This is a genomic window from Streptomyces albofaciens JCM 4342 (assembly GCF_008634025.1).
Taxonomy (GTDB): Bacteria; Actinomycetota; Actinomycetes; order Streptomycetales; family Streptomycetaceae; genus Streptomyces; species Streptomyces albofaciens.
Window position 1 is genome coordinate 1496485 of record NZ_PDCM01000002.1, and the last position, 230686, is coordinate 1727170.

General features: G+C 73.1%; 169 protein-coding genes, 1 tRNA gene and 4 pseudogenes (2 of these 174 running past the window's edge). 76 read left to right on the forward strand and 98 right to left on the reverse strand.

All coding sequences use genetic code 11. The features are described 5' to 3' along the window. From CP973_RS26895 to CP973_RS26960, 14 genes and pseudogenes are all read right to left on the reverse strand, one after another. On the reverse strand, positions 1-4311 hold the 5' portion of the coding sequence (locus CP973_RS26895) for an amino acid adenylation domain-containing protein (protein WP_150246411.1). 2265 nt of this gene lie to the left of the window's left edge; only the first 4311 of its 6576 coding nucleotides appear in the window; the start codon lies at positions 4309-4311; its stop codon lies beyond the left edge, outside the window. 36 nt (positions 4312-4347) lie between these two features. Next, on the reverse strand, positions 4348-19275 hold the full coding sequence (locus tag CP973_RS26900; protein ID WP_150246414.1) for a non-ribosomal peptide synthetase: 14928 nt from the start codon (positions 19273-19275) through the stop codon (positions 4348-4350). Positions 19276-19380: 105 nt separating this feature from the next. Beyond that, a complete protein-coding gene (locus CP973_RS26905) occupies positions 19381-24057 on the reverse strand; it encodes a non-ribosomal peptide synthetase (RefSeq protein ID WP_150246416.1) in 4677 nt (1558 codons plus the stop codon). Continuing rightward, positions 24054-33413, reverse strand: coding sequence for a non-ribosomal peptide synthetase (locus tag CP973_RS26910; protein WP_150246419.1), 9360 nt, complete (start codon positions 33411-33413; stop codon positions 24054-24056). Before CP973_RS26910 ends, CP973_RS26905 begins: the two co-directional genes overlap by 4 nt. Before the next feature lie 114 nt (positions 33414-33527). After that, positions 33528-35594, reverse strand: coding sequence for an ABC transporter ATP-binding protein (locus CP973_RS26915; protein WP_150246423.1), 2067 nt, complete (start codon positions 35592-35594; stop codon positions 33528-33530). Positions 35595-36089: 495 nt separating this feature from the next. Beyond that, positions 36090-37085, reverse strand: a complete 996-nt coding sequence (locus CP973_RS26920) for a ParB/RepB/Spo0J family partition protein (RefSeq protein WP_244410035.1) — start codon at positions 37083-37085, stop codon at positions 36090-36092. A 487-nt stretch (positions 37086-37572) separates the two neighbouring features. Next, a pseudogene (locus CP973_RS26925) lies at positions 37573-38001 on the reverse strand (winged helix-turn-helix domain-containing protein); the annotation flags it as partial. A gap of 291 nt (positions 38002-38292) precedes the next feature. Continuing rightward, positions 38293-39348 (reverse strand): 3-deoxy-7-phosphoheptulonate synthase, encoded by a 1056-nt coding sequence (aroF, locus tag CP973_RS26930; RefSeq protein ID WP_150246428.1) that lies wholly within the window; start codon positions 39346-39348, stop codon positions 38293-38295. A gap of 608 nt (positions 39349-39956) precedes the next feature. Then, the gene (locus tag CP973_RS26935; protein WP_150246431.1) at positions 39957-41234 is read right to left on the reverse strand and encodes a helix-turn-helix transcriptional regulator; all 1278 of its coding nucleotides are present in this window, start codon (positions 41232-41234) and stop codon (positions 39957-39959) included. Further along, the gene (locus CP973_RS26940) at positions 41195-42889 is read right to left on the reverse strand and encodes an ATP-binding protein (RefSeq protein WP_150246434.1); all 1695 of its coding nucleotides are present in this window, start codon (positions 42887-42889) and stop codon (positions 41195-41197) included. The genes CP973_RS26935 and CP973_RS26940 overlap by 40 nt, the downstream gene beginning before the upstream one ends. 1310 nt (positions 42890-44199) lie before the next feature. Beyond that, positions 44200-47070, reverse strand: a complete 2871-nt coding sequence (locus tag CP973_RS26945) for a pPIWI_RE module domain-containing protein (RefSeq protein WP_150246437.1) — start codon at positions 47068-47070, stop codon at positions 44200-44202. Positions 47071-47148: 78 nt separating this feature from the next. Continuing rightward, complete coding sequence (locus CP973_RS26950) at positions 47149-50586, reverse strand: pPIWI_RE_Z domain-containing protein (RefSeq protein WP_150246440.1); 3438 nt, start codon at positions 50584-50586, stop codon at positions 47149-47151. Further along, entirely contained in the window at positions 50579-51739 is a 1161-nt protein-coding gene (locus CP973_RS26955) for a pPIWI_RE_Y domain-containing protein (RefSeq protein ID WP_150250301.1), read from the reverse strand. The genes CP973_RS26950 and CP973_RS26955 overlap by 8 nt, the downstream gene beginning before the upstream one ends. Positions 51740-51750: 11 nt before the next feature. After that, a complete protein-coding gene (locus CP973_RS26960) occupies positions 51751-53391 on the reverse strand; it encodes a PD-(D/E)XK nuclease family protein (protein ID WP_150246443.1) in 1641 nt (546 codons plus the stop codon). A 135-nt stretch (positions 53392-53526) separates the two neighbouring features. Here CP973_RS26960 and CP973_RS26965 point away from each other — a divergent pair, with 135 nt between their 5' ends. The 8 genes from CP973_RS26965 (at position 53527) to CP973_RS27000 (ending at position 67832) form a co-directional block, all read left to right on the forward strand. Next, positions 53527-54402 (forward strand): hypothetical protein, encoded by an 876-nt coding sequence (locus CP973_RS26965; RefSeq protein WP_150246446.1) that lies wholly within the window; start codon positions 53527-53529, stop codon positions 54400-54402. A gap of 80 nt (positions 54403-54482) precedes the next feature. Then, a complete protein-coding gene (locus CP973_RS26970; protein ID WP_150246449.1) occupies positions 54483-55601 on the forward strand; it encodes a hypothetical protein in 1119 nt (372 codons plus the stop codon). After that, positions 55598-57109, forward strand: coding sequence for a hypothetical protein (locus CP973_RS26975; protein WP_150246452.1), 1512 nt, complete (start codon positions 55598-55600; stop codon positions 57107-57109). Before CP973_RS26970 ends, CP973_RS26975 begins: the two co-directional genes overlap by 4 nt. Continuing rightward, on the forward strand, positions 57106-58470 hold the full coding sequence (locus CP973_RS26980) for an AAA family ATPase (protein WP_150246455.1): 1365 nt from the start codon (positions 57106-57108) through the stop codon (positions 58468-58470). The genes CP973_RS26975 and CP973_RS26980 overlap by 4 nt, the downstream gene beginning before the upstream one ends. A 279-nt stretch (positions 58471-58749) precedes the next feature. Further along, positions 58750-61926 carry a helicase-related protein gene (locus CP973_RS26985; protein WP_208853306.1) on the forward strand — a complete coding sequence of 1059 codons (3177 nt, stop codon included), beginning with the start codon at positions 58750-58752 and terminating at the stop codon, positions 61924-61926. Then, entirely contained in the window at positions 61923-62693 is a 771-nt protein-coding gene (locus CP973_RS26990) for a DUF4391 domain-containing protein (RefSeq protein ID WP_167538519.1), read from the forward strand. Before CP973_RS26985 ends, CP973_RS26990 begins: the two co-directional genes overlap by 4 nt. A 45-nt stretch (positions 62694-62738) precedes the next feature. Continuing rightward, positions 62739-64736, forward strand: coding sequence for a site-specific DNA-methyltransferase (locus CP973_RS26995; RefSeq protein WP_150246461.1), 1998 nt, complete (start codon positions 62739-62741; stop codon positions 64734-64736). Then, positions 64737-67832: a restriction endonuclease gene (locus tag CP973_RS27000; protein WP_150246464.1), complete on the forward strand. Its 3096-nt coding sequence runs from the start codon at positions 64737-64739 to the stop codon at positions 67830-67832. Positions 67833-67892: 60 nt separating this feature from the next. Here the strand turns inward: CP973_RS27000 and CP973_RS27005 are convergent, their stop codons facing one another. From CP973_RS27005 to CP973_RS27015, 3 genes and pseudogenes are all read right to left on the reverse strand, one after another. After that, positions 67893-68078 (reverse strand): DUF397 domain-containing protein, encoded by a 186-nt coding sequence (locus CP973_RS27005; protein WP_150246467.1) that lies wholly within the window; start codon positions 68076-68078, stop codon positions 67893-67895. Further along, positions 68075-68769, reverse strand: a pseudogene (locus tag CP973_RS27010) (DUF5753 domain-containing protein); the annotation flags it as partial. The pseudogene CP973_RS27010 and the gene CP973_RS27005, both read right to left, overlap by 4 nt. A gap of 648 nt (positions 68770-69417) precedes the next feature. After that, complete coding sequence (locus tag CP973_RS27015) at positions 69418-69912, reverse strand: hypothetical protein (RefSeq protein ID WP_150246470.1); 495 nt, start codon at positions 69910-69912, stop codon at positions 69418-69420. Between the two features lie 559 nt (positions 69913-70471). Here CP973_RS27015 and CP973_RS40190 point away from each other — a divergent pair. Then, on the forward strand, positions 70472-70786 hold the full coding sequence (locus tag CP973_RS40190; RefSeq protein WP_167538520.1) for a hypothetical protein: 315 nt from the start codon (positions 70472-70474) through the stop codon (positions 70784-70786). A gap of 98 nt (positions 70787-70884) precedes the next feature. Here CP973_RS40190 and CP973_RS27025 read toward each other — a convergent pair whose 3' ends face one another. The 5 genes and pseudogenes from CP973_RS27025 to CP973_RS40195 all read right to left on the reverse strand — a co-directional run bounded on the left by CP973_RS27025 (position 70885) and on the right by CP973_RS40195 (position 74821). Continuing rightward, on the reverse strand, positions 70885-71949 hold the full coding sequence (locus CP973_RS27025) for an ATP-binding protein (RefSeq protein ID WP_244410036.1): 1065 nt from the start codon (positions 71947-71949) through the stop codon (positions 70885-70887). A 252-nt stretch (positions 71950-72201) separates the two neighbouring features. Then, a pseudogene (locus tag CP973_RS41850) lies at positions 72202-72384 on the reverse strand (AAA family ATPase); the annotation flags it as partial. A gap of 57 nt (positions 72385-72441) precedes the next feature. Beyond that, on the reverse strand, positions 72442-72564 hold the full coding sequence (locus CP973_RS41480) for a hypothetical protein (RefSeq protein ID WP_280119036.1): 123 nt from the start codon (positions 72562-72564) through the stop codon (positions 72442-72444). 219 nt (positions 72565-72783) lie between these two features. Beyond that, positions 72784-74457, reverse strand: coding sequence for a DUF262 domain-containing protein (locus tag CP973_RS27030; RefSeq protein ID WP_150246475.1), 1674 nt, complete (start codon positions 74455-74457; stop codon positions 72784-72786). A gap of 208 nt (positions 74458-74665) precedes the next feature. Further along, positions 74666-74821 (reverse strand): hypothetical protein, encoded by a 156-nt coding sequence (locus CP973_RS40195; protein WP_167538521.1) that lies wholly within the window; start codon positions 74819-74821, stop codon positions 74666-74668. Positions 74822-75769: 948 nt separating this feature from the next. On the opposite strand from CP973_RS40195, the gene CP973_RS41855 reads away from it, so the two are divergent. Beyond that, positions 75770-76162, forward strand: coding sequence for an NUDIX hydrolase (locus tag CP973_RS41855; RefSeq protein ID WP_425282074.1), 393 nt, complete (start codon positions 75770-75772; stop codon positions 76160-76162). Positions 76163-76239: 77 nt separating this feature from the next. Here the strand turns inward: CP973_RS41855 and CP973_RS27035 are convergent, their stop codons facing one another. Continuing rightward, positions 76240-77007, reverse strand: a complete 768-nt coding sequence (locus tag CP973_RS27035) for an IclR family transcriptional regulator (RefSeq protein WP_167538523.1) — start codon at positions 77005-77007, stop codon at positions 76240-76242. A 278-nt stretch (positions 77008-77285) separates the two neighbouring features. Here CP973_RS27035 and CP973_RS27040 point away from each other — a divergent pair, with 278 nt between their 5' ends. After that, a complete protein-coding gene (locus CP973_RS27040) occupies positions 77286-77807 on the forward strand; it encodes a hypothetical protein (protein WP_150246482.1) in 522 nt (173 codons plus the stop codon). A 211-nt stretch (positions 77808-78018) separates the two neighbouring features. Here CP973_RS27040 and CP973_RS27045 read toward each other — a convergent pair whose 3' ends face one another. Then, positions 78019-78339: a helix-turn-helix domain-containing protein gene (locus tag CP973_RS27045; RefSeq protein WP_150246485.1), complete on the reverse strand. Its 321-nt coding sequence runs from the start codon at positions 78337-78339 to the stop codon at positions 78019-78021. A gap of 21 nt (positions 78340-78360) precedes the next feature. On the opposite strand from CP973_RS27045, the gene CP973_RS27050 reads away from it, so the two are divergent. Next, a complete protein-coding gene (locus CP973_RS27050) occupies positions 78361-81264 on the forward strand; it encodes a hypothetical protein (RefSeq protein ID WP_150246487.1) in 2904 nt (967 codons plus the stop codon). 242 nt (positions 81265-81506) lie between these two features. Here the strand turns inward: CP973_RS27050 and CP973_RS27055 are convergent. Then, positions 81507-81594, reverse strand: a tRNA-Leu gene (locus CP973_RS27055). A gap of 369 nt (positions 81595-81963) precedes the next feature. Here CP973_RS27055 and CP973_RS27060 point away from each other — a divergent pair. The 4 genes from CP973_RS27060 to CP973_RS27075 all read left to right on the forward strand — a co-directional run bounded on the left by CP973_RS27060 (position 81964) and on the right by CP973_RS27075 (position 88536). Continuing rightward, on the forward strand, positions 81964-83676 hold the full coding sequence (locus tag CP973_RS27060) for a thiamine pyrophosphate-binding protein (protein ID WP_150246491.1): 1713 nt from the start codon (positions 81964-81966) through the stop codon (positions 83674-83676). Between the two features lie 10 nt (positions 83677-83686). Beyond that, positions 83687-84943 carry a formyl-CoA transferase gene (gene frc, locus CP973_RS27065; RefSeq protein WP_150246494.1) on the forward strand — a complete coding sequence of 419 codons (1257 nt, stop codon included), beginning with the start codon at positions 83687-83689 and terminating at the stop codon, positions 84941-84943. Between the two features lie 114 nt (positions 84944-85057). Then, a complete protein-coding gene (locus CP973_RS27070) occupies positions 85058-87175 on the forward strand; it encodes an acetate--CoA ligase family protein (RefSeq protein WP_150246497.1) in 2118 nt (705 codons plus the stop codon). After that, positions 87172-88536 carry an OFA family MFS transporter gene (locus tag CP973_RS27075; protein ID WP_150246499.1) on the forward strand — a complete coding sequence of 455 codons (1365 nt, stop codon included), beginning with the start codon at positions 87172-87174 and terminating at the stop codon, positions 88534-88536. The genes CP973_RS27070 and CP973_RS27075 overlap by 4 nt, the downstream gene beginning before the upstream one ends. A gap of 34 nt (positions 88537-88570) precedes the next feature. Here the strand turns inward: CP973_RS27075 and CP973_RS41860 are convergent, their stop codons facing one another. From CP973_RS41860 to CP973_RS27090, 3 genes and pseudogenes are all read right to left on the reverse strand, one after another. Continuing rightward, on the reverse strand, positions 88571-88975 hold the full coding sequence (locus CP973_RS41860) for a PASTA domain-containing protein (protein ID WP_425282023.1): 405 nt from the start codon (positions 88973-88975) through the stop codon (positions 88571-88573). 479 nt (positions 88976-89454) lie between these two features. Next, complete coding sequence (locus tag CP973_RS27085; RefSeq protein WP_150246501.1) at positions 89455-89844, reverse strand: chorismate mutase; 390 nt, start codon at positions 89842-89844, stop codon at positions 89455-89457. Positions 89845-90019: 175 nt separating this feature from the next. Beyond that, positions 90020-90304, reverse strand: a pseudogene (locus CP973_RS27090) (sugar phosphate isomerase/epimerase); the annotation flags it as partial. 354 nt (positions 90305-90658) lie between these two features. Between CP973_RS27090 and CP973_RS27095 the strand changes: the two are divergent. After that, entirely contained in the window at positions 90659-93952 is a 3294-nt protein-coding gene (locus tag CP973_RS27095) for an ATP-binding protein (RefSeq protein WP_341874859.1), read from the forward strand. Between the two features lie 113 nt (positions 93953-94065). Here the strand turns inward: CP973_RS27095 and CP973_RS27100 are convergent, their stop codons facing one another. After that, positions 94066-94953, reverse strand: coding sequence for a siderophore-interacting protein (locus CP973_RS27100; protein WP_150246503.1), 888 nt, complete (start codon positions 94951-94953; stop codon positions 94066-94068). A 310-nt stretch (positions 94954-95263) separates the two neighbouring features. On the opposite strand from CP973_RS27100, the gene CP973_RS27105 reads away from it, so the two are divergent. Then, a complete protein-coding gene (locus CP973_RS27105) occupies positions 95264-96142 on the forward strand; it encodes a hypothetical protein (RefSeq protein WP_150246505.1) in 879 nt (292 codons plus the stop codon). A 191-nt stretch (positions 96143-96333) separates the two neighbouring features. On the opposite strand, the gene CP973_RS27110 is transcribed toward CP973_RS27105, so the two are convergent. After that, on the reverse strand, positions 96334-97011 hold the full coding sequence (locus CP973_RS27110; RefSeq protein WP_150246506.1) for a GntR family transcriptional regulator: 678 nt from the start codon (positions 97009-97011) through the stop codon (positions 96334-96336). Between the two features lie 240 nt (positions 97012-97251). Here CP973_RS27110 and CP973_RS27115 point away from each other — a divergent pair, with 240 nt between their 5' ends. Next, positions 97252-98625 carry an FAD-dependent monooxygenase gene (locus CP973_RS27115; RefSeq protein WP_244410037.1) on the forward strand — a complete coding sequence of 458 codons (1374 nt, stop codon included), beginning with the start codon at positions 97252-97254 and terminating at the stop codon, positions 98623-98625. Next, a complete protein-coding gene (gene fdhD / locus CP973_RS27120) occupies positions 98571-99425 on the forward strand; it encodes a formate dehydrogenase accessory sulfurtransferase FdhD (protein ID WP_150246507.1) in 855 nt (284 codons plus the stop codon). Before CP973_RS27115 ends, fdhD begins: the two co-directional genes overlap by 55 nt. 22 nt (positions 99426-99447) lie before the next feature. Here the strand turns inward: fdhD and CP973_RS27125 are convergent, their stop codons facing one another. Next, entirely contained in the window at positions 99448-99912 is a 465-nt protein-coding gene (locus tag CP973_RS27125; protein WP_150246509.1) for a MarR family winged helix-turn-helix transcriptional regulator, read from the reverse strand. Positions 99913-100106: 194 nt separating this feature from the next. Between CP973_RS27125 and CP973_RS27130 the strand changes: the two genes are divergently transcribed. Together CP973_RS27130 and CP973_RS27135 are read left to right on the forward strand one after the other, a co-directional pair. Continuing rightward, positions 100107-101048 (forward strand): quinone oxidoreductase family protein, encoded by a 942-nt coding sequence (locus tag CP973_RS27130; RefSeq protein ID WP_150246511.1) that lies wholly within the window; start codon positions 100107-100109, stop codon positions 101046-101048. A gap of 294 nt (positions 101049-101342) precedes the next feature. Then, positions 101343-103289 carry an exo-alpha-sialidase gene (locus CP973_RS27135; protein WP_150246513.1) on the forward strand — a complete coding sequence of 649 codons (1947 nt, stop codon included), beginning with the start codon at positions 101343-101345 and terminating at the stop codon, positions 103287-103289. 15 nt (positions 103290-103304) lie between these two features. On the opposite strand, the gene CP973_RS27140 is transcribed toward CP973_RS27135, so the two are convergent. The 4 genes from CP973_RS27140 to CP973_RS27155 all read right to left on the reverse strand — a co-directional run bounded on the left by CP973_RS27140 (position 103305) and on the right by CP973_RS27155 (position 106759). Further along, positions 103305-103967 carry a hypothetical protein gene (locus tag CP973_RS27140; protein WP_150246515.1) on the reverse strand — a complete coding sequence of 221 codons (663 nt, stop codon included), beginning with the start codon at positions 103965-103967 and terminating at the stop codon, positions 103305-103307. Between the two features lie 17 nt (positions 103968-103984). After that, positions 103985-105127 carry a WXG100 family type VII secretion target gene (locus CP973_RS27145; protein ID WP_150246517.1) on the reverse strand — a complete coding sequence of 381 codons (1143 nt, stop codon included), beginning with the start codon at positions 105125-105127 and terminating at the stop codon, positions 103985-103987. Continuing rightward, entirely contained in the window at positions 105124-105456 is a 333-nt protein-coding gene (locus tag CP973_RS27150; protein ID WP_150246519.1) for a hypothetical protein, read from the reverse strand. Before CP973_RS27150 ends, CP973_RS27145 begins: the two co-directional genes overlap by 4 nt. A gap of 208 nt (positions 105457-105664) precedes the next feature. Continuing rightward, positions 105665-106759: a bile acid:sodium symporter family protein gene (locus CP973_RS27155; RefSeq protein ID WP_244410038.1), complete on the reverse strand. Its 1095-nt coding sequence runs from the start codon at positions 106757-106759 to the stop codon at positions 105665-105667. Between the two features lie 244 nt (positions 106760-107003). Between CP973_RS27155 and CP973_RS27160 the strand changes: the two genes are divergently transcribed. Beyond that, positions 107004-107891: a LysR family transcriptional regulator gene (locus tag CP973_RS27160; RefSeq protein WP_150246521.1), complete on the forward strand. Its 888-nt coding sequence runs from the start codon at positions 107004-107006 to the stop codon at positions 107889-107891. Between the two features lie 28 nt (positions 107892-107919). Here the strand turns inward: CP973_RS27160 and CP973_RS27165 are convergent, their stop codons facing one another. Further along, positions 107920-108861: a DUF3050 domain-containing protein gene (locus CP973_RS27165; protein ID WP_150246523.1), complete on the reverse strand. Its 942-nt coding sequence runs from the start codon at positions 108859-108861 to the stop codon at positions 107920-107922. Between the two features lie 33 nt (positions 108862-108894). Next, complete coding sequence (locus CP973_RS27170; RefSeq protein WP_150246525.1) at positions 108895-109080, reverse strand: hypothetical protein; 186 nt, start codon at positions 109078-109080, stop codon at positions 108895-108897. Between the two features lie 471 nt (positions 109081-109551). Here CP973_RS27170 and CP973_RS27175 point away from each other — a divergent pair, with 471 nt between their 5' ends. The 5 genes from CP973_RS27175 (at position 109552) to CP973_RS27195 (ending at position 114619) form a co-directional block, all read left to right on the forward strand. Continuing rightward, positions 109552-111354: an AMP-dependent synthetase/ligase gene (locus CP973_RS27175; protein ID WP_150250305.1), complete on the forward strand. Its 1803-nt coding sequence runs from the start codon at positions 109552-109554 to the stop codon at positions 111352-111354. Between the two features lie 141 nt (positions 111355-111495). After that, on the forward strand, positions 111496-112524 hold the full coding sequence (locus tag CP973_RS27180; RefSeq protein ID WP_208853307.1) for a hypothetical protein: 1029 nt from the start codon (positions 111496-111498) through the stop codon (positions 112522-112524). A 55-nt stretch (positions 112525-112579) separates the two neighbouring features. Then, on the forward strand, positions 112580-113410 hold the full coding sequence (locus CP973_RS27185; RefSeq protein ID WP_150246527.1) for an aldo/keto reductase: 831 nt from the start codon (positions 112580-112582) through the stop codon (positions 113408-113410). Between the two features lie 271 nt (positions 113411-113681). After that, positions 113682-114005 carry an SH3 domain-containing protein gene (locus tag CP973_RS27190; RefSeq protein ID WP_150246529.1) on the forward strand — a complete coding sequence of 108 codons (324 nt, stop codon included), beginning with the start codon at positions 113682-113684 and terminating at the stop codon, positions 114003-114005. A 326-nt stretch (positions 114006-114331) separates the two neighbouring features. Continuing rightward, complete coding sequence (locus CP973_RS27195) at positions 114332-114619, forward strand: hypothetical protein (protein WP_150246532.1); 288 nt, start codon at positions 114332-114334, stop codon at positions 114617-114619. 103 nt (positions 114620-114722) lie between these two features. On the opposite strand, the gene CP973_RS27200 is transcribed toward CP973_RS27195, so the two are convergent. After that, positions 114723-115475, reverse strand: a complete 753-nt coding sequence (locus CP973_RS27200; protein WP_150246534.1) for an SDR family oxidoreductase — start codon at positions 115473-115475, stop codon at positions 114723-114725. Positions 115476-115792: 317 nt separating this feature from the next. Then, positions 115793-116764: a class I SAM-dependent methyltransferase gene (locus CP973_RS27205; protein WP_150246535.1), complete on the reverse strand. Its 972-nt coding sequence runs from the start codon at positions 116762-116764 to the stop codon at positions 115793-115795. Positions 116765-116867: 103 nt separating this feature from the next. Between CP973_RS27205 and CP973_RS27210 the strand changes: the two genes are divergently transcribed. Then, positions 116868-117953, forward strand: a complete 1086-nt coding sequence (locus tag CP973_RS27210) for a DUF1266 domain-containing protein (RefSeq protein ID WP_244410040.1) — start codon at positions 116868-116870, stop codon at positions 117951-117953. 57 nt (positions 117954-118010) lie between these two features. Here the strand turns inward: CP973_RS27210 and CP973_RS27215 are convergent, their stop codons facing one another. From CP973_RS27215 to CP973_RS27225, 3 genes are read right to left on the reverse strand one after another with little or no spacing between them, the layout of a single operon-like run. After that, positions 118011-118421: an Asp23/Gls24 family envelope stress response protein gene (locus CP973_RS27215; protein WP_208853308.1), complete on the reverse strand. Its 411-nt coding sequence runs from the start codon at positions 118419-118421 to the stop codon at positions 118011-118013. Beyond that, a complete protein-coding gene (locus CP973_RS27220; protein WP_208853309.1) occupies positions 118418-119053 on the reverse strand; it encodes an Asp23/Gls24 family envelope stress response protein in 636 nt (211 codons plus the stop codon). The genes CP973_RS27215 and CP973_RS27220 overlap by 4 nt, the downstream gene beginning before the upstream one ends. After that, complete coding sequence (locus CP973_RS27225) at positions 119044-119589, reverse strand: RNA polymerase sigma factor (RefSeq protein WP_150246537.1); 546 nt, start codon at positions 119587-119589, stop codon at positions 119044-119046. The genes CP973_RS27220 and CP973_RS27225 overlap by 10 nt, the downstream gene beginning before the upstream one ends. Before the next feature lie 301 nt (positions 119590-119890). Between CP973_RS27225 and CP973_RS27230 the strand changes: the two genes are divergently transcribed. After that, positions 119891-120853 carry a YihY/virulence factor BrkB family protein gene (locus CP973_RS27230; RefSeq protein ID WP_150246539.1) on the forward strand — a complete coding sequence of 321 codons (963 nt, stop codon included), beginning with the start codon at positions 119891-119893 and terminating at the stop codon, positions 120851-120853. Positions 120854-120884: 31 nt separating this feature from the next. Here CP973_RS27230 and CP973_RS27235 read toward each other — a convergent pair whose 3' ends face one another. After that, a complete protein-coding gene (locus tag CP973_RS27235) occupies positions 120885-121196 on the reverse strand; it encodes a 4a-hydroxytetrahydrobiopterin dehydratase (RefSeq protein WP_150246541.1) in 312 nt (103 codons plus the stop codon). A gap of 246 nt (positions 121197-121442) precedes the next feature. Here CP973_RS27235 and CP973_RS27240 point away from each other — a divergent pair, with 246 nt between their 5' ends. Then, positions 121443-123257: a hydroxysqualene dehydroxylase gene (locus tag CP973_RS27240; protein WP_150246543.1), complete on the forward strand. Its 1815-nt coding sequence runs from the start codon at positions 121443-121445 to the stop codon at positions 123255-123257. Positions 123258-123265: 8 nt separating this feature from the next. Here CP973_RS27240 and CP973_RS27245 read toward each other — a convergent pair whose 3' ends face one another. Further along, entirely contained in the window at positions 123266-124552 is a 1287-nt protein-coding gene (locus tag CP973_RS27245; RefSeq protein WP_425282024.1) for an RNA polymerase sigma factor, read from the reverse strand. A 54-nt stretch (positions 124553-124606) separates the two neighbouring features. Beyond that, positions 124607-124960, reverse strand: coding sequence for a YciI family protein (locus CP973_RS27250; protein WP_150246545.1), 354 nt, complete (start codon positions 124958-124960; stop codon positions 124607-124609). A gap of 192 nt (positions 124961-125152) precedes the next feature. On the opposite strand from CP973_RS27250, the gene CP973_RS27255 reads away from it, so the two are divergent. Then, a complete protein-coding gene (locus CP973_RS27255; protein ID WP_150246547.1) occupies positions 125153-125974 on the forward strand; it encodes a helix-turn-helix domain-containing protein in 822 nt (273 codons plus the stop codon). A gap of 36 nt (positions 125975-126010) precedes the next feature. Here the strand turns inward: CP973_RS27255 and CP973_RS27260 are convergent, their stop codons facing one another. Then, positions 126011-126403, reverse strand: coding sequence for a nuclear transport factor 2 family protein (locus CP973_RS27260; RefSeq protein WP_150246549.1), 393 nt, complete (start codon positions 126401-126403; stop codon positions 126011-126013). A gap of 229 nt (positions 126404-126632) precedes the next feature. Here CP973_RS27260 and CP973_RS27265 point away from each other — a divergent pair, with 229 nt between their 5' ends. Next, positions 126633-127409 (forward strand): class I SAM-dependent methyltransferase, encoded by a 777-nt coding sequence (locus CP973_RS27265; RefSeq protein ID WP_150250311.1) that lies wholly within the window; start codon positions 126633-126635, stop codon positions 127407-127409. 3 nt (positions 127410-127412) lie between these two features. On the opposite strand, the gene CP973_RS27270 is transcribed toward CP973_RS27265, so the two are convergent. Beyond that, entirely contained in the window at positions 127413-129188 is a 1776-nt protein-coding gene (locus CP973_RS27270; protein ID WP_244410041.1) for an FAD-dependent monooxygenase, read from the reverse strand. Positions 129189-129279: 91 nt separating this feature from the next. On the opposite strand from CP973_RS27270, the gene CP973_RS27275 reads away from it, so the two are divergent. From CP973_RS27275 to CP973_RS27285, 3 genes are all read left to right on the forward strand, one after another. Then, complete coding sequence (locus CP973_RS27275) at positions 129280-129723, forward strand: helix-turn-helix domain-containing protein (protein WP_150246551.1); 444 nt, start codon at positions 129280-129282, stop codon at positions 129721-129723. A 174-nt stretch (positions 129724-129897) separates the two neighbouring features. After that, positions 129898-130479: a TetR/AcrR family transcriptional regulator gene (locus CP973_RS27280; RefSeq protein WP_150246553.1), complete on the forward strand. Its 582-nt coding sequence runs from the start codon at positions 129898-129900 to the stop codon at positions 130477-130479. 146 nt (positions 130480-130625) lie between these two features. Further along, positions 130626-131402 (forward strand): SDR family NAD(P)-dependent oxidoreductase, encoded by a 777-nt coding sequence (locus tag CP973_RS27285; protein ID WP_150246555.1) that lies wholly within the window; start codon positions 130626-130628, stop codon positions 131400-131402. On the opposite strand, the gene CP973_RS27290 is transcribed toward CP973_RS27285, so the two are convergent. After that, positions 131330-132733 (reverse strand): amino acid permease, encoded by a 1404-nt coding sequence (locus tag CP973_RS27290; protein ID WP_150246557.1) that lies wholly within the window; start codon positions 132731-132733, stop codon positions 131330-131332. The two genes, CP973_RS27285 and CP973_RS27290, sit on opposite strands and share 73 nt — an antisense overlap. An 86-nt stretch (positions 132734-132819) precedes the next feature. Further along, entirely contained in the window at positions 132820-134895 is a 2076-nt protein-coding gene (locus CP973_RS27295; protein WP_425282025.1) for a phage holin family protein, read from the reverse strand. 453 nt (positions 134896-135348) lie between these two features. Between CP973_RS27295 and CP973_RS27300 the strand changes: the two genes are divergently transcribed. After that, positions 135349-136191, forward strand: coding sequence for an IS5 family transposase (locus CP973_RS27300; protein WP_150246561.1), 843 nt, complete (start codon positions 135349-135351; stop codon positions 136189-136191). Between the two features lie 51 nt (positions 136192-136242). Here CP973_RS27300 and CP973_RS27305 read toward each other — a convergent pair whose 3' ends face one another. The 5 genes from CP973_RS27305 to CP973_RS41865 form a co-directional block, all read right to left on the reverse strand. Next, on the reverse strand, positions 136243-137397 hold the full coding sequence (locus CP973_RS27305; protein WP_150246563.1) for an LLM class flavin-dependent oxidoreductase: 1155 nt from the start codon (positions 137395-137397) through the stop codon (positions 136243-136245). 52 nt (positions 137398-137449) lie between these two features. Continuing rightward, the gene (locus CP973_RS27310) at positions 137450-138619 is read right to left on the reverse strand and encodes an SfnB family sulfur acquisition oxidoreductase (RefSeq protein ID WP_150250315.1); all 1170 of its coding nucleotides are present in this window, start codon (positions 138617-138619) and stop codon (positions 137450-137452) included. 112 nt (positions 138620-138731) lie between these two features. Further along, on the reverse strand, positions 138732-139286 hold the full coding sequence (gene ssuE / locus CP973_RS27315) for an NADPH-dependent FMN reductase (protein ID WP_150246565.1): 555 nt from the start codon (positions 139284-139286) through the stop codon (positions 138732-138734). A 65-nt stretch (positions 139287-139351) separates the two neighbouring features. Then, the gene (gene sfnG / locus CP973_RS27320; RefSeq protein WP_150250317.1) at positions 139352-140488 is read right to left on the reverse strand and encodes a dimethylsulfone monooxygenase SfnG; all 1137 of its coding nucleotides are present in this window, start codon (positions 140486-140488) and stop codon (positions 139352-139354) included. Positions 140489-140722: 234 nt separating this feature from the next. Beyond that, entirely contained in the window at positions 140723-141013 is a 291-nt protein-coding gene (locus CP973_RS41865) for a putative leader peptide (protein ID WP_425282026.1), read from the reverse strand. On the opposite strand from CP973_RS41865, the gene CP973_RS27325 reads away from it, so the two are divergent. From CP973_RS27325 to CP973_RS27335, 3 genes are all read left to right on the forward strand, one after another. Beyond that, complete coding sequence (locus CP973_RS27325; protein ID WP_150246567.1) at positions 141006-141932, forward strand: LysR family transcriptional regulator; 927 nt, start codon at positions 141006-141008, stop codon at positions 141930-141932. The genes CP973_RS41865 and CP973_RS27325 overlap by 8 nt on opposite strands. A gap of 120 nt (positions 141933-142052) precedes the next feature. Continuing rightward, positions 142053-142862: an MBL fold metallo-hydrolase gene (locus CP973_RS27330; protein WP_150246569.1), complete on the forward strand. Its 810-nt coding sequence runs from the start codon at positions 142053-142055 to the stop codon at positions 142860-142862. After that, complete coding sequence (locus CP973_RS27335) at positions 142859-143479, forward strand: DedA family protein (protein ID WP_150246571.1); 621 nt, start codon at positions 142859-142861, stop codon at positions 143477-143479. Before CP973_RS27330 ends, CP973_RS27335 begins: the two co-directional genes overlap by 4 nt. Before the next feature lie 23 nt (positions 143480-143502). On the opposite strand, the gene CP973_RS27340 is transcribed toward CP973_RS27335, so the two are convergent. The 3 genes from CP973_RS27340 to CP973_RS27350 all read right to left on the reverse strand — a co-directional run bounded on the left by CP973_RS27340 (position 143503) and on the right by CP973_RS27350 (position 146926). Further along, entirely contained in the window at positions 143503-144609 is a 1107-nt protein-coding gene (locus tag CP973_RS27340; RefSeq protein WP_150246573.1) for an MBL fold metallo-hydrolase, read from the reverse strand. A gap of 118 nt (positions 144610-144727) precedes the next feature. Beyond that, positions 144728-145942, reverse strand: a complete 1215-nt coding sequence (locus tag CP973_RS27345) for an aminotransferase class I/II-fold pyridoxal phosphate-dependent enzyme (RefSeq protein ID WP_150246575.1) — start codon at positions 145940-145942, stop codon at positions 144728-144730. A 165-nt stretch (positions 145943-146107) separates the two neighbouring features. Then, the gene (locus CP973_RS27350; RefSeq protein WP_425282027.1) at positions 146108-146926 is read right to left on the reverse strand and encodes an ANTAR domain-containing response regulator; all 819 of its coding nucleotides are present in this window, start codon (positions 146924-146926) and stop codon (positions 146108-146110) included. A gap of 166 nt (positions 146927-147092) precedes the next feature. Between CP973_RS27350 and CP973_RS27355 the strand changes: the two genes are divergently transcribed. Beyond that, positions 147093-148307: a PAS domain-containing protein gene (locus CP973_RS27355; RefSeq protein ID WP_150246577.1), complete on the forward strand. Its 1215-nt coding sequence runs from the start codon at positions 147093-147095 to the stop codon at positions 148305-148307. Positions 148308-148319: 12 nt separating this feature from the next. Here CP973_RS27355 and CP973_RS27360 read toward each other — a convergent pair whose 3' ends face one another. Both CP973_RS27360 and CP973_RS27365 read right to left on the reverse strand, forming a co-directional pair. Then, positions 148320-149084 (reverse strand): SDR family oxidoreductase, encoded by a 765-nt coding sequence (locus CP973_RS27360; RefSeq protein WP_150246579.1) that lies wholly within the window; start codon positions 149082-149084, stop codon positions 148320-148322. A 224-nt stretch (positions 149085-149308) separates the two neighbouring features. Then, the gene (locus CP973_RS27365) at positions 149309-150169 is read right to left on the reverse strand and encodes a SigB/SigF/SigG family RNA polymerase sigma factor (protein ID WP_150246582.1); all 861 of its coding nucleotides are present in this window, start codon (positions 150167-150169) and stop codon (positions 149309-149311) included. Positions 150170-150504: 335 nt separating this feature from the next. Here CP973_RS27365 and CP973_RS27370 point away from each other — a divergent pair, with 335 nt between their 5' ends. Then, positions 150505-151596, forward strand: coding sequence for an enolase C-terminal domain-like protein (locus CP973_RS27370; protein ID WP_150246584.1), 1092 nt, complete (start codon positions 150505-150507; stop codon positions 151594-151596). A 167-nt stretch (positions 151597-151763) separates the two neighbouring features. Here the strand turns inward: CP973_RS27370 and CP973_RS27375 are convergent, their stop codons facing one another. Then, positions 151764-152048: a DUF6158 family protein gene (locus CP973_RS27375; RefSeq protein WP_208853310.1), complete on the reverse strand. Its 285-nt coding sequence runs from the start codon at positions 152046-152048 to the stop codon at positions 151764-151766. A gap of 267 nt (positions 152049-152315) precedes the next feature. Here CP973_RS27375 and CP973_RS27380 point away from each other — a divergent pair, with 267 nt between their 5' ends. The 5 genes from CP973_RS27380 to CP973_RS27400 all read left to right on the forward strand — a co-directional run bounded on the left by CP973_RS27380 (position 152316) and on the right by CP973_RS27400 (position 157043). Then, positions 152316-152786: a CBS domain-containing protein gene (locus tag CP973_RS27380; RefSeq protein WP_150246586.1), complete on the forward strand. Its 471-nt coding sequence runs from the start codon at positions 152316-152318 to the stop codon at positions 152784-152786. Between the two features lie 121 nt (positions 152787-152907). Next, complete coding sequence (locus CP973_RS27385; RefSeq protein ID WP_150246588.1) at positions 152908-154389, forward strand: bifunctional phosphatase PAP2/diacylglycerol kinase family protein; 1482 nt, start codon at positions 152908-152910, stop codon at positions 154387-154389. 81 nt (positions 154390-154470) lie between these two features. Further along, entirely contained in the window at positions 154471-155316 is an 846-nt protein-coding gene (locus tag CP973_RS27390; protein ID WP_150246590.1) for a methyltransferase domain-containing protein, read from the forward strand. Positions 155317-155417: 101 nt separating this feature from the next. Continuing rightward, on the forward strand, positions 155418-156581 hold the full coding sequence (locus CP973_RS27395) for a CapA family protein (RefSeq protein ID WP_150246592.1): 1164 nt from the start codon (positions 155418-155420) through the stop codon (positions 156579-156581). Positions 156582-156692: 111 nt separating this feature from the next. Then, on the forward strand, positions 156693-157043 hold the full coding sequence (locus CP973_RS27400) for a VOC family protein (RefSeq protein WP_150246594.1): 351 nt from the start codon (positions 156693-156695) through the stop codon (positions 157041-157043). Between the two features lie 28 nt (positions 157044-157071). Here the strand turns inward: CP973_RS27400 and CP973_RS27405 are convergent, their stop codons facing one another. Continuing rightward, positions 157072-157995, reverse strand: coding sequence for an NADP-dependent oxidoreductase (locus CP973_RS27405; protein ID WP_150246596.1), 924 nt, complete (start codon positions 157993-157995; stop codon positions 157072-157074). A gap of 232 nt (positions 157996-158227) precedes the next feature. Between CP973_RS27405 and CP973_RS27410 the strand changes: the two genes are divergently transcribed. Continuing rightward, a complete protein-coding gene (locus tag CP973_RS27410) occupies positions 158228-158908 on the forward strand; it encodes a hypothetical protein (protein ID WP_150246598.1) in 681 nt (226 codons plus the stop codon). Beyond that, positions 158905-160050 carry a terpene synthase family protein gene (locus CP973_RS27415; protein WP_150246600.1) on the forward strand — a complete coding sequence of 382 codons (1146 nt, stop codon included), beginning with the start codon at positions 158905-158907 and terminating at the stop codon, positions 160048-160050. Before CP973_RS27410 ends, CP973_RS27415 begins: the two co-directional genes overlap by 4 nt. A gap of 12 nt (positions 160051-160062) precedes the next feature. Here CP973_RS27415 and CP973_RS27420 read toward each other — a convergent pair whose 3' ends face one another. The 5 genes from CP973_RS27420 to CP973_RS27440 all read right to left on the reverse strand — a co-directional run bounded on the left by CP973_RS27420 (position 160063) and on the right by CP973_RS27440 (position 166495). Continuing rightward, positions 160063-161421 (reverse strand): cytochrome P450, encoded by a 1359-nt coding sequence (locus CP973_RS27420; RefSeq protein WP_150246602.1) that lies wholly within the window; start codon positions 161419-161421, stop codon positions 160063-160065. Between the two features lie 103 nt (positions 161422-161524). Beyond that, positions 161525-162391 carry a protein-L-isoaspartate O-methyltransferase family protein gene (locus CP973_RS27425; protein WP_150246604.1) on the reverse strand — a complete coding sequence of 289 codons (867 nt, stop codon included), beginning with the start codon at positions 162389-162391 and terminating at the stop codon, positions 161525-161527. A 226-nt stretch (positions 162392-162617) separates the two neighbouring features. Beyond that, positions 162618-163412, reverse strand: a complete 795-nt coding sequence (locus tag CP973_RS27430; protein WP_150246605.1) for an aminoglycoside adenylyltransferase domain-containing protein — start codon at positions 163410-163412, stop codon at positions 162618-162620. Positions 163413-163422: 10 nt separating this feature from the next. Continuing rightward, positions 163423-165480, reverse strand: a complete 2058-nt coding sequence (locus CP973_RS27435; RefSeq protein WP_150246606.1) for a DUF5107 domain-containing protein — start codon at positions 165478-165480, stop codon at positions 163423-163425. A 109-nt stretch (positions 165481-165589) separates the two neighbouring features. Then, a complete protein-coding gene (locus CP973_RS27440; RefSeq protein ID WP_150246607.1) occupies positions 165590-166495 on the reverse strand; it encodes an arginase family protein in 906 nt (301 codons plus the stop codon). Positions 166496-166665: 170 nt separating this feature from the next. Here CP973_RS27440 and CP973_RS27445 point away from each other — a divergent pair, with 170 nt between their 5' ends. Continuing rightward, the gene (locus CP973_RS27445; RefSeq protein WP_150246608.1) at positions 166666-167001 is read left to right on the forward strand and encodes a DUF6204 family protein; all 336 of its coding nucleotides are present in this window, start codon (positions 166666-166668) and stop codon (positions 166999-167001) included. A 30-nt stretch (positions 167002-167031) separates the two neighbouring features. On the opposite strand, the gene CP973_RS27450 is transcribed toward CP973_RS27445, so the two are convergent. The 4 genes from CP973_RS27450 to CP973_RS27465 all read right to left on the reverse strand — a co-directional run bounded on the left by CP973_RS27450 (position 167032) and on the right by CP973_RS27465 (position 169852). Beyond that, the gene (locus tag CP973_RS27450; RefSeq protein ID WP_150246609.1) at positions 167032-167409 is read right to left on the reverse strand and encodes a glyoxalase superfamily protein; all 378 of its coding nucleotides are present in this window, start codon (positions 167407-167409) and stop codon (positions 167032-167034) included. Then, positions 167409-167951 (reverse strand): GNAT family N-acetyltransferase, encoded by a 543-nt coding sequence (locus CP973_RS27455; RefSeq protein WP_150246610.1) that lies wholly within the window; start codon positions 167949-167951, stop codon positions 167409-167411. Before CP973_RS27455 ends, CP973_RS27450 begins: the two co-directional genes overlap by 1 nt. 122 nt (positions 167952-168073) lie before the next feature. Then, a complete protein-coding gene (locus CP973_RS27460) occupies positions 168074-168835 on the reverse strand; it encodes a 4'-phosphopantetheinyl transferase family protein (protein WP_150246611.1) in 762 nt (253 codons plus the stop codon). 45 nt (positions 168836-168880) lie between these two features. Further along, positions 168881-169852: a DUF2867 domain-containing protein gene (locus tag CP973_RS27465; protein WP_150246612.1), complete on the reverse strand. Its 972-nt coding sequence runs from the start codon at positions 169850-169852 to the stop codon at positions 168881-168883. 45 nt (positions 169853-169897) lie between these two features. On the opposite strand from CP973_RS27465, the gene CP973_RS27470 reads away from it, so the two are divergent. From CP973_RS27470 to CP973_RS27480, 3 genes are all read left to right on the forward strand, one after another. After that, the gene (locus CP973_RS27470; protein WP_150246613.1) at positions 169898-170506 is read left to right on the forward strand and encodes a TetR/AcrR family transcriptional regulator; all 609 of its coding nucleotides are present in this window, start codon (positions 169898-169900) and stop codon (positions 170504-170506) included. Positions 170507-170781: 275 nt separating this feature from the next. After that, positions 170782-171969, forward strand: a complete 1188-nt coding sequence (locus tag CP973_RS27475; protein ID WP_150246614.1) for a cytochrome P450 — start codon at positions 170782-170784, stop codon at positions 171967-171969. Positions 171970-172018: 49 nt separating this feature from the next. Then, a complete protein-coding gene (locus CP973_RS27480) occupies positions 172019-172213 on the forward strand; it encodes a ferredoxin (RefSeq protein WP_030660144.1) in 195 nt (64 codons plus the stop codon). Positions 172214-172270: 57 nt separating this feature from the next. Here the strand turns inward: CP973_RS27480 and CP973_RS27485 are convergent, their stop codons facing one another. The 8 genes from CP973_RS27485 to CP973_RS27520 all read right to left on the reverse strand — a co-directional run bounded on the left by CP973_RS27485 (position 172271) and on the right by CP973_RS27520 (position 183932). Beyond that, positions 172271-174166 carry a CocE/NonD family hydrolase gene (locus CP973_RS27485; RefSeq protein ID WP_150246615.1) on the reverse strand — a complete coding sequence of 632 codons (1896 nt, stop codon included), beginning with the start codon at positions 174164-174166 and terminating at the stop codon, positions 172271-172273. Between the two features lie 247 nt (positions 174167-174413). Continuing rightward, positions 174414-175370 (reverse strand): S66 peptidase family protein, encoded by a 957-nt coding sequence (locus CP973_RS27490; protein ID WP_244410042.1) that lies wholly within the window; start codon positions 175368-175370, stop codon positions 174414-174416. Then, the gene (locus CP973_RS27495) at positions 175367-177355 is read right to left on the reverse strand and encodes an LpqB family beta-propeller domain-containing protein (protein ID WP_150246616.1); all 1989 of its coding nucleotides are present in this window, start codon (positions 177353-177355) and stop codon (positions 175367-175369) included. Before CP973_RS27495 ends, CP973_RS27490 begins: the two co-directional genes overlap by 4 nt. Before the next feature lie 72 nt (positions 177356-177427). Next, positions 177428-178792: a M20/M25/M40 family metallo-hydrolase gene (locus tag CP973_RS27500; RefSeq protein ID WP_150246617.1), complete on the reverse strand. Its 1365-nt coding sequence runs from the start codon at positions 178790-178792 to the stop codon at positions 177428-177430. Next, complete coding sequence (locus tag CP973_RS27505; RefSeq protein ID WP_150250325.1) at positions 178785-179618, reverse strand: M55 family metallopeptidase; 834 nt, start codon at positions 179616-179618, stop codon at positions 178785-178787. The genes CP973_RS27500 and CP973_RS27505 overlap by 8 nt, the downstream gene beginning before the upstream one ends. A gap of 164 nt (positions 179619-179782) precedes the next feature. After that, a complete protein-coding gene (locus tag CP973_RS27510; protein ID WP_150246618.1) occupies positions 179783-180409 on the reverse strand; it encodes a hypothetical protein in 627 nt (208 codons plus the stop codon). A gap of 186 nt (positions 180410-180595) precedes the next feature. Beyond that, on the reverse strand, positions 180596-181318 hold the full coding sequence (locus CP973_RS27515) for a class I SAM-dependent methyltransferase (protein ID WP_150246619.1): 723 nt from the start codon (positions 181316-181318) through the stop codon (positions 180596-180598). 118 nt (positions 181319-181436) lie between these two features. Beyond that, complete coding sequence (locus tag CP973_RS27520; RefSeq protein ID WP_150246620.1) at positions 181437-183932, reverse strand: SpoIIE family protein phosphatase; 2496 nt, start codon at positions 183930-183932, stop codon at positions 181437-181439. A 373-nt stretch (positions 183933-184305) separates the two neighbouring features. On the opposite strand from CP973_RS27520, the gene CP973_RS27525 reads away from it, so the two are divergent. Together CP973_RS27525 and CP973_RS27530 are read left to right on the forward strand one after the other, a co-directional pair. Next, positions 184306-185259 carry a helix-turn-helix domain-containing protein gene (locus tag CP973_RS27525; protein WP_244410265.1) on the forward strand — a complete coding sequence of 318 codons (954 nt, stop codon included), beginning with the start codon at positions 184306-184308 and terminating at the stop codon, positions 185257-185259. A 117-nt stretch (positions 185260-185376) separates the two neighbouring features. Continuing rightward, on the forward strand, positions 185377-186231 hold the full coding sequence (locus tag CP973_RS27530; RefSeq protein WP_150246621.1) for a dioxygenase family protein: 855 nt from the start codon (positions 185377-185379) through the stop codon (positions 186229-186231). Between the two features lie 91 nt (positions 186232-186322). On the opposite strand, the gene CP973_RS27535 is transcribed toward CP973_RS27530, so the two are convergent. Together CP973_RS27535 and CP973_RS27540 are read right to left on the reverse strand one after the other, a co-directional pair. Continuing rightward, positions 186323-188833 (reverse strand): MFS transporter, encoded by a 2511-nt coding sequence (locus tag CP973_RS27535; protein ID WP_150246622.1) that lies wholly within the window; start codon positions 188831-188833, stop codon positions 186323-186325. A 263-nt stretch (positions 188834-189096) separates the two neighbouring features. Further along, on the reverse strand, positions 189097-189543 hold the full coding sequence (locus tag CP973_RS27540; protein WP_150246623.1) for an SRPBCC family protein: 447 nt from the start codon (positions 189541-189543) through the stop codon (positions 189097-189099). 335 nt (positions 189544-189878) lie between these two features. Between CP973_RS27540 and CP973_RS27545 the strand changes: the two genes are divergently transcribed. After that, the gene (locus CP973_RS27545) at positions 189879-190928 is read left to right on the forward strand and encodes an Rv2578c family radical SAM protein (RefSeq protein WP_167538524.1); all 1050 of its coding nucleotides are present in this window, start codon (positions 189879-189881) and stop codon (positions 190926-190928) included. A 15-nt stretch (positions 190929-190943) separates the two neighbouring features. Here the strand turns inward: CP973_RS27545 and CP973_RS27550 are convergent, their stop codons facing one another. The 3 genes from CP973_RS27550 to CP973_RS27560 form a co-directional block, all read right to left on the reverse strand. Next, entirely contained in the window at positions 190944-191294 is a 351-nt protein-coding gene (locus CP973_RS27550; protein ID WP_150250329.1) for a MerR family transcriptional regulator, read from the reverse strand. Positions 191295-191415: 121 nt separating this feature from the next. Beyond that, a complete protein-coding gene (locus CP973_RS27555) occupies positions 191416-192189 on the reverse strand; it encodes an SDR family NAD(P)-dependent oxidoreductase (protein WP_150246624.1) in 774 nt (257 codons plus the stop codon). Positions 192190-192250: 61 nt separating this feature from the next. Then, positions 192251-192877, reverse strand: a complete 627-nt coding sequence (locus CP973_RS27560) for a HEAT repeat domain-containing protein (RefSeq protein WP_150246625.1) — start codon at positions 192875-192877, stop codon at positions 192251-192253. Positions 192878-193236: 359 nt separating this feature from the next. Here CP973_RS27560 and CP973_RS27565 point away from each other — a divergent pair, with 359 nt between their 5' ends. The 9 genes from CP973_RS27565 (at position 193237) to pssA (ending at position 204260) form a co-directional block, all read left to right on the forward strand. After that, entirely contained in the window at positions 193237-195108 is a 1872-nt protein-coding gene (locus CP973_RS27565) for a 3-hydroxyacyl-CoA dehydrogenase family protein (RefSeq protein WP_150246626.1), read from the forward strand. 136 nt (positions 195109-195244) lie between these two features. Then, positions 195245-196057, forward strand: a complete 813-nt coding sequence (locus tag CP973_RS27570; RefSeq protein WP_208853311.1) for a TetR family transcriptional regulator — start codon at positions 195245-195247, stop codon at positions 196055-196057. 413 nt (positions 196058-196470) lie between these two features. Beyond that, on the forward strand, positions 196471-197808 hold the full coding sequence (gene ccrA / locus CP973_RS27575) for a crotonyl-CoA carboxylase/reductase (RefSeq protein ID WP_150246628.1): 1338 nt from the start codon (positions 196471-196473) through the stop codon (positions 197806-197808). Positions 197809-197839: 31 nt separating this feature from the next. Beyond that, complete coding sequence (locus CP973_RS27580; RefSeq protein WP_150246629.1) at positions 197840-199852, forward strand: protein meaA; 2013 nt, start codon at positions 197840-197842, stop codon at positions 199850-199852. Continuing rightward, positions 199849-200847 carry an HpcH/HpaI aldolase/citrate lyase family protein gene (locus CP973_RS27585; RefSeq protein WP_150246630.1) on the forward strand — a complete coding sequence of 333 codons (999 nt, stop codon included), beginning with the start codon at positions 199849-199851 and terminating at the stop codon, positions 200845-200847. The genes CP973_RS27580 and CP973_RS27585 overlap by 4 nt, the downstream gene beginning before the upstream one ends. Positions 200848-200852: 5 nt before the next feature. Continuing rightward, positions 200853-201374: a MaoC family dehydratase gene (locus tag CP973_RS27590; protein ID WP_003981811.1), complete on the forward strand. Its 522-nt coding sequence runs from the start codon at positions 200853-200855 to the stop codon at positions 201372-201374. Between the two features lies 1 nt (position 201375). Beyond that, positions 201376-202593 carry an acyl-CoA dehydrogenase family protein gene (locus CP973_RS27595; protein WP_150246631.1) on the forward strand — a complete coding sequence of 406 codons (1218 nt, stop codon included), beginning with the start codon at positions 201376-201378 and terminating at the stop codon, positions 202591-202593. Positions 202594-202762: 169 nt separating this feature from the next. Next, complete coding sequence (locus CP973_RS27600; protein ID WP_150246632.1) at positions 202763-203410, forward strand: phosphatidylserine decarboxylase; 648 nt, start codon at positions 202763-202765, stop codon at positions 203408-203410. Further along, the gene (gene pssA, locus CP973_RS27605; RefSeq protein WP_208853312.1) at positions 203397-204260 is read left to right on the forward strand and encodes a CDP-diacylglycerol--serine O-phosphatidyltransferase; all 864 of its coding nucleotides are present in this window, start codon (positions 203397-203399) and stop codon (positions 204258-204260) included. Before CP973_RS27600 ends, pssA begins: the two co-directional genes overlap by 14 nt. A 128-nt stretch (positions 204261-204388) precedes the next feature. Here the strand turns inward: pssA and CP973_RS27610 are convergent, their stop codons facing one another. Continuing rightward, positions 204389-205513, reverse strand: a complete 1125-nt coding sequence (locus CP973_RS27610) for a glycerate kinase (protein WP_150250333.1) — start codon at positions 205511-205513, stop codon at positions 204389-204391. A 188-nt stretch (positions 205514-205701) separates the two neighbouring features. Between CP973_RS27610 and CP973_RS27615 the strand changes: the two genes are divergently transcribed. The 3 genes from CP973_RS27615 (at position 205702) to CP973_RS27625 (ending at position 208394) form a co-directional block, all read left to right on the forward strand. Beyond that, the gene (locus CP973_RS27615) at positions 205702-207408 is read left to right on the forward strand and encodes a BCCT family transporter (RefSeq protein WP_150246633.1); all 1707 of its coding nucleotides are present in this window, start codon (positions 205702-205704) and stop codon (positions 207406-207408) included. A gap of 110 nt (positions 207409-207518) precedes the next feature. Then, the gene (locus tag CP973_RS27620) at positions 207519-207857 is read left to right on the forward strand and encodes a hypothetical protein (RefSeq protein WP_208853313.1); all 339 of its coding nucleotides are present in this window, start codon (positions 207519-207521) and stop codon (positions 207855-207857) included. A gap of 42 nt (positions 207858-207899) precedes the next feature. Further along, a complete protein-coding gene (locus CP973_RS27625; RefSeq protein ID WP_150246634.1) occupies positions 207900-208394 on the forward strand; it encodes an NUDIX domain-containing protein in 495 nt (164 codons plus the stop codon). A 10-nt stretch (positions 208395-208404) separates the two neighbouring features. On the opposite strand, the gene CP973_RS27630 is transcribed toward CP973_RS27625, so the two are convergent. After that, positions 208405-208758 (reverse strand): VOC family protein, encoded by a 354-nt coding sequence (locus CP973_RS27630; protein WP_244410043.1) that lies wholly within the window; start codon positions 208756-208758, stop codon positions 208405-208407. Positions 208759-209060: 302 nt separating this feature from the next. Between CP973_RS27630 and CP973_RS27635 the strand changes: the two genes are divergently transcribed. Next, positions 209061-209993, forward strand: coding sequence for an LLM class flavin-dependent oxidoreductase (locus CP973_RS27635; protein WP_150246635.1), 933 nt, complete (start codon positions 209061-209063; stop codon positions 209991-209993). Positions 209994-210036: 43 nt separating this feature from the next. Beyond that, on the forward strand, positions 210037-210885 hold the full coding sequence (locus CP973_RS27640) for a nucleotidyltransferase domain-containing protein (protein ID WP_150250335.1): 849 nt from the start codon (positions 210037-210039) through the stop codon (positions 210883-210885). Between the two features lie 68 nt (positions 210886-210953). Here CP973_RS27640 and CP973_RS27645 read toward each other — a convergent pair whose 3' ends face one another. Beyond that, complete coding sequence (locus CP973_RS27645) at positions 210954-211499, reverse strand: methylated-DNA--[protein]-cysteine S-methyltransferase (protein WP_244410267.1); 546 nt, start codon at positions 211497-211499, stop codon at positions 210954-210956. Positions 211500-211590: 91 nt separating this feature from the next. Next, entirely contained in the window at positions 211591-213066 is a 1476-nt protein-coding gene (locus tag CP973_RS27650; RefSeq protein ID WP_150246636.1) for a DNA-3-methyladenine glycosylase 2, read from the reverse strand. Positions 213067-213363: 297 nt separating this feature from the next. Between CP973_RS27650 and CP973_RS27655 the strand changes: the two genes are divergently transcribed. Next, positions 213364-214125, forward strand: a complete 762-nt coding sequence (locus CP973_RS27655) for a GNAT family N-acetyltransferase (protein ID WP_150246637.1) — start codon at positions 213364-213366, stop codon at positions 214123-214125. A 76-nt stretch (positions 214126-214201) separates the two neighbouring features. On the opposite strand, the gene CP973_RS27660 is transcribed toward CP973_RS27655, so the two are convergent. The 3 genes from CP973_RS27660 to CP973_RS27670 all read right to left on the reverse strand — a co-directional run bounded on the left by CP973_RS27660 (position 214202) and on the right by CP973_RS27670 (position 215998). Then, positions 214202-214729 (reverse strand): O-acetyl-ADP-ribose deacetylase, encoded by a 528-nt coding sequence (locus CP973_RS27660; protein WP_150246638.1) that lies wholly within the window; start codon positions 214727-214729, stop codon positions 214202-214204. Between the two features lie 7 nt (positions 214730-214736). Beyond that, entirely contained in the window at positions 214737-215306 is a 570-nt protein-coding gene (locus CP973_RS27665) for a GNAT family N-acetyltransferase (RefSeq protein WP_150246639.1), read from the reverse strand. 68 nt (positions 215307-215374) lie between these two features. After that, positions 215375-215998, reverse strand: coding sequence for a TetR/AcrR family transcriptional regulator (locus CP973_RS27670; protein ID WP_150246640.1), 624 nt, complete (start codon positions 215996-215998; stop codon positions 215375-215377). A 179-nt stretch (positions 215999-216177) separates the two neighbouring features. On the opposite strand from CP973_RS27670, the gene CP973_RS27675 reads away from it, so the two are divergent. Together CP973_RS27675 and CP973_RS27680 are read left to right on the forward strand one after the other, a co-directional pair. Continuing rightward, complete coding sequence (locus CP973_RS27675; RefSeq protein ID WP_150246641.1) at positions 216178-216807, forward strand: MSMEG_1061 family FMN-dependent PPOX-type flavoprotein; 630 nt, start codon at positions 216178-216180, stop codon at positions 216805-216807. 23 nt (positions 216808-216830) lie between these two features. Continuing rightward, entirely contained in the window at positions 216831-217739 is a 909-nt protein-coding gene (locus tag CP973_RS27680) for a PDR/VanB family oxidoreductase (RefSeq protein WP_150246642.1), read from the forward strand. 45 nt (positions 217740-217784) lie between these two features. Here the strand turns inward: CP973_RS27680 and CP973_RS27685 are convergent, their stop codons facing one another. The 4 genes from CP973_RS27685 to CP973_RS27700 form a co-directional block, all read right to left on the reverse strand. Continuing rightward, positions 217785-218570, reverse strand: coding sequence for an ArsR/SmtB family transcription factor (locus CP973_RS27685; RefSeq protein WP_150246643.1), 786 nt, complete (start codon positions 218568-218570; stop codon positions 217785-217787). Positions 218571-218734: 164 nt separating this feature from the next. Continuing rightward, positions 218735-220144, reverse strand: coding sequence for a phytoene desaturase family protein (locus CP973_RS27690; protein ID WP_150250337.1), 1410 nt, complete (start codon positions 220142-220144; stop codon positions 218735-218737). 49 nt (positions 220145-220193) lie between these two features. Next, complete coding sequence (locus tag CP973_RS27695) at positions 220194-221090, reverse strand: inositol monophosphatase family protein (protein WP_150246644.1); 897 nt, start codon at positions 221088-221090, stop codon at positions 220194-220196. Positions 221091-221182: 92 nt separating this feature from the next. After that, positions 221183-223027, reverse strand: coding sequence for a gamma-glutamyltransferase family protein (locus CP973_RS27700; protein ID WP_150246645.1), 1845 nt, complete (start codon positions 223025-223027; stop codon positions 221183-221185). A gap of 242 nt (positions 223028-223269) precedes the next feature. Here CP973_RS27700 and CP973_RS27705 point away from each other — a divergent pair, with 242 nt between their 5' ends. Next, a complete protein-coding gene (locus CP973_RS27705) occupies positions 223270-224037 on the forward strand; it encodes an SIR2 family NAD-dependent protein deacylase (RefSeq protein ID WP_150246646.1) in 768 nt (255 codons plus the stop codon). A 131-nt stretch (positions 224038-224168) separates the two neighbouring features. Next, a complete protein-coding gene (gene lplAB, locus CP973_RS27710; RefSeq protein WP_150246647.1) occupies positions 224169-225236 on the forward strand; it encodes a lipoate-protein ligase LplAB in 1068 nt (355 codons plus the stop codon). 157 nt (positions 225237-225393) lie between these two features. Here lplAB and CP973_RS27715 read toward each other — a convergent pair whose 3' ends face one another. The 4 genes from CP973_RS27715 to hydA form a co-directional block, all read right to left on the reverse strand. After that, positions 225394-226047: a DEAD/DEAH box helicase family protein gene (locus CP973_RS27715; protein ID WP_150246648.1), complete on the reverse strand. Its 654-nt coding sequence runs from the start codon at positions 226045-226047 to the stop codon at positions 225394-225396. Between the two features lie 204 nt (positions 226048-226251). Beyond that, the gene (locus tag CP973_RS27720; RefSeq protein WP_150246649.1) at positions 226252-227358 is read right to left on the reverse strand and encodes an NAD(P)/FAD-dependent oxidoreductase; all 1107 of its coding nucleotides are present in this window, start codon (positions 227356-227358) and stop codon (positions 226252-226254) included. Between the two features lie 27 nt (positions 227359-227385). Further along, the gene (locus CP973_RS27725; protein WP_150246650.1) at positions 227386-228387 is read right to left on the reverse strand and encodes a TIGR03842 family LLM class F420-dependent oxidoreductase; all 1002 of its coding nucleotides are present in this window, start codon (positions 228385-228387) and stop codon (positions 227386-227388) included. 11 nt (positions 228388-228398) lie between these two features. Further along, on the reverse strand, positions 228399-229805 hold the full coding sequence (gene hydA / locus CP973_RS27730; protein ID WP_150246651.1) for a dihydropyrimidinase: 1407 nt from the start codon (positions 229803-229805) through the stop codon (positions 228399-228401). Between the two features lie 359 nt (positions 229806-230164). On the opposite strand from hydA, the gene CP973_RS27735 reads away from it, so the two are divergent. Further along, positions 230165-230686 carry the 5' portion of a TerD family protein gene (locus tag CP973_RS27735; protein WP_150246652.1) on the forward strand. Its footprint extends 57 nt past the window's final position, so 522 of the gene's 579 nt are visible here — the first part of the coding sequence; its start codon is at positions 230165-230167; its stop codon lies beyond the right edge, outside the window.

The window sequence follows — 230686 nt, forward strand, 5'->3', positions numbered from 1 at the left end:
GCCCACGTCCAGCCGCGCGGTGCGCAGGCCGGGCAGCTCCCACGGGTCCCACAGCTCGACCTTGTCCTCCTCGACCTCCAGGCCGACCTGGAAGACCGGGTGCCGGTCCACGGAGGGCGGCAGGGGCAGCGCGTCCACCAGGCGCTCGAACGGCACGTCGTGGTGGTCGCGCGCGCTCCGGTCCGCCTGCTGAACGCGGCGCAGCAGTTCGAGGAAGCCGGGGTCGCCGGAGGTGTCGGTGCGCAGCGGCAGCGGCCCGTCGAACGGGCCCACCAGCCCTTCGAGGCCGTCCTCGTCCCGGCGGGGCTGGACGGTGCCGACGGTGATGTCGGTGCTCCCGCCGAGCCGGGTGAGCAGCAGGGCCAGCGCCGCGTGCACGACCATGAACATGCTGGCCTCGCGGGGCCGTGCGGCCTCGGCCAGCTTGGCGTGCGCCGCGGCGTCCAGGCGCAGCGGCACGCTCGCCAGGCGCCGGGAGGGCAGCGCGGGCCGCGGCCGGTCGGTGGGCAGCGCCGGCTCGTCGGCCAGGTCGGCCAGGGTGTCCGTCCAGAAGTTCAGCTGGTCGCTGACCAGGCTCTCCGGCTCGTCGGCGCCGCGCAGCAGCTCCTGTTCCCAGCGGGCGTAGTCGGCGAACTGCAGGGCCAGTGGAGCCCGTTCGGGTGCCCGGCCTTCGGAGCGGGCGCCGTAGGCCGCCGCCAGGTCGCGGAAGAGCGGGTCGAGCGACTGCTCGTCGGCGGCGATCCGGTGGACGGTGACCATCAGGACGTGCTCGGTGTTCGACAGGGCGAACAGGTGCGGAGCCCAGGGGGCTTCGCGTGTCAGGTCGAACGGGTGGGCCGCGTGCGCGGCCAGCAGGCCCGGCAGCTCCTCCTCGGTCGTCTCCGTCACCGGCAGCCGCGGGCGGGCGGCGGGGTCGGTGGCGGCCATGATGTGCTGGCGCAGTTCGTCGCGGGCGCCGGAGAAGGTGGTCCGCAGGATCTCGTGGCGGGCCGCCACGTCGCCGAGCGCCGCCTCCAGGGCCGCCCGGTCCAGGTCGCCCGTCAGGCGCAGCGCGGCCGGGAACTGGAACGCCGCGCCGCTGTCGTGCAGCCGGGTCATCAGCCAGGTGCGCAGCTGGGCGACGGTGGCGGGCGCCTCGCCGTCGTGGTCGGCGGGGGCCAGCACCGGGCGGGCCTTGGTGGCGAGCGTGCGGGCCACGCCCGCGGCGGTCGGCGCGCTGAAGAACTGCCGCAGGTTCAGCGACGCGTCGAACTCCTCCCGGATGCGGCCGATCAGCCGCATAGCGAGGCCGGACTCACCGCCCAGTTCGAAGAAGTCGTCGTCGGCGCCCACCTGTTGGAGCTTGAGCACGTCGGCGAAGAGACCGCAGAGGGTCTCCTCGGTCTCGTTCCGGGGTGCGCGCCGCGCGACCCGCTCGGCGAAGTCCGGGGCGGGCAGGGCCTTGTGGTCGACCTTGCCGTTGGCGGTGACGGGCAGGGTGCCCATCACCATCACCGCGGCCGGCACCATGTAGCCGGGCAGGATCTTGGCGGCGTGCTCGCGGACCTCGTCGGCGTCCACCTCCTGGCCGTCCGGTACGACGTAGCCGACCAGCAGCCGTTCGCCGGGGCGGTCCTCGCGGGCCGCGACCACGGCCTGGCCGACGCCGGGGTGCGCGGCCAGCGCCGCCTCGACCTCGCCGAGCTCCACCCGGAACCCGCGGATCTTGACCTGGTCGTCGGCCCGGCCGACGAACAGCAGCGCGCCGTCCTCCGTCCAGCGCACCAGGTCGCCGGTGCGGTACATCCTCCCCCGGCCTTCGCCCGGGGGGACCCCCTTGCCGGGCGCGAACGGGCAGGCCACGAAGCGTTCCGCGGTCGGCCCGGCGCGGTCCAGGTAGCCGCGGGCCAGCCCGGTGCCGGCCACGTACAGCTCGCCCGGTGTGCCGGCCGGGACCGGCTGGAGGAACGCGTCCAGGACGTAGACCTGCCGGTTGGACAGCGGGCGGCCGATCGGCAGCACCGCGGCCGGTTCCTCGCCCGCCCGGGTCAGGTGCCAGGTGGCGCAGAGCGTGGTCTCGGTCGGGCCGTAAAGGTGGCGTACGGCGGTGTCGGGGCAGGCCGCGCGCACCCGCGCGACGGCCGCGGCGGGCACCACGTCGCCGCCGGTCAGCACCTCGCGCAGGCCGCGCAGGCACTCCGGCGACTCCTCGGCCACCACGCGGAACGTGCCGGCCGTCAGGTGCACCGCGGTCACCCCGGCGGCCACCGCGGCGCGGATGTCCTGTGCGTCCACCGCGCCCGGCGCGGCGACGACCACGCGGCCGCCGGAGGCCAGCGGCACCCACACCTCGAACAGCGAGGCGTCGAAGGCGTGCGGCGCGTGCATCAGCACCGCGTCGCGCGGGCCGACGGACCAGCCCAGGTCGGCGACGAGACCGGCCACGCCGCCGTGCGGCACCGCGACGCCCTTGGGCTGCCCGGTGGAGCCCGAGGTGTACATCACGTACGCGAGGTCCTCCGCCGCCACGCGTACGGGTACGAGGGCGTCGGCCGGGGCCACCGCGACGGCGGCCCGTACCCGGGCGTCGTCCAGGACGACCAGTTCCGCCGCGGCGTCGACCGGCACCGCGTCGCGGGTGGCCGCCGTGCACACCACCGCCGACGGGCGGGAGTCGGACAGCAGGAACGCGACCCGCTCGGCCGGGTAGCCGGGGTCGACCGGGACGTACGCGGCACCGGCCTTCCACACCGCCAGGAGGGTCACGAGCAGGTCCGCCGAGCGCTCCATCAGGACCGCGACCCGGTCGCCGCGGGTCACGCCCCGGTCCGCGAGGTAGGCGGCCAGCCGGTCCGACTCGCGGGAGAGTTCGGCGTACGACAGGGAGCGCCGCGGGTCGCTGACCGCGACCGCGCCCGGCACCTGCGCCGCCTGGCCGGCGATCAGCTCCGGCACCGTGCTGCCCGGGACCTTGGCCGCGGTGGCGTTCCAGCCGGCCAGTACGAGGTCGCGCTCCGGCTCCTCCAGGACGCCGATGCGGCCCACCGGCACCGAGGGGTCGGCGGCCAGCTGCGCCAGCACCCGTACCACCCGCTGTCCGATCCGCCGGGTCGCCGCCTCGCCGAACAGGTCGGGCCGGGCGGACAGCCGCAGGCTGATGCGGTCGCCGGGGAACACGCCGAGGGTGATGGGGTAGTGCGCCGCGTTGCGGGAGAGTCCGGCGGGCTCCAGCGTGAGGGCCTGCGGGTCGTCCGGCGCGGCGGGCGGGCGCGGGAAGCTCTCGTAGACCACGAGGGTGTCGAAGGAGGCGCCGGGCCCGGCGAGCTGCTGGACCTCCGACAGGCCCAGGTGCTGGTGCGGGAGCAGCGCCGACTGGCGTTCCTGGAGGTCGGTGAGGAGGTCGATGGCGGGCTGCCCGCCGTCGAGCCGTACCCGTACCGGCAGGGTGTTGATGAACAGGCCGACCATGGACTCCACGTGCGGCAGGTCGTGCGGGCGGCCCGCGACGGTGGCGCCGAAGACCACGTCGGTGCGCCCGGCCAGCCGGGCGAGGACCAGCGCCCAGGCGCCCTGGAAGAGCGTGTTGAGCGTCAGTCCGTGGCGGCGGGCCAGCTCGGCCAGGTCGTGGGAGGGGCCTTCGGGGATGTCGATCAGGACGTCCTCGGGCACCACCGAGGCGCGGGTGCGGTCCGCCGGGACGACCAGCGTCGGTTCCTCGGCGCCGGCCAGTTCGGCGCGCCACGCCTCGCGGGCCGCGTCCTTGTCCTGGCGGCCCAGCCAGGCCAGGTAGTCGCGGTAGGAGGCGGTCGGCGGCAGCGCGCCGCCGTCGCCCCCGGCCGCGTACGCCGCGGACAGTTCGGCGAGCACGATCGGCATCGACCAGCCGTCCATGAGGATGTGGTGGCTGGTGACGACCATCCGGTGCCGGCCGTCGCCGAGGCGGATCAGCAGGACGCGCAGCAGCGGCGCGGCGGCGAGGTCGAAGCGGCGGGCGCGCTCGGCGCCGGCCAGCCGCTCCGCCTCGGCCTCGGCGTCGTCCGGCGCGAGGTGCGACAGGTCGGTCTCCTGCCAGGGCAGTTCGACCTCGCGGGCGATGACCTGCACCATGCGGGCGCCGCTGACCCGGCGGAAGCAGGCGCGCAGCGCCGCGTGCCGGGCGATCAGGGTCTCCCACGCCGCGCGCAGCCGGCCCGTGTCCAAGGGACCGTTCACGGCGTGTGCGGACTGCACCGTGTAGACGTCCGGTCCCTCCTCGTCGAAGGTGGCGTGGAAGAGCAGCCCCTCTTGCAGTGGTGACAGCGGCCACACGTCCTCGACCATGGATCGGGTCATCGCTTTCTCCTCACAACGCCTCGTCGTGCTCGGTCGCTAGCGCTTGTCATCGGTGAACCCGGCCTCCAGCTCGTCGATCTGCTGCTGGGCGAGATCGAGCAGCCCGAAGTCGGAGGGGGTGTGGCCGCCCGCCGCCGGGTCGGTGGTGTGCGCGGCCAGGCCGGCCAGCAGGTCCAGCCAGGCCCGGCCGGTACGCTCGGCCGCCGCCGGGTCCGCGTGGGCGGGCAGGCCGAGCGTGAGGGTCAGTTCCGGTTCGTCCCGCGTGCCCCGGAGGACCGTGCCCGCCTCCAGCGCGTACGCGGCGGGCAGGCCGGGCCGGGGCGTGCCGTCGGCCGCGGCGCCGGCCGGCTGCCAGGGCTGGTCCGCCGGTCCGGTGCGGGACCGGTCCCGGTGGGTGTAGGCGACGCGCGGTTCCGGCAGGGCGTCCGGGACCGCGCCGGACCCGGCGTCGGCGCGCAGCTGTTCCTTGACGGCCTTCACCAACGTACCGGCCGCCGGGCCGCCCGCCCAAGCGCCGTCCAAATCGGTGCCGGACAGGTCCAGCCGTACGGGTCCGGGGGCGGTGAACCGGCCGACGGTGCGGGCCAGTTCACCGCTGTCCCGGCCGTCCCGCTCGACCGCAACCACGACGGACGCGCCGTTCTCCTCGCGCGCGATCGCGCCCGCCAGGGCGGCGAGCAGCACCTCGTGGGCCTCGCAGTGGTACAGGGGCGGGATCCGGTGGAGCAGGGTGGCGGCGGTGTCGCGGGGGACGGTCCACGACCGGTGCTCCACGATCTCCGGGCTCGGTACGACAGCCGGGCTCCCGGCGGCCAGTTCTCCGGCCCACCGCCGGAAGGACGTCCCCACGGGCGCGAGTTCCGGTACGGCACCGTCCGCCACGGCCGCGCAGGCCGCCGCGAGGTCGGTGACGACGATGCGCCAGGACGCCTCGTCCACGACCAGGTGGTGGGCCACGAGCGCCAGTCGGCCCGTACGTCCGGTTCCGGCGTCCAGCCACACGGCCCGCAGCACGGGACCGGCCGCCGGGTCCAGCTGCTCCGCCGCCTCGCGCCCGGCGCGGTCCGCGACGGTGTCCAGGTCGTCGTCGGCGATGCCCGTGGCGTCGATGCGGGTGAGCACCGAGGCAGCGTCCACCGTGCCGCGGTCACCGGCCACCAGCACCGGTCCCGTGTCATCGTCCGTCCTGACGCGGGCCCGCAGCATGTCGTGGGTGTCCAGTACGGCGGCGAGCCCGGCGGTCAGCGTGTGCGCCTCCAGACCGGCCGGCGCGGTGACCACGATCCACTCGGCGAGCCCCCGGCCGAAGGCGCGCCCGCCCAGCGCCCGCATGGCGGGGGTGGCCGCGATCGGGCCCGTGCCGACGTTCCCGGCCGCCCGTGCGCGGTCCGCCGCCCGGTCCGCCTCGACCGTCTCCGCGAGGCGCTCGGGGGTCGCCTGCTCGAATACCTGACGCGGCGTCAGGGGCAGCCCGGCGCGGCGGGCGCGGGAGGCCAGCTGCATCGACATCACGGAGTCGCCGCCCACGTGGAAGAAGTTGTCGTCGATGCCCACCCGTTCGAGGCCGAGCACCTCGGCGAACAGGGTGCACAGCGTCTCCTCCACCGGCGTGCGCGGGGCGCGCCCGGAGACCTGGCCGGCGAAGTCCGGCGCGGGCAGCGCCCGGCGGTCGACCTTGCCGTTCGGGGTGAGCGGCAGCCGGTCCAGCGGCACCAGGGCCGCGGGGACCATGTACTCGGGCAGCCGTTCGGCGACGTGCGCGCGCAGGGCGGCCAGCAGGGCGCCGGTGTCGCGGCCGGCGGCCGGCGCGTTGGTCCACGCCGTCAGCGGCGCGTCCGGGTCGGCGGTGCCTCCGGCCGGTACGTACGTGTCGACCGGCGCGGCCCCGTCGGCCAGTTCGGCGCGGACGAAGGTGACGTCCAGGTGCTCCGGCGTACCGGCGGACCAGGTGGCCCCCACCCAGTAGCCCAGGCTCTCGCCCAGTTCGTGGAACGCCTCCACGTCGGGTCCGCCGGGGGCCGTGGCCGGCACCCCGGCCGGGTCCCCGCCGTCCTGGACGGCGCGGGCGAGCGCGGCCTCGTACGCGACCCGGGTGTTGGGCACGCCGGTGACGCGCAGCCGGTCGGGCCGCTCGCCGTCCAGGTGCCGCCGCAGTGCGGCGAGGCCGCCGTCGCGGTCCGTCCAGTCGCGCTCCGGCGCGCCGTCGAGGGAGAGCACGGCGGCTCCCCGCTTGTGCAGCGTCACGTCGTAGCGGTAGCGGGTCAGCTCGTTGTGGTGCCGTCCGCGCTTGAGCCGGATGTCCACGCCCGCGGCGTCCGGCAGCCGGTCCCGCAGGGCCGTGAAGAACTCGGGGTCGACGAGGAGTTCCTTCTCCAGGACGACGCTGCGCTCCACGGCCCGCCGCAGCGCGGCCGGGTCGACGTCGTCCCCGGCGCGGTGGACGTGCACGGCGGCGGTCAGGGCGCGCAGCAGCCGTACGTTGCGCACGTCGCCGACGAACAGCGCGCCGCCCGGGGCCAGCAGCCGTACGGCCAGCTCCACGACCTCCCGGAGGTAGCCCGCGTTGGGGAAGTACTGCGCGACCGAGTTGAGGACGATCGTGTCGAAGTACCCGTCCGGCAGGCCGTCCGCCTCATGGGCGGCCTGGGTGCGCAGTTCGACCCGTCCGGCCAGCTCCGGGTCGCGGCTCACGTGCCGCCGCAGTTCCTCGATCGCGGACGCGGAGAAGTCGGTGCCCCAGTACGTCTCGCAGTCGGGGGCGAGATGGGAGAGGAGCAGGCCGGTGCCGACGCCGATCTCCAGGACGCGGCGCGGGCGCAGCGCCCGGATGCGCTCGACGGTCCGGGCCCGCCACTCGCGCATCTGCTCCGGCGGGATCGGCTGCCCGTCGTAACTGCTGTTCCACCCGGCGAAGTTCTCGCCCAGCACATCGGACCCGGGATGGGCGTGCAGAGTGTCGTACAGGTCCTGCCACTCGCCGACCTGCTCCTGTTCGAGCCGCTCGTCCCGGTCCCCGGTGGCCGTGTCCGCGACCACGTAGCCGACCAGGCGGCGGTCGCCGGGCCGGTCCTCGCGGGCCACCACGACGGCCTGGGCGACGGCCGGGTGGGTGGCGAGCGCGGCCTCCACCTCGCCCGGCTCGACCCGGTGGCCGCGCACCTTGACCTGGGCGTCGGCCCGGCCGACGAAGACCAGCTCGCCGTCCTGCGTCCAGCGGACCACGTCCCCGGTGCGGTACATCCGCCCCCGGCCTGCGGCCGGGGGGACCCCCGTGCCGGGCGCGAACGGGCAGGCCACGAAGCGTTCCGCGGTCAGGCCCGGGCGGCCGAGGTAGCCGCGGGCGAGGTTGACGCCGGTGACGTACAGCTCACCGGCCACGTCCGGCGGGACCGGCTGGAGGAACGCGTCGAGCACGTACGCACGGGAGTTGGCGATCGGCCGCCCGATCGGGACCGGGTCGGCGTCGGGTGCGAGCGGCGCGCTCATCGCCGCGCACACGGTCGTCTCGGTCGGCCCGTAGGCGTTGACCATCCGCCGTCCCGCGGCCCAGCGGGCGGGCAGGCCGGGCGGGCAGGCCTCGCCCGCCACGGTCAGCGTCTCCAGCGTCGCGGGCAGTTCCTCGGCCACCGCGAGCACGCTCGGCGGGACGGTCGCGTGGGTGATGTCCCAGCGGCGCAGCGCCGCGCCCAGCGACACGCGGGGCGGCAGGCCCTCCGGGCCCGGGACGACCGAGGCGGCGCCGGACAGCAGGGCCATGCACAGCTCGGAGACGGCCGCGTCGAAGCTCAGCGACGCCATTTGCAGGACCCGCGACCGCGGGGTCACCGCGAACCGTTCGATCTGGGCGTGTGCCAGGTTGCCCAGGCCCGCGTGCGACACGACGACGCCCTTGGGCCGTCCGGTGGAGCCGGAGGTGTAGGTGACGTAGGCGGCGTGGGCGCTGCGCAGGTGCGCGGTCCGCTCGGCGTCGGTCAGGGGACCGCCCGGCAAGGCGGCGACTTGGGCCGCCACCGCCGTGTCGTCCAGGACCACCACGCGGCCGCCGAACCCGTCCGGGACGACGTGCCGGGTCGCGGCGGTGCACACCACCACCGACGGCGCGGCGTCCGCCAGGACGTACGCCACGCGCTCCGCCGGATGGTCCGGGTCGACGGGGACGAAGGCGCCGCCCGCCATCGAGACGGCCAGTACGGCGGTCACCATGGCCGCCGACCGCTGCACGGCCACCGCGACGCGCTCCTCCGGCCCGACGCCGAGACCGGCCAGGTGGCGGGCCAACTGTCCTGCCTGCCAAGCCAGTTCGCCGTAGGTCAGGGTGCCGGTGTCGGTCACCAGCGCCGCCGCGTCCCGCGACCGCGCGGCCTGCCGGGCGAACAGCTCCGGGAGCGGCGCGTCCGGGGCGGGCACCGCCGTACGGTTCCAGCGGTCCTCGACCCGCTCCCGCTCGTCCTCGCCGAGCAGCCGGATGCGGCCGACGGGTGTCCGCGGGTCCGCCACCACCTGTTCCAGGGCGCGGACCAGCGCCGCCTGCATGCGTTCCGCGCGTTCGCGCGGGAAGACGTCGGGCCGGTAGATGAAGTCGCCCTGCGTGCGCTCCCCGGGGGCCACGATCCACGTCAGCGGGTAGTGTCCCCGGTCCTCCGGCACCCCGGCGGGCCGTACGGCGAGGGAGTCCGGGTCGGCCGGGGGCTCGGGCGGCTGCGGGTAGTTCTCGTAGACGACGAGGGTGTCGAAGGTCGCGCCGGGCCCGGCGAGGTGCTGGATCTCCGGGAGCCCGACGTGCTGGTGGGCGAGGAGCGCGGTGCGGCGCCGCTGGATGTCGGTGAGCAGTTCGGCGACCGGCTGCGCGCCGTCCAGTCGGACCCGTACCGGCAGGGTGTTGATGAACAGGCCGATCATCGACTCGACGCCGGGCAGCTCCGGCGGGCGGCCGGCGACGGTGGTGCCGAAGACCACGTCGGGGCGGCCGGTCAGCCGGGCGAGCAGCAGCGCCCACATGCCCTGGAGGACGGTGTTCGTGGTCAGGCCGAGGCCCCGGGTCAGCTCGGTCAGGCCCCGGGTCAGCTCGTCGGTCAGCTCGAAGCGGATGCGTTCCGGTACGGCGGGGGCGCGGACCAGTTCGGCCGGGACCACGCTGGTCGGCTCGTCCACCCCGGCCAGTTCCGCGCGCCAGGCGTCCCGTGCGGCCGCCTTGTCCTGGCGGTCCAGCCAGGCCAGGTACTCGCGGTAGGAGGTGGCGGGCGGCAGCGTGCGGTCGTGGCCGCCCGCCGCGTACACCTGCGCCATCTCGTTGATCAGCACCGGCAGGGACCAGCCGTCCTTGACGATGTGGTGGCTGGTCAGCACGAGGACGTGCCGCCGCTCGGCGAGCCGGACCAGCAGCAGCCGCAGCAGCGGCGCCACCGACAGGTCGAGCCGGTGCTCGCGGTCGCCGTCGGCGAGCCGCTGGAGCGCGTCCGGTACGTCGTCCTCGGGCAGCCCCGACAGGTCGGCCTCGCGCCACGGCAGCGGCACGTCGCGCGCGATGACCTGCACGGTCTCGCCCGAGGCGCGCGGGTGGAAGCTCGCCCGCAGGGACGGGTGGCGCAGCAGCAGCGTCTGCCAGGTGGCGCGCAGCCGGGCCACGTCGAGCGGGCCGGTCAGCTCCATCATCCGCTGGCCCTCGTAGATGTCCGGGCCGTCCTCGTCGAAGGCGGCGTGGAACAGCAGCCCTTCCTGGAGGGGCGACAGCGGCCAGATGTCCGTCAGGGACGGCACGGCGGCCTCCAGTTCCTCCACGGTGTCCTGGGTCAGGGCCAGGAGGGAGAAGTCGGAGGGGGTGTGGCCGCCCGCGCCGGGGCCTTCGGTGTGCGCGGCCAGGCCGTCGAGCATCGCCAGCCAGTCCTGGCCGAGCCGTTCCGCGGCGGTCTCGTCGAGGAGACCGCCGGGCCAGCTGAGGGTCAGGGTCAGCGCGGGCCCGTCGGGTCCGTCCTGGACGACCGCGCCCGCTTCCAGCGCGTGCCGGGCGGGCATGCCCGGGTCCACGGACCCGCCGAGCGCCGCTTCCCCGGCCATCTGCCACGGTGCCACCGCGTCCGTCTCCGCGCCCGCGGTGAAGCGGCCGAGGTAGTTGAACGCGATCTGCGGGGTGGGGAGGGCAGCCAGCGCCGGGCCCGTCTCCGGGTTGAGGTGGCGCAGCAGTTCGTACCCGAGTCCGTCGCCGGGCAGCGCGCGGGCCTGCTCCTTGACGGCCTTGAGCAGCGCCCCGGCGGCGGGACCGCCCGCGCGGGCCTGCGCCAGGTCGAGACCGGTCAGGCGCAGCCGCAGCGGGTGCGTGCTGGTGAACCAGCCGACCGTACGGGAGAGGTCCGCGCCCGCCAGCGGCTCGCGCCCGTGCCCCTCGATGTCCACCAGCACCCCGGCGCCGGTGTCCTGGCCGCGTTCGTCCTGCCGCCGGGTCACGGCGGCGGCCAGCGCGGCCAGCAGCACGTCGTGCACGCCGCAGTGGAAGGCGGCCGGGGTCCGGGCGGCGAGGACGGCGGCCGCGGAGCGCGGCACGGTCCAGGTGCGGCGGCACACGGATCCCGCGGTGTCGCGCGCCGGGTCGAGGGCCCGCTCGCCGATCAGCGGGTCGGGGCCGTCCAGCAGGGCGGTCCACCGCTCCAGTTCCGCGGTGCGCGCGGGGTCCGCCGCCTGGGCGGCCAGCAGGTCCGACCACTGCGGGAAGGACGTGCCGACCGGGTCGAGGTCCGGTTCCCGGTCCGCCGCCACCGCTTCGCAGGCGGCTTGCAGGTCGGGCACGAGGATGCGCCAGGAGACGCCGTCGACGACCAGGTGGTGGACGGCGAGGACCAGCCGGCCGGTCCGTCCGGGACCGGCGTCCAGCCACACCGCCTGCACCAGGACGCCGTCGGCGGGCGCCAGGCGTTCCACGGCGTCCCGCGCGACCTGGTCGGCCAGCACGTCCAGGCCGTCGTCCGGTACGCCGGCGGCGTCGACGCGGCCGGCCAGCGCGGCGGCGTCCACCGCACCGCGCGCGGACACGCGCAGCGTCGGCTCCGGCCCGTCGTCCGTCACACGGGCCCGCAGCATGGCGTGGGTGTCCAGGACGGCGGCCAGTCCGGCGGCCAGAACGTCTTCGCCCAGCCCGGCGGGGGCGCCCAGGACCGCCCACTGCGCGAACGCGGGCCGTGTCGCGGCCGGTACGCCCAGCGCCCGTACCACCGGGGTCCAGGCGACCTCGGCCGCCGTGTCGTCCGGCGTGTCCTGCGGAGCCCCGTCGGCGTCCCCGGCCGTCTCGGCGACCTCGGCCAGCCGCTCGGGGGTCTTCTCCTCGAAGACCTGCCACGGCGTGACGACGATTCCGGCGCGCCGGGCGCGCGAGACCAGTTGCAGCGACATGATCGAGTCGCCGCCGAGCTCGAAGAAGCTGTCCTCGACGCCCACCCGGTCCACGCCCAGCACCTCGGCGAACAGGGCGCACAGCGTCTCCTCGGCCGCGTTGCGCGGCGCCCGCCCGCCGGCCCGCGCGGCGAAGTCGGGAGCGGGCAGCGCGGCCCGGTCCACCTTGCCGTTCGCGGTCACCGGCAGCGCGTCCAGCACCACCACGGCGGCCGGGACCAGGTAGTCCGGCAGCAGCCCGGCGACGTGGTCGCGGACCGCCTCGCCGTCCACGGCCGTGCCGTCCGGCACCACGTACCCGATCAGGCGACGTTCGCCCGGCCGGTCCTCGCGGGCCACCACCACGGCCTGGGCGACCGCCGGGTGGGCGGTCAGCGCCGCTTCCACCTCGCCGGGCTCCACCCGGTAGCCGCGCACCTTGACCTGGGTGTCCGCCCGCCCGGTGAAGACGAGTTCGCCGTCCTCGGTCCAGTGCGCCAGGTCGCCGGTGCGGTACATCCTCCCCCCGCCTTCGGCCGGGGGGACCCCCATGCCGGGCGCGAAGGGGCAGGCGACGAAGCGTTCGGCCGTCGCCCCGGAGCGGTCGAGGTAGCCGCGCGCCAGGCCCGTCCCGGCGAGGTACAGCTCGCCGTCCACGCCGGGCGGTACGGGCCGGAGGAACGCGTCCAGCACGTACACCCGGCGGCCGGGCAGCGGACGCCCGATGGGCAGCACGTCCCCCACGGCATCGTCCGGCCGCAGCCGGTGCCAGGTGGCGCACAGCGTGGTCTCGGTCGGCCCGTACAGGTGCCGGACCGTCACCTCCGGGCAGGCGTCCCGTACGCGGGCGACGGACGCCGCCGGGACCACGTCGCCCCCGGTCAGCACCTCGCGCAGCCCGGCGAAGCAGTCCGGGTCCTCCTCCGCGGTCACGCGGAACAGGCCCGCCGTGAGGTGGACGGCCGTCACCCCGGCCGCCACCGCCGCGCGGACGCGCCCGGCGTCGACCGTGCCGGGGGCGGCCACCACGACGCGCGCGCCGGTGGCCAGCGGCACCCAGATCTCGTACAGCGAGGCGTCGAAGACGTGCGGCGCGTGCATCAGCACCGCGTCGTCCGGGCCGAGGGACCAGCCCCGTTCCCCGGCGAGCGCGGCCACACTGCCGTGCGGCACCGCGACGCCCTTAGGGGTGCCCGTCGAGCCGGAGGTGTACATGACGTACGCCACGTCGTCGGCGCCCACCGGGAGCCGGGGCACGGGCGGCGTCTCCGCCGACTCCGGGCCGTCCAGGACGACGATCCGCCCGGCCGCCTCCGCCGGGACCGCCGGCCGCGTGGCCGTGGTGCACAGCACGGCCGCCGGAGCCGAGTCCGCCAGCAGGAACGCGATCCGCTCCGCCGGATATCCCGCGTCCACCGGCACATACGCGGCCCCGGCCCGCCACACGCCGAGCAGCGCCGCGATCAGCTCGGCCGACCGCTCCAGCACCACCGCCACCCGGTCGCCGCGCCCCACGCCCACGCCGCGCAGCCGCGCGGCGATGCGCCCGGCCTCGGTGTCCAACTGCGCGTATTGGACAGTTCGCGCGCCGTCCACCACGGCCACCGCGTCGCCCGCCCGCGCCACCTGCGCGGCGAACAGCTCCGGCACCGACGCGCCGGCCGGCTCCCCGGCCGCCGTGGCGTTCCACTCCGCCACGACCCGGTCGTGCTCCGGCGCGTCCAGCACGCCGATCCGGCCGACGGGCGCCCCGGGGTCCGCCACGATCTGTTCGAGGACGCGCACGACCCGCTCGCCCAGCCGCCGGGCCTCGCGCCGGTCGAACAGGTCCGGGCGGTACGTGACGTAGACGCGCAGCCGGTCGCCGGGGACGACGCCCACGGCCAGCGGGTAGTGGGTGCCCGCCACGATGTCGGACTGGCTGATCGTCACCTCGCCCTCCGACCGCACGGCGCCGGACAGGGTGGCGGTGGTGCGCGGGTAGTTCTCGAACATCAGCATCGTGTCGAAGACCGCGCCGGGCCCGGCCAGGCCCTGCACCTCCGACAGCCCGAGGTGCTGGTGCGCCATCAGCGCGGACTGGCGCTCCTGGAGGCCGGTGAGCAGGCGCAGCACCGGCTGCGCGCCGTCGAGCCGGACCCGTACCGGCTGGGTGTTGATGAACAGGCCGACCATCGACTCGACATCGGGCAGCTCCGGCGGGCGGCCGGACACGGTGCCGCCGAAGACCACGTCGGTCCGCCCGGCCAGGCGTGCCAGGACCATCGCCCAGGCGCCCTGCACCACGGTGTTGACGGTCAGGCCGTGGCGGCGGGCCAGCTCGGTCAGGGCCCGGGTGCCGTCCTCGGAGAGTTCGGCGGAGCCGGTCTCGGGGGCCGCCGGTGCCCGGCCCTGGTCGGTGGCGCGGGCCACCAGCGTCGATTCCTCGGCGCCGGCGAGTTCCGCCTGCCAGGCGGCGCGCGCCGCGTCCCGGTCCTGGCGCTCCAGCCAGGCCAGGTAGTCGCGGTAGGAGGCGGTGCGCTTGAGCCCCGTAGCGTCACCGCCCGCCGCGTAGGCCGCGCCGAGCTCGTCCAGGACGACCGGCATCGACCAGCCGTCCAGCAGGATGTGGTGGCTGGTCACCACCAGGCAGTGCCGGTCCTCGGCGAGGCGGACGAGCAGCAGCCGCAGCAGCGGGGCCGCCGCGAGGTGGAAGCGGTGGGCCCGCTCGTTCGCGGCCAGCCGGTCCAGCTCGGCCCGCCGCTCGTCCTCCGGCAGCGCCGACAGGTCCGCCTCGTCCCACGGCAGGGTCACGTCCCGCGCGACGACCTGTACGGTGTCGCCGGATTCCCGCTGGTGGAAGCTGGCGCGCAGGGCGTCGTGCCGGGCCAGCAGCGCCTCCCAGGAGGCACGCAGGCGGGCGGCGTCCAGCGGCCCGTCCAGGTCCAGCAGCCGCTGGGTCTCGTAGACGTCCGGGCCCTCCTCGTCGAAGGCGGCGTGGAACAGCAGCCCTTCCTGGAGGGGCGACAGCGGCCAGATGTCCGTCAGCGACGGCACGGCGGCCTCCAGCGCCGCCACGCTGTCCTGGGTGAGGTCCAGCAGCGGGAAGTCGCCGGGGGTGTGCCCGCCCGCGCCGGGGGTGTCGGCGTGCGTGGCCAGGCCGCCGAGGAGGTCCAGCCAGGTCTCGCCGAGCCGGGCCGCCTCGGTTTCCTCCAGGAGGGCGGCGGGCCAGCTCAGCGCGAGGTCCAGCACCGGTCCGTGCGGAGTGTCGCGGACGACCGCGCTCGCCTCCAGGGCGTGCCGGGCGGGCAGGTCGGGCGCGGCCGTGCCGCCGACCGCGGTCGTACCGGCCGGCTGCCACGCGGCCACGGGGCCGCCGTCCGCGCCGCCGGGGAAGCGGCCGAGGTAGTTGAAGCCGAGCTGCGGGGCCGGGAGGCCGGCCAGCGCGGGGCCGGTCTCCGGGTTGAGGTGGCGCAGCAGCTCGTGGCCGAGCCCGTCGCCGGGCACCGCGCGCGCCTGCTCCTTGACGGTCTTGAGCAGCGCCCCGGCCGCGGGCCCGCCGGTCAGCGCCTGCGGCAGGTCGATGCCGGTGAGGTCCAGGCGGACGGGGTGGACGCTGGTGAACCAGCCCACCGTACGGGTCAGGTCCGTCCCGTCGAGCGGTTCGCGGCCGTGGCCCTCGATGTCCACCAGGAGTCCGGCGCCCGCCTCCGGGCGCCGGTGCGCGACCGCGCCCGCCAGCGTGGCCAGCAGCACGTCGTGCGCGCCGCAGTGGAAGGCGGCCGGTGCCCGGTTCAGCAGGGTGGCCGCCGCCGCGCCGGTGACCGTCCACGACCGGCGGCGCAGGGTCGCCGCGGTGTCGGTGGCCGGGTCGGGCGCGCGGGTGCCGAGCTGGGGTCCGGCACCGTCGAGCAGCGCGGTCCAGTCCGCCAGTTCGGCCGTGCGGGAGGCGTCGGACGCCTGGGCGACGAGGAGGTCGGCCCACCGGCGGAAGGACGTGCCGACCGGGTCCGGCTCGGGCGCCCGGCCCGCCGTCACGGCCTCGCAGGCGGCGCGCAGGTCGGGCACGAGGATGCGCCAGGACACGCCGTCCACGACGAGGTGGTGGACGACGAGGGCGAGCCGTCCGGTCCGCTCCGGCCCGGCGTCCACCCACACGGCCCGGACCATCTCGCCCGTGGCCGGGTCCAGCCGTGCGGCGGCGTCACTCGCCGCCCGCTCGGCGATGCCGTCCAGGTCGGCGTCCGGTGCGTCCGTGGCGTCGGTACGGGTGACGAGCGCGGCGGCGTCCACCGCCCCGCGGCCGGGCACGTCGAACACCGGCCCCGCCGCGCCGTCGCGCACCCGGGCGCGCAGCATGTCGTGGGTGTCCAGGACGGCGGCCAGCCCGGCGGTGAGCGCGTCCTGCCCCAGTCCGGCCGGTGCGCCGAGGACCGTCCACTGGGCGAACCCGGGGCGGGCGGCCCGCTCCCCCAGCGCCCGCATCACCGGCGTCCAGGGCACCTCGCCGACGCCCACGTCGGACGCCGCGCGCGCGGCCGCGTCGGTACGGGTCGCCACCGCCGCCAGCCGCTCCACGGTCCGGTGGTCGAAGACCTGACGCGGCGTCAGCACCAGTCCGGCCCGACGGGCCCGCGAGACCAGCTGCATCGAGCCGATCGAGTCGCCGCCCAGCGCGAAGAACCCGTCGTCGATGCCCACCCGGTCGAGCCCCAGCACCTCGGCGAACAGACCGCACAGCGTCTCCTCGGCCTCGGTGCGCGGCGCCCGCCCCGAGACCCGCCCGGCGAAGTCGGGGGCGGGCAGCGCCGCGCGGTCCACCTTGCCGTTGACCGTGACCGGCAGCGACGGCAGGACCAGGACGGCCGCGGGCACCATGTAGTCCGGCAGCACCTTGGCGACGTGCTCGCGGATCTGCTCGGCGTCCGCCTCCTGCCCGTCCGGTACGACATAGCCGACCAGCCGCCGTTCGCCGGGACCGTCCGCGCGCGCCACCACCACGGCCTGCCCGACCGCCGGGTGGGCGGCCAGCGCCGCCTCCACCTCGCCCAGCTCGACGCGGAAGCCGCGCACCTTGACCTGCGCGTCGGCCCGCCCGACGAAGACCAGCTCGCCGTCGCGCGTCCAGCGCACCAGGTCGCCCGTCCGGTACATCCTCCCGCCGTCGGCGAACGGGCACGCCACGAAACGCTCGGCGCTGAGCCCGGCGCGCTGCCAGTAGCCCTGCGCCAGCCCGGTCCCGGCGACGTACAGTTCGCCGGTCACGCCCGGCGGCACGGGCTGGAGGAACGCGTCCAGCACGTACACCTGCCGGTTGCCCAGCGGACGGCCGACCGGCAGTTCGGGGCCCGCGGCGTCGCCGGGCCGCAGCAGGTGCCAGGTGGCGCACAGCGTCACCTCCGTCGGCCCGTACAGATGCCGTACGGCGAGGTCGGGGCACGCCTCCCGGACGCGGGCGACGGATGCCGCCGGGACCACGTCCCCGCCGGTCAGCACCTCCCGCAGTCCCACGAAGCACTCCGGCGCCTCCTCCGCCACCACCCGGAACAGCCCGGCCGTGACATGCGCCGCCGACACTCCGCCGGCCACGGCGTCGCGTATCCGCTGCGCGTCCACCGCGCCCGGCCGCGCCACCTCGACCCGCCCGCCGGAGACCAGCGGCACCCAGATCTCGAAGAGCGACACGTCGAAGGCGTGCGGCGCGTGCATCAGCACCGCGTCGTCCGGGCCGAGGGACCAGCCGCGCTCGCCGGCCAGCGCGGCCACACTGCCGTGCGGCACCGCGACACCCTTCGGGGTGCCCGTCGAGCCGGAGGTATACATCACGTACGCCAAGTCCCCGGCGGACACCGGCACATGACGTGCGGAGTGCGGCATGTCCACTTCGCCCAGCACCACCAGCGGAGCGGACGTGTCCACCGGAACCGCCGCACGTGCCGCCTCGCCGCACACCACGGCCGAGGGCCGCGAGTCGTCCAGCATGAACGCGATCCGCTCCGCCGGATACCCCGCATCCACCGGTACGTACGCGGCTCCCGCCTTCCACACCCCCAGCAACGCCACCACCAGATCGACGGACCGCTCCAGCACCACCGCGACCCGGTCACCACGCCCCACACCCAGACCGCCCAGGTGCGCGGCCAGCCGCCCCGCCTCCGCGTCCAACTCCGCGTACGTGAGCCGCCGTTGACCGTCCACGACCGCCACGGCATCCGGCGCCGACGCCACCCGCCGCGCGATCAGCTCCGGCACCGACGGCCCCGCCACCTCCCCGGCCGTGGCATTCCACTCCCCCACCACCAACTGCCGTTCAGCCCCGCCCAGGACACCGATCCGGCCCACCGGCACCGACGGATCGGCCACCATCTGCTCCAGCACCCGCACCAGCTGCCCGAAGACGGCCTCGGCGGTGGGGCGGTCGAAGAGGTCCGGGCGGAAGTCGAGCTTGCAGAGCATCCGCTCGCCCGGCACGACGACCAGGGTGAAGGGGTAGTGGGAGGTCTCGCGGCCTTCGAGGAAGCGCAGGGTGAAGGCGTCGGGGCCGGTCGTTCCGACAGGGGCCGCCGGGTAGTTCTCGAACACCACGAGGGTGTCGAAGACCGCGCCGGGACCGGCCAGCTTCTGGATCTCGCCCAGGCCCAGGTGCTGGTGGGCCATGAGCGCGGTCTGCCGCTCCTGGATGCCGGCGAGGAGGCGGTGCAGCGGCTGCCCGCCGTCGAGCGGTACGCGCACCGGCAGCGTGTTGATGAACAGGCCCACCATCGACTCGACGCCGGGCAGCGCGTCGGGGCGCCCGGCCACGGTGGCGCCGAACACCACGTCGTCGCGCCCGGCCAGCCGCGCCAGGACCAGCGCCCAGGCGCCCTGCACGACGGTGTTGACCGTCAGGCCGTGGGCGCGGGCCAGCCCGACCAGGCCGCGTGTCAGGTCCTCCGGGATCTCGCTGATCAGGCTCTCGGGGACGGCCGGCAGCCGGGCCGGGTCGGCCGGTGCGACGAGGGTCGGCTCGTCGTTGCCGGCCAGCTCCGCCCGCCACGCCTGCCGGGCGGCGTCCTTGTCCTGCCGGTTCAGCCAGGCCAGGTAGTCGCGGTAGCGGGCCGCCCGGGGCAGTCCGCGGGCGTCGCCGCCCGCCGCGTACACCGTGGTCAGCTCGCTCAGCAGCACCGGCATGGACCAGCCGTCCATCAGGACGTGGTGGGAGGTGATGACCAGCCGGTGCCGCTCTTCGCCCAGGCGGACCAGCAGCAGGCGCAGCAGCGGCGGCACCGCCGGGTCGAACCGCTCGGCCCGCTCCTCGGCGGCCAGCCGCTCCGCCTCGGCGAGCGCGTCCGCCGCACCGAGGCCGGAGACGTCGGCCTCCCGCCAGGGCAGTGTCACCTCGCGCGCGACGACCTGTACCGCGTCGCCCGACCTGCGGCGCCGGAAGCCCGCCCGCAGCACCGGGTGCCGGGCCACCAGCGCCTCCCAGGAGACGCGCAGCCGGTCGGCGTCCAGCGGTCCGTCCAGCGCCAGCGTGCGCTGCCCCTGGTAGACGTCCGGGCCCTCCTCGTCGAAGGAGGCGTGGAACAGCAGCCCTTCCTGCAACGGCGAGAGCGGCCACACGTCCTCGACAAGAGATCGGGTCATCGCTTACTCCTCAAAACGACGTGCGTTCAGCGGACTACGAGGTGCGGTGCGCGGCCCGCGGGCCACGGCGCCCGGCCGGCGGGCCGTGGTCCGCGGGTCGTGGGCTCACGGCCCCGGCCACGGGTTGTCGTCGGCGAAACCTGCTTCGAACTCCTCGACCTCGTCCTGGCCGAGGTCCAGCAGGGGGAAGTCGGAGGCGGTGTGCCCGCCGGCGGCGGGGTCGGCGGTGTGGGCGGCCAGGCCGTCCAGCAGGTCCAGCCAGCGCCGGCCCAGCCGTTCGACGGCGGTGTCCGCCCACAGGCCGGCCGGTCCGGCGAGGGTGAGGGCCAGTTCCGGGCCGTCCGGGGTGTCCCGGACGTAGGCCCCCGCCTCCAGGGCGTGCGGGGCGGGTGTGCGCGGGTCGGCGGAGCTGCCGACGACCGAGGTGCCGGCCGGCTGCCAGGCGTCCCCCGTCGCCCCGGCGCGGCCGGCCCCGGCGAACCTGCCCAGGTAATTGAACCCGATGTGGGCGTCCGGGAGGGTGTCCAACTCCGGTCCGGTCGCGGGGTTCAGGTAGCGCAGCAGGGCGTGGCCGAGGCCGTCGCCGGGTATGTCGCGCGCCTGTTCCTTGACCCGTTTCAGCAGCTCACCGGCTGCCGGGCCGCCTCCCGCCGCCTCGTCCAGGTCCACGCCGGACACGTCCAGACGGACCGGGTGGACTCCGGTGAACCAGCCCACCGTCCGGGACAGGTCGGCCCCGTCGACCGGTTCGCGGCCGTGTCGCTCGATGTCCACGACGAGCGCGGCCGCGGGCCGCCCGGACGCCACCGCGCCCGCCAGCGTCGCCAGCAGCACTTCGTGGACGCCGCAGTGGAACATCGCGGGGGTGTCGCCGGCCAGCGTGGCCGCCGTCGCGCCGGGCAGCACCCAGGTGCGCCGGTCCATGCCGGTCAAGGTGTCCCGGTCCGGGTCCAGGGCCCGCCCGCCCAGCGGCGGGGCGACACCCTCGAACAGGGCCTGCCACCGCGGCAGTTCGGCGATCCGGCGCTCCTCGGTGGCCTGTGCCGCGAGGGCGCCCGCCCACTGCCGGAAGGAGGTCCCGACGGGGTCCGGCTCCGGCACGCGCCCGGCCGCCGCCGCTTCACAGGCGGCCCGCAGGTCCGGGAGCAGGATGCGCCAGGACACGCCGTCCACGACGAGGTGGTGGATCACCAGGGCCAGCCGCCCGGACCGCCCCGGCCCGGCGTCCAGCCACACCGCCCGCACCAGCACACCCGCCCCGGTGTCCAGCCGCCCCGTCGCCTCCCGGGCCGCGCGGTCGGCCAGGTCGTCCAGGTCGCCGACCGGTACGTCCGTGGCGTCGATACGGGTGGTCAGCCCGGCCGCGTCCACCGCGCCCCGCGCCGACACCACCAGGCGCGGGCCGTCCTCGGCGCGCTCCACGCGGGCCCGCAGCATGTCGTGGGTGTCCAGGACGGCGGCCAGCCCGGCGGTGAGCACGTCCGGCCGCAGGTCCGCGGGCGTGGTGACGATCATCCACTGCGCGAACTCGCGGCTCAGCGCGTACTCCCCGAGCGCCAGCATGCCCGGCGTCCAGGCCACTTCCCCCACGCCCGCGTCCGGGGCCGCGCGCACCTCGTCGGCGAGCCGGGCCACGGCGGCCAGCGCGCCCGGCGTCTCCTGCTCGAACACGTCCTGGGCGCTGAACAGCACCCCTTCGCGGCGGGCGCGGGCCGCGAGCTGCATCGACATGATCGAGTCGCCGCCGCGCGCGAAGAAGCTGTCGTCCGCGCCCACGTCGTCCAGTCCCAGCAGCTCGGCGAAGAGCGCGCACAGGATGTCCTCCGCCACCGTGTGCGGCGCGCGGCCCGTCGTCTTCCCGGCGAAGCCGGGCGCGGGCAGCGCCCTGCGGTCCACCTTGCCGTTGACCGTCACCGGCAGCTCCGGAAGAACCAGGACGGCCGCGGGCACCATGTAGTCCGGCAGCACCTTGGCGACGTGCTCGCGGATCTGCTCGGCGTCCGCCTCCTGCCCGTCCGGTACGACATAGCCGACCAGCCGCCGCTCCCCGGGCCGGTCCTCGCGGGCGACGACGGCGGCCTGGGCCACCCCCGGCGCGGCGGCGAGCACGGTCTCGATCTCGCCCGGCTCGATCCGGTAGCCACGGATCTTGACCTGCGCGTCGGCCCGCCCGGCGAAGACCAGCTCGCCGTCGCGCGTCCAGCGCGCAAGGTCGCCCGTCCGGTACATCCTCCCCCGGCCTTCGGCCGGGGGGACCCCCATGCCGGGCACGAAGGGGTCGGCCGTGAAGCGCTCGGCCGTCGCGGCGGGACGGTCGAGGTAGCCGCGCGCCAGGCCCGCCCCCGCGAGGTACAGCTCCCCGGTCACGTCCGGCGGTACGGGCTGGAGGAACGCGTCCAGCACGTACACCCGGCGGTTGGGCAGCGGACGCCCGATGGGCAGGACGTCCCCCACGGCCTCGTCGGGCCGCAGCCGGTGCCAGGTGGCGCTCAGCGTGGTCTCGGTCGGCCCGTACAGATGCCGTACGACGAGGTCGGGGCACGCCTCCCGGACGCGGGCGACGGACGCCGCCGGGACCACGTCCCCGCCGGTCAGCACTTCCCGCAGCCCCTTGAAGGACTCCGGCGCCTCCTCCGCGACCACCCGGAACGAACCGGCGGTCAGGTGCACCGCCGTGACACCCGCCGCCACCGCCTCCCGCACCCGCTGCGCGTCCACCACACCGCTGCCGGCGACCATCACCCGGGCCCCGGAGACGAGCGGCACCCAGATCTCGAAGAGGGAGGCGTCGAAGGCGTGCGGGGCGTGCATGAGCACCGCGTCGTCCGGGCCGAGGGACCAGTCCCGCTCGCCCGCCAGCGCGGCCACACTGCCGTGCGGCACCGCGACACCCTTCGGGGTGCCCGTCGAGCCGGAGGTATACATCACGTACGCCAAGTCGGCACCGGATATCGCTACTTGGGCTCCGGAACCCTCCCCCTGCACCTCGTCCAGCACCACCAGCGGAGCGGCCGTGTCCACCGGAACCGCCGCACGTGCCGCCTCACCGCACACCACGGCCGAGGGCCGCGAGTCGTCCAGCATGAACGCGATCCGCTCCGCCGGATACCCCGCATCCACCGGTACGTACGCGGCCCCCGCCTTCCACACCCCCAGCAACGCCACCACCAGATCGACGGACCGCTCCAGCACCACCGCGACCCGGTCACCACGCCCCACACCCAAACCGCCCAAGTGCGCGGCCAGCCGCCCCGCCTCCGCGTCCAACTCCGCGTACGTGAGCCGCCGTTGACCGTCCACGACCGCCACGGCATCCGGCGCCGACGCCACCCGCCGCGCGATCAGCTCCGGCACCGACGGCCCCGCCACCTCCCCGGCCGTGGCATTCCACTCCCCCACCACCAACTGCCGTTCAGCCCCACCCAGGACACCGATCCGGCCCACCGGCACCGACGGATCGGCCACCATCTGCTCCAGCACCCGCACCAGCAGTCCGGTCAGGGCGTGGGCCAGTTCGGGGGTGACCAGGTCGGGGCGGTAGGAGACCTCCACTTCGATGCGGTCGCCGGGGAGGATGCCCAGCGTCAGCGGGTAGTGGGTGGCCTGGCGCAGGGCCAGGGTGGTGAAGGTGAGCGCGCCGGGCCCGCCCGACCCGGCGGCGGGGCGGGGGTAGTTCTCGTACACGACCAGCGTGTCGAAGCCTGCGCCGGGCCCGGCGTGCTTCTGGATCTCGGCGAGGCCCAGGTGCTGGTGCGGCAGCAGCGCGGACCGGCGTGCCTGGACGTCCTTGAGCAGGTCCAGTACGGGCCGCGCGGCGTCGAGGCGTACGCGTACCGGCACGGTGTTGATGAAGAGGCCGACCATCGACTCGACGCCGGGCAGCTCCGGCGGGCGGCCGGCCACCGTCGTGCCGTACACCACGTCGTCACGGCCGGAGAGGCGGGCCAGCAGCAGGGCCCAGGCGCCCTGGACCACGGTGTTGGCGGTCAGGCCGTGGCGGCGGGCCAGGCCGGTGACCGCGCGGGTGAGCTCGGCGGGCAGGGCCGCCTCGGCCTTGTCGGGCAGGACCGGGGCGCGGGCCGGGTCCGCGGGGGCGACGAGCGTCGGCTCGCCGTCCCCGGCCAGCTCGGCGCGCCACGCGGCCCGCGCCGCGTCCTTGTCCTGCCGGGCCAGCCACGCGAGGTAGTCGCGGTAGGAGGGGGTGCGGCGCAGCCCCGAGGCGTCACCGCCCGCCGCGTACACCGCGGTCGCCTCGTCGAAGAGAATCGGCATCGACCAGCCGTCCAGCAGGATGTGATGCGCCGTCAGCACCATGCAGTGCCGGTCCGGGCCGAGGCGGACGAGGAGCAGCCGCAGCAGCGGCGCCACGCCCAGGTCGAAGCGTTCCGCGCACTCCGCGGCGGCCAGCCGGCGGACCTCGGCGAGCGCCGCGGCCTCCGGCAGGGCCGAGAGGTCGGTCTCGCGCCAGGGCAGGACGGCCTCGCGGGTGATGAGCTGGACGGCTTCGCCGGACCTGCGGCGGTGGAAGCCGGCCCGGAGCGCCGCGTGGCGGGCGAGCAGGGCCTGCCAGGAGGCGCGCCAGCGGGCCGGGTCCAGCGGGCCGTCGATCGTCAGGGTGCGCTGGATGACGTAGACGTCGGGCCCCTGCGCGTCGAAGCCGGCGTGGAAGAGCATGCCCTCCTGGAGCGGTGACAGCGGCCACACCTCGGCCAGTGCCGAGCCCTTGCCGGACGCCGGGCCCTTGCCGGACGCCGGTCCCATGGGCGGTGGTGAGGTCTTCACAGCGACAGTCCCCCTTCGAGCCGTGCTGCTATCGCTTCGAACTCCTCGACCTCGTCCTGGCCGAGGTCCAGCAGCGGGAAGTCGGAGGGCGTGTGACCGCCCGCCTCGGGCGCGGCCGTGTGGGCGGCCAGGCCGCCGAGCAGGTCCCGCCACAGGTGGCCCAGGCGCGCCGCGGCCTCGTCGCCGAGGACGCCGGCCGGGCCGCCGACCGTGAGCGTCAGTTCGGGTCCGTGCGGTGTGTCGCGGACGACCGCGCCCGCCTCCACGGCGTGCGGCGCGGGCATGTCCGGGTCGTCCGATCCGCCGAGCGCGGTGCTGCCCGCCGCCTCCCACGGCCCGGCCGTGCCCGCGCCCGCGGGGAACCGGCCGAGGTAGTTGAAGCCGATCCGCGGGGTCGGGAGGGCCGCCAGCACGGGGCCGGTCTCCGGGTTGAGGTGGCGCAGCAGCCCGTGGCCGAGGCCGTCGCCGGGCACCGCGCGCACCTGTTCCTTGACGGCCTTGAGCAGCGCCCCGGCCGCCGGGCCGCCCGCCGGGACCTGGTCCAGGTCCACGCCGGACAGGTCGAGCCGTACGGGATGCACGCTGGTGAACCAGCCCACCGTACGGGACAGGTCGGCCCCGGCGACGGGGTGCCGCCCGTGTCCCTCGACGTTCACCAGCACCCCGGCCGCCGTGTCCGGCCGCCAGCGCGCCACCGCGCCCGCCAGTGCCGCGAGCAGCACCTCGTGGACTCCGCAGTGGAAGACCACGGGCGTGCGTGCGGCCAGGACCGCCGCCTGTTCCCGGGGCACCTCCCACGTGTGGTGGCGCACGGTCGCCGAGGTGTCCGTGTCCGGGTCGAGGGCGCGGCTGCCGAGCACCGGGTCGGGCCCGTCGAGTACGGCGGTCCAGTACGGCAGTTCCGCGACCCGGTGCGGCTGCGTGGCCTGGGCGGCGAGCAGCGCGGCCCACTGCCGGAAGGAGGTGCCCACGGGGCCGAGGTCCGCCTCGCGCCCGTCCGCCGCGGCTTCGCAGGCGGCCCGCAGGTCCGGCACCAGGATGCGCCAGGACACGCCGTCCACCGCGAGGTGGTGCACGGCCAGCGCCAGCCGGCCGGTCCGGTGCGGTCCGGCGTCCAGCCACACCGCCCGGACCAGGACGCCCGCGGCCGGGTCGAGGCGGGTGACGGCGTCCTCGGCGGCCCGTTCCGCGAGACCGTCGAGGTCGGCCTCGGCGGCCCGGGTCGCGTCCACCGTGGTCACCAGGCGGTCGGCGTCGACCGAGCCCCGGCCGCCGACGGTCAGCACCGGTCCGCCGGGCCGCTCCACCACCCGGGCGCGCAGCATGGCGTGGGTGTCCAGGACGGTGGCCAGTCCGGCGGCCAGCACGTCGCGGCCCAGCCCGGCCGGGGCGCCCAGGACCGTCCACTGCGCGAACCGGCCGCCCGTGATCCGCTCGCCCAGCAGCCGCATCACCGGGGTCCACGGCACCTCGCCGACCCCCGAACCCGCGGGGCCGGCGCCGCTCCCGGCGGCCGGCTCCGCCACCTCGGCGAGCCGTTCCGGCGTCTGCTCGTCGAAGACCTGCCGGGAGGTCACCAGCAGACCGGCGCGGCGGGCCCGCGAGACCAGCTGGAGCGACATGATCGAGTCGCCGCCCAGTTCGAAGAAGCTGTCCTCGGCGCCGACCCGCTCCAGGCCCAGCAGTTCCGCGAACAGCGCGCACAGCACCGATTCGGCGGGGGTGCGCGGCTCGCGCCCGCCGACCTGTCCGGCGAAGTCGGGCGCGGGCAGTGCCGCGCGGTCCAGCTTGCCGTTGGGCGACATCGGCAGCTCGCCGAGGACCAGCACGGCCGCCGGGACCATGTGGTCCGGCAGCGTCGCGGCGACATGGGCGCGGACGGACCGTTCGTCCAGGTCCGGCCCGGCGGACACGACGTAGCCGACCAGGCGGCGTTCGCCGGGCCGGTCCTCGCGGACCACCACCGCCGCCTCCGCCACCGCCGGGTGGGCGGTCAGCGCGGCCTCGATCTCGCCCGGCTCGACGCGGAAGCCGCGCACCTTGACCTGGGCGTCCGCCCGCCCGGCGAAGACCAGTTCGCCGTCGGCGGTCCACCGGGCCAGGTCCCCGGTCCGGTACATCCTCCCCCAGCCTTCGGCCGGGGAGGCCCCCATGCCGGGCGCGAACGGGTTCGCCACGAACCGGGCCGCGCTCAGCGCCGGGCGTCCCAGGTAGCCGCGCGCCAGGTTGACCCCGGCCACGTACAGCTCGCCCCGTACGCCCGGGGGCACCGGCTGGAGGAAGGCGTCCAGGACGTACGCCTGTGTGTTGGTGACCGGGCGGCCGATCGAGGGCGCGCTGTCGCCGCCGAGGGGCGCGGTCACCGTGGAGGTGACGGTCGCCTCCGTGACGCCGTACTCGTTGTACAGCTCCCGCCCTTCGGACCAGCGGCGGCGCACCTCCTCGGTCATCGGCTCGCCGCCGGTGACCAGCACCCGCAGCCGGGGCAGGCCGTCGGACGGCAGCTGCGGCAGGAACGCGGCGGGCAGCACCACGTGGGTGGCCCCGCGCTCGCGCAGCAGGTCGGCCAGGTCCTCGCCGAAGGTCTGCTGCCCGGCGGGTGCCAGCACCAGCCGCGCGCCCGCGCACAGCACCGGCCAGATGTCGCCCATCGACACGTCGAAGCTGGGCGAGACGAGCTGGGCCAGGCGGCTCTCGGTGCCGATGCGGTAGCGCGCGACGCGGTCCGCGACGAGGTTGCCGAGGCCGCGGTGGGCGACGATCACGCCCTTGGGCACACCGGTCGACCCGGACGTGTAGATCACGTACGCCGCGTTGTCCACGCCCAGCGGCGCGGGGCGCTCGGCGTCGGACAGGGAGCCGCCCGCGCGGCGCGCCACGGCCGCGGCCACCGCCGGGTCGTCCAGGACGACCGTGCCGCCGCCCGCGCCGTCCGGCAGCGCGTCCCGGGTCCGCGTGGTGCACAGCACCACCGCGGGTTCCGCGTCGCGCAGCACGAACGCGACGCGCTCGGCCGGGTATCCGGGGTCCACCGGGACGTACACCCCGCCCGCCATCGCCACCGCCAGCACGGCGGTGATCAGCGTCACCGACCGCTCGACGACGACCGCCACCCGGCGCTCCGGCCCCACCCCGTGCTCGACGAGGTGGCGGGCCAGCTGCCCCGCCTCGTACTCCAGCCCGGCGTAGGTGAGCTGCCGCCCGGAGTCCTCCACGGCGACGGCGTCCGGGGTCCGCGCGGCCTGCGCGCGGAACAGCTCCGGCATGGTCGTGGCGGCCACCGGCGCGTCCGTACGGTTGAAGCCGGCGACGACGGTGGCGCGTTCGGCCGTGTCCAGGACGCCGACCCGGCCCACCGGCAGCGTGCAGTCCCGCATCAGCTGCTCGAAGACCCGCACCAGCCGCGCGACGAGCTTCCCGGCGAGGTCCGCCGCGACCTGGCCGCGGCGGTGCGCCACGTGGACGCGCAGCCGTTCGCCCGGGATGACGCCGAGGGTCAGCGGGTAGTGCGTGGCCTCGCGCGTGCCCAGGACCTCGAAGGCGAGCGCGTCCGGGGCGCCCGGCGCGGCGAGCGCGCGGGGGTAGTTCTCGTGCACGACGAGGGTGTCGAAGACGGCGCCGGGCCCGGCCAGGCGCTGGATCTCCGGCAGGCCCAGGTGCTGGTGGGCGACCAGCGCGGACTGGCGCTCCTGGAGGCCGCGCAGCAGGTCGAGCGCCGGCTGCGCGGCGTCCAGGCGTACCCGTACCGGCACCGTGTTGATCAGCAGGCCGACCATCGACTCCATGCCGGGCAGCTCGGGCGGGCGGCCCGCGACGGTGGCGCCGAACACCACGTCCGTACGGCCCGCCAGCCGGGCCAGCACCAGCGCCCAGGCGCCCTGGAGCAGCGTGTTGACCGTCAGGCCGTGGCGGCGTGCCAGTTCCGCCAGGCCGCGGGTGATCCGCTCGGGGAGGTCGGTGACGACATGCCCGGTGTCCACCGGTCCCCGGTCCACCGCGCCCGGAGCGATCAGTGTCGGCTCCTCGGTGCCGGCGAACTCGGCGCTCCAGGCGGCCCGTGCGGCGTCCTTGTCCTGGCGGGTGCGCCAGGCGAGGTAGTCGCGGTAGGAGGCGGCCGGGGCGAGGGCCGAGGCGTCGCCGCCCGCCGCGTAGACCTCGGCCAGTTCGGCCAGCAGGACCGGCATGGACCAGCCGTCCATCAGGATGTGGTGGCTGATGACGATGAGCCGGTGGCGGGCGGCGCCGAGGCGGATCAGCAGCAGCCGCAGCAGCGGGGCCCGCGCCGTGTCGAAGCGGCGTTCCTGTTCGCGGGTGGCCAGTTCCTCGATGCCGGACAGGGCGTCGGCCTCGGTCAGGCCCGAGAGGTCGATCTCCTTCCAGGGCAGCCGTACCTCGCGGGAGACGACCTGGACGGCCTCGCCCGAAGCGCGCCGGTGGAAGCTCGCGCGCAGCGCGTCGTGCCGGGCCAGCAGCGCCTCCCACGAGGCGCGCAGGCGGGCGGCGTCCAGCGGTCCGGTCAGCTCCAGCATCCACTGCGTCTCGTAGACGTCCGGCCCCTCCTCCTCGAAGGAGGACTGGAACAGCAGGCCTTCCTGGAGGGTGGACAGCGGCCAGATGTCGGCCGGCCGCGGCACGGCGGCCTCCAGTTCCGCGACGCCCTCCTGGGTGAGGTCGAGCAGGGGGAAGTCGGAGGGGGTGTGGCCGCCCGATCCGGGCCGCGCCGCGTGGGCGGCCAGGCCGCCCAGCATCTCCACCCACCGGCGGCCGAGCCGCTGCGCCGCGGCGTCGGCCCGCCGGTCCTCCGCGTGGTGGCGCCAGGTGAGCGCGAGGGTCAGCGTGGGCGCTTCGGGGGTCCCGCCGATGGCGGCCTCGGCCTCCAGGGCGTACGGGGACGGCTCGCCACCGGCCGGTACGGCACCCGATGCCACCCCCTCGGCCGGCCCGCCCGAACTGCGGAACGCGATCCGGGCGCCCGGCAGGTCCGACAGCGCGCGGGCCGTGTCCGGGTTGCGATGGCGCAGCAGGCCGTAGCCCAAGCCGTCGCCGGGCACCGACCGCACCTGTTCCTTGACGGACTTCAGCAGCGCCCCGGCGTCCGGGCCGCCCGCGCGGACCTCGTCCAGCGCGGCACCGGACACGTCCAGCCGGACCGGATGCACGGCGGTGAAACGGCCCACCGTACGGGCCAGGTCCACGCCTTCGGCCGTCCCCGTGCCGCGTCGGCCGTCCGTCTCGATGTCGAGCAGGACTCCGGTCCCGGCGCCCGTACGCCCGTACACGACCGCGGCGGCCAGCGCGGCCAGCAGCACGTCGTCGGCGGTGCAGTGGAACGCGGCGGGTGCCCGGCCGAGCAGCGCTGCCGCTTGCTGCGGCGGCACCGTCCAGGCCATACGGCGTTCCGCACCCGGCTGCCGTATGCCGGTCGGCTCGAAGTCCGGCAGGGCGGCGAGCCCGGACCCGCCCTCCAACACCGCGCGCCAGCAGTCCAGTTCGGCCACCCGGCGCTCCTGTGTCGCCTGTGCGGCCAGTCGGCCCGCCCACTCCCTGAAGGAGGTGCCCACCGGGCCGAGCGCCGGCTGCCGGCCCTGTGCCACGGCCTCGCACGCGGACCGGAAGTCGGCGACGAGAAGGCGCCAGGAGGCCGGGTCCACCACCGTGTGATGGGCCGCGAGCACCAGGCGGCCGGGCCGCGTGGCGCCCGCGTCCAGCCACACCGCCCGGAGGTTCGCCCCGGCCGCCGGGTCGAGCCGGGCCACCGCCTCGCGGGCCGCCCGCTCGGCGGCCCGGTCGAGGTCGGCCTCGGTCACGGCTTCCCGGGTGACCAGCGCCGCCGCGTCCGCCGTTCCCCGTTCGGGCACGAAGAGGGACGGCCCGGTGCCACCGGCGACGGTCCTGGCGCGCAGCACCGCGTGGGTGTCCAGTACGGCGGCGACGGCGGCCGGCAGCGTGTCCGGCCGCAGGCCGTCCGGCGCGTCCAGCACCGCCCAGCGCGCGAAGTGCCCGCCCCGCGCCGCGGTCAGCGGCGTCCAGGGCACCTCGCCGGTCTCCGTGTCCGCTCCCGGCCACGCGTCCGCCGAGGAGGCGAGCCGCGCCAGCCGCTCCGGGGTCTGCGCGTCGAATATCTGGCCCGTGGTGAGCACCAGCCCGGCGCGGCGGGCCCGCGAGGCGAGCTGGACCGCCATGATCGAGTCGCCGCCCAGCTCGAAGAAGCCGTCCTCGGGGCCCACCCGCTCCAGGCCGAGCACCTGCGCGAACAGCGCGCACAGCGTCTCCTCGGCGGCCCCGCGCGGCGCACGGCCGCCGCTGCGCCCGGTGAAGTCCGGGGCGGGCAGCGCCTTGTGGTCCACCTTGCCGTTCACGGTCAGCGGCAGCCCGTCCAGTGGCACGAAGGCCGACGGCACCATGTACTCCGGCAGCCGGCCGCCCACGAACTCGCGCAGCGCGGCGAGCAGTGCGCCGGTGTCGTGGCCCGCGCCGGCGCTGCCGCCGGACTCCCCGGTGAGCAGGGCGGGAGCGCTGTCCGCCGCGGTCCGCTCCCGGCCGCCCGGCTCGTCGCGGAACGGCCGGCCGTCGCGCGCCGGGTGCCCGTCACGGGCCGGTTCCGGCGCCTGCGCGACGACGTACGCGACCAGGCGGCGCTCGCCCGGCCGGTCCTCGCGGGCCACCACCACGGCCTCGCCGACCGCCGGGTGGGCGGCCAGCGCCGCCTCGACCTCGCCCGGCTCGATGCGGAAGCCGCGCACCTTGACCTGGGCGTCCGCCCGCCCGACGAAGACCAGTTCGCCGTCGTCGGTCCAGCGCGCCAGGTCGCCGGTGCGGTACATCCTCCCCCGGCCCTCGGCCGGGGGGACCCCCATGCCGGGCACGAACGGGCAGGCCACGAAGCGTTCCGCGGTCAGCCCCGCGCGGTCCAGGTAGCCCCGGGCCAGCCCGGTGCCGGCCACGTACAGCTCGCCCGTCACGCCCGGGGGCACGGGCTGGAGGAACGCGTCCAGGACGTACACCTGCCGGTTGTCCAGCGGGCGGCCGACCGGCAGCACGTCCGGTACCGGGTCGCCCGGCCGCAGCCGGTGCCAGGTGGCGCACAGCGCGGCCTCGGTCGGCCCGTACATGTGCCGTACGGCCACCTCGGGGCAGGCCTCCCGCACCCGTGCCACGGCCGCGGCCGGGACCACGTCCCCGCCGGTCAGCACCTCGCGCAGACCCGCGAAGCACTCCGGCGACTCCTCCGCCACCACCCGGAACGACCCCGCCGTCAGATGCACCGCCGTGACCCCCGCCGCCACGGCCGCACGGATCCGCGGCCCGTCCACCACGCCCTGCCCGTCCACCACCACGCGCGCGCCGGAGACCAGCGGCACCCACACCTCGTACAGCGACGCGTCGAAGGCGTGCGGCGCGTGCATCAGCACCGCGTCGTCCGGGCCGAGCGACCAGTCCCGCTGCCCGACGAGTCCGGCGACGCTGCCGTGCGGCATCGACACGCCTTTGGGCACCCCGGTCGAGCCGGAGGTGTACATGACGTACGCCAGGTCCTCGGGGCCGATCCGGACCGCGGGGCCCTCGGCCGGGCACCCGGCCACGGCCGCCCGCACCCGCGGGTCGTCCAGCACCACGACCGGTCCCGGCACGCCGGGCGGCACCGCGGCCCGGGTGCCGCCGGTGCACAGCACGGCCGCCGGCGCGGAGTCGGCCAGCATGACGGCCACCCGCTCCGCCGGGTACGCCGCGTCCACCGGTACGTACGCCGCGCCCGCCTTCCACACGCCGAGCAGCGCCGCCAGCAGTCCGGCCGACCGCTCCATCAGCACCGCGACGCGGCTGCCGCGGGTCACCCCGAGGCCGCTGAGATAGGCGGCCAGGCGTCCCGCTTCGGCGTCCAACTGGCCGTAGGTCAGGGCGTGTTCGCCGTGCGAGACGGCCACGGCGCCGGGGCGGCGGGCGGCCTGGCGGGCGAACAGCTCCGGCACCGAGGTGCCCGGCTCCTCGGCGCCCGTGGCGTTCCACCCCTCCACGACCAGCCCGTGTTCCGGCGCGCCCAGCACGCCGAACCGTCCGACGGGCGCCTCCGGCTCGGCCGCCGCCTGCTCCAGCAGCCGGACGAAGGCCCGCTGGCCCGCCCCGGCCCACTCCTGGTCGTACAGCGCGGGATCGGCTTCGAGGACGACCTCCGTCCCGGCGTCGTCCGGCAGCTCGCGCACCACTACGGAGAACGCCTCGACGGGGGCGCCCGGCAGGTCGTGGAGCGTGCCGGGGACCGCGCCGAAGCGCAGGCCGGTGCCGATCGCCGGGACGGCCACCGACGGGCCGAAGTTGCGCCCGCCGCCCGGCCTGCCCAGCTCCGCGTGCAGGCGCTCGCCCCGGTACCGCCGGTGCTCCAGCAGCCCGTCGATCTCGCGCCGCGCCGCGCGGGCCAGCTCCGCCAGGCTGTCGCCGGGCGCCGCGGGCAGCCGCAGCGGCAGCACGTTGGCCGTGGCGCAGGGCGTGCGCCGGGCGGCGCTGCCCGTACGGCCGTCGACCGGGAAGCTCAGCAGTGCCTCGTCCGCCCCGGTCGTGCGGCACACGAAGGTGGCGAGCGCGGCGACGACGAGCGCGCCCCGGCTCGTGCCCGTGCGGTCGGCGGCCGTCCGCAGCGCCTGCCGGCCCGCGTCCGAGAGGCGGCCGGACGCGTGGGGGCGGGCGTCGCGGGAGGCGGAGCGGTGGCCGGGCACGGTGGCCGGCTCCGGACGGTCCGCGAAGTGCTCGTGCCAGTAACGGCGGTCGGCCGCGCACTGCGGCGACTCCCGGTAGGCGGCCTCCTGCTCCCACAGTTCCCGCAGCGGGGCGTGGCCAGGAGGGCTGTACGGCTCGCCGCGCAGGATCGCCGTGTAGAGCGCGGCGACGCGGCGGGCCAGCAGCGTGCTCCCGTAGTGGTCCACCAGCAGCTGGTGGTGGCGCTGGTACCAGAGGTACCGGTCGGGAGCCAGCTTGAAGAGGATGTACGACGACAGACCCGCCGGGTCGCCCTCGGCGGGGCCGGCCGGGCGGCGGCCGTCCGCGCGCATCAACGCCTGCGCCGCTTCCCACGGTTCGTCCTCGGCGCCGAGGTCGACGATCCGCAGGGCCATGTCGCCCACGGCCTCGCCGATCGCCTGTGCCGGCACCCCGCCGTCCTGCGTGAACCGCAGGCGCAGCGCCTCCGTCTCGGCGACGGCCTGCCGCAGCGCCCGTCGGAAGACGTCGGTGTCGAGCGGGCCCAGCACATCGGCGTACTGCCGGATGTCGTACGGCCGGGGCGGGTTCTCCGCGCGCTGGGCCAGCCACGTCCCCTCCTGGCAATCGGTCAGGGGCGCAGTGAACTGTGCCTGGCCTTCCATGTCTCCCCCTTCGACGGCAAACCGTTGCTCGCTCCGCCTGCCGCGCCACCGCTGCGGTGGTCCGCTGCGGTGGCGCGGTCTTCCCCGTGTACGCGGCCGCCGGGCGGCCGGAGGTCAGCGGCCGCCGGGGCCCTGACCGGTGTGCCACACGCCGCCGCCCGGGGCGCCTCCGTCGTCGGGCCCGTCCCCGTCGAAGAAGACCATGTGTCCCGGGCCGCCCTGCGCCATCTGCGGCGCGAACTCCCGCTCCGCCGCGGGCCCGGGCCCGGCCGGTTCCGGTCCGCCGCCGTTCGCGGCCTGCCGGGCGAACTGCGTGTGGTACAGCTCCGCGTAGAGTCCGCCGGCCGCCAGCAGCTCGTCGTGCGTGCCCCGCTCGCGGATGCGGCCCTCGTCGAAGACCAGGATCTGGTCGGCCTCGCGGATGGTGGACAGCCGGTGGGCGATGACCACGGACGTACGGCCGCGCAGCGCCGTCTTCAGGGCCCGCTGGATGGCCGCCTCGGACTCCGAGTCCAGGTGCGCGGTGGCCTCGTCCAGCACCACGATCGAGGGCGCCTTCAGCAGCAGCCGGGCCAGCGCGAGGCGCTGCTTCTCGCCGCCGGAGAGCCGGTAGCCGCGGTCACCGGCCACCGTGTCCAGGCCGCTGGGCAGGGAGCTGATGGTGTCCCAGATCTGCGCGGCCCGGCACGCCTCGATCAGCTCCTCCTCGGTGGCCCCGGGGCGGGCGTAGGTCAGGTTGTTGCGGATGGTGTCGTGGAAGAGGTGGGCGTCCTGCGACACCACGCCGACGGTGCGGCGCAGCGAGTCGAGGGTGACGTCGCGCAGGTCCTGCCCGGCGATCCGGACGCTGCCCGCCGTCGGGTCGTACAGCCGCGACACCAGGTGCGTGGCGGTGGTCTTGCCCACGCCGGACGGGCCGACCAGGGCGGTCAGCTTGCCGGACGGCACCGTGAAGCTGACGTCGTGCAGCACCTCGGGCGTCTCCTTGGCGCGCTCGTCGGCGGGCAGCGCGTTCGACTCCAGGGACGCCAGGGAGACCTCGCTCGCGGGCGGGTAGCGGAAGGACACCCGGTCGAAGGCGATCTCGGGGGCCGCCGCGCCGTCCGGCGCGGGCAGGTCGACGGCGCCGTCCCGCTCGGTGATCAGCGGTTTGAGGTCGAGCAGTTCGAAGATCCGGTCGAAGCTGACCATCGCGGTGTGCGCGTCGCCCTGCACGCTGGACAGCTGGGTGATCGGCCCGTACAGCCGCGCCAGCAGGGCGGCCAGTGCCACCAGCGTGCCGACCTGGAACGTCCCGTTGATCACGAGGGCGCCGCCGAGGCCGTAGACCAGCGCGGTGATGACGGCGGCCAGCAGCGTCATGATGATGACGGTCAGGCGGCTCAGCACGGTCCAGGTGACGCCGACCTCGCGCACCTTGCCCGCGCGCTTCGCGAACAGGGCGGCCTCCTCGCGGGGGCGGCCGAAGAGCTTGGAGAGCATCGCGCCCGCGACGTTGAAGCGCTCGCCGATGGTGGCGCCCATCTCCGCGTTCATCTGCATCTGTTCGCGGGAGTAGCGGGTCAGCCGCCGGCCGACCAGCGCGCCGGGGATCATGAACAGCGGCAGGATCAGCAGCGCGATCAGACTGACCAGCCACGACAGGTAGAACATGCTGCCCAGCACCAGGACCAGCGTGAACACGCTGGACAGCGAGCCCAGGAGGGTGCCGAGCGCGTGCTGCGCGCCCACCACGTCCGTGTTGAGACGGCTGACCAGCGACCCGGTCTGGGTCCGGGTGAAGAAGGCCAGCGGCTGGCGCTGTACGTGGGCGAACGCCTGCACCCGCAGGTCGTAGCTGACGCCCTGGCTGATCCGGCCCGAATACCAGCTCTGGGCGAGCTGGAGCAGCGCGTCGAGGACGGCGAGCCCCGCGACGACGAGGGAGACGACGGTCAGCGTCGAGGTGTCCTTCTGCAGGATGCCGACGTCGACGATCTCCTTCAGCAGCAGCGGGGTCGAGACGATGATGAGCGAATCGAGCAGCGTCAGCACCAGCAGCAGGACCGATTCGCGGGAATGCGGTTTCGCGTACGACAGGATGCGGCGGAGCGTTCCCGGGCGGAGCCGCTGCGCAGCCGTGGAATTGCCCGGGTCGTCGTACGTCGCCAGCATGATGCCCGAGCCTTGACCGGCAAACATATCAGCGGAGACCTCCTGGGTCGGGAATCCTGGGTTCCTGGTTCCTGGTCATTCGGCCGACCGCATGCGAAGGGCGGCGCCGCCAGGGCACCTGTTCCGTGATGTCGGCGAGCTTTCGTCAAGACCGGCCGGCCGCTTTGCGGTGGCCGCCTTTTCCCCTGAAGGAGTGCGCCGTTGCGACGATACCCATGGCGTCTCCCACCAGCCAGGCCGATATGCCCGGGGCGGCGCACGGGGCTTCTCCACCGCTACTGGGTTTCTCTCCCGCGTATCCAGGGAATTCCGGGACGCATCACCGGTCCGCACCGCACCGCACCACACCACACCGATTCACCGGTGAATTCCCTGGTTCCGACGGCCGGCCGGCCCGGCCGGCGCCGCTTTCGCGAGCGCCCGCCGGTACCGACCGTACGCGCTTTTCAGTGCCACCGGTTGGACGGTGCGGAGTCCGTCCAACCGGTCGCTTTTCTCACTTGGACACGGCCCGGTCGCCCGTCAGACGGTTTCGACGACGTTCCGCTCGGCCCGCTGGGCGAAGTCCGCCCAGATATCCGCACACTCACGGGCCAGTTGGGCGATGATGCCGCTGCAGTGGGGAGGAATGTTTGCCATGATGTCGTCCCACTCCTCCGCGCTGATCGTGTGAATGCTCAGCAGCCGCAGCAGCGTGCGCCCCGTCTCGCTGAACCGCAGGGCCGGGTCGACCTTCAGGCGGCGTACCACCACCGTGCGGTCCTGCGCCGGCATCCGGGCGGGGGCCGCCGCGGCGTCGCCGTCGCGGGGGCCGCTGTGCCCGGTGGGCTCCTGCTCGCGGGACGCACGGGCCGGCCGGCCCCGCCCCTTGAGCAGCGGTTCCTCGCCCCGGCGCAGACGGTTGCGCACATCGCGCGCCGTCTCGGGCGAGATCCCGGACGCCCGCGCGATCTGCCGCAGCGACAGACCGGGGTTCTCGGCGATGAGGTTGCCGGCGAGCCGGCGGCCCTCGGCGCCGTTGAGCGGCCGGAAGCGGCCGTCCTGGCCGATCCTGCCGCGCCCCGCCGCGGCGGCGCCGGACACCCGGCGGCGGATCTCCGCCACGGTGCCCGGCGCGATGCCGGTGACCGAGGCGATCATCCGGTCCGACCACAAGGGGTGGCTGCGGATGATGCGTTCGGCCGCGCTCTTGCGGTCCGCCATCGACAGTGGGAGGCCGTGCGTGATGTTCGACTCGACGGCGAGGACGAAGGCGTCGGCCTCGTCGCCGTCGAAGAATCTCACCGCGATCTTGTCGTCACCGCGGCGTTCCGCTGCTCGTAATCGGTGCACCCCGTCGATCACCCGCATCGTCGCGCGGTGCGCGATGATGGGCGGCAGCGGCGCCTGTGCCACCGCCAGCATCTCGATGTGCTCCGCGTCTTCCCCGGATATGCGCGGAGAGCCGGCCACCGACAGTGAGCCGATCTCCACTTCGACAACCGTCTGCATATCCACGTGCGCCTGCCCAGGTTCCACTCCAGGCTCCTCGCGTTGTGATTCCCCCGTGCGCAAGCTCGCGCTGACGCACCCTAACGACTTACGGCAGGCCCGTGCATCGGTGATGTCCGCCGGAGAGAGACATCACCGGGCCGTTCAGGCGTAGAACCCACCCCCGCTTCTCTTCCTTCTTCTACAACTCCCGGCGGGGGAGGAGGGTTCCCGCCACCGCCGGACCGCGAGAAACTCGCGACGCGAAGCGGAACACATATGCAAACAAACCATCTTCCCCCATTCAGATACATACTCTAACAGTGCCTTTATCTACGGGGCACCCCTACCTGAGGTAGCTGAACCTGCGATGTCGCATTCCGCGGGTTACCGGGAACGGCATTTCCCCGAAGATCCGGTACCGCCGGAAAATACGTGCATTCACCACCCGAAGTCATTCGCTCCGCGCCGGGCGCGGGTCGCGCGCCGCCCGTCCCTCCCGCGCCCGCTCCGCGCGGACCCATCCGCCCGCGCTCCGCTCCGCCGACCTCGGCGCCGGTGCCACGTACGACCACCCGTGCCGGCGCATCATCTTGCGCACCCCCTGGATCGTGTACGTGACATGGAAGCGCCGCGCGATCACGGTCTGGATGCGCTCCAGCGTCCAGCGCCGGTCGGGCCAGCCGTAGGCCTCCGGCCCCTTGGCGAGTTCCGCCTCCAACTGGCGGAACTGGGCCGGGCTCAGCCGCGGCCGGGACGCCGGCCCCTTCGAGCCCAGGGCCCCCGCCCCGTCGCTCCGCCAGGACTTGCGCCACCGCTGCACCGACCGCACGCTCACCCGCAGATCCCTGGCGATCACCGCGTTGGTCTCGCCCTGCGCGAACCGCTCGACCGCCCGCAGCCGCAGCTGTTCGCGGAACTCCCGCCGCTCGGCGGTCAGTCCGCCGCCCTGTGCGTATCGCATCTCTCCGACATACCGCAAGATTCGCCATGCGTCAGCCTTCGCCGACATCACCGGTTCAGCGCCGGTACCCCTATCGCGGGCTCCCCGGTGCACCGGGGAACACCCGTCCCCCGGTGCCCCATCCGCCCGGCCGTACGTGCGGAAATTGGCCTGTACCAACCGGGCGGACGATGGGTCGTGTGCGCTTTCGTCCGAGCGCCCGTCGGGGTACCCCTACCGCCGGGCGTACGCCCGTCCGGCGCCGACGCCCCAACGCGCCGACCGCACCTCCGCACCCCCGCAGCAGCCGCGTCAGGAGGCGGCGATCCCCGCCGGGCTCCGCGGCGCCGGCTGCGTGAGCGAGCGTCCCATCAGCGGCGACAGCACGGTGGCCGTCTTGGCGATCTCCTGCATGTCGGCGTCGAGCAGCGCCTGGTCGCCGTCGCACAGCGCCGACTCCGGCGCCGGATGCACGTCGATCATCACGCCGTCCGCCCCCACCGCCAGCGCGGCGCGCATCAGCGGCAGCACCAGCTCACGCCGGCCGCCCGAGTGCGAGGGGTCCACGATCACCGGCAGGTGCGACAGCCGCTGGACCACCGGCACCGCGCTGATGTCCAGCGTGTTGCGGGTGCGCGTCTCGAACGTGCGGATGCCGCGCTCGCACAGCACGATGTCCAGGTTCCCGCGCTGCGCGATGTACTCGGCGGCCATCAGCCACTCGTCGATGGTCGCCCCGAACCCGCGCTTGAGCAGCACCGGCCGGCCCGCCGAGCCCACCGCCTGCAACAGCGCGAAGTTCTGCATGTTACGGGTGCCGATCTGGAGCATGTCCGCGTACGAGGCGACCAGTTCGACGCTGCCCGGATCGATGACCTCGGTGACCACCGGCAGCCCGGTCTCGGCACGCACGTCGGCGAGGATGCGCAGCCCGGCCTCGCCCAGCCCCTGGTAGGCGTACGGCGAGGTACGCGGCTTGAACGCGCCGCCGCGCAGCATCGAGGCACCGGCGGCGCGGGCCATCCGCGCCGCGGTGAGCGTCTGCTCCGGCGACTCGACGGCACACGGCCCCGCGATGACGGACAGGGTGTCGGGCCCGATCGGCACACCGCCGACCCGGACGACCGACCGGGCGGGGTGGTGCTCCCGGCTGACGAGCTTGTGCGGCACGGAGATCCGTACGACGTCCAGGACCCCCTTGCGGCTGCGCAGGTTGAGCGCCTCGAACTCGTCCACGTCCCCGACGAGCCCGACGATCGTACGGGTCACCCCCCGGCTGACGAAGGCATCACCGCCCGCCGAGCGCACCAGGCCGACGACGGCGTCGACATCCTCCTGTGTGGCCCCCGGGGCCATCACCACCACCATGAGGGTTCCTCCCGTTGAGTGGACCGGCACCGGCCGGCCCGATGTGGTTGCGAGAAACCGGCGCACGCCCGCACCGCCGTGCGCCGGTCCGTCTGCTGGAGCTCCCCGGGGCCGCCCGGCCGCACCGCGGCACCCGTGCGCGCACCCCCGCCGCACCACCGCGATGCCCGGCAACTACGGCTTAATTCAAGGGAGTTCGCGGAATGTGGTATCGCCGTCAATCATTCCACAGGTCCGCGGCGAGGTGTCCAACCGCGCAACGTCGGGGAGGTGGGGCGGGGGCGGGCCTGTACGGGCCGGGGTTGGGGGGTGGGTCCGTACCGGCCGGGGCCGAGGACGCACCCGTACCGGCCGGAGTTGGGAGGCGGGCCCGTACCGGCCGGGGTTGGGAGGCCCGGCCCGTACCGGACGGGGCCGAGGGCAAGTCCGTACCGACCGGGGTTGGGAGGCGGGCCCGTACCGGACGGGGCCGAGGGCAAGTCCGTACCGACCGTCGCCCATGGGCGCGCCCCTCCCGACCGGGACGTACGAGTCGTGCCCCTCCCCACCGGGCCCCACGGATCACCCTCTTCCCCACCGGAACCCACGGATCGCCCCTCCCACCCCCCCTAACCGGCCCGCAGACAATCACGCGATAAACCGTCGCCGCACCCGGCCGGCCCGGCCTCCTCCCCCGCGTCCAGGTTCAGCCGGGCAGCCAGGTCCGTACGGCGCTGCACGCCCAGCTTCCGGTAGGCGCGGGTCAGGTGCTGCTCCACGGTGCTGATCGTGATGAACAGCGCCCCGGCTATCTGCCGGTTGGTGTACCCGCGCGCGGCGAGCGTCGCGACGCGCAGTTCCGCGCCGCTCAGCTCGGTGGCCGAACGCCCCGCCCCGGGCCGCTCGGAGCGCTCGGGCGGGCAGGCGCTCGCCGCGCCGACCGGCGACGCCTTCAGCACGGGCGCCTTGATGCCGCACTCCCGCATCAGTTGCTGCGCCTTGCGCGCCGCCACCCGGGCCCGGCCGTCCTCGTTCCTGTCCCAATGGCTGTACGACAGTTCCGCCATCGCGTACGCCAGCTCCAGCCGGTGGCCGCTGCGCTGGAGGATGTCCAGGGACTCGGCGAGGAGCCGCGGGCGGTCCGCGCGGTCGGCCAGCGCCGCCAGCACCCGCAGCGCGACCCCGCGCATCCACGGCGGCCGGGTGCCGGTGCGGGCCAGTTCGTCCTCCAGGAGGGACCGGGCGCGCCGGTCGTCGCCCAGGGCGACGTACACCTGCGCGGCGTCGGAGCGCCACGGCACCAGCGCGGACAGGTCGAGGCGCCAGCGCGCCATCAGGTCCCCGCACCCGTGGAAGTCCTCCAGCGCGGCGTACAAGCGGCCCGCGGCGAGGTGGTAGTGACCGCGCGCCCAGAGATACAACAGCCCGCCGGGCGTCCGGAACGCCGCGTCGGGCACGGGGATCCTCAGGTGCGCCGCGGCCTCGTCCAGCCGTCCCGTGGCGGCCTTCGCGTACAGGAGCGCGGCGACCGGGGCGGCGACGGCCGCCCCCCACCCTTCGGGCGGGACGACGGTGAGCGCGGTGTGCGCCGACTCCTCCGCCGCGGGCAGCTCGCCGAGTCTGATCTCGGTGTACGCCTTGGCCGTGGCGAACAGCGCCTGCCACATCGGCGCCCGCCGCTCGCGCGCCTCCGCCACGAGGATGTCGCACCAACGGGACGCCTCCGGCAGCCCGTCGGCGACGATGAGCGCCACCAGGGCGGCCAGCCCCGCCGCCGGGGTACGGTCCTCCGGCCGGGTCTCCTGGAGGATCCGCTCCGCACGGACGATCACGTCCCCGGCCGCGCCCTCGTCCAGCACGGAAGTGATCAGCGCGAGGGCCCGCTGCTGCGTACCGTGCTCGGCCACCGGCCCGGAGGTCCGGCCACCGGCTCCCGCGCTCCCGTACGCCCCCGACGCCACCCCGTCCCCGTACCGGCCGGCCACCCCGGGATACCCGTAAGCGAACCAGAGCCGGGCCGACTCCAGCACCCGCCGCTCCCCCGCACCACCGACTTCCCCCTCCACATGCACCGCACCCCCACCGTGCCTGCCCCCTCCCCCTCCCGCTCCCTCCCCTTTCCACCCTCCCCCGCCCGAAGCACCTCCAGCGCCTCGTCCGCCCTGCCGAACCACAGCAGATGGCCGATCAGCGCCTTCATGTCCCGGGGGGTGAGGCGCCCGGCCAGCGCGGCGTCGGTGAGGGCGGGCAGGTGCCGTACGGCGGCGGACGGGTCGACCCGCCACCCGGCCCGTACCAGCGCGATCCGGACCCTGAGCACCTGCCGCTCGTCCGCGCAGCTGTCCCGGGCCACGCGCAGGCAGTCCAGCGCCCGCCCCACTTCGTTACGGGCCAGCGCGGCCTCGGCCGCCTCCAGGAGGGCGGGCAGCACCCAGGGGGCGTCCACGTTCTCTGCGGCGACCAGATGGCGGGCCAGTACGGTCGACGGCGCCCCGTGCTCGTACAGCACCCGGGCGACGCGGGCCTCCAGGCGCGGCGAGCGCGGCGGCTCCACCCGGCGCAGCACCGCCGTCCGCCCGGCCTCGTGACGGAACCGGCCGCCGGCGAGCAGCCCCATGTCGTGCAGGGCGCGCAGGCTGCGTTCGCCCGCCGCGCGGGGAGCACCGAGCAGTTCGGCGGGCTCGGCCCGCCCGGCCCGCGGCCCGAGCACCGCCAGCACCCAGGCGGTGCTGCGGGTGAGGCGGTCGCTGCGGTTCAGGCACAGCGCGACGGCGCGTTCGTACGCCTCACCGGGCACCAGCCCGGCGTTCCCGGCGCGATCCGCGTCCGCGTAATCGTCCAGCAGCGCCCGCACCAGCAGCGGGCTGCCGCCGCTCAGCCGGTGGAATTCCGATACGGGCGGCGCCGAACGCCGCCCTTTCCGCCCGTCGGCCAGCATGGCGGCGATACCGTCCCGCGGCAGCGCACCGACATGCAGGAAACGGCATACCGGCCGCCGCAGCAATTCCCGCCGCGTCCGGCTGTCGTCCCACTCCGAACCGCTGCTTTCCCCGAGGACCACCAGAATCCTGCTGACATCCAGCCGTCGCACGACATACAGCAGACATTCCATGGAATGGACATCGGCCAGCTGCACGTCGTCGACGCACACCACGAGCGGCCGTTTCCTGGCCCGGGCGAAGAGGATTCCGCACATCCGCGGAAAGACGTCCGCGACCACTTCCGCGGGCACCGCGCCGTCCGCGCCCCGCACCGGCGCGCCGACGGTGAGCGGCGACGGCAGCGGCCACACCGCCGCCTCCCCGTCCGCGCCGGACGGGGAGGCGGTCCGCAGCAACTGCTCCACCACGCGCAGCGGCACGTCCCGGTCCGCCGCGGTCGCCGTCGCCTGCAACCACACCGCGCCGGTCGGCGCCACCCGCTCCCGGAACGCGCGCAGCAACGCCGTCTTCCCGGCCCCCACCGCACCGCTGACCAACACCGCCCCGCCGCGCCCGGCCGCACAGGCGTCGAGCATGCCCTCCAGGACGGAGAGCTCCGTGTCCCGTTCCACCAACTTCATGAGCCGGCTTCACCCCCGTATCCGGACTCCCGCTGTTCAGTAGGACGGATATCCAGCCGCGACCGGCCCCCCGGCTCCAACAGTCACAGAAAATGCACCCGGCCGTCATTCCCCGGCCCCGGAACAGTCATCCCCCGCGTCCGCACCCGGTGACGACCCGCTCCGCCCTAACACGTCCCTTATTCCACCAACATTACCCCGCCACCACCCCCGGCAGGGAAACAATTTGAGGAGTCCACCATTCCCCTGACCACTCACCGACGCGAGCTTCCCCATCACCCTTACGGCGCGTAACAGAATCATCGGACCAGAGCCGCGAATTCACCCCACGGCAATCCTCCGCCCCCGCACACTCCACCACTCACCGCCCCATCTCCGGCCCCACTGGCAGCAAGGACCACCGGGCCCACCCCTGCGCCTCGCTCAGAACCCCTGCCGGGTACGCGCCGGTCACGTGCTCAACGAGGCTGAGGGGGCATACGGGTCAAGTCGGCGCGGGCGTACCGTGGTTCCGGGATGACGGAGTGCGCGGGTGCGTGGGTGCGCGACGGACTGTTGCTGCTGAGGGTGAAGGGAACCGGGCCGGACATCCGGCCGCTTCGTGGAAGCGGTGGCCTTCATGCGTCTGCGCCAAATGCAGAAACCCCTGATGAACAGGGGTCAAGACCGAGGCGGAACGAGCGCTGCGCAAGTGGCACAGCGACCATGAGGCGGGCAGCCTCACTTCTCGATCGGACATGGCCATGGGGCAACTCGTGGACGGGTGGTTGGCCAAGCCCCCCTTACCAGGGATGGCGACGACAACGCGATCATCTATGCGGACCAAGCGTTGATGAACGCCCTCAAGTGGCATTGCGAGCGTCAGCAGGCAGGGAAGGAACGATCCAGCCCGCTGTGGGTGGATCACGGGTTGGGGTTCGCCCGGGACGGCTTCGCCCGGCTACCCCACGGCCCGCTACGGCAGGCGCCGCGCCGAGGGAGCCAAGAAGATCGCCGCTTCCGGCGCACCCGTACGGGCTGACTCCCGGGTCCGACCGGGAGAATCGCTCGGCTGTTGGTCACGTGACAGCCGGAGAAACAGAAAACCCCACGTGAAGTGGGGTTTCCGCTGGTCGGGTCGTTCACGAGTTCCCTTGACCAGGCGCAACAGAGCCAATTGATGTTGAGGTTCCCGCGAGCCGCAAGATCACTCCCCGATTGTATGCGCATGCAATTTATTGATGGGATGCGCCTACGCCCGTGAGGTAGTGAGGGCCGTCCCGCCGAGTAGCCGAAGGGAGAGACTCCCCTCGGCTACTCGGCGGGAAGCTTCACTCGTCGTCATCCCCTTCATCGAGGTCGAAGTCGAAGGCCAGCTGGCCCGACAAAGCGTCGTCCGGCGCGGCTGCAGCCTGGGGCTCCGTCGGGTCCAGGGCCTCCTCGATCTCGTGAGGCAGAGCGTAGTCGTCCGCGAGTCGCGCAAGATGGAGGATCAAGGGCACAGCCAACCCCTCGCGACCAGCACGGTAGTCCTCGCTGAAACGCTGCTGGTGGACAAATGCGGCCCATGCCTCCGCGTCGTCACCGGGCTGAAGGCACGCGACGGTCAGTTCGAGGAGGTCCGGGTTCCAGGCATTCGCCGTCGGCCGGTAGGCGTTGTTGCCCGAGGCGTTGGTGTGCGGAGTGAGTTTGGCATCGTCGTTGGTGAGGTTCGGCTGCGAGCCGGACTTGCCGGTCGTGCTGTAGAAGACGCGGCTCGAGTCGCCCCGCGCCCCGGGCCGCCACAGCCCCATCGCGATGCCTCCACGCTGCTGGCCCTCCAGCTCGCGAGAGAGTTCCTCCGCCTCGGCCCAGCACTGTGCCGTCTCGTCCCGACTGCCGTCGGCGATCCGGACGACACGAAGCTGCTTGCCGTACAGACCGATCCGCTGAACGGGACCTCCGTCGAGGCCGAGCCTGTCCCGTTCCAGACCGTCGTTCCTCAGCCACGACCAGCGCTTCCGGACGTCCTGAGCGTGGACCAGAACGAGCGTCGGGGTGCTGCGCAGTTGTGCGAGGGTCTTCTTGACGAAGGCCGCCGTGAGGGCCGACTGCTCCGCACTGTTCTTCTTGCCTTCGACCCGTCCCGTCAACGACTTGAGGAGTTCGGGGTACGGCACCCATTCGTGCATGTCGGCCGACTTGCCCAGCACGCATTTCGCGCCCGGCCGGATGAGCACCGCAATGGGCGTGAACTGCTGCTTGCCCGTGGGCCCGTCAAGGCGACGTTCCACGAGGTGGAAGGCCACCTGGTTCAGGTTCGCGGGGATGAGCGTGTCGCCGAGCGTGTGCTGGGGCACCAGCCGCATACCGGTCTGGCGCAGGCCGTCCGACCAGGCCGCGGCGGCACGCAGACCTGCATCGGCGAGAGCCTCCTCCGTCTCTGCATCCGGGTCCGGGGGACGGATGAACTGGGTCACCAGGCCTGCGTCCGCGCAGCCGAGGCGGATCGCGTGCTTGGGGTCGGTTCGTCGCTTGGCGTTGCGGAAGGCGTCCTGCCCGTCAAGCTCCACGAAGGCCAGCTGCAGCCCGGGGACAGCTTCCCGCAGGGCGTTCATGGCCCGCGCGACGCTGGTACGGCGCTCCTCGATGGCCTTGTCGTGTTCCTGCCCCCGCTTCGGCACGCTGTCGCCTCCCAGCGGTGCACCGAGAGCGCCCAGGGGCCGCGCGTGCAGCCGGACGGTCAGCTCCTCCGCCTCCCACACCCAGGTATCAGGGCCCTGCACACGCCGGTGCCCGGCCAGTCCCAGCCCCGTCTCCGTCGCGGCGATCATCTGATCGCGGATGGTGTCGTTCTGGTGGAGCACGACCGCGGTGAGGTGCTCCCCTTCGAGTGCTTCGGCCAGGCGTGCTCGCAGAACCTGAGCGTTGTGGGCCGCATTTAGCTCACGCTCACCCAGGATGACCGCGAGGTCTTCGGGATCCTTCTTTTCCAGGTTCTTGGGAATGGAGGGCAGCTTCTTGAGCTGCTTCTTGGGCGGCCGCGCGTACGGACTGCGCTCCAGCTTCGGAACGGGCACGAACTCCGGAGCGATCGCCTGCTCCGCCCACTCGATCAGCCGTCGGCGTTCACTGGGCATCAGTCCGGTGCCGATCGTGTGCCTGCCCATGGCCGCCTGGTGCCCGATCGCGATCCGGATGCTGTCCCGGCCGTGGATCCAGTGGTCGGCCTCCTTCACCAGCCGATCCGGTGACGGCAGCGCGTCGAGTGCGCTGATCCGGGCGAGCATTCCTTCTGCTCCGCCCTGACGCCAGTTGGTGGTGCCGTTCTTCCACTCCAGCATCGCGACCGCGAAACGCTGCGGCTGCGGGCCGTCGTGGACGAGGGAGTCGTCCGGGAGCAGGTACGCGGACACGCCCTTGCCGTACGGCATGTAGACCTTGCCGGTGACGAACCGACGCACGCCGGCGGCCATGTGGACGCGCGGGACGGGTGAGAAGGGAATGGTGCGCACGGTGATGCGGAGGGTCGCCGCGTAATACGCCGGCTTGCCCTCGCCGCCACCGCGCCGCCTGGGTACGTACTCGATCACGTTCGACATCAACTCGGCGCCCCCGCTTCCGTGCCCCCTGGCGCCCGTGCGGCCGGCCACCTGCCGAAACGACAGCTGCTGCCCGTGGAGTTCGTACGGTGCCTGGCGCGCGATCCGTTCGGCGAGGACCTCGGGGAGGAGCCGGTACACGTGGGGCGCGGGCAGAGCGGTTCCTCCGGGCGACACCTTCTGTTCGAGGAGATCGATCCTGCCGGGCCGCCAGCTGAGCGCCGCGGTGTCGAGGTCACGGAAGCAGGTCATCAGCAGAGCCGTGGTCTCGGGATCATCGGCATCGCGCGCGAGGCTCTTGAGCCAAGTGGCGATGTAGAGGTTCGTCACCGCCATCGGGTACGCGTCCTGGCAGTACAACCAGGGGTTCTCCGAGCCGAACCGTGCCGTGGAGTCGACCGTGACGATGTCCGGCGCGGTGGCGCACATCAGCTGGTTGAACGCCGCTGTGGGCACGCAGCGCCGTCGCTCGACCTGTCCCTCGGTCTTTCCGCCGTGGTAGAGGCGCAGGAGTGGTTCCTCCCAGTGGGCGGGCAGGGAGAGCGTGTGCATCGGGACGACGAAGGGTCCCTGTGCCGGTTCGGGCAGGTACGCCGCCAGGCGGTTGTGCTGGTAGGCCATGGTGCCGGTTCTCCTCGGGAAGGGCGTGAAGTGTTCGGACGCGACGCGGACACGTCGCGGGTGCTGTGGCGGATGCCCTCAGCCCATGTCCACCAGAGCGCGGTAGAGCGGTTCGTACAGCTCATGGACGAGGGACTTGTCGATGGGGGCGGGGTCCCGCTCCACCGCGTTCCCGTCCTCGAAGTAGGGGGCGAGCACCTCACGCATACTCGCCAGCAGGCTGGTGTCGGGGGTGTCCGCGTCCTGGAATCCGGCTTCTCGGGGGGAGAAGGCCGCGTCGACGAAGACCACCCGGGCTGGCACGCCGCCGCGCACCAGGCGGCCGATGACCTGCCACATGACGACGAGCTGGTCCCAGGTGAACGCCGCCTTCTCCTCGTCCCGCAGACTGGACCAGGCCAGCCGCCGGGTGAGGAAGCGGTTCCACTGACGGCGTGCGCGGCTGCGGAACGCCACGGCCGCCTGGTCGGGTGTGGCGGCGGCGAGCGCGTTCTGCCGGAAGGATCCGTCCACATCGCGGAGTTGGCGTACGGCCCAGTCGTTGATGGACTGGATGGCGAGTGAGATGTCGTCGGGCCGAGGGTGGGGGCGTGCCAGGAAGTAGACCGTGCCGATGGCCGCCTTGCCACCGCGCAACACGATGTTGTGTCCTCGCTCCACGGCGAGCAGCGGCGCAACGAGAAGGTCGCCACCGACCGAGGGGAAGGCCTTCACGTCACCGCGCGGCAGGGTTCGTGCGGCGACGTCCTCCGGCAGCCGGGTCCAGGCAGTGTCGGAGTCCGCGTCGTCGGAAACGAGTCGGGTGACGCGGCCGTTCCACTCGGGGATCTGGTTGAGGTACTCGGCGGCCCGGCGTGCCTCGTCGTAACTGCCGACGAGCAGCAGGATGCGACGGCGGTCCGGATCGTCGATCTCCTTCAGCTCGGCGTCCAGCATGCTCACGGCGTCGGGGAGGCTCCGGTCGGGCACCGCGAGCTGGTGCAGCATGTGGAGGAGGGCCTGCGACCGTTCTTCGGGATCGCAGCCGGACAAGCGCAGCGGTTTGGGCCGGTCGGTTCCGGGCCAGTACAGGAATTCTTTGCGGAACTCGCTGCCCAGCACGGCTTCGACTTCCTCGTCGTGAGGACGCAGTACGGCACCGACCTCGGCGTGCACGTGGTACCTACTCGACGTGCCCGCCCAGCTCGTCGCGGACATGAGCAGGACGTGCGGGCCCGGACGGCCATCCACGGCGCACACGTCGCCGAGCCGCATGAGCAGTTCGCGGCCCACGCCGTTGCAGTGGAAGAAGCGGAGTTCACCGCTGCGGTCGCCGTCGCGCTCACGGTCGTCGTGGCGGAACTGAAAGCCGAGCACGTTGCCCATGGGGGACTCGGGGATGACCGCCTCGTAGTCCTTGGGAGGCCTGCGAGAGAGCACATTCGAGGCGCTCTCGAGGTTGAGAGCGGCCTCGACGCGCGGCCACAGCGTGGTCATGAAGTCGAGACGGCTGTGCAGGGCGGAGAGGAGCAGGGTAAACTCGAAGCGACGGGCCTGGAGGTCGGCGTCCGCGAGCACCGTGCTGTCATCTCCGACAATGCCGGTGAGCGTGTCGCGCAGCCTCTCCCGCGTCCTTGCTCCCTGGAGCGCGTGCAGGAGTTCCAGGGTGAGGTGGACGAAGGTGTTCACCAAGGGTGTCACCTCGTCTTCGTCAAGCGTGCTCTGCTGCTCGTGCAGCGGGTCGTCGCGGAACCGGCCGAGCGCAGCGTCCAGTGTCCGGGCCGCCTCAGGCGGGCGTTCGCCCTCCTTCCGCCCCGGAAACCAGCTGTCCAGCAGCAGGTTGTGGAGGGTGAAGGCGCTGAAGTAGTCGACGCTGATCCACCGCCTGAGCTTGTCGTCTTTGACGAGCAGGGCGAAGAGGCGGTCGGTGGCGGCGCTCACCGTGTTGACCGCGTTGGTCCAGTCGTCGACGTCACGGGCGGACAACTGGAGCCGGCCGTCCCGGGCCATCTGCTGGAACTTGTGGACGGCGACCTCGTCGAACCAGGAGTTCGGGGCCTTGCCCACCAGGGTGCTGGCCGGCGCGAAGGCCGTGTCGAGCTGCATCTGCACCCGGTCCGCCTCATCGACGATGATCAGGTCGCTGAGCCGGCACGCGAGTTCGAGGTACCGGAGCTGTTCCTGGTGCTGGTGCAGCGGGACGGAACTGTGCACCAGACCGGCCGGGGTGGCAACCCACAGCTGTGCGTCGACCAGATCACGAGCCCCGCGGTGGCGCGGACAGCGGTTCCACAACGGGCACAGTCTCCGCTGCGGCTTCGGGCCGTGTGCGTCGCGCTGCGTGCCGTTCTCCTCGTCGAGAAGGGGATCACCGTCTGTGGTCTCCTGCTCGGGGACGGTGTACAGCGTGATGCAGGGTGCCTCACGGACGCCGAGCGGGCGGCGGGCTTCCAGCCCGCGGAGCACGTCCACGGGGCAGGCGCTGCTGAGGTAGGCGAAGCCCACGTGGTCGTGCCCGAGCATGGTGGCGGCGCCAGCCGTGGCGGTACGGCGGTGCAGCCGGTTGATGTTGCGCTCCCTGGTGGAGTGCCCGAGGATCGGTGCCGCCCGTACACCGAGCCGGTCGAACTGCTCCACCACGGCGAGCGTCTCGGCCACGTCCCCGACGACGATGGTAACCCGGCGGGGGGTCTGGGTCACGAGGTAGTAGGTCAGGATGTCCCGGAGGGTGGACTTGCCGGCTCCTACCATCCCGACGAGGTGCAGCAGCCGGTCGATCCTCAGCCGTCCCTGTTCGGTGAAGCGGCCGAGTTCCGTGTCGCGCACGAGCAGCTTCACCCGCCGCAGCCGCGCGGCCCAGCCGTTACGCGGCCCCTCCGGCACCGTCGCCTCGACGGCGTCCATCTCGTCGGCCGCCTTTTCGAGCTCTTCCCAGGTGACGTCGACGGGCTCTCCGTGCCCGGCCGGTGGTGCGTCGAGCGCGTGGGCGCGCGGCAGGGTGTCCGACAGCAGTTCCTCGTCGAACACCACGGAGTGGGTACGGTCCTGCACCCGGAAAGTGTGCTCTCCCTCCTCGGCGAACGGAATGGCCCGCGTCGCGAACCGCGGAGGGGTGCTGAGCAGTTCTTTGAAGATCTCGAAACGGCGTGCGGCTCGCGACGTCTCGCGACGGCGCGGCACGGAGGCAGGTCCCTCGACGTCGTATCCGCGCAGGTGCTGGGGGACCTTCAGATAGTCGGCCAGCGCCTCCGACCAGGCGTGCCGTCGCCGCAGATCCCACAGATAGTGACGGGCGCGCAGAACGCGCAGCCGCTGTTCGTCGGTGCGGAGGTCTCCGAACACCTCGCTGTACGGGTAACCACCCAGCAACGGCCAGACATCGGCGGCCGTGCGGGTGGGCGTCACGTCCCGCAGGAGGTACAGGCCCAGTTCGACGTCGAGAAGGTCGCCGGGGCGGAAGCTGCCTAGGTTCGCCGGCCACACCTCGGCGAGCTGCTGTGGTGAGCAGCGCCGGTGCCATCCCCTACGGTCACGCACGGAATCCCCCTTCGGTACGCGGGTCCCCCGCCTTGTGGCGCGGGGTGGAGATCTCATCGGCGACCAGCCGCAGGAAGGTCTGGTCGTCCAGCAGGGTGACCCGGCCGGCCAGATCATCCGGCACGTTTCGGCGGAACTGCCGCCCGTACGCCTCGTTGTCGCGGAAGCGGTAGCGGGGCACGACGAGGAACGCCCTGTCGTAGGGCGGCTCGTTCCGGAACGGCGTGAGGGAGCGCGCCAGGAGAACGGGGTTCACCCGGTCCTTGACGTCCACCGCCCAGTGCCGTCGCCCCGACAGGGGGACACGCAGGTCGTACGCGTCGTAGTTGGGCCACATCTCGGCGGTGATTCCGAACTTCTTCTCCAGGGCGGCTTGCAGATCGGTCTCCGCGAGCCCGGGGCTGGTGATGAACATCCGCAGAGGGCGGCTGAGCTGGAAGACCCCGCCTTTGTCGGCAGGGAGCGGGGTGCCTTCGTCAGAGGTGCCGTCGCAGCGGCACCGGTCCAGTTCGCACCGGTGGCCGCCGTGCAGCAGCGGCACCATCAGGCAGCGACAGCGAGCGCACTGCCGGTACGTGCCGCCCCGCAGGTAGGAAGCGGGCACAGGCTCGTAGCAGCGCTTGATCACGTCGTGCAGCAGCATCCCGCAGTCCGGATCGCCGCCGAGCAGTGCCAGCTCGGCGCCGGTCAGCACGGGCCTGGACGTGAGCAGGGCCCGGAACGCGGTATAAGCCTGCGGTGCCTTGGCTGCACGGCACACGGCGAGCGCTTCCCGGATGCGTTCGTTCTCGAAGAGCTCGGCGGCCGGGTCGGCCGCGTTCACCTCCCACTCCAGGCACAGCTGGTGCGGCAGCCGGGTCTCCGTATCAACGAGCAGGGCCGTGCCCGGAAGGGTTTCGGACGACAGTTCCAACGGCCACTCGGTCAGAGGCCGTTCACAAGCCCAGCGGACCATCTGCGGCACACTGCCTGGCGGTTCCTCGCCCCGGCTCAGGCAGTGCAGAACGAGGCGGTTGTACGCGTTCTGCACCTTCGCCGGATAGACCGGGTTGGGCACGGTTTTCTGCCGGGACAGGCACGCCAGGGCGCTGGCGATCTGGCGAAGCAGCCCCTCGTCCGTGCCGACGACGTCCTCGGGACCTGCGTCCCTCATATCGGTCGCGGTCACACCTCCCCCTCTCCCGCGGCGGTGCCGTCGGTCGCGGCGCTCGGGCACCACCGGGACACCGGGCAGGACCGACAATGCGGCCCGGGGCGGGCGTCCCATGTTTCGTCCTCCCGCCACGGACCGGCGTACCGCCGCAGTACCGACAGTGCCTTTTGCTGCCGGCCGGGGTCCGTCGGGTCAATCACGTGCGGATCGGAACCGTCCGGCCGGAGGATCTCAACCTCGACGCGCGAGCCGTCGGGATCGCCCCCCAGCGCACCCTGTGCCAGGAGTGTGACCGCCAAGGCAAGTTGGGGGTAGGTGTCGAGAAGGTCCTCGTCGTGGCGGCGCCGCTTCCGTGTCGTCTTGAGCTCCCGCCACACCCATGAGCCGTCCTCCTGGAAGAGCAGGTCGGGCTTGGCGATGACGACGGCCTGCGCCGCGGTGTCGTGGACGACTCGGAGGGCTTCGGGCTCGACCCGCTGGATGAGGGCGGCATCCTGGAAGGGACAGGCATCGACGTGGTGGAGCAGCATGTCCCGGCCGGTCGCAGCGTCCTCGTCGGAGACCCGCCAGCGTCCCTCTGTCCAGTTCTCGCCCTCCGGGGGCATGTCCCCGGCCGCGCACGGCAGCCGTCCCGGGCGTCGGTGCAGCTTCTCGATCCAGCCGTGCACCGCCTGACCGAGCCTGGCCGCGCTGCCGTACTCGTCGGACTTGGGCAGGTGCAGGGCACGGAGGAACCCCTGCGCGGGGCAAGCCGCGTGATAGCGCAGATCGCTGACCGACACTTTCCTCAGCGGTGCCACCCGCGAGGAGAGTCCGAGGACGCCGGGCGTGCGCGGCACGGCCTTGCAGCCCGTGAACTGCTTGCAGTCGACGCAGGACGAGCCGGGTATCGGCCTGCCGCCCGCCACGACACGGGCCACGTGCGCGTGCCCGTGCTCGGCGTAGTACCCCTCGGCCTCCTCGGCCGTCCCGTCGAACTGCACGCGAGGCCGTCCGTCGGCGAGCCCGACTTCGACGACACGCACCCGCTCGGGCTGGACGGCGGGTCCGTACGGCTCAAACGCACGCGACCACTTCCGGGGCCAGGCCGCCTGGTGCCCGTGAACGGCCACGTACACGGCGATCGCGATCTCGCCGGGCTCGGAGTCCTTGGACTCACCGTGCCGCAGCCGCCTGTACTCGCGCAGTCGTCCGCCGGCCGACTCGTACCTGCGCCACCAGGCGTACATCTCCCAGAACTTGCCGTTCTCCCGCTGGGCCACCCAGTACGGGCGGACCGGATGCAGCCGCTGCTCACCGTCGCCGGCGCACACTCCCACGTACGTCCGGAGGGCGTGCTCGGCGTACGTCAGGTGACCGGGATGGAGGGCGGGGGTGCGGGAGCGCAGCCCCGCCTGGGCCTGATCGGGAGTCTCACCGTGGAACTCGACCCGGTCGACGGCGTCCATCACCGGCCCGAGGGTGAACGTCTCAAGCTCCGGCTTCGGCAGCCGGAGACTCCGGGCCGGCCAGAGCCCGGGCCGGGCCTTGGCCGCGGCATGCGAGGGGCAGGTGTGCTCCTCATTCCCGCCTGTACCGGGCCCCACACGAACGAGGTCGTCGTTTCCGGTCAGCCAGTGCGGCTGGTGCCATGCCGTCAGGTCGTGGCTCATTGCCTCCCCCTTGTCTCGGAACAGACGTCACCCTCCGGTCCAGCCGGGTGCACCGTCACCTCCGACCGTAGCAGAAACCTTGGAACTCTTTGGAAGTTCTTGGCTCAGATTGGTTACTGAGCTAGGCTGCCCCGCATGGCGGCATCACTGGAGGAACTCGAGCAGCGCCTGTCCCACCTGCGCACCGAGCTGCGCGGTGCCGTGCGTGCACGGGACAAGGCCGAAGCCGCGCGCATCCGTCGTGCACTGCGCGAGGCCGAGGCCGCATGGGAGCACGCCCTGGAGTCCGAGGCGGAGCCGGACGGCGAGGCCCTTCCGGTCGAGCCCCCGGCCCCGCGAGCGTCGGCGACCGCAAGCGCACCACGCCGCAAGGAGCGCCCGACGCACGGCTCCATCCCGATCCGCGAACAAGTCCACCAGGCACTCACCCTGCTGGGCGCCCCTGCCTCCCCGAAACTCATCTCCTCCACGTACGAGGCGTTTTTCACCGAGTCACTGGTCGCCACCAAACTCGCGTCCCTCCGTCGCGACGAGGAGCGATCCTTCACGGCTCAGGGTTATGCCCGCCCGTACTACATCTGCGCAGCACTGACCCACGACCGCCTGGTCCCCGCACGCGGGCTCCTGGCCCTGTCCACTTGGCCCGTGGAGCGACGGATCATAGGCCCGCTCAGCCCGCGCACCGACTTCCTCACCCACGCGACGGGAACCGCCGAGCAGATCCAGCGACTCACCGCCGCGGGACATCCAGTCCCCGACGCGGCCTGGCGGGTGCTGCGCCGTTTCGCCCTCACGATCCCGGGCGCCTACGACGCCGCGGCCCCGGAACCCGACCCTGCCCGCGTGATCGCGGCCGCGCACGCCGAAGCGGCCGTCCACCAGCAGGAGGACGACCAGCAGCGGCAAGCTGCCGCACAGCGCGCCCGTACCCAACTCGGTGATGTACAGCAGCTGTTCGGTGCGGCACCGATGCGTGACGCACTGCGCGACGCGAGTGAATCCCTGCCCTGACCCCCCTTCCCGACGGCGATGACGTCAGGCGCCTCGCACGCCGGTGATCTCCCGAAGACACGTTCCCCGAAGTAGAGACGATGCCCTCGCAGCAGTCCGAACATCCCGACGACAGACTCGCACGGCTGCGCGGACCGCAGCCCCCTCAGCCGTACACCGCCCGCAAGATCACCGCCCTGACCGCCAACCCGGCCTGCGCCCGCCGGGCCGTGCTCGACGCCGCCGGGGTGGACAAGGCGCTGCTCGCCCAGCAGGTCGGATACGAGCCGCGCTTCGGCCAGTCACCCTTCGCCCTCGCCCGCGAACAGGCCTTTCACAGCCTCGTCAAGTGGGGCAGCTACGCCGAGCTCATCCGGCTGCTGCGCGAGCAGCTCTCCGTCCCCGTGGCGGAGGCCCATGTCACCGACCTCAACGAGGTAGGGGGCAACACGGCCCTGCACCTGCGCGAGCGGGAGACCCGCCGCCTTATCGCGCATGTGGCCTCCGGCCAGGACATACGGCTCATCCTCGACCGCCCCGTACTCACCCTCCAAGTCGCCGGTCGCACGGCGTACCTGGAGCCGGATGCGCTCACCCATCGCATCGAGGGTAAGTTCCACGTCGTCCTGATCCGCTCGTTCGCGGCGATCGACGGCCAGGCCAATCCGACCGCGGTCGCCGAGGCGGCCAAGCAGGCCGCGGTGTACGTCCTCGCGCTGCACCGCGCCTTCGAGACGGCCAGTCTGCCCACCGAGCAGATATCCCACGAGTTCCTGCTCGTCTGTCCCAAAGACTTCTCCAACCGCCCCTACGGGCGCCTGATCGACCTTCGGCAGGAACTCGACGCCCTCCAATTCCAGCTCTCGCGGCTGCGGCGCGCAGAGGACCTCGCGGCCCAACTGCCCGGGACCGCCACCCTGGACACGGCCCGAAGCGCGGGCGAACTCTCCTCCTCCATAGAGGCCTTGGACGCGTCGTACACGCCTTCCTGTCTGTCCTTCTGCGAAATGGCGCGCTACTGCCGCGACGAGGCCGACGGATGCGCCTCGCCGGCCCGCCTGGGCAGCGGCGTGCGCAACGACCTGCCGGGCATCGACTCCACCCGCACCGCGCTCGACTACCTGGACGGCGTCGCCGCCCCCGGAGAGGCCGAGGCGGAAGCCGTCGACCTGCTGCGCGCCGCCGCCCGGCTGCGCCGACTCCGCCGGAGGGCCGCATGAGCGTCTTGTCCACCGTCGCGACGATCACGGCGTCCCACACCGGCCGCGCCGAACCTCTGACGACCGTCCGCCACCAGCACCTGGACGAGCAACCGTTCGTCCTGGTGCCGCTCACCCTCGCCGGCGAGGCGTGCGCGCCCTTGGCCGCGCTCGCGGGTACGGACCCCGAACGCCCGATGCTCCTCACTGTCCGCCAGCCTCGCAACCGCGCCGAACGCTTCCGCTTCGCCGAGCGCCTCGCCACCCTTCTCCTCGCGTACATCGACGGGTGCCGAACGGAGACGGAGCCCTACACCGTCGGCCGCGGCAAGGAAAAGGAGGAACGCCTGCGCTTCCAGCGGGCCCCGCAGCTCCTCGTCCCGAACGGCGAGGGCATCGCCTACGTGCGCCTGCTCGGCCGGCTGACCAGACTGCGCGCAACCGAGGGTCCATACGCGGTCGACCCGTCCGTGCCGGCTCTCGGTAAGTGGCTGACCTGGTTCGCGGACCTGGCCGAGTTCCCGAACTCCGGTGCGCTCCTCGCGATGACCCGGCTGCTCGCCGCCAACTGGGCCACAGGCCAGAGTTCTTCCGAGGACTCCCACCTCGCGTCCCTGTTCGCCTGGATCGATCCTCCGGAGGACAGTGACGGCGCGCGGGCGGCACGGGAAGCGGAGGACCCCGCCGTGTGGCCGCCGGCCGGTCCGTCCACGGACCCGGTCTTCGACCGCACCCTGCACGCGTTGATGACGCGCTACGACGATGCGTCCGACGACCGCGGACGCGAGGCGGTCGGCCGCCAGATCGACCATGAGCTGAGTGGCCAGATGCTGCCCACCTGGCGGCTGATGTGGCGCGGAGTGGAGCTGCTGCGCGAGCTGCCGGAGGGCGCCCACGTTCCCGGCCGCTGGGACCTCGACCGGCGCTGGTTCTCCGAGTACGTCGAGTACCTGGACGCCGACGGCCGCCCGCAGGCCCGCCGCGACCAGGCCGTCCGAGCCGCCCGCCGCCTGGCCCGGCTGGAGGACGCGGTCACCCGCTTCGAGGCGGAGCGCGCGTTCGACGACCCCCTGGTGATGGCGGAGTACGAGCTGACCGGCGAGGCGTTCACGGGTACGGTCACGGCCCGGGACGAGGACCGCTTCATCCCGGGCGACCGTCCTGGTTCCCAGGTGTGGCGTCCGACGATCGTCCTCCGCACCGACACCCGCGTCGGCCTCGCGGTAGGCACGGAGGTGAAGTCGCCCGCCCGCCCCGGCCAGGAAGCTCGCATTCTCGAAGTCAGGCAGGAGGACGGTGCCGGTCACACCGTGGTGCTCCAGCTCAAGGGCGGCTTCGCGAGGAAGCGCACACCACCGGCACCGCCCGGAACCCTCGCGGAGACCGGCGAAGAGCTGACGTACACCACGCTCAACCCCACGGCCATGCCGTCCGTCCTGCCCGACGAGGAAAACACCCCCTGGACCCACGGTGGTCCGCCCCAGCCGTACGAGCCCACCGACGAGGACGCAGAGGAGACCTGGGAGTGACCGCCCTCCTTCCTGACACCGGGGAGCCGGAAGCCCTCACCCCCGGCGAACGCGCGGACCGGGCGGTCGCAGGGATTCTCGCCAGCCTCGACACCGCGCCCGGCCGGGGTGTCGTGGTGGACTCACCACCCGGAGCCGGAAAGTCCACGCTGGTGGTGAAAGCCACCGGACACCTGACGTCCGCAGGCCACCAGCTCATGATCGTCGCGCAGACCAACGAACAGGTCGACGACCTGGTGGACCGCATCGCGCGGGAGCATCCCGGCCTGGCTCTCGGCCGCCTCCACGCCGGCGGCCACCTCCTCCCGCCCCGTGTCACCCGGCATGCCAACGTCACCGGGAGCAGCCAGGCGGCGGACCTGCGCGACCTGCCCGTCGTGGTGTCCACCGCGAAGAAATGGTCGTTCGTCACGCCGGAAAAGTGCGCCCCTTGGCGGTGGGCCATCGTCGACGAGGCGTACCAGATGCGCTCGGACGGGCTCCTGGCGACGGCCCCGCTGTTCGCCCAGGACGACTCGCAGGTTCTCTTCGTCGGCGACCCCGGTCAGCTCGACCCCTTCGCCACCGTGGAATCCGACCGTTGGCACGGCCTGACCTGGGACCCCCTGCGCAACGCGGTCGACGTCACCCTCGCCCACAACCCCGACCTCGTACGCCACCAGCTCCCGGTCTCCTGGCGCCTACCGGAGACGGCGGCGCCCCTGGTCGAGCAGGCCTTCTACCCCTTTTACCAGTTCGTCCCCGGCACGACGGCACCGGAGCGAGTACTGTCGTACGGCAGCTTGCCCCACGGCTCGGGCCCACTGGACGACGTCCTCGCCCGGGCCGCCGACTCCGGCTGGGGCCACCTGGAACTCACCGCCCGCCACACCCTCGACGAGGACCCGGAGGTGGCGGATGCCCTCGCGGCGACGGCGGCCCGGCTGCTGGAGCGCGGTGCGCTGGTCAACGGGGAGCCCCTGACCGCGGACCGCATCGCGATCGGCACGGCACGCACCGTGCAGGCGGACGCGGTCCGCTCCCGCCTCGCCGCCTGCGGCCTGACCGGCATCACGGTGGACACCGCCAACCGCCTCCAAGGCCGCGAGTTCGACGTCACCCTCGTCTGGCACCCCCTCTCCGGCCGCCAGGACGCCTCCGCCTTCCACCTGGAGACGGGCCGCCTGTGCGTCCTGCTGTCCCGACACCGCTTCGCCTGCATCGTGGTAGCCCGCGCCGGCATCCGCGACCTGCTGGACCGGCACCCGCGGAGCAATCCTGTGTACCTGGATGTGCCGCCTAAGTTCCCTGACGGGTGGCGAGCGCATCAGGTGGTCATGGGGTGGCTGGAGCGGGGGGAGCACCGGGTGCGAGCGGCGTGATCACGCACGAATGGAGTGTCAATGGCACTGGCAGGATGTACGGTCCACGCAGATGTGGCGTGAGGGGGATATCTAGAGCATGGCCGCAGTGATCGAGAACCCGATCATCAATTCGCCGTACACCAAGCCGGCCTGGCACTGGGAACTGGGCGGGCCAGGGCAGCCGACAGGGGAACTGCTTCCAGGGTCGCCACCTGATCCAGGCCCCTGTCGATAATCGGTCGCCCGGTGTGACCTGCGCCAGTAAATCCACGTCCGCACCCCGGAGGTTCCGCTTTCATGGTCCCCAGCGACACGGGCCGCACGATCGACCGGTTGCGCAAGCATCTGACCGGCGCCACGCGCCTGGACTCGCTGACTGAGTCGTTCTCCGTATTCGTCTACGAGGCACTCCAGGAGGAGTTGGCCGATGTCGACCTGCGCCTGCTCCTGCACGGCGACAGTCTCGATGACTTGGCCCTGAACGGCCTTCGGGAGGAGAATCTCCATCGCGCCCGGCTGGATCAGCACCGCGTCGCCCGCGCGTTCCTGAAGTGGGCCGAAGAACATCTTCAGGCGAGGGCGCTCAAGCGGCGCACGCGCGGTACCTGGACGAGCGTCGACGGGCCGTTCCCTTATGTCGTCGACGGCGCGGGCCTTGAGGCCGAGAGCCTCGGCCTGGTGGCGTCCCAGGACCTGTACTTCCCTCTGGAAACGACGGAAGCGGACAAGGTGGCGCAGGCCGTGGTCCGCTTCGAGCGGATGTGGCACGACGACGGCACCAGCAGTACCATCCAGCAGGAGTTCCTCAACGCCGCCCGAACCCTCTTCATGGACAGGGCACCCGAGTCCATCTACCTGCGCATCCTGACGTCCCTGTTCAAGGACTTCGTCGAGGAGGCCGGCGAGGAGACCGCTGAGCGAGGCAGAACGGGCTTCTACGACTCCGTCGTGTGGAAGAAGCTCTACAAGTTCCAGCGTGACGGCGTGCTCGGCGCGATCGAGAAGCTTGAACGCCATAACGGCTGCATCATCGCCGACAGTGTGGGCCTGGGGAAGACCTTCGAGGCCCTCGCCGTCATCAAGTACTACGAGCTGCGCAATGACCGCGTTCTCGTCCTGGCGCCCAAGCGGCTGCGGGAGAATTGGACCATCTACCGCGGCAACGACAGGCGGAATCCGCTGGCTGCGGACCGCTTCCATTATGACGTCCTCAACCACACCGATCTAAGCCGGACCGGCGGGCTGTCGGGGGACATCGACCTGGCGAACGTCAACTGGGGCAACTACGACCTCGTCGTGATCGACGAGTCTCACAACTTCCGTAACAACCCTCAGGTCAAGGGACGAACGACCCGATACGAGCGCCTCATGGACGAGGTCTTCAGGTCTGGAGTGAGGACCAAAGTCCTCATGCTCAGTGCAACGCCCGTGAATACACGCTTGGCTGACCTGAAGAACCAGGTTCTGTTCGCCACCGAGGGAGACGACCAGGCACTGGCTTCGGACGGGATCAGAAGTATCGAGACCACACTGAACAAGGCACAAAGGCACTTCAACGAGTGGCAGCGACTCCCTGCGGCCACTCGGAGTACGAAGTCCCTGGTCGGCACGCTCGGCATGGATTACATTCGACTGCTGGACCTGGTCACGATCGCCCGCTCCCGGAAGCACATCGAGAAGTATTACGGCACCAAGGACGTCGGAAGGTTCCCCGCCCGCCTGGCTCCCGTTAACCTCACCCCGCCCATCGACACGGCCGACATGATGATCCCGCTGGAGGAGATCAACCGGTCGATCCTGCGTCTGAATCTGGCCGCCTACAAGCCCACCTCCTACGTCAGCGCCAAGCACGAGAGCAAGTACGCGGCCCTGTACGACCAGAGGGTGCGCACTGGCGGCCGACGCGTGTGGCGGCAGACCGACCGTGAGAACAACGTGGTCCACCTGCTGCGAGTGGGTCTGCTAAAGCGCTTGGAGTCCTCGGTCAACTCCCTGGGCAAGACGCTCGGCAAGATCCTGGCCACCGTGGAGGGCGCGATCGCCAGCATCGACGCCTACGAGGCGACCGGGGCCGAAGGAACGTCCATTGACAGTTTCGCCGACCTGGAGAAGATCGACCTGGACGACCCGCAGTTCGAGGACACCGTCGGCGGCAGCGTCAAGGTCTTCCTCGCTGACATCGACCGGGTGCGGTGGCGGCAGGAACTCGAGCACGACCGGGACACCGTGGCCAGCCTGCTCGTCGAGGTGACGGCGGTCGACGCCGACCGCGACGCCAAACTGGCCGAACTCAAACGGTTCCTGCGCGACAAGGTCCAGCACCCCACCAACGACGGCAACCGCAAGGTACTGGTGTTCACCGCTTTCAGCGACACGGCCGAGTACCTCTACGAGCATGTGGCCCGCTGGGCTCGTGACGAACTGGGTGTGCACGTGGCCCTGGTCACGGGGCAGAGCACCCGGAGCACCCTCCCGATGAAGCGCGTCCATATGGTCGACGTCCTCACCGCGTTCTCACCGCGCTCCAAGGACGGCGATCCGGACGACCCGCAGATCGACATCGTGATCGCCACCGACACCATTTCCGAGGGCCAGAACCTCCAGGACTGCGACACGGTGATCAACTACGACATCCACTGGAACCCGGTGCGCATCGTCCAGCGTTTCGGTCGCGTCGACCGCCTCGGTACCACCAACACGAGTGTTCAACTGGTCAACTTCTGGCCCAACATAGACCTGGACGCCTACATCAACCTCGAGGCGCGCGTGTCCAGCCGTATGACCCTGCTGGATGTCTCCGCGACCGGTGAGGAGAACGTCCTGGACGTCACGTCCGGCGACATGAACGACCTCGACTACCGGCGCAAGCAACTGCAGCAGATGCAGCAGGCCGCTCCCACCATGGAGGACCTCGCCGGCGGTCTGAGCATCACCGACCTGACGCTCTCCGACTTCCGCATGGACGCCGCGGCTCGTGCGCGTGACGAGCTTCAGGAGATCGCCGGGTGGCCCCTGGCCCTGTTTGGCGTCTCCCGCTTCGACAAGGCCCTCGCCGACGACGGGCTCGCTCCTGGTGCGGTCTTCCTCCTGCGTGTGCGGGACGACGCGTTCGCTTTCTCCGAGGGGTACCCGCTGGCGCCGTACGTGCTGGCCTACGTGACCGACGACGGCAGCCTCGCCCACGAGATCGAGGAACCCAAGCTGGCCCTCGACGTCCTGCGCCACCACTGCCTGGGCATTACCGAACCCGACGCCGCCATTCTGGCGGAGTTCGACCGGATGACCAGGTCGGGCAGGTCCATGAAGCACTACCGCGACCTCTTGGACGTGGCGGTCCGCGCCGCCTCAGGAAAGGCCGAAGAAAGCATGGTGGCCTCTCTCTTCTCGGCAGGCCCCTCACTACTGGGAACGGAGGCCGCCGCGCCCGGCCTGGAAGCCGTAGATTTGATCGCATGGCTGGCGGTGCTGCCGTGAGTGACATTCCCCACGAGTACGCCGGTGCCGACCTGCTGGCTCTGCCCGAGAAGGCCCGGCAGCAGCAGCGTGTCGCGAAGAAGATGCTCGCCGCCCAGTTCGAGGATCAGACCCCCGCCGACGCCCGGCTACTGACCAAGGCGGTGGCCTCGGCGAACCTGGTCGGCATTTTACGCCCGGAGACCATACAGGTGCCCCGGTACCAGGACGGCGAGCGTACTGTCGTCGACGTCCCTGTCCTCGAGGCTTTCCTGGCCGACAGGACCTCGGCATCCGACAGGACTCGCGTGGCCGAACTCGTCCATCGCAGCATGGCCAAGCCGGTGGTGCTGTTCGCGCACATGCCCGACGGCATCACGGTCCTCTCGCTGGCGCTCAGCCATGTGAGCCGCACAGACCCCACCAGGTCGACCTCCGTAATAGACGCGCACGTCATGGTGCCGACCAAAGGTATCGAACCGGGCGCCCTCCACCTCGACCGGGTGGACCGCACGGACATGTGGGCGCTGTACCGCGACCTCGTGCGGACCGCAGCCGCTGACGGCCGCCCTGCCGGCACTGCCCTGCGGGCGGCGGACGCGGTCGCGCTACGCCGACGGTTGACCGACCTGGAGAGCGAACTGATCACGGTCGTGCGGGACGCGAAACGCGCGAGGAATCAGCAGCAGCGCATCGATCTGAATATGGCGGCTCGGACGCTGCGTACACAGATCGGTCATGTCAGAGGCACCCTATACAGTGCCGACGGCGACCATGACACCGCCTGAACAGCTTGCAAATCATCACCTAAGCACACAAGGAAGACATCACCCGTGACCCTGAACTTCGAACCGGTCGGCAACCTGACCGGCCCCGGCGAGGCCAAGTCGAACCTCGACGTACTGGCGCGTCTCTTCCCCGACGCCGTCGTCGACGGCACCGTCGATATCGAGGCCTTCCGGGACCTCCTGGGTGAGAACGCCGCCCCTACGACCGCCGAGGCGTTCGGTCTGCGCTGGCCCGGCATGTCCGAGGCCCGCCGCCTGTCCACCCTCCCTGCCACAGGGACCCTCCTGCCGAAGCACGAGGAGTCCGTGGACTGGGACAACACCCGCAACCTCATGATCGAGGGCGACAACCTCGAGGTGCTGCGGTTGCTGCGGCGCGGATACACCAACAAGGTCGACGTGATCTACATCGACCCGCCCTACAACACGGGTAGCAACGAATTCGTCTACGACGACAAGCGCACTAGCTCGCAGGCCGAGCACGAAACGGTGGCGGGTCAGCGGGATGAAGATGGGGTGCTCCAGACCGGCGGTGGATCCGATCGGGCGCAAGACCGCAGGGCCGGTGCGTCCAGGCATTCGGCGTGGTTGTCGATGATGTATCCGCGGTTGCTTGTGGCACATCACCTACTCAAAGAGACAGGGGTCATCATCGTCTCTATCGATGATGCTGAGCATGCACGTCTCAAGCTTCTGATGGATCGGGTGTTCGGGGCGGAAAATTTCATTGCCAGCGTGACTTGGCAGGGCGGACGCAAGAACGACGCTCACTTTCTGTCACCGTCCACCGACTACATGCTGATTTATGTAAGGGACATTGGTTCTCTGGCAAACGTGCGCTGGCGCGAGCAGAAACCGGGGGTTGATTCGATTCTCGCGGCTGGACGCAAGGCATGGGCAGAGTCCGGTGAAGACGAAGCCGCGGCAACGAAGCTGATGAAAAACTGGTGGGCCAGCCTGACTCCGGACGATCCCCGACGAGCATCCGAGCACTACAATCAGATCGATGGGCAAAACGGCCGACCTGGGGTGGTCTATTTCGGTGACAACCTGCGTAGCCCAAACCCCCGCCCCAACCTCTGTTACGACCTTCTCCACCCGGCAACAGGCAAGCCTGTCAACATGCACCCAAACGGATGGGCATGTGAGGAGCCGCGAATGACGGAGCTCGTCTCAGAGGGACGCATCAAGTTTGGGCCTGATGAGACAACACGTCCCACTTTCAAGCGATATCTGGACGAGACCAGTACGCAGACGGTGCTGCCAGTATTTTATATGGACCGACGCGCAGCATCCAAGCGGCTGGATTCGCTCCTAGGCAAGGGTGTCTTCCCTTTCCCCAAAGATGAGAATGTCATCGCTCGATGGATCAATCTCGTTACTCAGTCGAACCCTGATTCCCTTGTCCTTGACTTCTTTGCGGGGTCAGGCACGACTGGTCACGCGGTCATGAATCTCAACGCCGCCGACGGTGGCAATCGTCGCTACATCCTGGTCCAGCTCGACGAGCGCGTCGACAAGGACGGTTACGAGACGATCGCCGACATCGCTCGTGAGCGCCTCCGCCGTGCGGGCAAGCAGATCGCGTCCAAGCAGAGCTCCGACGCCGCCCCCATCGACATCGGTTTCCGGTCGTACCGCCTGGCTTCCAGCAACGTGAAGGCCTGGGATGGTACCCCTGACCAGCTGAACCTGCTCGAAGCCGTGGACAACCTCGTGGCTGGGCGTACCGCAGATGATCTGTTGGTCGAGATGATGCTGCGCATGGGCGTGGAGCTGACCACACCGCTGGAGACACGCGAGATCGCTGGCAGCCCGCTGTACAACCTGGCGGGAACACTGTTCGCGTACTTCGGCACCGACATCACGATCGACCGGGCGAACGAAGTCGCCAAGGCTCTGGCGGCCTGGCGCGACGAGGAGCCGGGCGACGCCGACACCACAGTCGTTATCCGCGACACCGGCTTCGTCGACTCCGCCACCAAGCTCAACTTCGCCGCCGCGCTCAAGCAGGCCGGCTTCACAACGCTGCGGAGCATCTGAATGAAGTTCTCCTTCGATGCGGACCTCGACTACCAGCGTCAGGCCATCGATGCGGTCACGGGTCTGTTCAAAGGTCAGGAGGCCATGACCTCTCAGTTCACCGTGCACGCACACCCGTCCGCACACGCCGGCTTCGAGGGGCTGTCCGACCTGGGATACGGCAACATGCTGCATCTGGACCGGGAGACGATCCTCGCCAACCTGCGCAAGGTACAGAACGACACGGGCCTCGCTCCGGAACCGTCGCTCGACTCGATGAACTTCACCATCGAGATGGAGACCGGCACCGGCAAGACGTACGTCTACCTGCGAACCATCTACGAGCTCAATCAACTCTACGGATTTACCAAGTTCATGGTGGTGGTGCCGTCGGTGGCCATCAAGGAGGGCGTCGAGACCTCTATCCGGATGCTGCGTGAGCACTTCGCTACCCTGTATGGCAACCCGCCGATGAACTTTTTCCAGTTCGACGGCGGTAACCCGTCCCGGGTCCGGTCCTTCGCCACCTCGCCGAGCATCGAGGTCATGATCGTCACCGTCGGGGCGATCAACAAGAAGACCAACAAGATCTACCAGCCGGCCGAGGATCTCGACTTCGAGGTGCCCGCCGATCTGATCCGAGCCACAAGGCCGATCATCATCGTCGACGAACCCCAGAGCGTGTACGGGGACGCCGGCAACGGAAGGAAGAAGGGCGCGGGACGCAGCGCGCTGGAGGACTTCAACGCCCTGGCCACTCTGCGCTATTCGGCCACCCACCCGAAGGACGACAAAGCCAACCTCGTCTACCGTCTCGACGCCATCGCCGCTTACGAGAACGAGCTGGTCAAGCAGATCGAGGTCGACTCGCTGATCACGTCTTCCAGTGGGACGACCCCGTACGTCAAGTTCCTCGAGGCAAAGCGCGGCAAGGCCGGAGCGATCACGGCCCGCGTCGAGGCGGACGTCGAGGAGGGGAACGAGCTCAAACGGAAAGCCATCACGGTTGACACCGGGTCGCGCAGCAACCTCGCGGATGTGACTGGGCGTGACCTGTACAAGGACCTCACGGTGGTCGCCATCAACGCGGCCGAGGGGCAGCAGAGCATTTCCTTCGATACCGTCGCGCATCCGCTCGGTGTAGGCGACAGCATCGGCGCCGAGGTCAGCGTCGATGAGCGGGCCCGCCAGATGATCGCTCAGACCATCCGGCAGCATCTGCGCAAGGAGCAGGAGTTCGCAATCCACGGACGTGACATAAAGGTACTCAGCCTGATCTTCGTCGACTCCGTGGCAAAGTACCGTGAGTACGGCCCCAACGGGGAGGCTCTTCCCGGCGAGTATGCGCGGATCTTCGAGGAGGAGTACACGCGCATCGCCTCGGAGCCGGAGTTCAGCACTCTGCTGGGCGACTCTCCCGCCGACCAAGTCGCAAAGGAAGCTCACCAGGGGTACTTCTCCGTGGACCGCCGCAAGGGCGGTGGTGAAGTACTGGTGGACACCAAGGAGACCACCGACAAGGGGCGCCAGCAGGCCGGTCTGGCTTACGAGCAGATCATGCGGGACAAGGTCGGCCTGACCACGCCCGGCACCCCCATCCGGTTCATCTTCAGCCACTCCGCGCTGCAGGAGGGATGGGACAACCCCAACGTCTTCCAGATCTGCGTCCTGAGGAACATGGGCACCGAGCGGTGGAGGCGCCAGTCCATCGGCCGGGGCCTGCGCCTCTGCGTGGACGGGTCTGGCAACCGCGTGCACGGATTCGACACCAACCGCCTCACCGTGATCGCGAACGAGTCCTACGAGGAGTTCGCCGAGCGCCTCCAGCGCGAAATGGCCGACGACCTGGGAATCCGGTTCGGCGTCGTCACCGTGGACGGCTTCGCACGGCTGACCTTCAAAGCGGAGGACGGGAGCGTCGTCCCCGTGGGCGCGGCCGCCGCGGAACAGCTGTACCAGGCCCTGTTCTTCGAAGGGTACGTCGACGTGAAGGGGAAGGTACAGGACAGCCTGCGCAAGGCCGTGCAGACAGGCGACGCGAAACTCACGGAGATCGTCGGCGACGTCATGGATTCGGAGGCCGCGACCAAAACGGTACTCGGGCACATCAAACGCCTGGCCAAGCCGATCGAAGTCAAGAAGGCCGGCGAACGCATGGCGGTGCCGGTGGTCCAGGAACGGCTGGAGAGCGCCGAGTTTCAGGAACTCTGGAACCGCATCCGGCACCGCACGGAGTACCGCGTCGACGTCGACGAAACCGACCTTCGCGCCGCGATGGTCAACGCGCTGCGCACCATGCTCCCCGTGCCCAAGCGCCGCGGCGAATGGCTCACGCACCGCGTGCGGCGCATAGACCAGAGCGGTCTGACGGCCGAAGCGGCGGCCGCGCGCCGCACGGACGTCACCTACGCGGACAGTGAAGACCTGCCCGACATCCTGTCCGTCCTCGCGGATCGCACGCAGTTGACCCGTGCCACGCTCGCCCATGTCCTCACTGAGTCGGGCACCCTCGCACAGTTCCGGAACAATCCGCAGGCATACATCGACCAGGTGGGCCGCCTACTCAACATCACCAAGGAGCAGTTCCTTGTCGAAGGGGTGCGCTACGAGTTGGTGGACGCCTCCCGCCCAGAAGCGGACCGCCGCTACCCGATAAGCCTGTTCCACGAGGCTGACCTCGCCGGCTACACCGGCCCCGGAGGAAACATCATCACGGACGCGGACGGCAACGCCGTCTCGTTCGAGGACAAGTCCGTGTACCGCTACCTGATCATCGACTCGGCTCCGGAGAAGGAATTCGCACTCGCACTCCTACAGCGTCCCGAGGTCAAGACTTTCGTCAAGCTTCCGCCATCGTTCCAAATCCCGACCCCTCTGGGGAACTACAATCCCGACTGGGCCCTGACCGTGGAACGGACCGATGGCAGCCGCTACATCGTTTTCGAGACCAAGGACGTCAACGAACTGGCCCTACTGCGCCCCGCAGAGCAAAAAAAGATCGCTTCCGCCCGTAAGCACTTCGCCGCGGTGACGCGAGACGCGGGGATAGACGATCTCGAGTACGAGGTCGTCAACGGCATCGAGGCAGCGACCGCGGTGATGGAACGGGACGCCTGAAATCTCGATGTGCTGCGGGATCGGTCAGCACCGTTCCCGCAGCACAGGTGCCCGCACCTTTCACGCCTCCGTCAAGAAGCCCACGAACCGCGCCCACTCCCCGCGGCCGACGGCGAAGTGAGGGCGTGACACGTCCTTGGAGTCCCGCACGCACACGGCTTGTTCGGTGACGGCGACCTCGACGCAGCTGTCGCCCGAGCTGCCACTGTAGCTGGACTTAAACCAGAAGAGTTCCGTCGTGCTCATAGCTCTCCTCGGAGTCGCTTCACCAGGCCGCGTGATTCTTGGCAGTTCAAGGCCTGCGAGCGAAGTGTGTCATAGCGCTGGTAGAGGGGGCTCACCTCTTTCGGGTCGGAGATCAGCCGGCCGTTCTCCTGGCCTTCGGAGTACGCCAGCCTTCGGCCCTCCGGTGTCTCGAGGAGCTGTACTGGGCCATCCATGCAGGCGTGGAACTCCACCTCGGTCGGCATGACCTGCAACGTCACGTTACGCAATGTCGTCAGCTCTAGCGCGTGATCCAACTGGCCCCTCAGCACTTGGCGCCCGCCCAACCTGCGCCGAAAGACGGCCTCCTCCACGATGAAGTGAAACGGCACCGTCGACCGCTCGCGCAGAATCTTTTGCCGCTCCAGTCGTGCCTCGACCTGCGCCTCCAGTCAACAGCGGAAGCCTGTTCTCGAACAGGGCCCGCGCATACCCCTCCGACTGCAACAACCCCGGCACCAGCCGGCACTCGTACGTGCACAGGCTCACCGCCACCCGCTCCAGCCGAGCTCACTGCCGGAACCACGCCGCGAGCCCGGCATCCCCGCGCCCCCGTGTCACGTACTTCGACGCCTTCCGCAGCGCCCCGCTGTTCCCCAGCGCATCCTCAGCCCGCTGCATCCTCAGCCCGCTCCACCAACGCAAGGTCGGGCATTCGCCGTCCCAGCTCCAGGTGGAACAGGGAGCCATCCCAGACTCCGCGGTGCCGGTTCTCACCGCCGAGTACGAGAATGGTCCGGGCCGCGCCTCCGGCTTTAAGGTTCACCCTCTCCTCGTTCCATTGATCAACGACTTGGCGGACGATGACGAGCAGTAGGCTCCAAAGGTCCGCTTGGCAGAGATGCTGCACGTGACGACGACCGCCAGCGAGCGCGGCCAACGCTCCTCGAACGCCCGCGCCGCAGAGGAGCAAGGCGCGGCCTAGCGGTGATCCACAACGAGAGGCCGCCTGGGCGACTGCCTCAGCCGATCGGGGCCTGGCGCGACGACTCAACACACGTTCCAAGACGGACTGCACGCTGCGTGGAAAAGGTCCGCAAGGTACCTGCCCCGCCGAGGGACAGGAATCCCGAGCGGGGCGGGTTCACGTCTTTCGGCCGACCAGCGATGTCCGGGCATCCCACGGATGTACGCCCCCATGCTCGACGGGTCGTGAGTCGCGTCAAGTTGTCCTCGAGAACCAAGCCTCCGGCACGGTCATCAGGCGATGACGACGCTGGTGGGACCCGAAATTGGCACGCTCTCGAACCCGTCGAGTGGGCGACACGGCCCTGTGCAGAGGCGGAAGTCGGACCCGACATTCCGGTCCGTCGGGTCAGGCCTAAGCCGGCTCCCAACGGTAGCCCTCAACTGCCTCCCTGTAGGAAACCAACAGCGGTTCCAGTTCTGTACGCACCAGGCTGGCGTCGCCCGGTGGCAGAGTCAGCGATGCCCTCCGCATACGGACGCTCCACGTGGCCGGATCAGGGAACACGGAAAGCCTCGGCACAAGGTCACGCAGAACCAACCCCTCGCGGAACCGCGCCAGGCCGGACACCTCCAGGTGGCAGCCCTCGGTAAAGGTACGCTCGCCGAAGACGATCGGATTCTTCAGGACTCCCACCGGGCCAGCGACCCGGGCACGGCCGATAACGCGCCCGAGGTCGCGCGTAGGGTTCCTGAAGCAGCCCCGCGTGGTGTAGAGAAAGATCTCGTCGCCCTCCTCCAGGGCTCGGGCCGATTTGGAACGCCCGGCAGGGAAGGCCATCCGCTGCGCAGTGACCGCCCAGCTCAGTGCGGCGCGGTCACCAATAATCAGTAGGTGTGTGGACGGCATGCCGATCACGATACCGAGGTGGCCGCCCGGTGCACCTGCGACTCCATCCACAACCTCCGCACGACGCACGGTCTCCCTGGTTCCGGGCGTACACGGGATCGGCGCCCGGCTGCCAGGGCGCCCGCTCCGGCGGCGCGAAGAGCCACCGCTGCTAGGACCTCCCACACAAACGCCGCCCCTGTCCACAGGTTGCATGCTTGCCGGCTCCACCTCACGAGTGGTGTCACGGCCCCTGGCCCAAGGGCTGGTGACCATGACACGCCCATGGCACGGTGGACACCCTGCAGGCGCACTGCAGCCGTCTACACCGTTCCCTGTGCCAGTGCACCCAGCACCCGCTCGACGTCGTCCCGCCACGCGCACAACTCCCCCTGCGTGGGAGCCAACTCATACCCGTGGTAGTGGCAGGCCCGGCTGAGGCCGCCCAGGTCGCCGACCAGCGGCGGGCCGTGTCGGGGTCGGCGTAGGACTCCAGGCACAGGGCCTGGGCGTGCGGCGGGTAGTAGGACAGCTGCGGCTTGCGAGCCTGCCAGTAGCGGCGCAGGGCCTCTTCGAGGGCGTGGCGCAGCACAGTGCCACGGCGCGCGGCCAGACGCCCGTGGTGGAGGCGGTGGCCGTGCCGAGCAACCGGTCCGCGCCCGCGAGCAGTTCCTCGGGGGCCGAGGTGGACGGCGGCGGAGGCGGGGTGGCCGCGGGGAGCCGGGGCGAGCGTGCGGGCGGGATGGGCGTGGCCGGGCGGATCGTGGTCACATGGACGCACCGCCTTCGCGAGGTCCGCGGTGCGGCGGATGATCTCCTCCGCGTCGTCGACGGTTACGGCTTCGTGGAACCCTTGTTGCGCCACCGGATGTGGTCAGTGGTCGGCTGGCCGTAGGCCCGGGTGAGGTCGGTCATGGTCTCGCCCACCCGGTCGGTCTCCCCGTAGAGGGCGAGGGAGGCCAGTTCGGTGAGCTTGTGGGCCTTGGCGACGTGCTATTCGATCTCGGCGTGCGGCAGGCCCCTGCCGAGGAGCCGGCGCCGGGCCGGTTCGAGGAGGGCGGCCTCCAGGGCGGTGCGGCACAGGCCGGGCAGGACGCGGGCTACGACGTCGCCGGGCAGATCGCGGGCCCTGGCGAGCGCCTTCGCGTCGTTCAGGGGCCAGCTTGACGGGATCGTCACCGGAGCGGAGACCCGTACGGCGGAGCGCTCACGGCAGTCGACCGTGAGGACGGTGGCGGGCAGCCGCAGGTACTTCAGGGCCTGCGGCAGGCGGGTGTCGTGGGTGAAGACGACGACCTGGCGGTGCTCAGCGAGGAGCGCGAGGACGCGGGCGAGACCGTCCACCTTGGCGGGGTCCATCGACTGCACTGGGTCGTCGATGACGAGGAACCGGAAGGGGTTCTCCGGGAGGAAGGTGCGCGGGAGGCAGAGGGACAGGGCGAGGGAGTGCAGTTCCCCCTGGCTCATCACGCCGAGCGCGGGGGCGTCGATGTCGTCGACGGTCACGTCGGGGGCGACCTTGCGCTGGGTTCCGGAGCCGCCCAGGCGGACCGGGCCGAGGGCGACGTTGCTCTGCTGGCGGCAGGTGTCGAGGGCGGGATGGGCGCGGTGGTGAGCGAGCGCACGGGCGAGGAGTTCGGCGCGGCGCAGCGCGTCCTCGGCGGAGGTGCCCCGCAGGTCCTCGCGGAGGCGATGGCTTCGCGCAGCCGGGTCACGGCCGTGGCGACCGCCTCGGTGTCGGGTCCGGTCAGGGTGGAGCGGCGGCGCAGGTCGAACAGGAGTGACTCGTCCGCCGGGCCGGTCCCGGCGGCGAGTTCGGCCGCCCGCGCGAGGTCTGGGCGCCGCCCGCTCAATGCGGTGTGGGGCGGCCCGGGCGCGGGGGTCGTCGGTGCCGTCCAGGAGGATGAGCAGGGCGGGCAGTTCCGCCTTGGCTTCCTTGGCGGGTGCCTCGTACTCGCGGGCCAGCTCCCGCAACCCCTTGTTGGCGGCGGCGAGTTGCTCCAGCCCGAGGATGGAGGCGACGGCGTCGTACATCTCGCTGGGCCTGCCTCCGATCACCTGGCCGAGCTCGGAGAACGACAGGATGGGGCGGTAGGTCGCCAGGCCCTCCTGCCAGCCGAGGCCCGGGAGAGGGACGGGCTCGTGGCCCGTGGTCGAGTTCGGCAGTGGAGTCGGCGACGTCGTCCCCGTGCCAGGTGCGCAGCACGGTGGCCGGCTCCGGTTCGCCGTCGATACGCAACTCCACGGCGACCTGAGGTTCCTGGCCGTGGTGAAGGTTGCGCCAGCTCTTGCGCAGATGTCGCTGCGGCCGCGCCAACGGGCGTTGTCGCCGGTCAGCGCAATCTCGACAGCCTCCGCGAAGCTCGACTTGCCAGAGCCGTTGCGGCCGGTGACCAGGGTGAGCCCCGGGCCGGGGGTGAGGGGGAGGCGTGCGGTGCGTCCGATACCGCGGAAGCCGCTGACCGTGACGGACTGCAGGTAGGCGCCCGGCATCCGGCCGCGCGCCCCGTCGTCGTCCTGGAACGCGGTGAGCAGGAGGGATCGGGTGTCCTAGTCGAGGTCCGAGCCGGCGAGTCGATCGGCGATGAGATGGGCGAGGGTGCCGGCCGCCGGGTCCTGGGCGGGCGGCCCTGCGGGAGACGGGTCCGGGGCGGGATCGGCGGGTTCTGGCATGGCGAAACTCCCGTGGAGACTATGGCTGTGAAGCGTGGGGCCGGACAGGCCGACGGCAACTGAACGACACGGGGCACACGGGAGCAGCGTTACAACGCGGGGCCGTGAGCCGTGAGTTGTGGACGACCATAGCCCACCCACCCCCAATCATGGAACTCTTTGGAATTTCATGGAGATCATTGGGGTAAGAGCCGGGACGTGACACCCCGGCCCCCGCACTCACAGACGCCACTCTTCGAAGAGCACCCCCAGCAGCTCCTCCTGTCTGGCCTTCAGCACTTCGGGGGTCCACTCGGCGTGCTGGAGCACTTGGCTGGTCAGCGCGAACGGGACCACTCCCCCGCGACCGGTGAAGTACTTGGCCTTCTTGGCGGTGAAGTCGTAGTTCTGGGCCGCAGAGTTCTTGGCGCGGTTCAGCAGCACCAGGTTTCCCAGGCGGTGCGTCCACTGGGCACGCCGCTCCTCGTCGAACAGCTCGACCCACTGCGAGTCGACCTTCGGGTTCTGCGGCAGGACGTGCTCCACGGTGATGAGCGGGTGGTCGTACGTCACCCCCTGCCCGCGGGCCAGCAGCTCGTCGAGCCGCAGCAGGACGTACTTGCGGATCTTGCCGACTAGATAGAGATCGCCATCGAGCCTGGCCCGGGTTTCGGCCTTCTCGTCGTCCCTCAGCTCGAGAGCCGGGGAGTCGAGGCCCAGTCCGTCGTCGAGCTGCCGAAGCAGCTCGGCGTACCGTGTGACGCGAGGTGTCGTGTAGACGCGGCGGACGAACATGCTGGCCGACAGCCGCTCCAAGGCTCGCATGAACGTGTCAAGCCATGCCGGGTCGTCCTCGTGGTGGCGCAACGCCCAGAGGGCGGCCGGTCGCCAGTCGTAGTTGTCGACCTGCTGGAGCCTCCTGAACCAGGCGTTGACCGCCTCCGCACCCGAAGCGGACTCATAACGTGCTTCGCGGATCTGGGCGTAGGCCTCGGCATACGGCCGGACGACGTCATGGACGAAGACCTCGGCCCTACCAGGGAGGTAGCGGCTGAGCACCTGCTCCGGAAACTCCTTGAGCAGCTCATGTTCCGCCCGCTTCTTGGCGAAGATCATCCGCAGGTGGAGGAAGAGTTCCGCGAAGTCGTCACGTCCCAGCATCTCCTCGGCGTCCTCCCAGGTGGTGGCGCACGCCTCGGACGCCTCCGCGCCGAGATCCCCGATGATCTGCGACTTGAAGATGTCGGTGGGAGACAGGTCCAGGCCACGGGAGTTCATGACGCTGAAGATCCGGTGTGCGCTGTCGAGGTCAGGAGTGCTGACGACGACGAGGAACGTCCGCTCGGCGAGCATCTGAGCCAGTTCCAGCCGGCGTTCCTCGGTCACCGCGGTGAGGCTCTGGTGGAGGACCGTCGCGTTGCGGAGAACGGCCTTCTGCGCGTCGGTCCGCAGGGCTTCCTCCTTGAGCGTCAGCAGAGTGCCCACCGCGCCCTTCGTCTGCACGTACTTCTCGAAGAAGTCCGCGTCACGGCTGCGCAGAGTGAGCCGCGGCCTCGGGGCGAGCCCACGGATCTTGGCACCCGGCTCCATCACCAGCCGGTCGAGGTCGCCGCGTAGTTCCGGATCCTCGGTCAGGTCGCGCAGCACCGACAGGAGGATGGTCAGGGTCGTGAGGCGCTGCTGGCCGTCGATGACATCCGCCTTCGGGACCGCGCTGTTCTTCACGAGCACAACGGAACCGAGGAAGTACGGCTCATCCGTCCCGCGGTCAAGGGCTTCCTGGAGATCCATCAGCAGTTGAGCCGCCTGCTCCTCCTGCCAGGCATAGGGGCGCTGGTAGTCAGGTATCTGGAAGTCGTAGTCACTGCTGAACACCTTGTGCAAGGGCATCTCGTGCGCCTCGAGCTTTTGCATGCCCCGATAATGTCGGAGAAATGGAGCTCCGCGGCACTAATCCGACGCAACTTCCTGGCCCCTGACAGCGATTCCGTGGGAGCCGGGTCCATCCCACGCCTGGACGAGGGCTTCACCGTCTACTGCTGTATCGACGACAGCGCGAGCACCCACGTCCGGCATGAGGTTCGACAGGGACCGGAAGTCCGTCATCCGTGTCACTCGGCGCTCAGCTGCACCCGTATCCCTTGCCCCACGCGTCCGCGTGCCACGTCAACGACCGCCGCGCATAGGTGACACCGATCCGGACGACCTGCTCAATCGTCAGGTTCGGCACGGGGATGCTCCGGTAGACGAAGTCGGACGCGAACCCGTTGAAGGTCAACGGAGCATGCGGGGCGGTTGCAGGTCGCTCGGGACCGATGTCGCCCAGCAGGGTACGTGCCCAGTCAAGGCAGAAGTAGTCGCCGTAGGCGCAAGCCTCCTGTTCGCGGACCGACCGCCGTGTCGGGCCGGGGCCGGCCAGGTGGACCAGCCAGAACTAGCCTTCCTGGATCTGCCAACCGAACCGGGGGTCGTCTCCGCGGTGAACATCTCCACGGTACCCTTGGCCTCGGCTCATTGCGGTCCGCACGATGACGCCGACCTGCTCGATCTCCTGCGCCAGCTCTGGCCGGACGAGGCTGTGCAGGCAAGGCATCTTCTGCACGGTCGCGCCCAGTCGAGCGTTCTTGAGGATTGCGACTGCCTCCTCTGGCACCAGCAACGGTTCGGCCCCGCGGGGGTGCCGACCTCGGCGGCCAGTCTCACGAGCTTGTCGATCAGGTCGAGCCAGTGCTCGAACATATCGGCGCCGAACCCGTCCGCCCGCCGGGGATAGGGCAGACAGGATCGCAGCGCGGCACACAGGTCCTCGTAGCTGCGGTAACGCCAGGTCAGACCGTTCGGGGTCGTCCATGAGCCGTCCGGCCAGGCGGGGGCGACCAGGCTGAGCAGCACCAGGACGGGATGGTCCAGGCCGTGGAGATTGCCCGCTGCGTACGCGTTCGACTGGCCGCTGCCCGGGAGCGAGAACCTTCCAGCCCTCGGGCCATCGAAAGCTCTTGCGGAACTCGAAACCATCCGGCCGCTCCTGCTCGGCGCCTACTCAATCCAGATTCGGCATACCGGAGCCCACAAGCCGACCAAGTTCGCCAGCTCATCTCCGCGATAAGCCCCTCGTCGGCACGGGGTAAAACTGGCCGGTTAAGCGGCCGCATGTCAGGATCGGACCGTGCCTGTTTTCCTGGACGCTGCCGAGAGTTCGGGGCGCCCTGCCGTGCCGCCTCCCAGGATGCGGCGGGTGGTGTTCGTCGCGTTGCTGAGCTCGGACGGGCGGCTTGCCCTGGTGGCAGACGACCCGTCTGGGGCTCTTCCCCGATGGGTACTCCCTTCAGGATCCGTCCGAGCCACAGAAACCTACCCTGAGGCGGCAGTGCGCGTACTCCGCAATGCGGTCGGCGCGATGCCGGTGCGCGGGGGCACTGTTGAAGGATGCCGCTGGGCTCAGGTGCCTGTGCCCGTAGGCCGGAGCCGTCGAGAAGCACACGTGTTCATCTTTCGTCTCGCTGCGGCTGGTGCTCCGCCGGAGCATCTGCCCTGGAGGGGAGCGACACGCTGGGCGGAGCCTGAGCAGTGGCAGGAGTTGTGCACACGGTGCGATCTGCCAGATGTGGATGTGCTTTGACGGGATACCTGGAGGGGTGGATCCCAGACGGGCGGATCACGTTGGGGCCTTGAGCCCCGGCACCTCGGCACCCACTTTCACTTTGCCCTGGCGATCGTGGTGGCGGTCTCCTGCAGGGCCGTTGCAACCGCTGGCATGTCCTGTTCACGCAGACGTACGGCGGGGGCGTACACGGAGATCGCGGCGAGCGGTTCCCCGATGCGGTTGCGGATGGCCACGCCTACGCCGTGCAGGTCGTGTGCGCTTTCCTCGAGGTCTGCCGCCCATCCCCGGACTCTGACTTCCTCCAACTCCACCTCAAGCAGCGACCACTCAGTGATGCTTCCTGCCGCCGTAGCAGGGAGCGCGGCCGGGAGTGTCGCGCGTACATCTGCCGGGTCGCGCAGTGCAAGCAGGGCCTTGCCCGCCGCTGTGACGTGGGCAGGGAGCTCCTGCCCGAACGGAACGCTGACGCGCAGGACATGCCGGCACTCGACTCCGTCGAGTAGTCGGACGACGGCCGCATCCAGGGAGTACAGGCACACCGTCTCCTGCAGCTTCTCCGAGAGCTCCTCCAGGGGTCTGCGCGCCTGTCGTCGGACGTCCAGCTGGGCGATCGCGGCCAGTCCCATGCGTACGAGCTGCGGACCCGCTGAGTATCCGTGCTGGCCAGGATCGTGACGCAGGAAACCCGTGCGCTGCAGGGTGACCAGGATGCGGTGTGCGGTGGAACGTGAGATACCGAGCTCCCGGGCGGTTTCGGTAACACCGACTTCCCCCCTGTCATACGCCAGGACGAGAACATCCAGGGCCTTCGTCACCGACGCCAAGGCCTCCGTCGCCGACGGATGCTTGCCATCCACCATGAAGGAACCGTAACGCTCAAACGTTCCCGGAGACCGGGAGCTTCGGCAGAATCCACACGTCAGAATTCTGCGACGGCACGTCTCACAGTTCCGGTGCGGCATCGCTCGAACCCGGCGAGCCAACTCTGCGTCAAGACAGGTTGATTCCTGCGATAACCCCGACCGGTCTTGCCGTGCTTGAGCGCACTGCTGACCGTTTGATAGCGCCTCACAGGAATGGGGTGCGTGCCACAGTGTGCCGTCCCTACACTGGCAGCGGCCTTCCTTAGGAGTTCGCTATGGCGGGATACCGGACCAGCGCACCTGCGTCAGACAAGGGTGTCTACATCGGCCAGGCTCGGCATGCCGTGAAGGAGCTGATCACTTCACTGCGCGGCGAGTTGGCGACATTGGAAGCTGTGTACACGATGATGTGCCAGGGCGCCGAATCCACCGATGTCCGCGAAGAGCCGCCGGACACTGGCGAGGACGCGGAAACCGCCCAGCCTTCCCGGGAAGGTCCGTCTGAAGTTTCTGTCGCCGACGAGGATCCTTCGTCCGAAGATGCGCGCCCGGGGATTGGCACTCGGACCCTGGGGCCACCGCGTAACGGAAGCATGCGCGATGCGATCCTCACACTCCTGTGCGCTGCTCAAGAGGCGATGTCCATCACCGATATCGCCGCAGCGGTACGCCCGGGAGCGGACGCGACGGTCCGTTCATCCGTAGGAAAAACCCTCAACCGCATGAAGCAACTTGGCGAGGTGGAAAATGTAGCACCGGGAATGTTCCGGGCCGTGCTGTCATCCCGGGCCGCTTGATCCACCCGAGAACGACCCTAACCCAACAAGCAGGCCTCCCTCGATTAGCGGTCGAGGGAGGCCGCCAAACACGCGAATGGACGCTTCTCCTAGTCAGGGTTCCGATTCGTCGCGCACGTTCACTCTAGCGCCCCCACGGATGGCGCTATAGGGCGTCTGCGTCATTCCGCACTTGAGCGTGCACGACTGACCTCAAAGAGGCAATTGGGGATCAGTCATGAGCACATTGGGTCGTATTCGATCCGGGCCAGAGCGCCAGGCCCAGGGCACGCTCCAGTCGGCAGATCGTCAGCACATCCGGCCAGGTGGCGCCCGCCAGCAGATCCCCGATGGTCTGTCTGCCGACGTGGCTCTGGGCGGCCAGGGCGCGCAGCGAGAGCTCCGGCCTCTCACGCAGGGCGGCGGCGAGGCGGCGGGCAATCGTCTGGACCACCGCCGCGGCGGGCTCCCCGGCGATCCGGGCATCCGGCCACTCCTCCGGATCGACGGCGTAGCTCCATGGCGGCGCCGTGCGCGCTCGGCCTCCGGTCATAAAGATGCGTTCCTTCAGATCGTGATCGACACTGACACCAGTGGCCGGTTAACCGGCCACCTGTCATGGGCCTTGCGCCTGGAGGTCGCTGTGTCGAATCGCCTGCTGGCCTACGCACCGAAGGCGGAGACGGTGCCGCCCGCCCAGTGGCGCCGCATCGCTCCGGTCGTCCGCTCGCTGGGATTCATGGCCGTCGCAGCGGGACCCTACGGCCCAGACGTGGTCATGACACCGCTCGCACGGCTGGTCGCCTGGGTCGAGGCCCAGGGCCTCCCGCTCGAACCCCCGGTGATCCTTGACCAGAGCACCGTCGAACGGTTCATCCTCGTCGGCTGCCGCGACATGGCCGCCAACAGCCGCCGAACCTGCAGCAGCCAGCTGCGCCGGGCTTCCGAAGCGCTCTTGTTGGACCAGCTCGGACAGCATCCGCCGATCCGGCTGAAGGCCACCGCCGCCCCAGTGGCCCCCTACCCGCCGGCGGAAATCGCCTACTGGCTGATCTGGGCGCAGAGCCTGCCCACCCCCGCCCAGCGGTGCAACGCCTGTCTTCTGTTCTGTCTCGGTGTCGGCTGCGGGCTCGCCGTTGAGGATCTTGTGTACGTTCGGGGGCGGGACATCCTGGCGGGCCCCACCGGCCGGGCACTGGTGAAGGTGCACGGGCGCCGTCCGCGCACTGTCGTATGCCGGTACGCATACGAGGAACTGCTGCTGGCGGAAGCCGCCCACATCCCGGCAGACGCGTACGCCTTCCGGCCGGGCTGGCAGGACCGCACCAGCAAGCACATCGCATCGGACTGGCTGGCCAGGTACCCGCGGATCGTCAGCCGTTGTGACGGTGCAGTGCTGCAGACCCAGCGGCTGCGCACGACCTGGCTCGTCGATCTGCTGAATGCAGGTATTCCGCTGAGGGTGATCCTCAAAGCGTCGGGGCTCGGGACCCTGCACAGCCTCTCGCGATACCTCGTCTTCCTCCACGACGTGCCCGAAGCGGAGGCATCCGATCTGTTGCGGGGGGGCGGCGGCATGAGCAGGAAGAACCCGGAGGACAAACCCTGCCGGCGTACCGGCCTCGCCTTACGCCCTGCACCGCAGGCCCCCGGCCGTACCCTCAGCGACCGCGTTGTGAGGCAGGTCTTCGACCTCGTGCGCCACAGCGGAGTACTGGAACGCCTTCCCTCTAACGAGCACCGGCCAGGCCCGAAGGGCTTCCCGTTCCGCACAGTGCTGATCGGCCTGATCCTGTCGCAGTACATGGGCAAGAGCGCGAACATCAACGACGCATGGGAGACGCTCTTCTTGGCCTTGTCTCCAGGGCCCAAAGCCCTCCTTGACGTCCCCGACGTCGACCTGCACATCCGCGAGGGCGCAACCCGAGAAGAAATCGACAGCGTCGCGCACCACCAATACGCGACGTCGAAGCGCGTCTACCGGTCCTGGGCCTCGATGACCCGGCGCCTTGACCCTGCACCGCACGACCGCCGCAAGAGGCTGTCGCTCAGCGAGGCTAAGAAGATTCGCCGGAAGTGGAATGCCCGCGACAACCAGGACACCGTGCGCAACCTGGAAGCCATCGCCCAGGATCTGATCCTCGCTCCGGTGATGGCTTCCTACCGGCGCGGCGACTTCGCTCAGTGGCCTGGCCACATCGCGGTCGACGACACTCCGGTTCCGGTCTGGGGCAAAGAGCCGGACTACCACCAGGACCGGGCCTCGCTTGAGATCACCGCCGGGATGTACGTGAAGGGAGGAACGCAGAAGAAGTCGGGGCCCAGCGGCAAAGCTGCGGCCTCCACGAACACTGGCACCCGGCGCGGCACCGCAAACAAGCCAGTGCCTCGCAAGACCAAGTCGGCCCGGGAGAAGAAGGCCAAGGCGCCGGAGAAGAGAGAGTTCCGCTACGCCATGATGGCCGCGTTCCCAGGCCATGGCCATGGCGACCTCGCTGGCGCCTACCCGGCGGTCTGCCTCGGCATGATCCTCCACACCCCGGGCACCGAACCCGGCCCGGCCGCCCTGCGCGCTATCCAGCCGGCCTTCGAACGAGGGCTGGTCAAAGACCTGTTCTGCGCCGACCAGGGCATCACCCAGGCCAAGCCTCACAACCTGCATCTGCAGCTGCTCAAACTCGGCCTCAACACGGTGAAGCACTACAACGACGACAAGGTCGACCGGCAGGGAGAGTTCCGCGGCATGCAGTTGGTCGGCGGCGAGTTCTACTGCCCGCTGATGCCCACCCCGCTCGTCACTGCGGGCGCCACATACATCGACAGCCGCACGGACGAGGACCGCGCCCACGCACTCAACCTGATCCAGTCCCGGAAGGACTACCAGACCAAGATCAAGGAGTACGGGCCCGCAGGGGACCAGCGTCGACAGTGCCCCGCCCTTGGATCCCACGCCACGGTCACCTGCTACCGTCGGCCCCAGCCACGCCCGTCCACCGTCGTCGACCTCGACGCCCCCACTGTCCGTACCCCGGCAGCCCTGCCCACCATCCGCAGGCCCAAGCGGGACACCCCCGTCCACCCCGACATCTGCAGGGGGAAGAGCATCACCGTCCCGGGCACCGTGTTGGCCAAGTGGCGGCAGAAATACCCCCTGTTCACTCCTCTGTGGCAGGAAGCCTGGTCCGGACTGCGCAGTCAGAACGAGGGCGGCAACGGCAACCTCAAGAAGTCCGCCCTCGATAGCATCGACAATCCCCAGCTCCGCCTGCCGCACGGACGCGTCGCACAGACCCTGCTCAATGCCGTCATCATCTTCGTGGCGAACCTCAGAGCCATCCGACGGTTCCTCCGCGACCAGGGCATCCAGCCCCGCAAAGCCAGCACACAGAGCGCCGTAACCCAACCCCGTGAGCCCTCCGACCCGCCCCAGGCGTGCCCGCTTCCGACGGAGCAGGTCGAGCCTCCGCCACGCGAGTGACACACCTCCGCCGCACTCCGCCCCCTGAAAACCCCACATGCCTGCGCCACGGCTACCAGCCGTCGCGCAGGCATGTCCTGTTTCCGCAGGTGAGAGGCGCAGTACCTGGACTGCCACCGCCTCACCCCCTCATCGGGCCGATCACGAGGCTCGAGGCCCCAGAAACGACGAAATACCGGTGAGTCACATGACTCGACCGGTAATTCGTGAACGCTTCGGGACGATCTCGTGAACGTCCCCGCTGGTGTCCGAGGGGGGACTTGAACCCCCACGCCCGATAAAGGGCACTAGCACCTCAAGCTAGCGCGTCTGCCATTCCGCCACCCGGACTAGGTGTCGTCTTCGCGGGGCGTTCCCCGCGGCGACATGGACAACAATACCAAGGTTTCGGAGTGGGTTTCACCTGCGTATCCGGGCAGGGCATAAGGGCGGCTTATGGGCCGACGGGCAGGGGGACGGTTGCCGCCCTGGTCAGGCGGACGGGTGACGGGCGGGACCCTCGGCACACCGCGAGGGTGAGTGGTCCGGCCAGCCCTTGGCTTGAACGGTGCGGTGGCCCCTGGACAGGCTCGGCCCGATGCGGGATAACGCTCCATACAGTATTCGTCGACTGTATGCGATCTGCATCCGCTGTGATCAGCGTGCCGTGCAGCGCCGGTCTCCCCTGGCGGATCGCCCTACGAAGGGATGCGATGCCCCATGCCCGACGACTCCCAGAAACCCGACACTTCTCCCTCGGCTTCCCACCCCCTCGTCTCCGGCGGCCACCTCGTGGCCCAGGCCCTCAAGGCGGAGGGCGTGGACGTGATCTACACCCTCTGCGGCGGCCACATCATCGACATCTACGACGGCTGCGTCGACGAGGGCATCGACGTGGTGGACGTGCGGCATGAGCAGGTCGCCGCGCACGCCGCGGACGCCCACGCGCGGATCACCGGCAAGCCGGGCTGTGCCGTGGTCACCGCGGGGCCCGGGACGACGGATGCCGTGACCGGGGTGGCCAATGCCTTACGGGCCGAGTCGCCGATGCTGCTGATCGGCGGGCAGGGGGCGCGGAACCAGCACAAGATGGGGTCGCTCCAGGATCTGCCGCACGTCGAGATGATGACGCCGGTCACGAAGTTCGCGGCGACCGTGCCGGACACCGCGCGCGTCGCCGACATGGTCTCGATGGCGTTCCGGGAGTGCTTCCACGGGGCTCCCGGGCCGTCCTTCCTGGAGATCCCCCGGGATGTGCTGGACGCGAAGGTGCCGCGCGACGCGGCGCGGGTGCCCCGGGCGGGGCACTACCGGGCCTCGACCCGTTCGGCGGGGGACCCGGACGCCGTCGAGCGGCTGGCCGAGCTGCTCGTACGGTCCGAGAAGCCGGCGCTCCTGCTCGGCGGTCAGGTGTGGACGACGCGCGGCACGGACGCGGCGGTCGCGCTCGTACGGGGTCTGAACCTGCCCGCCTATATGAACGGCGCCGGCCGCGGCACGCTGCCGCCCGGCGATCCGCACCACTTCCGGCTCTCCCGCCGCCACGCCTTCACGCACGCCGATCTGATCGTGGTCGTCGGGACGCCGTTCGACTTCCGGATGGGGTACGGGAGGCGGCTCTCGCCTGCCGCGACCGTCGTACAGATCGATCTTGACTACCGCACGGTCGGCCGGAACCGGGATGTCGACCTGGGGATCGTGGGCGACGCGGGGCTGGTGCTGGCCGCCGCCGCGCAGGCCGCGTCGGGGCGGCTGGACAGCGGCGCGGGCCGGCGCAAGGAGTGGATCGAGGAGCTGCGGGCCGTCGAGGAGGCCGCGGAGACGGAGCGGCTGCCGCTGCTGCGCTCGGACGCCGCGCCGATCCACCCGTACCGCCTGGTCGCCGAGATCGACGACTTCCTGACCGAGGACTCGGTCTTCATCGGGGACGGCGGCGACATCGTCACCTTCTCGGGCCAGGTCGTGCGGCCGAAGGCGCCGGGCCACTGGATGGACCCGGGACCGCTGGGCACGCTCGGCGTCGGCGTGCCGTTCGCGCTGGCGGCGAAGCGGGCCCGGCCGGACAAGGAGGTCGTGGCGCTCTTCGGGGACGGCGCGTTCTCGCTGACGGGGTGGGACTTCGAGACGCTGGTCCGCTTCGGCCTGCCGTTCGTGGGGATCGTCGGCAACAACTCCTCGATGAACCAGATCCGGTACGGGCAGCGGGCGAAGTACGGCGAGGCGCGGGAGCGGGTCGGCAACACGTTGGGGGACGTGCCGTACGACGCGTTCGCGCGGATGCTCGGCGGCCACGGCGAGGAGGTCCGCGATCCCGCGCAGATCCGGCCGGCGCTGGAGCGCGCCCGGCGGTCCGGCCTGCCGTCGCTGATCAACGTCTGGGTCGATCCGGACGCGTACGCCCCTGGAACCGTCCACCAGACCATGTACAAGTGAGGAGCCGCTGATGGGCACCGCTCGTGAGAACGGTCCCGGCGCCAAGGCCCTGACCGGCGTCCGGGTGCTGGACATGACGCATGTGCAGTCCGGCCCGTCCGCCACCCAGCTGCTCGCCTGGCTGGGCGCGGACGTGGTCAAGGTGGAGGCGGTCACCGGCGATGTCACCCGCGGTCAGCTGCGCGACATCCCGGACGTGGACTCGCTCTACTTCACGATGCTCAACTGCAACAAGCGCGGCATCACTTTGAACACCAAGACGGAACGGGGCAAAGAGCTGCTGGCCGAGCTGATCCGGCGCTCGGACGTCCTGGTGGAGAACTTCGGGCCGGGCGCCGTGGACCGGATGGGCTTCCCGTGGGAGCGCGTCCGGCAGCTCAACCCGCGCCTCGTGTACGCGTCGATCAAGGGCTTCGGCGAGGGCCCGTACACGAAATTCAAGGCGTACGAGGTCGTCGCGCAGGCCATGGGCGGCTCGATGTCGACCACCGGGTTCGCGGACGGGCCGCCGCTGGCGACCGGCGCGCAGATCGGCGATTCGGGGACCGGCGTGCACTGCGTCGCCGGCATCCTCGCCGCGCTCTACCAGCGCGAACGCACCGGGCGCGGGCAGCGCGTCCAGGTCGCGATGCAGCACGCGGTGCTGAATCTGTGCCGGGTCAAACTGCGCGATCAGCAGCGTCTGGAGCGCGGCCCGCTGCCGGAGTACCCGAACGACGGCTTCGGGGACACGGTGCCGCGCAGCGGCAACGCGAGCGGCGGCGGGCAGCCCGGCTGGGCCGTGCGGTGCGCGCCCGGCGGCCCCAACGACTATGTGTACGTGATCGTGCAGCCGGCGGGCTGGCGGCCGCTCACGGAGCTGATCGGGCGGCCCGAGCTGGCCGCGGACCCCGAGTGGGCGACGCCGGCCGCGCGGCTGCCGAAGCTGGCGAAGATGTTCCAGCTCATCGAGGAGTGGAGCAGCACGCTGCCCAAGTGGGAGGTGCTGGAGCGGCTGACCGCGCACGCCATCCCCTGCGGCCCGGTGCTGTCCGCCAAGGAGTTGGTCGAGGACGCGTCGCTGGCCGCCGACGGAATGATCGTACGGGTGCCACATCCGCGGCGCGGCACGTTCACCACCGTCGGATCGCCCCTGAAGCTGTCCGACTCCCCCGTGGAGATCGACCGCTCGCCGCTGCTCGGCGAGCACAACGACGAGGTGTACGGGGGCGAACTGGGGCTCGGCGAAGAGGAGTTGCGGCTGCTCAGGGAAGACGGGGTCATCTGATGGACCGGTTGACGGATGGGCGATGGATGGATGGGCGGCTGCCGGATGAGCAGTTGGCGGATGGGCGGGGGCACCTGATGGGGGGGACGGTTACGGGAAGCGGACCCGGCGGCCGTGCTGCGGGCCGCGCGGGCGGCCGGGCGGACCACGCTGACGGCTCCCGAGGGCAGGCTACTCGCGGCGGCGTATGGCATCGCGACCCCGGCGGAGGGCGTTGCCGAGTCGGCGGACGAGGCGGTGGCGCTCGCCGGCCGGATCGGCGGCCCGGTCGCGCTGAAGATCGTCTCGCCGGACATCCCGCACAAGACGGACGCGGGCGGCGTACGGACGGGCCTGTCCTCGGCCGCCGAGGTCCGGGCCGCGTACACGGAGGTCGTACGGAACGCCGCCGCGTACGCCCCGGAGGCCCGCGTCGAGGGCGTACAGGTGCAGCGGATGGTGCCGGAGGGGCTGGAGGTGCTGGTCGGGGCGGTCACCGATCCGGCCTTCGGGAAGGTGGTGGCGTTCGGGCTCGGCGGGGTGCTGGTGGAGGTCCTCAAGGACGTCACCTTTCGCCTCGCTCCGGCTTCCACGGCGGACGCGGAGTCCATGCTGGACGACATCCGCGCGGCCGAGGTGCTGCGTGGCGTACGCGGCGGTCCCGCCGTGGACCGCGCGGCGCTCGCCGACCTGATCGTCCGGGTGTCCCGGCTGGCCGCCGACTTCCCCGAGATCGCCGAGGTCGACCTGAACCCGGTGTTCGCGGCGCCGGACGGGGTGCTCGCCGCCGACGTGCGCATCGTGCTCGGTGCGGAGCCGCCGCCGCGGCGCCGCCGGTACACCAGGGAGGAGATCCTCGCCTCGATGGAGCGGCTGATGCGCCCGCGCTCCGTCGTCGTCATCGGCGCCTCGAACGAGCCCGGGAAGATCGGCCACGCGGTGCTGCGCAACCTGCTCGACGGCGGTTTCGACGGCGCGGTCCACCCGGTGAACCCGAAGGGCGGCGGCATTTTGGGCCTTACGGCGTACCGCTCCGTGGCGGACGTGCCGGACGGGGCCGATGTGGCGGTCTTCGCCATCCCCGCGCCGCTGGTGCCCGCCGCCCTGGAGGAGGTGGGGCGCAAGGGCGTCCCGAACGCCGTACTGATCCCCTCCGGCTTCGCCGAGACCGGCGAACACGCCCTCCAGGAACGCCTCGTGGCCATCGCCGAGAAGTACGGGACCCGGCTGCTCGGACCGAACATCTACGGCTACTACTCCCCCGGCCGGCGGCTGTGCGCCACGTTCTGCACCCCGTACGACGTCACCGGCCCGGTCGCGCTGACCTCGCAGTCCGGCGGCATCGGCATGGCCGTCCTGGGCTTCGCGCGCGCCACCCGGACGGGTGTCTCGGCGATCGTCGGGCTCGGCAACAAGGCCGACGTGGACGAGGACGACCTGCTCACGTACTTCGGCGCGGACCCGCACACCAGGAGCATCGCGATGCATCTGGAGGACCTGAAGGACGGCCGGGCGTTCGTGGAAGCCGCGCGGGAGACCGTGCGCGAGAAGCCGGTCGTGGTCCTCAAGGCCGGGCGGACCGGCGCGGGCGCGAAGGCGGCCGGCTCGCACACCGGCGCGCTGGCCGGTGACGACGCGGTCTACGACGCCGTCCTCCGGCAGGCGGGCGTCATCCGGGCGCCGGGCCTCCGCGAGATGCTGGAGTACGCGCGTGCGCTGCCCGTACTGCCGACGCCGAAGGGCGAGAACGTCGTCGTCATCACCGGGGCGGGCGGCTCCGGCGTGCTGCTCTCGGACGCGGCCGTCGACCACGGGCTGCGCCTGATGACCGTCCCCGACGATCTGGACGCCGCCTTCCGGCGCCTCATCCCGCCCTTCGGGGCGGCCGGCAACCCCGTGGACATCACCGGCGGCGAACCGCCCGCCACCTACGAGGCCACCCTCCGGCTCGGCATGGCGGACCCGCGCGTCCACGCCCTGGTGCTCGGTTACTGGCACACCCTCGCCACCCCGCCCATGGTGTTCGCGGAACTGACGGCACGCGTGGTGGCCGAATTCCGGGCGGCGGGCACCGCGAAGCCGGTGGTGGCGTCGCTGGCCGGGGACACCGAGGTGGAGGAGGCGGGCGCGTACCTCTTCGAGCGGGGCGTGGTGGCGTACCCGTACACGACGGAGCTGCCGGTGGCGGTACTGGGGGCGAAGTACCGGTGGGCGCGGGCCGCGGGCCTGCTGCCGGAGGGCGGTGCGCCGTGACGGCCCAGGACGTACGGCCCCCGGGCCGGGCCGCGTTCACCGAGGTCCGGGACGCGCACGGGCGGATCTACCGGCTGGGCGAGACGGACCGGCAGCTGCTCGGCCGCCCGCGGTGGACCATGGTGCTGCTGCCCTGGATCGCGATGCTCGGCATCAGCGTCTTCGAGTACGCATTCGGAGCCGCCGAGACCACTCTCTCCACGGCCCATCACTGGCCGCGCACCGGCACCTTCTGGGTGCTCAGCGTCTGGATCTTCTTCCAGGCGGCGGTGGCCTTCCCCGCGGGCAGGCTGCGGGAGAAGGGCCTGGTCAGCAGCCGGACCGCGATGCTGTGCGGGTCGGTGCTGTCGCTGGTGGGCTTCCTGAGCCTGAGCCACGCCCCGGACATCGGGTGGGCGGTCGCCGGCTTCGGCGTGCTGGGCGGCACCGGCGCCGGCCTGGTCTACGCGACCTGCATCAACACGGTCGGCAAGTGGTATCCGGAACGGCGCGGCGGCAAGACCGGCTTCGTCAACGGCGGCTTCGCGTACGGTGCCGTGCCGTTCATCTTCCTGTTCTCCTACGGCTTCGACACCGACGACTACCAGGCCGTTCTCGACCTGGTCGGCCTGTACGTCCTGCTGCTGACGGCCGCGGCGGGCCTGTTCTTCAAGGACCCGCCGAGGAACTGGTGGCCCGCGCACGTCGATCCGCTGACCGCGCCGCGCGAGGGGCGCGCCTCGGCGGCGCTGCGCACGAACCCGCCCGCGGCGGCGCAGTTCACACCGCGCGAGGCCATCCGTACCGGCATGCTGCCGCTGATGTGGGTCTGCCTGCTGTGCACGGCCGGGGTCTCGATCTTCGGGATCTCCTTCCAGGTGCCGTTCGCCCGGGAGGCCGGGTTCGGGCCGCTGGTGGCGGCGTCCTCCATGGGCGTCATGTCGGTGGTCAACGGCACGGGCCGGGGCGTGGTCGGCTGGCTCTCGGACCGGCTGGGACGGCGGCCGGCCCTGACGTATGTGTGCCTGGTCCTCGGGCTGGCCCAGTTCGGCGTCCTGTGGGCGGGCGAGAGCGCCAACCAGCCGCTGTTCCTCGTCTTCGCCTTCCTGTCCGGATTCGGCGGCGGCGCGTTCTTCCCGCTTTTCGCGGCCCTCGTTCCCGACTATTTCGGCGAGAACAACAACGCGTCGAATTACGGCCTCGTCTACAGCTCGAAACTCGTCTCCGGCCTCTTGGGCGGCGGTATCGGCGCGTCGGTGGTCGCGGCGTGGGGGTACGAGGGCGCGTACGCGGTGGCGGGGTGCGTGGGGCTGCTGGCGGCGGGGCTGTCGCTGCTGCTGCGACGGCCGGCGGGAAAGGGGGCGGCCATGGGCGCGGGGTGAGGAATTCCCCGGGCGCTCCCTCCCGTCAGCCTCCTCAGCACTCCTCCTGGAATTTCACCGCTTCCAGCGTCACCGGCTGACCGTCCAGTTCTGTGCCCGGCGCCGGGCTCTGGCGGCACACCTTCCAGTTGGATTCCACGAGAACCATCCGGTTGCGGCCCGACGCGTCCTTCACGGTGATGCTGGTACTGGTGTCGAAAGCGCGCCGGGCCACCTTCACCGACTTGTCGCGGAGGTCGGGCATGGCCGAGGCGGGAGCGGCGGAGGCATCGGCCCCGGCATCCTTGTCGGGGCAGGTCTCGGACAGTTTCACCGCCCCGAAGTCCACCGTTCTGCGGGTGTCGGCCGCGCCGGGTCCGGGGGTCTGCGTACAGACCTTCCAGTTGCGGTCGAAGGCCTGCATACGCCCGCGTCCGAGCGCGTCGTGGCTGCGCAGCACCCGGAAACCCGGCCGCCTGGGCGGCGTCCTGCGCGCTCTGTAGCCCCTTGCCCACCAGATCGGGCAGCGTGGCCGTACGGGCCGGAGCGGGGCCCGGCGTGGTCTGCCCCGCGACGCTCGGCTCCGGCGCCGCCTTCGTGGGCGAACCGCCGCTGCCGTCGGCGCTCCCCGAGGGCTGGCAGGCGGCGAGTCCGAGGCAGAGGGTCGCGACGGCGGCGGTGACGGCGGTGCGGTGCATGGCTCCCCCAGTGCGGGCATGGCGTCGGTCCTGGTACGGCGCCGCTACGGCGATGATGCCGTAACGGACCGTGACGGACAGGGAGACCGCCGATATCCCCAGAGGGTTGTACGGGCGGGGTGGGGGAATTCCTGTTCGCCGACGTTCGGTTCTCGCCGTCCGGCCCTCGCCGTCCGGTCCCCGCCGGGATCCGGTCGTCTGTGCCGCCGAGTCCCGGCCGAATCGTCCGCCGGCGTCCCGGTCAGTGGTCGGCGGCCGGGACGGGTGCCTCGGGAGCCGCGTCGGGCCCGGGGGTTCCCTGCTGCGCGATGGCTTTGTGGTGCCGGACGACCTCGCCGATGATGAAATTCAGGAATTTCTCGGCGAAAGCCGGGTCCAGTTTGGCGTCCTCCGCCAATTTGCGCAGGCGGGCGATCTGGGTGGCCTCGCGGGCCGGGTCGGCGGGCGGGAGGTTGTGGCGGGCCTTGAGTTCACCGACCTGCTGGGTGCACTTGAACCGCTCGGCGAGCAGGTGCACCAGCGCGGCGTCCAGGTTGTCGATGCTGCCACGCAGGTAGATCAGGCGCTCGCGCGCCTCCTCGTCGGCGACGGAGGTCGCGTCGCCCGCCAGTGGTGCGGTCCCCTCGCTCATGTACGTCTCGCCAATCTGGTCGTACCGGCCGCCCCGGTCGGGCAGTGCTGATCCTGTGCACACTACCCGGCCACGGGCGTACGGCTTAACCGCACGGCGCGCGCAGGCTCCGCAGATGGCGGGCCGAGCGGCGGGCGGTCGACAGGGAGCCCGCCGGGCTGGCGGCCGGGTTCTCGGGGGTGCCGTCCGGCCGGCGGGAGAACCGGTACTGGGCGGCACGCGCCCGGAAAATGTCCATCCCGAAATAGACGAGACGGGAGTCGGTTTCCGCGAGCAGGACGTCGTAAAGGCGGACGCGCGGGCCGTCGGTGGCGAAAGCGAATTCCTCGGCGTGATTGTGGTGGGAGAAACACATGCCGCGGGCTCTGGCGGCGGCACCGTACGCGTTGAATTCCGCGACGGCGCGTTTCCAGGTGTCGACGGTGTTGCCGTAGCGGTCGGGGATGGAGGGGGTGCCGAGCACGGCAGGCCGCCGTGCGCGCCAGACCGCCGTGCGCGGCAAGCCGCCGTGCGCGCCAGACCGCCGTGCGCGGCAAGCCGCCGTCCGCGCCAGACCGCCGCGCGCGCCAGGCCGTCGTCCGCTTCAGCGGCCAACGCCGTGTCGAGATCGTCGGTGACGTGCAGCCGCCCATCGGGCGTGCGAGGGGGGCGGGTCTGGTGAGGAGCGGCGCGTCCGGGGACGGCGGTCCGGCCGGTGCCGGGGGCCAGGGTGGCGCTCTGGTGCCATGGCGTGCAGCCTTCTCGACGGGCGCCGGTGGGCGGGCCGGGGCGGGCGCCGTTCGGCGGCCCGGGGCCGCCCGGGGACAATGGTCCGGTGATCTACCGCTACCGCGTTCTCGGCACCGCGCAGGCGCGCCGCCCCGACGGCACCGAGGTGCCCCTGAAAGGGGCTCGGCTGCGGGCGCTGCTGGTGGCGCTGGCGGCCGGCGGCGGGCGGCCGGTCCCGGCGGCGCAGTTGATCGCGCAGGTGTGGGGCGCGGACGCGGAGCCGCCGGCCGATGCCCCGGCGGCGCTCCAGGCCCTGGTGGGCCGGTTGCGCCGGGCGCTCGGCGGACCGGCGGTGACCTCGTCGCCCGGCGGGTACGCGCTCGCGGCCGAGCCGGACGCCATTGACCTGTTCCGCTTCGAGCGGCTGACGGCGGAGGGCACCGCCGCGCTGCGCGCCGGCGACCCCGCGGCCGCCGCCGGCCTGTTGGACGAGGCGCTGGCGCTGTGGCACGGGCCCGCGCTGGCGGACCTGCCGGACCGGGACGGCGATCCGCTCGCCGTACGGGCCGAACGGCGGCACGGCGAGGCGCGCCGCGCCCGGCTGGCAGCCGAGGTGGCGTGCGGCCGGGCGGCCGACGCGCTGGCCGAGCTGGCGGCGCTGGCCGTGGCGGAGCCGCTGGACGAGCCCCTCCAGGCGCTGTACATCCGGGCGCTGTCGGCTGCGGGGCGGCAGGCCGAGGCGTTGCAGGCGTACGAGGAGGTACGGGCCGGGCTCGCCGAGCGGCTGGGCGCGGACCCGGGCACCGAACTGCGCGCTCTGCACGCGCGGTTGCTGTCCGGCGCGCCGGATCCGGCCCCGGCACCCCATGCGTCCGCGCCTCCCGCACAGTTCCGCTCCCGCCTCACTTCGTTCGTCGGCCGCGCCACCGAACTCGTTCGGCTGGGCGAGGAGTTGCGCAGCAGTCGGCTGGTCACTCTGCTCGGGGCGGGCGGTGTCGGCAAGACCCGGCTGGCCCTGGAGGCCGCCGACGCGGCGGGCGCGGACGGCGAACGGTGGCCCGACGGTGTCCGGGTCGCCGAGCTGGCCTCCGTACGGGACCCGGAGAGCGTGCCCGAAGCCGTCCTGACGGCGCTCGGCGGGCACCCGACGCGGGTACGCGCCCCAGGTCCCGGGGAGCTGCGCGCGCCCGGCGGGCCCGCGACGCCGCTCGCCCGGGTGGTGGAGCACTGCCGGCAGCGGCGGCTGCTGCTCGTGCTGGACAACTGCGAGCATGTGATCGGCGCGGCGGCCGGGCTGGCGCACGCCGTCCTGGCCGGCTGCCCCGGCGTGACGGTGCTGGCCACCAGCCGCGAACCGCTCGGCGTGCCGGGCGAGTCGGTGCGCCCCGTCGAGCCGCTGCCGCCGTCGGCCGCGCTCCGGCTGCTGGCCGAACGGGGCGCCGCCGCACGCCCCGGGTTCCGTACGGAGGACGACCCGGCCGCGTGCGCGGAGATCTGCCGCAGGCTCGACGGGCTGCCGCTCGCCGTCGAGCTGGCGGCGGCGCGGCTGCGCGCGCTGACGCCGCGGCAGATCGCGGAGCGGCTGGACGACCGGTTCCGGCTGCTGACCGGCGGCAGCCGGACGGCGCTGCCCCGGCAGCAGACGCTGCGGGCGGTGGTGGACTGGTCGTGGGACCTGCTCACGGCGGACGAGCGGGCGGTGCTGCGCCGCCTGGCGGTCTTCTCCGGGGGCTGTGAGGTGGCGGAGGCGGAGCGGGTGTGTGCCGCCCCGGACGCGGCCGACGGCCCCCGCTCCCCCGCCGACGTCCTGGAGGCGCTCACCTCGCTGGTCGACAAGTCGCTGGTCACCGCCGCCCCGGAGAGCCCGCGCGGCATGCGCTACCGGCTGCTCGAAACGGTCGCCGAGTACGCCGGGGAGCGGCTGACGGAGTCCGGTGAGCGGGCGGCCGTGGAGCTGCGGCACCTGACGGCGTACCGGGAGCTGGCCCGTACCGGCGATCCCGGGCTGCGCGGGCCGCGGCAGGCGCAGTGGCTGGCGCGCCTGGAGACGGAGCACGGCAACGTGCGGGCCGCGCTGCGCACGGCGGTCGGCCGGGGCGAGGAGCAGGAGGGGCTGTGTCTGGCGCTGTCGATGAGCTGGTTCTGGCAGCTGCGCAACCACCAGGCGGACGCCCGGCACTGGGCCGCCGCCGTCGCGGGCCTGGGCCCGGACCCGTTCGCCGATCCCGTACGGCCCGCGGAGCCGCTGGCCGACCGCTGTACGGCGGTTCCGCCGCCGTGGTCCGGGGAGCGGCTGCGGGAGGCGCGGCGCGGGGTGCGGCTGCTGGTGCTGGCCGGCAGCGGTGAGGGGGCCGGGCCGTCCGGGCCGGTGCGTCCGGAGCGGGTGGTGGCCGCGTACCGCCCGGGGCTGCCGCAGACCGGGCGGCAGCCGGGCGTCATGTGGTTCTTCGCCCGGCTGATGACCGGCGGGTTCGCGGGACTGGACGAGGCCGTCGACGCCGTCGTACGCCACTGCCGGGAGCTGGGCGACGGCTGGGACCTGGGCCTCGCGCTGCTGCTGCGGACCAAGCTGCTCGGCAACCGGCCCGCCGAGCTGGACCGGTCGGCGCGCGACGCCGAGGAGGCGCTGGCCCTCTTCGAGGAGGCCGGGGACCTGTGGGGCATCGCCGAGTCCCTGTCCGCGCGCGGCGACACGTACGAGCGGCGCGGGCAGTACGCGCTGGCGGACGCGGACTTCTCGCGCGCCCTGGAGGCTTCTGAACGGATCGGCGCGCATGCTCAAGTGCCGGAGTTCAAGGCACGGCTGGCGGCCGTACGGCTGGAGGGGACGTACGGGGCGGAGGAAGGCGCCACGGTAGGCGACGCCTCCCGTTCGCCCCGCGTCCAGGAGGCAGAGCGACTGCTGCTGGAGGCCGTGGCGGAGTCCCAGCCCGCCGCCGGGGAAACGCTCAGCACTGCGCGGCTGCTGCTGGCGCGGCACTACGGCCGGACCGGACGCACCGGGCTCGCCCGGGAGCAGCTGCGCGAGGCGGAGCAGGCGTTCACCAGCGGCACCCCGGCGCTGTTCACCGGCATGGTGAGCGGGCTGCACAGCTGGCTGGACTGCCTCGACGGGGATTTCGTCCGGGCCCGCGAGCACGCGCGCCGGGCCGTCCGGCAGCTCGCCGCACTCGCGCATCTGGTGGCTCCGAACCTGATCGCCCATCAGTTCCTCTGCGCCGCGTGGGCCATGGCGGAGCTGGGCGCGGCCGAGGCGGGGCTGCTGAGCAGGGGGCGCGCCTGCTGGGTGCGTACGACCGCCACGCGCCCGCGTCCGAGGGCTTCGGTTTCCAGCCGCTGCCGCCCGCGGTGGAGACCCGGATACGGGAGCGGGCCGGGGCGGCGGTGCGCGCGGCGCTGACGGCGGACGCGTACGAAAGTGCTTACGGCGAAGGCGGCGGCCTCTCCGTGAAGGAGGCCGCCGCCCTGATCTGACCAGCGCGAACGCAGCGGCGCCCCGCGTGCGCCGGGCGCCTACTGCGCGTCCGCCAGCCGCTCCCGCGCCTCGGCCAGGTCCTCTTCCGTCGGCGCGTCGTCCTGCGACAGGGCCCGGCGCCAGTAGCCGGTGAAGTCGACGGACCGCTTCTCCAGGCCCCGGTCCTCGACCAGATGGCGGCGCAGGGCACGCACCGCGCCCGCCTCCCCGGCGAGCCAGGCGAACACCGAACCGGCCGGGAAGCGGGCCCCGCGCACCGCTTCGGCCAGCAGCTCACCGGGCCCGGCCGCGCGCCGGTCGCGGTGCAGCCAGTGCACGGTCAGGTCGCCGCGGGTGGCGAGGGCCTGCTCCTCCGCCGCGTCCGCCACCTCGATGTAGGCGACCGCGCGGGCCCCTTCGGGCAGCCACTCGGCGAGGGTGCCGATGGCGGGCAGCGCGGTCTCGTCCCCGGCGAGCAGCGTCCAGTCGGCCGTACCGAGGGGGACGGGCCGGGCGAAGTACGCCGAGGGGCCGAACATGCCGAGCGTGTCCCCGGGCGCGGCGCGGCCCGCCCACCCGGTCGCCGGGCCGCGCGCCGCCCCCGCGCCGTGCAGCACGAAGTCGATGTCGATCGTCGCGTCCTCGGGGTGGTGCGCGCGGACGGTGTAGCTGCGCATCCACGGCCGTTCGTCCTCGGGGATCGCGTGGAACGCCGCGTACCAGCGCATGAGGTCGCCGTCGGCGGGCGGCTCCGGGAGCCTCGGGACCGTGTGGCCGGGCTTGGGGAAGTACAGCTTCACCTGCTGGTCCGGCGCGTCGAGACGGAAGCCGGCGAGGTCCGGCCCGCCGAAGGTGACGCGCACCATGCGCGGTGAGAGCCGCCGGACCGCGGTGACCCGGAGGTGGCGGACCGGCAGGGTGGCGGGCTGGGAAGGCTGTTGCTGCATGGCGTCTCCGTGGGCAGGGCCATCGGCCGGCGACGGGCCGAGGCGTGCGGTCGGCACGGCGCGCGGGGACCGCGGCGCGCCGTGCGGGTCGATGGGACGACCGTCGCAGCCGCTGCCTACAGGGCGCCTACAGCGTGCCTGCACGGGCGGCATGCGTGCGGGGGACGCCCGCCGCCACGGCCCGAGCTATCCGGGTGATTCGCCCCCGAGGCCGTCACCCCGGAGGCCCCACCGTCAATACGTCTGCTGACAGGAAGCGTCCGGTGCCCCCGGCCGCGTCGGGTCCCGCACGAGAACGGAACACACCACCATGCCCACGGACCGCTGCCGACTGCTGCCCATCGCCTCCGCGAGCGTCCTCGCCCTCGCCGCCACCCTGGGCGCCGGGGCCGCCCTCGTCACCTCGCCCGCGACCGCTTCCGGGCCCGCGCGCGCCGCCGCGCCCCGGGAACCGGTGGAGACGACGGTGCGGGTGGGGACCGGCACCGCCAACTTCTGCCTCACCCCGGACGCCACCCGCGCGTTCGCCAAGGCCGGGATGCGCCTGACCGCGCTCGCCCCGGCGAAGCTCACCGGTCCGGCCGCGCGCCGCTGCGTGACCACCCCGATCTCCGGCGGCACGCTCAACACCCGCTTCACCTCCGGGCACCTCGACTTCCGGGGCGGCTTCGACTTCGTCGGCAAGGGCCACCGCCACCTGAGGGTCAGCGCGCTGCGCGGCGAACTCGCCACCTCGCGCGTCACCGGCACCGTCGGCGGCTCCAAGGGGCGCCGGACCGACTTCCTGGCGTTCCATGTCGACCCGGCCCGGGTCCAGGTGGGCGGCGGACAGGCGCGGGCCCGGATGAGCTTCACCCTCACCGAGCGCGGCGTCGGCGCCTTCCGCGGCGCGTTCCGGGGGCAGTCGCCGCTCGCCGTGGGCCAGCGCGTGTTCGACGGGGACGGCACGGCGAGCTTCAGCATGCAGCAGGCCGGCAGCACGTCGTCCGGGACCGGCACCGCCCAGGACCAGGCGTCCCCCGCCCCGGCCCGGCAGACGCCCGGGGCGGCGCGGCAGCCGTCGGCGGGCGCCGCGCAGCAGCCGGCCGGGCAGTCGCCCGCCGCCTCGCCCCGCCCGGCGGCCGACCCGACGCCCGCACGGCAGAACGATGTGGCGATGGACCCGGTCAACGCGGTCGCGGCCGACTGAGCGTCAGGGCGGCGCGGGGCCGGGGCGGCACGGAGCCGGGGCGGCACGGCACGGCGGTCGGCCCGGCTCCGCGCCGAGGCCGTTCCCGCGCCGATGCCGGTCCCGCGCCGATGCCGCCGGTGACGTCGGCCGTGGTGCCGGTGATCCAGCGGGCGTCGGCGACGGCCGCGACGGTCTCCTGGGCCGCCGCCTCAGTCCTCGGCCCGCTCGTGGTACATCCGCCGGGTGTGCTCCGTGTGGGCCCGCATGACCGCGGTCGCCCGGGCCTCGTCCCGGGCGGTGATCGCCTCGATCAGCTCGCGGTGTTCGGCCCAGGACCGCTTGCCGCGCTGCCGGGCGACGGGGGTGTAGTACCAGCGCACCCGTCGCCCCACCTGCGCCGCCAGGTCGGCCAGCACCCTGTTGCCCGCCAGGGCCATCACCTTGGCGTGGAACTCCGCGTTGGTGGCGACCGCGGTCTCCACGTCGTCGTCCCGTACCGCCCGCTCGCCTTTGTCGCACAGCGCTTCCAGCTCCGCGATGCCGGCCGGTCCGGCGTTGGCGGCGGCGAGCCGGGCGGCCTCCGCCTCCAGGAGGGTGCGCACGGTGAACAGCTGGTCGGCCTCCTCCTCGGTGGGCTCGTGCACGAACGCGCCCTGCGCCGGGCGCAGATCGACCCAGCCCTCCGTGTTGAGCCGTTGGAGCGCCTCACGGACCGGCTGCCGGGAGACACCGAGGTGGCCCGCCAGCTCGCTCTCGACCAGGTGCTGGCCGGGACGCAGCGCGCGGGTCGTGATCAGTTCGAGGAGCGCTTCGTAGACGCGCTCGCGCAGCGGGCCGGGGCGTTCCAGCTTCGGCACGGTGCCCTGCGGCAGCCCTGTGGACAGCATCGAGATACCCCTCCGTGGACGCGACCGGGGGCGGTGCGGGTGCGCGCGACGGCCCGGGCGACCGATTGGTTATCGTCTACAGTCTACCGAGCGGGTCCGCCCGCGCGCAGGCCGCTCACCCCGGCCGCGCCACGCCCGGCCGTTCCCCCTGCGGGCGGCAACTCCTGCGAGAATACGTGTGCTTGAACCACCTCGGAGCACCGCGGGCCGCCACGGAACCGCGGGGAGGGCAGGGCACCCATGCGCGGAGGAACGGTCGCGGTCGTGGGCGGGAGCATCGCCGGATGCGCCGCCGCGCTCGCCGTACACCGGGGCGGCGCCACGGACATCACGGTCTACGAACGCGCCGCCGGCCGCCTGGCGGACCGCGGCGCCGGCCTGGGCGTGCACAACGCCCGCTACGCGGAACTGGCGTCGGCCGGGTACATGGACGCGGACATGCCCTGGATCCAGCTGTCCCGGCGCCGCTGGTACACCCGCGACGGCCGCAGCCCGCTCGGCCGGCCGGTGGGCGAACTGCCCTTCCCGTTCCGTACCTACAACTGGGGCCCGCTCTGGCGCGAACTGCGCGGCCGGATGCCCGCGACCGCCGTGTTCCGCAGCGACAGCCCGGTCCGTGCGGTCGAGACCTCGGCCGACGGCGCCGCGGTGCACCTGGAGAACGGCACCACGCACCACGTCGACCTGGTCGTGGGCGCGGACGGCTACCGCTCGGCGGTGCGCGGCGCCGCCTTCCCCGGCGTACGGCCCGCGTACGCCGGTTACCTGGCCTGGCGCGGCGCGTTCCCCGCCGAACGGCTGACCGCGCTCGACGGTCCGGCCGGCGCGTGGCCGGTCGAGGACTGCGTCTTCGCCGTCTTCCCCGGCGGCCACGCCGTCATCTACCGCATCCCGGACGGCTCCGGCGGCCACCGCGCCAACTGGGTGCTCTACACCGTCCCTCCCCCGCGGCTCGACCTCGGCCTGGACACCCCCACCAGCCTTCCGCCCGGCACCCTCGGCGAGGCGCTGCACGCGCACTTCGCGCAGGTCACCGGCGAACTCCTGCCGCCGTACTGGGGCGGCCTGCTCCAACTGACCCGGCCGGAGGAGCTGTTCATCCAGCCGCTGTACGACTTCACGGCGCCCCGCTACGCCGCGGGCCGGCTGCTGCTCACCGGTGACGCGGCCACGGTCGCCCGTCCGCACACCGGCAGCGGCGCGGTGAAGGCGCTCCAGGACGCCACCGCCCTGGAAGCCGCCTGCACCGCCGCCGGCACCTGGTCCGAGGTGGCCGCCGCGTACGACGCGTCCCGCGGCCCCGTCGGCATCTCGATGATGGAACTCGGCCGCCGCCTGGGCGACGTGCTCGTCCTGCGCGGCCCGGACTGGCGGACGGTGGACCAGGCGGACCTGGACGCGCTGTGGGCGGGGGCGGACGCGGGCGCGTTCGGCGGGCGGGCCCTGCCGGGGGCGCCGGGCGCCGGGCACCCGGCCGGACGCGTACCGGACAATGGAACGGCCGAGGCCGGTCCGGCACCGCTGGCCGGCGCACCAGGGACGGACAGGACTGATCAGACATGGGACGGGTCACCGAGCGACGCCGCGTCATCCGCGTCCGCGACGGAGCCGTGAGCACGCGCCCGGACACCCTCGTCGGCGAGGAGCCGCTGGAGATCCGCCTCGGCGGCCGGCCGCTCGCCATCACGATGCGCACACCGGGCGACGACTTCGCGCTGGCCGCGGGCTTCCTCGTGAGCGAGGGGGTGCTCGGCGGTGCCGGGGAGCTGGCGAACATCGTGTACTGCGCGGGCGCCACCGAGGACGGCTCGAACACGTACAACGTGGTGGACGTGCAGCTGGCGCCCGGCGTGCCCGTCCCGGACATCACGCTGGAGCGCAACGTCTACACGACGTCGTCCTGCGGCCTGTGCGGCAAGGCCAGCCTGGACGCGGTCCGCACCTCCGCCCGCTGGCCGCTGGACCCGCCCGCCGACGCCCCGGCCCGCATCGCGCCCGCGACCCTGTCCGCCCTGCCCGGCCGGCTGCGGGCCGCGCAGCGCGTGTTCGACCGGACCGGCGGACTGCACGCCGCCGCGCTCTTCGACGCGGACGGCACGCTCCTCGACGTCCGTGAGGACGTGGGCCGTCACAACGCCGTCGACAAGGTCGTCGGCCGCGCCCTCCAGGACGGGCGGCTGCCGCTGCGCGACACCATCCTGATGGTCTCGGGCCGGGCCTCGTTCGAACTCGTGCAGAAGGCGGTCATGGCGGGCATCCCCACCCTCGCCGCGGTCTCCGCGCCGTCCTCCCTCGCCGTGGACCTGGCCGTCGAGAGCGGGCTGACGCTGGTGGGGTTCCTGCGGGGCGCTTCGATGAACGTGTACGCGGGGGACGAGCGGCTGGCGCTGGGCGCGGTGGCGGGCAAGGCCTGAGCGCGGCGGCCGGCGCGGGCCGTCAGCCCGCGTCCGGCCCCGGCTTCTCCCCCGGCTCCACGACACGCGCCAGCAGCGCCACCAGCTGCGCGCGTTCGGCGGGGGTCAGGGCCGCGGTCAGCTCGTCGTTGGCGCGGTCCCCCAGCGCTTCGGTACGGCGCAGGGTGCGCTGCCCGGCGGCGGAGATCTCGATGGCGTTCTTGCGCCGGTCCCTGGGGTCGGGGGCACGGGTCACCAGCCCGTCGGCCTGGAGGTCGTTGACGACCGCGACCATGTCCTTGGGGTCGATCCCCACACTGCGGCCCAGCTCGGCCTGGGAGACCGGGCCCAGTTCCCCGACGGCCGACAGCACCGCGTGGTGCATCATCCGCATCCCTTCCTCGGCCAGCGCCTCGGCGACGAGCCGGTGGCCGCGGGCGGCGGCCCGGCCGAGCAGCCAGCTGGGGAGGGCGCGGATGCGGGCGGGTGCGTAGGGGGTCTCTGCCATGGCATCAGCCTATCCGGAAAACCATTGGGCTCACCAATGATTCCTGTTATCGTTGGTGCTCCCAACGGTTCGCTGGCGCGCACCGCCGTGCCGTCCCGTTCGGGTTCCCGTTTCCCGCACGGCGTCCGGCATCCGTGACGCCTGTCTTCCGCGCGGCGTCCGGCGACGTCACGCCCTTCCCCTCGGAGGTGCCCATGCGGCGAGTCCGCTTCCATTCCTACGGCGGTCCGGAAGTCCTGCGGGTGGAGGAGGCCGACGTTCCCGAGCCGGGCCCCGGTGAACTGCTCGTACGGACCGAAGCCATCGGGGTGAGCCTGCCGTCCGTGCGCCGGACGCGCGGGGACGGCGACGGCGGCGGCGTACCGCTGCCCGCCGTCCTCGGCGGCGAGGTGGCCGGCGAGGTGATCGGGCTGGGCCCGGACGTCACCGGCTTCACCGCCGGCGAGCGGATCACCGGACTTTCCTTCACCGGTTCGTACGCCGATGTGGCCACCGTGCCGGCCCCGCTGGCCTCCCGGATACCGGACGGCGCGACGAGCGAGGACGCCGTCGCGCTGGTCCGTGGCGGCCAGGTCGCCCTCGCCGCGCTGGCCACCGCCGCCCCCGCCGGCCCCGAGTCGGTGCTGATCACGGGCGCGGCCAGCGCCACCGGGCACCTCGCGGTGCAGTTGGCCAAGCTGCGGGGCGTGCCACGGGTGGTGGCGGCCGTCGGCTCGGCCGCCAAGGCGGACTTCCTGTACGGACTCGGCGCCGACGAGGTCGTCACGTACGAGGACGCGTCCTGGGGCGAGCCCGTCGACATCGTGCTGGACGGCGTCGGCGGGGACCTGCTGCCGCGCGCGGTGGCGGCCCTCGCGCCCGGCGGGCGGCTGGTGTTCTTCAACTCGGGCGGCGGTACGGTCCCGGCGTACGACCTCCTCGCGGGCTCGAAGACGATCACCGGGCTGACCATGGCGCGCTTCGCCGCCACCCGCCCGGAGCTCTACGAGCGGCACGGCGCCGGGCTGTGGGAGCACTTCCTCGCAGGCCGGCTGCGGGCCGCCGTGCACGCCCGCGTCCCGCTGGCGGAGGCCGCGCGGGCACACGAGATCATCGAGGGGCGCGGCAACTTGGGGAAGGTCATGCTGATCCCCTGAGCCTTGATCCCCTGATTTCCTGATCCTTGATCCCTTGATCTTCGCGGTTCCCCTGTCGGGCGCGGCGTCGGCGCTGCTTACGGCGGCGTGCGCCACGGGTCCGCCCCGTGGTTCGCACAGGCATCCTCCGCCTCCTCCGGACGGGGAAGAAATCCGGCCGGGTGCGAAGAACCGCCGCGCGTGGCTTGTGGCGGTGCCGGGAGCCCAGTAGCTTCCTGCGCACGCGGAGGTAGGACGTTCTACGTATTCCGCCGATGCGATGCCCCGCCTACGCCCCGAAGGGCAGGTCGGACCATGACGTCACCGTTCCGCACCCATGACCACCACCGCGGCAGACCCGCCAACGGGATCCGGCCGCGGCGCCGCGCGCTGGCCGCGCTCGCCGCCGCGGCCGCAGTCCTGGTTCCCGTGGCCACCGCCCAGGCCGACCCCACCACCACCGCGGCGCCACCCACCGGCTTCGACCAGCAAGTACTGTTCAAAGCCTCGCAGGAGCGCGGCTACGCGTGCTTCCGCATCCCGGCCATCGTCCGGTCCACCCGCGGCACCCTGCTGGCGTTCGCCGAGGGCCGGGTACGCAACTGCGGCGACGCGGCCGACATAGACCTCGTACTGAAGCGGTCCACCGACGGCGGCCGTACCTGGGGCCCCCTCCAGGTCGTCAACGAGGGCGGCGGCGACACGCACGGCAACCCGGCCCCCGTCGTCGACCGCGAGACCGGCCGCGTCCTGCTCGCCGAGACCTACAACAAGGGCCGCACCGACGCCGGGGCCTGCGATGTGCCGTGCGACCGCACCCCGCACCTCCAGTACAGCGACGACGACGGCGCCACCTGGTCGGCACCGCGCGACCTGACCGCCGAACTCCGGCCCGCCGGATGGAACTCCTGGTACGCGACCGGTCCCGTGCACGGCATCCAGCTCGCCCGCGGACGGCACGCCGGACGGCTGGTCTTCACCGTCAACGCCGAGAGCTACGCGGGCGGCCGCATAACGGCCAACCACGCGGCGCTGATGCTCAGCGACGACGGCGGCGACACCTGGCGGGTGGGCGCCGTGGACAGCTACCCGACCGCCGCCGACGGCACGTTCCGCCAGAAGCCGTCGGAGATGAGCCTCCTGGAACGTTCCGACGGCTCGGTGTACGTCAACGGGCGCGAGCAGGACGGTACGGATCTCGGCCACCGCACGGCGGCCGTCAGCCGCGACGGCGGCGCCTCCTTCACCCGCCCCTTCCGCACGCTGCCCGGCCTGTACGCGCCGATGGTGCAGGGTTCCGTACTGCGGCTGCCCGCCCGGCGCCCCGGCGCGCCCGCCCGCACCCTGTTCGCCGCGCCCGCCGACCCCGACCGCCGCCGCACGATGACCATCCGCTCCTCGTACGACGAGGGCCGCACCTGGGAAGGCGTGGACCGGGGCGCCCGGGTCACCACCGACTGGTCCGGCTACTCGGACCTGGTGGCCGTCTCCCCCGGGCTGACCGGACTGCTGTACGAGGGCGGGGCGGCCGACGCCCGCGACGAGATCCGCTTCGCCCGCTTCACCGACGCCTGGCTCGGACCGCGCCGGGGCCCCGATCCGACGACCCCGGACCACGGGCGGCACGCCCGGCCCGCCCTCGTGCTGGGCGGCGCCCGTCCGGTACCGGGCCGCTTCGGTGCCGCGCTCTCCTTCGACGGCCGGGACGACGCCGTACGGCTGCCCTTCCGCCGCTCGCTCCCGCTGGGCAGCGGGGACTTCACGTGCAGCCTCTGGTTCCGCTACCGCGCCACGTCCGGCGAGCAGCCGTTCCTGTGGATGGGCGGGGTGGGCGGCCGCAGCCCGCAGGTGGCCCTGCGCGGCGACCCGGCCCACGGCCGGATCAGCGCCTTCATCACCGCGCTCGACGGCGCCCGGCCGCCCGCCACCGCCGAGGTCGCCACCACCGCCGCGTACAACGACGGGCAGTGGCACCACCTGTCCCTGCGGCGCGCCGACGGCCGGCTGACCCTCGCCGTCGACGGCACCGAGACCCGGACGGTCCCCGACGTCCCCGGCTCCGTGAGCCGCAACTCGGTCTTCGGCGTGCACGCGGGCCAGAAGGTGGACAGCCGTGCCCACCTGGCCGGCGACCTGGACGAAGTACGGGTCTACGGGCGGGCGTTGAGCGACGGTGAGCTGGCCCGGGTACGCGAGGGGAACGGGCGCGTCAAGGGGCCGGTCGTGCTGAACCTGCCCTTGGACGACGTGGACGACGAGTAGGCACGAGGCCGCTGGTCAACGCCTTCCGTAGAAGGCGTCGACCAGCGACTCCATGCTCTTCTGGAAGGAGCAGCAGAGTGCGATCCACGACCCGTCCACGAAGACCAGGTCGAACCGGCCGCGGGGCAGCGTCGTGCGCGGCTTGGGCCGCAGTTCGGCGATGTCCTGGCGCGGGACTTCCACGGCGAGGGCCGGTTCGGGGTCACGGGCCCGCCATCCGGTGGCGTGGTCGGTGACCACGAACAGCCGGCGGTCGGTGATCGCCTGGTGCCGGGGGGTGCCGCCCGCGTTGGTGACCTGCACGAGGAAGCGTCCGGCCATGCTGGTCCAGCCGCCCTCCATGGGCTTGCCGTACATCATGCGCTCGGCCGCGGCGTCGGCGGCGTCCTCGATGTTCTCCGGGGCCTCGCTGATCCCCTCGGCGACGTTGCCCACGGCGCGGGTCAGCCGGTTGTTGGTGAACCGGTTGTCGGTGACCGCGTCGATGGGCCGCGACGCCTTGTTCAGCACGTTGCCCAGCACGCCCCGGATCCGCTTCTCCAGGGCCGACTGCTTGGGCGGCAGCCGCAGGTGCGCGGGAACCAGCGGCAGGGACGGGTACACGTCGTACTGCTCGCTCCGCAGCAGCACCTCGCCGGGCTGGAGGAACTGCCGGCACGGGGTCTCGTGGTCGATCACGCGGCCATTCTCCTCGCTCAGCCGAAGGGATTGTCGGGATCGCGCGGCTGCTGGGCCGACGCCGGGCGGGACATCAGGCGGATGTCCTGGTCGGCGGCCGGTTTCTGGTAGCGGCCGAGCGGGTCCGGGTTGGCGGGGGCCGGGTCGGCGGGAACCCCGTGCTTCGACGGCGGGCTCAACGGTCCGCTGACGGCGGGCCCGCCGGTCGTGCCCCCGCCGGAGGGCGACGGGTCGAAGTCCGACGCCGGCGGCAGGTGGACGTCGCCGTGCCGCCGCGCGCCACCACCGGATGCGGCGCCCCCGCCGTCACCGCCGTCGATCATGTCGTCGAGCTTTTCGGCTCCCGCCTGGACGACGGGCGAAAGCGCCTGCGTCGGATCGCCCGAGAATCCCAGGCCTCCCATGCCGAGGCCGACGGCACCCTTCATCGGCACCTTTACGGCCTTCAGCGCCTTTTTCGCGGCGATCCCCTTCAGGAACTTCTCGGCCTCGACCGGGTCCTTGATGTGCTTCCAGGTCCAGGGCTTGAGCTTTTTGACCTTCGACATCTTCTTGGCTTTTTTGAGCAACTTGATGATGTTGACGAAGGCCCTGAGTTCGGTGGCCAGTTCCTCCAGTACCCGGGCGATACGCGTCGAGACGATCCCGGCCTGGGCGACGGCGGTGGCGGCGGCCGCCGCGGCCGAGGCGCCGACCGTGATGATCGAGGTGGCCAGCGCCACGGCCAGCTCGATGATGGCCCACTCGATCAGCTCGCGGATCAGCGTCTCCACGACCTGCTCGGCCAGCTTGGCCCGCTCGCCCGCCTGCTCCAGGACGTCCGCCACCGCGTCCATGTCGGCGGCTTCCTGCTCCAGTGCCGCTTCCATCTCGGCGAGGTGCCCCTGGAACGCGTCGGCCGCCTGGCCGGTCCACTCGTGGGCGAGGTCCGCGCGGTCCCGGCGCTGGTCGGCGATCAGGTTGCGCAGTTCGGTGGCCTGTTCGCGCCACAGCTTGGCGGCTTCCTGGATGCCCTCGTCGTCACCGGTGACGCATTCCAGGTGCTCGGCGAGCGGTTCGACGAGCGGACGCATGATGGCGTCCACCGCCGAGTCGAACCCGCTCATCCAGTCGTTGACCTTGTTGTAGGCGCTGAGCGCCCCCGTCGCCACGCCGCTCATCGGCCGCCCCCGGGTCCGCCCTGGACGTGCCGCATCGTGCGCACGGTCTCGTCCTCGTCGGACTGGTAGGCCCGTGCCGTCTCGGTGACGCCCTCGCCGACCTTCTCCTCCAGCGTCGCCGCCTTGTCGAGGATGTCCAGGCAGTCCTCACTCTGCTCCGCGTAGGCGCTGTACAGTTCGTCGGCCTCCGGGAGCTTTCCGAAGGCCTGCTGGTTCAGCGAATGCGAGGCGAGTTTGCTGCGGATCGCCCGCAGCTTCTCCGCGCGCTGGTCAGAGCTTTTGGCGAACTTGTGCAGAGCTTCTTGAGCAGCGGTGAATTGCTCGGGCACAGATCTCCCCCGATCCGTCGGTCATGGTGCGGGCGGACGCCGGGGCGCCGCGAAAGCCCGGACAACAGTACGGCGTCATCGCCGACGGGCAGGACGGGGGTGTTGATGCCCGTTGTGCAGATTTGTGGGGTCAAGAGATGACGGGTGGCACCGGGCCGCGCATCTCCCTTTGCCTTTCATTGGTAATCCCTGGTGATTCTCTTGCCCATCATTTGGGATTGGTGTGCAACTCCCGAGCCGGTGGCGCGGCAGCAGCGGCGACGGCAGACGAAGGACCGGCGTCCCGGGCCGGATCCACTTCGGTCCCCGCTCCGAAGCCCGCCTCCCGCGGGGCCCGTGCCGCGTACCGCTTCGCCAGCACCGCGCACACCATCAGCTGCATCTGGTGGAAGAGCATCAGCGGCAGGACGGCCAGTCCGGCCCCGCCGCCGAACAGGACGGTGGCCATGGGGAGTCCGGCGGCCAGGCTCTTCTTGGAGCCGGCGAAGGTGATGGCGATGCGGTCGCCGCGGGCGAAGCCGGCCTTCTTCGAGCCGTACGAGGTGAGCGTCAGCATCAGCGCCAGCAGGACGGCCTCGACGCCCAGCAGGCTCAGCAGGCGCCACGGGGAGACCTGGTGCCAGATGCCCTCGACCACGCCCGCGCTGAAGGCGCTGTAGACGACGAAGAGGATGGAGCCGCGGTCGACGAAGCCGAGGATCTTCTTGTGCCGGGTGAGGAAGCCGCCGATCCAGCGGCGCAGCAGCTGTCCGGCGAGGAAGGGCACGAGCAGCTGGAAGACGATCGAGACCAGCGAGCGGGCCGAGAAGCCGCCGCCGTCGCCGCCCAGGAGGAGGGCCGCCAGCAGCGGGGTCACCACGATGCCGACCAGGCTGGAGAAGGAGCCCGCGCAGATCGCCGCCGCGACGTTGCCGCGCGCCATGGAGGTGAAGGCGATCGAGGACTGGACGGTGGAGGGGACCAGGCACAGGAAGAGCAGGCCGGTGTAGAGGGGCTGCGTCAGGACGTACGGGACCAGGCCGCGGGCGGCCAGGCCCAGCAGCGGGAAGAACACGAACGTACAGGCCAGGACCGTCAGGTGCAGCCGCCAGCTGCGCATCCCGGTGAGCGCCTCGCGGGTGGAGAGCCGGGCGCCGTAGAGGAAGAAGAGCAGCGCGACCGCGCCGGTGGACGCGTCGTCGGCGACGGCGGCGGCCGCGCCGCGGGCGGGCAGCAGCGCCGCGAGGCCGACGGTGCCGACGAGGGCCAGGATGAATCCGTCCACGGGGAGCCAGGAGGGGATGCTGAGCTGAGGGCGGCGCATGGTCTCTCTTCGACGGTCGGTTCGGGTAGGGCGAACGAGGCAGATGAGGTAGTCGGTACAGGTGAGGCAGTCGGTTCGGGTGCGGCGGCCGATACGGGCGAGGCGGCCGGTACGGGCGAGGCGGCCGGTCTCCGTGGGGTGGACGGTGCCCTCTCCAGCCTGCCTGGTGGCACGGTCATCGGGAACCCCTCTTACCGTGGTGACTGCCATCACGGATCACGATGACGGCCGCTAGGCTGAGACGATGTTCGACCCGGTGCAGTTGCGTACGTTCCTTGCGGTGGCCCAGACGCTGAGCTTCACCCAGGCCGCGCACCGGCTCGGCCTGCGGCAGTCCACCGTCAGCCAGCATGTGCGCAAGCTGGAGGCCGCGGCCGGGCGGCGGCTGTTCTCCCGGGACACCCACGCCGTGGACCTCACCGAGGACGGCGAGGCGATGCTCGGCTTCGCGCGCACGATCCTGGAGGCCAACGAGCGGGCCGCGGGCTTCTTCACCGGGACGCGGCTGCGCGGCCGGCTGCGGTTCGGGGCCTCGGAGGACTTCGTCCTGACCCGCATGCCGGAGGTGCTGGAGGAGTTCCGCCGCGAGCACCCCGAAGTGGATCTGGAGCTGACCGTCGAACTGTCCGGGACGCTGCACGAGCTGCTGGCCGCCGGCCGCCTCGACCTCGTCCTGGCCAAGCGCCGCCCCGGCCCCGCGCGCGGCCGCCCGGAGGCGCCGACCGGCCGGCTCGTCTGGCGGGACCGCCTCGTGTGGGTCGGCACCGACCGGCTGCGGCTGGACGCGCGGCGGCCCGTCCCGCTCGTGGTGTTCCCGCCGCCCGCGGTGACCCGGGCCCGCGCGCTGGAGGCCCTGGAGCGGCAGGGCCGCGACTGGCGCATCGCCTGTACGAGCGGCAGCCTGAACGGCCTGATCGCGGCCACCCGGGCCGGGCTCGGCGTGATGGCGCACAGCCTCGGCATGATCCCGCCCGGCCTGGTCCGGGTGCCGTCGCGGGCGGGGTTGCCGGACCTCGGCGGGGTGGACTTCGTCCTGCTGTACGGCGACGAGCGGGAGAACGCGGCCAGGGGCCCGGCGGAGGCCCTGGCCGAGGCGATACTGGCGGGCGGCGACCGGTTGCAGCTGCCGTAGGGCGGCGCGGGGCCGGACCCCGGGTTCCTCACCGCCACGCCAGGGAGCAGGACGCCGCGTCCCACAGCGCCTGCCGGGCGCGCAGCGACTCGATCACGGCCTCCGCGGCCTGTGCCCACTTCTCCCGGTCGTCGCCGCAGATCTCGACGAGCATCCGCGAGGACAGCGCCGCGTGCGCGTCTCCCTCGCCTGCGACGCGCCGGGCCAGGTAGTCCTTGAACGTCGCGAGCCGTTCCTGGGCGCCCTCGATGGCGGCGACCATCCGGAGCGTGCCGGGCATCAGGTCGGTGCGGCCGAACACGAACACGGCGGCGCGGCAGTGCAGCGGCGTGCGTGCGACGACGTTCCAGGTGGCGGCGGTGAAGTCGGCGGCGCCCGGGGGCGCGTCGGCGTACTTCAGGGCCTTGCCGACCGTGTTGCCGTCGCGCAGCAGCGCCACGAACGTCTCGACGGGGACCGTGTCGGCCCCGGTCCGGCGCATGCCGTCCACGTACAGCTCGAAACGGCTGCGGTGGCCGTCCCCGACCGCGTCGCTCTCCTCGGCCGGCACGATCTCGTTGATCAGCCGGCGGCCGGCGGTGGGCCCTCGCGGGACCCACGGCACCTCGGTGCAGGTGAGATCGCGTTGCAGGCTCTTGAGCAGCGTCATGAAGCCCCATACGGCGAAGACATGGTGCTCCTGGAAGGCCGTGATCCGGCCGAGGCTGGTCAGTTCGCCGTGTACGCGGTGTTTCGCGACGTGGTCGTGGGCCGGGCCCACCCGGCGTCGCAGGGCGCTCAGTCCGGGGTGGACGGGGTCGTCGGGCGGCGGCCGGTCGTCGTCCGGGGGCTGGTCGCGGGGGTCGGGGCGGGGGTCGGGACGGGGGTCAAGTCCCTGGTCGAGGCGGGGGTCGGGGCCGTGGTCGGGACGCGGGTCGGTGCGGTGGTCGGGACGCGGGTCGGTGCGGTGGGGGTGGCGGTGGCGGGTCATCATCGGCTTCCTCGGTGAGCGGACCGTGGGCGGTCAGGCGGGCGCGCCCGGCGCGGTGGCGCGCAGTGTGAACAGCAGCGGGCACTCCCCCTCGATCCGGGCGGGCAGCCAGTACCTGCCGTCCGCCCGCCGTTCCGGATACGGCAGCATCGGGAACCCCGCGCAGGGGTACTTGCGCAGGAAGTCCGGCCGCGGCCCCGCCCGGACCACGCTGGTCACGATCTCGCCGAGGGAGTGCGCCCAGGTGTAGCCGGCGATCGCGGCCCCGGAGCCGGGCTCGAAGGGCTGGAGGCTCTCGCGCCCGCCGAGGAAGCTCCGGACGCCGCTGCGCCGGTGGCTGTGTCATGGCTCCTTCTTCCCCCGTGGGTTTCCGATGCCTGGGATACGGAGCCGGAGGCGGAGGCGTTCACCCCTGTTTGCGGCCGGCTGCCGCTTCCGCTGCCTCCGGGACGCGTTGGGAGAGATTTGGTGCAGATCCGGTCCCGGCGTCGTGATCGTTCGGCGGGTGCCGCCCCCGCCGATGTCCGGGCTTCTCCGGAGTAGCCCGTTTTCGGCGCATGACCAGCGACTATGCCATCGGTCCGGCGGACCGGGCGCCCCTCCCGCCGCCCGTCCTGTTGGGGTACGGTCTCGGCCCTGTGTGAAGCACCACGAGGAGCTGGGTCATTGCGCGAGTTCTCCGTGCCTCCGTTGGCTACGGCGCCCCGCGTCGGCGGGTTGGCGGACGCTGTCTTCGACCATGCCGGCTCGGATCCGGACCGCGTCGCGCTGGCCCGCAAGGACGCCGCCGGGCAGTGGCGGGACGTGACCTCGGCCGAGTTCCGCGACGAGGTGCTGGCGCTGGCCAAGGGCCTGCTCGCGCAGGGGGTCCGGTTCGGCGACCGGGTGGGGATCATGTCCCGTACCCGCTACGAGTGGACGCTCTTCGACTTCGCCCTGTGGTCCGTGGGCGCCCAGCCCGTACCGCTGTACCCGACCTCGTCCGCCGAGCAGGTCCACTGGATGCTGCACGACGCGGGGGTCACGGCCTGCATGGTCGAGCACGAGGACCACGCGATGACCGTCGGCTCGGTCATCGACCGGCTGCCGCAGCTGCGCCGCCTGTGGCAGCTGGACACCGACCCGGTGGCCGAGCTGACGGCGGCGGGCGCGCACCTGGAGGACGAGGTGGTGCACCGCCACCGCATGGCCGTCACCCCGGACGCGACCGCGACGGTCATCTACACCTCCGGCACCACCGGCCGCCCCAAGGGCTGCGTGATCAGCCACGCCAACTTCATGGCCGAGGCCGACAACGTCGTCCAGCGCTACGAGACGGTCTTCCACTCCAAGCCCGGTGACGAGGCGTCCACCCTGCTGTTCCTGCCGCTCGCCCATGTCTTCGGGCGGATGGTGCAGGTCGCGGCGGTACGCGGCCGGGTCAAGCTCGGCCACCAGCCCGAGCTGTCCGCCACCGCCCTGCTCCCCGACCTCCAGTCCTTCCGGCCGAGCTTCATCCTCGCCGTGCCGTACATCTTCGAGAAGGTCTTCGCGGCGGCCCGGCGCAAGGCCGAGGCGGAGGGCCGGCTCGGGCCGTTCGAGAAGGCCGTCGAGGTGGCGGTGCGGTACGCGGAGGCGCTGGAGCACAAGGCGTTCGGCACCGCGTCCGGGCCCGGCGCCCCGCTGCGCATGCAGCACCAGCTGTTCGACAAGCTGGTCTACAGCAAGGTGCGGGAGGCGATGGGCGGCCGGGTGCGGCACGCCATGTCGGGCGGCTCCGCGATGGATCGCCGGCTCGGGCTGTTCTTCGCGGGCGCCGGCGTGACGATCTACGAGGGGTACGGCCTGACGGAGTCCACCGCCGCCGCCACCGCCAACCCGCCCGAGCGCACCCGCTTCGGCACGGTCGGCTCCCCCGTGCCCGGCACGACCGTGCACATCGCCGAGGACGGCGAGATCTGGCTGCACGGCGGGCAGATCTTCCAGGGCTATCTGAACAACCCCCGGGCCACCGACGCCGTGCTGCACGACGGCTGGCTGGCCACCGGCGACCTCGGGGCGCTCGACGAGGACGGCTATCTGACGATCACCGGCCGGAAGAAGGAGATCCTGGTCACCTCCGGAGGCAAGACGCTCTCCCCGGTCGTCCTGGAGGAGCGGGTACGGGCCCACCCCCTGGTCGCCCAGTGCATCGTCGTGGGCAACGACCGCCCGTACGTGGCCGCGCTGGTGACGCTGGACCCCGACGCGGTCGCACACTGGCTCGCCATGCGCGGCAAGCCGGAGCTGCCGCCGACGGACCTGGTGCACGACCCCGACCTGGAGACCGAGATCCGCCGGGCCGTCGTCGCCGCCAACACGCTGGTCTCGCAGGCCGAGTCGATCCGTACGTTCCGGATACTGGCGCACCAGTTCAGCGAGGAGCACGGTCTGCTGACGCCGTCGCTCAAGCTGAAGCGCAAGGCCATCGAGGCGGCGTACGCGACGGAGGTGGACGCGCTGTACCGGACGTGAGGCGCGGCGCCCGGGCCGCTCCTCCCCCGTGCGTACCCGCGCCTCCCCTACCTGCGCGGATGCCGCCTCCCCCGTGCGGCGGAAGCGATTCATCCCCCGGCCCGAGGCGCCGTCCGCGGGCCGCCGGGAGGCTGGTGTCCCATGAACACCGACCAGCGCACGGACCGCCAGGTCCTCCTGGGCCGCCTCGCCGTCGCGGCCTGCGCCCCGTACCTCCTCCTGAAACTGCTGTGGATCCTGGGCCACGACATCGGCGTCGTGGACCTGGGCAGGACCGGACGGGGCACCTGGATCGCGGCCAACGCCGTCACCTTCCTCATGGACGCCGTCGCCGCCGCCGTCGCGTACAGGCTCACCCGCCCGTCCGGCCTGCGGACCCCCGCATGGCTGCTCGCGCTGCCGGTGTGGATGGCGTCCGGGCTGCTCACCCCCCTGATGATCACCGTGCCCACCGGTTCCGCCGTCGCCGCCCTCACCGGCGCGGCGAACCCGATGGCGTCCGGCGACTTCCTCCGGCCCTGGGTGTACTTCCTGGTGTACGGCGCCTTCATCGTCGAGGGCATCACCCTGCTCGGTGCCTTCTGGGTGTACGCGCACCGGCGCTGGGGTGCGCTGCTGCGCCGGCGGCTGGAGTCCGTACCCGCTCCGGCCCCTGGGGTACGGGCGGCGCGGCGGCTGCTCGGCGTGCCCGCGGCGGTGCTTTTCGCCGTACTCGGCGTGGTCGACGTGTTGTGGGGCCTCGGCATGCCGACGGGTTCCGGAGCCGGGGCGCTGCCCACGCGGAACGTCGTCACGGCCACGTCCGGCGTCGTCCAGGGCCTGCTGGCGCTGGCCGGCGCGGCCGGACTGACCGCCCTGCTCTTCCCCCACCGGGGACCTTTCCGGCGGCTGCGGACCCGGGTGCCGCTCGCGCTGGCCTGGCTGGGCTCCGCGACGGTGTTCGCGTGGGGCGGAACGATGTGGCTCTCGTTGGCCGCGGCCGACGCGCTGACCGGTGGCGGCTCGGCCTCCGCCGGGGGCCTGCCCGGTCTGGCGGGCGCCCTGGAACTGGTCGCGGGGCTGGTCGTGCTCTGCCTCGGCGCCCTCACCCTCGCGGCGGAGTCGGCCCGCCCGGACCCCCTCGCCTCCCCGCTCCGGCACGCGCCGGGGGTGCGCGGGAATGCTCCGTAACGGATGATCGTTGACGTTGGAGAACCTGTACGTCGACCTAAGGATCGAATCTCTCGTGAGCAAGGTCCCCCACATCACCCTCAACAACGACGTGGCCATGCCGCAGCTCGGGTACGGCGTCTGGCAGGTGCCGGACGACGAGGCCTTCACGGCTGTCGGCGCCGCCCTGGAAGCCGGGTACCGCAGCATCGACACCGCCGCGATCTACGGCAACGAGGAGGGCACGGGGAAGGCGCTCGCCGCCTCCGGCATCGCTCGTGACGAGCTGTTCGTGACGACGAAGCTGTGGAACGACGCCCAGGGCTACGACTCCACGCTGCGCGCCTTCGACGAGTCCCTGAAGAAGCTGGGCCTGGAGTACGTCGACCTGTACCTGATCCACTGGCCGATGCCCGCCAAGGGCACGTTCGTGGACACGTACCGGGCGTTCGAGAAGATCTACCAGGAGGGCCGCGCCAAGGCCATCGGCGTCTCCAACTTCCAGCCCGCCCACCTGGAGCGCCTGCTGGGCGAGACCTCGGTCGTCCCCGCGGTCAACCAGATCGAGCTGCACCCGCAGCTCCAGCAGTCGGAGGCCCGTGCCTTCCACGCCCGGCACGGCATCGCCACCGAGGCCTGGTCGCCGCTGGGCCAGGGCAAGGACCTCCTCAAGGACGCCACCATCACCCGGCTCGCCGGTAAGTACGAGCGCACCCCCGCGCAGATCGTGCTCCGCTGGCACCTCCAGCTCGGCAACATCGTCATCCCGAAGTCCGTGACCCCGTCCCGGATCAAGGAGAACATCGACGTCTTCGGCTTCGAGCTGGACGACGCCGACATGGCGGCGATCGCGGAGCTCGACTCGGGCACGCGGCTGGGTCCGGACCCCGACGCGTTCAACGGCTGAGGACGCACTCGCCACTCCCGGCGTACGGCTCCGGCCGGACGCACCTCCGCCCCGGCGCCGCCGGCCCGCTCCCGGGCCGGCGGCGCCGCCGCGTTCTCCTCCCCTCCTCCTCACCACCGCCCAGCTGAAGCCCGGTTTCCCGGTTTCCCGTGTCGCCCAGGGGGTTGGGAAACCCCTTGGCACCGGCGCTGAGCAGGACGAATGTCCTGAGTGCCGGGTCCGGGCAGTCAGCGGCCCCGGCACCGGAAGACCTTCAACGGAGGAGACCCCTATGTTCCGCATCCCTCGCGCCGCCGCCGCACTCGCGGCCACCGCGGCCGTGCTCACGCTCGCCGGCAGCACGGTGGCCACCGCCGCCGGCACCTCGGCCCCCGCCCGGCAGACCGCCTCGCCCGCGGTCCAGGCCATCGTCTGCACCGTCAACGACAACGGCGTCAACTACCGCGGCGGCCCGGGCACCAATTACCCGGTCCTGGGTCAGGTGAACAGGGGCCAGAAGATGAACGCGAGGGGCCGCGAGGGTTCCTGGATCATGGGTGACCTCTGGGGCGGCCGTACCGGGGTGTGGATCCACGCCGCCTACCTGGACTGCTGAGACCCGGTTCGCCGGCCCGGCCACACGCCCGCGCCGAGGGCCGGCGGGCTGGACACACGGCGGGGTGGTGGAGGGTCTTCCCGGCCCGGGAGGGCCACCACCCCGCCCGGCACCGGCCGGCCGCCGAGGCCACGACCGCGCACCACACGCGAGCACGCCGACGGGGGCGCGCGGCGCCGGTCCCCGTGGCCGACCGGGGGACGGCGACCGGCCGGTGCCGGCATCGGGCCCGCCCTCTTTTGGGGGCGGGCCGGGCCGCGTTCGGCACGGCCCACGCCACGGTGGCGTTGCGTGGGGTTCTGGCCAGAACGGCGTAATATCAGCCAGTGGCTATCGAACTCACAGACGATTTGATCAAGCTGGAAGAAGCTGCCCTCGCGGAGCACGCGAAGCTCCGGGCCATGCAGGCCGAGTACGGCCGCACCTCCGACGGCGACGGCTGGACCGACGACCAGCACGCTGCCTGGCAGCAGCAGTGGGACGCCTGGCGGGCCGCGTCGGAAGCCGTGCAGGCCGCTGTCAGCGCACACGCCGAGGCCGCCGGCGAGAGCAGGTACGAGGTCGAGAAGGCCCTGAAGGGCAAGGTGCGGCACCCGGAGCCCGAGGAGGGCTAGCGGGAGCCACGAGAGGGCGGGCCTCCTGCCATAGCCCGGCCCGTGGCGGGGCCGGCCCGTGGCGGGGCCGGCCCGTCCCCGGGGCGGGCCCGACCTCTCGCCCTCACCGCAGCGCGTACCCCCCGTCCGGATACAGCGTCGAGCCCGTCATGTAGCCGTTGGTGAAGAGGAAGAGGACGGTTTCGGCCACCTCGGGTTCGGTGCCGAGGCGATTGAGGAGGGCGGCCTCGCGGTAGTGCCCGGCGGCCTGTTCGCGTACGTCGGCCGGGCGCCCGGACCAGAGGCTGCCGTCGATCATGCCGGGCGAGACGACGTTGACACGGACGGGCGCCAGTTCGACGGCCAGACCGCGCCCCAGGCCCTCGATCGCCGCGTTGCACGCGACGTAGGCGGGCGCCGGACCGGCCGGACGGACACTCGCGGCGCCGGACATCAGCACCACGGAGCCGTCCTGGGACAGGCGGGGTGCGGCGTGGCGGACGGCGTGGTACTGGCCCCAGAACTTGGACACGAACGGGCTCTCCGCGTCCTCGTCGGACAACTCGCGCATGGGGCCGGTCCGGTAGGAGGCGGCGGGGGTGAACAGGTGGTCCAGGTGGTCGACGGTGTCGAAGAAGGCGGCGATGGACCGCTTGTCGGTGTTGTCGACGGGGTGCCACCGGGCCGCCGGGCCCAGTTCGCGGGCGGCCTCGGCGAGGCGGTCCTCGTTGCGGCCGCCGAGGACGACGGAGGCTCCGGCGGTGACGGAACGGCGGGCCACCTCCAGGCCGATGCCGGAGGAGCCGCCGATGACGACCACAGTGCGTCCGTCGAGCGGGGCGGGCGGGGGCGGAGGCGCGGGCGGGGTGGCGCTCATGCTGTGCGGGTCCCTTCGGCAAGGCGGTCGTCGTCCCGCTGGGCGCGGGAGGCCGTCCGGTCGTCGTGGTGTGAAGATCAACCGGAGGCGGGCGCCGGTCATTCCCCGTAGCCGCCCCGGCCCGTAGGCACGCCCCGTAGCCGCGCCCCGTAGGCGCACCAGCCATAGCCGCCCCGCAGGCGCCCCGCCCGTAGGCACGCCCCGTAGCCGCCCCGGCCCGTAGCCGCCCGCCCCGTAGGCACGACCCGTAGCCGCGCCCCGTAGCCGCTCCGGCCCGTAGGCGTCCTCGCCCGTACAGCGCCCCCGCGCCAACCCGCCTACGCCGCCCGCGCCGTGTGGAACGTCTGGGCGGAGAGCCAGAAGAGGTCCGTGCGCCGGGCTACGCCCAGCGGGTCGTCCGGGTCGAGGAGGCGGGTGAGGGTGGCGCGGTCGTCCTCGTCCAGGAATTCGCCGAAGACCTCGACGGCGCGGTCCAGTTGCCGGGTGATGTGCTGCCGCTGGGCCGCGTCCAGCGGGGCGGGCACGTCCAGCAGGAAGCTGCGGCTGCGCGGGGACTTCAGGCCCGCCGCGGTCAGCAGGGCGGGCCAGTCCTCCACGACGCCGCGGGCGCCGGGCAGTGCCGCGCGCATCCGGGCGAACCAGTCCTCGCGCACCGCCTCCAGGCGGGCCTCGAAGCCGGGGCGGCCGAAGCCGAAGTCGCGGGGCAGCATGCGGGACGACAGGCCGCCCTCGGAGGCGACGAGCAGGCCGCCCGGGCGCAGCCGGCCGGCCAGGGCGGCCACCGCCGCGGCCTGGTCGCCGACGTGGTGCAGGGCCTTGCTGGACCAGATGAGGTCGGCGTCGCCGACGCCGTCGATGCCGTCGGGCAGCTCGCCGACGTGGGTACGGAAGCGGTCGCCGAAGCCGAGGCGGGCGGCGCGGTCCCGGGCGCGTCCGAGGAGCGCCTCGGTCGGGTCCACCGCCACGACCTCGGCGCGCGGGAAGGCCCGGGCGAGCAGGCAGCTGGTGACGCCGGGGCCGCTGCCGACGTCGAGCACCCGGCGCACCGCGTCGGGGCCCGGTCCGGACGGTTCGGTCAGCAGGTCCCGCAGCCAGGCCGTGGCCTGGTCGAGCATCGGCGTCTGGAATTCCGCCTCGCTTTCGAGGTGGGCGGCGAGCGCTTCCCAGTCCACGGTGGTGTGGTCGTCGTGGTGATGATGGTGCCGGTGCCCGGCCGGGTCGGGCTTCCGGCCGTGGTCGTCGTCGTGTCCGGGTGCCGGGGTGGTGGTGCCGTGGCTGTGGTCGGTCATGGGCCGAGGGTCCGGCAGGGCGCGCTGGAAGGCAACCTTTGTTGCCGGTCCGGCAAGGCCCCCGCGTCCGGCCCGGTGGGCCGGCCAACGTAAGGTCGGGTCCGTGGGAACTCCAGGATGGATACCGCCGACCGAGACGGAACGGCGGCTGTGTGAGGCGGGCGCGCGGGGCGACCGGGAAGGCCAGGTCGCGGCGGTGGCCGGCGAGGACCTGTATTTGGTGGTGCCCCAGCAGGGCCAGGACCCGCTGCCGGTCTACGAGGACCCGGCCGTGGGCGGCACCTGCATCCCGGTGACGACCCGCGGCATGCTGCCGCCCTGGCACCCCCAGCAGTTCTTCGACCGGGTGACGGTCGAGGAGCTGGCGCAGGACTGGCCGAACGACAAGTGGCAGCTGGCGGTCAACCCGGGTACGCCGTGCGCCGCTTACCTGCCTGCCACCGCCGCGCACCGCGCCGCCTGGACACGGGCCCGGGCCCAGTACGGCGTACGGCCCGGCGGGCTGCTCAGCACGCACTTCGGCGGGCCGTTGCACGGTCCGCTCGCCCAGGGGCTCGCCTGCGGCGCCCCGATCGCGGTGCACCACAGCGTGCCGTGGAACGAGCTGGGCACCGCCTTCCTCGACCACACGACCGACGCCGAGCTGCTGCGCGAGCAGTGGTCGGTGGTCGATCCGCCGTCCTGGCAGCAGCGCCTCGGCCAGCTGCTCGACGCGCGGTTCGTGCCCGCCGGGACGGAGGCCGCGCTGCGGGCCCGGAGCGGCGGCGAGGAGAAGGCGGACAAGGCGGAAGAGGGCGGCGAGAAGGGGGGCGAGGCGCGTTCCGGTGGGGTGCCGGAGCTGGTGGAGACGTACGAGGAGCGGTTCCGTACGGACGGTCTGCTGCCTGCCGGCGGGCGGGTGAAGTCGCTCGTCGCCCTGGATTACGCGCACGCCGTCGCCCTCGTCCGCTGGGGCCTGGGCGCCCGTCTCTGCGCACCGCCGGAGGCCGAGCAGGCGGTGCTGCGCGCCGGGGAGCTGGCGCGGGCGGCGTACGGCTCGTGGCAGGAGTTCTCGGCGGGGTACGCGCTGGGCCGGGTGCTGGCCTTCGACAACGGCTGGTTCGGCGCGGCGTACCAGGAGGCCGTGCACATCCACCGCGTCCTCACCCAGGACCCGGCCTCGCCGTGGGTGGGCCTGCCGTTCGCCTGACGACCGGCCCGTACGGGGGCGGGCGGCACCGACCGGGCGCGGCCGCCCTCCGCCGCCTCAGGTGATGTCCGTGACGGTCACCGTCACCGTGACCACCGGCGGACCACCGCCCTCCTCCCCCGGTGCCCCCTCCAGCGCCTCCCGCACCGCCGCCACGACGCGTGGCCGGACCGCGCGGGTCACGTCCAGGGCCCGGTGACCGCGCCGGACCGCCAGGTGGACGCGGATACGCCACTGACCGGGGCCGGGCCCGCGCTCGGCGCGTACACCGGCGACGCGACCGTCGTGCACCGCCGGAGCGGCCGGAGCGGCAGCGGCCGGGGAGCCGGTGCGCGACGGCCGTCCCGGCACCGTCCGCCGCAGCAGTTCACCGAACCCGGGCCGGAGGAAGGCGACGCCTGGCGTGTCCTTGGCGGCCCCGGCCGCGGCCCGCAGGACCGCCCCGCGCAGCCGGGCGTCACCGTTCATGACGTGCTCCGTTCCCCGGCGTCCGGATCGTCCTCGGCATCCGGACCGTCGCCGGTGTCGCTCTCCACGAGGTCGACCACGCTGACGTCGATCTCCTCGACGGCCAGGCCGACGCCGTCCCGCGCCGCCGCCCGGACCCGTTCGCGTACCCGGTCGGCGAGGGCGGGCAGCGGCCACTCGTACCCGGCGACCAGTTCCAGCGCCACCTTCATGGGCCCCTGCGGTGCGAGCAGGGTGACGCGGCAGCTGCCCGCCTGGACGTCCGGCAGCGTCTCGGCCGCGGCGCGGAAGGCCTTGGCCGCGGCCGCCTCGGTGATCCACGCGTCGTCCTCGGGCCCGCCCAGCGGCAGCGTCCGGCCCGGCCGGAGTTCGGTCCTGACCAGGTCCATCACCCGGGCCGTGAAGCGTTCGGCGTCCCGGTCGTCGGCCTGCCCGGCCTCCGCGGCGGCCCGCCGGGCCTCTCGTACGTAGCCGTCCAGCACGCCGAGGCCGGCCAGCGCCTCCTGGCAGTACGGGCACTGCCCGGCGTGCGGGTCCGCGTCCGCGCCCGGGTCGCCGTCCCGGTCCGCCCACACGGACGACAGCGTGCGGCCGCACGGCAGGGTCGGGTCGTCGTGCTCGCCTAGCGCCATGCGCCCATCGCCTCCGTCAGATAGCGGCGTGCTCGGAAGACCCTGCCACGGACCGCCTGGTGGCTGATGCCCACCACGTCGGCGATGTCCTCGTACGGCAGGCCGTGCAGTTCGCGCAGCACCCAGCAGGCGCGCTGTTCCGGGGTGAGCCCGTCCATCGCCCGCGTCAGCCCCTCGACGGCGGCGGTCGACTCGGCGGCCCGTACCGGCGACGACGCGTGCTCGGGCGCGGTCGGCTCCGGGACCGAGCCGAGATCCTGGGTGGGTCTGCGGGCCCGCAGCAGGTTCAGGCAGCGGTTGGTGACGATGCGGTACATCCAGGTCGCGAACGCGGCGTCGCCGCGGAATTCCGGGATTCTGCGCCAGGCGCTCACGAAGGCGTCCTGTACGGCGTCCTCCGCGTCGGCGCGGCTGCCGAGCAGCCGGGTCGCGAGGCGCAGGAGCTGGGCGCTGTGCCGGCGGACGAGCACCTCGAAAGCCCCCTCGTCCCCTTCCCCGGCGCGTACGGCCAGCAGGGCGTCGCTGGGTTCGGGCACTCGCCGGCTCCTTCCTTCCCTGTTCCCGCGCGCCCGGGGGCGGCTGTCCCGCCCGGCCCCGGTCGCGCCGTCACGCCTAGGTCATAGCCCCGTGCTCCCCGTCGGACACCTCCCGGCGCCGAACGTCACGCGGACATCGGCACGCACACGCGCAGCCCGGCGGCCCGGCACCGCTCCCCGGCCGGACCGCCCGTATACCGCGTGTCGGGGCCCTTCGTGCACGCTTGTACGCTGCGGAAACGGGCAGACGGACCAGGCCGGGCGAGCGGCCCGGGCCGACAGCGGGGAGAGGACGGACACGATGAGCGGGAGCGGTAACGGCCGCGGGCCGCAGCGGGCGCTGCTCACCACCGGAGCCGGCCGCCGGCCGCGCACGCGGAGCGCGGCGCTGCCGAGCTGGCCCCGGATCCGGACCGCGGCCCGCCGTACCCCGGTCTCGATCTGGAACGACGACGTGTCCGACTGGGCGGCCAGTCTGACGTACTACTCGGTGCTGGCGCTGCTGCCCTCCGTGATCGTCACCATCTCGCTCATCGGCATCGCCGCTCCGGAGGCCACCGAGGAGCTGATCAACCACGTCAGCTCCCTCGCCCCGGCCGGGTCCGGCGCGACCGTCCGCCGGGCCCTGGTGACCATGGCCCACCAGCGGACCGCCGCATGGATGCTGGTGGGCGGCGGGACGGTCAGCGCCCTGTGGTCGTCGTGCAGCTATCTGGCGGTGTTCCGGCGGGCCCTGCACGCCATGTACCGGGTACGGGACGACCGGCCGCCGTGGCACAAGGCGCCGCGCATCCTGGCGACGGCGCTGCTGCTGATGGCGCTGCTGATCAGCAGCGCGGTGGCCCTGGTGGTCAGCGGCCCCCTGGCGCACGCGGCCGCGCGGGGGCTGGGGCTGGGCGAGGGCAGCGGGGCGATGTGGGACCTGTTGCAGTGGCCGCTGCTGTTGCTGCTGGCGATCGTGCTGGTGATGGTGCTCTTCCGCACGGGCCCCTCCCGCACGCGCGGGCGGCGGGCGGTGCCCGGCGGGGTGGTCGCGGTGCTGCTGTGGCTGGTGGCCTCGGCGGGTTTCACGTTCTACGTGTCGTACGTGGGCACGTTCAACCGCCTCTACGGGTCGCTCGCCGGGCCCGTGGTCTTCCTGATATGGCTGTGGTTCTCCCACCTGTCGCTGCTGAGCGGCGCGCAGTTCAACGCCGAGCTGGCCCGTATGGAGACCGCGGACGGCGCCCCGGAGGACGGCACCGGCACCGGCACGGACGGCTGAGCGCCGCCCGCCCGCAGCGGTACGCGCCCGCTCAGCTCCCCCCGTGGCCGGTGGCGATCTCCTCCACCCGCCGCGCCAGCGTGAAGTCGAGCGCCGTGATCGCGTTGCCGGCGCTGTGGGTGTGCACGGCGAGGGTGAGGGTGTTGTAGCCGAGGGTCAGTGCGGAGTGGTGGCCGAGCTCCTCCTGGATCTGGGCGACGTGCACCACCATCGCGGCGGCCGGCAGGTGCCCCTCGAAGGTGTACGTACGGGTCAGCCTGCCGTCCGCCACCGACCAGCCGGGCAGCTCCGCGAGCCGGTCCTCTATCTCCTTGTCCGTCAGCGGGTCCACCGATGCGTCCATGTCTCGCTCCGCCTCTCCGTCCACCGCGCACGGTCCGGCGCACCCCGCGGCACCGGGCGTACGCGTCGTGTCGAGTGCCTTGATTGCAGCAGTTCCAGCGTGGCACGCCGAGGACGCTTTCGCGCCAATGTGCGTACGGCCACGCCGCGGGCTTCCGGGGTGCGGGGGCCGCTTCTATGCTCCTGCGCCTGACGAGGCAGGCGTTACCGGGCGTAGTGGGGAGTAACCGTGGGCAGCGTGAAGCGTATGGAACCTGAGCGCACAGACGGTGAGGGAAGTCCGCGGCGGGCGTTCCTCGGCCGGGCCGCGGCGGTGGGCGGCGCACTCGCCCTCGGGGCCGCCGGGGGCACGGCCGTTGCCGCGCCCGCGCCGGGCGGCGCCCGCCGCCGTGGAGCGGGCCGGACCGTGGCCGTCCTCGGCGGCGGCGTGGCCGGGCTGACCGCCGCTCACGAACTGGCCGAACGGGGCTTCCAGGTCACCGTCTACGAGCGCAAGCCGGGCGGGCTGGGCGGCAAGGCCCGCAGCATGGACGTACCGGGCAGCGCGCGCGGCGGGCGCAAGCCGCTGCCCGGCGAGCACGGCTTCCGTTTCATCCCGGGCATCTACCACAACCTGCCGGACACCCTGCGCCGCATCCCGTTCCCGGGGAACGCCAACGGCTGCCACGACAACCTCGTCGCCTCCACCGAGGTGATGTTCGCCCGCACCGGCGGCCGGGAGGACATCCGTATCCCGTTCTCCGTCGTCGGCACTCCCCCGCCCGTCCTGACCCCCGACGCGTTCCTGCGCATGCTGACCGGGCTGCTGGACACCGCCACCCACCTGCCCGCCCACGAGATCGCGTACTTCGCCAACCGGCTGCTGGTCTTCCTGACCAGCTGCGACCGGCGCCGGCTGGAGGTCTGGGAGCACACGCCGTGGTGGCGGTTCGTGCGGGCCGCGTCGATGTCACCGGACTACCAGCGGCTGCTGGCCGTCGGCCTGACCCGCAACATCGTGGCGACCAAGGCGGAGATCGCCTCCACCCGGACCGTGGCGACCTGCGCCGAGGCGTTCGTCTTCAACGTGCTAGGGCGGGGCGCGGACGGACAGCCCGACCGGGTGCTGAACCTGCCCACCAACGAGGCGTGGATCGACCCGTGGGTGGCCCATCTGAAGTCGCTGGGCGTGACGTTCCGCGTCGGGTGGTCCGTACGGGACCTGCGGCTGGCGGGCGGCCGGATCGCGGAGGCGGTCGTCACCGACCCGCGGGGCGCGCGGCAGTCGGTCGTCGCCGACCACTTCGTCCAGGCGATGCCGGTCGAACACGCCCGCAGGACCTGGAACGCCGCCGTCCGGGCCGCCGATCCCCAGCTGGCGCGCTGCGACAAGCTGGCGACCGACTGGATGACGGGCATCCAGTTCTATCTGACCGAGCCGACGCCCATCATCCACGGGCACGTCAACCACATCGACTCGCCGTGGTCGCTGACCTCGGTCGGTCAGGCGCAGTACTGGAAGAGCCGCGACTTCCCGGCCGACTACGGGGACGGGACGGTGGCCGACTGTCTGTCCGTGGACATCTCGGAGTGGGACAAGCCGGGCATCCTGTACGGGAAGACGGCCAAGCAGTGCACCCGCGAGGAGATCGCCCAGGAGGTCTGGGCGCAGATGAAGGGCGGCCTCAACGACACCGGTGAGCATGTGCTGCTGGACTCGGCGCTGCACTCCTGGTTCCTGGACCCGGCCGTCGGCGGGCTCGGCACGCCGCACCCCACCAACGACGAGCAGCTGCTCATCCACCCCACCGGCTCCTGGTTCAACCGGCCCACGTCCCGTACGGCGATCCCCAACCTCTTCCTCGCCGGTGACTACGTGGCCGTCGACATCGACCTGGCGACCATGGAGGGCGCCAACGCCTCCGCCCGCCAGGCCGTGAACGCGCTGCTGGACGCGGCCGGTTCCGGCGCCGGGCGGTGTACGGTCACGCCCCTGTACCGCGCCCCGGAATTCGCGGCGCTGAAGCGGCACGACGAGACGCGGTACCGGCTCGGGCTCCGCAACGCGTTCGACCTGGGGTGAGGCGGGGACTACGAACCGGTCGGCCCGGAGCCGGTGCGGGCCGCCTTTCCGAGGAGCAGTTCCCGCTCCCGTACGTTGTGCGCCAGGGACGCCGCCCGCTCGAACTCCTCGCGCGCTTCGGCGGCCCGCCCCAGACGGTCCAGCAGGTCGCCGCGGACGCTCGGCAGCAAGTGGTAGTTCTTCAGGGCGGGTTCGCCGGTCAGCGCGTCTACCAGTTCCAGGGCGGCGGCGGGGCCTTCGGACATCGAGACGGCGACCGCCCGATTCAGCTCCACCACCGGGGACGGGCACAGCGCCAGCAGCTGGTCGTAGAGGGTGGCGATGGCGGCCCAGTCGGTGTCCTCGTAGCGGGCGGCCATGGCGTGGCACGCGGCGATCGCGGCCTGGAGGGAGTACGGGCCGCGGCCCGCGCGGTGCAGGGCGTCCACACCGCGGCCGATGAGCATGCGGTTCCACCTGGCGCGGTTCTGGCCGGCGAGCAGCACCGGTTCGCCGTCCGGTCCCGTACGGGCGGGTATGCGCGACGCCTGGAACTCCAGCAGCGCGGCGAGGCCGTGCGCTTCGGGCTCGCCGGGCATCAGGTTCGCCAGGACGCGGGCCAGCCGCAGCGCGTCCTCGCACAGGGCCGGGCGCACCAGGTCGTCGCCGGCCGTCGCGGAGTACCCCTCGTTGAAGACGAGGTAGATGACCTCCAGGACGGAGGAGAGCCGGTCCGCCCGGTCGCTGCCGTACGGGACCTCGAAGGGGACCCCGGCCTTGGCGAGCGCCCGCTTGGCGCGGACGATGCGCTGCGCGACGGTGGCCTCCGGCACCAGGAAGGCGCGGGCGATCTCCGAGGTGGTCAGCCCGCCCAGCAGCCGCAGGGTGAGCGCGATGCGGGCGGGGGCGGCCAGCACGGGGTGGCAGGCCGTGAAGATCAGCCGCAGCAGATCGTCGTCGATGTCCGCCGGGTCGGCCGGTTCGGGCGGTGGCGGCGCGTCCTCCAACGCCCGTCCGACCTCGGCCAGTTTGCGCGCGTAGGTCTCCTTGCGGCGTACGAGGTCGATGGCGCGGTGCTTGGCGGTGGCCATGAGCCAGGCGCCCGGGTTGTCCGGCACACCCGACTCCGGCCACCGCTCCAGCGCGGCGACCAGGGCGTCCTGCGCGATCTCCTCGGCGATGCCCACGTCCCGCACGACGCGGGTGACACCGGCGATGATCCGCGCGGACTCGATCCTGAACACCGTCTCGACCGTCGCGGCCGTCCGCGCCGCCGTGTCCGGTGCCGTGCTTGTTGTCTTACGTCCTGCCGTCACGGCCACCCATCAGAGCAGCCGTCCGGGAGGGCGGCAAGCACGGCCGGGCCGGCCTCAGCCGACGATCTCGCGCACCTCGGCCGTGATCGTCCAGTACTCCTCGTGGGTGCGCAGGAACCGGCCGGCCCACTCCAGCGCCTCGGCCTTGTCCTTGGCCTGGACGATGGAGTAGCCGCCGACGACCTCCTTGGTCTCGGTGAAGGGCCCGTCGGTGGAGGTGAGCTTGCCGCCGGACCAGGTGACCCGGGTGCCCTCGGAGGTGGCGGCGAGCCCGCCGGTGTCCAGCATGACCCCGGCCTTGGTGATCTCCTCCAGCAGTGCGCCCATCCGCTTCTGGAGTTCGGGGCTGGGGCCGCCCTCGGGGACGTTCTTCTCGTCGATGCGGATCAGCGTCAGGAAGCGCGGCATGGTCACTCCTCGGTCGTACGGCGGGACGTTCCCGCCTCTCACCCCTGCGTCGAACGGGAGACCGCCGGATCGACACCCCGCCGGATTTTTTTCGGAGAGTGTTCCGGAGATCCTTTCGGGCGGTGCCGCACCGGGGCCCGTGGACCCCGCACCCTATCCGTACAGACGTACGGAATCGGCTACGGTTCGGCCATGACGACTGCTGTGGTCTCCCCGAAGACGGCGTCCGGAACGGCGGGTGTGGGCGCGCTGCTGCGCGAGTGGCGGCTGCGGCGCCGGGTCAGCCAGCTCGACCTGGCCCTGCGCGCCGACTCCTCCGCCCGGCACATCAGCTTCGTCGAGACCGGCCGGTCCCGGCCCAGCCGGGAGATGGTGCTGCGACTGGCCGAGCACCTGGACGTACCCGTACGGGACCGCAACGTCCTGCTGATCGCCGCCGGTTACGCGCCCGGCTTCCCGGAGACACCGCTGAACGACCCGTCGATGGACGCGCTGCGCAGCGGTGTGGAACGGCTGCTGACCGGTTACGAGCCGTTCCCGGCGCTGGTCGTGGACGGTACGTACCACGTCGTCGCCGCGAACCGCGGCATCCGGGCGCTGCTCGCGGGCGTCGGCGAGGAATTGCTGGAACCGCCGCTGAACGCCATGCGCATCACCCTGCACCCGGCCGGTCTCGCGCCCCGCATCCGGAACTTCCTGGAGTGGCGGGAGCATCTGCTCACGCAGATGCAGCGGCAGTTGGCGGTGGTCCGCTCGGCGCCGCTGCGTGCGCTGTTCGAGGAGGTGAGCGACTACCCGCTGCCCACGGGCGGGCGGGAGACGGCCGGGGACGGCGGCCACGCGCCGTACGCGCTGCCGATGGTGATCGAGCACGACGGCCGGGTGCTGTCGTTCATCTCCACCATCGCCACCTTCAACACCCCGATGGACGTGACCGTCTCCGAACTCGCCCTGGAGACCTTCCTCCCGGCGGACCAGGAGACGGCCGACCACCTGCGGACGTGGCTGCCGTAGCGGCCGCGCCCGCCGGAGGCGCCGCCCCGTGCCGGTTCAGGCGGCGGGCACCCGGTCCAGGAATCCGGACACGGAACGGATCCGGCCGTCCGCGGCGAGCGTCGCGACGTCGAACCCGGCGACCGGGGCCGAGCCGTCCGGCGCCACCAGCTCCCAGCCGAACCGCACCAGGTCGTGGTGCCCGTCCGGCTCGCCCAGCGGCCGGAACACGAAGCCGGGGAACTGCGCGTGGGTCCCGGCGATGACGGCGGCGAGCTGCTCGTGGCCCGCGACGTCGGAGAACGGGTCGGTGTACGTCGCGTCCTCGGTGAAGGCCGCCGCGACGGCCTCGGCCGCACCGCCCCCGCTCGCGTTCCAGGCCGCGAAGTACCGTACGACGGCGTCCGCGTAGCGCTCCGTGCCGGTCTGCCGCGTGTCCGTCTGTGTCATGGCCGACTCCTCAGGTCTCGTCATGTGGCGCGGGACCGCGGTGCGTCGCGGGCCCGTTCGGGCCGGTCGGCGGGCCGGAGTGCGCCGGCCCGCCGTCCGGTGCCTCAAAGATGCCGGGGTGCGGGGGAGGGCGCGATTACGTGGGGGGTAATGGGGCTGCCGGGCAGTCACCGGAAAATCGCTGGCAGCCTCGATGATCCGCGCCCTACGCTGCGCCCGGTTGCGAGAGATGAGGAAAAGGTTGTTGGAGCAGCAGCACACGGATCCGGCGGATTTCTACACCGGCATCGTCGCGGAGTCCTACGCCCCGTTGAAGTCCTTCTCCCCGGATCCGGAGATCTACGCGGCCTTTCTCCACGAAGCGGGCACCCCGGCACTGGAGTTGGGCTGCGGAGACGGTGACCCGCTGCTCGCTCTGCGTCTGCACGGTCTGGATGTCGAAGGTGTCGACTCCTCCGCGGACATGCTGGAGCGCTGTCGCCGCCGGGCCGACGCGGAGGGCGTCTCCGTCACCGTCCACCACCAGCGGATGGAAGCGCTCAGCCTGCCGCGCCGGTTCCGGGCGGTCTTCCTGGCCGGGCCGACCTTCAACCTCCTGCCGGACGACGGGACCGCGGCCGCCGCGCTCCACGGCATCCGCCGCCACCTGACCGACGGCGGCTCCGCGCTGATCCCCCTGCACATCCCCTCCCCCACCCCCGCCGAGAACCTGGGCCGGGTCCGCACGGCCGTCGCCGACGACGGCGCCGAGCTGCGCTTCTCGCTCGTCTCCGAGAAGCGGGACGAGACCCTGCGGACCCAGACCGCCCTGCTGCGCTACGAGCGGCACGGCGCCGGTGCGCCCACGGTCGTGGAGCGTCCGTGGCCGCTGCACTGGTATCCCCGCTCCGTGTTCGAGGAGTTGGCCGCGGCGGCCGGGCTGACCACGGTGTCGGTCACGGACCCGGACGGCGACGCCGCCGCGGACGACGCCGCGTACATGGTCTTCCGGCTTCGGGCCGCGTGAGCGTCACCGGCCGAGCAGTGTGGCCAGCACCCGCTTGACGGCGGTGCCCGGATCGGCCGGGAGGCCGTCCGCGCGCCAGGCCACGAAGTGGTCGGGGCGGACGAGTACGGCGCCGTCGGGGGCGAGTCCCGGCAGGGTGCCGTCCGGGATCCGGTGGGCGGTCAGGGTGATGCCGAAGGCGGCGGCCGCCTCCTCGGCGGCCGGGAGCCAGCCGGCGCCCCGCGGCCCGGCGATCAGGGCCCAGTCCGCGCCGACGAGGTCGAGGGTGGAGGTCCGGCCGTCCTCGACGGGCTTCTGGCGTTCCCAGGGTTCCGGGTGTTGCACGGGCTTCTGGTGTCCCACGGGTTGCAGGTGTTCCACGGGTTCCAGGTGTTCCACGGGCTCCTGGTGTCCCACGGGCTCCAGGTGTTCCACGGGTTCCAGCGTGCGGTGCGGGAGGCGGTGGCCCGGGTGTACGTGGTCGGAGAGGGTGTCCGGGGCGGGCCCGGGGGCGCCGTCGGGCGGGACGATCGCCCCGGACGGGTACGCGTAGCGCATCATCGCCCGTACGTAGTCCCGCGCCGCCCGCGCGTACAGCTCGTTCGGGTCGGCCCCGCCGAGGGTCCGGTACCCCTGGTGCATGCCGCGCGAGAGGGCGAGGGAGGCCCGTACCGCGGCGCGGCGCTCCGGCTCGTAGGTGTCCAGCAGCCGTGCCCCGGCCTGTCCGCGCAGGACCGCGGCGAGTTTCCAGGCGAGGTTGTGGCCGTCCTGAATGCCGGTGTTCATCCCGAGGCCGCCGGCCGAACTCTGCACGTGCGCGGAGTCCCCGGCGAGGAAGACCCGGCCGTCCCTGAAGGCCGAGGCCGCGCCGACGGCCGCTTCCCAGGCGTTCACCGCCACCAGGTCGATGGGCAGGTCCGGGGCGCCGATGGCGGTTCGCAGCAGGGCCAGGGCGCGGTCCGTGGGCATGGGCGCGATGCCGTCCGTGTCGTCGGGGCGGCCCGGGTAGTCCATGAGGTGCGAGACCCACTGGTCACGGCCGTTCATGGTGAAGACCGTGGCGTAGAGGCCCGCGTTCCGTACGAAGCACATGAGGTCGCGGCGGCCGTCCGCGCCGGCCGGGAGGTCGGCGCGGTAGAAGGCGGTGTGCAGCCGGGCGACCACCTCGCGGTCGGGCACGGTGATGCCGAGCAGGCTCCGTACGGTGCTGTGCGCGCCGTCGGCACCGATCACGTAGTCCGCGGCGATGTCGTGTTCCGCGCCGCTGCCGGGGTCGGTGAGCCGCACCCGTACGCCGTCCGCGTCCTGTTCGAGGGCGGTCACGCCGAGGCCGAACCGCGCGTCACCGCCGCGCCGCAGCAGTTCGTCCAGCGCCAGCCGCTGCACCTGGAGGTGGTTGAGCGCCATCCGGCAGTCGACCGGGCTACAGGTCCGCAGCCAGCGGACGTACGGCTCGGGCGGGGCCACCCGCTGCCGTACGGCGCCCAGCGCGCTGTCCTTGAACACCGCCTGGAACGGCTCGGCCCCGTACCAGCCCGTTCGTTCGAGGGCGTCCCCCAGGCCCGCCGACCGGAGCAGTTCCAGCGTGCGGACGCTGCTCATCGCCCTGGGCGGGCCGGTGAGCGGGTCCCGCTTGTCCACGACGAGCGCGGGCACGCCCCACCGTGCCAGGAACATCGCGGTGACCAGGCCGACCGGCCCGCCCCCAGCCACCAGCACCGGCACCGTCGCGGGGAGCGGCCGCCCCGCCGTCGGCCGCTCCGCCGTCGGCCGCTCCGTCTTCATGTCGCGTATGCGCACAGCACATCGTCCTCTCCCCCGGCCCGGTCCGTCGCCGGGCCCGGTCCGGCCAGCCTGGACGCTCAAGTCGGCTTGAGCGCAAGATGGGACCATGCTGTCCGGCGACGAGGACGACCAGCTGTATCCGATCAACGAAGTGGCCCGCTGCTTCGGCCTGTCGGTGGCCACGCTGCGGTACTACGACGAGCTGGGGCTGCTGCCGCCCGCCGGGCGCCGCGGGAACGTACGGCACTACGGCCGCCACGAACTGCGGCGGCTCGCGCTGATCCAGCACCTGCACCACGGCGGCATGCTGAGCCTCGCGGACACCGCCGCCGCGCTCGGCGAGCGCGGCCCGGACGGGGCGCTGCGGCCGCCGGGACGGGCGGTGCTGACCGGCGCCGTCCAGCTGATCGAGGAGCGCATGGCGGACCTCCAGGCCGCGCGACAGCGCCTCGCCCACCTGCTGACCTGCCCGAAGAACGATCCGGTACGGGAGTGCACGCACCTGCGCGCGGAGCTGGACCGGAACGTGACGGAGGCGCTGGGCCGCTGAGCCGCTGGCCACAGAGCTGCTGAGCCGGTGGACCGCTGGGCCGCTGGGCCACTGAGCTGCTGGGCTGCTGGGCTGCTGGGCTGCTGGGCTGCTGGGCTGCTGGGCTGCTGACGGTATGTCATGTCGCGTCCGCCGATTATTGACCGAACGGTCTCGAAAGCCTAGGGTTCCCTCATGGCACGGACCAAGGCATTCGATCCGGACGTCGCCCTCCAGGCAGCCCTCGAACTGTTCTGGCGGCGCGGTTACGAAGCGACGTCGATGACCGACCTCGTCGAGCACCTCGGCATCGCCCGCGCCAGCATCTACGCGACCTTCGGCAGCAAGCACGACCTCTACCTCAAGGCCCTGGAGCGCTACAGCCGGCTCTCGGACCCGGGACTCATCGAGGAACTGTCACAGCCGGGGCCCGCGCTGCCCGCCGTACGGGCCCTGGTGCGCCGGTTCGCGGACGAGGCCGCCTGCGACGACCTGGGGCGCGGCTGCTTCGTGACGAACACGGCCGCGGAGCTGGCCGCGCGCGACCGGCACGCCGCCCGGCAGGTCGAGGCGAGCTGGACCGTACTGGAAACGGCGCTGACCTCGGCCCTGACGCGGGCCCGGGCCCAGGGCGAACTGCCCGCCGACCGTGACCCGCGGGCGCTGGCCCGGATGCTGCTCGTCCTGATGCAGGGGCTGCGACTGATGGGCAAGTCGGGCCAGGAGCCGGGGCGGCTCCGCGACGCGGCGGACCAGGCGCTGGCCCTGCTGGACTGAGAGCGCGGGCGCGGGCCCGGCCCTGGCGCTCACCCTTATTCAAGACCGGCCGTTCTGGATAGGACGCGCCCACGAGCGCGGCACGCGAGCGATCGCGAACACACCCATGGCATGCCCATGACGTCAACTCAGAAGGGACCACCCCCATGACCACCACCCCCACCCCCACCCGCTTCACCGGAAAGACGGTCCTGGTCACCGGCGGCGGCACCGGTATCGGCCGGGCGGTCGCCCTCGCGTTCGCGGCCGAGGGCGCGAACGTCGTGGTCGCCGGGCGCGGCGAGGAGCCGCTGAAGGAGACGGTCGCCCTGGTGGAGGCCGCGGGCGGCCGGGCGGCGGCCGTCACCGGCGATGTGACCCGCGGCGCGGACGTGGCCGCGCTGGTCGAGGAGACCGTGCGCCGCTTCGGCGGGCTGCACGTGGCCGTCAACAACGTCGGGGTGTTCGTGCCCCCGGCGCCCACCGCCGACATCCCCGAGGAGGACTGGCGGCGCGCCCTGGACACCAACCTCACCGGCACGTTCCTGTCGATGAAGTACGAGATCGCCCACATGCGGGCGCACGGCGGCGGCGCGATCGTGAACATCGCGTCCAACCTGGGCGCTTCCCTGCGCCGCCCCGGGATCAGCGCGTACGTCGCGGCCAAGGCGGCGGTGAGCGCCCTGACCCGCAACGCCGCCCTCGACCACATCAAGGACGGCATACGCATCAACGCGGTCTCGCCCGGCAAGGTCGACACTCCCATGTCGACGCTGCCGGGCGAGACCGCGGAGCAGAAGGCCGAGCGGATGCGGCGCGAGGTGCCCGCGGGGCGCTCGGCCGCGACCGCCGAGATCGCGGCGGCGGTGCTCTACCTGTCGTCCGACGAGGCGGCGTTCACCGTGGGCGCCGAGCTGGTGGTGGACGGCGGCGTCACCGCCTGATCCGCCCCGGCCGTCCGGCCGCGGACCGTGCGGCGGGCGGCCATCCAGGCGTACACGAGGATGCCGGCGAACAGGAACAGCACGCCCTGGTAGATGGCCGCGTACCCGGCGCCGGCGACCAGCCAGAAGGTGAAGGCGAAGGCGACCACGGCGAGCACCATGTCGCGGGCGAAGCGGGCCGGGCGGACCTGGTCGCGCCGCCCGGTGAGCAGGAAGTAGATCTGGGCGCCGGCGGCCAGCAGATACGGCACGGTCGCGGAGAACGTCGTGATCAGTACGAGGATCTCGAAGACGCCGCCCGCGCCGATCAGGTAGTTGATCACGGTCAGGGCGGTGGCCAGCACCGAGGCGGCCAGCACGCCGAAGGTCGGCACACCGCGCTGCTTCTTCAGGAAGGCGGCCGGGAACAGGCCGTCCTTGGCGGCGGCGTACGGCGACTGGGCGCTCATCAGCGTCCAGCCGTTCAGCGCGCCGACGATGGAGATGACCGCGGCGACCGCGATGACGGTGCCGCCCCACTGCCCGCCGAACATGGCGTTGACCGCGTCGGAGAACGGCGCCTTGGAGTCCACCAGCTTGTCGTGCGCGACGGTGCCGAAGACCGAGACCGTGCCGAGCAGGTAGACGACGGCGGCGCCGATCGTGCCGAGGACGGTGGCGCGGCCCACGTTGCGCTCCGGGTCGCGCACCTCGCCCGCGCTCATCGCCGCGGACTCCACGCCGACGTAGCTGTAGAGCAGGATGGCCGCCGCGGCCGACATGCCGCCGATCGCGCTGCCGCCGCCCTCGTGGAACGAGCCGAGCTTGTCCGGGTCGAAGAAGAACAGTCCGACGACCGCGATGAACAGCAGCGGGACGAACTTCAGGACCGTGGAGACCAGCTGGACGGCGCCCACGTAACGGGTGCCGGCGAAGTTGGAGAGCGCCGGGAGCCAGAGCGCGACCAGCGCCACCAGCAGGTCGGTGCCCTTGGACTCGTGGCCGGGGAACAGCACATGGACATACCCGACGGCGGCGACCGCGAGGGCCGCGTTGCTCACCCAGGTCATGGTCCAGTACGACCAGGCCGACAGGAAGCCGGCGAAGTCGCCGAACGCCTCGCGGGCGTAGACGTACGGGCCGCCGGTGTCCGGGTGGCGCTCGGCCAGCCGCCCGAAGACCAGGGCCAGCGCGATGGCGCCGACGGTCAGGACGCCGAAGGCGACCAGGCTCACGGTCCCGAAGGGCGCCACCGAGGCGGGCAGCAGGAAGATACCGCCGCCGATGATGTTGCCCATCACTAGGCAGGTTGCGGTCCCCAGACCGAAACGGCGGGTGTGCCGGTCGTGCATGGCAGGGTGGGCCTCTCGTCGTGCTGTGCGGGCCCGGAGTTGCCGGGCGACTGCATATGGTCTTCGACCTGCAACGTCGCACAAAATCAGCGGGTATTGTCCCGCACGGCACCGTCGGCCGGCGGAAATACTTCGGGCCGGGGGCCCTCCGGCCGCAGTTCGTCCGCCGGACCCCCGAGGGGTATCTGCGGCCCGTCCAGCTCGCGCAGCCAGCGCCGCAGGATCGCGTGGACCTGCTCCGCCCCGGCCGGCTCCCGCCCGTCGGCGGCCGGCGGGGACAGCTCGGCGGGCCACAGCAGGAACGGGCGGCTCTGCTCGCCGCCCAGGCCGCCGTGCGAGCCGATCTGCTCCTCGAAGGCGTGCACCGCGCCCGTTTCCGGGTCGCAGGCGGAGTTGACCATGATGTCGGCGGTGTGCGGGAAGCCGTCCGTGCGCCGTACGGCCTCCGCCGCGCCCGGGCCGAACCCGGCCAGGGGGTCGCGGCCCACCACCCGTCCGGTGTCGAGATGCCGCTCGGTGCCGTCCGGACCGAGCACCACGGCGCCGTGCGCGGCGGAGCGCACGAGCAGGAAGCCGATGCCCGGGTGGTTGGCGAGGGTGGGCAGCAGCGCCGGGTGGCGGCGGTCGATCTCCTCGCGCGTCACCCGCCCGGACAGGTCGGGGAAGGACACCAGACCGAGGTTGCCCGAGGCCAGGACCACGGGGTCGGAGGGGCCGCAGCCGTCCGTGCCCTCCGGGCGGTGCAGCGCGGCGCGGGCCGCCTCGCGCGCCTCCGCCCCGCTCGCGGTCCGCCCGGCGCGCCGGGACACCGGCAGGCCGCAGCCCGCCCGCACCAGGTCCTCCAGGCCGAGTCCGTAGGCCGCCAGGAAGGTCGGCCCCGGGCTCTGGCCGTGGTCGGAGAGCAGCACGATCCGGTAGCGGCGGGGAGCGTACTGCGCGGCATCGGCGATCAGGCCGACGGCACGGTCCAGGCGGCGCAGCACCTGGTGGGTGTCCCGGTGCCGGGGGCCGGAGTGGTGCGCGACCTCGTCGTACGCGACCAGGTCGGCGTAGACGACGGTACGGCCCGCGAGCAGGTCGCCGATCACTGCGGCGACCACGACATCGCGCTCGACGACGGTCGCGAAGGCGCGGAGGAACGGGTAGAGACCACCGCGCTTGACCCGTGGGCTCTCCCCGCGGAACCGGGAGCGCAGGGACTGGCCGGCCTCCCGGACGATCTCGGCGGCGAAGGAGACGGCGGTGCGGGTCGCGTTGGCCGGGTCGGAGAAGTACGCGAAATAGCCGGCCCGGGAGCGGTTGTGCCGGCCGCGGCGGGCGGCCACCGACATCACCAGCGCGAGCTGGTCGGCGCCGCCGCTGAAGAGGTTGCCGCGGCTCGCGCCGTCGACACTCAGCAGCCCGGTGTCGCCGGTGCGGGCCACTGCGCGGCGCTGGAGCTCGGCCGCGCCGCTGGGCCGGTTGCTGACGATCAGCCGGCCGGTCTCCTTCTCGTACCACCGGAAGGCGGGCAGGTCGTGGTTGGTGCCGTGCAGGATGCCGAGCTGGCTGGCGCCGGTCTGGCTGGACCAGTCCGTACGCCAGGGGGTCAGCCGGTGGGTGCTGCCGAGCCAGCGCGCGACCGTCCCCATCAGGGGCCGCTCGCCGCTCGTCGCCTCGCGCAGCACGTCGTGGCCCAGGCCGTCGAGCTGGAGGAAGACCGTGCCGGGCGCGACCGGGCCCACGTCGCCGGGGGCGCCGCGGCGGCGGCCGTGCCGGCGCCCGGCCAGCCGCACCAGGCGCCTTCGGTACGCGTCGTCGTCGCGCACCGCGAGGAAGGTGGAGGTGGCGGAGGAGGTCGCGGACATCACGGCGGCGACGATCACCGCCGTCTCGGGCGCGGCCCGGCCGCCCTCGGGGAGCAGGGCGAGGGCGGCCAGCAGCAGGGAGCCGTTCAGGAAGAAGACCAGCAGCCCGAGGACGAGGGCCGGCACCAGCAGCAGGGCCCGGACGAGCAGCGGCCACACCAGGGCGCTGAGCAGGCCGAAGGCGCCGGCGCCGAGCGCGGCGGTGAGGAACGTCCGGGTGAGGCTCACACCGCTCGCGGACTGGAGGCGGAAGTCGGGCAGCAGCGCGGCGAGCACGAGCAGCGTCAGCGAGGAGACCACCCAGACCGCGGTCACCCGCAGCAGGGCGCCGCCCGCCGTCCGCCACCGGGGCCGTCACATCCGCGCTCACCTCGCTCCCGCCGCCCGTCACGCCCGGACACCCCCATCGGGCATCACGCCTACAGCGTGTCACAGCCCACTGACAGTCCGGCGGGATGACGAGTCCGGCCGGGCGACGGGCCGGAGGACCGTGGTCGAGGCGCGGCCCCGGACGGCCTCCGGCCCGCTCCGCAACACCCTCTCAGAGGGCGTTTTGCCGCCTTTTGCAAGTTTCTACGATGAATTCTGAGGAGTGATAGGGGAGGTGAGTGCGGCGTGTGTCACTCGCGTGGCAAATGAGGCGGAGATCCGGTTGTTGCGCGCCGCCTGCTCCTGTTTCGTCGCAAAGTGCGCCGGTTGGGTTCGAATGCCCCTGCCCGTCCGGCCCACACCCTGACCGGCGCCCCGGTCCTCGGCTACTCCGGAGGCATGAGCGCGCGTCGCCGCTATCCCAGTGACCTGTCAGATGCCCGCTGGGCCCTGGTCGAACCGCTGCTGACCAGCTGGCGGGAGGAAATCGTCCGCCGGGGCCTCAGCATCGGCCACCCGCCCCGCCATGACCTGCGCGATCTCCTGGACGCGGTGCTCTACGTGGCCCGCACCGGCATCCCCTGGCGCTACCTGCCGCACGACTATCCACATTGGAACACGGTCTACCAGTACTTTGCCCGCTGGGAGCAGGCCGGCGTCTTCGAGCAGCTCAACGCCCTGCTGCGGCGCCGCGTCCGCGAGGACGAAGGCCGCACGCCGGAGCCGACCGCGATGGTGATCGACGCCCAGAGCATCAAGACCTCCGCCAACGTCCCCGCGGCCGGCCAGGGCGCCGACGTCGGCAAGAAGATCGTGGGCCGCAAGCGGAGCGTCGTGATCGACACGACCGGCCTGCTGCTGGCCGTCCTGGTCACCGCCGCGAGCATCCAGGACTCCACCGCCGGCGAGACCCTGCTCAACCGGATCGCCGCCGCCCACCCCACCATCCGCAAGGGCTGGGCCGACCGCGGCTACCGCGAATACCTTGTCGACCGCGCCGCCCGCCTCGGCATCGACCTCGAAATCGTCCGCCGCACCCCCGGCGCAGCCCGCGGCTTCACCGTGCAACCGCGCAGGTGGTGCGTGGAGCGCACCCTGGGATGGCTGATGCTGAACCGCCGCCTGGCCCGCGACTACGAAGCCCTCCCGGCCCGCTCCACCGCCATGATCTACATCGCGATGATCGCCCTCATGACGCGACGCCTCACCAGAGAAACCACACCAACCTGGCGAGGACTATGAAACCTCGCCAACGCGGCACATCGGGACGAAACGTTGGGAGAAAACGCCCTCTCAGCCCCGTCCCGCGAACGGGACCTGCACGTCGCTCTCCACCACCGGCTCCGCCTCCCCCGGCCGTCGCCACACTCCCGCCTCCGCCAGGCGCGGCAGCACCCCCTCCCCGAACCAGTAGGCCTCCTCGACGTGCGGATGGCCGGACAGGACGAATTCGTCGATGCCCAGCCGCTGGTACTCGACGATCCGCTCGGCCACCTCGGCGTGGCTGCCCACCAGGGCGGTGCCCGCGCCGCCGCGTACCAGGCCGATGCCGGCCCACAGGTTGGGCGCCACCTCCAGCCCGTCCGTGCTGCCGCCGTGCAGCGCCAGCATCCGCCGCTGTCCCTCGGACTCACTGCGGGCCAGCCCTTCCTGCACGGCGCGGACCGTCTCCGGCGAGAAGCCGTCGAGGAGGCGGCGCGCCTCCGTCCACGCCTGGTCGGCGGTGTCCCGTGTGATCACGTGCAGCCGGATGCCGAAGCGCACCGTGCGCCCCGCGTCGGCGGCCGCCTTCCGTATCCAGGTGATCTTCTCGGCCACCTGTGCGAGCGGTTCGCCCCAGGTCAGGTACACGTCGCTGTAGCGGGCGGCGACCTCCCCCGCCGCTGCCGAGGACCCGCCGAAGTAGACGGGCGGTACGGGGTCGGGGACGCGGGCCAGCCGCGCCTGCTCGACGCGCAGGTGCTCCCCGTCGAAGTCGACCGTCCGCCCCTGCCACAGGTCCCGCACGATGCTCAGGAACTCGCCGGTACGGGCGTAGCGCGCGTCCTTGCCGAGGAAGTCGCCGTACGCGCGCTGCTCGTGGCTCTCGCCGCCGGTGACGATATTCAGGAGCAGCCGGCCGGGTGCGTGCCGCTGGAAGGTGGCCGCCATCTGGGCGGCGAGTGTGGGCGCGATGGCGCCGGGCCGCAGAGCGATCAGGAATCTCAGGCGCTCGGTCTCCCGGGCGAGCATCGCCGTGGTGAGCCAGGCGTCCTCGCACCAGGCTCCGGTGGGGGTCAGCGCGCCTTCGAAGCCGAGCTGTTCGGCGGCGCGGGCGATCTGGGTGGGGTAGCCGAGGGTGGCGGGGCGCTGCCCGCCCGCGGCGCCGGCGGGCAGGCCGTGGCCGCCGCCGAAGATGTGCCGGCTGTCGCCGTAGGTCGGCAGGAACCAGTGGAAGGTGAGGCTCACGGAATCTCCGGAAACAGGGAAGCGGAAAGCGGGGTGGGGAGGAGGGGCGGGGTCAGACGAGGCCGTGCCGGGGCGGCCTGGTGCCGTTGAGGACGTACCGCCCGAGGTGCTGCACCTTCCAGCGCACCGGGTCGTGCAGCGTGTGGGTCCGCGCGTCACGCCAGTACCGGTGCAGGTTGAGGCCGTCCAGGGCGGCCCGGGTGCCGGCCACTTCGAAGAGCGCGCTCCCCGTGTCCACGGCCGTCTCCGCCGCGTACGCCTTCGCCGCGGCGACCGCGATCGACGCTTCGGCGGCCGTGTCGTCGGTGAGGTGGGCGGTGGCGGTGTCCACGGCCCGGGCCGCGGCCTCCAGGAGAGCCTGCGCCGCCCGCACCCGTAGTTCGAGCGCGCCGAAACGCTGGATGAGCAGCGGGTCCTCGGCGGCCGTCGGGGAGCCGCTCTCGCACCAGGGGCGGCTCTTCGTCCGGACGAACTCCGCCGCTTCGGCCAGCGCTGCCCGGGCCATGCCGCTGTCGATGGCTGCGTGCAACAACTGGGCGAACGCGCCGTGCAGTTGCGGCCCCTCGAAGGTGAGGTGGTGCGGCACGACGCGGTCGGCCGGTACGGCGACGCCCTCCAGGCGGACCGTGCCGCTGGCGGTGGTGCGCTGCCCCATGCCGTCCCAGTCGTCGACGACCGTCACGCCGGGCGCGCCACGCGGTACGTACGCGACGTACAGCTTGTCCTCGGCGCCACGGGCCAGCACCGGGATCCAGTGGGCGAACAGGGCGCCCGTGGAGTAGTGCTTGGTTCCGGTCAGGACAAGGCCGCGGTCGCCGTCCGGCTCCAGGCGGGTGCGGATGTCCTGGGCGTGCCGGGTGCCCGCCTCCGCCTGCGCGTTGCCGAAGCGGCGCCCGGCCAGCACCTCGCGGAAGAAGAACTCCTGCTGGCGGGGGCTCCCTTGGGCGCGCAGGACGTTCACGTACACGAAGTGGCTCTGCGGGATCTGGGCGATGCTGGGGTCGGCGGTGGCCAGCAGCCGGAAGACCTCGGCCAGTGTTCCGGCGGTGACGTCGGCGCCGCCGTGCGCGCGTGGCACGGTGATGCCGAGAAGGCCGCTCGCCGAGAGCCGGCCGAGTTCGTCGCGCGGCAGCCGTCGCCGGGCGTCCCGTTCCGCCGCGTCGGGGCGGAAGGCGTCCGCCAGTCCGGCCGCGACGGCGAGCGCTTCGGCGTCGTCGGCGATGACGTGGGCGGGATCGTGCGAGAGCTCGGGGACGGTGCCGGGTGCGGGGTGGTCCGGATGTGCCGCTGTGGTGGGGGCGGAGGTGGTCACGGAGGTTCCTTACGGTGGTGGCTCAGCTCGCGGCGGCGAGCAGCGGGGCGCGGCCGAGGGCGCCGGAGAACTGGTCGAGAACCTGCTGGAGGGCCTCGGCGGTGCCGCTCTCGACGGCGAGCGTGCCGTCCTCCCGCACGTCGAGATGCCGGTCCAGGACGAACCAGCCCTGGACGATGTGCGCGGCGCCCATGGAGGAGAGCACCGGCCGCAGCGCGTAGTCGATGGCCAGGACGTGCGCGGTGGTGCCGCCGGTGGCCAGCGGCAGTACGGTCTTGCCCGCCAGCGCGTACTGGGGCAGCAGGTCGAGCAGCGACTTCAGGAGCCCGGAGTAGGCGGCCTTGTAGACGGGCGTGCCGATGATCACGCCGTCGGCCTGTGCGAACAGTTCCGTGGCGGCGACGATGTCGGGGTGCCCGAAGTCGGCGCCGAGCAGCGCCTGGGCGGACAGCGTACGGACGTCGAGTGCCACGACTCGGTGGCCTTCGGCGGTGAGCCTGGCGTCCAGGTGGCGCAGCAGGCGGGCGGTACGGGAGGTGGCGGAGGGGCTTCCGGAGACGGACAGGACGGTGGACATGGCGGTCACCTCGGGTCGAAGGGGCGGCGGTGGCAGGCGGGTCGGGCGACGGGGCGGCGGGCCGGTCAGGCCACGGCCGGGGCCGGGGGCCGCGTCTGCCCGTCGGGCGATTGGGCCTCCAGCTCGCGTACGAGCGGCAGGACGCGCTTGCCGAAGTACTCGACCTCCTCCAGGTAGTGCAGGAAGCCGAGCAGGAAGAGGTCCACGCCGAGGCGCTTGTAGGCGACGACGCGTTCGGCGATCTGTTCCGGGGTGCCGATCAGCCCCGTGCGGAACCCGTCGTTGTACTGGACGAGGTCCTCGAACGACGAGTCCTGCCACATGCCCTTGCCGTCGGCGGTGGAACGGCCCGCCTGCTTCACGGCCTCCCCGAAGCCGCGTACGGCCTCGGTGTCCGCCTTGGCGACGATCTCCCGCAGCGCCTCGCGCGCTTCCGCCTCGGTGTCCCTCGCGATCAGGAAGCCGTTCAGCCCGAAGCGGGGCGCGGGCCGCCCGGCCGCCGCGGCCGAGGCCCGCACGTCGGTGAGCTGTTCGGTGACGCCGTCGAAGTCCCTGCCGTTGCTGAAGTACCAGTCGGAGACCCGTCCCGCCATGGCGCGGGCGGCGGTGGAGTTGCCGCCCTGGAAGATCTCCGGGTGCGGGCGGGACGGGGAGGTGACCGGCTTGGGCTTCAGCGAGAAGTCGCGGATCCGGTAGAAGTCGCCGGCCAGCCGCGCGTGGTCCTCGGTCCAGATGCCGCGCAGCGCGGTGATGAACTCCTCGGCCCGCCGGTAGCGTTCGTCGTGCTCCAGCCAGGGCTCGCCGAGCGCGGTGAACTCGCCCTTGAACCAGCCGCTGACGACGTTGACCGCGAACCGGCCGCCGGAGAGCTGGTCCGCGGTGGCTCCGAGCTTGGCCAGCACGCCGGGGTTCCAGAGGCCGGGGAGGACGGCGGCGATGACCTTCAGGCGCTCGGTGGCGAGCAGCAGCGCGAGGCTGAAAGAGGTGGATTCGTGCTGGTATTCGGCACCGTAACTGGCCATGTAGCGGACCTGGGTGAGCGCGTAGTCGAAACCGCTGTTCTCGGCCAGGACGGCGAGTTCGCGGTTGTAGTCGTAGCCCCAGTCGGTGCGCTGCTCGACGGTGCTGGTGACCAGGCCGCCGCTGACGTTGGGCACCCAGTAGGCGAAACGCAGCGGGTCGGAGGCGGGCGGGACGGGCATCAGGTACTCCCGGTGGGTCTGGGTGGGCATGGGGAATTGCGGCATCGGCCGGTACATGCGTTCCGCACGACTCGGAATCCGGAAATCAGCGCACGGACATGGCGAACAGGAGACGCGGAACCGGCCATTGCAGATGGCATGACAGGGAAAGCCAGAGGGAAAGCCGGAAGGTTCCGGAAAAAGGCCAGCCGGTTCACCGGAAAACCGCCCGGAGAATCCGGACCGGTGGCGTCCTTACCGGCCGGCGCGCCGACACAGGGCGCTGGAAACCCGTACGAGGTCCACATGACGCCGTTGTGTGAGCTGCCCGAGCTTCTTCATCAACGCGTCACCTCCTCGCAACAATTCGGCGGTACGGCCACAGTCCGGCCGGTCGTTTCCCGCCACTTCCGGGAGTTTACCCGGGCTGCCGCCGCGGGTCGACAAGGCATCCGCGAGGTGGTGATAGGGTCCCCCTTCCACCGGACCCCGGCCGGGTAATTCACCGGCCCCCGGCAATGGCTGGAGGCGGCTTGTCGTGCGCATAGAACAATTGGAATACCTGGCGGCGGTCACCCGGCTCGGGTCGCTGCGCCGGGCCGCCGAGGAGCTGCATCTGTCGCAGCCCGCGCTGAGCGAGACGGTCCGCAACCTGGAACGGGAGCTGGGTGTGGGGCTGCTGGACCGCAAGCGGTCCGGGGCGAAGATCAGCGACGAGGGGCGGGAGCTGCTGCCGCACATCGCCGGGGTGCTGGACGCGGTCGACCGGCTGCGCCGCGCGGCCGACGACCAGCACCGGGTCAGCCGGATGGTGCGGCTGGGCACGGTCAACGCGGCCACGGTGCCGCTGCTCGTCCCGGCCGTCCGGGAGTTCCGCGCCGCGCATCCGCTGACCCAGGTGGAGGTGGTCACCGCCCAGCAGGACGCCGTCCAGCAGGGCCTGATGGAGGGCGGGTTCGACCTCGGGCTGGTCAACTACCTGCGGGGCGACGATCTGCCGCCCGGCCTGCACACCACCGAGCTGCTGCGCGGGCGCCCGGTCGTGTGCGTGCGCCCGGACAGCCCGCTGGCGGCGCGGGCGGCGGTCACCGTCGCGGACCTGCTGGCCGAGCCGCTGATCGTGATGCGCTCCGGATATGTCATGCACCGTTACGTCCACCGGCTGCTCCGGGGCCGTACGCCGTCCTTCTCGTACTCGACCGACGGTGCGGAGATGGGCAAGCTGATGGTGGCCGAAGGGCTCGGCGCCACCGTGCTGCCGGACTACAGCGTGCTCGGCGACCCGCTGGAGCGCGGCGGGGCGATCACCTGCCGTCCGCTGGCGGACGACACCACCGAGGTCCGCATGGTGCTCCAGCGGCGCCGCGCCGGCTCGGTGCCCCGGGCGGCCCGCGATCTGCACGCGATCTTCGTCCGGCGCGCCGGGGAGCCGCCGCACCGGGGCACCCGGCCCGGGGAGCGATGAGGCAGGATCGGAAGAGGTCGTACGGGCAGGGCGTACGGAGGACGGCGTACGAAGGAGGCGTACGGCGGCGCGCGCCGGGCGCCGGCGGCGCGACGGTTCCGTTCCGGTCGGGAGGTCGGTGTGGCGGTGGAGGTCACCTGGTGGGGGCACGCCACCGTCACGGTCACCGATTCGGGCGTACGGGTCCTGACCGACCCGCTGTTCGTGCGGCGCCTGGCACACCTGCGGCGGCGCCGGGGCGCGCTCCCGCCGCCCGCCGCGGCCCGCGCCGACGCCGTGCTCGTCTCCCATCTGCACGCCGACCATCTGCACCCCGCCTCCCTGGCGCGCCTCGCGCCGGGCACCCGGCTGGTGGTGCCGTACGGGGCGGCCGCCGCGGTGCCGGGGCTGCGGCGGGTGGCGGCGGCCCAGGGGCTGCCGGTCACCGAGGTGCGGCCCGGCGACACGGTCCCGGTCCGCGCGTCCCGGAACGGGCGCGGCCCCGCCGAGGTGACCGTCCGCGCGGTGCACGCGGCACACGACGGACGCCGGCTGCCGTACGGGCCGCACCGGGTACCCGCGCTCGGCTACGTGGTGCACGGCGCGGCGACGACGTACTTCGCGGGCGACACCGGGCTCTTCGACACGATGGCCGAGGAGGTCGGCGCCTGTGACGTGGCGCTGCTGCCGGTGGGCGGCTGGGGCCCGTTCCTCGGGCACGGGCATCTGGACGCGCGGCGGGCGGCCGAGGCGGCGGCCCGGCTCGGGCCGGTCAGCGCGGTCCCGGTGCACTACGGCACGTACTGGCCGATCGGTCTGGACGCGGTGCGCCCGCACGAGTTCCACTCCCCCGGTGACGAGTTCGCGCGGCAGGCCGGACTGCTGGCGCCGGGGGTGGCGGTGCACCGGCTGGCGCACGGCGAGTCCGTACGGCTGACGGGCGCGCGGTGATCGGCGGGCTGGCGGGCGGCCTGCCCGCTGAACCGGCACAGCAGGCGGTGGGCTATCCGTCGCTGTTCCTGCTGGTGGTGCTGGGCTCGCTGGTGCCGGTGGTGCCGACCGGCGCGGTGGTCAGCTCGGCGGCGGTGGTGGCCTTCCACCAGGGTTCGCCGTGGGCGCTGCTGTCGGTCTTCGGGGTGAGCGCCCTCGCCGCGTTCCTCGGTGACCTCGGCCTGTACTGGCTGGGCGGGCGCGGTGTGCGCTCACGCAACGGTTCCCGCTGGCTGGACCGGCTGCGCGACCGCGCCGCGCCGGAGCGGCTGGCACAAGCACAGACCGGGCTGCGCGCCCACGGCGTGCTGGTACTCGTACTGTCGCGGCTGGTACCGGCCGGACGGGTGCCGGTGATGCTGGCATGCCTGCTGGCACGCGTCCCCCTACGCCGTTTCGCCCACGGCGACCTGCCGGCCTGCCTGGCCTGGGCGCTGACGTACCAGCTCATCGGCGTCCTGGGCGGCTCCCTGTTCGGCGAGCCGTGGCAGGGCGTGGCCGCGGCGGTCGGGCTGGCTCTGCTGGTCGGCGGGGCGCCTGCGGTGTGGAGGCGGGTGCGGGAGGGGAGGGGTGGGTGAGGGGGCGTACACGCGATCCGGCGTCAGCCGGCGTCCGGCGCCACGCCCTCAACCCGTCCCCCTCCCCTCCCCCGCCCCAACACCCGCGACCCCCCAACCGCCAGATCCCACAAATCCTCACGTGGACGCCCAGTGGCTTCCCAAGCCGTGCGTACGCGGCGCAGCGGTTCCAAGGGGGCCTCGGCGGACAGCAGGAAGGTGGACCAGTGCATCGGTGCCATCGCGCGGGCGCCGAGGTCGTGGCAGGCGCGGACTGCCTCCTCGGGGTCGGTGTGTACCGGGCGCAGCATCCAGCGCGGGTCGTAGGCGCCGATCGGCAGCAGTGCGAGGTCGATGTCCGGGTAGCGGTCGCCGATCTCCTCGAACCAGTGGCCGTAGCCGGTGTCGCCAGCGAAGTAGACCCGCCGCCCGTCCGGCGCGGTGAGGACCCAGCCGCCCCACAGGGAGCGGCAGGTGTCGGTCAGGGTGCGCTTGCTCCAGTGGTGGGCGGGGACGAAGTCGAAGCGGACCGGGCCCGCGGGGCCGGGCAGTTCGACGGCCTCCCACCAGTCCAGGTCGGTGACGTGGGTGAAGCGGCGCCGGCGGGCCCAGCGGGCGAGCCCGGCGGGCAGCAGGAGCGGGGTGTGCGGGGGCAGCCGTTTGAGGGTGGGCAGGTCGAGGTGGTCGTAGTGGTTGTGGCTGATGACGACCGCGTCGACGGGCGGCAGGTCCTGCCAGCGGACGCCGACCGGGGTGACGCGGGGCGGGGTGCCGAGGATCTTGCGGGACCACACGGGGTCGGTCAGTACGGTCAGGCCGCCGACGCGCAGCACCCAGCTGGCGTGTCCCGCCCAGGTGACGGCGATGTCCCGGGGGCCCGCCTCGGGCATCGGGCCCGGCTCGAAAGGGAGTTCGGGGATCTCCAGGAGCGCCTGGGCGGCGGGCCGCAGCTTGCCCTCGCGGGCGATGCGGGCCAGCGCGCGGACGCCGGGCAGCGGCGCGGTGAGCCGGTCGGTGAAGTCGCGGGGCCATGTGCGGACCTCGCGCGTCGGGCGGACCGCCGGGTCCGCGGCCGCCCCTGGGCCGGCGGGGTGCGGGGCGTCGGAGTCCGGGAGAGGCTCGGTGAGGGAACGTTCGGTCTGTTCGGTCATCGAGAGGCTCCATTCGGTGGGCGTGACCGGACGTGGTGCCGGTCGCGGGCGAGAGCCGGGGCGGCCGGGAAGGCGGGGCCGGGAGGGGCGTACGGGCGGTACGCGGCGGGCCCGGCCGCTACGAGGGGCCGGTGTCCGTGAGCGAGGCGAGCGTGGCGGACAGGGCGCTCAACGCCTCGGCCACGTGCGGCAGCTGAAGAGGATCGGGGGCGTCGAGGACCTGTTGCCGCCGCCCCGCGTCGGGCCCGAGCAGCGCGTCGGTGCTCAGCCGTACGCGCAGCGCCTGGGGATCGTCGCCGAAGCGGTGCCCGCCGCGCGCCGCCCAGGGCGCGAGCGCGCCTTCCAGCCCGGCCGGTCCGGTGATGCCCTTGCCGGCCAGCACGGGGCGCAGCGGTTCGAAGTCCGCGTACAGGTGACTGCCCGCGTGCGGGGGGCGGCAGACGGCGCCGCACGTGGTGAGGGCGTGGTGCAGCGCTCCGGCGAGCGTGCCGTGCACCCGGGCCGCGGCGGCGGTACGGGCGCGTACGGCCTCCGGTTCGGCGAGTGCCCGGGTGACGGCGGCGGCGACCGGCCCGGCCACCGGGGTGCGCAGCGCCGCCAGCCGGTCCAGCGTCGCGGCGCGCAGCCGGGCGGCGCGCCCGGTGTCCGGGAACCGGGCCAGCGCGACGGGCCAGGAGGCCGGGGCCAGGGTGGCCCGCAGGTCGGTCAGGACGACGACGTCGTCCGGCAGCATCTCGGCCGGGCTCAGGACGACCGTGTCGTGCGGGTCGTGCAGCAGATCGCGGCCGGTCTCGTCGCTGACGATCCACAGCCCGTCCGCCGCGGCCGCCTCGCATACCTCGTGCACCAGCTCGGGCGGCGGGCAGGTGCCGCTGGGGTCGTCGGCGACGGAGACCAGCAGGACCCGCGGCCCGTCACCGGCCGACCGGGCCCGGCGTACGGCCTCCAGCAGCGCGAACGCGTCCGGCACGCCGCCGGATTCGGCCGGTACGGGGACGCGGTGGGCCTGTCTGCCGAGCAGCCCGGCGCCCGGCGCGTACCACTCGGCGCAGGGGCGCGGCAGCAGCACGTCGCCGCCGGTCGCGGCGAGCAGGGCGAGGAGCAGGGCGGGCGCGCCCGGCGCGGCGAGCACCCGCTCCGGCACGGTCGCCAGGCCCCGGCGCCCCCAGTAGTCGCAGGCGGCGGCGCGCAGCGGCCGGGAGCCGCCGGGCGGCTCGGGATCCGTACGGTCCGCGGCGGCGGCGAGGTGCGCGGCGAGTTCCGGGAGGACCGGCAGCCCCGCCGGGGGATCCGGCTCCGGGGCCGGATCCGGATCCAGGGCCGTCCGCTGCATCCGTACCTCCACACTCCACGGCAGGTCGATCGTGGGCCCATCACATGAGTGCGGGCCCCGACCACCTTTGCAGATCGCGGGGGCCGGGAGGCGGGGCGACACGTCACCGGTCGGCTGAGAGCCGGTGCGCGGGCGGGGCGGGGGCGGGAGCGGAGCGGTTCCCGGTCACCGACCGTGGCCGGTGCCCGGTCCGGCCGTACGGCCGGGCTCCGTCCCGCTGCGCGCCGCCGCGGCGCGGCCGGTGTCCCGGGGCCTGTCGTCCAGGCACCGCAGCTCGGCCTCCAGCCCGTGTCCGCGGGTGCGGACCAGGGCGCCGGCGAGGTCGGACAGTTTGCGGTTGGTGCGCTGCGACAGGCGGCGCAGCGTGTCGAAGGCGGTGTCCGGGTCGCACCCCAGCACGTACATGAGGATGCCGCATGCCTGGTCGACCACCGGCCGGGTGCGCAGGGCGGTGTCGAGCTGGTCCACCTCGGCGAGGGCCTCCCGGTAGCGGCGCTCCCGGGCCAGTCCGGTGGCGGCCAGCTCACCGAGCACGTCGGTGGCCGTGCAGCCCTTCTCGACCTTCAGGCCGGGGCGGAAGCCGTAGACGGTGATGGTGAGGGTGATGCCGTCCCGGCGGTACGGGAGGGTGGCGCTGGAGCGTACTCCGGCCTGTAGGGCCTCGGCCCGGTACTCGGGCCAGCGGCTCTCGTGCAGCAGGTCGTCGGCGCCGGTGGCCCTGCCACTGTCCAGCGCCGTGGGGATGGGCCCTTCGCCGGACTCCCACTGGACACTGACCAGGGCGGACAGGTCGGGGTGGGTCACCGCGGTGGGGGCTTCGGCGGTGTCCTCGCCGGTGCTCACCGTGGCGGCGGCACCGCAGCTGTCGGGGGTGCACCAGGCGGCCTGCTCGGCGAGGTGCGCCAGGCTACGGGCGGGCGACCCCTCGTCGAGGTCGGACGCCCCGGTCGCGAAGAGCGTGCGCATAGGCGTCGTTGCGTCCACTTGTCGGTCAGTCCCTTCGGGTCCGTGGGCCGCACTGGATCGGCTGCCCGGTGCGGGCGGGCGAAAACGCCGGAATCCCGTCGAGTTCCGGCGCCCGGGACGCGGTGTCCGGTCGGCTTGGTCCCCGCGGGGTACGGTCCGGGGGCGCACCGGCTAGCGTGTGGGCATGGCCGAGGGCGAGCGCGTGACGGCGGAACTCACCGATTTCCGCAGGCGGGTCGACGAGCTGCGCGCCGCCCGCGCCCTGCCCTCCACCGAGCGGCTGTCCGTGCTGGACGCCGCCCTGCTGGAGCTCCAGCACGTGGTCGACGTGATCCTGCCGCGCCTGGAGCGGGGCCTGCCCGCGGAGCGGGACAACGGCGCCCGGCGCGCCGCCGACGAACAGCAGCTGCTGCGGGCGCTGTTCCAGCGGATGCCGTACGCGGTCGCGCTGCTGGGCCCGGACACGGTGATACGGCGCCTGAACTTCGCCGGTACGCGGCTGTTCGGCATGCGCGCCGGCTACGCGGCGGGCCGCCCGCTGACCGCCTCGCTCGCCCCGGAGGCGCGGGCCGCGTTCCGCTCCCAGATCGCGGCGGTCTCCCGCAACGAGGGCGACCGCAGCCTGGTGGTGCGGCTGCTGCCGCCGCCGGACGGGGCGCGGCGGGAGGGCGAGTCGCTGCGCGCGACGATGACGGCGCTGCGGCCCCGCGGCGAGACGGGCACCTCCGTGCTCACGGTCTTCCTGACGGGTCCGGAGGCACTGGCGGCGGACCGGGACGGCCGGGCCGGGCGCGACGGCGCGGGCCGTACGGGGACGCCGCCCGGTCTGGCCGAGCTGACCCGCACCACGGAACTGATGGACCTCCTGGACGACATGACCATGACGATCCTGGAGGCGCCGCGGGACCCGATCGCGATACTCGACCAGGCCTGCCGGGTGCTGCGCGGCCGGTTCGCCGACTGGGTGACGGCCGATCTGGTGACCCGCGGCGGCGGGCCGTTGGTGCGGGTGGCGGCGTACGGGGGCGCCGGTCCGGACGCAGCGCACGACGGGAAGGACGCGCACGACGGGGACGGCGCGGACGCCTTGCAGGCCGCCCTGGCCTCCCAGCCGCCCGGGGACTGCCCGGTCGTCGTCGAGGCGGCCCGCGCCGGCAACGCCCATCTCCAGGTGCGCCCGGAGGACCTGGAGGCGTTCGGGCACGACGCGGACGGGGTGCCGATCCTCGCCCGCGCCGGGGTGACCTCCCTGCTATGCGTACCGCTGCGGGCCCGGTCGGGGCCCGTGCGCGGGGTGCTGACGCTGTTGCGCACGGGCGGGCGGCGGGCCTTCAGCATGGCCGAAGCGGGCACGGTGGACCGGATGGCCCGCCACCTGGGGCGGGCGCTGCGCCCCTGACCGCGGGGCGGTTCAGCGGGTGGTGTAGCCGCCGTTGAGGAAGATCGTCTGGCCGTTGGCCCACCAGCCGTCGGTCAGCAGGTGCCGCACCCACGGCACGATGTCCTCGATCTTGGTGAGGTCGCCGTTCATCGCCGAGGACTTGTGGAACGCGATGGAGTCCGCGTCCTCGGCCGGATAGAAGAACGGGGTGTCCATCGGCCCCGGCGCGATGGCGTTGACGGAGACGTTGCGGCCGAACAGCTCCTTGGACAGGGCGCGGGTGAAGTGCTCGACCGGCGCCTTGCTGCCCGCGTAGACGGAGTACAGGCCGGTGTACGCGGCGAGCAGGGACGTGACGACCGTGATGATCCTGCCGCCGTCCTCGACACGGCGGGCCGCCTCGCGCATCACGAAGAACGCGGCCTTGGCGTTGACCGCGAACATCCGGTCGTACTCCTCCTCCGTGATCTGCGTGAGCGGCTTCTTCAGCACCATGCCCGCGGTGTTGACGCTGTGGTCGAGCCTGCCGAACCGGCTGACGACCTCGTCGAAGGCCCGTTCCACCTCCGGTACGCGGGTCAGGTCGGCCTGGAGGGCGAACGCCTCGCCCGGACCGGCGTTGATCCGCGCGACGACGTCCTCGGCCTGCGCCCGGGAGGAGTCGCTGTTGTAGTGCACCGCCACCCGGGCGCCCTGGGCACCGAGCGTGGTGCTGATGAGAGCGCCGAGGTTGCGGGACGCGCCTCCGACGAAGGCGACCTTGCCGTCGAGCGTCGTGTCCGGGGTGTTGCCCATCACCGTCTCCTTGCACGTGAGCGACGCGGAGTACGGTGCCGGCGCACCGCCGCCCGGCGGTGGCCCGGAGGCCGTACCCGCGCCGGGATCCTGCAAGGAGCTTGAACGCCCCGGCGGCTCCCGCAACGGTCCGCGCGGCGATTCACCCGAACGCCGTGGGCCGGGCGCGTCGGACGCCGTCCGTACCCCGGCCTGGAGTACGGCGGCGTCCGGCGGCGGAACGGCTAGGCCGCCTGCCCGCCCACCTGATCACACAGGCGGGTGCAGGTGCGGTTGATGAGCCGGGAGACGTGCATCTGGGAGATGCCGAGCCGGTCGGCGATGCGGCTCTGCGTCATGTCACAGAAGAACCGCAGGTAGAGGATCTGCCGCTCGCGCTCGGGGAGCATCCGCAGCTTGGGGCGGATCGCCTCGCGGTCGACGACGAGATCGAAGCCGGGCTCCGGGCCGCCGAGGGTGTCGACGAGGGCGTAGCCGTCGTCGGCGCCCGGCAGTTCGGCGTCCAGGGAGAGCGTCGAATAGCTCTCCAGCGCTTCCATGCCGATCAGCACCTCCTCCAGCGTCATGCCGGTGTGCCGGGCGATGTCCCGGGCCGGGGGTCGGTGGTCGTCGGGTGCGTGGGTGAGTTCGAGCGTGGCCGCACGGACGCGGTTGCGCAGTTCCTGGACGCGGCGGGGCACGTGCAGGCCCCACATGTGGTCGCGGAAGTGCCGCTTGACCTCGCCGACGATGGTCGGCACGGCGAAGCTCTCGAAGGCGCAGCCGCGGTCCGGGTCGTACCGGTCCACGGCCTTGACCAGGCCGAGCGCCGCGACCTGCGTCAGGTCCTCGGTGGTCTCGCCACGGTTGCGGAACTGGCGGGCGAGGCGTTCGGCCATCGGGATCCAGGCGCAGACGATGCTCTGGCGCAGCGCGTCCCGCTCCGGCCCGTCGGGCAGCGCCATCAGCCTGCGGAAGTCGGCGCCGGTGTCCGGCGCGTCGTCGTGGGGGTGCTTGTTCTGGGGGGTGCGGCGCGCGCCGCCCGGGCACTCGGAGTGCCGGCCGCGCGAGGCGCCCTGGCGTAGAGGTGTGCGTACAGAGGGCATGGTCTCGGCTCCCTGATCGGTGGACGGGGGTCCTTCCGTGGGAGCGCAGCCGGAGAGCACGCTCGCAGAGCGGATCCGCTCCCACGGGCGTGCCTCCGGTCCGAAGCACACGGGTCGCGTGCCCGGAGCGGATGCCGGTAAACGCCCCGGGCACCGAATCCACCGGGGTGTGCGCGCGGCCCGGAGGTTTCCGGCCCGGGGGCCCGGTAACCCGTGCGGGACGGCCGCTGACGCCCGGTCATGGCCCGGCGGAACGGCGCCGGGACGGCGGGAGCGGCAGGCAGCAGCGCCGGACCCGGGTCCGCACCGAGACGGAAGAGGAGCCACCCCCCACCATGAACGTCGAGCGGCTGGACGTCACCGCCTACACCGTCCCCACCGACGCGCCGGAAGCCGACGGCACCCTCGCGTGGGACACCACCACCGTCATCGTCGTCGAGGCCCGCTCCGGCACGACCACCGGCCTCGGCTGGACCTACGCCGCCGCCGACACCGGCTCGGTCGTGCGCGACCTGCTGACCCGGCCGGTCCTCGGCCGCAGCGCGCTGGACGTGCAGGGCGCGTACGAGGCGATGAGCCGGGCGGTGCGCAACGCGGGCCGGCCCGGCTTGATCGCCTGCGCGCTGTCCGCGGTGGACATCGCCCTGTGGGACCTGAAGGCGCGGCTGCTGGAGCTGCCGCTGCTGCACCTGATCGGCGCGGTGCGCGACGTGGTGCCGGTCTACGGGTCCGGCGGGTTCACCACGTACCACGACACCCATCTGGCGACGCAGTTGAACGGGTGGGTGCACGGCCAGGGCATCGAACGGGTCAAGATCAAGATCGGTGAGGAGTGGGGCCGGGCCGTCGAACGCGACCTGGCCCGCGTGCGGCACGCCCGTACGGCCATCGGCCCGCACGCCGAGCTGTACGTGGACGCCAACGGCGCCTACACCCGCAAGCAGGCCGTACGGGTCGGCCGGTTCCTCGCCGACCAGGGCGTGGGCTGGTTCGAGGAGCCGGTGTCCTCCGACGACCTGGAGGGGCTGCGGGTGGTCCGGGACCTGGTGGTGTGTGATGTGGCGGCCGGTGAGTACGGCTACGACCTGCCGTACTTCGCCCGGATGGCGCCGGTCGTGGACTGCCTCCAGATCGACGCCACCCGCTGCGGCGGCCTGACGGTCTGGCTGCGCGCCGCGGCCCTCGCCGAGGCCCACGGCCTGGAGGTCTCCGCCCACTGCGCCCCGCACGCGCACGCCCACCCGGCCGCGTGCGTGCCGAACTTCCGGCACATCGAGTGGTTCCACGACCATGTGCGCATCGAGTCGATGTTCTTCGACGGCGGCCTCGACCCGTCGGGCGGCGCCGTACGGCCCGGCGCGAACCATCTGCCGGGCCACGGCCTGCTGTTCCGCCACGAGGAGGCGACGCCGTACCGGGTGCTGTGAGGGGCGCGCGGCGGGCGGACGGGGAACCGGGCGCGGGACCCCACACCCCGCGCCCGGACTCTCCCCACCATCCCTTTTCCCGTGCCCGCGGTGCTCCGCGGTCTTCTCCACGGCCGCTCGGCCGGGGCCCGGGTACCTGGGGCCGCGCGCGGTCAAACATCCTCCGGTCAGGAGCCGGTACGGGCGCGGGCGCCGGCGCGGGTACGGCCGGAGGTGACCCAGCGGCGCGGGTGGCGCCGCAGGTACTCGCCCTCCAGCTCCGCCATGCGGGCGTTGTGGGTGGTCAGCGCGTCGCTGGAGCCGTGCAGCAGCGTGTCGTGCCGGGTGCGGTGGATGGTCTCCAGCTCGCGCAGCAGTTGCTGTTCGTCGAGACGTGCGGGCGGGACCCCCGGCGTGGCGGCCTGCGCAGGCGCGGGCCGCGGGGCGTCCGTGGGCGTGTCGTGGGACGGCATCGAAGCTTCTCCCTCCGTGTCGGGTGCCGCTGTCCGGGTACCCGCCGGCTCAACCACCCGGACACGTCCGGCGGCAGGCCCGGCGCGAGCCCCGGAGGCGGACATGGAACTCGGCTCCCTCACCCCACTCACCACCAGGACGGACCCCGGCTCCGCGGGCGGTTCCGGCACCTCGGTCCGTCCGGTCCGCCCGGTCGCCTCCTTCGATCGTACGAGCCCGGCCTCCGCTCGGCGCGGCGACCGGAATCCGAGAGAAGGCGGTCAGCCATGGCACAGTTCGTGAGGGACGTCATGACGTCGGGCGTCGCGGCGGTCCAGCCGGACGCCTCGCTCGTGGAGGCGGCGCAGCTGATGCGTGCGCAGGACATCGGCGATGTGCTGGTGACGCAGGACGGTGTGCTGCTGGGGGTGGTCACCGACCGCGACATCGCGCTGCGGGCGGTGGCCGACGGCGTCGATCCGCTCGCCGTGTCCTGCCGCTCGGTGTGTACGCCCGAGCCGGTCTGTGTGGGGCCCGACGACCACATCAGCGAGGCGGTGACGCTGATGCGCGTCAACGCGGTCCGGCGGCTCCCGGTGGTGGAGAACGGGACGCCGGTGGGGGTGGTCAGCATCGGTGACCTGGCCCGCGCGCAGGACCCGGACTCGGCGCTCGCGGACATCAGCCGGGCCGCCCCGGACGGCTGTCCGGACGGCGGCGCGACGGGCCCCGGGCCCGTCCGGCGCCCGGGGTGGTGACCGGGGCGGCGCACCCGGCCGACCGAATCGACCTGACAGGAGCCGGTTGCGGATGAAGCGGACGATGCCGGGCACGTCGGCCTTGCTGTCTGCGCCCCGCCCTTTGGGGTACAGGTGGCGCATGCGAAAGCTGCTGAGTACGTGGGACCGCCAGATCTTCGACCATGTCGCGGCACGGCACTGGCCGGGCGCGCAGCGCGTGCTGCCACGGCTGACACGCACCGCCGACCACGGCCTGCTGTGGATGGGCATCGCGGCGGGCGCGGCCGTCCTGGGCGGACGGCCGATGCGGCGGGCCGCGCTGCGCGGGGTGGCCTCGCTGGCGACGGCGTCGGCGACGGTCAACACCCTGGGCAAGCGCTCGGTCCGCCGCGACCGGCCGCTGCTGGAGGCCGTGCCGGTCATACGGCAGCTGAGCCGCCAGCCGTTCACCACCTCCTTCCCGTCCGGCCACGCGGCCTCGGCGGCGGCGTTCGCCACCGGGGTCGCCTTCGAGAACAAGTGGTGGGGGCTGGCCCTGGCGCCGGTCGCCGCCTCCGTCGCGTTCTCCCGCGTGTACACCGGCGTGCACTACCCGGGCGACGTACTGGCGGGCGCCGCGCTCGGGGTGGGCGCGGCGCTGGCCGTACGGGGGCTCGCGCCGACCCGGGCGCAGCTGGCGCCCCCGGCCCGCCCGGCGGCCGACGCGCCCGCGCTGCCGGCGGGCCGCGGGCTGTTCGTGGTGGCCAACCACGCGTCCGGGCAGCGCACCGGGGCGCGCCCCGACCGGGAGCAGGAGGTGCGCGGCGTGCTGCCGGAGGCCGAGGTGACGCTGTGCGGCGATCCGGAGTCCCCGCCGATGGACAAGGCGCTGGAGGAGGCCGCCGAGCAGGCCAGGCGGGCGGGCGGCGCGCTGGGCGTGCTGGGCGGGGACGGCACGGTCCGCGCCGCGGCGGCGGTCGCCGTACGGCACGGCCTGCCGCTGGCGGTGCTGCCCGGCGGCACCCGCAACCACTTCGCCTACGACCTGGGCATCGAGACCCTGGCGGACGCCGCCCGCGCGGTGACCAGCGGCGAGGCGGTCGCGGTGGACCTGGCCGGTTTCCGTACCGCGCGGGGCGAGGACCCGACGTACTTCCTCAACACCTTCTCCATCGGCGCGTACCCGGAGCTGGTGCGGGTGCGCGAGGAGTGGGCGGGCCGGATCGGGGCCTGGCCGGCCGGGGTGCTGGCGGCCTGGAAGGTGCTGCGCACGGCCGATCCGGTGACGGTGGAGGTCAACGGGAAGCGGCGGGAGGTGTGGCTGCTGTTCGCGGGCAACTGCGCGTACCGCGGGCTGGGCCTGGCGCCGGTGCGACGGCACGACCTGGCGGACGGCGTGCTGGACGTGCGGGTGGTGCACGGCGGGCGGCTGGCCCGTACGCGCCTGCTGACCGCGGCACTGACGGGCGCGCTGCGGCACTCCCCCGTGCTGAGCGAGTCCCGGATGCGCTCGGTGCGGATCGGCGGGCTGGCGGCGGGCAGCGTGCTGGCGTACGACGGCGAAGTGGACGACGCGCCGGGCGAGTTGACGATCTGCAAGAAGAACGAGGCGCTGACCGTCTACCGCCTGCTGCCCGAATAGCGAGACGTCGTTCTCAGGATGCGGTCGAACGGCGTACGGTGACGGCACCTGCCGACCGGGAGCGCGAAGGAGCCGTCCGCCATGCCGCACGAGTCCGCCGTCCACGCCGCGGAGCACCGCGAGTCCGCCGTCTACACCCACGGCCACCACGAGTCCGTCCTGCGCTCGCACACCTGGCGCACCGCGGCCAACTCGGCCGCGTACCTGCTGGACGCGCTGAAGCCGCACATGGAGATCCTGGACATCGGCTGCGGCCCCGGCACCATCACGGCCGATCTGGCCGCGCTGGTGCCGGACGGCCGGGTGACCGGGCTGGAGCGGGCGCCGGAGGTGCTGGCACAGGCGCGGGCCACCGCCGAGGGGCGCGGCCTGTCCAACGTCCGCTTCGTGACCGGCGATGTCCACGCACTGGACTTTCCCGACGCCTCCTTCTGTGTCACCCACGCCCACCAGGTCCTCCAGCACGTGGGCGACCCGGTCCGGGCGCTGCGCGAGATGCGGCGCGTGACGAAGCCGGGCGGCGTGGTGGCCGCACGGGACGCGGACTACGCGACCATGACCTGGTACCCGGCGGTCGAGGGGCTGGGCGGCTGGCTGGACCTCTACCACCGGGTGGCCCGCGCCAACGGCGGCGAGCCGGACGCGGGGCGGCGCCTGCGCGCCTGGGCGCGGGAAGCCGGCTTCGCCGACGCCGCGATCACCTCGACCGCCACCGCCTGGTGCTATGCGACACCGGAGGAACGTGCCTGGTGGAGCGGCCTGTGGGCGGACCGTACGGTCGCCTCCTCGTACGCCCGGCTGGCGGTGGACGGCGGCCACGCCACCGAGGACGAGCTGCGCCGGATCGCCGCCGCCTGGCGGGAGTGGGGCGCGCGGGAGGACGCCTGGTTCGGGGTCCTGCACGGGGAGATCCTCTGCCGGGTGTGAGGCCCGGGGCCGGGGCCGGGGGCAGGAGCCGGGACGGCGGGGCCTGACCCGACCGCCACAACCGGCACGAACTATCTCATTCCAGGCGGTATGAAGGATCCGTGACGCGAACGCACGGACTGGCCGTCCTGGCCGCACTGACGCTCCTGGCGGCGGGCTGCGGACCCCGGCAGCCCGCCGCCGGACGGCACGGCGCCACCTCGGGACAGCCCGCCAGGGCCGCGGAGCCCGGCGGCTTCACCCTCCTGGCCACCGGCGACGTGCTCCCGCACACCGAGATCATCGAGCAGGCCCGCAAGGACGCGCACGGCCACGGCCACGACTTCCGGCCCATGCTCGCCGGGGTACGCGCGCAGGTGTCCGCCGCCGACCTGGCGATCTGCCACATGGAGACGGTGTACGGCGCCGACGGCGGACCCTTCACCGGCTACCCCGCCTTCCAGTCCCCGCCCCAGGTCGCCGCCGCCCTCAAGGCCACCGGCTACGACTCCTGCTCCACCGCCTCCAACCACACCCTGGACGCGGGCGCCGACGGGGTGCGCCGCACGCTCGGCGCGCTGGACGCGGCGGGCGTGCGGCACACCGGCTCGGCCCGCTCCGCCGCCGAGGCCGCCCGTCCCACCCTGCTCAAGGCCGGCCGGGCGACGGTCGCGCAGCTCGCGTACACCTACGGCACGAACGGCATCGCCGTACCCGAAGGGCGGCCCTGGACGGTCAGCCTGATCGACCGGGACAAGATCCTCGCCGACGCGCGGGCCGCCCGCCGGGCGGGCGCCGACGTGGTCGTGGCCAGCCTCCACTGGGGCACCGAGTGGCAGCAGGAACCCGACGGGCAGCAGCGCGGCCTCGCCCGGGACCTCACCGCCGCCCGCACCGGGGACCGCCCCGACATCGACCTGGTCATCGGGACCCACGCACACGTTCCGCAGGCGTACGAGAAGGTCAACGGCACCTGGGTCGTCTACGGGATGGGCGACCAGCTGGCAGGCTACATGTACAACCCGCAGGGCGCGGTGGACTCCCGCGGCAACCAGAGCTCCATGGCCCGCTTCACCTTCGCCCCGCCCGACACCGCGGGCGGACGCTGGAAGGTCACCAAGGCGGAGTTCGTCCCGCAGTTCACCGACGTGGACCGCGACTTCCGTGTCGTCCCGCTGACCGCCGCGGCGCCCGCCGGCTCCGCCTACGCGCGGGCCCGCGACGCCATCCGCGACGTGGTCCTGTCGCGGGGCGCCGCCGACGACGGCCTGACGATGGCCGATTGACCGGTTGACCGGTTGACCGGCCGCCCCGCCGGCCGAGGGCCGAGAGCGGCGGCCGGGAGCGAATCCCGCAACTGATCGCGTACGCCGCGGCGCCCCAACTAGGCTTCCCCCATGGACATTCTGGGGACCTCGCTGCGCGTGTGCGTGACCGACCTCGACGCCGCGATCGGCGTGTACGAACGTCTGACCGGCGCCGAGGCGATGCGCTTCCACCACGGTGGCGTCTCGGTCGCGGCCGTCGGCTGCTTCATGCTGATGAGCGGTCCGGAGGCACAGCTGTCGATCCTCCGCAAGATCACCGCGACGCTCGCCGTCGAGGACGTGGACGACGCGGTGGCCGATCTGACGGCGGTCGGCGCGCAGATCATCGCGGGCCCGCTGCCGACGCCGATCGGCCGCAACGTCGTCGCCCGCCACCCGGACGGCACGGTCTTCGAGTACGTCGACCGCAAGGCGGCCTGACCCCCGGGGGGGCGGCCCGTGCCCGGCGTCAGGGCGCCGCCAGCACGATCTTCCCGCGCGTCCGGCCCTCCTGACTGCGGCGGAACGCCTCGGCCGTCTCGGCCAGCGGCAGCACCGTATCGACGTGCACGGTGAGCTTCCCGGCGTCGGCCAGGTCGCCCAGCGCCGTCAGCCCACCGTGGTCCGGCCGCACCCACACCATGTGCCCGCCCTTCCCCTTCACCTCGTTGTCGGCGACGGAGGCGACGCGGGAGGTGTCCCGCAGCAGTTCCTGCGAGACGTCGATGACGCCGTTGCCGACGAAGTCCACGGCCGCGTCCACCCCGTCGGGGGCCAGTTCCCGCACCCGGCCGGCCAGTCCGTCGCCGTACGTCACGGGCTCCGCGCCCAGGGAGCGCAGGAAGTCGTGGTTGCGCTCGCTGGCCGTACCGATGACACGGGCGCCGCGGGCCACCGCGATCTGCACACCGAACGATCCGACACCGCCCGCGGCGGCGTGCACCAGCACCGTCTCCCCCTCGGCCGCGCCGACCCGGTCCAGGGCCTGGAGGGCGGTGAGTCCGGCGAGCGGCAGTCCGGCGGCCTGCTGCCAGTCGAGCGCGGCGGGCCGGCGCGCCAGGGTCCGTACGGGCGCGGCCACCAGCTCGGCGAAGGTGCCGTGCTGGACCTCGTCCTTGCGTACGTACCCGACGACCTCGTCACCGACGTCGAACTCGGTCGCGTCCTGGCCGACCGCCTCGACGACTCCGGCCACGTCCCAGCCGGGGATCAGCGGGAAGTGCACGTTCATCAGCGGATCGAGGTAGCCCGCCAGCACCTTCCAGTCCACCGGGTTGACCCCGGCCGCCTTCACCCGCACCAGCACCGAGTCCGGCCCCACCTTGGGGTCGGGCCGGTCGGTGTAGGTGAGCGTGCCGGGGTCGCCGTAGCCGTGCGCGATGACTGCCTTCATGGTCGTACCTCCCAAGTGGTTCTCCGCGGGGTCCGCGCCCGTTCCGCACGGGTGTCCGCGCCGCTCGCGCACATGTGCCCGCGCCGTGCCGTGTCACCCGAGTGGCCCGCGCCCGGTAGTGCCGGGGACGGGCGGTGTGGTCGCGTGGAAGGAGGCCGGCCCGTCCGGGGGCGGTGGCCGGCCGGCGGAGCGGCGTACCGCTGGTGGGCGCCGCCGTCGACAGGAGTCGGTCATGCCCGTGCCCCGCTGGACCCGTATCGCCGTGCCCGTCTGCGCGCTGGCCGCCGGAGGCTGCGTCCTGTCCTGGGCGGGCGCGGCGGCCGGGGTGACCCCGAGCGTGCTGCCCGCTCCCCAGGTGAAGGTGAGCAACGCGCATACGGACCTGTGTCCGACGGCCGCCGTCTCCAAGGCGCTGACCGACCAGGGCGTCACGCTGGAGGCGAAGAGCCCGGCCATCGTCGTCGACGCGGGCGGGCGCCGGTGTGTGCGGCTGCCGATCAGCAAGGGCGAGTTCGCGCTCGACCTGAGCAAGGGCTCGGTGCCGGCCGACGGCGGGGTCGTCCTCCGGAAGGCCGGGGGCCGGAGCGTGTCCTTCACGGACGTGGTGTTCGACTTCGGCTCCCACCGGGCCAACGGGACGGCCACCGCCGACGGTGCCAAGGCGGGCCGGGCGCGGCAGCAGTCGGTGGAGCTGTTCTCCTTCGCCTTCGACGCGGGGAAGACCAAGGTCGATCTCTCCAAGGGCTCCGCCGAGGGTGCCGCCGCCCTGAGCCTGGGCACCGGCGGGTACAACGCGCTCCAGGACGCCTTCGGCAGCAGTCCGCTGCCCAGCCAGGGCACCGTGTTCGACGCCACCGCCGGTGGTGACGTGGCCCAGGCGGCACGGGCGCTCTCCCGCGCCCTGCTGCCGTGACGGCCACGCGGGCCGGTGTCCTCGGCCGGACCGCCGCCGTACGCGAGCAGGCCGGCGCCCAGCGGGTCCGTGTCGAACTCCCCCCGCGCTACTGCCCGCTGCCCGGCGCCGTACATCCGGACGCCGGCCGGCTGAACGCGCGCGCGGCGGACTGGCTGAACGGGTACGGCCTGTGCCGGGACGGCGCGCAGCGGGTGCGGATGACCGGCAACGACGTCGGGGGCTTCTACGGCCGGATCATGCCGCGGGCGCCGGCCGGCCGCCTCCAGCTCGCGGTGGACTGGTGCGCGCTGATGTTCGCCTTCGACGACCTGCACTGCGACGAGGGCCCGGCCAGTCTGCGCGCCGGGGACTTCGCGGGCCTCGCCACGCGGCTGCTGCGGGTGCTGGAGGCGCCGGGGACGGTGCCGGGCGGCGCCGGGGACCCGTTCTTGGAGGCGGCGGGCGACCTGGCGGCACGCTGCCGCGCCGAGGGCACGGCGGTGCAGGTCAGACGCATGGTGGACGGGCACCGCGCCTGGTTCCTCGCGGTCCTGTGGGAGTTCGGCTGCCGCCTGGGCGACCGTACGCCGTCCCTGGACGACTACGCCCACCTGCGCCAGCACACCGCGGCCGGTACGGCGACCACCAGCTGGCTGGAGATCGTCGACGGCACGGAGATACCCGGCGCGGAGATGGACTCGCCCGTGGTGCGCGCGCTCAGCGAACTGGCCTTCACCACGGCGGCCTTCGACGACGACCTGTTCTCCTACGGCAAGGAGCGCTGGCTGGCCGCCCGCGCTCCCCGGCCCGCCCGCTGCCGTCTGAACCTCGTCGACATCCTGGCCGCCGAACACGGCCTGGACCTCGAAGCGGCGCTGGCCGCGGCCGTCGACCTGTGCGACCGGCTCACCCTGCGCTTCGTACGGCTGCGTGACCAGGTGCTGCCCGGGGCCGGGGAGCCGCTGCGGCAGTACCTCGGCCACCTCTCGCACCTGATCCGCGGCAACCTCGAATGGGGCCTGCGCGCCGGGCGTTACACCAACCCCGACGGCCGGCACCCCGGCGCCGTCCGCACCACCGGCTCCTTCACCACGGTCGCGCCGCGGGCCGACGCGCCGCCGCCCATCCCGTCCATCGCCTGGTGGTGGGACCGGTTCTGAGGCCGCCCGCCGTCAGCCGCGCGGGATGAGCGTCAGGCCGACGCGGCCCCGCGGGCGCAGCGCGACAGCGGCCCTGGGCTCGGCCCGGGTCGGCACGGCGACATGGAACCGGCTCATCATCGTGGCCACGACGAGGGCCGCCTGCCGGAAGAAGAACGACTGGCCGACGCACTGGTGGGGCCCGTCGCCGAAGGGCAGGTACGCCAGCGGATGCCGGCCGCGGACGCGCTCCTCGGTGAAGCGGTCGGGGTCGAAGCGCAACGGCCGCTCCCAGAAGGCGGGCAGCCGGTGGGTCAGGTACGGGGAGAGCACCAGCGTGGCACCGGCCGGAACGGTCACCCCGCCGACGACGTCCGCGGCGGCGGCCGTCCGCGGCACCGCCCACGCCATCGCGTACAGGCGGCAGACCTCGGCCAGCACCCTCCGGGTGAGCACCAGTTGGCGGGCGTGTTCGCGCCGGGGCGGTCCGCCGCCGAGCACCGCGTCGGCCTCCCGGCGCACCTCCGCCGCGACGCCGGGATGCGCCGCGAGGGCGACCCAGGCCCACGTCAAGGTCAGGGCGCTGGACTCCGACCCCGCCACGAACAGGGCCACGATGTCCTGCGCCACCTGCGCGTCGCCCAGCGCCCGGCCGTCGGCGTCCACCCCGTCGAGCAGCACGCTCATCAGGTCCGGGCCGCGGTGGCGCGCGGCCCGGGCCCGGCGGACCAGCGGCAGCAGGATGTCGTTGACCGTCCGGGTGGCACGGGTGAAGGCGCGGTCGCCCGGCATCGGCACGGCGAGCGGCACGAAGGGCAGCGCCATGCGCCACAGCAGCGAGTCGAACGCGACGGCGACCGCCGCGGCGAGCCGGTCGCACTGCCCCTGCGGGATGCGCGAGCCGAAGAACGCCGGGTTCACGACCCGGAGCACGATGCGGGTCATCTCCGTCAGGGCGTCCACCGTCGCGCCCGCCGCAACCCGCCGCTCCAGCTCCGCCACCGCCCCGGCGACCGAGTCGGCCGTCCCGTCGGCGACGGCGTGCGCCCCGCCGGCCAGCCCTTTGCACCACAGTTCACGGCTGGCCCGCCACCGCGGCCCCTCACCGGCGATCCCCAGCCCCGTCAGCCGCCCCATCGCCTTCCACATCGCCGTGCCCCGGCGGTAGTTCTCCGCGTGGTCACGCAGGACGTGCCGCAGGTGGTCGGGGTGGGTGACCAGAAAGGGCCGGAAGGCGCCCAGGTCCAGCCGGGTCAGCGCGCCCTGCGACTGCCGCCCGGTACGTTCCATCAGCCCCAGCGGGCCACCCGCCCGCAGGCCGCCGAGGACGTGGCGCAGGGGGACGGTGTGCAGGGAGACGGTGTGCGGCCGGTGGTCGGTGCGGGTCGGCATAACCGCACCTTAGGCACCTTCGCCACCGTACCTTTCCAGCCACACCGAGCCGTACGGGCGCGTGTCCGGCCGCTCATGGCCTTTCCGCCGTGTCCCGGCCCGCTCACCGCCCTTCCGTGCGGATGCGTTGCCCGTCCGCCCCGACGGTGACGCGGTGCTCGCTCCACCCGGGCCAGCCCAGCTCCCCGTAGGAGCGGCGGGGCCGTTGGGCGCGCGTCTTCATGAACGTCACGGGTTTTATGAGATGGCCGGTGGCGTTGCCGTGCCCGTCGCAGACGAGTTTGAGCAGGGCATCGGTGTGGTACGGGGTGTCGATCGGAGTGACGATCACCCCGCCGGTGCGTACCTGCCGGGGCCAGGCGGCGGGGACACTGCGGACGGCGGCCGTGGACAGGATCCGGTCGTACGGTGCGGCAGCGGCGTAGCCGCCCTCGCCGTCGCCGACCACGGTGCGCGGCGCCAGGCCGAGGGCGCCGAGGTTGTCGGCGGCCCGCCGCGCCAGGTCCGGATCGATCTCCACGGTGACGATGCCGGGGGCGCCGACCCGCTGGGCCAGCAGGGCGGTGGTGTAGCCGCTGCCCGTCCCTATCTCCAGCACCCGCTCGTGCGGCTGCGGGTCCAGGTGGTGCAGCATGTCGACGATGACCGCGCTGCAGGAGACGGAACTGGTGAAGCACCCGTCGGCGGCCGGCCCGTCCTCGGGGCGCACCCGCCCGTCGTCGATCTGCGTGATCAGCGCGGCGAGGGGGCGGTAGACGGCCTTGAGCCACTGCCGCGGCCGCTCGGTGCGGTCCAGCAGCGGGTAGCGCCCGTCCTGCCGGCTGGGCCACCACACCCGGTCCGGTACGAAGTGTTCGCGCGGCACCTCCAGGAACGCCGCCCGCAGCCAGTCGCGCCCGTGGAAATAGCCGCCGCCGTAGCCGTCGATCGCCGCCGCGCACGCCCGCCGCAGCTCCGCCGCGTCCACCATGCCGGTGCCGGGCCGCGCTACTCGTCGTCCTCGTGCTCCGGCGGCGTATCGTCGTCCGGCATCGGGCTCCCCGGCTCCCCCGGACTCGCGAAGTCCCCGCCGACCTGCCCGTTCTGCTCCTGCCGATGTTCCATCACGTCTCCTTTTCAGCAGGCGGACCAACCGTGGACAGTGTCCAGGAGTTGCCCCCCGGAGCACCAGCACGCCCCCGGGCCGACCGGCGGGCTCACCCCCGCCGCAGCTCGTCGATGCGGGCGAGCATCGCGTCCGCGCAGGAACGCGCCTGGTCCTTCACGTCACCGGGCCAGAACTCGTCCTCGTAAAGACTCGTGACGTACAGGTGCCGGGCGTGCCGAAGGGCGGGGCGATGCTGGTCGGGGAGGCGGGCGAGTGCCCAGTCGGCGGCGGTGTGCTTGGGCTTGAGGTCGCCGGTGGCGAGGGTGGTCCAGACGCGGGCCAGGGTCAGGAGCACGTTGCGGGTGTCGTCGGCCAGCTCGGCGAGGAGTTCGGGGATGCCTCCGACGCTCGCCCGGATCAGGTCGGCGTGCGGGACGGGGTCGAGGAGCCGGGCGGGTGGCGGGCCGGTGAGGGGGTGATCGCCGGTCAGGGCCATGGTGAGTATCAGGGCCAGGTCCGGCATCGGGCCCGGCGTCGGGGGGCCGCTCGCCCGCAGCGTGTCGCGCAGCCACTCGCCGTACAGGAAGTCGCCGGTCGGCGGGAACCGCCAGGGGCGGACCTCGGACTGTACGACGACGGTGAGTTCGACCGGCCGGGCCGTGGCCGTCAGGCCGGAGATCTCCAGCAGGCCGGCGAGGAGCGCGCGGCGCTGCCAGACGTCCAGGCTCCGCCGTGCGACGGCCAGGACGTCCAGGTCGCTGGCCGGGGCGAGGCCGCCGAGTACGGCGGAGCCGTGGAGGCAGGCGCCGAGGAGGTCCGGGCCGAGGACCTCGCGGACGAGGCGCGTCGTCTGCGCGAGTTGACCGGTCTGCGCCCGTCGGGCCGTCTGCGCGAGTGGGTCCATGGCGTCGGTGTCACACCTCCCGCATCCGGAATTCGTACCGTTCCGGAAGCGGGTGCTCCGCGCGGGCCCTGGCCTGGACGGCGGGGGTCACCGGGCCGGTGCCCGCGGTGAGGCGGTCGGCGATGGCGTACCAGGTGTCGCTGAGGATCTCGTCGCCCTCGCGGAGGTCGGGGACCTCGAAGCCACGGTCGAAGACGGCCCGGGCGGCCGGGGCGTCCCCCTGGGCCAGGGCCACTTGGGCGGTGAGGAGGGCGAAGCGGCCGTTCGCGCGGACGGCTGCCGGGAGGCGGTCGAGGGCGGCGGCGGCCTCGTCGGTCCGCCCGGCGGCGAGCAGGACGGGGACCGCGGCGCGGACCAGGGCCGGGAGCAGCGGCGCGGTGTGCTCCGTGGGCGGCGCGGTGCTCTGCGCCGACTCCGCGGAGTGCTCCGGTTCCGCGGCCTCGTCACGTACGCAGGCCAGCGCCTCGGCGTAGCGCTGGGCCGCCCGCGCCGTCTCCCCCTCGGTCTCCTCGGCGACGGCGAGGCAGTACAGGGGGCGGCAGTCCGTGCCGTGGGCCAGGGCCCGTTCCCAGCTGCGGACGGCCTGGGCCCGGTCGCCCGCGTGCCACTGGGCGATGCCGAGGTGGTAGTCGGTGGCCGGCCCGGACGGCGCGGATTCCAGCAGGTCGCGCCACGGTGCGGAGACCAGGGGCGCGGTGGGCACGCCGCCCTCGCGCGGGAAGTCACCGGTGTGCAGCAGCGCCAGCCAGGGACGCTGCTCGGGGCCGAGGGTGGACTCGGCGAAGGGGGTGCCGGGCAGGTCGTGGCCGGTGCGGGCCCGTTCCAGCGCGCCCCAGCCGGAGCCGGTGGCCAGGGTCTCCTTCGGTTCGAGATCGGCGTGCGGCCGCCAGTCGGCGAAGGCCGCTTCGACGCGCTCGCGCGGCAGCGCCGCTTCGAGGCGGTCGCCGACCTCGCGCCGGGCCGCCGTCCAGTCCGCACCGTGCACCGCGGCGGGGTCGGCGGCGAGCGGTCCGTACGCCTCCAGCCAGGCGAACTCCGCGCCGCCGTCGAGCCGTACGTGCTCCAGCTGCGTACGGGCCAGGCCCGCCTGGATCTCCGCGTAGCCGCCGGTGCCGGGCTCGGTGAGCCACTGCTGCCAGCGGCGTCCGGCGCGGCCTGCGCCCCACAGGAACAGTTTGCGGCCGCGCAGGGTGTCGGTGGAGGTGTGGACCAGGCCGTGGCCGGAGCCGTCGAGCGAGGCGATCCAGCGGCGCTCGCCGTCCGGGATGTCGTAGAAGTGGTCGGCGGGGAACTCGCTGCGCAGCGGGTAGGTGCGGTCGGCGCCGTCCGACTCGGGGACGGGGACGCGGCGCAGCCGGTGTTCGTACCCGAAGTGCCAGGCGGCGTCCGCGGGGGCGAGGACACGGGTGCGCTCGCCCTCCGGTACCGCGATGTTGGACCACCAGTAGGTGGGGACCGCGTGCAGGTGCGGATTGCGGATGCGCACGCCGACGTACAGGAAGTCGGAGTCTTCCGGGAGCCAGAGGTCCACCTGGAAGGGCAGGTCGCGCAGGCGCTCCCACTCCCACAGGCGCAGCATCTCGCCGCCGTCGGGCGCCGGTACGGTCGCGGCGTGCACCGGGGCGCAGGAGAGGGCGGTGTGGCCGGTGGCGCCGATGTTCCATTCGATGCCGCCGGAGAACCAGGCACCGTTGAGCGCGAAGTCGGCAGGCTGGAGGACGGGGTTGCGGTAGAGCAGTTCGCGGCCGGTGGGCTTGTGGTGGAGGGAGTGGACGCGGCCGCCGAGGCCGGGCAGGACGGTGGCGCGCAGCCGCTCGTTCTCGATGACCAGCGCGTCGAGGGCGGTGTCGGCGCGCGTCCGGCCGTATCCGTCGCGGACGCTCTCGGGCAGCAGGGAGTCCAGCGGCGCGTAGCGGAGCTGGCGGGCCATGTCGGGCGGCAGGTCCAGGTCCTCGGACAGTTCGACGCGGTGGACGTCGCCCGGGGTCCGTACGGCGGGCAGCGGACTGGCCGGGCCGACGGGTGCCGCGGGAAGGGTCAGGGTCGTGCGTCGCACACTCGTGGCCACTGCTGCCTCGCATGGTTGTACCGGGCCACCTCGGGGGCGGTGGCCGCCTGTTGACCATGGAACCCTGTCGGCGCGCGCCTGAACAGGGCCTATTGAGGCCAGGTGTCGGTCAGGGCTGCGCGAGGACGCTTTCGAGGAGACCGGCGAGGAGCACGGCGCCGGCGCCCTCGGGGTCCAGGTCCGGGTCGTAAATGGCGAGGTCGAGTCCCACACAGCGCGGGGAGGCGGCCAACGGCGCCAGCAGGCCGTGCAGTTCGGGGGTGAGCAGCCCGCCGGGGTCGGGGCTGTCCACGGCGGGCATGACGGACGGGTCGAGCACGTCCGCGTCCAGGTGGATCCAGAAGCCGTCCGGCGTGGTGTCCTGGAGGTCGCGCAGGACCTTGCGGGCGACGGTGGCCGGTCCCTGTTCCCGGATCTCGGAGGCCGTGCGGTGGGAGATGCCCAGGCCGGTCAGTTCCGGGCGGTCCGCGTCGTCGTCGCGGATGCCGAGGATGTGGAGGTCGGTGTCGCGTACGTACGGTGCGAGGCCGTCGATGCCGGTGAGGTCGGCCTGGCCGCGGCCGGTGATCTGGGCGGTGCCCTCGCCTGCCGCGGCGCCCACGGGCCCGTTGCGTCCGGTGTTGCCGGGGTGCCGGAAGTCGGCGTGCCCGTCGAGGTAGGCGACGCCGTAGCGGCCGGTGCGCCGCAGGCCGAGGACGGCGCCGAGCAGGATGGAGCAGTCGCCGCCGAGGAGGACCGGGAACTCGCCCGCGCGCACGTGCGCCTCGACGCGGGCGGCGAGCCGGCGGGTGTAGTCCGCGAGGGCGGCGGCGTTGAAGTCGCCGTCGCCTTCCCGCCAGCCGCCCAGGTCGTAACGGGGCGGCACCACGACGCCGCCTTCGAGGGCGCCGAGCCGCCGCAGCAGGCCCTGTTCGCGCAGCGCTCCCGCCAGCTTGTAGCAGCCGGGGACGGTGCCCGGCGCGGGCGGGCGCAGCCCGAGGTTGGAAGGGGCGTCGAGGAGCACGATGCGGCGCATCCGGCCATCCCACCGCACCGGGAGGCGCGGGGCAACGGTTTTCCGGTGTGGCGGGGGGCCGGGGCGCATCGGGGCCGGGTGGCGCCGGGAAAAGGGGAGGCGTGGCCGGGCGCCGTGGCGTAGCGTTACGGGCGCATCGATACGAATGAAACGGAACGAGGGACACGGCGATGGCGACCCAGCACACCTACCGGGTGATCGTGCGCGGCCGGTGGGACGGCCTGACCGACGGGGCCAGGGCGAAGCTGCTGGCCGAGGCGGACGAGCACGGCCTGGCGCAGCACCGGTTCACGCCCGAGGGCTCGCTGGTCTACGACACCGCGCTGCGGTCGTTCACGTACCGGTACGTCATCGTCTCGGACGCGGAGGACGGCGAGGAACTGGCGGCCGCGCTCGCCGAGGAGAAGGCGGAGGCGGCGCTCACGGCGGCCGGGTACGGCTACCGGGACCTGCGCTCCTCGGCCACCGACATGGACACCATGAAGATCAACCGGAAAGGCCGCTGAGCGCGGCGGGTCACCGGGCCGTAAGGCCGCTCACCGCGCGGGCGGCTCGGTGAACCGCAGCTGGTTCCCGAACGGGTCGGTGAGGGTCAGCGACAGCCCGATCTCACCGTCCTCCTCCAGGCCGGGCCTGAGGAACGGGTAGTCCTTGGCCGACAGTTCGGCGTGCAGCGCGCGCACGCCGGACAGCTCGGCGTACACCACCGAGCCCGGCGTCCCGTCGCCGTGGTGCTCGGACAGGTGCAGGACCAGGCCGCCGCGGGACACCTGCGTGTACAGCGGCAGCTCCGGCGCGAAGCGGTGCTCCCAGTCGACGGCGCAGCCCAGGTAGCCGAGGTAGAACTCGTGCGCCTTGGGCACGTCGAAGACGCGCAGCACCGGGACGGGGTGCCGGAAGGTGATCTCGGACATCAGGCCGCCTCGAACATGTCGCTCGTGATCGCCCAGCGTTCGTGGTCCCGCCAGGCGCCGTCGATGAACAGGAAGTCGGGTGAGTACCCTTCGAGCCGGCAGCCGGCGCGCCGGGCGAGGGCGACGGAGCGCTCGTTGTCCGGCTGGACGTTGATCTCCAGGCGGTGCAGCCCCAGTTCGTCGAAGGCGTACCGCATGGCCAGCCGCAGCCCTTCGCTCATCAGCCCGCGCCCGGCGGCGTGCGCGAACGCGCCGTACCCGACCGCGCCGCTGCGGAAGGCCGCGTACACGATGTTGTTGACCGTCAGGAACCCCGCGATCCGCCCGGACTCCAGCTCGCAGACGAGGAACCCCTCGCGCGTCGGCTCCTGGAGCTTGGCGAAGTAGCTGTCGTACGCCGCGTCGGTCACCGGCGGCGACAGCCACGGCCGGTGCAGCGGCACGCTCTCCCGCGCCCGCGCCGTGAACTCCGCCCGGTCCGCCGCGGTGAAGTGCCGGACGCCGACCCGCGGACCGGTGGCGAGGTAGTGATCGTCATCCATCGTCCGATCGTACGAAGTGACGAGCCGCCACGCCAGGCATTCCGGCCGGGTGCGCGAGCCGGGGGCGGCGGCCCCGGGCCGGCGGTCCTCCCGGCCCGCGCACCGGCCGCCGAGCGCCCCGGTCAGCCTCCGCTGCCCGCCGTACGGACCGCGCAGGCCGCCGCGTACCCGTCCGGCACCGTCACGTCCGCCATCTCCCACCCCGGCACCGGAACCGGCACCGGCCCCGCGCCGACCAGCGTCGTGGTCATCAGATCGCCCGCCAGGCCGCTGCCCTTGCCCTTCAGACACGCCTCCTTGCGGGTCCAGCAGCGGGCGAAGGCGGCCGGGCGGCCGGCCTCCGGCAGCGCGTCGAGCGTCGCGCGTTCCTGCGGGTGCAGCATGCCCGACACCTCGGCCACGGTCCGCGGCGACGCCGGCTTCTCGATGTCCACGCCCACGGGCGTGCGCGCGAAGCCGATCAGCGCCATGTCGCCGGTGTGCGAGAGCGAGAAGTGCAGCGGCATCCCGGCTCCGGCGAGCGCGGGCCGTCCGTGCGGCTCGTCGCAGCAGGGGCAGGGTTCGCGGACGAAGCGGAGCATGGCCGGGTCGCGGTCCAGGAAGGCGCCGAGCAGGCGGCGCAGGGCGCCGTGCGAGGTGGCGTAGGTGTCGCGGTCGCCGGGCCGGACGAACGCGGCGGCGCGCTTGCGCTCGCCCGCGTCCAGCACCGCGGTGTCGTGCAGCCCGGCCTCGGGCACGGTGCGCACCAGCCACAGCGACACCGCCGGCGGCCCGTCCGCCGGCAGCGGTCCCGGCAGCGCGGCCGGGTCGTACACCTCGGGTATCAGGGCGGGCCGCGCGGCGCCGCACTCCTCGCTCGGGGCCCAGGTATCGCCCGTGGTCATCGGTCGTACTCCCTCGTTCTCGTGTCGCCCGTCCACCCGGCACCGTTACGGCCGTGTCCGGTGACCGTACCCGGCCCGAGCGGCGCGCGCGGCCCACTCGCGCTCCCCCGCGCTCGGTGCGGCCAGCGCCAGCCGGCGGTGCGTACGGCGGAGCATCGCACGGGCGAGGACCGGGTGCACGCGCCGGACCAGCGCGAAGTAGAGCCGCCCGCCCGCGTGATGGGTCCGTACGACGGTGCTCAGCGTCACCCGGCCGCCGTGGCCCGCGGTCCGCCCGTCCGCCCCCGCGGCCGGGCTCTCGACCAGGATCGACGCCCGGAAGTCCAGGTGGCGGGCGTCCTTGCCGAGCAGCAGTTCGCCGCCGTCCGCGGTCGTGGCGCGGCCCTGCTCGGGGAACGCGCCGCGCAGCACGCCCTTCCAGGCCGCCGGGTCGCGCGGCATCCCGGGCGGCAGCGGCAGCTGCCAGGCGTCCTGGAAGTCGGTACGCGCGAAGGCGGTGCGGGCCAGCCGGGCACCGGCGGGAACGGCGACGGCGGCGGGGCGCGCCCACAGGAGCCGGTTGAGCAGCCGGACGTACGGCGACCGGCGGGCCGGGGCGCGGACCGTGCCGGTGGCCGCGCGCTCGACGTTGTCGAGGACCTCCTCGACCACGGTGGCGTGCACCCACCGGACCGCCAGCGGCCAGGCCACGCGCTCGGCCCCCCGGGGCCGGTTCTCCAGGACATGGGTCACCCGGCAGCTCCCGGCGTCGAGCGGGGTGACCTCGACGGCGTGGTGACCGCCGTCGGGGAAGTCGAAGCGGACGCGGCGCCCCGGCTCGTACGCCGTGACCCGGTAGCGGACGAAGCCGTGGCCGCCGGCCGCGCCGACGCCCAGCGGGCGGTCGAAGCGCATGGCGGGCCACACGGGCACCGGGAAGAGCGGGTCGTCGTCGCCCGCCAGCCGGTCGAGCAGGGCGCCGACCGTCCCGGCCGGGGCGTGGACGGTGCGTGCGTGGACATCGCGGACCGTGCGCATCGGGCACCTCCATACGGTTGCGTATGTTTGACCGTACGGTAGCGTATGGTCATGGCGCGACAGCGAACCGAGGACCGTACGAAGCGCGAGGGCGCCCGCCGCCGGCTCACCGCGCAGGACTGGGCCGAGGCCGCCCTCGCGGCCATCGGCGAAGGCGGCCTGGCCGCGGTGGCCGTGGAGCCGATCGCCGCCCGCCTCGGCACCACCAAGGGCAGCTTCTACTGGCACTTCGCCAACCGGGAGGCACTGATCGACGCCGCGCTGGAGCGCTGGGAGCAGCGGCACACCGAAGCGGTCATCACCCGGCTGGCGGCCGAGCCCAACCCGGAGTGGCGGCTGCGCGGCCTGTTCGCGTACGCGACCGCGGCGGCGGCGGAGGACCCGCTGGAGGTCGCGCTGCTGGCCACGGCCGCGGACCCGCGCGTCGCGGCGGCCCTGCGGCGGGTGACGGACCGCCGCGTCGGCCATGTGACCGAACTGTTCGCCGCGTTGGGCTTCCCGGAGTCCGAGGCCCGCCGGCGGGGCCTGCTCGCGTACACGGCGTATCTCGGCCACATCCAGCTGGGCCACGCCGTCCCCGGAAGCCTCCCCGACGGGCCCGGCCACGACGCCTACCTGGACTCGGTGCTCGACATCCTGCTCCGCCGGAACTGAACCGGCCTCCGTCCGCGGCGGAACGACGGCTTCCGCCCGGCTGGGTCCGCGTCCTCCGGCGCACCGTCGCGCGGCCGGAATTGGCCGGTCTGCGCGTAGACGTATTACGTGCATAGGGCATGGAGTGGAGAGGTCCCGGACCCGATTTCCCACCCCACCCGCCCCTCCCGCCTCCCCTCCCCCAGCCCTTATCTCCTCCCGACCCCCCGTCCGCCAGCCTTGACGTAGGAGTCCGACGGCCGCACCGCCACGCAGCCTTCCCACCTGGAGGTCCCATGACCGAGGCGCTGCCCTTCCCGCAGGACCGCACCTGTCCCTACGACCCGCCCGCCGGCTACCAGCCCCTGCGCGACAGCCGTCCCCTGTCCCGCGTGACGCTCTACGACGGGCGCTCCGTCTGGGTGGTGACCGGGCACGCCGAGTCGCGGGCGCTGCTCACCGATCCGCGCCTGTCCGCCGACCGGCAGAACCCGGCGTTCCCCTCCCCCGCCCCGCGCTTCGAGACGCTGCGCAAGGTGCGGACCCCGCTGCTGGGCGTCGACGACCCCGAGCACAACGCGCAGCGCCGGATGCTGATACCGAGCTTCAGCGTCAAGCGCGCCGCCGCGCTGCGCCCCCGCATCCAGGAGATCGTGGACCGGCTGCTGGACGCCATGGAGGAGAAGGGCCCGCCCGCCGAGCTGGTGTCCGCCTTCGCGCTGCCCGTGCCGTCCATGGTGATCTGCGCGCTCCTCGGCGTCCCGTACGCCGACCACGAGCTGTTCGAGGGCCTGTCCCGTACGCTCCTGCAGAGCGTCGACCCGCAGGAGGTCGCCGAGGCCCGGGACGAGTTGGAGGAGTACTTCACCGGCCTGGTGGACCGCAAGCGGAAGGAGCCGGGCGACGGCCTGCTGGACGAGCTGATCGCCGAGCGGCTGGCCACCGGCGAGCTGAGCCACCGCGAACTGGTCCGCACGGCCATGCTGCTGCTCGTGGCCGGCCACGAGACCACCTCCAACATGCTCTCCCTGGGCACCTTCACGCTGCTGGAACACCCCGAGCAGTTCGCCGCCCTGCGCGCCGACCCGTCGCTGCTCCCGGCCGCGGTCGAGGAGCTGCTGCGGTTCCTGTCCATCGCCGACGGCATGGTGCGGGTGGCGACCGCGGACATCGAGATCGGCGGCGAGACGATCCGGGCGGACGACGGCGTGATCTTCTCCACCTCGGTCGTCAACCGCGACGCCGCCGCCTACGCCGCCCCGGACACCCTGGACTGGGAGCGCTCCGCCCGCCACCACGTCGCCTTCGGCTTCGGTGTCCACCAGTGCCTGGGCCAGAACCTGGCCCGCGCGGAGATGGAGATCGCCTTCGGGGCGCTCTTCGCCCGCTTCCCCGGGCTGCGGCTGGCGGTGCCCGCCGCCGAGATTCCCGTCAAGCCCGGCCACGCCCTCCAGGGCCTGGTCGAACTGCCCGTCACCTGGTAGCGGCGGACAGCCGCCCACGCCCTGTGTCCACCAACGGAGGAGAGCCACCATGAAGATCGACATCGATACGTCCGTGTGCATCGGCTCCGGCCAGTGCGTACTGACCGCACCGGGGGTGTTCACCCAGGACGACGACGGTTTCAGCGCCCTGCTGCCCGGCCGCGAGGACGGCGCGGGCGACCCGCTCGTACGGGAGGCCGCCCGCGCCTGCCCGGTTCAGGCGATCACGGTCACCGATTCCTGACGGGACCCGCGTCCGGGCCCGGCGACACCGGGCCGGGCGCAGGCACCCCGACCCGCCCTAATCGTCCAGCCCCTCCAACGGCTCCTCCACCACCGGCAGATCCAGCGTGCCGGTCTGCGCGCGTGAGCTGCGGACGGTCACCTGCTTGCTGCCCCGGTTGCCGAAGTACGCGGTGTCGCTGGCCGCCATGACCAGCCGCAGCCGGTGCCCGGGGGCGAAGCGGTGCACGATCGCGGGCAGGTCGACGGTGAACTCCCTGGTGACGTCGGGCACCCGCACGGGGGCCACCAGACGGTGCACGAGGGTCTTGCCGCCGTTCGGGGCGACGTCGAAGAGCTTGAGGAAGAGCAGCAGCCGGTCGGCCGCGTCGCCGGAGTGCTGGGTCCGCTCGGCGTCGGGGGAATGGACGCGGAGGGTGGCCCGGGGCGCGCCGACCACGTCCACGGGCCGCCCGCGCACCGGAGCGGACGTCCAGTCCAGGTAGGTGCCCCGGGTGTCGTACGGCTTGGGGTTCGGCAGCTTCATCAGGGCGGCCAGCGAGCTTTCCGAATGACTGGAGGCGACCCGCCAGTTGCGGTAATGGCGGCTGCCGGCGACCACGTCCGCGGGGGTGTCCACGAGCTTGCCGTCGCCGGACAGGTACAGCCGCCGCGGGACGCCGACGGGGTAGATCTCCGAGGCGGCGTAGGCGGGGCCGCCCCGGCCCGCCCAGTCGCGGTAGTACGCGAAGGCCGGGCCGGTGTCGGTGTCCCACTCCCGGCGCAGATAGCGGCTGAACCAGGCGAGGGTCCGCCGGCCCACGTAACTGGTGTCGAAGTTGCCCTTGCCCAGGTCCAGTTCGCCGGGCGCCGGGTCGGTCATGCCGCCGCTGTGGCCCCAGGACTGCCAGATCATCGCGGTCTCGGTGCCCTGGGCCCGCAGGGCCTCGAACGTCGCGGCGGCCTCGTTGAGGTTGAAGAGGGTGTCCGCCTGCCCCTGGACGAGCAGGGTGGGCGTGTGGACCGTGCCGAGGTAGGAGGCCGGGGAGAGGCTGCGCGCGTAGTCGAGGACGGCTTTGGTGGGGGCGGACGGGTAGCGGCCGGAATTCAGCCGCTTCTTCAGCTCGCAGGCCGGCGCGACGAAGTGCACACAGCCCGCGCCGCCGCCCCGGGACGGGTCCAGCCGCGGGTGCAGCAGGCCCTGGGCCTCGCCGATGAGGTAGAAGCCGTTGGTCCACTGGTGCTTGTACGCGCCCGGGGCCGGGCCCGCGACGCCGGAGGTGCGGTCGGCGTTGTTCGGTGCCAGCGCGTAGGTGAGGTCGTGCCAGGTGATCAGCGGGACCAGGGCGTCCAGGCGCTCGTCGGCGGACGCGGTGGCCAGCTGGATGGCGCCGCCGTACGAGCCGCCGAACATCCCCACCCGGGGGTCGCGCGGGCCGTCCTTGGTGACGAAGTCGACGCGGGTGCCGTTCTTCGCCGCCCGCTGCCCGGCGAGGAAGTCCAGGATCCGGCTCGCCGCCCGCCCGTCGATCCGCGGGTCGTCGAGGGAGATCGGGCAGCCGGTCCGGCCGAAGCCGAGGCCGGAGTAGGCCAGCGCCACATAGCCGCGGGAGGCGAAGGCGCGGGCGATGGCGTCGGTGGAGCCGTCCGACTTGCTGCCGCCGAAGCCGTTGGTGGTCAGGACGGCGGGCGCCGGGTGCGCGGCGTCGACTCCGGCGGGGCGGTAGAGGTCGGCGTCCAGGGTGCAGTCCCGGCCGCCGGCCCGTACCGGCAGCTTCAGGGCGGTGACGGTGTATCCGGGCTGCCGGGGGCCCGCCGCGCCGGCCGGTCCGGCGGCCGTGACGGGCCCGAGGAGAGCGGCGCACGCGGTGAGGCACACGGAGGCGGTGAGGGGCAGCCGGGCGGAACGGGTGCGCGCCGCACGCCGGACGGGCCGGGACGCGGCACCGGGCAGGGCTCTGGACACGCTGGGCACGCAGACCTCCACAAAGGCACGCCGTACCAAGCGGTCGGCAACGGCCGGCTCATGGTGTGACACGGGTAACAAAGGTGTCAAAGCGGATTGTCTCCCGGCCGTGCCGGGTCCGTCCCGAAGGCCCCGCCCGAACCACTCGATGGGCTACACGAACGGCCGGATCCCGGCCCGCCGGATCACCCGTTCGAGAGCGGTGCGGGACCGGTCGCGCAGGACCGGGTCGCTCGTGCGGGTGGCGCGCCCGCCCTCAGGCGCGCTCGCGCAGCGCCGGTACGTCGTACGTCAGCGTCCCGGCCGCCGCGTCCAGCTCCGCCCGTACCCCCAGCGGCATCGTCAGCGCCGAGTCGCCGTGCCCGAAGCCGAACTCCTCCACCACCGGAACGCCGAGCGGCCCGAGGCGGTCCAGCAGCACCGCGCGGAGGTCCTCGTACGGGCCGCAGCGGGCCCACGAGCCGAGGACGACGCCCGCGACGCCGTCCAGCCACCCGGCGCGCAGGAGCTGGGTCAGCGCGCGGTCCACGCGGTACGGGGGCTCGCCCACGTCCTCCAGCAGGAGCAGGCCGCCGGCGGCGCCCGCGCGGGCGTGCGGCGTGCCGAGGTCGGCGGCGAGCAGGGACAGGCAGCCGCCCAGCGTGACGCCGCTCGCCCGGCCGGGCACCAGCGGCCGGGCGGCCGGCGAGGTGACGACCCGGGCCGCATCGGGCGCGAAGAGCGTGCGCCGCAGGTGCTCGCGGGTCGGCTCGTCCTTGAGGAACACCTCGCCCGCGACCGCCGGGCCGTGCAGCGTGGCCACCCCGGCGCGCACCGCGAACGCCTCGTGAAGGGCCGTCACATCGCTGAAGCCGACCAGTGCTTTGGGGCCGTGCGCGCGGAAGGCGGCCCGTATCGCCGCCCAGTCCAGCAGGTCGGCCACGCGCTGCGCGCCGTAGCCCCCGCGCGCCGCGAACACCGCCGCGACGCCCGGATCGCACAGCGCCTCCTGGAGATCGCGGGCGCGCTCCTCGTCCGTGCCCGCCAGATACGGCAAGGTGGCGTGCCGGCCGCGTACGTGGGGTGCCTCGACCGGGTCGAGGTCCCAGCCGCGCAGCAGGTCGGCCCCGGCGTCCAGCCGCTCCGGCGCGACCGGGCCGCTCGGCGCGACGATGCGGACCCGGTCGCCGGGCACCAGGCGGCGGGGCCGCGCCAGGGTGTCCCCCGTCCTCACTTCGTCAGCTCCAGTGCGGGGATGTCGGTACGGGCGATGCCGAAGGTCTGGACGTACAGCGACAGTTCCGCCTCCACGGCGCGCACGATGGTCTCCGCACGGCGGAAGCCGTGGCCCTCGCCCTCGAAGGCCAGATAGGCGTGCGGGACGCCGTGCCGGACGGCCTCGGCGAGGAAGGGGGCGCACTGGCCGGGCGGGCAGACGGCGTCGTCGAGGCCCTGGAGGAGCAGGAAGGGGGCGGTGATCCGGTCCGCGTGCCGCAGCGGGGAACGGTCGCGGTAGCGGTCGGGCACCTCGGTGTACGGGCCGATCAGGCTCACCAGGTACTGCGACTCGAAGTCGTGGGTCCCGTCCTCGCTCCAGCCCACCAGGTCGAGGACCGGGTAGCTGATCGAGGCGCAGGCGTACAGGTCCGTCGTCACCAGCGAGGCCGCGGCGGTCCAGCCGCCGGCGCTGCCGCCGCGGATCGCCAGCCGGCGCCGGTCGGCGGTGCCCTCGTCGGCCAGGGCCCCGGCGACGGCCGCGCAGTCCTCGACGTCCACCACGCCCCACTGCCCGCGCAGCCGCTCGCGGTAGGCCCGTCCGTAGCCCGTCGAACCGCCGTAGTCGACCACGGCGACGCCGATGCCGCGGGAGGTGAAGTAGGCGACCTCCAGGTTCAGCACGAGCGGGGTGCGGCTGGTGGGGCCGCCGTGCGCCCACACGACGTACGGCGGCAGTTCGCCGTCCGGGGCGCGGTGGCCGGGGTTGTGCGGCGGGTGGATGTGGGCGTGCACGTCCCGGCCGTCGGGGCCGGTGAAGGTGCGGACCTGCGGCTCGGGGTAGTACGCCGGGTCCACCGCGTCGGTGTGCCGCGACGCGATCGCCCGGGCCCGGCCCGTGCAGGTGTCCAGTTCCACGATCTCGAACGCGCTGCGCGGGCCGGCGGCGACGCCGATCACCCGGCTGCCGTGCACGGCCAGGGCGGGCGCCCACTCCGTCCACGGCCCGGCCGCGTCCACCAGGTCGCCGCTGACCGGGTCGAGGATGCCGAGCGCCATGGCGCCACGGCCGTGCAGCACCGCGATCGTGCCGCTGTCCAGCGGCCGGAACCAGCGCACTCCGAGCTGCCACAGCGGACCGCCGAACTCCTCCTGCCGGGGCCGGCACAGCCGTGTGCCCGGCGCCCCGGCGGCGTCCGGGTCGGCGCGGCGCAGCTCCCACCAGCCGTCGGCGTCGGAGACGTACAGCAGCGTGCCGTCCGCGTCCCACTCGATCTGCGGTACGGACTCCCCGGGGCCGCCGGCGATCGTCCGCACGCCGGTGAACCCGCCGTCGCCGGTGATGTCGGCGAGCAGCACGACCGTGCCCTCCCACGGCATCCGGGGGTGGTCCCAGGCGATCCACGCGGCCCGCCGCCCGTCCGGGGAGATCCGCGGGCCGGTCACGAAACGGTGCCGGTCGTCGCTCAGTTCGCGCACCGCCGCGCGGTCGCCGGCCGCCGAGCCGTCCAGCGGCACCGCGGCGATCACCCGGCGCACGTCGGTCGGCCGGGGGCCGGTGAACTCCTCCAGGACGCACCACACCTCGCCGCGGTCCAGGCGCAGCACCGGGTCGGCCCAGCGCAGCCCGCCGCCGACGGCCGAGACGGGGGTCAGCGGACGGGGCGCGGCGCCGCCCGGGGTGTACGCGTACAGCCGCTGGTCGGCGAAGTCGCAGAAGACCACGACCGTGCGGCCGTCCGCGTCCACCGCGCCGGCCCAGGGCTGGCCGCCGTACTCGATGACCCGGCTGCGCACGTTCCACGGCGCGGGCAGCACGGTCTCCTCCGTACCGTCGAGCCCCCTGCGGACCAGCGCGCGACGGCCGCCCTCGGCGGGACGGGCCTCGGTCCACCACACCTCGGCCCCCACCACGCCGACGTACTCGGGGCGGCCGTCGTGCTCGGCGACCAGCCGGGCGTCGATCGGGGACGGCCAGGCTCCGTAGGGGGCCGTGGTCACCATGGTGGCGTTCCTCCTCAGTCGCTGGAGCCGCCAAGCCTGTCGTACCCGGGGCCGGGCATCAACCCGTACGTATCACCCTTCGACCGACCTCAGGAAGTGGTCGAGGACCCGCACCCCGAAGTGCAGCGCCTCCACCGGGACGCGTTCGTCCACCCCGTGGAAGAGCGCCTGGTAGTCGAAACCTTCCGGCAGCTTGAGCGGCGAGAAGCCGTAGCCGGTGATGCCCAGCCGGGAGAACTGCTTGGCGTCCGTGCCGCCCGACATGCAGTACGGGACCACGTGGCCGTCCGGGTCGAAGCGCTCGACGGCGGCCCGCATCGCCGCGTACGCGGGCGCGTCGACCGGGGCCTGGAGGGCGACCTCGCCATGGTCGTACGCCCAGGTCACGTCGGGTCCGGTGAGCCGGTCCATGGTGGTGCGGAACTCCGCCTCGCCGCCGGGGACCACCCGCCCGTCCACGTGGGCGACGGCGTTGCCCGGGATGACGTTGACCTTGTAACCGGCCTCCAGCATCGTCGGGTTGGCGCTGTTGCGGACCGTCGGCTCGACGAGCGCGGCCGACGGGCCGAGCTTGCTCAGCAGTGTGTCCACGTCGAAGTCCGGGGCGTCCAGGCGGGCCTCGATGCCGTGCAGGGCGGCCAGTTCGGTGAGCGCGGCGCGCACGGTGTCGGTGAGCCGCACCGGCCAGCGGTGCTCGCCGATGCGGGCCACCGCCGCGGCGAGCCGGCTGACGGCGTTGGCGCGGTTGACCTTGGAGCCGTGCCCGGCCCGGCCCTCGGCGGTCAGCTTCAGCCAGGCCGTGCCGCGCTCGCCCGCCGCGACCGGATACAGCCGCATGCCGCCGCCCGCGTGGAAGGTGAAGGCGCCGGACTCGCTGATGCCTTCCGTGCAGCCCTCGAACAGGCCGGGGTGGTGGTCGGCGAGGAAGCCCGCGCCGTCGATGGCGCTGGCCTCCTCGTCGGCGGTGAAGGCGAGCACCAGGTCGCGCCGGGGCCGGACGCCGCGGCGCGCCCACTGCCGTACGGCCGCGAGCACCATCGCGTCCATGTTCTTCATGTCCACGGCGCCCCGGCCCCATACGACGCCGTCCTCGACCTCGCCGGAGAACGGGTGCCGGGTCCAGTCGGCGGGCTCGGCGGGCACCACGTCCAGGTGTCCGTGCACGAGCAGGGCCGCCGCAGCCGGGTCGGTGCCCTCGACGCGCGCGACCACGTTCGTACGGCCCGGGGTGCGCTCCAGCAGCACCGGTTCCAGGCCGGCCTCGGCGAGCCGCTCCGCGACGTACTCCGCGGCCGGGCGCTCCCGGCAGTCGCCGCCGCCGCGGTTGGTGGTGTCGATGCGGATCAGGTCGGACGTGAACCGTACGACCTCGTCGAGGGCCTGTCCGTCCACCGGGTCGCCGGCGCGGTCCGCCGTCTCGTCGGCGCTGTCAGCCATATTGCTCCTCCACCGCCGACGACACGACGGTGGTGACCGTCTTGAAGCAGCGGATCGCTTCGTACATGTTCCCGCTGGTATACGCGACGCGCCGCTCGCCGGTCCGCTCGACACCCGGCACGCAGGTCGCCTGGCCCACCAGGTGCTCGGCGTCGAATTCCATCTCCACGGTGTACGGGCCGCCGCGCACGGGCTCGGTGCGCACCGCGAGCGCCGCGGCCTCCCGCGCGGCCGCCCGGATGTCCGCCGCCGTACGGGCCGGCGGGCGGCACACGGCGGCGTAGCGCGAGACGTAGTCCTTGACGGCGACGGCCCGCGCCTCGGGCGCGTACCCGGCGGCGTCGTCACAGGTCCGGTCGTCGCCGGTCACCAGCACCACCGGCACCCCGTACTCGGCCACCACCAGGGAGTTGAGGTAGCCCTCGCTGGCCCGCGTGCCGTTCACCCACACGCCCGTCAGGGAGTTGGCCAGGTACGTGTGGGCCAGGACGCCCTCCGTACCGGCACCCGCGTGGTAGCCGACGAACGCGACGCCGTCCACGTCGCCGTACTGGACGCCCTCCACCATGCTCAGCGCCTTGTGCTTGCCGGTGAGCAGCTGCGCGCGCTCGTCCAGTTCCTCCAGCAGCAGGTTGCGCATCGACCAGTGGGCCTCGTTGACCAGGACCTCGTCGGCGCCGCCGGCGAAGAACCCGGCGATCGCCGCGTTGACGTCGCCGGTGAACACCGGCCGGAACCGCTGCCACTGGGCGTGGCCCGGCAGGACATCGTCCGGCCAGGTCACTCCGGTGGCGCCCTCCATGTCGGCGGAAATGAGGATCTTCACCATGCACCCGTCCCCTCGCAGCTGGGAGAACCGCTCCGGCACCGGCCCGAGGGCCGCGCCGTCGCGCGCGTCACCGGGCAGGATTCCCACCATAACCAGGGGGGACGCAAAAGCGGCCGGGTGCCGGGCCACACCCCCGTGGCGGTCCGGCACCCGGCCGCGGGTCAGCCGCGGGCCGTCTGCCTGGGCGGCAGCCAGTGCCGGACCCGGAAGTCGCCCTTCTCCAAGGTCTCGAAGGGCGCGCTGCCCTGGCACTTGCCGACGCTGTTCCGCGGCAGGCCGTCCAGGGCCCAGCTGTAGCCGAGCCGGTCCTTCCGGCCGTCGTCCAGCACGGTGAAGCCGAACCGCTTGCCCTTGATGTCGCCGAGTTCGGGATAGCCGGGAGCGCCGGTGAAGTCCACCTCGGTGACCACTCCGGTGGCCACCGCGACCGGACCGCCCGTCAGCAGGCAGTCGATACGGCCCTTGAAGTGCCCGCCCCACTTCTCGTCCATGTGGTGGCTGACGTGGAACGTGCCGCTCGCCTTGTCGGCGAAGCCGTGCGCGTCGAAAGCGAAGTGCACGTCGTCGCCCGGGCGCCGCTGGAGCTTGCCCGCGCCGGTGAGCGACGGCTCGGCCGTGCTCCGGGCGGCCTGGACAGCGGCCGGAGCCGCCCCGGCCGGAGCCCTGCTCGCAGCCGCCCCGCTCGGAGCCGCCCCGCTCGGGGCCGCCGCGCCGAGTGTCAGCGCGCTTCCGGCGCAGACGGCAAGGGCCGTGACGACGGCGACGGAAGGGCGGCGGGCGCGCGCCATGTTTCCTCCTGAGGACGTGGTGCCCGGCGGGGTCCCACCGGTGGCCGGTTCTCCCGGCCGTGCACCACCGTGCCGCCCGCCGCCCGTGCCCCGCGTCGCCCTTCAGGCCGGGACGCCTCCGCCGTACGGGGGAAGCGCGACGGTACCCGGGGCCGATGCCCGCACCCCGCGCCCCGCCCGCGGCGGTCAGTCCACCACGCCCGCGACCAGCCAGTTCGTAGGGATCTCGATACGGGAGCCGTCGGCCAGATACTCGGTCGTCATCAGCGGCAGCCGGCCGGAGGCGATCTCCCGGAGCCCGTGGCCGGCCAGCAGGCCGGGGACGACCGAGTCGGCCATCTCACCGGGCGCGATGCCGTGCGCGAGGACGGCCCGCAGCTTGCCGGGCGGGCCCTCGGGGCGCCGCGCCAGTGACGCGAAGACGTCCCGGGACGCCTCGGCCGGTTCGACGGCGAAGATCCGGCCGCGCCGGCCCAGCAGCGTCGCGATGTTCGCCACGATCAGGGGGCGGTCCTCGGACGCGCACTGGTGCAGGACGCCGCGCAGATACACGTTGACGTCGCCCAGTTCGCCGTGCAGGGCCCGTACGGCCGCCGGGTCCGCGGCGTCCAGGCGCCGGTATTCGGCCACCCCGGCCGGGTCGCCGGCGCGGGCGTGCGCGACGGCCGCCGCCGAGAGGTCGACGCCGACCGCGCGCGGGTAGTGCCGGGCCAGGAAGCGGGTCTGGGTGCCGTTGCCGCAGCCCAGGTCGACGACCGGCAGCGCGGCGTCGAAGTGGGCCGCGAACAGCGGCAGGTGCAGCTCGGCCGTCAGGGACGGGTCGGAGTCCCAGAAGACCTCGCCCTCGCCCTCCGGCGCGTCGCGCCAGAAGCCTTCCCACGCGCGCAGATACTGGCTCGAACCGGTCATGGCCAATTGCTACTGCCGTACCCGGGCGCCCGCAAGGCCGCCGACCGTTCTTTCACCCGGTGTTCGAGTGCGGCCGCTGTCCGTTGCGCGGCCGGATGCTGCCCGTAGGGGATGAGTTCTATTCCGTACCGGAGCGTTTTTGTCCCGCACGCGGAAGATTCTGCTCGAACCACACCGTCTTCCCGGTCGCCGTCCGGCTCGTCCCCCACTCCCGCGCGAGTCTGCTGACCACCCGCAGCCCGCGCCCGAACTCGTCGTCGTCCGCCGCGCTCAGCATCTGCGGCAGGGCGTGGTCGTCGTCGGACACCTCGCACAGCAGGGCTTCCGTACGGACCAGGCGCAGCTGCACATGCCGGGTGTGGGCGTGCCGTACCGCGTTGGTGACGACCTCGCTGACCAGCAGCTCGGCGGTCTCCGACGCCGCCTGCAGACCCCACCGCGCGAGCTGGGCGCGGACCAGGCGGCGGGCGCGGCCCGCCTCGCGCGCGTCGGTGGCCAGCCGCCACTCGGCCACGTCCTCCTGGGCGATGCCGTTGAGCCGTGCCATCAGCAGGGCGACATCGTCCTTGCGGCCGCCGCGGACGTTCAGCGCGCGGATGATGGCGTCGCAGGCGTCGTCCATGGAGGCCGCCGGGTGGGCGGCGGACTCGGCGAGGGCCGCCAGGCCGACGCCTATGTCCTCGCCACGGACCTCCACCAGGCCGTCCGTGCACAGCACCAGCCGGTCCCCGGCCGCGACCGGGACCGTGACCGCCTCGAAGGGCACGCCGCCGACGCCGATGGGCGCGCCGGTCGGCAGCTCCAGCAGCTCGCTGCGGCCGTCCGCGGCCCGCACCAGGACGGGCGGGATGTGCCCGGCGTTGGCGATCACCACCTGCTGGCCGATCGGGTCGTAGACCGCGTACAGGCAGGTGGCGAGGTAGTTGTCGCCGAGGCGCTGCGCGAGGTCGTCCAGGCTGCGCAGCAGCTGCGCCGGGTGCATGTCGATGCCGGCCATGGTCTGCACGGCCGTACGGAGCTGGCCCATCATCGCGGCGGAGTTCAGCCCGTGGCCCATCACGTCGCCGACGACGAAAGCGGTGCGCGAGCCGGGCAGTTTGATGGTGTCGAACCAGTCGCCGCCGACCCGGCCGAGGCGGGTGCCGGGCAGATAGCGGGTGGCCGTGTCACAGCCCGCCATGCGCGGTGCGATGTGCGGCAGCATGCTGTCCTGGAGCGTCTCGGCGACGTTCTCCTGATAGGTGTACATGCGGGCGTTGTCCAGGACGAGGCCGGCGCGGGCGGCCAGTTCGGCGCCGGTGACCCGGTCCATGTCGTTGAACTCCATGCGCTCCGGGTGGCGCAGCAGGATCATGAAGCCCAGGACCACGTTGCGCGCCTTGAGCGGCACCACCAGCAGCGAGCGGCGGTTGATCAGCGGGCTGATGTCCCGCTTCTCGAACTGCGCGGCGATGGCGTTGCCCAGCTCCTCGCTGATGCGCGGGATCAGCACCGGCTCGCCGGTGGTCATGCACTGGAAGAACGGTGTGTGCACGGGGAACGGCATCGACTCGCCGACCGGCACCACGTCGTCCCACCGGCCCGGTTCGTCGTTGTGCTCCACCGCGACGCGGTGCCACATGGTCGTGGCGTCCGGCGGGCCGTCGGGGAAGCCCTCGCCCGCGACGACCTGTTCGCGCAGATAGGTGCCGGCGACATCGGTGAAGCGCGGTACGACGGCCTCGCTGACCTCCTGGATCGTGTGGGCCAGGTCCAGGGACGAGCCGATCCGGCCGCTGACCTCGTTCAGGAACTCCAACCGCTCGCGGACGGCGGCGTATTCGAGGTCGGACTCCAGCTCCGCCGCGGCCTCGGCGGCGGACTGCGCGTCCGCGGCGGTGCCGGCGGCGCGCAGCAGCCGGGCCCGGCGCTCCACCCGGCGCGGCACACCCCAGTCCGGGGTGACCGGGAAGCGCTCCTGCTGGCTGATCTCCAGGACCGGATAGCCCAGTTCCAGCACCTGGGAGACGATCCGGGCGCTTTCCTGCGGGCTCATGCTCGGCAGGATCTGCGGCAGCTGGGCGGCCAGCACCTCCGAGCCGGGGAAGTCGGTGTGCAGGGCGAAGCCGGGCGCGAAGCGCTCGCTCTCCTCGGTGGTGTCGTCCGAGCCGGTGTGGTGGTGCAGTTGGTCGGCGTCCGCGGCGAGCACGAGCAGCCGCTCGTCGCCGGGGCCCACCAGGGGATACGCCCACCACAGGATGTCGACCGTGCCGCGCTGCACGTCCGCCATGCGGGCGCGGCCCGCGGTGGGGTAGGCGGCCCGGCCGCCGAGCGAGGCCTCCAGGTCGGGGCCGTCGAGCCGCTCGCCGTCCTCCTCGTCCCAGTCGCGCGCCGACCACTCCCCCTCCCCGAGCGCGCCGGAGACCGGCATCAGGTCGACGGCGGGCGTGCCCACCGCTTCCTCGCGGGCGGGGCCGAAGAGCCTGCGTGCGCCCGTGCTCCAGTGGGAGACCAGTCCGTCGGCGTCCACCACCACGACGGCGAGCGGTATCCGGCCGGGCACGGGGTCCCGTGGCGCCGGCACCTGAGGCACCGCGCCCACCCTGTCGTCGCCGTGCGACGGGCCACGCTCCATGGGCGGTTGCTCCTTCGTACACCGATCTTGCACCACCGCTACCACGGTACGACCGCGGGGTGACGGTGCGGGCCGCATTCACCGAATAGGTGGTGCGCCCGGCGCGAACGACCATGGCGCAAGCCGATCGGTCGTCCCGCGCGGCGCCACCGCCCCTCCCGCACCGCGGTGTCGGCCCGCCGGCAACCGGAACGAGCGCCCCCGGTCGGGGGCTTGCGGACGCCCGTATGGTGAGGGCGTGCCCAGACGGACCGAACAGGTGACCGCGGGGGCCCGCCGGACCGGCGCCCCCCGGGGCGGCCGGCAGGCCGGCCCCGCACCGGACGTCTTCGCCCCGCGCGGCGGCAACGACCAGGCCGACGGGCCGCTGCCGCTGCACCGCCTGGACGTCCCCGCACCGCATCTGCTGCCCTTCGCCATCGGCTCGTTCGACACCATCGGGCCCCTGTCGCGGGCCGGTTTCCCGCACCGGCACTCCTTCCACGAGATCGTGTACGTGACGGGCGGCACCGGCAGCCACGTCCTCGACGAGGACCGGTGGCCGCTGCGCCCGCCCCACCTGTGCTTCATCGCCCCTGGCCGGGTGCACTACTGGGACCGCGTCGCGGGTCTGCGCGGCTGGGTGATCCTGTTCACCGACGACTTCCTGCTGGCGCACCCCGGGGACCGGGACGCGCTGGCGGAGCTGGGCGAGCGCCCGTGGATGCGGCCCGGCCCGAAGGACGCGGCGCGGCTGAGCGACCTGGTGCGGGAGATGCTGCGGGAGTACGACGAGCGGGCCCCGTCGTTCCGTTCGGTGCTCCAGGCGCAGCTGCACATCCTGATCACCCGCGCGCTGCGGCTGTCCGTCCCGTACGGCGCGTCGGGCCCGTGCGGCGCGGACGGCCCCGGCGGCGCCGCGGGCCCGTCCGGCGTACGGCGCGCGGACTCCGCGTCGGGCCGGGCCGCCCTGGTCTCCCGGGAGTTCACCCGGTTACTGGCCCAACCGGACTCCGCGGGCCGCTCCGTACGGTCCTACGCCGACGAACTGGGTGTCTCCGTAGGGCATCTGACCGAGCTGGTCAAGCGCAGCACCGGCCGTACTCCGGGCCGTCTGATCCGGCACGCGCAGACCGTGGAGGCCAAGCGGCTGCTGTCCGGTTCCCGCCTGACGGTCGCTCAGGTGGCCCGCCGGGTGGGGTTCGCCGACCCCGCGTACTTCTGCCGCTTCTTCCGCAGGGAGACGGGGCTGAGCCCCGGCGACTTCCGCCGGGCCGCGGGCGGCGCCGGAGGAATTCACCATGACCTCCGTGCCGAGTCCATCGAAGGGCGGCCGCGGCCCGAATAGCGTCTTCCGCGGCCGCTCAGCCGGTACCGGCGGTGCGGACGCCCGGCTCCTGCCACCCCCCGTGCCCGGGCCCCGCCCTGCCCTGTCCCCCTTCCCCCTGCACACAGGAGCGATGCGATGGACGACGAACGTACGGAGAGCACGGACAGCGCGCGGAGCACGCGGGACGACGGTGTGCGCAGAGGCATCACCAGGAAGAACGTGCTCAAGGCCGCCGTCGCCGCGGTGCCGATACCCCTGCTGCTCGGCGGTGTCGCGCTGGCCCGGGACAGCAAGCCCTCCGACGGTCCGCTCACCCCCACCCCGTACTGCGACGACGGGGACGACCCGACGCCGCCGCAGATCGAGGGCCCGTACTTCAAGCCGAACTCGCCGCTGCGCGACTCGCTGATCCAGCCCGGCACCCAGGGCACCCGGCTCACCGTGAGCGGCTACGTCTTCGGACTGACCTGCCAGCCGCTGTCGCACGTCCTGCTGGACTGGTGGCAGGCGGACGTCAACGGCGACTACGACAACGTCGGCTTCCGCTTCCGCGGGCACCAGTTCACCGACCAGCGCGGCGCGTTCAAGCTGACCACGATCGTGCCGGGCCTCTATCCGGGCCGCACCCGGCACCTGCACGTCAAGGTGCAGGCCCCGAACCAGCCGATCCTCACCACGCAGCTCTACTTCCCCGGCGAGCCGCGCAACAACACCGACCCGCTCTTCAACCCGAAGCTGCTGATGAACGTGCGGCAGAACGGCTCGGCCAAGGAAGCGTCGTTCGACTTCGTCCTGCGGGTGCGCGGCTCGTCGACCCCGTCCCCCACGGGTCAGCCGACCGCGCCCGGCGGCACCTGGGCCGTCGGCACCGACTACCGCACCGGTGACCAGGTCACCTACGACGGCGCCGCGTACACGTGTCTGCAGCCGCACACCGCGCGCGACGGATGGGAGCCGCCGGCCGTCCCGGCGCTGTGGCGCCGCACCTGATCCGGGACGTCCGGTGACCGGTCCGCACACCGGGACCGGTCGGGCCGGTGCCGGTTTCGCGTGACCGGCACCGGCCGGGGCGGGCGCGCGGTCAGTCCCCGTGGCCGAGCTGGAGATCACGCTCGGTACGGCCGCCGCCCGTCACCTGGAGTACGGTCGCCACCGGCGGATAGCCCGCCGCGATGACGGTGTACTCGCCCGCCGACAGGTCGACGAAGCGGAACAGCCCGTCCGGGCCGGTGGTCGCGGTGTCCACCACGTTGCCGGCCGCGTCCAGCAGCGTGACCCGGGCGTCCCCGACGGGGCGCCCGTCACCGGCCCGGACGGTGCCGCGCAGCACCGCGCCGCCCGACAGTTCGATGTCCTGCCGGGTCTCCCGGGCCGCCTGGGCGGTGACCGGCAGGGCGGTGGGGCGATAGCCGGGGGCGCTGACGGCGAGGGTGTAGTCCCCGGCCACCAGCTCCGTGAGGACGTAGCCGCCCTCGCGCCCGCTGCGGGCGGTGGCGACGACCTCGCCGCGCACGTCCGTCAGCGTGACCGTGGCGTCGCGGACGGGAACGCCGTCGGCGGTGGTGACCGCGCCGGCCAGCCGCCCGGCCCCGCCGAGCACCACGTCCAGGCCGACCGGCCGCTCGCCGACGCTGACCGCGACCGCCTGCGGCCGGTGCCCGCCCGCCGCCGCGATCAGCACGTACGCGCCGGGGCCCGGTGTGCTGAGCGCGTACCGGCCGTCGTCACCGGTCGCGCCGCGCCCCACCTGGCGCCCGCCGGTGTCGATGAGCGTGAGGGCGGCGCAGGGCACCGTGCTGCCGTCGCGGTGCCGGACCGTGCCGCACACCGGGACGCCGGGGACGGAGGGGTCCTCGGACGCGGGCGGGGCGGCGGGTACGGACGGGACGGCGGCCGGTACGGACGGCGCCGGGTCCCGGTCCGGGCGCTCCGGCGCGCGGGGGACGGCCGCCTCGGTACGCGCGTGGGGGACCGGGGCGGCCTCCCGCGGCCCGGCGGGCGGCGGAAGCGGGGCGTGCGGAGCGGGTGGGACGTGGGAGGTGTGGGACACCAGGGGGTTCTCTTTCCGGAAGACGGCGAGCAGCAGGCCCAGGAGAAGCACCGGCAGGAGGTAGAGGAAGACACGCGGCACGGTGTGCGCGTAGGCCGCGGCCGGACCGTCGTGCAGCGCCGCGGGCACCGCGCTCAGCAGCCCCGGAACCAGCGCCTCCGGCTCGGCGTACCGGCCCGTCCCGGCCGGGCGGTGGACGAGGTGCGCGGCCAGCCGGTCGGCGAGGAAGGTCGCGAACAGGCCCGCGGCGACACTGCCGCCGAGGCGCCGCAGGGTGGCGCCGGGGGCGGGGGCGGGCCCGGCGCGCCGCACGGAGGCGCGTACGGCCAGGACGAGCGCCGGCAGCACGCAGCCGACCCCCAGGCCCAGCACGCCCGTTCCGAGGCTGTGCACCGGCCGTCCGGCGTCCTGCGGCACCCGGCACAGCAGCCACATCGCCCCGCCCGCCAGCGCGCAGCCCAGCGCCAGGAGCACGCGGTGGCGGCCGGTACGGCGGACGAGGTGCCCGCTCAGGGCCGCGCCGAGCACGAGGCCCGCCGTCAGCGGCAGCATCAGCAGCCCGGACCGGGTGGGCGACGCACCGTCGGTCACCGGCAGGAAGGTGGGCAGGTAGCCCGCGATCCCGAAGAGCGCGGCGCCCAGGGCCGCGCCGACCAGCCCCGTGACGGCGAACACCGCGTCCCGGAAGAGGTGCAGCGGCAGGAGCGGGTCGGTGGCGAAGTACTCGACGGCGACGAAGAGCAGCGCCGTGCCGAGCGCGCCCAGCCCGAGCCCGAGGACCGTCCGCGAGGTCCAGGCGTGTTGCGTACCGCCCCAATCGGCCAGCAGCAGGAGACAGGTGGCACAAGCGGCCAGCAGCAGCGCGCCCGTCAGGTCCGCCCTGGGCCGTACGGCGGGCCGCGGCAGCTTCGGCACGAACGCCGTCACGAGCAGCGCGAGGACACCGAACGGCACACCCGAGAAGAAGCACCAGCGCCAGGAGGCGTGATCGGTGAGGTAGCCGCCGAGCAACGGCCCCGCGGCGCCGACGAGTCCGCAGACGGTGCCCGTCACCCCCAGGGTCCGGCGGCGCACCCCGGGCGGGACCAGCGCCGCGAGGACCGCGTGGACCCCGGCGACCAGTCCCCCGGCCCCGGCGCCCTGGAGGGCGCGGAAAGCCGTCAGTTCGCCCGTCGCGTGCGCGCGGCCGGCCAGCACCGAGCCGGCGGTGAACAGGAGGGCGGCCACGACGAGGGCGGCCCGGCGGCCGGTCACCTCGCCGAGCCTGGCGTGCAGGGGCAGGCCGGCCGCGGCGGCGAAGAGGAACGCGGTCAGCAGCCAGGAGACGGGCTCCGGGCCGCGCAGGTCGGCGGCGATCTCCGGGAGGGCGGTGACGGCGACCGTCGGGCCGAGGGCCGCGGGCAGCAGGGCCAGGGGGAGGACGACGGGAAGACCCGGCGTCCGGCGGGCGTCCGGAGGCGGGCCGTCACCGCCCGTCCGGACCGGACGCGTGTCCGGTGTCCCCTCCCACCGCCCCTGTTCGGTCAGGGTGGTACCGCCCACGAACTGCTCCCCTCGTCACGCCTGCGCCGCCGCCCCTTTTGTTGCACCGGCGACGAGGGCGTTCAAGCGCGGCGGACGGGGGCGCCGGGGACGGCACTGGCCCCAACTACGCTTCCGGGCGCGTCCGTCGGGCGCCCATCAGGGGTTTCCCGGAGGTGGCGGTACGTTCCGGCACGGACGGCGGGCCCATGGAAACCACCCGAACCGGTGAGCATGCCGCGGCCCCTGAAGGGACCGCGGCGGCGTCCGGCCGGGCGTGACGGCTACTTCTTCTCCGTCTCCGCGGCGAGGTTGGCGAGCACCTCGTCGTAGATCCGGGCCAGCCCCTTCGGCGCGAAGGTCCGCTCGAAGAAGCCGCCGATGCCGCTGGCGCCCTGCCAGGTCGTGGTGACGACGACCTTGGCGCGGCCCTCGCCCGCCGGGGTGACCACCCAGGCCGTCACCATGGAGGAGTTGCGGTCCTTCTCCACCAGCTGTCCGTCGGTCGGCTCGTCGACCTCCAGCAGGCAGTCGCGCACCCGCTTGCTCGTGGCCTGGAGCTTCCAGTGGACGAGGGTGCCCTTGCCGTCGCCGCCCTCGCGCACCTCGTACTCGCTGAAGTGCTCGGGCAGCAGCTTGCGGCGCGTACCGCTGTAGTCGGCGAGCGCGTCGAACACGTCCTCCGGGTCCGCCGCGATCTCGCGCTGCGTGGTGGCCTCGACCTGGCCCATGTGTCTCTTCCTCCGGTGCTCGTCTGCTGTTCCCGCGGCCCGTGGGCCGTACCGGCGCCGTGCCGCGCCGCGGGAACACCACCTTAGGCGCGCGGCCCGGGCCCACGGGCGCCCGGCCGCCGTACGGGGCGGGCGCGCGGCTGCCGTACGAGGGCGGGCGCGGCCCCGCGACGCGCCGGGACACGGTGTGACAGACTCCGTGGGAACGCTTGTTCTATTATCTCGAACAGCGGGGCCACCGAGCGCCCCGGGACAGCGCCCGGGCGGGGAGCCGGAGCGCCGGGGCACAGCGAGGGAACACCGCCGGGGGGCCGAGGGACTCAGGAGGAAGCGCGATGCGCTGGGAGAATCTGGGCGAGCAGTCCGCCGCCCTCTTCGGCACGGATGTCGTCAGCCGTACGATCGACACCCCCGAATTCCGGGGGATCACCTTCCACGAGGTACGCGCCCGCTCGATCATCAACCAGGTGCCCGGCGCCTCCCGCATGCCGTTCGAACGGACGGTGAACCCCTACCGCGGCTGCACCCACGCCTGCGTCTACTGCTTCGCCCGCCGGACCCACGGCTATCTCGACCTGGACACCGGGCTGGACTTCGACTCCCAGATCGTGGTGAAGGTCAACGCGCCCGAACTGCTGCGGCGCGAGCTGGCCGCGCCCCGCTGGCGCGGCGAGCACATAGCCATGGGCACCAACGTCGACTGCTACCAGCGCGCCGAGGGCCGCTACCAGCTCATGCCCGGCATCCTCACGGCCCTGCGGGACCGCGCCAACCCCTTCTCCGTCCTCACCAAGGGCACCCTGATCCTGCGCGACCTCGACCTGCTGCGGCAGGCCGCCGCGGTCACCGAGGTCGGCGTCTCCGTCTCGGTCGGCTTCGTCGACCGCGAGCTGTGGCGCACCGTCGAACCGGGCACGCCCGCGCCGGAACGCCGCCTGGACGTCGTCCGCACCCTGGCCCGGCACGGCATCCCGGCCGGAGTGCTGATGGCCCCGGTGATCCCCTTCCTCGGCGACTCCCCCGCCCAGCTGCGCGCGACCGTACGAGCCATCGCCGCCGCCGGCGCCACCTCCGTGACCCCGCTCGTCCTGCACCTGCGCCCCGGCGCCCGCGAGTGGTTCATGGCGTGGCTGGCCCGGCACCACCCCCATCTCGTACGGCGCTACGAGCGGATGTACGCGGACGGCGCGTACGCCCCCAAGTGGTACCAGCGCCGGATCACGCGCCAGGTGCACGAGCTGGCGGACGAGTACGGCATCGGCCCGGCCCGCGCCGGGGAGGCGCGGCGCATCACCCGGCCGGCGCCCGGCACGGACCCCGCGGAGGCCGGCACGGCCCCGGCAACAGGCTCCGCCCCCGGACACACGCAGCTCGCGCTGCTGTGAACCTCCGGCCTACGCCTACGCCTCCGCCGCCGCGAGGGCGTGGGCGAGCCGGTCCCGGGCCCGGGTCTGGGCGGCTATGCGCTCGTCGATGACGGCGAGCCGCTCGCGGGCTATGCGCAGCCCCTCCGCCGAGGGCGGCGCCGTCGTCATGTCCCCGTCCAGACAGGCCGCGAAGCAGCTCACGTCGGCCAGGGTCAGACCCGCGTCCAGCAGATGCCGGATGTTGCGCACCCGGACGGCCGCGCCCGCGTCGTACACCCGGTAGCCGTTGTGGGCACGGACCGACGTGATCAGTCCCGCCCCTTCGTAGTGCCGCAAGGCCCGCGAGGACACCCCCGTCACCGCGGCCAGCTCGCCGATCCGCACCGGCCTCACCTCCCGCCATTGTTGTAGCAGGAGGCACTGACAACGGCGTGGGCCGGCAGATCCCAGGGAATTCCCCAGTGGGCCGGCCGGGCCGCGGAACCCGGCCGTCTCCAGGGCGGCGTCAGGCCACCACCGCCCCGCCGTCGACCGGCAGGATCACCCCCGTCACGAACGACGCCGCGGCCGAGGCGAGCTGTACGACGGCCCACGCGACCTCCTCCGGCCGGCCGACCCGGCCCAGCGGCGTGTGCCCGATCTGCCACTGCCGTACCGCCGCCCGCTGCTCGGCGGTCAGCCCCTGGTGTTCCCCGATGGGGGTGTCGACCGCCCCGGGCGCGACGCCCACGACCCGGATCCCGCGCGGCGCCAGTTCCACCGCCCAGCTGCGGGTGAGCAGTTCGAGGCCGGCCTTGGTGGCACCGTAGACCGCGTTCCCCGGCCAGGCCCGCTGTCCGACCGAGGTGCTGATGTTCACCACCACGCCGCCGGTCTCCTCCAGATACGGCAGCGCCGCCTGCGTCAGCAGTACCGGCGCCACCAGGTTCGTCGCGAGCTGCGGCTCGATCCGCTCCCGGGTCAGCGACCCCAGGCTTCCGCCGCCCACGATCCCGGCGTTGTTGACCAGCACGTCCAGCCGCCCGTGGCGTCGCACCGCGTGCTCGGTGATCTCCTCCGCCGCCCCGTCGGCGGTGATGTCGGCGACGTACGGCTCGATCGCCCCGTGCCCCTGCGCGGCCTCGGCCAGCGGCCCGGGCCGCCGCCCCACCGCGACCACCCGGTCCCCTGCCGCCGCGAACCGCCGCGCCGTGGCCCGCCCGATCCCGGTCCCCGCGCCCGTCACCACGACGACCCGGCCCTGTCCCTGCTGCCGCCCACGCGGCTGTTCCGTGCTCATCGGCCACAGCCTGGGACGTTGTCGCCAATGTCAAGGTCAAACCCTAGACATCACGCGCCACTCAGGACCCCGCCCGCTCCCCCGGCTCCCCCTGGATCCCCAGCCGCGCCAGCGAGGCCGCTGCCGCCGCGGCGAGCCGGGGGTGGTCGAGCGCCGCGGTGAGGACCGGGACCGCGCGCCGGTCACCCAGGGCGCCCAGGCCTTCCACGCAGGCCAGGGCCACGCGCCAGTACGGGTTGTGCGGGGTGAGGAGGCGTTCCAGGGTCGCTATCAGGGCGGGGACGGATTCGGGGGCGCGGAGTTCGGCCAGGAGGCGGACCGGGTGGAGGGCGTAGGCGGTGCGCAGGGGGTTGGTGGCGAGGGCCGCGGCGGCGCGGGCGGTGCGCGGGTCGCCGAGGCGGCCGAGGGCGTGCGCGGCGGTGGCGCAGCGCACCGGATCGCGGTAGTTGAGGAGCAGGACGAGGGTCTCGAAGGCGCGGCGGTCGCCCGCGCTCCCCAGGATGAACGCCGCGATTTCCCGTGCCCACAGCGGGCGCTCGACCGCGGTGAGCACCCGGGCCAGTTCCTCGCGCCCCGCCGGGGTGTTCTTGCGCGCCAGCCCGAGGAGCCGCTCGTAGGCGACGAGATCCTGCGGGGAGCGGAGTTCGGCACGCACCCGGTCCGTCAACTCGTGGAATTCATCTTCCATTTGCCGCTCCCTCCCGCGGATTCCTCACGGTACGTGCGACGTGGCCCGAGCCACAGCCTAAATCCCGCGCCAACCCCTGGCGCTGTTGGTTACCGACGAGTTAATCTGCTGGGCACGGGCAGCACCCCTGCCCCGGCGGCCTGGTGACGCAGCCGCCACAGCGTGCGGTCGGTTCGGCGTACAGCACGGCCTTCACGGCGCGGCCTCGGGACAGGGCCCCGCCGATCAACATCCGCTAGGGTCATGCATGTTCTGCATGTGCCCGGCCCCCTCCTCAGTCGTCACTTTCCCCTGCGCACATCGGTCCTCCTCCCTCGGGAGCCCCTGTCCGCACGGGATCCACTCCATGGAGTCTCGCGATGGACCCTCAGTCCACACCTGGCCGCCCGGCCGACGCCGCCACCGTTCCCCAGGTCTCCACCGTCTCCACCACCCCTTCGCCCCCCGCCGCGCCCCGAACGCCCGCCACCGTGGCCGTCATCGGCCTCGGCACGATGGGCACCGGCATAGCCGAGGTGCTCACCCGCGCCGGCCGCGAGGTGATAGGCATCGACATCGACGACACCGCCGCCCGCCGCGCCGTCGCGACCCTGGAGGCGTCCACCGCGCGGGCGGTGCGCCGGGAGCGCGTCACCGAGCGCGAGCGGCAGGACGCCCTGGCCCGCTTCCGTACGTTCCGCGACCTCCAGGCCGCCGCCGACGCGGACCTCGTCATCGAGGTCGTGCCGGAGGACTACGAGCTCAAGCGGCAGGTCTTCGCCGAGCTGGACGGCATCGTGCGGCCCGACGCCATCCTCGCCACCGGCACCAACGCGCTGTCCGTGACCCGCCTGGCGGCCGACTCCCGGCACCCGGAGCGCGTGCTGGGCCTGCACTTCTTCAACCCGGCGCCGGCCATGAAGCTGGTCGAGGTGGTCTCCTGCGTGCTGACCGCGCCGGCCGCCGTCACGGCCGTCACCGAACTGGCCCGCGAGCTGGGCAAGGAGCCGATCGCGGTCGGCGACCGGCCCGGCTTCGTCGCCGACGGGCTGCTGTTCGGCTATCTGAACCAGGCCGCCGCGATGTACGAGTCGCGGTACGCCACCCGCGAGGACATCGACGCCGCGATGAAGCTGGGCTGCGGCCTGCCCATGGGCCCGCTGGCGCTGCTCGACCTGATCGGCGTGGACACCGCCCGTACGGTCCTGGAGGCCATGTACGCGGCCTCCCGCGACCGGCTGCACGCGCCCGCGCCGATCCTGGGCCAGCTCGCCGAGGCGGGGCTGACCGGCCGCAAGGCGGGCCGCGGCTTCTACACGTACGAGGCGCCGGGCAGCGCCGCCGTCGTGCCGGACGTCCACTCGCCCGCCGGGGCCCACGAAACGGCCGCCGGGCGCACGGTGCGCGGTGTCGGGGTGGCCGGCTCGGGGACGATGGCGAGCGGGATCGCCGAGGTCTTCGCCAAGTCCGGCTTCCCGGTGGTGCTGGCGGCCCGCAGCCTGGAGAAGGCCGAGGCGGCCAAGGCACGCGTCGCCAAGTCGCTGGACCGTTCCGTGAAGAAGGGGCGGCTGACCGCCGAGGCGCGGGAGGCCGCCCTCGACGCGATCACCCCCGCCGGGACGCTGGACGCGCTGGCCGACGTGGACCTCGCGGTCGAGGCGGTCGCCGAGGACCTGGAGGTCAAGCGGCAGCTGTTCGCGACGCTGGACAAGGTGTGCAAGCCGGGCGCCGTCCTGGCCACCACCACCTCCTCGCTGCCCGTGGTGGCCTGCGCGCGGGCCACCTCGCGCCCGCGGGACGTGATCGGGATGCACTTCTTCAACCCGGCGCCGGCCATGAAGCTGGTCGAGGTCGTGCGGACCGTCCTGACCGCGGACGACGTGCACGCGACCGTGCGCGCGGTGTGCGCCCGGGTCCGCAAGCACCCGGTGGACTGCGGCGACCGGGCCGGGTTCATCGTGAACGCCCTGCTGTTCCCGTACCTGAACAACGCGGTCAAGATGGTGCAGGAGCACTATGCGACACCGGACGACATCGACGCCGCGATGAAGCTGGGCGGCGGCTACCCGATGGGCCCGTTCGAGCTGCTCGACGTGGTCGGCCTGGATGTGTCGCTGGCCATCGAGAAGGTACTGCACGCCGAGTTCCGCGACCCCGGCCTGGCGCCGGCCCCGCTGCTGGAACACCTCGTCGCCGCGGGCTGCCTGGGCCGCAAGACCGGCCGCGGCTTCCGTGAGTACGCCCGGCGCTGACGCGTGGCGGACGGCCCCGCCGCCGGCCGGCGGCGGGTGGGGCGGGCTGCTGGACCCTTCCGGCGGCCCGCACCCGGGAGGGGCCCGAGCGACGGCTGATGCCGCAGGCAGCGGAAATATGCAGTACCGTCCCCACATGTCCCAGCCCGCCCGTACGCAGTCGTCCGACGGAACCGAACCGACCACCCCCGGCACCCGCCGGGCCGCCGCCCAACGCCTGAAGATGCGCCGCGAACTGGCGGCCGCCGCGATGGAACTGTTCGCCGCCAAGGGCTACGAGGCGACGACGGTCGACGAGATCGCGGCCGCGGCCGGTGTCGCCCGCCGCACGTTCTTCCGCCACTTCCGCTCCAAGGAAGAGGCGATCTTCCCCGACCACGACGACACCCTCGTACGGGCCGAGGCCGTCCTGGACGCGGCGCCCGCGCACGAGCACCCGCTCGACACGGTCTGCCGCGGCATCAAGGAGGTCATGCGGATGTACGCGGCCTCCCCCGCCGTCTCGGTGGCCCGCTACCGGCTGACCCGCGAGGTGCCCACCCTCCGGGAGGCCGAGATCGCCTCGGTGGCCCGCTACGAACGGCTCTTCACCCGTTATCTCCTCGGCCACTTCGACGAGGGCGCCCACCACGAGGGCGACGACGACCCGCTGCTCGCCGAGGTCGCCGCCTCCGCCGTCGTCACCGCCCACAACCACGTGCTGCGACGCTGGCTGCGGGCGGGCGCCGAGGGGGACGTGGAGGCCCAGCTCGACCACGCCTTCGCGATCGTCCGCGCCACCTTCGGCACGGGCATCGGCGCGGGCCGCGGCCGGGGCGGCCAGGCGCGCCAGGAGCCCCCGGCGCGGACGGCGCGGCAGGGCGAGGTCCTGGTGACGGTGGCCCGTACGGACGCGCCCCTGGACGAGGTCATGCGCACGATCGAGAAGGCGCTCAAGCAGCGGTCCTGAGCCGTGTACGCCCTGGCGCCGGGGGTGGCGTGCGCCACCCCCGGCGCCAGGGCGCTGCCGACCATTCGGCCTCATAAAGGGCGACATTTCACCATTTCGGCTGGCCGTAGTGCCGCTCATGCGTGCCCCCCAGATGACATCTGAGAGAAATTGTTGGCACTCAGTGTCTTGTCGGCTGGCACGCGGTGTCATACGTTGATGTTGTCCGGGTGACCGGAGCGGGGCGCAAACCACCGCGCTCCGGCTGTCCCGGCAGGCCCTTCGCGCCTGCCCGCCCGGGCGCCTGCGTCACAGGCACCCTCACCGCGCTCACCCGCGCTGCCGGAAACACCCCTCAGCCGGACCGACGGCCTTCCGCACCACCCCCGACGTACCCTCAAGCCGCTTTCGACTGGCTTCGCCGGAGGCACACCGTGAACCAGATACTTGACGCGATCCTCGCGCCAGAGAGCACCAGCGAAGACTTCGCCGCTCTGCCCCTGCCCGACTCCTACCGCGCGGTGACCGTGCACAAGGACGAGGCCGACATGTTCGACGGCCTGCCCGCCAAGGAGAAGGACCCCCGCAAGTCGCTGCACGTCGAGGAGGTGCCGGTGCCCGAACTGGGCCCCGGCGAGGCCCTGGTGGCCGTCATGGCCTCCTCGGTGAACTACAACAGCGTCTGGACCTCGATCTTCGAGCCGATGTCCACCTTCGGGTTCCTGGAGCGCTACGGCAGGCTGTCGCCGCTGGCCAAGCGGCACGACCTGCCGTACCACGTGATCGGTTCCGACCTGGCGGGCGTCGTGCTGCGCACCGGGCCCGGCGTGAACTCCTGGAAGCCCGGCGACGAGGTCGTCGCGCACTGCCTGTCCGTCGAGCTGGAGTCCGCCGACGGGCACAACGACACGATGCTCGACCCCGAGCAGCGCATCTGGGGCTTCGAGACCAACTTCGGCGGCCTGGCCGAGATCGCGCTCGTCAAGTCCAACCAGCTGATGCCCAAGCCGGGGCACCTGAGCTGGGAGGAGGCGGCGGCGCCCGGGCTGGTCAACTCCACCGCGTACCGCCAGCTGGTCTCCCGCAACGGCGCCGGGATGAAGCAGGGCGACAACGTGCTGATCTGGGGCGCCAGCGGCGGACTCGGCTCGTACGCCACGCAGTTCGCGCTGGCCGGCGGCGCCAACCCGATCTGTGTGGTCTCCAGTGACCAGAAGGCGGAGATCTGCCGGAAGATGGGCGCCGAGGCGATCATCGACCGGAACGCCGAGGGCTACAGGTTCTGGAAGGACGAGCGCACCCAGGACCCCAAGGAGTGGAAGCGCTTCGGCAAGCGCATCCGCGAACTGACCGGCGGGGAGGACGTGGACATCGTCTTCGAGCACCCGGGGCGCGAGACGTTCGGCGCGAGCGTGTACGTCACGCGCAAGGGCGGCACCATCGTCACCTGCGCCTCCACCTCCGGGTACACCCACGAGTACGACAACCGCTACCTGTGGATGTCGCTCAAGCGCATCGTCGGCTCGCACTTCGCCAACTACCGCGAGGCGTGGGAGGCCAACCGCCTGATCGCCAAGGGCAAGATCCACCCGACGCTGTCGAAGACGTACTCCCTGGAGGAGACCGGGCAGGCCGCCTACGACGTGCATCGCAACCTCCACCAGGGCAAGGTCGGCGTCCTCGCGCTGGCGCCCGAGGAGGGCATGGGCGTGCGCGACGCGGAGATGCGGGCGAAGCACCTCGACGCCATCAACCGCTTCCGGAACGTCTGACCCGGAGGGACGCGAGAGTACGGGACCCCACATGACCGAACGTCACAAGGATCGTCCGTGGCTGATGCGGACCTACGCCGGGCACTCCACCGCCGAGGCGTCCAACGCGCTCTACCGGCGCAACCTCGCCAAGGGCCAGACGGGCCTGTCGGTCGCCTTCGACCTGCCGACGCAGACCGGTTACGACCCGGACCACGTCCTCGCCCGCGGCGAGGTCGGCCGGGTCGGGGTCCCCGTCTCCCACCTCGGTGACATGCGGCGGCTGTTCCAGGACATCCCCCTGGAGCAGATGAACACCTCGATGACCATCAACGCCACGGCCATGTGGCTGCTGGCGCTCTACGAGGTCGTCGCCGAGGAGCAGGGCGCCGACATCGGCAAGCTGTCGGGCACCACGCAGAACGACATCGTCAAGGAGTACCTCTCGCGCGGGACGCACGTCTTCCCGCCGGGGCCGAGCCTGCGGCTGACCACCGACATGATCGCGTACACGGTGGCGCACATCCCCAAGTGGAACCCGATCAACATCTGCAGCTACCACCTCCAGGAGGCCGGGGCCACACCGGTGCAGGAGATCGCGTACGCGATGAGCACCGCGGTCGCCGTGCTCGACGCCGTACGGGACTCGGGGCAGGTGCCGCCGGAGAAGTTCGGTGACGTCGTCGCGCGGATCTCGTTCTTCGTCAACGCCGGCGTCCGGTTCATCGAGGAGATGTGCAAGATGCGCGCCTTCGGCCGCATCTGGGAGCAGGTCACCCGGGAGCGGTACGGCGTCGAGAACCCCAAGCAGCGCCGCTTCCGGTACGGCGTCCAGGTCAACTCGCTCGGCCTGACGGAGGCGCAGCCGGAGAACAACGTCCAGCGGATCGTGCTGGAGATGCTGGCGGTCACCCTGTCCAAGGACGCCCGCGCCCGCGCCGTGCAGCTCCCGGCCTGGAACGAGGCGCTGGGGCTGCCGCGGCCGTGGGACCAGCAGTGGTCGCTGCGCATCCAGCAGGTGCTGGCCCACGAGTCGGACCTGCTGGAGTACGAGGACATCTTCGCCGGGTCGCACGTCATCGAGGCCAAGGTCGAGGAGCTGGTCCGGGGCAGCCTGGCGGAGATGGACCGCATCGCGGACATGGGCGGGGTGATGGCCGCCGTCGAGTCCGGCTACCTGAAGTCGCAGCTGGTCTCCTCGCACGCGGAGCGGCGGGCCCGGATCGAGGCGGGCGAGGAGAAGATCGTCGGCGTCAACTGCTACCAGTCGACCGAGCCGAACCCGCTCACCGCCGACCTGGACACCGCCGTCATGACCGTCGACCCGGACAACGAGGCGGGCGTGGTGCGGGCGCTGCACGCGTGGCGGGACAACCGCGACGAGGGCCGCGCGCAGGAGGCGCTGTCGGCGCTGAAGAAGGCCGCGGCGGGCGACACGAACCTGTTCGCCGCGACCCTGGAATGCGCCCGCGCGGGGGTCACGACCGGCGAGTGGGCCTGGGCCCTGCGCGACGTCTTCGGCGAGTTCCGGGCGCCGACCGGCGTCTCCGGCGCGCCGCTCGCGGTCACCGCCGAGGCGGGCACCCCGCTCGCCGCGGTCCGCGCCAAGGTCGAGCGCACCGCCGCCGACCTGGGCGGCGGCCGGCTGCGCCTGCTGGTCGGCAAGCCCGGCCTGGACGGGCACAGCAACGGCGCGGAGCAGATCGCCGTACGGGCCAGGGACGCCGGCTTCGAGGTGGTCTACCAGGGCATCCGGCTGACCCCGGAGCAGATCGTCACGGCGGCGGTCGCCGAGGACGTGCACTGCGTGGGCCTGTCGATCCTGTCCGGCTCGCACGCCGAGCTGGTGCCGGACGTGCTGGCGCGGCTGCGCCGCAGCGGCGCTCCGGACATTCCCGTCATCGTGGGCGGCATCATCCCCGCCGCCGACGCGGCGGCCCTCCGGGAAGCCGGAGTGGCGGCCGTCTTCACCCCGAAGGACTTCGGTATCACGGAGATCATCGGCCGTATCGTCGACGAGATCCGTACCGCGAACAAGCTCGACCCTCTGGAGGTCCCCGCATGACCCAGCCGTCGCCCGCCACCACGCCGGCTCCCGCCCCCGGTGTCGACCGCCTGCGCCCGCGCCGCTCCTGCCTCGCCGTGCCGGGCAGCAACCCGCGCTTCCTGGAGAAGGCCCAGGGCCTCCCCGCCGACCAGGTCTTCCTGGACCTGGAGGACGCCTGCGCGCCGCTGGCGAAGCCGGGCGCGCGGCACAACATCGTCGACGCGCTGAACACCGGCGACTGGACCGGCAAGACGCGTGTCGTGCGGGTCAACGACTGGACCACCGAGTGGACCTACCGGGACGTCATCACCGTCGTCGAGGGCGCGGGCCAGAACCTCGACTGCATCATGCTGCCGAAGGTGCAGGACGCCCAGCAGGTCGTGGCGCTGGACCTGCTGCTGAGCCAGATCGAGAAGACCATGGGCTTCGAGGCGGGCCGGATCGGCATCGAGGCGCAGATCGAGAACGCCAAGGGCCTGGTGAACGTGGACGCCATCGCCGCCGCGTCGCCGCGCCTGGAGACCATCATCTTCGGCCCGGCCGACTTCATGGCCTCCATCAACATGAAGACGCTGGTCGTGGGCGAGCAGCCGCCCGGGTACGGCGCGGACGCCTACCACTACATCCTCATGCGCATCCTGATGGCGGCCCGCGCCAACGACCTCCAGGCGATCGACGGCCCCTACCTCCAGATCAAGAACGTGGACGGCTACAAGGAGGTCGCCGGGCGCGCCGCGGCGCTGGGCTTCGACGGCAAGTGGGTGCTGCACCCGGGCCAGGTCGAGGCCGCCAACGAGGTGTTCTCGCCCACGCAGGAGGACTACGACCACGCGGAGCTGATCCTGGACGCGTACGCGTGGCACACCTCCGAGGCGGGCGGGAAGAAGGGCTCCGCGATGCTCGGTGACGAAATGATCGACGAGGCCAGCCGCAAGATGGCGCTCGTCGTCGCCGGAAAGGGCCGCGCCGCCGGCCTGACCCGTACCTCGAAGTTCGAAGCCCCGGAGGCGTGAGCGCGATGCAGTTCGGCCGTACCTATGAGGAATTCACCGTCGGGGACGTCTACAAGCACTGGCCGGGAAAGACGGTCACGGAATACGACGACCACCTCTTCTGTCTGCTGACCATGAATCACCATCCGCTGCACATGGACAGCAACTACGCGGAGCGGACCACGGACTTCGGGAAGAATGTCGTCGTCGGGAACTACATCTACTCGCTGCTGCTGGGGATGTCGGTGCCGGACGTTTCGGGCAAGGCGATCGCGAATCTCGAAATCGAGTCGCTGAAGCATGTCGCGCCCACGTTCCACGGGGACACCCTCTACGGCGAGACGACGGTGCTGGACAAGACGCCGTCGAAGTCCAAGAGCGACCGCGGGATCGTGTACGTGGAGACCAAGGGCTACAAGCAGGACGGCACCCTGGTGTGTGTCTTCCGGCGCAAGGTCATGGTGCCCACGGCCACGTACGTCAAGGAGCGCGGCGGGGAGCAGCCGGGCCGCCCGGAGCTGCGGGAACCGGCCCGGAAGGAGAAGTGAGATGAGCGGACGCCTCGCGCAGACCGAGGGCCTGACGGACATCCAGCGGGAAATCCTCTCGACGGTCCGTGACTTCGTCGACAAGGAGATTCTGCCGGTCGCCACCGAGCTGGAGCACCGCGACGAGTACCCGACGCGGATAGTCGAGGGGCTGAAGGAACTCGGCGTCTTCGGGCTGATGATTCCGGAGGAGTACGGCGGGCTCGGCGAGTCGCTGCTGACGTACGCGCTGACGGTGGAGGAGATCGCCCGCGGCTGGATGAGCGTGTCGGGCATCATCAACACCCACTTCATCGTGGCGTACATGCTCAAGCAGCACGGAACGCGGGAGCAGAAGGAGTACTTCCTGCCGAAGATGGCGGCCGGTGAGATCCGCGGCGCCTTCTCGATGTCGGAGCCGGGGCTCGGTTCGGACGTCTCGGCCATCACGTCCAAGGGCGTGCGGGACGGCGGAGACGGCGGGGATTTCGTACTGACCGGTCAGAAGATGTGGCTGACCAACGGCGGTTCGTCAACTCTGGTCGCGGTGCTGTGCCGTACGGACGAGGGCCATCCGGAGGGCACCGCGCCGCACAAGTCGATGACCACCTTCCTCGTGGAGAAGGAGGCCGGGTTCGGCGAGGTGCGGCCGGGGCTGACCATCCCCGGCAAGATCGACAAGATGGGCTACAAGGGCGTCGACACCACCGAGCTGATCATGGACGGGCTGCGCGTCCCCGCCGACCGGGTCCTCGGCGGCGAGACCGGACGTGGCTTCTATCACATGATGGACGGCGTCGAGGTCGGGCGGGTGAACGTGGCCGCGCGGGGCTGCGGGGTCGCGCAGCGCGCCTTCGAGCTGGGCGTTTCGTACGCGCAGCAGCGGCACACGTTCGGCAGGCCGATCGCCCAGCACCAGGCGATTCAGTTCAAACTTGCCGAAATGGCGACAAAGGTGGAAGCGGCCCATGCGATGATGGTCAACGCCGCACGCAAAAAGGACTCCGGGCAGCGAAACGACCTGGAGGCGGGCATGGCCAAGTACCTGGCCTCCGAGTACTGCAAGGAGGTGGTGGAGGACGCGTTCCGCATCCACGGCGGCTACGGCTTCTCGAAGGAGTACGAGATCGAGCGCCTCTACCGGGAGGCACCGATGCTCCTCATCGGTGAAGGAACCGCCGAGATCCAGAAAATGATCATCGGCCGGCGACTACTGGAGGAGTACCGAATCCAGGGGTGAACGCCCGATTTGGGGTGTTTTCTTCAGGACGAAGATCACACCCCGTCATCGTTGTTCGGCCACGGATTGGCTCTGGCTCTTGGCCAGTTGCCGCTCGCAACCGATACCATCCCGGGAAAGCCGCCGTCCCCCATTGCATATGCGGCATCCTCCGCTACGAAGGTCATCCATGCCCCACAGCCAATCCTCTGCACAACGCGGTCGCGTCCGCCTCGCGCGCGGAGCGTCGCCGTGGCTCCTGCCGACCGTCGCGACGGCCGCGGTCAGCCTGGCCCGTTCCCGTCGCTCGGGACGCTGGGCTGCCGCCGCCGTGCCCGCCACCGCCCTGGCGGCGGGCATGCTGTGGTTTTTCCGCGACCCTGAGCGCGAGATCGCTCAGGGCCGGGTCATCTCCCCGGCCGACGGCGTGGTGCAGAGCATCATGCCGTGGAAGGACGGACGCACCCGCGTCGCGATCTTCATGAGCCCGCTGAACGTCCACGTCAACCGCGCGCCGCTGGCCGGCACGGTGACGTCCGTGGAGCACATCCCCGGCGGGTTCGTCCCGGCGTTCAACAAGGAGAGCGAGAACAACGAGCGGGTGGTCTGGCACTTCGACACCGAGCTCGGCGACGTCGAGATGGTGCAGATCGCCGGTGCCGTGGCCCGCCGGATCGTCCCGTACGTCCCCCAGGGCACGAAGGTGGAGCAGGGCGAGCGCATCGGCCTGATCCGCTTCGGGTCGCGCGTCGACGTCTACCTCCCGGCGGGTGTCGAGGCCGCGGTCGAGGTCGGCCAGGCCACCACCGCGGGGGTGACTCGCCTTGACCGTGATTGATCCCGACACCCAGCCCGGCTGGGTCGCGGACGTCGACGAGGAGGACGTGGCCGACGACATGCCGCTGTCCACGCGGCTGTCGATCGCGGACACCCTCACCCTGGGCAACGCGATCTGCGGCTTCATGGCCGTCTACTTCACCACCACCGGCGTCCTGATCCCGCACCTGACGGGCAACGAGGACGGCGGGATGGCGCGGCACAGCGCCGCCATGGCGGTGATCCTGATGCTGCTGGCCTCCATCTTCGACCTGTTCGACGGGCTCGTCGCGCGCAAGCTGCGCGCCTCGGCGATGGGGGCCGAGCTCGACAACCTCTCCGACCTGATCAGCTTCGGGCTGGCGCCGGCGTACTTCGTCGTCACCTGGGGCATGGTCGCCCCGGACTCCCACCAGCGGGTCTCGGTGGTCGCGGCGGTGGTGGTGCTGCTGGCGGTGGTGCTGCGGCTGGCCCGGTTCTCCTGCGTGACGCTGCGGGACGGCATCTTCCAGGGCATGCCGAGTCCGTTCGGCGCCCTGACCGTCGTCGCGATCGTTCTGCTGGAGCTGCCCTTCGTACCGACGCTGCTGGCGATCATCGGTGTGGCCTGGCTGATGGTGAGCCGGGTCGAGTACCCGAAGCCGCGGGGACGGCTCGCGGTGGCGATGCTCAGCTGGATCGTGCTGAGCATGGGCATGCTGGCGGCCTGGGCGCTGGACGCCCCCGGCGGCCAGACCCTCCTGCAGACCGGCTGCTCCCTCCAGATCGTGCTGGGCGCGATGATCCCGGTCTTCGCGACGGCCCGCCGGGTCAACACCTTCCGCGACAACCGCCGCGAGGCGCGCAGCGCGCAGGTGCAGCAGATCCAGTAGCGGCCACCGGCCTTCGGACGACAAAGGCCCCCGCCGGGCGCAGCAGCTCGGCGGGGGCCTTTTGCCGTATCCGGGGGCACGGGGCGCCCGGAGGGGGCGCGTACGGAGCGCCCCCGTCCCGTCTCACCTCACCGCAGGAAATCCCGCGCCAGGGCCTCCGCGGCGCGCTCCAGGAGCGGTCCGGCCTCGGCCATGCAGCGTGCCGGGTCCGGCTCCAGGTCGGTCAGCGGGTAGGCGCGGCGGATGCCGGCCCGGCCCAGCGCCTCGGCCGGCAGGGCCAGGCGCCCGCAGACCGCCACCACGTCCAGGCCCGCGGCACGGGCCGCCGCCGCGACACCGGCCGGTGCCTTGCCGTGCAGGGTCTGCTCGTCCAGCGAGCCCTCTCCGGTGACGACGAAGGTGGCGCGGGCCAGGGCCGGGGCGAAGCCCAGCACCTCCAGCATCACGTCGATGCCCGGCCGGAAGGCGGCGCCCAGGCCGACCAGGGCGCCGTAGCCGATGCCGCCCGCCGCGCCCGCGCCGGGCGCGAGGGCGCACTCGGCGGCGCGGGGCCCCACCGCGGTCTCCAGGACCTTGGCGTAGTGGGCGAGGGCCGCGTCCAGCGCCGCGACGTCCTGCTCGCTCGCGCCCTTCTGCGGCCCGTAGACGGCGGGCGCGCCCTTGGGCCCGGTGAGCGGGTTGTCCACGTCGCCGGCGAGCACCACCTCCGTACCGGCGAGCCGGGGGTCCAGGCCCGTCAGATCGGCGGTGGCCAGGTCGCGCAGCGGGCCGCCGCCCGGTGCGAGCGGGGCGCCCGCGGCGTCCAGGAAGCGGGCGCCGAGCGCGGCGAGCATGCCCGCGCCGCCGTCGGTCGTGGCGCTGCCGCCGACGCCGAGGACGATCCGGCCGGCGCCCGCGTCCAGCGCCGCGCGCAGCAGCTCGCCGGTGCCGTACGTGGTGGCCGTGAGCGGTGCGAAGCGCCCCTCCGGCAGGTGCTGGAGGCCGGACGCCTCCGCCATCTCGATCACGGCCGTGCCGTCCTCGTGGAGCGCGAAGGTGGCCGTCACCGGGTCGCCGACGGGGCCGGTGACCCGGACCTCGTACCGGGCGAAGCCCGCCGCCAGGGCGGCCGCGACCGTGCCGTCGCCGCCGTCCGCGACCGGGACGGACTCCACCGCGAGGCCGGGGACGGCCCGGCGCAGCCCGGCCGTGACGTGTCCGGCGACCTCGACGGCGGTGAGCGAACCCTTGAATTTGTCCGCGGCGACCAGCACCCGCGGTGCCCGGTCCCGGTCTGCCGCCGGTGTCCTTGCTGCGTCCGCCACTGTTTCCCCTTGCTTTCGAACTGGCAGTCGCGCCGCTGCGACCTTATCCGGCGCGGGCCCCGGCGAACAGGGAGCGGCGGCGCCGGACGGCGCGCCAATCCGGCTGAACACCGTTTTTCCGGTCATAGTGGGACGCCATGAGCGTGCAGACTTCCGAGGAACCGACGCCGCATTCCGGGCCCGGCGGCGCGGAGCACGATCCGCCGCCCGATCTCGTTCTGGTCGGCGTCGGCGTGGCCGCGGTGCTCGCGGTGGTCGCCTGGGCGGCACTGGGCAAAAAGAATTTCGAATCCGTCACCGATTCCGCGCTGAACTGGGTGCTGGGGAATTTCGGCTGGCTGTTCGTGGTGGCGGCGGATGTCTTTCTCGTGCTGTGCGTCCTCATCGCCGTCAGCCGATTCGGCCGGGTCCGGCTCGGCACGGACGACGCGGAGCCGGAATTCGGCAATCTGGCGTGGATCGCGATGATGTTCAGCGCCGGAATGGGAATCGGCCTGATGTTCTACGGCGTGGGCGAGCCCCTCCAGCACTACGTCTCCCCGCCGCCCGCCAGCGGCGTCACTCCGCACACCGGCGCCGCGGCCCGTACCGCGCTGGAGTACTCGTTCTTCCACTGGACCCTGACCCCGTGGGCCATCTACGGCATCGCGGGCCTGGCCCTGGCCTACGCGGGTTTCCGCAAGGGCCGCAGCAACCGGCTCAGCTCCGCCTTCGTCCCGCTGATCGGCGAGCGGCGGGCCGGCGGACGCCTGGGGCACCTGATCGACCTGCTGGCCGTCTTCGCGACCGTCTTCGGTACGGCCACCAGCCTGGGCCTGGGCGCCCTTCAGGTCAGCAAGGGGCTCAACATCACCACGGGCACGGCGGACAGCACGACGGTCCAGCTGGTGATCATCGTGGCGCTCTCCGCGGCGTTCGTGGCCTCGGCCTTCTCCGGCCTGCACAAGGGCGTCAAGTGGCTGTCCACCCTGAACATCGTGCTGGCGGCGCTGCTGATGCTGTTCGTCTTCGTGCTCGGCCCGACCGTGTACGTCCTGGACAGCATCCCGGCGAGCGTCGGCGGCTACCTCGCCGACCTGCTGCCGATGGCCTCGCGGACCGGCGCGTTCACCGACGCGGACTGGCTGGGCGTCTGGACGGTCTTCTACTGGGCGTGGTGGCTGTCCTGGGCCCCGTTCGTCGGCACGTTCATCGCCCGGATCTCGCACGGGCGGACCGTACGGGAGTTCCTGATCGGCGTCCTGCTGGTGCCCAGCGGCGCGACCATGGTCTGGTTCTGCGTGCTGGGCGGCAGCGCGATCCGGCTGGACGCCGGCGGCGTGGCCGACCTGGCGCAGCACGCCAAGGACGCGGAGGCGTCGCTGTTCGGCATGCTGGACGCGCTGCCGGCCGGGGCGGTGACCTCGTGGGTGGCGATGATCCTGGTGATGACGTACTTCATCACCAGCGCCGACTCCGCGTCCCTGGTGATGGGGTCGCTGACCAGCCGGGGCGCGCTGCACCCGCGCACCTGGCTGGTGGTCACCTGGGGCGTCCTGATGGCCGCGGTCGCCGCGGTGCTGCTGGTGGCGGGCGGGCTCGGCGCGCTCCAGACGGCGACGATCCTGGTCGCGCTGCCGTTCGTGTTCGTGATGCTGGCGCTGTGCTGGGCACTGCTGAAGGAACTGCGCGAGGACCCGGGCGCCGGGCCCGCCCGGCACCCCGCGCTGCACGGCCTGCGGGACGCGGTGCGCACCATCGTCGGCGAGGAGATCACCGACCGCGGCCGCACCCGCCACCCGCGGCTGCGCCGGGCCGCCGACGCCAAGCGGTCCGGCGAGGACACGGATCCGCCGGGTCCGTAGGCGCCGCCCCGGCGGACCGGCGCGCATCCTGGCGCGCACCCGGGTACCGGAACCGCACCGACCGCTGAACGCACCTTCTCCCAGGGCGACTTGATCAGCACAATGAGGCTGTGCCGCATTACGACTATGTGGAGTTCCCGTTCGGCGAGGCCACGGTCCGGGTGGCGCTGGCGCCCGTCGGCGAGCCGGCCGGCGGCGCGGGCGACGCCGACCTGCCCGGCGGGATCGGCGGTGTCACGCCGGTGGGCGGCGGCGACCGGGTCCGCGCCCTGGCGTCCGACGCGCTGCGCGCCGTGCTCAGCCCGCTGGGGCCGGTGCTCCAGCAGGTGCACGACGCCGTGCTGGCCACGCCCGACCCGCCGCGGGAGCTGGCCTGGCCGGCCCCGGCGACATACCGGGCGTATCTGCGGCTGGCGGCGCTGCTCCTGGAGGGCCGGACGGACGCCTGAGGGCCGGGGAAGCACACCGTACGGCCCCACTACGCTCGCCGTATGACCACGGACTACGCCACCTATATCGCCGGTCTTCCCCGTGTGCTCGCGGGCGCCGGTGTCATCTTCCGCGACGCCGACGACCGGGTGCTGTACGTCGAGCCGAACTACCGCGACACCTGGAACCTGCCCGGCGGCACCGTCGAATCGGACGCGGGCGAGTCGCCCCGCCAGGCCGCGCGGCGGGAGACCGGCGAGGAGATCGGCCTGGACATCGAGCCGGGCCGGCTGCTGGCCGTCGACTGGGTGCGCGGCCCCGGGCGCCCGCCGCTGGTGTCGTACCTGTACGACGGCGGCGTCCTGGACGCGGACCAGCTGGCGGCCATCCGCCTCCAGGAGACGGAACTGCTCTCCTGGTCCCTGCTGACGTGGGAGGAGGCAGAACCGCGGCTGTCTCCCCCGATGGCCCTGCGCATGCGGGCCGCGCTGGACGCGCTGGAGGGCGGGGGCGGACCCGTGGAACTGGAGGACGGGGTCGCGCCGGGCGGGCGGTGAGGGCGCGGTTTCAGCGGTTCCGGTCGCGGGCGGCCGGAGCGTTCCGTTCCAGGCGGGCGCCCAGGGTGGCGGCGAAGTCCTCGGCGCGGGCCAATTGGACCCGCAGCTTCTCCACCTGCTCGGGCGAAGGACCGCGATAGGTGCCGAAGGTCCACAGGTTGCCCTCCGGGTCCCGCACCGTGCAGACGTACGCCGTGGCGCCCGACCCGAACCGGGTTTCGTGCGGCGGTTCGAGAACCTCGCCACCGGCGTCGACCACCCACCGGTGCACCGCGTCCACGTCGTCGCTCACCACGTAGACCGCGCTGGTTCCGGCCCGCATCCAGCCGTGCACGCCGTCCGTGTGCCGGGTCGAACCGAACACCAGCGCACCCCGCCGGGCCACCGCAGCTCAGCATGCCCGATCCCGACGTGCTCGTCCGGCGCCGCCACCGTCTCCGCGAACCCCAGCACATCGACCAGGAAAGGCAACGCCGCCCTGGTGTCGTCGTAGTGCAGGACCGGCCATACGGAAGAGGGGGAAGCGTCAGGCGAGATGGCGCTCATCGTAGGCCCGTGGGCCACCGCCACTCGTCTTCCCGCCACAGCCATACGGGAACAGGACCGGTGAGGAGCCGCACCGCCCCCCCTTGACTTCAAGCCTGCTTGAGGTTGCATCGTCGGCGCATGACGTTCTTCCCGGATGCGGCGGTCCCGCCGGGCCGCCTGGCGGTGGGTGTGGTGCTGCCGTCGCCCGCCGTGCGGCGCGCGCAGAAACTGCCCCTCGCCGAGGCGGCCCGGCACGCGGAACAGGCCGGGCTCGACCTCGTCGCGTACCGGGACGCCCCGGCCGGTGAGCCGTCGCTGGACGCCGCGGTGGCGCTGGCCGCGGTGGCCGCGGCCACCGAGCACATCACCGTCGTCAGCGAGGCGTACGCACCGGCCCTCCGGCCGCCGGCCCGGGCCGCCGAGCAGATCGCGAGTCTCCAGTACGTCGCGGACGGGCGGCTGGTGCTCGGCGTGGGGACGGGCGGCGGACGCGCGCGGTGGGCGGCGGCGGGGGTGCCGTACGAGGAGCGGGGCCGCCGGACCGACGCGACGCTGCGGCTGCTGCCGCGGCTGCTCGCGGGCGACGGGAGCCCGCTGCCGTACGAACAGGGCGGCCCGGCAGCCGGGTTACCGCCCTGCGTACCGATGCCGCCCGTCTGGGTCAGCGGCAACTCCCGCAACACGGTACGGCGCGCCGCCCGCCTGGGCGACGGCTGGTACCCCGCCCTCGCCCCGCCCGCCGAAGTGGCCGCGGGCACCGTGCACCTGGCCGAACTCGCCGCCGCCTTCGGCCGCCCGGCCCCGTCCGTCGTCGTCGGCACCCTGGGCGCGCTCGGCACGGACCCGGACCTGCCCACCCGCACCGAACTGGCGACGGACCTGGCCACGGCGTACGGCTCCACCGCCGAACGTCGCGCGGAGGTGCCCGTGACCGGCGACGCACGAGAAGCCGCCGAGCACCTGCACAGCTACTGCGGCGCGGGCGTCTCCCGCGTCGTCATGACGTTCGCGGGCGGTGACTGGCGGCATCAGGTGGAGCTGCTGGCGGAGGTGCGGGGGTTGGTGGGGTGAGCCCTGGGGGCGGCGCCGTAGGCTGCCGGGCGTGAACGAGAGCATGGACCACCACGAGCAGCACGAGGATTACTGGGCCGAGCGCGGAGCAGCCGCCCTGGCCGAAGTCCCCGGCGTCGTCGGCGTCACCCTCGGTGGCAGCCGGGCCCGCGGCACCCACCGGCCCGACTCCGACTGGGACCTCGGCGTCTACTACCGCGGTGAACCGGACCTCGCCGCCCTCGCGGACCTGGCCGCCGAGGTCACCGGCGCGCCGGTGGAGATCCACGGGCCGGGCGCCTGGGGCGACTGGGTCAACGGCGGGGCCTGGCTGGTGATGCCGGACGGTCGGCATGTGGACTGGCTGCTGCGGGACCTCGACCGGGTGGAGAAGGTGTGGCGGGAGTGCCGGGCGGGGCGGTTCGAGATCGGCGCTCAGGTGGGGCATCCGCTGGGGTTCTGGTCCCCGGCGTACGCGGGTGAGCTGGCGCTGGCGCGCGTCCTGGCCGATCCGTCCGGTGAACTGGGCCGTCCGAAGGCGGAGATGCGGGAGTATCCGGAGCCGCTGCGTGCCGCGCTGGCCGGTTGGGCGGTCTGGGACGCCGGGTTCTCCGTCGCCATGGCGGGCAAGTCGCACGCGGCCGCGGACACGCTGCACGCGGCGCTGTGCCTGGCGCGGGCGGTGGGCGATCTGACCCAGGCCCTGCACGCCCACCACCGGGCCTGGCTGATCAACGAGAAGGGCGCGCTCGCCGCCGCCGCTGCCCTGCCCGGCGCGCCGGCCGCTTTCGAGGAGCGGGCGAGTGCGCTACTGGGCGGACTGGGCTGTACGGGGCCGGAGTTGGCGCGTTCGCTGAAGGCGGCCGAGGAACTGGTGGCGGATGTGCGGGCGGTGGTGGAGGGCACGGGGTGAGAGCCGTGGGCCGAGGGCGTGGGCTGAGGGCGCTGGTCGAGGGCGCGGGCGGCGGCAGGCCGCTCACCTCACCCGAAGAGCGCCTCCTGGCCCGGCGCGCCGTCTGCCCGCGCACCGTCTGCCCACCTGCCGTCTGCCCGCGCACCGCCGCCCCGCTCGAAGTCCAGCAGCCGGCGCTTGCGGTCGAGTCCGCCGCCGTAGCCGGTGAGGCTGCCGCTCGCCCCGATGACGCGGTGGCAGGGGATGATGATGCCGATCGGGTTCTTGCCGTTGGCCAGGCCGACCGCGCGGGCGGCGGAGGGCTTGCCGAGGCGTTCGGCGAGCTGCCCGTACGAGAGTGTCGCGCCGTACGGGATCTCGCGCAGGGCGTCCCAGACGCGGCGCTGGAAGGGCGTGCCCTGTGGGGCGAGGGGCAGGTCGAAGTCGGTGAGGGCGCCGTCGAAGTAGGCGTGCAGCTGGTGGGCGGCCGCCGCGAAGGGCGGCTCCGTGAGGTCCGCCGGCAGGCCGAAGGACTCCTGGGGCGGGCGGTGGCGCTGGTCGGTCATGTAGAGGCCGGCGAGCGCGTCGCCCTCGGCCACGAGGGTCAGCGGGCCGTACGGGGTGTCGGGCAGCAGGGCGTGGCGGCGCGTGCCGCCGTCGGGTGCTGAGGCGGGTGCGGAAGAAGGCGGGGAAGCGGGCGGGGGAACGGGTGCGGACACGGTCGCCTCAGTCGGTGGGGAGGTGGTTGACGGGGTGGTCGTCGGTGGCCCAGAGGTACTGGACGGCGTACGCGCGCCACGGGCGCCAGCGCGCCGAGTGCCGTATCAGCGCCGCCGGGGTGGCCGGCAGCCCGAGCCCGGCGGCGGCGCGGCGCAGGCCCAGGTCGGTCGGGGTGAACGCGTCGGGGTCGCCGAGGGCCCGCATGGCAATGCACTCGACGGTCCAGGGCCCGACGCCGGGCAGTGCCGCCAGCTGGGCCCGGGCCCGCTCGCGGTCGCTGCCGACGCCGAGCCGGACGGTGCCGTCGGCGAGGGCGGCGATCATCGTGGTGAGGGTGGCGCGCCGGGTGCGCGGCATGGCGAGCGTCTCCGGGTCCAGTCCGGCCAGTTCGGCCGGGGACGGGAAGAGGTGGGTCAGCCCGCCCGCCGGATCGTCGACCGTCCGGCCGTACGCGGTGACCAGCCGGCCCGCGTGGGTGCGCGCGGCGGCGGTGGACACCTGCTGGCCCAGCACGGCCCGTACCGCGAACTCGTCCGCGTCCACCGTGCGCGGCACCCGCCGCCCCGGCGCCTTGCGGACCAGCGGGGCCAGTACGGGGTCCTCGGCCAGCAGCCCGTCCACCGCCTCCGGGTCGGCGTCCAGGTCGAGCATCCGGCGGCAGCGGGCGATGGCCCCCGCGAGGTCGCGCAGGTCGGTCAGGGAGAGCCGGCAGTCGATGTGGCCGGGGCGCGGGGCGAGGGCGACGATGCCGTGCCCGTACGGGAGGGCGAGCGTGCGCCGATACGCGCCGTCCCGCCACTCCTCCACGCCCGGTACGGCGGTCGCGGCCAGGTGCCCGAAGAGGTTGTCCGGGCACAGCGGCTGCCGGAAGGGCAGCCGCAGGGCGAGCGTGCCGGGCAGGGCCGCCGCGCCGGTGCCCGGCCGGGCGCGCCGCCGCAGCTCGGTGGGCGCGAGCGCGAACACCTCGCGCACCGTGTCGTTGAAGGTGCGGATGCTGGCGAATCCGGCGGCGAACGCCACGTCGGCCATGGGCAGTCCGGTGGTCTCGATGAGCAGCCGCGCGGTCTGGGCGCGCTGCGCGCGGGCCAGCGCGAGCGGCCCGGCGCCCAGCTCGGCCAGCAGTTGCCGCTCGACCTGGCGGGGGCTGTAGCCGAGCCGGGCGGCGAGTCCCGGCACACCCTCGCGGTCCACGACGCCGTCGGCGATCAGCCGCATGGCGCGCGCGACGCAGTCGGCGCGCTCGTCCCACTGCGGTGAGCCGGGGCTGGCGTCCGGGCGGCACCGCTTGCAGGCGCGGTATCCGGCCTGCTGCGCGGCGGCGGCGCTCGGGTAGAAGGTCATGTTCTCGGGCTTGGGCGGCACCACCGGGCAGCTGGGACGGCAATAGATGCGCGTGGTGCGCACCGCCGTGTAGAACCACCCGTCGAACCGGGCGTCCTTGGACCGGACGGCGCGCAGACAGCGCTCGAAGTCGGTGTGCATGGGTCCAGGATCGGGCAGCCGCGGGCGCCGGGCTGGCGGTTTTCCGACATCAGTGTCCGGTGACCAGCGGCGGCCCGAAGGACCCGGCCGGGAACGGCCGCCCCGCGACGTGGCATACCGCACGCGCCACGAATTTGCGCCGGTCCGGGGGCGGTGTGCGAGAGTGGGCGACCCGGTTGGCCGGGCGCGCACGCGTGCGCAGCCGCTGCCGGGACCCCCTCCTTCAGACGAACGGTTCCGGCCGCGCCTCCAGCGTGTCCGGGGTCGTTCCCTCCCCTACGTCCTTCTCAGAGAGTGATGCAGGCAACGACTCTTCTCCCCCGGACCGAGGACCTGTTCACGCAGGGCCTGGAGCTCCAGGAGGGCGCCGCCCTCCTGCGTTTCGGCGCCGCGCGGCAGCGGCCCGCCGACCGGACCAGTTGGTGCAACACCGGTGCCGTCGCCTGGCTCGACGCCGTCCGCGGGCACGTGTGGAGCGTCGGCGAGCCGGATGCCGCCGCCGGTCTCGTGCTGCGTGCCGCGCAGGGCTTTCCCGACGGCGTACGGGAGTTCACCGGGCCGCGCGGCACCGAGACGCTGGTCGGCCGCCATCTCGCGGTGACCGACGTGGTCGAGTGGATCTTCCGCTGGACGCTGGAGGAACCGGCCGTCCACCCGGCGGAGGACCGCGTGGTCGCGCTCGACGAGAGCCACCACGGAGAACTGCTCGCCTTCCTCAACGAGCACAGCCCGGCCCACTCGACCGGCCCCGGCTCGGCGGACGTGAGCCTGTGGGCCGGCATCCGCGGCGCGGACGGGCGGCTGGTGGCGTGCGGCGCGATGAGCAGCCTGCGGGACAGCGGCGCGCCGCTGATGGCGTCCGTCGCCACCGACACCGCCCAGCGCGGCCAGGGCCTCGGGGCCGCGCTGACCTCGTGGCTGACCCGGCACACCGTACGGCGGCACGGCTTCTGCACGCTGTGGCAGCTGGCCGACAACGCGCCCGCCGAGCGGCTCTACGACCGCCTCGGCTACCGCAACGAGGACCCGTGCGTGTCGGCGCGGTTCGCCTGGCACTGAGCCGCGCCCGGCGGACAGCGGGCGGGCGGGTACGGAACGGGCGCCCACGGAACGAGCGGGTTCGCCGCGCGGCCGGTCAGCCCACCCGCGCGGCGAACGCCTCGTACGCCCGCGCGTCGAAGAGCACGAAGCGCACCTCCTCGACGGCGGTCCGCGCGGCCCGTACCGCACCGACCGCGATACGGGCCGCGTCGTCCAGCGGCCAGCGGTAGATCCCGGCGGAGATCGCCGGGAAGGCGACGGTGCGGGCGCCCAGCTCGTCGGCGACCCGCAGCGACTCGCGGTAGCAGGAGGCGAGCAGGTCCGAGCGGTCCTCGGACTCCGCCCATACCGGGCCGACCGTGTGGATCACCCAGCGGGCCGGCAGCCGGCCCGCCGTGGTGGCCACGGCCTGCCCGGTGGGCAGGCCCTTGCCGTAGTGCGAGGCCCGCAGCGCGCGGCACTCCGCCAGGATCTCCGGGCCGCCGCGCCGGTGGATCGCGCCGTCCACTCCCCCGCCGCCCAGCAGCGAGGAGTTGGCGGCGTTCACGACGGCGTCGACCCGCTGCTCGGTGATGTCACCGGCGACGAGGGTGAGGGCGGGCGCGGATGCTGATGCGGTCATACGGCCATCATGGTCCCGTGCTCCCGTTCCCGGCGGCGGACCGGCCCGGCGGTCCGGCCGTGTCCCCGGCCGTGTCGCCGTCCGTGGCGGGCCAGCTGATCTCGAAGTACTTCACCCGCTCGTCCTCGCCCGCCGGCCGCATACCGGCCGCGGTCATGACGCGCTGGGACGCGGTGTTGCCGAGGTCGGCGTCGCCCTTCACGCAGGTGACGCCGCGTTCCCTGGCGAGGCGCAGCAGCTCGCGCAGGGCCTCCGCCGCGTACCCGTGGCCGCGTGCCGCGGGGACCAGGCCGTAGCCGATCGTGACGCTGCCGTCCGGGGCGGGCGGCCGGTTGAAGCCCAGGCTGCCGATGACCAGGCCGTCCGCCAGGCGGCGTATCTCGTAGTCCCCGAAGGGCTGCGGATCGCCGGTGGCCGCACAGTGGTTCAGGAAGTCGGTGGCGGACTCCACGTCCCCGTCGGTGGGGTAGCCGGGTGCCCAGCGGTCGCCGTCGGCCGGGGTACGCGCCACCAGCCGCGCCGCCTCGGCGGCGGTGAGCGGGTGGAGCACCAGCCGGTCCGTCTGAAGATCACTCATGGCCTGGGGAATACCACGCGTGCCGGGCGGGCCGCACCGGGGTTTCCGGCCGCGGCCCGCCCGTACCGTCACCGTTCGGTCGTGAGGTAGCCGCTCAACATGGCCACCAGCTCGTTCTCGAACCGGGTGACGTCCAAGGGGTCCGGTGCCGCCAGGAGCTGGTGGACGAGGAGTTCGATCGAGGCCACCGTGAGCCGGGCGGCGACATAGGTGTCCGCGACCCGGACCTGCGGGTGGCGCTCGAACAGCTGCTGGACGGAGGCGACCCGCGCCCGGTGGTGCCGGGAGACCTTGTCGAGGAGTTCCGGGGTCCGGGGGCCCTGCTCGGCCATGACGCGCAGCAGTTGCGGGTCGTCCTGGTGGTTGTCGACCGAGGCGCGGACGAAGAGCCGGATGGTCTCTTCGAGGGAGTCGGGCAGCTGCCCGTCCAGCCGCTCCGCGACGGCGGCGGCCCCGGCGTCGAGGTGCCGGACCAGCAGTTCCACCAGGATGGCGTCCTTGTTCGGGTAGTACTGGTACAGCGATCCGATCGACACCCGGGCCCGTTCGGCGATGCGGTTGGTGGTCCCCGCGGCGTAGCCGTACTCGGCGAAAACGTGAGCAGCCGCGGTGAGGATGCGCTGCCGGGTGGCTTCCGCGCGGGCCTGGCGCGGCTGTTTACGTGGCGTTAGTCCCCGGCTGTCCGCCGCCATGGCACCTCCTGGAGAGCCCCTCGAATGCGAGTGGCGAAGACCTGAGCAATTACTCACAATAGTGCCATGAGCTGCGGCGGAGCGATGGCTGCCGCCGCTGTCGGCGGAGCGTCGGGGGCGCGGGGCGCCATGGCCGCCCGGGTCCGTCCGCCGTGCCGCCCCTCCTGGAAGGAGCCTCCATGACGCACGTCCGCACCCGCCCCCGCCGGCTGCCCCCGGACGAGGTCCGCGCCCTGCTCGGCGAACCCGAGTCCATGCTGGAGAACAAGAAGATCGACCACATCGACGCGTTCGCCCGCCGCTTCATCGCGCACTCGCCCTTCGCGTCGCTGGCCACCGCGGACGCGGCCGGACGCGCCGACTGCTCGCCGCGCGGCGACTATCCGGGATTCGTGAAGGTCCTCGACGAGCGCACGCTCGCGATACCCGACCGGCCGGGCAACCGGATCGCCGACTCGTTCCGCAACATCGCGGAGAACCCGGAGGTGGGACTGCTCTTCCTGGTGCCCGGGATGCCGGAGACGCTGCGCGTCAACGGCCGGGCCTACCCCACCGACGAGCCCGATGTGCTGGCCCGGATGCGCACCGAGGCCAAGGCGCCGGTCCTGGCGATCGTCGTCGAGGTGACCGAGGCGTTCTTCCACTGCGGCCGCGCGCTGCTGCGGTCCCGGCTGTGGGACCCGGCGAGCCGGGCCCTCGCCGACGAGCTGCCGTCGGTCGGCGAGATCGCCGCCGCGCAGTTCGGGGCCGACATCGACCCGCAGCACTTCGAAGCCGTCCTCGAAGAGTCCTACCGGAAGCTCTTCTGACCCCGCCGGAAAGGGAACCACCCATGCAGCGGACCCTCCTCGACCGCCTCGACCCGGTCACCGACGACGTCGTCTCGCTCGTGCTGCGCGGCGCCGACGGCCCGCTGGCCCCCTGGGAGCCCGGCGCCCATGTCGACGTGGCCCTGCCGAACTGGCTGACCCGGCAGTACTCCCTGTGCGGGGACCCCGCGGACCGCGAGACCTACCGCGTCGCCGTACGGTACGACCCGCTCAGCCGGGGCGGCTCCGAATACATCCACCGTTTTCTGCGACCGGGCCGCACGCTCGACGTGTCCCTGCCGCGCAACCACTTCCCCCTCGTGCCCGCGCCGCGCTACCTCTTCCTCGCGGGCGGGATCGGCATCACCCCCGTCCTGCCGATGATGCGCGCGGCGACCGCGGCGGGCACACCGGCCTCGCTCGTGTACGTGGGGCCCTCGGCGGACGCCATGCCCTTCGCCGGTGAACTGCGCGCCGCGTACGGGGACGCCGTACGCATCGTCGCCACCCGGGAGCACGGCAGGCCGGACTTCGGCGCGCTGGCGGCGGGGCTGGAGCCCGGCACGCTGGTCTACTGCTGCGGCCCGGCCTCCATGCTCGCGGCGGCGGAGGCCGCCTTCCCCGCCGGGCGGCTGCGCGCCGAGCGGTTCCAGCCGCTGCCCCGGGTGTTCGCGCCCAACACGGCGTTCGACGCGGTGTGCGCGCGATCGGGGCGCACGGTCCCGGTACCGGCCGACGAGTCGCTGCTCGACGCCCTGAACCACGCCGGGTTCCCCGTCCCGTCCGGTTGCCGCGAGGGTGTCTGCGGCAGTTGCGAACTCACCGTCCTCGACGGGGAACCCGAGCACCGGGACGACATCGGCGCCCCCGAGGGCCGGATGTACGCCTGTGTGTCGCGGGCGCAAGGGCCGCGGCTGGTGCTGGACCTCTGAGGGGCGGCCCGCCGGGAGGCGGGCCAGGCCTTTCCGGGACCCGTCTCAGGCCTTTTCGAGGATCGTCTTGAGCTCCGACAGCATCATGATCCAGCCGCCGCTGACGCCCTCCAGCATCTTGGAGTCGGCCGAGTCGAAGCCGTCGTGGGTGATGGTCAGCTTCACGCCCAGCTCCGGCTCCTCGGCCGGCTCGATGTCGAAGGCGACCTTCGAGCGCTCCTTGACCGCCTCGGCGAACTCCGCGTCGCTCATGCCGAACATCTCCTGGTGCATCGGCTGCAGCGTGTGCCAGGTGTAGGCGAGCCGCCTGCCGGGCTCCGACTCGGTGACGACCTGGCCGAGGTCCTGCGGCTCGCCGCCGTCCTCGACCGGCCACAGCACCTTCGAGCCGGCCTTCCAGTCGGAGGAGGGCGCCCAGCCGCCGTGGTACTGCTTCAGGAACTCCGGGCTGGTCAGCCCCTCCCAGAGCTTCTCGGGCGTGGTGTGGATGTAGATCGTGTAGACGAACTCGGGCTTGCTCATCGCGGTTCCTTCCAGGGCGTGCTTCAGATTGCCGAGCGCGGCCATCCGGCTCCGCTCGTACCGGCCGATCCAGCGGTCGGCCAGCTCGTGGATGGGCACGGGGTTGAGGTAGTGCAGCTTCTCCCGGCCGTGCCGGACCACCGTGACCAGACCCGCGCCCTCCAGCACCGCCAGGTGCTTGGACACCGCCTGTCTGGTCATCTCCAGTCCCGCGCACAGCTCGCGCAGGCTCTGCCCGTTCCGGTCGTTCAACCGGTCCAGCAGCCGTCTGCGGCTCGCGTCCGCGAGCGCCTTGAACACCTCGTCCATGCCGTCCTACCCCCTCACCACCAGACTGGCAACCGTTTGGTTGCATGTCAAACGGGGAGGTGGCGAAGGACGTACTTCGGCAGCGTCGGGCGGAGGAGCCGGGTGGACGAACCGGGTGGACGAACCGATGCGGTCGGCTTCTCGGCTTCCGGCAGCCCCCCCGGTCAGCGCACGGGCCGCAGCCGCCGCCAGACCGCCCTGGCGGCGTGGTGCCCCGCCATGCCGTGCACGCCGGGGCCCGGCGGGGCGGACTGGGAGCACAGGAAGACCGCCGGGTGGGCGGTCGTGTACGGGTTGCGGGCGAGCTTGGGGCGGATGACCAGGCCGAGGCCCGCGGCGGAGCCGGCGCAGATGTCGCCGCCGACGTAGTTCGCGTTGCGGGCGGCCAGTTGGGGCGGTCCGGCGACGGCGCGGGCCAGGACCAGGTCACGGAACCCGGGCGCGAAGCGCTCCAGTTGGCGCTCCACCGCTTCCGTGGCGTCGCCCTCCCAGCCGTGCGGGACATGGCCGTACACCCAGAAGGTGTGCTTGCCCTCGGGGGCGCGGCCCGGATCGATCAGGCTCGGCTGCGAGGTGATCAGGAACGGTACGGACGGGTCGCGGCCGTCGACGGCGGCGCGCAGCGCGGTGCCGATCTCGCCGCTGGTCGGGCCGAGGTGCACGGTGCCCGCGCGGCGGGCCTCCGGCGAGGTCCAGGGCACCGGCCCGGACAGCGCGTAGTCGATCTTGAAGACGCCGGGGCCGTACCGTACGCCGCGGTAGGCGTTGCCGAGCCCCGCGATCCGGGCGAGGGCGGTCGGCGAGGTGTCGAAGACGTACGCGCGGGCCGGGGGCAGGTCGTCCAGCCGCTTGACCTCGTACCCCGTGTGCACCACACCGCCGTGCAGGCGCAGCAGCGCGGCCAGGGCGTCGGGGATGGCCTGCGAGCCGCCGCGCGGGATCGGCCAGCCGTTCGCGTGCGCGGCGAGGGCGAACATGACGGCGGCGCCGGCCGTGCCGGGGCTGGTCAGCGGGGCGATGACGTGGGCGGCGAGCCCGGCGAACAGGCCGCGCGCCTTCTGATCCCGGAAGCGCCGGTCGAGGAGCGCGACGGGCTGGGCCGCGGCCAGGCCGAACCGGGCGTACGTCACCGGGTCGCGCGGCAGGCCGAGCCACTGCGTACGCAGGAAGTCCGCGGCCAGGGTGTCCCACTTGCCGAGGAAGGGCGCGAGCAGTCGGCGGTACGTGCCGGCGTCGTGCGCGCCGAGGGACATCGCCGTCTCGCCGACGGAACGGGCGAGCACCGCGGCCGTGCCGTCGGGGAAGGGGTGGGCCATCGGGATGTCGGGGTGCAGCCATCGCAGGCCGTACCGCTCCAGGCCCATGGCGGTGAACGCGGGGGAGCCGGCCGCGAGCGGGTGCACCGCCGAGCAGGGGTCGTGCCGGAAGCCGGGCAGCGTCAGCTCCTCGGTGCGGGCACCGCCCCCGATGGCGGCGGACGCCTCGAAGACCTCGACGGACATGCCGCGGCGGGCCAGTTCGACGGCCGCGGTCAGCCCGTTGGGGCCGGCCCCGATCACCACCGCGTCGAGCATCGTCGGCACCTGCGCCACTCCCCTCGTCTGCGACCCTCGCCCTTGAGGATCAGTCGGCGGCCGCCAGCAGTCCGAGGATACGCCGGGCCGTCGCCGCGTCCCGTGCCGCGGTGAACGGCAGCGCGTTGCCGCCGGATATCCGGAACGGCTCGCCGGCGACCGTGCCGCTCGCGCCGCCCGCCTCGTGGACGAGCAGCAGCCCCGCCGCGTGATCCCACGCGTTTTCCCAGCTGAAGGCCACCGCGTCCAGCTCGCCGCGGGCGATGTGCAGATACTCCAGCCCCGCCGAGCCGCAGGGGCGCGGCGCGACGCCGTCGGTCTCCAGCAGGGCCAGGACCCGCTTCTGCTCGTCGTCGGTGAAGTCGTAGTGCGATATCGCCACGTCCAGCACCGCGCCGGGCGCCGGGGAACCGGGGCGCAGCGGCTCTCCGTCCAGCTCGGCACCGGCGCCGCGGCGGGCGGTGGCCATCAGGTCCAGGGCGGGCGCGTACGTCCAGGAGGCCAGCAGCTCGCCGCGGAGCGCCAGGGTGACCAGCGTGGCGAAGCCCGGGTCGCCGTGCACGAACTGGCGGGTGCCGTCGACCGGGTCGACGATCCACACCGGCGCGTCGCCGCGCAGCGCGCCGAGCACCGCCGGGTCGGCGTGCACCGCCTCCTCGCCGACGACCAGCGAGCCGGGCAGCAGGCCCGTCAGGGCGGCGGTCAGGTGCTCCTCGGCGAGCCGGTCGGCGACCGTGACGAGGTCGTGCGGGCCGTTCTTCTCCAGCACCTCGTGGGCGGCGAGCTGCCGGAACCGCGGCATGATCTCGGCCGCCGCGGCCTTGCGGACGGCGTCCTCGACGGCGGCCGCGTCCAGCGCGCGCAGCACCTCGTCCGCCGTGTGCGTGGAGGGGCCGCCGGTCTCTTCCGCCGTGTCTCCCGTATCCCTGCGCATTGCTTCGATCATGCCTCCATCGAACCACGCCCCACTGACACGGGGCCTGGACAGGAGGTGAACTCCGGATGCCGGGCGGCCGGGCCCCGGGGCGTGCGCACCGCCTACCGCCCGACCGCGTAGCCCTGCATCCCCCGCGGGTTCGCCGCCGCCGACAGCACCCCCGTCTCCGGGTCCCGCGCCACCGCCGACAGCCGCCCCTCCGACCAGGCGTCGCCCACGGTCACCCGGTGCCCGCGCCGCCGCAGCTCCGCGATCACCTGCGCACCGGTCCGCGACTCGACCGTGACGCCGCCCGGCCGCATGGCACGCGGGAAGAACGAGCCGGGGAAGGAGTCGTTGTGCCAGTTCGGCGCGTCGATGGCGCCCTGGAGGTCGAGACCGCCGCGCACCGGCGCGCGCAGCGTCACGGCCAGCAGGAAGTGCAGCTGCCACTGATCCTGCTGGTCGCCGCCGGGCGTACCGAACGCCATCACCGGAACCCCGTCGCGCAGCGCGAGCGAGGGCGTGAGGGTGGTGCGCGGGCGGCGCCCCGGGGTGAGCGAGTTGGGCAGCCCCTCCTCCAGCCAGGCCATCTGAAGGCGCGTACCGAGCGGGAAGCCGAGCGCCGGGACCACCGGGTTGGACTGGAGCCAGCCGCCGGAGGGCGTCGCGGAGACCATGTTGCCCCAGCGGTCGACGATGTCGATGTGGCAGGTGTCGCCGCGCGTGGCGCCGCTCCGGTCCACCTCGGGCGCGATGGCGGGCGCGGCGCCGGGGGTTTCCGCCGTCGCCGTCGTCGGCTCGCCCGCACCGGCGGCGCCCTGCGCGTCGGCGGCGTCCGCTCCCGCCGCGACGGCCGAGGCGTGCTTGCTCAGCCGTGGCGTACGGCCGTCCGGGCTGCCGGGCCGCAGCTCGTACGAGGCGTGTTCGCCGATCAGGGCCCGCCGCGCCGCGTTGTAGTCCTCGCTCAGCAGCGTCCCGAGCGGCACCTCGGCCGCGTCGCCGTACCAGGCCTCACGGTCGGCCATGGCGAGCTTGCACCCTTCGACCAGCAGGTGCACATACTCGGGGCCCCCGTACTCGGGCAGCTCCGGCGGCAGCAGAGCCAGCTGCTGGAGCAGCACCGGCCCCTGCGACCAGCCCCCCGCCTTCGCCACCGTCCACCCGTTCCAGTCGTACGTGACCGGGTCCTCGTACGTCGCGGAGAAGGCCGCGAGGTCGTCGCCCGTCAGCGTGCCCGCGTGCCGCTCGCCGGAGGTGTCCATGGCGGGCCGGGCGGCGAACGCGGCCAGCGCCTCGCCGATGAAGCCCTCGCGCCAGATCCGCCGGGCGGCGTCGGTCTGCGCCTCCCGGTCCGCCGACGCGGCCTCGGCCTCACTGATCAGGCGGCGCCAGGTGGCCGCCAGCGGCCGGTTCCTGAGCAGCCCGCCGGGCGCGACCGGCCGCCCGTCCGGCAGATAGATCTCGGCGGACGATATCCACTCCGTCTCGAACAGCTCCCGGACCGTCGCCACCGTCTGGCCCACCCGCTCGACCGCCGGGTGCCCGTGCTCCGCGTATCCGACGGCGTACTTCAGCACCTCCCGCAGCGTCTTGGTGCCGTGATCGCGGAGCAGCAGCATCCACGCGTCGAACGCGCCGGGGACGGCGGCGGCGAGCGGCCCCGTGCCGGGCACCAGGTCGAGCCCCAGCGAGGTGTAGTGGTCGATGCTCGCCCCGGCGGGCGCCGGGCCCTGCCCGCACAGCACCCGCACCGGCCCGCCCGCGGGCGCGAGGACGACCGGCACCTCGCCCGCCGGCCCGTTCAGATGCGGCTCCACGACGTGCAGCACGAACCCGGCGGCCACCGCCGCGTCGAAGGCGTTGCCGCCGTCCTCCAGCACACCCATCGCGGACTGCGAGGCCAGCCAGTGGGTGGTCGCGGCCATGCCGAAGGTTCCCTGAAGGGTGGGGCGGGTGGTGAACACGGGGCTCCTCACATGCATATGGACGTCTCAACGCGTAACCGGCACCTCGGACGCGTACGGACGTCGGACGGTCTACCGGCATCCCGGACGCGTACGGACGTCGGGCGGTCTCCTGTCCGCTCCCTCCCCCGCCGGAGCGCCCGCAATGCCCGTGCGCGGGCACGTCCTGATCACATCGGCGGGACCACGGGCCTTCGCAAATCCGTTCGCCGCCCCGGCCGCCCCGCGCCTACGCTCGGACCATGACCGGTACGGCCCCCGCCAGCCCCCCGCCCCACGACGCCGCGCGACGCCCCCTGGTGGCGATCCTCAGCGGCGCCGGCATCTCCACCGACTCCGGCATCCCGGACTACCGCGGCCCGAACGGGCTGTGGCGGCAGGACCCGGAGGCCGAGAAGCTGGTGACGTACGAGTACTACATGAACGATCCGGAGATCCGGCGCCGTTCCTGGCGGATGCGGCAGGACGGCCCCGCCCTGCGGGCCCGGCCGAACGCGGCGCACGAGGCGATCGCCCGGCTGGAGCGGTCCGGCGTGCCGGTCCGTGTCATCACGCAGAACGTCGACGGGCTGCACCAGCTCGCGGGCGTACCCGACCGCAAGGTGCTGGAGCTGCACGGCACGGCCCGCTCCGTGGTCTGCACCGGCTGCCACGCCCGGTCGCCGATGTCCGAGGCCCTGGAGCGGGTGGCCGCGGGCGACCCGGACCTGGCGTGCACCGGCTGTGGCGGCATCCTGAAGTCGGCCACCGTCATGTTCGGCGAACGCCTCGACCCCGAGGTGCTCGGTGCGGCCATGAGCGTCGCCAAGGCCGCCGATGTCTTCATCGCGGTGGGGACGAGCCTCCAGGTGCAGCCCGCCGCCTCGCTCGCGGGGCTGGCCGCCGAGCACGGCGCCCGGCTGATCATCATGAACGCCGAGCCCACCCCGTACGACGAGCTGGCCGCCGAGACGATCCGTACCCCCATCGGCACCGCCCTCCCCGGCCTCCTCGCCACCCTGGCTCCCTGAGCCGTCCCGCCCCCTGGCCTGTCCGGCCCCGAACCGCCCCCTTTGCCGGAAATGAAACCGGCAGCGCTACGGTTGACCCGGCTGCCGGCCACCGGGCCGCGCGCCGGAACAGGACAGCGGGAGGATGCGCCGTGCAGGGCAAGCACCACGGTGAGTACAAGGTGCCGGGCGGCAAGCTGGTGGTCGTCGACCTCGATGTGGCGGGCGGCGCGCTGCGCGACGTGCGGGTGGCGGGGGACTTCTTCCTGGAGCCGGACGAGGCGCTCGGAGCCATCAACACGGCTCTGGAGGGCGCGCCCGCCGACACCGACGCACGCGGACTGGCGGCCCGGATCGACGCGGCGCTGCCGCCCGGCACGGTGCTGTTCGGGTTCACCTCGGAGGCCGTCGGCATCGCGGTGCGCCGCGCGGTCGCGCAGGCCACCGACTGGACGGACTTCGACTGGCAGATCATCCACGAGGCGCCGCAACCGCCCGAGCTGCACATGGCGTTGGACGAGGTGCTGACCGCCGAGGTGGCCGCCGGGCGGCGGCCGCCGACGCTGCGGGTGTGGGAGTGGGACCGCCCGGCGGTCATCATCGGCAGCTTCCAGTCGCTGGCCAACGAGGTGGACCCGGAGGGCGCCGCGCGGCACGGCGTGACGGTGGTGCGGCGGATCAGCGGCGGCGGGGCGATGTTCGTGGAGCCCGGCAACACCATCACCTACTCCCTCTGCGTGCCCGCCTCGCTCGTGCAGGGGCTGACCTTCGCCGAGAGCTACGCCTATCTGGACGACTGGGTGCTGACCGCCCTCGGCGACATGGGGATCAACGCCTGGTACAAGCCGCTCAACGACATCGCCACCGACGCCGGGAAGATCGCCGGGGCCGCGCAGAAGCGCATGGTGGCGGGCGACGGGGCGGTGCTGCACCACGTGACCATGTCGTACGACATCGACGCGGACAAGATGGTCGAGGTGCTGCGCATCGGCAAGGAGAAGCTGTCGGACAAGGGCACCCGCAGCGCGAAGAAGCGGGTGGACCCGCTGCGCCGGCAGACCGGGCTGCCGCGTGCCGAGGTCATCGAGCGGATGATCGGCTCGTTCCGCGCGCGGTACGGCGGTAGCGACGGGGCGGTCTCCCCGGAGGAGATGGAACGGGCCCGGGAGCTGGCGGACGGCAAGTTCGGTTCGCAGGAGTGGACGGCGCGGGTTCCGTAGCCACGCGTCGCGCGGATTTACGCGGACCGCGCGGGTTCCGTGGCCACGCCTCGCGCGGATTCACGTGCCGCGCGGGTTCCGTGGCCACGCCTCGCGCGGACCCCGTGGGCCCATCGGCTCCGACGGCCCCGCGGACCGCGCCTCGGGGCCCGTACGCCTATGCCGCCGTCCCCAGCCGGAAGCGCTCCGCGACCTCGTCCGCGAGGTCGGTGGCCGGCCGGGTGCCGTCCATGGTGATGACCGTGTTCCCGTGGACGGCCGCCTGGCGGCGGACCTCCGCGTCCCACAGCTCGTCCCGGGCCAGCCGCTTGGCCAGCGTGGCCTCCGGGGCCCGGCTGCCCCAGCCGACCAGGGAGCGCACCGGGACGCTGGGCCGGGAACGCAGGGCCGCTAGCCGGAACTCCGGGGTGGGCAGCAGGAAGACGGCCTGGTCGGGGCGGGTGAGCAGGGGCGCGAGCTGGCTCGGCAGGTTGCCGAACCAGTCGACCAGGACGGGCCGGTCGGTGGGCATCGCGAGCAGGTCCTCGACCTCGAAGGCGAAGGTTTCGGCGACCACGCGCTGCGCGAATCCGCACGCCTCGTCGGGGCGGCCGTCCCACAAGGAGCCGGGCGGCTCGTGGCGGGCCGCGTGGAAGTTCGGGTGCTGCCGGGGTGAGCAGCGCGGCAGCCAGGTGTGCTGGGCCAGGTCACCGCGGTAGATGACGGCGCCGTGGCGCCGCGCCAGGATTATCGCCAGGGTGCTCTTGCCCGCTCCGGTGCCGCCGGCGATCCACCGTACGTGGGAGAGCCGGCCGGCCGAAGCGGCCGCCATGCGGAGGGTGGTACCGGGATGGGTCGTCTCCAAGGGTGGGCGCCTCATACGGTCCATGGTCCTCGCATCGGCCGCCGGGCTCCAAGGCCACCTCGTATGAGGAGCATCAGGAGTGGGCAAAGAGTTGGCAGGGACGGGTGAGTCGATGCGCGCCCCCGCGCGCCTCCGCGCGTCGTGTGCGCCCCCGTCGGAACCGTGCGCCGGTCAGCGCACCGGATCGTACGCCCGCAGGTCGAGCCCCGGGTTTGCGCCCGTGGCCAGCAGCGCGGCGATCCGCCCCGCCCACGGGCCGATGGTCAGCCCGGTCGGCCCGAGGCCGTCGGCGACGACCAGGCCGTCCAGGCCCGGGACCGGGCCGAGCAGCGGACGGGTGTCCGGGCCGACGGGACGGAAGCCGACGCGCGTCTCCAGGTGGGTGGCGTCCGCCAGGCCGGGCGCGACCGCCAGGGCCTCGGCCAGCACCTCGGCCAGTCCGCCGGCCGTCACCCGGTGGTCGAAGCCGGTGCCGTCCTCGCGGGTGGCGCCCGCCACGATCCGCGAGCCGTCGAACGGTACGAGGTAGTGCCCGGTGGCGCGGGGCATGACGACGGGCCAGTGCCCGGTGTCCGTGCCGGGCAGCGACAGGTGCGCGATCTGTCCGCGCTGCGGCGCGATCCGTACGGTGACCCCCACCGGCGCCAGCAGTTCCGGCGCCCAGGCCCCGGCCGCGACGACGACCGCGTCCGCGGTGACGCGCTCGCCGTCCACCTCGATGCCGGTGACGCGGTCACCCGTACGGACCAGTGCCGCGCGCCCGGAGCGTAGGTCCGCGCCCCGCCACCGCGCCTGCCGCAGCAGCGCGTCGCGCAGCCGGCCGCCGTCGACGCGGGCGCCGGCCGCTATCCGTACGGCCCGCAGGCCGGGCGCGAGCGGCGGGAACAGCGCGCGGGCCGCGGACTCGTCGAGGAGCTCCACCTCTCCGGTGTCCGCGGCGTCGCGCCGCCGTTCCAGTACGCGCCGCCGGATGCGGTGCAGGTCCGCGTCGTCGGCGGCCAGGGCGAGCGCGCCGACGGCGCGGTGGCCGATGCCGCGCTCGCCCGCCTCGGCCAGTTCGGCGACCAGGCCGGGGTGGTACCGCGCCCCTTCCGAGGCGGCCCGGAACCAGTCCGGGTCGTCGTTCGCGGAAGGCCAGGGGCAGACGATGCCCGCGCCGGCCGCGGTCGCCTCGCCGGGCTGGGCCCGGCCGGCCAGCACGACGTCCGCGCCCAGCCCGGCCGCGTGCCAGGCGGTGCTCGCTCCGACGATGCCCGCACCGATCACGGCGACGCGCATGACCGTCTCCCCTCCCCCGGCGGGCTCTCAGCCCGCGAACTCCGGAATGATCCGTTCGCCGTAGGCGTCGATGGTGGCGTCCCGCGCGTCGTGCATCGCGTACAGCGCGAACTGGTCGACGCCCAGCTCCCGCAGCCGGCGCAGCTTCTCCAGCTGCGCCCCGGGCGGCCCGAGCAGGCAGAAGCGGTCCACGATCTCGTCCGGCACGAACGCGGTGTCCGGGTTGCCGGAGCGGCCGTGGTGGGCGTAGTCGTAGCCCGCGCGCTCCTTGATGTACGAGGTGAGCGCCTCGGGCACCATGCCGGAGTGCTCGCCGTACCGCTTGACCAGGTCCGCGACGTGGTTGCCGACCATGCCGCCGAACCACCGGCACTGCTCGCGGGCGTGGGCGAGGTCGTCGCCCACGTAGGCGGGCGCGGCGACGCAGATCTTCACGTCGGACGGGTCGCGGCCGGCCGCCACCGCGGCGTCGCGCACCGCCTTGACCATCCACTCCGTCAGGAACGGGTCGGCCAGCTGGAGGATGAACCCGTCGGCCAGCTCCCCGGTCATCTTCAGGGCTTTGGGCCCGTACGCGGCCATCCACACCGGCAGCCGCCCGTCGCGCACCCACGGGATGCGCAGCGGGTGGCCGCCCACCTCGGTCTCCCGGCCCTCCGCGAGGTCGCGGATCACCCGGATCGACTCGCCGAGGCGGGCGAGGGTGTTGGGGGGCCGGCCGGCCACCCGCATCGCCGAGTCGCCGCGCCCGATGCCGCAGACGGTGCGGTTGCCGTACATGTCGTTGAGGGTGGCGAAGGTGGAGGCGGTGACCTCCGGGGTGCGGGTGGAGGGGTTGGTGACCATCGGGCCGACGATGAGCCGTTCGGTGTGTTCCAGGATGCGGCTGTAGATGACGAACGGCTCCTGCCACAGGACGGAGGAGTCGAAGGTCCAGCCGTAGCGGAAGCCCTGCCGCTCGGCGCGGCGCATGGTGGTGACGACGTCGGACGCGGGCGGGTCGGTTTGCAGGACGACTCCGAAGTCCATCTGGCCCTCCTTCAGTTCAGGTACTGGCAGGTGCCGCGCGGGGTGTACTGGCCGTGGCCCGCGCGCCCGGTGTACCGCCGCCGGTCGATGACGGTCTCGCCGCGCGAGAGGACGGTCTCCACGCGGCCGGTGACGGTGCGTCCCTCGTACGCCGAGTAGTCGACGTTCATGTGGTGGGTGGCGGCCGAGATGACCTGCTCGGCGGCCGGGTCGTAGATGACGATGTCGGCGTCGGAGCCGGGCGCGATGGTGCCCTTCTTCGGGTAGAGGCCGAACATCCGGGCCGGTGTGGCGCAGGCGATCTCGATCCAGCGGCGGCGGCCGATGTGCCCGTCCACCACGCCCTGGTGGAGCAGGTCCATCCGGTGCTCGACGCCCGGCAGCCCGTTGGGGATCTTGGAGAAGTCGCCGCGGCCCAGCTCCTTCTGGCCCTTGAAGCAGAACGGGCAGTGGTCGGTGGAGACCACCTGGAGGTCGTTGGTGCGCAGCCCGCGCCACAGCGCGGCCTGGTGCTCGCGCGGCCGCAGCGGCGTGCTGCACACGTACTTGGCGCCCTCGAAGTCCGGCTCGGCCAGGTTGTCGGTGGACAGGAACAGATACTGCGGGCAGGTCTCGCCGAAGACGTTCAGGCCCTTGTCGCGCGCCTGCGCCAGCTCGGCGACGGCCTCCTCGGCCGAGACGTGCACGACGTACAGCGGCGCGCCGGCGACCCGGGCGAGCTGGATCGTACGGTGGGTGGCCTCGGCCTCCAGCAGCTCCCTGCGCACCTCGCCGTGGTAGCGCGGGCCGGTGCGCCCTTCCGCCAGGGCCTGTTCGACCAGGACGTCGATCGCGATGCCGTTCTCGGCGTGCATCATGACCAGCCCGCCGTTGCCCGCCGAACGCTGCATGGCGCGCAGGATCTGGCCGTCGTCGCTGTAGAAGACGCCCGGGTAGGCGGTGAACAGCTTGAAGGAGGTGACGCCCTCCTCGACCAGCAGGTCCAGCTCCTTGAGCGCGTGCTCGTTCACATCGGAGAGGATCATGTGGAAGGCGTAGTCGACGGCGCATCGGGCATCGGCCTTGGCGTGCCAGGTGTCCAGGCCCTCGCGCAGCGCCCGGCCGCGGGTCTGGACGGCGAAGTCGACGATGGTGGTCGTACCGCCCCAGGCCGCGGCCCGGGTGCCGGTCTCGAAGGTGTCGGAGGAGGACGTCCCGCCGAACGGGAAGTCCATGTGGGTGTGGGCGTCCACGCCGCCCGGGATGACGTACTTGCCGGTGGCGTCGATGGTGCGGTCGGCGCCCTCGGCCCAGCTGTCGGCGGTGGTCGTGCCGTGCGCGGCGAGGGCGGCGATCCTGCCGTCCTCCACCAGGACATCGGCGTGGATCTCATCGGCGGCGGTGACGACCAGACCGCCGCGGATGACTGTTCGGCTCATGCTTCCGGCTCTCCCTTCCACACACAGCACAGGTGCTCGGCGGCGCCGGAAGGGACACGGCCCGGCGTGGTCGGCCGGCCGGGCGGCGCGTCCCGGGTGACGCCGCGTCACGGCCGGTCTACACCCGTAGAACGCGGCCGTGCAGCTGACCGTAGAAGCATGTCACCCACCGTGGCAACACCATGACCACGGTTCAGCGGGAACCGGCGGGGCGCGCCCGGCCGCCGCCCGTAAAACTTCATTGCTTGCGCAATCCGGGAACCTTGGTACGGGCCGCCGCGTTGCCCGGACGGGGACAACCCGTCACCTCGCACCGCGATCAGACCGCACCGCACACACGCAACAGGAGACACAGCACCATGGGCGTCAGCCTCAGCAAGGGCCAGAACGTCGTCCTCAACCAGGACGGCACTCCCCTCGCGGACGTCACCGTCGGCCTGGGCTGGGACGCCCGGCCCACCGGCGGCGCGGACTTCGACCTGGACGCCTCGGCGGTCGTCTGCGGCCCCGACCAGCGCGTCCTGTCCGACGCGCACTTCGTCTTCTACAACAACCTGGCCAGCCCGGACGGCGCGGTCCGGCACACCGGCGACAACCTCACCGGCGAGGGCGACGGCGACGACGAGCAGATCCTGGTCGACCTGGACCGCCTCGGCGAGCGGACGGGCCAGGTCGTCTTCACCGTCTCCATCTACGACGCCGAGGCGCGCGGGCAGAATTTCGGCCAGGTGGAGGACGCGTACATCCGCGTCGTGGACAACCTGACGGGCCGTGAGATGTGCCGCTACGAGCTGTCGTACGACGCCGCCGGCGAGACGGCGATGGTCTTCGGGGCGCTCTACCGGCGCGGCGGCGAGTGGAAGTTCCGCGCCATCGGCCAG

What these genes read in the sequence shown, in the direction of transcription:
- CP973_RS26900 (WP_150246414.1), bottom strand. Translation starts at nt 19,275, where the DNA reads ATGACCCGATCTCTTGTCGAGGACGTGTGGCCGCTCTCGCCGTTGCAG.
- CP973_RS26910 (WP_150246419.1), bottom strand. Translation starts at nt 33,413, where the DNA reads ATGGAAGGCCAGGCACAGTTCACTGCGCCCCTGACCGATTGCCAGGAG.
- CP973_RS26915 (WP_150246423.1), bottom strand. Translation starts at nt 35,594, where the DNA reads ATGTTTGCCGGTCAAGGCTCGGGCATCATGCTGGCGACGTACGACGAC.
- aroF (WP_150246428.1), bottom strand. Translation starts at nt 39,348, where the DNA reads ATGGTGGTGGTGATGGCCCCGGGGGCCACACAGGAGGATGTCGACGCC.
- CP973_RS26940 (WP_150246434.1), bottom strand. Translation starts at nt 42,889, where the DNA reads ATGAAGTTGGTGGAACGGGACACGGAGCTCTCCGTCCTGGAGGGCATG.
- CP973_RS26945 (WP_150246437.1), bottom strand. Translation starts at nt 47,070, where the DNA reads ATGGCCTACCAGCACAACCGCCTGGCGGCGTACCTGCCCGAACCGGCA.
- CP973_RS26955 (WP_150250301.1), bottom strand. Translation starts at nt 51,739, where the DNA reads ATGAGGGACGCAGGTCCCGAGGACGTCGTCGGCACGGACGAGGGGCTG.
- CP973_RS26960 (WP_150246443.1), bottom strand. Translation starts at nt 53,391, where the DNA reads ATGAGCCACGACCTGACGGCATGGCACCAGCCGCACTGGCTGACCGGA.
- CP973_RS26965 (WP_150246446.1), top strand. Translation starts at nt 53,527, where the DNA reads ATGGCGGCATCACTGGAGGAACTCGAGCAGCGCCTGTCCCACCTGCGC.
- CP973_RS26970 (WP_150246449.1), top strand. Translation starts at nt 54,483, where the DNA reads ATGCCCTCGCAGCAGTCCGAACATCCCGACGACAGACTCGCACGGCTG.
- CP973_RS26975 (WP_150246452.1), top strand. Translation starts at nt 55,598, where the DNA reads ATGAGCGTCTTGTCCACCGTCGCGACGATCACGGCGTCCCACACCGGC.
- CP973_RS26985 (WP_208853306.1), top strand. Translation starts at nt 58,750, where the DNA reads ATGGTCCCCAGCGACACGGGCCGCACGATCGACCGGTTGCGCAAGCAT.
- CP973_RS27000 (WP_150246464.1), top strand. Translation starts at nt 64,737, where the DNA reads ATGAAGTTCTCCTTCGATGCGGACCTCGACTACCAGCGTCAGGCCATC.
- CP973_RS27005 (WP_150246467.1), bottom strand. Translation starts at nt 68,078, where the DNA reads ATGAGCACGACGGAACTCTTCTGGTTTAAGTCCAGCTACAGTGGCAGC.
- CP973_RS27015 (WP_150246470.1), bottom strand. Translation starts at nt 69,912, where the DNA reads ATGCCGTCCACACACCTACTGATTATTGGTGACCGCGCCGCACTGAGC.
- CP973_RS41480 (WP_280119036.1), bottom strand. Translation starts at nt 72,564, where the DNA reads ATGCCAGAACCCGCCGATCCCGCCCCGGACCCGTCTCCCGCAGGGCCG.
- CP973_RS27030 (WP_150246475.1), bottom strand. Translation starts at nt 74,457, where the DNA reads ATGCAAAAGCTCGAGGCGCACGAGATGCCCTTGCACAAGGTGTTCAGC.
- CP973_RS41855 (WP_425282074.1), top strand. Translation starts at nt 75,770, where the DNA reads ATGCGGCGGGTGGTGTTCGTCGCGTTGCTGAGCTCGGACGGGCGGCTT.
- CP973_RS27035 (WP_167538523.1), bottom strand. Translation starts at nt 77,007, where the DNA reads ATGGTGGATGGCAAGCATCCGTCGGCGACGGAGGCCTTGGCGTCGGTG.
- CP973_RS27040 (WP_150246482.1), top strand. Translation starts at nt 77,286, where the DNA reads ATGGCGGGATACCGGACCAGCGCACCTGCGTCAGACAAGGGTGTCTAC.
- CP973_RS27045 (WP_150246485.1), bottom strand. Translation starts at nt 78,339, where the DNA reads ATGACCGGAGGCCGAGCGCGCACGGCGCCGCCATGGAGCTACGCCGTC.
- CP973_RS27060 (WP_150246491.1), top strand. Translation starts at nt 81,964, where the DNA reads ATGCCCGACGACTCCCAGAAACCCGACACTTCTCCCTCGGCTTCCCAC.
- frc (WP_150246494.1), top strand. Translation starts at nt 83,687, where the DNA reads ATGGGCACCGCTCGTGAGAACGGTCCCGGCGCCAAGGCCCTGACCGGC.
- CP973_RS27085 (WP_150246501.1), bottom strand. Translation starts at nt 89,844, where the DNA reads ATGAGCGAGGGGACCGCACCACTGGCGGGCGACGCGACCTCCGTCGCC.
- CP973_RS27100 (WP_150246503.1), bottom strand. Translation starts at nt 94,953, where the DNA reads ATGCAGCAACAGCCTTCCCAGCCCGCCACCCTGCCGGTCCGCCACCTC.
- CP973_RS27105 (WP_150246505.1), top strand. Translation starts at nt 95,264, where the DNA reads ATGCCCACGGACCGCTGCCGACTGCTGCCCATCGCCTCCGCGAGCGTC.
- CP973_RS27110 (WP_150246506.1), bottom strand. Translation starts at nt 97,011, where the DNA reads ATGCTGTCCACAGGGCTGCCGCAGGGCACCGTGCCGAAGCTGGAACGC.
- CP973_RS27115 (WP_244410037.1), top strand. Translation starts at nt 97,252, where the DNA reads ATGCGCGGAGGAACGGTCGCGGTCGTGGGCGGGAGCATCGCCGGATGC.
- fdhD (WP_150246507.1), top strand. Translation starts at nt 98,571, where the DNA reads ATGGGACGGGTCACCGAGCGACGCCGCGTCATCCGCGTCCGCGACGGA.
- CP973_RS27125 (WP_150246509.1), bottom strand. Translation starts at nt 99,912, where the DNA reads ATGGCAGAGACCCCCTACGCACCCGCCCGCATCCGCGCCCTCCCCAGC.
- CP973_RS27130 (WP_150246511.1), top strand. Translation starts at nt 100,107, where the DNA reads ATGCGGCGAGTCCGCTTCCATTCCTACGGCGGTCCGGAAGTCCTGCGG.
- CP973_RS27135 (WP_150246513.1), top strand. Translation starts at nt 101,343, where the DNA reads ATGACGTCACCGTTCCGCACCCATGACCACCACCGCGGCAGACCCGCC.
- CP973_RS27145 (WP_150246517.1), bottom strand. Translation starts at nt 105,127, where the DNA reads ATGAGCGGCGTGGCGACGGGGGCGCTCAGCGCCTACAACAAGGTCAAC.
- CP973_RS27155 (WP_244410038.1), bottom strand. Translation starts at nt 106,759, where the DNA reads ATGCGCCGCCCTCAGCTCAGCATCCCCTCCTGGCTCCCCGTGGACGGA.
- CP973_RS27160 (WP_150246521.1), top strand. Translation starts at nt 107,004, where the DNA reads ATGTTCGACCCGGTGCAGTTGCGTACGTTCCTTGCGGTGGCCCAGACG.
- CP973_RS27165 (WP_150246523.1), bottom strand. Translation starts at nt 108,861, where the DNA reads ATGACCCGCCACCGCCACCCCCACCGCACCGACCCGCGTCCCGACCAC.
- CP973_RS27180 (WP_208853307.1), top strand. Translation starts at nt 111,496, where the DNA reads ATGAACACCGACCAGCGCACGGACCGCCAGGTCCTCCTGGGCCGCCTC.
- CP973_RS27190 (WP_150246529.1), top strand. Translation starts at nt 113,682, where the DNA reads ATGTTCCGCATCCCTCGCGCCGCCGCCGCACTCGCGGCCACCGCGGCC.
- CP973_RS27200 (WP_150246534.1), bottom strand. Translation starts at nt 115,475, where the DNA reads ATGAGCGCCACCCCGCCCGCGCCTCCGCCCCCGCCCGCCCCGCTCGAC.
- CP973_RS27205 (WP_150246535.1), bottom strand. Translation starts at nt 116,764, where the DNA reads ATGACCGACCACAGCCACGGCACCACCACCCCGGCACCCGGACACGAC.
- CP973_RS27215 (WP_208853308.1), bottom strand. Translation starts at nt 118,421, where the DNA reads ATGAACGGTGACGCCCGGCTGCGCGGGGCGGTCCTGCGGGCCGCGGCC.
- CP973_RS27220 (WP_208853309.1), bottom strand. Translation starts at nt 119,053, where the DNA reads ATGGCGCTAGGCGAGCACGACGACCCGACCCTGCCGTGCGGCCGCACG.
- CP973_RS27230 (WP_150246539.1), top strand. Translation starts at nt 119,891, where the DNA reads ATGAGCGGGAGCGGTAACGGCCGCGGGCCGCAGCGGGCGCTGCTCACC.
- CP973_RS27235 (WP_150246541.1), bottom strand. Translation starts at nt 121,196, where the DNA reads ATGGACGCATCGGTGGACCCGCTGACGGACAAGGAGATAGAGGACCGG.
- CP973_RS27240 (WP_150246543.1), top strand. Translation starts at nt 121,443, where the DNA reads ATGGAACCTGAGCGCACAGACGGTGAGGGAAGTCCGCGGCGGGCGTTC.
- CP973_RS27250 (WP_150246545.1), bottom strand. Translation starts at nt 124,960, where the DNA reads ATGCCGCGCTTCCTGACGCTGATCCGCATCGACGAGAAGAACGTCCCC.
- CP973_RS27255 (WP_150246547.1), top strand. Translation starts at nt 125,153, where the DNA reads ATGACGACTGCTGTGGTCTCCCCGAAGACGGCGTCCGGAACGGCGGGT.
- CP973_RS27260 (WP_150246549.1), bottom strand. Translation starts at nt 126,403, where the DNA reads ATGACACAGACGGACACGCGGCAGACCGGCACGGAGCGCTACGCGGAC.
- CP973_RS27265 (WP_150250311.1), top strand. Translation starts at nt 126,633, where the DNA reads ATGAGGAAAAGGTTGTTGGAGCAGCAGCACACGGATCCGGCGGATTTC.
- CP973_RS27275 (WP_150246551.1), top strand. Translation starts at nt 129,280, where the DNA reads ATGCTGTCCGGCGACGAGGACGACCAGCTGTATCCGATCAACGAAGTG.
- CP973_RS27280 (WP_150246553.1), top strand. Translation starts at nt 129,898, where the DNA reads ATGGCACGGACCAAGGCATTCGATCCGGACGTCGCCCTCCAGGCAGCC.
- CP973_RS27285 (WP_150246555.1), top strand. Translation starts at nt 130,626, where the DNA reads ATGACCACCACCCCCACCCCCACCCGCTTCACCGGAAAGACGGTCCTG.
- CP973_RS27290 (WP_150246557.1), bottom strand. Translation starts at nt 132,733, where the DNA reads ATGCACGACCGGCACACCCGCCGTTTCGGTCTGGGGACCGCAACCTGC.
- CP973_RS27300 (WP_150246561.1), top strand. Translation starts at nt 135,349, where the DNA reads ATGAGCGCGCGTCGCCGCTATCCCAGTGACCTGTCAGATGCCCGCTGG.
- ssuE (WP_150246565.1), bottom strand. Translation starts at nt 139,286, where the DNA reads ATGTCCACCGTCCTGTCCGTCTCCGGAAGCCCCTCCGCCACCTCCCGT.
- sfnG (WP_150250317.1), bottom strand. Translation starts at nt 140,488, where the DNA reads ATGCCCGTCCCGCCCGCCTCCGACCCGCTGCGTTTCGCCTACTGGGTG.
- CP973_RS41865 (WP_425282026.1), bottom strand. Translation starts at nt 141,013, where the DNA reads ATGCGCACGACAAGCCGCCTCCAGCCATTGCCGGGGGCCGGTGAATTA.
- CP973_RS27340 (WP_150246573.1), bottom strand. Translation starts at nt 144,609, where the DNA reads ATGACCGAACAGACCGAACGTTCCCTCACCGAGCCTCTCCCGGACTCC.
- CP973_RS27345 (WP_150246575.1), bottom strand. Translation starts at nt 145,942, where the DNA reads ATGCAGCGGACGGCCCTGGATCCGGATCCGGCCCCGGAGCCGGATCCC.
- CP973_RS27355 (WP_150246577.1), top strand. Translation starts at nt 147,093, where the DNA reads ATGGCCGAGGGCGAGCGCGTGACGGCGGAACTCACCGATTTCCGCAGG.
- CP973_RS27360 (WP_150246579.1), bottom strand. Translation starts at nt 149,084, where the DNA reads ATGGGCAACACCCCGGACACGACGCTCGACGGCAAGGTCGCCTTCGTC.
- CP973_RS27365 (WP_150246582.1), bottom strand. Translation starts at nt 150,169, where the DNA reads ATGCCCTCTGTACGCACACCTCTACGCCAGGGCGCCTCGCGCGGCCGG.
- CP973_RS27370 (WP_150246584.1), top strand. Translation starts at nt 150,505, where the DNA reads ATGAACGTCGAGCGGCTGGACGTCACCGCCTACACCGTCCCCACCGAC.
- CP973_RS27375 (WP_208853310.1), bottom strand. Translation starts at nt 152,048, where the DNA reads ATGCCGTCCCACGACACGCCCACGGACGCCCCGCGGCCCGCGCCTGCG.
- CP973_RS27380 (WP_150246586.1), top strand. Translation starts at nt 152,316, where the DNA reads ATGGCACAGTTCGTGAGGGACGTCATGACGTCGGGCGTCGCGGCGGTC.
- CP973_RS27385 (WP_150246588.1), top strand. Translation starts at nt 152,908, where the DNA reads ATGCGAAAGCTGCTGAGTACGTGGGACCGCCAGATCTTCGACCATGTC.
- CP973_RS27390 (WP_150246590.1), top strand. Translation starts at nt 154,471, where the DNA reads ATGCCGCACGAGTCCGCCGTCCACGCCGCGGAGCACCGCGAGTCCGCC.
- CP973_RS27400 (WP_150246594.1), top strand. Translation starts at nt 156,693, where the DNA reads ATGGACATTCTGGGGACCTCGCTGCGCGTGTGCGTGACCGACCTCGAC.
- CP973_RS27405 (WP_150246596.1), bottom strand. Translation starts at nt 157,995, where the DNA reads ATGAAGGCAGTCATCGCGCACGGCTACGGCGACCCCGGCACGCTCACC.
- CP973_RS27410 (WP_150246598.1), top strand. Translation starts at nt 158,228, where the DNA reads ATGCCCGTGCCCCGCTGGACCCGTATCGCCGTGCCCGTCTGCGCGCTG.
- CP973_RS27420 (WP_150246602.1), bottom strand. Translation starts at nt 161,421, where the DNA reads ATGCCGACCCGCACCGACCACCGGCCGCACACCGTCTCCCTGCACACC.
- CP973_RS27425 (WP_150246604.1), bottom strand. Translation starts at nt 162,391, where the DNA reads ATGGTGGACGCGGCGGAGCTGCGGCGGGCGTGCGCGGCGGCGATCGAC.
- CP973_RS27430 (WP_150246605.1), bottom strand. Translation starts at nt 163,412, where the DNA reads ATGGACCCACTCGCGCAGACGGCCCGACGGGCGCAGACCGGTCAACTC.
- CP973_RS27440 (WP_150246607.1), bottom strand. Translation starts at nt 166,495, where the DNA reads ATGCGCCGCATCGTGCTCCTCGACGCCCCTTCCAACCTCGGGCTGCGC.
- CP973_RS27445 (WP_150246608.1), top strand. Translation starts at nt 166,666, where the DNA reads ATGGCGACCCAGCACACCTACCGGGTGATCGTGCGCGGCCGGTGGGAC.
- CP973_RS27450 (WP_150246609.1), bottom strand. Translation starts at nt 167,409, where the DNA reads ATGTCCGAGATCACCTTCCGGCACCCCGTCCCGGTGCTGCGCGTCTTC.
- CP973_RS27455 (WP_150246610.1), bottom strand. Translation starts at nt 167,951, where the DNA reads ATGGATGACGATCACTACCTCGCCACCGGTCCGCGGGTCGGCGTCCGG.
- CP973_RS27460 (WP_150246611.1), bottom strand. Translation starts at nt 168,835, where the DNA reads ATGACCACGGGCGATACCTGGGCCCCGAGCGAGGAGTGCGGCGCCGCG.
- CP973_RS27465 (WP_150246612.1), bottom strand. Translation starts at nt 169,852, where the DNA reads ATGCGCACGGTCCGCGATGTCCACGCACGCACCGTCCACGCCCCGGCC.
- CP973_RS27470 (WP_150246613.1), top strand. Translation starts at nt 169,898, where the DNA reads ATGGTCATGGCGCGACAGCGAACCGAGGACCGTACGAAGCGCGAGGGC.
- CP973_RS27475 (WP_150246614.1), top strand. Translation starts at nt 170,782, where the DNA reads ATGACCGAGGCGCTGCCCTTCCCGCAGGACCGCACCTGTCCCTACGAC.
- CP973_RS27480 (WP_030660144.1), top strand. Translation starts at nt 172,019, where the DNA reads ATGAAGATCGACATCGATACGTCCGTGTGCATCGGCTCCGGCCAGTGC.
- CP973_RS27495 (WP_150246616.1), bottom strand. Translation starts at nt 177,355, where the DNA reads ATGGTGACCACGGCCCCCTACGGAGCCTGGCCGTCCCCGATCGACGCC.
- CP973_RS27500 (WP_150246617.1), bottom strand. Translation starts at nt 178,792, where the DNA reads ATGGCTGACAGCGCCGACGAGACGGCGGACCGCGCCGGCGACCCGGTG.
- CP973_RS27510 (WP_150246618.1), bottom strand. Translation starts at nt 180,409, where the DNA reads ATGGCGCGCGCCCGCCGCCCTTCCGTCGCCGTCGTCACGGCCCTTGCC.
- CP973_RS27515 (WP_150246619.1), bottom strand. Translation starts at nt 181,318, where the DNA reads ATGACCGGTTCGAGCCAGTATCTGCGCGCGTGGGAAGGCTTCTGGCGC.
- CP973_RS27520 (WP_150246620.1), bottom strand. Translation starts at nt 183,932, where the DNA reads ATGGAGCGTGGCCCGTCGCACGGCGACGACAGGGTGGGCGCGGTGCCT.
- CP973_RS27530 (WP_150246621.1), top strand. Translation starts at nt 185,377, where the DNA reads ATGGACGACGAACGTACGGAGAGCACGGACAGCGCGCGGAGCACGCGG.
- CP973_RS27540 (WP_150246623.1), bottom strand. Translation starts at nt 189,543, where the DNA reads ATGGGCCAGGTCGAGGCCACCACGCAGCGCGAGATCGCGGCGGACCCG.
- CP973_RS27545 (WP_167538524.1), top strand. Translation starts at nt 189,879, where the DNA reads ATGCGCTGGGAGAATCTGGGCGAGCAGTCCGCCGCCCTCTTCGGCACG.
- CP973_RS27555 (WP_150246624.1), bottom strand. Translation starts at nt 192,189, where the DNA reads ATGAGCACGGAACAGCCGCGTGGGCGGCAGCAGGGACAGGGCCGGGTC.
- CP973_RS27560 (WP_150246625.1), bottom strand. Translation starts at nt 192,877, where the DNA reads ATGGAAGATGAATTCCACGAGTTGACGGACCGGGTGCGTGCCGAACTC.
- CP973_RS27565 (WP_150246626.1), top strand. Translation starts at nt 193,237, where the DNA reads ATGGACCCTCAGTCCACACCTGGCCGCCCGGCCGACGCCGCCACCGTT.
- CP973_RS27570 (WP_208853311.1), top strand. Translation starts at nt 195,245, where the DNA reads ATGTCCCAGCCCGCCCGTACGCAGTCGTCCGACGGAACCGAACCGACC.
- CP973_RS27580 (WP_150246629.1), top strand. Translation starts at nt 197,840, where the DNA reads ATGACCGAACGTCACAAGGATCGTCCGTGGCTGATGCGGACCTACGCC.
- CP973_RS27585 (WP_150246630.1), top strand. Translation starts at nt 199,849, where the DNA reads ATGACCCAGCCGTCGCCCGCCACCACGCCGGCTCCCGCCCCCGGTGTC.
- CP973_RS27590 (WP_003981811.1), top strand. Translation starts at nt 200,853, where the DNA reads ATGCAGTTCGGCCGTACCTATGAGGAATTCACCGTCGGGGACGTCTAC.
- CP973_RS27595 (WP_150246631.1), top strand. Translation starts at nt 201,376, where the DNA reads ATGAGCGGACGCCTCGCGCAGACCGAGGGCCTGACGGACATCCAGCGG.
- CP973_RS27600 (WP_150246632.1), top strand. Translation starts at nt 202,763, where the DNA reads ATGCCCCACAGCCAATCCTCTGCACAACGCGGTCGCGTCCGCCTCGCG.
- CP973_RS27615 (WP_150246633.1), top strand. Translation starts at nt 205,702, where the DNA reads ATGAGCGTGCAGACTTCCGAGGAACCGACGCCGCATTCCGGGCCCGGC.
- CP973_RS27625 (WP_150246634.1), top strand. Translation starts at nt 207,900, where the DNA reads ATGACCACGGACTACGCCACCTATATCGCCGGTCTTCCCCGTGTGCTC.
- CP973_RS27635 (WP_150246635.1), top strand. Translation starts at nt 209,061, where the DNA reads ATGACGTTCTTCCCGGATGCGGCGGTCCCGCCGGGCCGCCTGGCGGTG.
- CP973_RS27640 (WP_150250335.1), top strand. Translation starts at nt 210,037, where the DNA reads ATGGACCACCACGAGCAGCACGAGGATTACTGGGCCGAGCGCGGAGCA.
- CP973_RS27650 (WP_150246636.1), bottom strand. Translation starts at nt 213,066, where the DNA reads ATGCACACCGACTTCGAGCGCTGTCTGCGCGCCGTCCGGTCCAAGGAC.
- CP973_RS27655 (WP_150246637.1), top strand. Translation starts at nt 213,364, where the DNA reads ATGCAGGCAACGACTCTTCTCCCCCGGACCGAGGACCTGTTCACGCAG.
- CP973_RS27660 (WP_150246638.1), bottom strand. Translation starts at nt 214,729, where the DNA reads ATGACCGCATCAGCATCCGCGCCCGCCCTCACCCTCGTCGCCGGTGAC.
- CP973_RS27665 (WP_150246639.1), bottom strand. Translation starts at nt 215,306, where the DNA reads ATGAGTGATCTTCAGACGGACCGGCTGGTGCTCCACCCGCTCACCGCC.
- CP973_RS27670 (WP_150246640.1), bottom strand. Translation starts at nt 215,998, where the DNA reads ATGGCGGCGGACAGCCGGGGACTAACGCCACGTAAACAGCCGCGCCAG.
- CP973_RS27675 (WP_150246641.1), top strand. Translation starts at nt 216,178, where the DNA reads ATGACGCACGTCCGCACCCGCCCCCGCCGGCTGCCCCCGGACGAGGTC.
- CP973_RS27680 (WP_150246642.1), top strand. Translation starts at nt 216,831, where the DNA reads ATGCAGCGGACCCTCCTCGACCGCCTCGACCCGGTCACCGACGACGTC.
- CP973_RS27685 (WP_150246643.1), bottom strand. Translation starts at nt 218,570, where the DNA reads ATGGACGAGGTGTTCAAGGCGCTCGCGGACGCGAGCCGCAGACGGCTG.
- CP973_RS27690 (WP_150250337.1), bottom strand. Translation starts at nt 220,144, where the DNA reads ATGCTCGACGCGGTGGTGATCGGGGCCGGCCCCAACGGGCTGACCGCG.
- CP973_RS27695 (WP_150246644.1), bottom strand. Translation starts at nt 221,090, where the DNA reads ATGATCGAAGCAATGCGCAGGGATACGGGAGACACGGCGGAAGAGACC.
- CP973_RS27705 (WP_150246646.1), top strand. Translation starts at nt 223,270, where the DNA reads ATGACCGGTACGGCCCCCGCCAGCCCCCCGCCCCACGACGCCGCGCGA.
- CP973_RS27715 (WP_150246648.1), bottom strand. Translation starts at nt 226,047, where the DNA reads ATGGCGGCCGCTTCGGCCGGCCGGCTCTCCCACGTACGGTGGATCGCC.
- CP973_RS27720 (WP_150246649.1), bottom strand. Translation starts at nt 227,358, where the DNA reads ATGCGCGTCGCCGTGATCGGTGCGGGCATCGTCGGAGCGAGCACCGCC.
- CP973_RS27725 (WP_150246650.1), bottom strand. Translation starts at nt 228,387, where the DNA reads ATGGACTTCGGAGTCGTCCTGCAAACCGACCCGCCCGCGTCCGACGTC.
- hydA (WP_150246651.1), bottom strand. Translation starts at nt 229,805, where the DNA reads ATGAGCCGAACAGTCATCCGCGGCGGTCTGGTCGTCACCGCCGCCGAT.